The organism is Arthrobacter sp. StoSoilB22, from assembly GCF_019977315.1.
GTDB lineage: Bacteria > Actinomycetota > Actinomycetes > Actinomycetales > Micrococcaceae > Arthrobacter.
The window spans coordinates 1311757-1542442 of record NZ_AP024652.1 but is presented as its reverse complement, the minus strand read 5'-3'; the positions used below and the strand labels follow the sequence as shown (position 1 = coordinate 1542442).

At 62.8% G+C, this 230686-nt stretch carries 188 protein-coding genes, 4 tRNA genes and 1 riboswitch (2 of these 193 running past the window's edge); of the genes, 79 read left to right on the top strand and 113 right to left on the bottom strand.

Features of this window, described 5'->3' with window-relative positions; all coding sequences use genetic code 11:
* On the bottom strand, window positions 1–218 hold the start of the coding sequence (locus LDN70_RS07325) for a phage tail tape measure protein (RefSeq protein WP_223942184.1). 2902 nt of this gene lie to the left of the window's left edge; 218 of the gene's 3120 nt are visible here — the first part of the coding sequence; it begins with the start codon at window positions 216–218; the stop codon falls past the left edge of the window.
* 231 nt (window positions 219–449) lie between these two features.
* Window positions 450–1490 (bottom strand): phage minor head protein, encoded by a 1041-nt coding sequence (locus tag LDN70_RS07320; RefSeq protein ID WP_223942183.1) that lies wholly within the window; start codon window positions 1488–1490, stop codon window positions 450–452.
* 83 nt (window positions 1491–1573) lie between these two features.
* Between LDN70_RS07320 and LDN70_RS07315 the strand changes: the two genes are divergently transcribed.
* Window positions 1574–2122: a hypothetical protein gene (locus LDN70_RS07315; protein WP_223942182.1), complete on the top strand. Its 549-nt coding sequence runs from the start codon at window positions 1574–1576 to the stop codon at window positions 2120–2122.
* A gap of 134 nt (window positions 2123–2256) precedes the next feature.
* Here the strand turns inward: LDN70_RS07315 and LDN70_RS07310 are convergent, their stop codons facing one another.
* On the bottom strand, window positions 2257–2454 hold the full coding sequence (locus tag LDN70_RS07310) for a hypothetical protein (RefSeq protein ID WP_223942181.1): 198 nt from the start codon (window positions 2452–2454) through the stop codon (window positions 2257–2259).
* A gap of 361 nt (window positions 2455–2815) precedes the next feature.
* On the opposite strand from LDN70_RS07310, the gene LDN70_RS07305 reads away from it, so the two are divergent.
* On the top strand, window positions 2816–3094 hold the full coding sequence (locus tag LDN70_RS07305; RefSeq protein ID WP_223942180.1) for a hypothetical protein: 279 nt from the start codon (window positions 2816–2818) through the stop codon (window positions 3092–3094).
* Window positions 3095–3144: 50 nt separating this feature from the next.
* On the opposite strand, the gene LDN70_RS07300 is transcribed toward LDN70_RS07305, so the two are convergent.
* The 14 genes from LDN70_RS07300 to LDN70_RS07235 all read right to left on the bottom strand — a co-directional run bounded on the left by LDN70_RS07300 (window position 3145) and on the right by LDN70_RS07235 (window position 10668).
* A complete protein-coding gene (locus LDN70_RS07300) occupies window positions 3145–3411 on the bottom strand; it encodes a hypothetical protein (RefSeq protein WP_223942179.1) in 267 nt (88 codons plus the stop codon).
* 222 nt (window positions 3412–3633) lie between these two features.
* Entirely contained in the window at window positions 3634–4011 is a 378-nt protein-coding gene (locus LDN70_RS07295; RefSeq protein WP_223942178.1) for a hypothetical protein, read from the bottom strand.
* Window positions 4012–4164: 153 nt separating this feature from the next.
* Window positions 4165–5277: an ImmA/IrrE family metallo-endopeptidase gene (locus LDN70_RS07290; RefSeq protein ID WP_223942177.1), complete on the bottom strand. Its 1113-nt coding sequence runs from the start codon at window positions 5275–5277 to the stop codon at window positions 4165–4167.
* Window positions 5278–5359: 82 nt separating this feature from the next.
* Window positions 5360–5698, bottom strand: a complete 339-nt coding sequence (locus tag LDN70_RS07285) for a hypothetical protein (RefSeq protein ID WP_223942176.1) — start codon at window positions 5696–5698, stop codon at window positions 5360–5362.
* Window positions 5699–5700: 2 nt separating this feature from the next.
* Window positions 5701–6369: a hypothetical protein gene (locus LDN70_RS07280; RefSeq protein ID WP_223942175.1), complete on the bottom strand. Its 669-nt coding sequence runs from the start codon at window positions 6367–6369 to the stop codon at window positions 5701–5703.
* Window positions 6370–6391: 22 nt separating this feature from the next.
* Window positions 6392–6952 (bottom strand): hypothetical protein, encoded by a 561-nt coding sequence (locus LDN70_RS07275; protein WP_223942174.1) that lies wholly within the window; start codon window positions 6950–6952, stop codon window positions 6392–6394.
* A gap of 291 nt (window positions 6953–7243) precedes the next feature.
* The gene (locus LDN70_RS07270) at window positions 7244–7624 is read right to left on the bottom strand and encodes a helix-turn-helix domain-containing protein (RefSeq protein ID WP_223942173.1); all 381 of its coding nucleotides are present in this window, start codon (window positions 7622–7624) and stop codon (window positions 7244–7246) included.
* Window positions 7625–7665: 41 nt separating this feature from the next.
* Complete coding sequence (locus LDN70_RS07265; RefSeq protein ID WP_223942172.1) at window positions 7666–7998, bottom strand: hypothetical protein; 333 nt, start codon at window positions 7996–7998, stop codon at window positions 7666–7668.
* A gap of 12 nt (window positions 7999–8010) precedes the next feature.
* The gene (locus LDN70_RS07260; protein WP_223942171.1) at window positions 8011–8256 is read right to left on the bottom strand and encodes an HGGxSTG domain-containing protein; all 246 of its coding nucleotides are present in this window, start codon (window positions 8254–8256) and stop codon (window positions 8011–8013) included.
* 4 nt (window positions 8257–8260) lie between these two features.
* Complete coding sequence (locus tag LDN70_RS07255; protein ID WP_223942170.1) at window positions 8261–8431, bottom strand: hypothetical protein; 171 nt, start codon at window positions 8429–8431, stop codon at window positions 8261–8263.
* Window positions 8432–8457: 26 nt separating this feature from the next.
* Window positions 8458–8823 carry a hypothetical protein gene (locus LDN70_RS07250; RefSeq protein WP_223942169.1) on the bottom strand — a complete coding sequence of 122 codons (366 nt, stop codon included), beginning with the start codon at window positions 8821–8823 and terminating at the stop codon, window positions 8458–8460.
* Window positions 8820–9932, bottom strand: coding sequence for an LvrA C-terminal domain-related protein (locus tag LDN70_RS07245; RefSeq protein WP_223942168.1), 1113 nt, complete (start codon window positions 9930–9932; stop codon window positions 8820–8822). The genes LDN70_RS07250 and LDN70_RS07245 overlap by 4 nt, the downstream gene beginning before the upstream one ends.
* A 62-nt stretch (window positions 9933–9994) precedes the next feature.
* Window positions 9995–10351, bottom strand: a complete 357-nt coding sequence (locus LDN70_RS07240) for a hypothetical protein (RefSeq protein ID WP_223942167.1) — start codon at window positions 10349–10351, stop codon at window positions 9995–9997.
* A 71-nt stretch (window positions 10352–10422) separates the two neighbouring features.
* Complete coding sequence (locus tag LDN70_RS07235; protein WP_223942166.1) at window positions 10423–10668, bottom strand: helix-turn-helix transcriptional regulator; 246 nt, start codon at window positions 10666–10668, stop codon at window positions 10423–10425.
* Window positions 10669–10790: 122 nt separating this feature from the next.
* Between LDN70_RS07235 and LDN70_RS07230 the strand changes: the two genes are divergently transcribed.
* Genes LDN70_RS07230 through LDN70_RS07215 form a run of 4 tightly spaced genes read left to right on the top strand, consistent with a single transcriptional unit; the run spans window position 10791 to window position 12786 of the window.
* On the top strand, window positions 10791–11279 hold the full coding sequence (locus LDN70_RS07230; RefSeq protein WP_223942165.1) for a helix-turn-helix transcriptional regulator: 489 nt from the start codon (window positions 10791–10793) through the stop codon (window positions 11277–11279).
* A complete protein-coding gene (locus LDN70_RS07225) occupies window positions 11272–12144 on the top strand; it encodes a tyrosine-type recombinase/integrase (RefSeq protein WP_223942164.1) in 873 nt (290 codons plus the stop codon). The genes LDN70_RS07230 and LDN70_RS07225 overlap by 8 nt, the downstream gene beginning before the upstream one ends.
* A gap of 17 nt (window positions 12145–12161) precedes the next feature.
* Window positions 12162–12452 carry a tyrosine-type recombinase/integrase gene (locus LDN70_RS07220; protein WP_286198877.1) on the top strand — a complete coding sequence of 97 codons (291 nt, stop codon included), beginning with the start codon at window positions 12162–12164 and terminating at the stop codon, window positions 12450–12452.
* A gap of 10 nt (window positions 12453–12462) precedes the next feature.
* On the top strand, window positions 12463–12786 hold the full coding sequence (locus LDN70_RS07215; protein WP_223942162.1) for a hypothetical protein: 324 nt from the start codon (window positions 12463–12465) through the stop codon (window positions 12784–12786).
* A gap of 97 nt (window positions 12787–12883) precedes the next feature.
* On the opposite strand, the gene LDN70_RS07210 is transcribed toward LDN70_RS07215, so the two are convergent.
* From LDN70_RS07210 to LDN70_RS07190, 5 genes are all read right to left on the bottom strand, one after another.
* Window positions 12884–12957: transfer RNA gene (locus LDN70_RS07210), tRNA-Ile, on the bottom strand.
* 84 nt (window positions 12958–13041) lie between these two features.
* Window positions 13042–14238 (bottom strand): glycosyltransferase, encoded by a 1197-nt coding sequence (locus tag LDN70_RS07205; RefSeq protein WP_142939717.1) that lies wholly within the window; start codon window positions 14236–14238, stop codon window positions 13042–13044.
* A gap of 95 nt (window positions 14239–14333) precedes the next feature.
* Window positions 14334–15251: a DMT family transporter gene (locus LDN70_RS07200; RefSeq protein ID WP_142939718.1), complete on the bottom strand. Its 918-nt coding sequence runs from the start codon at window positions 15249–15251 to the stop codon at window positions 14334–14336.
* A complete protein-coding gene (locus tag LDN70_RS07195) occupies window positions 15251–15874 on the bottom strand; it encodes a CDP-alcohol phosphatidyltransferase family protein (protein WP_223942161.1) in 624 nt (207 codons plus the stop codon). The genes LDN70_RS07200 and LDN70_RS07195 overlap by 1 nt, the downstream gene beginning before the upstream one ends.
* Window positions 15875–15919: 45 nt before the next feature.
* The gene (locus tag LDN70_RS07190; RefSeq protein WP_142939720.1) at window positions 15920–16768 is read right to left on the bottom strand and encodes a phage holin family protein; all 849 of its coding nucleotides are present in this window, start codon (window positions 16766–16768) and stop codon (window positions 15920–15922) included.
* Between the two features lie 172 nt (window positions 16769–16940).
* Here LDN70_RS07190 and LDN70_RS07185 point away from each other — a divergent pair, with 172 nt between their 5' ends.
* The 5 genes from LDN70_RS07185 (at window position 16941) to LDN70_RS07165 (ending at window position 22800) form a co-directional block, all read left to right on the top strand.
* On the top strand, window positions 16941–18170 hold the full coding sequence (locus tag LDN70_RS07185; RefSeq protein WP_142939721.1) for a multidrug effflux MFS transporter: 1230 nt from the start codon (window positions 16941–16943) through the stop codon (window positions 18168–18170).
* A 50-nt stretch (window positions 18171–18220) separates the two neighbouring features.
* On the top strand, window positions 18221–18400 hold the full coding sequence (locus LDN70_RS07180; RefSeq protein WP_142939722.1) for a YMGG-like glycine zipper-containing protein: 180 nt from the start codon (window positions 18221–18223) through the stop codon (window positions 18398–18400).
* A gap of 143 nt (window positions 18401–18543) precedes the next feature.
* Window positions 18544–21042: a bifunctional lysylphosphatidylglycerol flippase/synthetase MprF gene (locus LDN70_RS07175; RefSeq protein WP_142939723.1), complete on the top strand. Its 2499-nt coding sequence runs from the start codon at window positions 18544–18546 to the stop codon at window positions 21040–21042.
* A 22-nt stretch (window positions 21043–21064) separates the two neighbouring features.
* Entirely contained in the window at window positions 21065–22348 is a 1284-nt protein-coding gene (locus LDN70_RS07170) for an alpha/beta hydrolase (RefSeq protein ID WP_223942160.1), read from the top strand.
* A gap of 44 nt (window positions 22349–22392) precedes the next feature.
* On the top strand, window positions 22393–22800 hold the full coding sequence (locus LDN70_RS07165; protein ID WP_142939725.1) for a hypothetical protein: 408 nt from the start codon (window positions 22393–22395) through the stop codon (window positions 22798–22800).
* Window positions 22801–22850: 50 nt separating this feature from the next.
* Here LDN70_RS07165 and LDN70_RS07160 read toward each other — a convergent pair.
* The 9 genes from LDN70_RS07160 to LDN70_RS07120 form a co-directional block, all read right to left on the bottom strand.
* Window positions 22851–22923 (bottom strand) — tRNA-Asn (locus tag LDN70_RS07160).
* Between the two features lie 116 nt (window positions 22924–23039).
* Window positions 23040–23112: transfer RNA gene (locus LDN70_RS07155), tRNA-Asn, on the bottom strand.
* 53 nt (window positions 23113–23165) lie between these two features.
* On the bottom strand, window positions 23166–25037 hold the full coding sequence (gene dnaG / locus LDN70_RS07150) for a DNA primase (protein WP_223942159.1): 1872 nt from the start codon (window positions 25035–25037) through the stop codon (window positions 23166–23168).
* 59 nt (window positions 25038–25096) lie between these two features.
* Window positions 25097–26413, bottom strand: coding sequence for a deoxyguanosinetriphosphate triphosphohydrolase (locus tag LDN70_RS07145; RefSeq protein WP_223942158.1), 1317 nt, complete (start codon window positions 26411–26413; stop codon window positions 25097–25099).
* Window positions 26414–26477: 64 nt separating this feature from the next.
* Window positions 26478–27659 (bottom strand): tRNA dihydrouridine synthase DusB, encoded by a 1182-nt coding sequence (dusB, locus tag LDN70_RS07140; RefSeq protein ID WP_142939728.1) that lies wholly within the window; start codon window positions 27657–27659, stop codon window positions 26478–26480.
* A gap of 113 nt (window positions 27660–27772) precedes the next feature.
* Window positions 27773–29278, bottom strand: coding sequence for a YibE/F family protein (locus tag LDN70_RS07135; protein ID WP_223942157.1), 1506 nt, complete (start codon window positions 29276–29278; stop codon window positions 27773–27775).
* Between the two features lie 115 nt (window positions 29279–29393).
* The gene (locus tag LDN70_RS07130) at window positions 29394–30356 is read right to left on the bottom strand and encodes a GNAT family N-acetyltransferase (protein ID WP_142939730.1); all 963 of its coding nucleotides are present in this window, start codon (window positions 30354–30356) and stop codon (window positions 29394–29396) included.
* A gap of 2 nt (window positions 30357–30358) precedes the next feature.
* Window positions 30359–31744, bottom strand: coding sequence for a glycine--tRNA ligase (locus LDN70_RS07125; protein WP_142939731.1), 1386 nt, complete (start codon window positions 31742–31744; stop codon window positions 30359–30361).
* A 111-nt stretch (window positions 31745–31855) separates the two neighbouring features.
* Window positions 31856–32860: a DMT family transporter gene (locus LDN70_RS07120; protein ID WP_142939732.1), complete on the bottom strand. Its 1005-nt coding sequence runs from the start codon at window positions 32858–32860 to the stop codon at window positions 31856–31858.
* A gap of 23 nt (window positions 32861–32883) precedes the next feature.
* Here LDN70_RS07120 and LDN70_RS07115 point away from each other — a divergent pair, with 23 nt between their 5' ends.
* Window positions 32884–33111, top strand: coding sequence for an RNA-binding S4 domain-containing protein (locus LDN70_RS07115; RefSeq protein WP_062067368.1), 228 nt, complete (start codon window positions 32884–32886; stop codon window positions 33109–33111).
* Between the two features lie 68 nt (window positions 33112–33179).
* Here the strand turns inward: LDN70_RS07115 and LDN70_RS07110 are convergent, their stop codons facing one another.
* Complete coding sequence (locus LDN70_RS07110; protein WP_142939733.1) at window positions 33180–33830, bottom strand: alpha/beta hydrolase; 651 nt, start codon at window positions 33828–33830, stop codon at window positions 33180–33182.
* 70 nt (window positions 33831–33900) lie between these two features.
* On the opposite strand from LDN70_RS07110, the gene LDN70_RS07105 reads away from it, so the two are divergent.
* The 3 genes from LDN70_RS07105 (at window position 33901) to LDN70_RS07095 (ending at window position 36500) form a co-directional block, all read left to right on the top strand.
* On the top strand, window positions 33901–34764 hold the full coding sequence (locus tag LDN70_RS07105; RefSeq protein WP_223942156.1) for an SGNH/GDSL hydrolase family protein: 864 nt from the start codon (window positions 33901–33903) through the stop codon (window positions 34762–34764).
* A gap of 29 nt (window positions 34765–34793) precedes the next feature.
* Window positions 34794–35969, top strand: coding sequence for a winged helix DNA-binding domain-containing protein (locus tag LDN70_RS07100; protein ID WP_223942155.1), 1176 nt, complete (start codon window positions 34794–34796; stop codon window positions 35967–35969).
* Window positions 35970–36050: 81 nt separating this feature from the next.
* Window positions 36051–36500, top strand: coding sequence for a hypothetical protein (locus tag LDN70_RS07095; RefSeq protein WP_223942154.1), 450 nt, complete (start codon window positions 36051–36053; stop codon window positions 36498–36500).
* A 54-nt stretch (window positions 36501–36554) separates the two neighbouring features.
* Here LDN70_RS07095 and metX read toward each other — a convergent pair whose 3' ends face one another.
* Together metX and LDN70_RS07085 are read right to left on the bottom strand one after the other, a co-directional pair.
* A complete protein-coding gene (gene metX / locus LDN70_RS07090) occupies window positions 36555–37676 on the bottom strand; it encodes a homoserine O-acetyltransferase MetX (protein ID WP_223942153.1) in 1122 nt (373 codons plus the stop codon).
* A 15-nt stretch (window positions 37677–37691) separates the two neighbouring features.
* A riboswitch (SAM riboswitch) is annotated at window positions 37692–37808 on the bottom strand.
* 163 nt (window positions 37809–37971) lie between these two features.
* Window positions 37972–39288, bottom strand: a complete 1317-nt coding sequence (locus LDN70_RS07085) for a bifunctional o-acetylhomoserine/o-acetylserine sulfhydrylase (protein ID WP_223942152.1) — start codon at window positions 39286–39288, stop codon at window positions 37972–37974.
* A 225-nt stretch (window positions 39289–39513) separates the two neighbouring features.
* Here LDN70_RS07085 and LDN70_RS07080 point away from each other — a divergent pair, with 225 nt between their 5' ends.
* Entirely contained in the window at window positions 39514–40152 is a 639-nt protein-coding gene (locus tag LDN70_RS07080) for a VOC family protein (RefSeq protein WP_043469963.1), read from the top strand.
* 86 nt (window positions 40153–40238) lie between these two features.
* On the opposite strand, the gene LDN70_RS07075 is transcribed toward LDN70_RS07080, so the two are convergent.
* Window positions 40239–41012: a CPBP family intramembrane glutamic endopeptidase gene (locus LDN70_RS07075; protein ID WP_166843058.1), complete on the bottom strand. Its 774-nt coding sequence runs from the start codon at window positions 41010–41012 to the stop codon at window positions 40239–40241.
* An 89-nt stretch (window positions 41013–41101) separates the two neighbouring features.
* Here LDN70_RS07075 and LDN70_RS07070 point away from each other — a divergent pair, with 89 nt between their 5' ends.
* Window positions 41102–41782, top strand: coding sequence for a histidine phosphatase family protein (locus tag LDN70_RS07070; protein WP_223942151.1), 681 nt, complete (start codon window positions 41102–41104; stop codon window positions 41780–41782).
* Window positions 41783–41802: 20 nt separating this feature from the next.
* Here LDN70_RS07070 and LDN70_RS07065 read toward each other — a convergent pair whose 3' ends face one another.
* Genes LDN70_RS07065 through LDN70_RS07045 form a run of 5 tightly spaced genes read right to left on the bottom strand, consistent with a single transcriptional unit; the run spans window position 41803 to window position 46283 of the window.
* A complete protein-coding gene (locus LDN70_RS07065) occupies window positions 41803–42594 on the bottom strand; it encodes a DeoR/GlpR family DNA-binding transcription regulator (RefSeq protein WP_166843056.1) in 792 nt (263 codons plus the stop codon).
* 24 nt (window positions 42595–42618) lie between these two features.
* On the bottom strand, window positions 42619–43473 hold the full coding sequence (locus LDN70_RS07060) for a class II fructose-bisphosphate aldolase (RefSeq protein ID WP_142939742.1): 855 nt from the start codon (window positions 43471–43473) through the stop codon (window positions 42619–42621).
* Window positions 43455–44423, bottom strand: a complete 969-nt coding sequence (locus LDN70_RS07055; protein WP_142939743.1) for a 1-phosphofructokinase family hexose kinase — start codon at window positions 44421–44423, stop codon at window positions 43455–43457. Before LDN70_RS07055 ends, LDN70_RS07060 begins: the two co-directional genes overlap by 19 nt.
* Window positions 44420–45355 (bottom strand): ROK family protein, encoded by a 936-nt coding sequence (locus LDN70_RS07050; protein WP_223942150.1) that lies wholly within the window; start codon window positions 45353–45355, stop codon window positions 44420–44422. The genes LDN70_RS07055 and LDN70_RS07050 overlap by 4 nt, the downstream gene beginning before the upstream one ends.
* 10 nt (window positions 45356–45365) lie before the next feature.
* The gene (locus LDN70_RS07045) at window positions 45366–46283 is read right to left on the bottom strand and encodes an SIS domain-containing protein (RefSeq protein ID WP_142939745.1); all 918 of its coding nucleotides are present in this window, start codon (window positions 46281–46283) and stop codon (window positions 45366–45368) included.
* Between the two features lie 275 nt (window positions 46284–46558).
* On the opposite strand from LDN70_RS07045, the gene LDN70_RS07040 reads away from it, so the two are divergent.
* The gene (locus tag LDN70_RS07040) at window positions 46559–50947 is read left to right on the top strand and encodes an endo-alpha-N-acetylgalactosaminidase family protein (RefSeq protein WP_223942149.1); all 4389 of its coding nucleotides are present in this window, start codon (window positions 46559–46561) and stop codon (window positions 50945–50947) included.
* 66 nt (window positions 50948–51013) lie between these two features.
* Here the strand turns inward: LDN70_RS07040 and hutI are convergent, their stop codons facing one another.
* Together hutI and LDN70_RS07030 are read right to left on the bottom strand one after the other, a co-directional pair.
* The gene (hutI, locus tag LDN70_RS07035; RefSeq protein ID WP_223942148.1) at window positions 51014–52243 is read right to left on the bottom strand and encodes an imidazolonepropionase; all 1230 of its coding nucleotides are present in this window, start codon (window positions 52241–52243) and stop codon (window positions 51014–51016) included.
* 11 nt (window positions 52244–52254) lie between these two features.
* Window positions 52255–53352, bottom strand: coding sequence for an NAD(P)/FAD-dependent oxidoreductase (locus tag LDN70_RS07030; RefSeq protein WP_166843051.1), 1098 nt, complete (start codon window positions 53350–53352; stop codon window positions 52255–52257).
* Between the two features lie 175 nt (window positions 53353–53527).
* On the opposite strand from LDN70_RS07030, the gene LDN70_RS07025 reads away from it, so the two are divergent.
* Window positions 53528–54744 (top strand): IS3 family transposase gene (locus LDN70_RS07025; RefSeq protein ID WP_142937384.1). Its coding sequence is split into 2 segments (ribosomal slippage): window positions 53528–53792 and window positions 53792–54744, totalling 1218 coding nucleotides; the frame shifts between segments, so codons are not numbered across the junction.
* A 152-nt stretch (window positions 54745–54896) separates the two neighbouring features.
* Here the strand turns inward: LDN70_RS07025 and LDN70_RS07020 are convergent.
* Both LDN70_RS07020 and tdh read right to left on the bottom strand, forming a co-directional pair.
* Window positions 54897–56090 carry a glycine C-acetyltransferase gene (locus tag LDN70_RS07020; RefSeq protein WP_142939751.1) on the bottom strand — a complete coding sequence of 398 codons (1194 nt, stop codon included), beginning with the start codon at window positions 56088–56090 and terminating at the stop codon, window positions 54897–54899.
* 36 nt (window positions 56091–56126) lie between these two features.
* Window positions 56127–57173: an L-threonine 3-dehydrogenase gene (gene tdh, locus LDN70_RS07015; protein ID WP_142939752.1), complete on the bottom strand. Its 1047-nt coding sequence runs from the start codon at window positions 57171–57173 to the stop codon at window positions 56127–56129.
* Window positions 57174–57280: 107 nt separating this feature from the next.
* Between tdh and LDN70_RS07010 the strand changes: the two genes are divergently transcribed.
* Entirely contained in the window at window positions 57281–58228 is a 948-nt protein-coding gene (locus LDN70_RS07010) for a LysR family transcriptional regulator (protein ID WP_142939753.1), read from the top strand.
* Window positions 58229–58285: 57 nt separating this feature from the next.
* On the opposite strand, the gene LDN70_RS07005 is transcribed toward LDN70_RS07010, so the two are convergent.
* The 9 genes from LDN70_RS07005 to gatC form a co-directional block, all read right to left on the bottom strand.
* A complete protein-coding gene (locus tag LDN70_RS07005) occupies window positions 58286–59479 on the bottom strand; it encodes a Gfo/Idh/MocA family protein (protein WP_223942147.1) in 1194 nt (397 codons plus the stop codon).
* A gap of 16 nt (window positions 59480–59495) precedes the next feature.
* The gene (locus LDN70_RS07000; protein ID WP_223942146.1) at window positions 59496–60548 is read right to left on the bottom strand and encodes a LacI family DNA-binding transcriptional regulator; all 1053 of its coding nucleotides are present in this window, start codon (window positions 60546–60548) and stop codon (window positions 59496–59498) included.
* A gap of 58 nt (window positions 60549–60606) precedes the next feature.
* Entirely contained in the window at window positions 60607–62265 is a 1659-nt protein-coding gene (locus tag LDN70_RS06995) for a type 2 periplasmic-binding domain-containing protein (RefSeq protein ID WP_223942145.1), read from the bottom strand.
* Window positions 62266–62334: 69 nt separating this feature from the next.
* Window positions 62335–63258, bottom strand: a complete 924-nt coding sequence (locus LDN70_RS06990) for a carbohydrate ABC transporter permease (protein ID WP_223942144.1) — start codon at window positions 63256–63258, stop codon at window positions 62335–62337.
* A 42-nt stretch (window positions 63259–63300) separates the two neighbouring features.
* Window positions 63301–64335 carry an ABC transporter permease gene (locus tag LDN70_RS06985; RefSeq protein ID WP_166843046.1) on the bottom strand — a complete coding sequence of 345 codons (1035 nt, stop codon included), beginning with the start codon at window positions 64333–64335 and terminating at the stop codon, window positions 63301–63303.
* Between the two features lie 325 nt (window positions 64336–64660).
* Window positions 64661–65218, bottom strand: a complete 558-nt coding sequence (locus LDN70_RS06980) for a DUF5666 domain-containing protein (RefSeq protein ID WP_223942143.1) — start codon at window positions 65216–65218, stop codon at window positions 64661–64663.
* 92 nt (window positions 65219–65310) lie between these two features.
* A complete protein-coding gene (gene gatB, locus LDN70_RS06975; RefSeq protein WP_091323187.1) occupies window positions 65311–66819 on the bottom strand; it encodes an Asp-tRNA(Asn)/Glu-tRNA(Gln) amidotransferase subunit GatB in 1509 nt (502 codons plus the stop codon).
* On the bottom strand, window positions 66819–68387 hold the full coding sequence (gatA, locus tag LDN70_RS06970) for an Asp-tRNA(Asn)/Glu-tRNA(Gln) amidotransferase subunit GatA (protein ID WP_166843044.1): 1569 nt from the start codon (window positions 68385–68387) through the stop codon (window positions 66819–66821). Before gatA ends, gatB begins: the two co-directional genes overlap by 1 nt.
* A 5-nt stretch (window positions 68388–68392) precedes the next feature.
* On the bottom strand, window positions 68393–68689 hold the full coding sequence (gatC, locus tag LDN70_RS06965) for an Asp-tRNA(Asn)/Glu-tRNA(Gln) amidotransferase subunit GatC (protein WP_017199363.1): 297 nt from the start codon (window positions 68687–68689) through the stop codon (window positions 68393–68395).
* A 351-nt stretch (window positions 68690–69040) separates the two neighbouring features.
* Here gatC and LDN70_RS06960 point away from each other — a divergent pair, with 351 nt between their 5' ends.
* The 3 genes from LDN70_RS06960 to LDN70_RS06950 all read left to right on the top strand — a co-directional run bounded on the left by LDN70_RS06960 (window position 69041) and on the right by LDN70_RS06950 (window position 71660).
* A complete protein-coding gene (locus LDN70_RS06960; RefSeq protein ID WP_286198876.1) occupies window positions 69041–69262 on the top strand; it encodes a DUF6507 family protein in 222 nt (73 codons plus the stop codon).
* Window positions 69263–69324: 62 nt separating this feature from the next.
* Window positions 69325–71247: an alpha/beta hydrolase gene (locus tag LDN70_RS06955; protein ID WP_223942142.1), complete on the top strand. Its 1923-nt coding sequence runs from the start codon at window positions 69325–69327 to the stop codon at window positions 71245–71247.
* A gap of 74 nt (window positions 71248–71321) precedes the next feature.
* Window positions 71322–71660 carry a hypothetical protein gene (locus LDN70_RS06950; protein ID WP_223942141.1) on the top strand — a complete coding sequence of 113 codons (339 nt, stop codon included), beginning with the start codon at window positions 71322–71324 and terminating at the stop codon, window positions 71658–71660.
* 311 nt (window positions 71661–71971) lie between these two features.
* Here the strand turns inward: LDN70_RS06950 and LDN70_RS06945 are convergent, their stop codons facing one another.
* Complete coding sequence (locus LDN70_RS06945) at window positions 71972–73477, bottom strand: CitMHS family transporter (protein WP_223942140.1); 1506 nt, start codon at window positions 73475–73477, stop codon at window positions 71972–71974.
* A 198-nt stretch (window positions 73478–73675) separates the two neighbouring features.
* On the opposite strand from LDN70_RS06945, the gene LDN70_RS06940 reads away from it, so the two are divergent.
* Window positions 73676–75376 carry a sensor histidine kinase gene (locus LDN70_RS06940; protein ID WP_223942610.1) on the top strand — a complete coding sequence of 567 codons (1701 nt, stop codon included), beginning with the start codon at window positions 73676–73678 and terminating at the stop codon, window positions 75374–75376.
* Window positions 75369–76028, top strand: coding sequence for a response regulator (locus LDN70_RS06935; RefSeq protein ID WP_142939764.1), 660 nt, complete (start codon window positions 75369–75371; stop codon window positions 76026–76028). Before LDN70_RS06940 ends, LDN70_RS06935 begins: the two co-directional genes overlap by 8 nt.
* A 69-nt stretch (window positions 76029–76097) precedes the next feature.
* Here LDN70_RS06935 and LDN70_RS06930 read toward each other — a convergent pair whose 3' ends face one another.
* Together LDN70_RS06930 and LDN70_RS06925 are read right to left on the bottom strand one after the other, a co-directional pair.
* Entirely contained in the window at window positions 76098–76478 is a 381-nt protein-coding gene (locus LDN70_RS06930; RefSeq protein WP_024820219.1) for a RidA family protein, read from the bottom strand.
* Between the two features lie 57 nt (window positions 76479–76535).
* The gene (locus LDN70_RS06925; RefSeq protein ID WP_223942139.1) at window positions 76536–77048 is read right to left on the bottom strand and encodes a GNAT family N-acetyltransferase; all 513 of its coding nucleotides are present in this window, start codon (window positions 77046–77048) and stop codon (window positions 76536–76538) included.
* 296 nt (window positions 77049–77344) lie between these two features.
* On the opposite strand from LDN70_RS06925, the gene LDN70_RS06920 reads away from it, so the two are divergent.
* Window positions 77345–78712 carry an LLM class flavin-dependent oxidoreductase gene (locus LDN70_RS06920; RefSeq protein WP_166843041.1) on the top strand — a complete coding sequence of 456 codons (1368 nt, stop codon included), beginning with the start codon at window positions 77345–77347 and terminating at the stop codon, window positions 78710–78712.
* A 48-nt stretch (window positions 78713–78760) separates the two neighbouring features.
* On the opposite strand, the gene LDN70_RS06915 is transcribed toward LDN70_RS06920, so the two are convergent.
* The 18 genes from LDN70_RS06915 to LDN70_RS06830 form a co-directional block, all read right to left on the bottom strand.
* Entirely contained in the window at window positions 78761–79969 is a 1209-nt protein-coding gene (locus LDN70_RS06915; RefSeq protein ID WP_223942138.1) for an AAA family ATPase, read from the bottom strand.
* A gap of 6 nt (window positions 79970–79975) precedes the next feature.
* Window positions 79976–80800, bottom strand: a complete 825-nt coding sequence (locus LDN70_RS06910) for an inositol monophosphatase family protein (RefSeq protein WP_142939768.1) — start codon at window positions 80798–80800, stop codon at window positions 79976–79978.
* The gene (ligA, locus tag LDN70_RS06905; RefSeq protein WP_223942137.1) at window positions 80797–83088 is read right to left on the bottom strand and encodes an NAD-dependent DNA ligase LigA; all 2292 of its coding nucleotides are present in this window, start codon (window positions 83086–83088) and stop codon (window positions 80797–80799) included. The genes LDN70_RS06910 and ligA overlap by 4 nt, the downstream gene beginning before the upstream one ends.
* 46 nt (window positions 83089–83134) lie before the next feature.
* Window positions 83135–87589: a type VII secretion EssC family protein gene (locus LDN70_RS06900; RefSeq protein ID WP_223942136.1), complete on the bottom strand. Its 4455-nt coding sequence runs from the start codon at window positions 87587–87589 to the stop codon at window positions 83135–83137.
* The gene (locus LDN70_RS06895) at window positions 87586–88290 is read right to left on the bottom strand and encodes a hypothetical protein (protein WP_141283662.1); all 705 of its coding nucleotides are present in this window, start codon (window positions 88288–88290) and stop codon (window positions 87586–87588) included. Before LDN70_RS06895 ends, LDN70_RS06900 begins: the two co-directional genes overlap by 4 nt.
* A gap of 45 nt (window positions 88291–88335) precedes the next feature.
* Window positions 88336–90123, bottom strand: a complete 1788-nt coding sequence (locus tag LDN70_RS06890; RefSeq protein ID WP_223942135.1) for a serine/threonine-protein kinase — start codon at window positions 90121–90123, stop codon at window positions 88336–88338.
* Entirely contained in the window at window positions 90120–92105 is a 1986-nt protein-coding gene (locus LDN70_RS06885; protein WP_223942134.1) for an FHA domain-containing protein, read from the bottom strand. Before LDN70_RS06885 ends, LDN70_RS06890 begins: the two co-directional genes overlap by 4 nt.
* Window positions 92092–93018, bottom strand: a complete 927-nt coding sequence (locus tag LDN70_RS06880) for a PP2C family protein-serine/threonine phosphatase (protein ID WP_142939775.1) — start codon at window positions 93016–93018, stop codon at window positions 92092–92094. Before LDN70_RS06880 ends, LDN70_RS06885 begins: the two co-directional genes overlap by 14 nt.
* Window positions 93015–94694 (bottom strand): RDD family protein, encoded by a 1680-nt coding sequence (locus tag LDN70_RS06875; RefSeq protein ID WP_142939776.1) that lies wholly within the window; start codon window positions 94692–94694, stop codon window positions 93015–93017. The genes LDN70_RS06880 and LDN70_RS06875 overlap by 4 nt, the downstream gene beginning before the upstream one ends.
* Window positions 94684–97188, bottom strand: coding sequence for a transglutaminase TgpA family protein (locus LDN70_RS06870; RefSeq protein WP_223942133.1), 2505 nt, complete (start codon window positions 97186–97188; stop codon window positions 94684–94686). The genes LDN70_RS06875 and LDN70_RS06870 overlap by 11 nt, the downstream gene beginning before the upstream one ends.
* Window positions 97185–98588, bottom strand: coding sequence for a DUF58 domain-containing protein (locus tag LDN70_RS06865; protein WP_223942132.1), 1404 nt, complete (start codon window positions 98586–98588; stop codon window positions 97185–97187). Before LDN70_RS06865 ends, LDN70_RS06870 begins: the two co-directional genes overlap by 4 nt.
* Before the next feature lie 71 nt (window positions 98589–98659).
* Window positions 98660–99631 (bottom strand): AAA family ATPase, encoded by a 972-nt coding sequence (locus LDN70_RS06860; RefSeq protein ID WP_142939779.1) that lies wholly within the window; start codon window positions 99629–99631, stop codon window positions 98660–98662.
* An 81-nt stretch (window positions 99632–99712) separates the two neighbouring features.
* Window positions 99713–105820 carry an Ig-like domain-containing protein gene (locus tag LDN70_RS06855; protein WP_223942131.1) on the bottom strand — a complete coding sequence of 2036 codons (6108 nt, stop codon included), beginning with the start codon at window positions 105818–105820 and terminating at the stop codon, window positions 99713–99715.
* A 250-nt stretch (window positions 105821–106070) separates the two neighbouring features.
* Window positions 106071–112205 carry an Ig-like domain-containing protein gene (locus LDN70_RS06850; protein WP_223942130.1) on the bottom strand — a complete coding sequence of 2045 codons (6135 nt, stop codon included), beginning with the start codon at window positions 112203–112205 and terminating at the stop codon, window positions 106071–106073.
* A gap of 286 nt (window positions 112206–112491) precedes the next feature.
* Window positions 112492–113670: an adenylate/guanylate cyclase domain-containing protein gene (locus LDN70_RS06845; protein ID WP_142939782.1), complete on the bottom strand. Its 1179-nt coding sequence runs from the start codon at window positions 113668–113670 to the stop codon at window positions 112492–112494.
* Window positions 113660–114253 (bottom strand): PH domain-containing protein, encoded by a 594-nt coding sequence (locus LDN70_RS06840; RefSeq protein WP_142939783.1) that lies wholly within the window; start codon window positions 114251–114253, stop codon window positions 113660–113662. The genes LDN70_RS06845 and LDN70_RS06840 overlap by 11 nt, the downstream gene beginning before the upstream one ends.
* Window positions 114246–115211: a biotin--[acetyl-CoA-carboxylase] ligase gene (locus LDN70_RS06835; RefSeq protein WP_223942129.1), complete on the bottom strand. Its 966-nt coding sequence runs from the start codon at window positions 115209–115211 to the stop codon at window positions 114246–114248. The genes LDN70_RS06840 and LDN70_RS06835 overlap by 8 nt, the downstream gene beginning before the upstream one ends.
* A gap of 80 nt (window positions 115212–115291) precedes the next feature.
* Window positions 115292–116182 (bottom strand): SDR family oxidoreductase, encoded by an 891-nt coding sequence (locus LDN70_RS06830; RefSeq protein ID WP_223942128.1) that lies wholly within the window; start codon window positions 116180–116182, stop codon window positions 115292–115294.
* A 217-nt stretch (window positions 116183–116399) separates the two neighbouring features.
* Between LDN70_RS06830 and LDN70_RS06825 the strand changes: the two genes are divergently transcribed.
* The 9 genes from LDN70_RS06825 (at window position 116400) to LDN70_RS06785 (ending at window position 128370) form a co-directional block, all read left to right on the top strand.
* Window positions 116400–117983: an acyl-CoA carboxylase subunit beta gene (locus LDN70_RS06825; protein ID WP_223942127.1), complete on the top strand. Its 1584-nt coding sequence runs from the start codon at window positions 116400–116402 to the stop codon at window positions 117981–117983.
* The gene (locus LDN70_RS06820) at window positions 117980–118225 is read left to right on the top strand and encodes an acyl-CoA carboxylase epsilon subunit (protein ID WP_166841389.1); all 246 of its coding nucleotides are present in this window, start codon (window positions 117980–117982) and stop codon (window positions 118223–118225) included. The genes LDN70_RS06825 and LDN70_RS06820 overlap by 4 nt, the downstream gene beginning before the upstream one ends.
* Before the next feature lie 66 nt (window positions 118226–118291).
* The gene (locus LDN70_RS06815; protein WP_223942126.1) at window positions 118292–119974 is read left to right on the top strand and encodes a DUF885 domain-containing protein; all 1683 of its coding nucleotides are present in this window, start codon (window positions 118292–118294) and stop codon (window positions 119972–119974) included.
* 288 nt (window positions 119975–120262) lie between these two features.
* Complete coding sequence (locus LDN70_RS06810) at window positions 120263–121696, top strand: dicarboxylate/amino acid:cation symporter (protein ID WP_166841391.1); 1434 nt, start codon at window positions 120263–120265, stop codon at window positions 121694–121696.
* Window positions 121697–121788: 92 nt separating this feature from the next.
* Entirely contained in the window at window positions 121789–122247 is a 459-nt protein-coding gene (locus tag LDN70_RS06805; RefSeq protein WP_142939790.1) for a YbjQ family protein, read from the top strand.
* A 135-nt stretch (window positions 122248–122382) separates the two neighbouring features.
* Window positions 122383–123108: a TetR/AcrR family transcriptional regulator gene (locus LDN70_RS06800; protein WP_223942125.1), complete on the top strand. Its 726-nt coding sequence runs from the start codon at window positions 122383–122385 to the stop codon at window positions 123106–123108.
* 1 nt (window position 123109) lies between these two features.
* Window positions 123110–125635: an MMPL family transporter gene (locus tag LDN70_RS06795; RefSeq protein WP_223942124.1), complete on the top strand. Its 2526-nt coding sequence runs from the start codon at window positions 123110–123112 to the stop codon at window positions 125633–125635.
* A gap of 119 nt (window positions 125636–125754) precedes the next feature.
* Window positions 125755–126438: a Maf family protein gene (locus LDN70_RS06790; RefSeq protein WP_223942123.1), complete on the top strand. Its 684-nt coding sequence runs from the start codon at window positions 125755–125757 to the stop codon at window positions 126436–126438.
* 60 nt (window positions 126439–126498) lie between these two features.
* On the top strand, window positions 126499–128370 hold the full coding sequence (locus tag LDN70_RS06785) for an acetyl/propionyl/methylcrotonyl-CoA carboxylase subunit alpha (protein ID WP_223942122.1): 1872 nt from the start codon (window positions 126499–126501) through the stop codon (window positions 128368–128370).
* A gap of 69 nt (window positions 128371–128439) precedes the next feature.
* Here LDN70_RS06785 and LDN70_RS06780 read toward each other — a convergent pair whose 3' ends face one another.
* On the bottom strand, window positions 128440–129849 hold the full coding sequence (locus LDN70_RS06780; protein ID WP_223942121.1) for an MFS transporter: 1410 nt from the start codon (window positions 129847–129849) through the stop codon (window positions 128440–128442).
* Between the two features lie 293 nt (window positions 129850–130142).
* On the opposite strand from LDN70_RS06780, the gene LDN70_RS06775 reads away from it, so the two are divergent.
* From LDN70_RS06775 to LDN70_RS06765, 3 genes are read left to right on the top strand one after another with little or no spacing between them, the layout of a single operon-like run.
* Complete coding sequence (locus tag LDN70_RS06775) at window positions 130143–131555, top strand: MFS transporter (RefSeq protein ID WP_223942120.1); 1413 nt, start codon at window positions 130143–130145, stop codon at window positions 131553–131555.
* On the top strand, window positions 131556–133754 hold the full coding sequence (locus tag LDN70_RS06770; protein ID WP_223942119.1) for a molybdopterin oxidoreductase family protein: 2199 nt from the start codon (window positions 131556–131558) through the stop codon (window positions 133752–133754).
* A complete protein-coding gene (locus LDN70_RS06765) occupies window positions 133751–135313 on the top strand; it encodes an FAD-dependent oxidoreductase (protein WP_223942118.1) in 1563 nt (520 codons plus the stop codon). The genes LDN70_RS06770 and LDN70_RS06765 overlap by 4 nt, the downstream gene beginning before the upstream one ends.
* Before the next feature lie 134 nt (window positions 135314–135447).
* On the opposite strand, the gene LDN70_RS06760 is transcribed toward LDN70_RS06765, so the two are convergent.
* Window positions 135448–136857 (bottom strand): NAD(P)H-quinone dehydrogenase, encoded by a 1410-nt coding sequence (locus LDN70_RS06760; RefSeq protein ID WP_142939798.1) that lies wholly within the window; start codon window positions 136855–136857, stop codon window positions 135448–135450.
* Between the two features lie 122 nt (window positions 136858–136979).
* Here LDN70_RS06760 and LDN70_RS06755 point away from each other — a divergent pair, with 122 nt between their 5' ends.
* The 5 genes from LDN70_RS06755 (at window position 136980) to LDN70_RS06740 (ending at window position 143401) form a co-directional block, all read left to right on the top strand.
* Window positions 136980–137780 carry a purine-nucleoside phosphorylase gene (locus tag LDN70_RS06755; RefSeq protein ID WP_187697247.1) on the top strand — a complete coding sequence of 267 codons (801 nt, stop codon included), beginning with the start codon at window positions 136980–136982 and terminating at the stop codon, window positions 137778–137780.
* A 253-nt stretch (window positions 137781–138033) separates the two neighbouring features.
* Window positions 138034–138165 carry a hypothetical protein gene (locus LDN70_RS21125; RefSeq protein ID WP_274595841.1) on the top strand — a complete coding sequence of 44 codons (132 nt, stop codon included), beginning with the start codon at window positions 138034–138036 and terminating at the stop codon, window positions 138163–138165.
* Between the two features lie 76 nt (window positions 138166–138241).
* Window positions 138242–139840 (top strand): glycoside hydrolase family 68 protein, encoded by a 1599-nt coding sequence (locus LDN70_RS06750; RefSeq protein WP_142939800.1) that lies wholly within the window; start codon window positions 138242–138244, stop codon window positions 139838–139840.
* A gap of 93 nt (window positions 139841–139933) precedes the next feature.
* Window positions 139934–141553: a glycoside hydrolase family 32 protein gene (locus LDN70_RS06745; RefSeq protein WP_223942117.1), complete on the top strand. Its 1620-nt coding sequence runs from the start codon at window positions 139934–139936 to the stop codon at window positions 141551–141553.
* A gap of 102 nt (window positions 141554–141655) precedes the next feature.
* Window positions 141656–143401: a phospho-sugar mutase gene (locus LDN70_RS06740; protein ID WP_223942116.1), complete on the top strand. Its 1746-nt coding sequence runs from the start codon at window positions 141656–141658 to the stop codon at window positions 143399–143401.
* Window positions 143402–143406: 5 nt separating this feature from the next.
* Here the strand turns inward: LDN70_RS06740 and nirD are convergent, their stop codons facing one another.
* A complete protein-coding gene (nirD, locus tag LDN70_RS06735; RefSeq protein ID WP_166841400.1) occupies window positions 143407–143769 on the bottom strand; it encodes a nitrite reductase small subunit NirD in 363 nt (120 codons plus the stop codon).
* 282 nt (window positions 143770–144051) lie between these two features.
* Between nirD and nirB the strand changes: the two genes are divergently transcribed.
* Genes nirB through LDN70_RS06720 form a run of 3 tightly spaced genes read left to right on the top strand, consistent with a single transcriptional unit; the run spans window position 144052 to window position 148896 of the window.
* Entirely contained in the window at window positions 144052–146682 is a 2631-nt protein-coding gene (gene nirB / locus LDN70_RS06730; RefSeq protein ID WP_223942115.1) for a nitrite reductase large subunit NirB, read from the top strand.
* A 9-nt stretch (window positions 146683–146691) separates the two neighbouring features.
* On the top strand, window positions 146692–147726 hold the full coding sequence (cobA, locus tag LDN70_RS06725) for a uroporphyrinogen-III C-methyltransferase (RefSeq protein WP_223942114.1): 1035 nt from the start codon (window positions 146692–146694) through the stop codon (window positions 147724–147726).
* Window positions 147727–147738: 12 nt separating this feature from the next.
* Window positions 147739–148896, top strand: coding sequence for a uroporphyrinogen-III synthase (locus LDN70_RS06720; protein ID WP_166841403.1), 1158 nt, complete (start codon window positions 147739–147741; stop codon window positions 148894–148896).
* Between the two features lie 28 nt (window positions 148897–148924).
* Here the strand turns inward: LDN70_RS06720 and LDN70_RS06715 are convergent, their stop codons facing one another.
* Window positions 148925–150223 carry a Y-family DNA polymerase gene (locus tag LDN70_RS06715; RefSeq protein ID WP_223942113.1) on the bottom strand — a complete coding sequence of 433 codons (1299 nt, stop codon included), beginning with the start codon at window positions 150221–150223 and terminating at the stop codon, window positions 148925–148927.
* A 290-nt stretch (window positions 150224–150513) separates the two neighbouring features.
* Window positions 150514–150945 carry a LexA family protein gene (locus tag LDN70_RS06710; RefSeq protein ID WP_223942112.1) on the bottom strand — a complete coding sequence of 144 codons (432 nt, stop codon included), beginning with the start codon at window positions 150943–150945 and terminating at the stop codon, window positions 150514–150516.
* 177 nt (window positions 150946–151122) lie between these two features.
* Here LDN70_RS06710 and LDN70_RS06705 point away from each other — a divergent pair, with 177 nt between their 5' ends.
* A complete protein-coding gene (locus LDN70_RS06705; protein WP_223942111.1) occupies window positions 151123–151554 on the top strand; it encodes a hypothetical protein in 432 nt (143 codons plus the stop codon).
* Between the two features lie 102 nt (window positions 151555–151656).
* Here LDN70_RS06705 and LDN70_RS06700 read toward each other — a convergent pair whose 3' ends face one another.
* Entirely contained in the window at window positions 151657–152253 is a 597-nt protein-coding gene (locus LDN70_RS06700; RefSeq protein ID WP_223942110.1) for a hypothetical protein, read from the bottom strand.
* Window positions 152250–152855, bottom strand: a complete 606-nt coding sequence (locus tag LDN70_RS06695; RefSeq protein ID WP_166841407.1) for a dihydrofolate reductase family protein — start codon at window positions 152853–152855, stop codon at window positions 152250–152252. The genes LDN70_RS06700 and LDN70_RS06695 overlap by 4 nt, the downstream gene beginning before the upstream one ends.
* Window positions 152856–153062: 207 nt before the next feature.
* Between LDN70_RS06695 and LDN70_RS06690 the strand changes: the two genes are divergently transcribed.
* From LDN70_RS06690 to LDN70_RS06675, 4 genes are all read left to right on the top strand, one after another.
* Window positions 153063–153968, top strand: a complete 906-nt coding sequence (locus tag LDN70_RS06690) for an FAD-dependent oxidoreductase (RefSeq protein WP_223942109.1) — start codon at window positions 153063–153065, stop codon at window positions 153966–153968.
* Window positions 153969–154083: 115 nt separating this feature from the next.
* Window positions 154084–154776, top strand: a complete 693-nt coding sequence (gene deoC / locus LDN70_RS06685; RefSeq protein ID WP_166841409.1) for a deoxyribose-phosphate aldolase — start codon at window positions 154084–154086, stop codon at window positions 154774–154776.
* 52 nt (window positions 154777–154828) lie between these two features.
* Entirely contained in the window at window positions 154829–155056 is a 228-nt protein-coding gene (locus LDN70_RS06680; RefSeq protein ID WP_142939818.1) for a hypothetical protein, read from the top strand.
* 198 nt (window positions 155057–155254) lie between these two features.
* Window positions 155255–156202: a right-handed parallel beta-helix repeat-containing protein gene (locus tag LDN70_RS06675; RefSeq protein ID WP_223942108.1), complete on the top strand. Its 948-nt coding sequence runs from the start codon at window positions 155255–155257 to the stop codon at window positions 156200–156202.
* 12 nt (window positions 156203–156214) lie between these two features.
* Here the strand turns inward: LDN70_RS06675 and LDN70_RS06670 are convergent, their stop codons facing one another.
* Together LDN70_RS06670 and mfd are read right to left on the bottom strand one after the other, a co-directional pair.
* On the bottom strand, window positions 156215–157024 hold the full coding sequence (locus LDN70_RS06670) for a metal-dependent hydrolase (protein ID WP_142939820.1): 810 nt from the start codon (window positions 157022–157024) through the stop codon (window positions 156215–156217).
* Window positions 157025–157028: 4 nt separating this feature from the next.
* Window positions 157029–160661, bottom strand: a complete 3633-nt coding sequence (mfd, locus tag LDN70_RS06665) for a transcription-repair coupling factor (RefSeq protein ID WP_223942107.1) — start codon at window positions 160659–160661, stop codon at window positions 157029–157031.
* A 109-nt stretch (window positions 160662–160770) separates the two neighbouring features.
* Here mfd and LDN70_RS06660 point away from each other — a divergent pair, with 109 nt between their 5' ends.
* From LDN70_RS06660 to nhaA, 4 genes are all read left to right on the top strand, one after another.
* Window positions 160771–162297, top strand: a complete 1527-nt coding sequence (locus LDN70_RS06660) for an SDR family oxidoreductase (protein WP_223942106.1) — start codon at window positions 160771–160773, stop codon at window positions 162295–162297.
* Between the two features lie 47 nt (window positions 162298–162344).
* A complete protein-coding gene (locus LDN70_RS06655) occupies window positions 162345–162842 on the top strand; it encodes a DUF2505 domain-containing protein (protein WP_142939823.1) in 498 nt (165 codons plus the stop codon).
* 1 nt (window position 162843) lies between these two features.
* Window positions 162844–163065, top strand: a complete 222-nt coding sequence (locus tag LDN70_RS06650; protein ID WP_223942105.1) for an SCO4848 family membrane protein — start codon at window positions 162844–162846, stop codon at window positions 163063–163065.
* A 157-nt stretch (window positions 163066–163222) separates the two neighbouring features.
* Window positions 163223–164554, top strand: coding sequence for a Na+/H+ antiporter NhaA (nhaA, locus tag LDN70_RS06645; protein WP_223942104.1), 1332 nt, complete (start codon window positions 163223–163225; stop codon window positions 164552–164554).
* 22 nt (window positions 164555–164576) lie between these two features.
* On the opposite strand, the gene sufU is transcribed toward nhaA, so the two are convergent.
* From sufU to LDN70_RS06595, 10 genes are all read right to left on the bottom strand, one after another.
* Window positions 164577–165029 (bottom strand): Fe-S cluster assembly sulfur transfer protein SufU, encoded by a 453-nt coding sequence (sufU, locus tag LDN70_RS06640; protein WP_142939826.1) that lies wholly within the window; start codon window positions 165027–165029, stop codon window positions 164577–164579.
* Between the two features lie 69 nt (window positions 165030–165098).
* Window positions 165099–166424: a cysteine desulfurase gene (locus tag LDN70_RS06635; RefSeq protein ID WP_142939827.1), complete on the bottom strand. Its 1326-nt coding sequence runs from the start codon at window positions 166422–166424 to the stop codon at window positions 165099–165101.
* Window positions 166425–166513: 89 nt separating this feature from the next.
* On the bottom strand, window positions 166514–169072 hold the full coding sequence (locus LDN70_RS06630) for an ATP-binding protein (protein WP_223942103.1): 2559 nt from the start codon (window positions 169070–169072) through the stop codon (window positions 166514–166516).
* 471 nt (window positions 169073–169543) lie between these two features.
* Window positions 169544–172204, bottom strand: coding sequence for an AAA family ATPase (locus tag LDN70_RS06625; RefSeq protein ID WP_223942102.1), 2661 nt, complete (start codon window positions 172202–172204; stop codon window positions 169544–169546).
* A gap of 41 nt (window positions 172205–172245) precedes the next feature.
* Window positions 172246–174978, bottom strand: coding sequence for a helix-turn-helix transcriptional regulator (locus tag LDN70_RS06620; protein WP_223942101.1), 2733 nt, complete (start codon window positions 174976–174978; stop codon window positions 172246–172248).
* A gap of 141 nt (window positions 174979–175119) precedes the next feature.
* The gene (pth, locus tag LDN70_RS06615) at window positions 175120–175704 is read right to left on the bottom strand and encodes an aminoacyl-tRNA hydrolase (protein ID WP_142939831.1); all 585 of its coding nucleotides are present in this window, start codon (window positions 175702–175704) and stop codon (window positions 175120–175122) included.
* Between the two features lie 118 nt (window positions 175705–175822).
* Window positions 175823–176398 (bottom strand): 50S ribosomal protein L25/general stress protein Ctc, encoded by a 576-nt coding sequence (locus LDN70_RS06610; protein ID WP_142939832.1) that lies wholly within the window; start codon window positions 176396–176398, stop codon window positions 175823–175825.
* Between the two features lie 319 nt (window positions 176399–176717).
* Window positions 176718–177698, bottom strand: coding sequence for a ribose-phosphate diphosphokinase (locus tag LDN70_RS06605; protein WP_011774071.1), 981 nt, complete (start codon window positions 177696–177698; stop codon window positions 176718–176720).
* A 2-nt stretch (window positions 177699–177700) separates the two neighbouring features.
* Complete coding sequence (gene glmU, locus LDN70_RS06600; RefSeq protein ID WP_223942100.1) at window positions 177701–179194, bottom strand: bifunctional UDP-N-acetylglucosamine diphosphorylase/glucosamine-1-phosphate N-acetyltransferase GlmU; 1494 nt, start codon at window positions 179192–179194, stop codon at window positions 177701–177703.
* A 123-nt stretch (window positions 179195–179317) separates the two neighbouring features.
* A tRNA-Gln gene (locus LDN70_RS06595) sits at window positions 179318–179389 on the bottom strand.
* A 289-nt stretch (window positions 179390–179678) separates the two neighbouring features.
* Between LDN70_RS06595 and LDN70_RS06590 the strand changes: the two genes are divergently transcribed.
* Window positions 179679–180278: a TetR/AcrR family transcriptional regulator gene (locus tag LDN70_RS06590; protein WP_142939843.1), complete on the top strand. Its 600-nt coding sequence runs from the start codon at window positions 179679–179681 to the stop codon at window positions 180276–180278.
* A gap of 171 nt (window positions 180279–180449) precedes the next feature.
* On the top strand, window positions 180450–180866 hold the full coding sequence (locus LDN70_RS06585; protein ID WP_223942099.1) for a VOC family protein: 417 nt from the start codon (window positions 180450–180452) through the stop codon (window positions 180864–180866).
* Between the two features lie 201 nt (window positions 180867–181067).
* Here the strand turns inward: LDN70_RS06585 and LDN70_RS06580 are convergent, their stop codons facing one another.
* From LDN70_RS06580 to LDN70_RS06560, 5 genes are all read right to left on the bottom strand, one after another.
* Entirely contained in the window at window positions 181068–182897 is a 1830-nt protein-coding gene (locus tag LDN70_RS06580) for an ABC-F family ATP-binding cassette domain-containing protein (RefSeq protein ID WP_223942098.1), read from the bottom strand.
* Between the two features lie 51 nt (window positions 182898–182948).
* The gene (locus LDN70_RS06575; protein WP_223942097.1) at window positions 182949–183941 is read right to left on the bottom strand and encodes a 4-(cytidine 5'-diphospho)-2-C-methyl-D-erythritol kinase; all 993 of its coding nucleotides are present in this window, start codon (window positions 183939–183941) and stop codon (window positions 182949–182951) included.
* Window positions 183938–184819, bottom strand: coding sequence for a 16S rRNA (adenine(1518)-N(6)/adenine(1519)-N(6))-dimethyltransferase RsmA (rsmA, locus tag LDN70_RS06570; RefSeq protein WP_142939837.1), 882 nt, complete (start codon window positions 184817–184819; stop codon window positions 183938–183940). The genes LDN70_RS06575 and rsmA overlap by 4 nt, the downstream gene beginning before the upstream one ends.
* A gap of 26 nt (window positions 184820–184845) precedes the next feature.
* Window positions 184846–186015, bottom strand: a complete 1170-nt coding sequence (locus LDN70_RS06565) for a resuscitation-promoting factor (RefSeq protein ID WP_142939838.1) — start codon at window positions 186013–186015, stop codon at window positions 184846–184848.
* Window positions 186016–186305: 290 nt separating this feature from the next.
* The gene (locus LDN70_RS06560) at window positions 186306–187202 is read right to left on the bottom strand and encodes a TatD family hydrolase (RefSeq protein WP_142939839.1); all 897 of its coding nucleotides are present in this window, start codon (window positions 187200–187202) and stop codon (window positions 186306–186308) included.
* A 197-nt stretch (window positions 187203–187399) separates the two neighbouring features.
* On the opposite strand from LDN70_RS06560, the gene LDN70_RS06555 reads away from it, so the two are divergent.
* The 3 genes from LDN70_RS06555 to LDN70_RS06545 are packed head-to-tail and all read left to right on the top strand — an operon-like array spanning window position 187400 to window position 192472.
* Complete coding sequence (locus LDN70_RS06555; RefSeq protein WP_142939840.1) at window positions 187400–188488, top strand: AAA family ATPase; 1089 nt, start codon at window positions 187400–187402, stop codon at window positions 188486–188488.
* A gap of 13 nt (window positions 188489–188501) precedes the next feature.
* Window positions 188502–189965 (top strand): DUF58 domain-containing protein, encoded by a 1464-nt coding sequence (locus LDN70_RS06550; RefSeq protein WP_223942096.1) that lies wholly within the window; start codon window positions 188502–188504, stop codon window positions 189963–189965.
* The gene (locus LDN70_RS06545) at window positions 189962–192472 is read left to right on the top strand and encodes a transglutaminase TgpA family protein (RefSeq protein ID WP_223942095.1); all 2511 of its coding nucleotides are present in this window, start codon (window positions 189962–189964) and stop codon (window positions 192470–192472) included. The genes LDN70_RS06550 and LDN70_RS06545 overlap by 4 nt, the downstream gene beginning before the upstream one ends.
* Window positions 192473–192609: 137 nt before the next feature.
* Here LDN70_RS06545 and LDN70_RS06540 read toward each other — a convergent pair whose 3' ends face one another.
* Together LDN70_RS06540 and rsmI are read right to left on the bottom strand one after the other, a co-directional pair.
* Window positions 192610–194091, bottom strand: a complete 1482-nt coding sequence (locus LDN70_RS06540) for an NAD-dependent succinate-semialdehyde dehydrogenase (protein WP_142939845.1) — start codon at window positions 194089–194091, stop codon at window positions 192610–192612.
* 160 nt (window positions 194092–194251) lie between these two features.
* Window positions 194252–195121, bottom strand: coding sequence for a 16S rRNA (cytidine(1402)-2'-O)-methyltransferase (gene rsmI / locus LDN70_RS06535; RefSeq protein WP_223942609.1), 870 nt, complete (start codon window positions 195119–195121; stop codon window positions 194252–194254).
* A 112-nt stretch (window positions 195122–195233) separates the two neighbouring features.
* Here rsmI and LDN70_RS06530 point away from each other — a divergent pair, with 112 nt between their 5' ends.
* The 6 genes from LDN70_RS06530 to LDN70_RS06505 all read left to right on the top strand — a co-directional run bounded on the left by LDN70_RS06530 (window position 195234) and on the right by LDN70_RS06505 (window position 201829).
* Window positions 195234–197102: a dolichyl-phosphate-mannose--protein mannosyltransferase gene (locus LDN70_RS06530; RefSeq protein ID WP_223942094.1), complete on the top strand. Its 1869-nt coding sequence runs from the start codon at window positions 195234–195236 to the stop codon at window positions 197100–197102.
* A 13-nt stretch (window positions 197103–197115) separates the two neighbouring features.
* Entirely contained in the window at window positions 197116–198948 is a 1833-nt protein-coding gene (locus LDN70_RS06525) for an AMP-dependent synthetase/ligase (RefSeq protein WP_223942093.1), read from the top strand.
* Window positions 198949–199101: 153 nt separating this feature from the next.
* Window positions 199102–199572, top strand: coding sequence for a hypothetical protein (locus LDN70_RS06520; RefSeq protein WP_142939848.1), 471 nt, complete (start codon window positions 199102–199104; stop codon window positions 199570–199572).
* A 13-nt stretch (window positions 199573–199585) separates the two neighbouring features.
* Window positions 199586–200269 (top strand): sporulation delaying protein family toxin, encoded by a 684-nt coding sequence (locus tag LDN70_RS06515; RefSeq protein ID WP_142939849.1) that lies wholly within the window; start codon window positions 199586–199588, stop codon window positions 200267–200269.
* A gap of 14 nt (window positions 200270–200283) precedes the next feature.
* The gene (locus tag LDN70_RS21225; protein WP_142939850.1) at window positions 200284–200904 is read left to right on the top strand and encodes an SdpA family antimicrobial peptide system protein; all 621 of its coding nucleotides are present in this window, start codon (window positions 200284–200286) and stop codon (window positions 200902–200904) included.
* 94 nt (window positions 200905–200998) lie between these two features.
* Window positions 200999–201829 (top strand): sporulation-delaying protein SdpB family protein, encoded by an 831-nt coding sequence (locus LDN70_RS06505; RefSeq protein ID WP_238703466.1) that lies wholly within the window; start codon window positions 200999–201001, stop codon window positions 201827–201829.
* Window positions 201830–201883: 54 nt separating this feature from the next.
* Here the strand turns inward: LDN70_RS06505 and LDN70_RS06500 are convergent, their stop codons facing one another.
* Window positions 201884–203059 (bottom strand): TIGR01906 family membrane protein, encoded by a 1176-nt coding sequence (locus LDN70_RS06500; protein ID WP_223942092.1) that lies wholly within the window; start codon window positions 203057–203059, stop codon window positions 201884–201886.
* A gap of 139 nt (window positions 203060–203198) precedes the next feature.
* Window positions 203199–204194, bottom strand: coding sequence for a stage II sporulation protein M (locus LDN70_RS06495; RefSeq protein ID WP_142939852.1), 996 nt, complete (start codon window positions 204192–204194; stop codon window positions 203199–203201).
* 106 nt (window positions 204195–204300) lie between these two features.
* Between LDN70_RS06495 and LDN70_RS06490 the strand changes: the two genes are divergently transcribed.
* Window positions 204301–205104: an RDD family protein gene (locus tag LDN70_RS06490; RefSeq protein WP_223942091.1), complete on the top strand. Its 804-nt coding sequence runs from the start codon at window positions 204301–204303 to the stop codon at window positions 205102–205104.
* Window positions 205105–205148: 44 nt separating this feature from the next.
* On the opposite strand, the gene LDN70_RS06485 is transcribed toward LDN70_RS06490, so the two are convergent.
* The 5 genes from LDN70_RS06485 to LDN70_RS06465 form a co-directional block, all read right to left on the bottom strand.
* On the bottom strand, window positions 205149–205970 hold the full coding sequence (locus LDN70_RS06485) for a pentapeptide repeat-containing protein (RefSeq protein WP_166841425.1): 822 nt from the start codon (window positions 205968–205970) through the stop codon (window positions 205149–205151).
* 187 nt (window positions 205971–206157) lie between these two features.
* Complete coding sequence (locus tag LDN70_RS06480; RefSeq protein WP_223942090.1) at window positions 206158–207378, bottom strand: L,D-transpeptidase; 1221 nt, start codon at window positions 207376–207378, stop codon at window positions 206158–206160.
* Window positions 207379–207509: 131 nt separating this feature from the next.
* Complete coding sequence (ahcY, locus tag LDN70_RS06475) at window positions 207510–208988, bottom strand: adenosylhomocysteinase (RefSeq protein ID WP_223942089.1); 1479 nt, start codon at window positions 208986–208988, stop codon at window positions 207510–207512.
* A gap of 42 nt (window positions 208989–209030) precedes the next feature.
* Entirely contained in the window at window positions 209031–209249 is a 219-nt protein-coding gene (locus LDN70_RS06470; RefSeq protein WP_142939858.1) for a Trm112 family protein, read from the bottom strand.
* Between the two features lie 154 nt (window positions 209250–209403).
* Window positions 209404–209781: a DUF3499 domain-containing protein gene (locus LDN70_RS06465; RefSeq protein WP_250821481.1), complete on the bottom strand. Its 378-nt coding sequence runs from the start codon at window positions 209779–209781 to the stop codon at window positions 209404–209406.
* A 164-nt stretch (window positions 209782–209945) separates the two neighbouring features.
* Here LDN70_RS06465 and LDN70_RS06460 point away from each other — a divergent pair, with 164 nt between their 5' ends.
* Entirely contained in the window at window positions 209946–210464 is a 519-nt protein-coding gene (locus LDN70_RS06460) for a metallopeptidase family protein (protein ID WP_142939859.1), read from the top strand.
* A 116-nt stretch (window positions 210465–210580) separates the two neighbouring features.
* On the opposite strand, the gene LDN70_RS06455 is transcribed toward LDN70_RS06460, so the two are convergent.
* From LDN70_RS06455 to LDN70_RS21120, 3 genes are read right to left on the bottom strand one after another with little or no spacing between them, the layout of a single operon-like run.
* Complete coding sequence (locus tag LDN70_RS06455; protein ID WP_223942088.1) at window positions 210581–212269, bottom strand: DUF5719 family protein; 1689 nt, start codon at window positions 212267–212269, stop codon at window positions 210581–210583.
* Entirely contained in the window at window positions 212262–215657 is a 3396-nt protein-coding gene (locus LDN70_RS06450) for a glycosyltransferase family 2 protein (protein WP_223942087.1), read from the bottom strand. The genes LDN70_RS06455 and LDN70_RS06450 overlap by 8 nt, the downstream gene beginning before the upstream one ends.
* 11 nt (window positions 215658–215668) lie before the next feature.
* On the bottom strand, window positions 215669–216211 hold the full coding sequence (locus LDN70_RS21120; protein WP_250821467.1) for a WhiB family transcriptional regulator: 543 nt from the start codon (window positions 216209–216211) through the stop codon (window positions 215669–215671).
* A 376-nt stretch (window positions 216212–216587) separates the two neighbouring features.
* On the opposite strand from LDN70_RS21120, the gene LDN70_RS06440 reads away from it, so the two are divergent.
* Window positions 216588–217283, top strand: coding sequence for a TIGR03089 family protein (locus tag LDN70_RS06440; RefSeq protein ID WP_223942086.1), 696 nt, complete (start codon window positions 216588–216590; stop codon window positions 217281–217283).
* 2 nt (window positions 217284–217285) lie between these two features.
* Here the strand turns inward: LDN70_RS06440 and LDN70_RS06435 are convergent, their stop codons facing one another.
* Entirely contained in the window at window positions 217286–217852 is a 567-nt protein-coding gene (locus LDN70_RS06435; RefSeq protein WP_166841431.1) for a GtrA family protein, read from the bottom strand.
* Window positions 217853–218032: 180 nt separating this feature from the next.
* On the opposite strand from LDN70_RS06435, the gene LDN70_RS06430 reads away from it, so the two are divergent.
* The 5 genes from LDN70_RS06430 to LDN70_RS06410 are packed head-to-tail and all read left to right on the top strand — an operon-like array spanning window position 218033 to window position 223660.
* Window positions 218033–219220 carry a 5-(carboxyamino)imidazole ribonucleotide synthase gene (locus LDN70_RS06430; RefSeq protein ID WP_223942085.1) on the top strand — a complete coding sequence of 396 codons (1188 nt, stop codon included), beginning with the start codon at window positions 218033–218035 and terminating at the stop codon, window positions 219218–219220.
* Entirely contained in the window at window positions 219217–219780 is a 564-nt protein-coding gene (gene purE / locus LDN70_RS06425; protein ID WP_166841433.1) for a 5-(carboxyamino)imidazole ribonucleotide mutase, read from the top strand. The genes LDN70_RS06430 and purE overlap by 4 nt, the downstream gene beginning before the upstream one ends.
* Window positions 219781–219794: 14 nt before the next feature.
* A complete protein-coding gene (locus tag LDN70_RS06420; protein ID WP_166841434.1) occupies window positions 219795–221417 on the top strand; it encodes an LCP family protein in 1623 nt (540 codons plus the stop codon).
* Between the two features lie 53 nt (window positions 221418–221470).
* Window positions 221471–222721, top strand: coding sequence for a mannose-6-phosphate isomerase, class I (gene manA, locus LDN70_RS06415; protein ID WP_223942084.1), 1251 nt, complete (start codon window positions 221471–221473; stop codon window positions 222719–222721).
* 3 nt (window positions 222722–222724) lie between these two features.
* Window positions 222725–223660 carry a lipid II:glycine glycyltransferase FemX gene (locus LDN70_RS06410; protein WP_223942083.1) on the top strand — a complete coding sequence of 312 codons (936 nt, stop codon included), beginning with the start codon at window positions 222725–222727 and terminating at the stop codon, window positions 223658–223660.
* A gap of 170 nt (window positions 223661–223830) precedes the next feature.
* On the opposite strand, the gene glpX is transcribed toward LDN70_RS06410, so the two are convergent.
* Window positions 223831–224853 (bottom strand): class II fructose-bisphosphatase, encoded by a 1023-nt coding sequence (gene glpX / locus LDN70_RS06405; protein WP_187697249.1) that lies wholly within the window; start codon window positions 224851–224853, stop codon window positions 223831–223833.
* 200 nt (window positions 224854–225053) lie between these two features.
* Between glpX and LDN70_RS06400 the strand changes: the two genes are divergently transcribed.
* The 5 genes from LDN70_RS06400 (at window position 225054) to LDN70_RS06380 (ending at window position 230492) form a co-directional block, all read left to right on the top strand.
* A complete protein-coding gene (locus tag LDN70_RS06400; RefSeq protein ID WP_223942082.1) occupies window positions 225054–225755 on the top strand; it encodes a DUF4245 domain-containing protein in 702 nt (233 codons plus the stop codon).
* A gap of 68 nt (window positions 225756–225823) precedes the next feature.
* Window positions 225824–226438, top strand: coding sequence for a carbonic anhydrase (locus LDN70_RS06395; protein ID WP_142939872.1), 615 nt, complete (start codon window positions 225824–225826; stop codon window positions 226436–226438).
* Window positions 226439–226525: 87 nt separating this feature from the next.
* A complete protein-coding gene (locus LDN70_RS06390; protein WP_142939873.1) occupies window positions 226526–227953 on the top strand; it encodes a class II fumarate hydratase in 1428 nt (475 codons plus the stop codon).
* Between the two features lie 185 nt (window positions 227954–228138).
* Complete coding sequence (locus LDN70_RS06385; RefSeq protein ID WP_142939874.1) at window positions 228139–228825, top strand: TetR/AcrR family transcriptional regulator; 687 nt, start codon at window positions 228139–228141, stop codon at window positions 228823–228825.
* Window positions 228822–230492 (top strand): MDR family MFS transporter, encoded by a 1671-nt coding sequence (locus LDN70_RS06380; RefSeq protein ID WP_166841439.1) that lies wholly within the window; start codon window positions 228822–228824, stop codon window positions 230490–230492. Before LDN70_RS06385 ends, LDN70_RS06380 begins: the two co-directional genes overlap by 4 nt.
* 2 nt (window positions 230493–230494) lie before the next feature.
* On the opposite strand, the gene LDN70_RS06375 is transcribed toward LDN70_RS06380, so the two are convergent.
* A protein-coding gene (locus tag LDN70_RS06375) for an NUDIX hydrolase (RefSeq protein ID WP_142939876.1) crosses the window boundary here: on the bottom strand, window positions 230495–230686 show its 3' end. It continues 285 nt past the right edge of the window; the window shows 192 of its 477 coding nt (coding positions 286–477); its start codon lies off the right edge, out of view; the stop codon is at window positions 230495–230497.

Here is a 230686-nt window from a genome sequence, read left to right as displayed (position 1 = left end):
GCGGCACCGAAGCCTAGTAGCGAGTTACCAGCGGTGGACCATGACTGCTCATGCTGTTTCGCGGAGGACACCAGCTTGCCGAGCCCTGTCGTGGCTCGGTCCCCCGATTCAGAGACAGCACGCCCGGTACGGGCCGCGGCCTCTGCGGCTTGGTCCATCTGGCGGCGGAAGTCTCCGATTTCAGCTCGGATTCTTACGACGACGGAACGTTCAGACATGGTTCTCCTTTGGAAAAAACGGTTTAAGGTTTTGTTTGGAGACTATGTCGGCCCCTGTTGTCAGGGTTTCCGGGCTTCCGGGGACGGAAGGGATTCGGCGGCCCATACCGGTCAGGAGGTGAGTCCGCTAAGGGCCTGTTCTAAGGTCGCACCGCTTGGCCGCCTTGTTATCCGGGAAATTCTTGGCAATCGGCGTGGAGACTACTCCTGTTCCACCGTTTACCCACCGGATTAGCGCCTAAGAGCGGCAAGAGGTGTGACGGTCATCGAGTCACGCCACTGACCGTTTTGAGTCCGGGTCGTCAGGCCCTGCCACTGGATCTTTCCGGACTGCAACAAAGACAGGCGTTCCTTGCCCATGATCGCCAGTTGTGATTCTGCCTCCAGGTTGTCGAACCATTCACGGGCATCCGGGAAGGCGTCCACGGGTTCTGTCATTCCAGTGAAGCCAAGCTCAGCCCAAGACTTTGTCTGCGGAAGCCGAGCACACCTGCCTTGGTGGTGATCAATCGGGCCAGGCTCCGATGCTGGATGCATCGTGCCGTGATTGGCCAAGCAGCTTGGGCACGTCCGGGCATTGAGGGCCGCGTGCCATCGCCAGCCGTCGAGGATGTCGGTGTTGTCTTTGTCAGCCATCTGGGAACCGACGCGATGCATGTCCAGGACTTCTGTGCGGGCTATCGTCATGGCCCTGGTAAGTCCACCGTTGAACCGTCCCTCAGCTCGTTTTACGATGCGCTGCGCGGTCTTGCGGGGGTTATTTCCCAAGGCTATCCCCCTGATGAGCTCAGATTTCATGAGGCGAACGACATCCGCCGGCAAGGGCCGCGTGTCTTTGTGGATCTGCTCGAGTGTCCTGTTGACCATAGCGTCGACGGATCGTGGGTTGAGGCGGTCTGTCACGATGCTGATCTGCCCGGCCGGCAATTGGGATTGGATCATGGCGATCTGGGAGGCGCGGCCGTCCTCTGCGATTGCCGCCAGGTCCGGGCCGACAGTTTCACCAATTTTGCCTGCGAGTTCTTCCAAGCGCTGGGTAGCCAGCTCCAGTGTTAACGCGAGGCGCTTGCTACGCGCCAAAGCCCCGCGGGAGATCGAGCCATCCGTGGCCACCAAAGCCAGTTCCAGAATGGCTGTTTCAAACTCCGGGCCCAGTTCGTCCCACACCCCTACCCACGCAGCCACGAGGGCAGTCAGGTGGCCGTCAGAGATGCGCTGTAGCGCGTCCTTTGCATCGGCAGAGAGCCTGAGCGTTTCGGGGGTGATCGTCATATGACTAGCATCATGGGAGTGGAAGCTGGACCGCTTCCAGACTTCCGTCATCGGAAAGGCTGGCCAGATGATTGAATCAATTCATGATTCTTGAAGTAGTCCAGGTGGAACTTGTAGGCGACGAGTGGTGGGAGAAGGCTCTCCCCATCCTCGCAATTATTGTCTCAGTCGGAACACTTCTCTGGACGATGCAGACACGCTACAGCGACAAGGCCCGACTCAAAGTCATGGCAACCTCATTCACTCTCTTGGGGAACAGCCTCTACGGGCCAGATCCAGACCGGCAGGAGTGGCATGTTGCGCTAGACGTCACCAACGTGGGGCTGGTCGGATCGACGGTTGTCCACGGCGTGAAGTTCAAGCTCCCAAACCGAACATATCTACAGTCCGCTCAGAGTTATGGGACCCAAGTCATGCTTCCCAAGACGCTCGCGCCTGGCGAGAGCTTTACCTATGCATTCAACGTCCACGAGCTGGCCGCCGAGCTGGTTCGGCATGGCTTCCGCGCCGACCAAATAGTCCCAATGGCGACGTCCGGACATAGGCCTTATAAGGGAAAGTGGGTCAAGGCCGGCCTCACGATTCTTGAGAATGCAGTTCGGGCCAAGTCACCCAAGGACCCTGCTGCATAGGGCCCTGCTAACAGATGGTTCTCAGTCCCCTGCGGCGAATTCCGCGTCAGGCTGGGCGTATGACGCCAAGATATGACCATTAGACGGGGCCGTCCACCGCTTACCCACCGCTATATTCCAGGCAGGCGTCCCGGCTACTGGTCAAAGTAGTCCAAAGCGGCTTCGATCTCCTGCGTTTTAGTGGGGCAGAAATAGGCGTTCGTCAGTCGGACTACGTCCACTCCCCCGCCTGAGTCCGGCGTTCCACCGCCGATGCTGCGGACGGCAATGCCAAGTCCGATGCTGTCTTGCTCGCAGATCCTTTCCTTCATAAAGGCTGTGTAGCTCTTCATGTTGTCTGGCTTGATTCCGAGTTTTGTTATGTCTGCTGCGTAGGAGCCGCTGGTGGCTATCGCCGTGGGCGTTGGGGTAGGCGTAGTCGTCGCTCTGGCGGGCGTGGTCTGGGTACCTGTTGGGGAGGGTGTCGTGGTTGTTGGTGGCACCGCTTCAGGCGTGTTGGCCGAACAGCCTGCCAGGCAAAGCCCTGCCATCACAGCGACAGTTAGAAATGACTTCTTCATGAATCCCCCAAATTCAATGCGCCGGCCCAGAATGGCAGGCGTTGGGGGTCAGCATATCCATTTGTGTCAGCCCTCACCTATAGCGTTGCGGTGTCGGTAACCTCCGACGCCGCCAAACCATGGGGAGCACTACATGAGCAACGACTATTCAACGGCGTGGGACGCCCTCGCGGAAACCATTGGAGCCGCCAAGGGCCAAAGTTCGGGGAGCATCACCGACATTGAGCATCTTGACACTGACCAGCGGCTGAAGGTCGTAGAGATCGCTGCGTTGCTATCCATCGCTCAAGAGATATCAGCCCTGAATCCTCAGAACACGAGCTCCCGCGATGCAGATGGCAATGAGGTAAACGGTTGGGGAATCGTGACAAAGAAGGCCAAACCTAAGCCAGGGAAACTATCAGTGTCCTAAATGCGACGCCCGCCCCGTCTCCCGGGAGACGGGGCGGACCGCTGGTCTGGCTAGTTGTCGTAGTAGAACGGGTCGACCGCGTAGAGTCGGCTGCCCTTTACCGGGATTTTCTTGACGAAGACGTGAGTTCCCTGGACGACGGCGCCGTTCGACTCGCCCACCTCCCAGACTTCCTCGACCTCAAAGAAATCCTTTGGTGCGCCCTCATAGGGGTACAGCCGGTCGCCCACCCGGGGGATGTAGCGGGCTTCTTCGGTCTGCCATTCGTCGCCGGCGTCCGTGTGGAAATTTACGATGAACCTCGGTGAGTCAGTCATCCCGCCATCGTAGCCTTGAAGCCGGGGCGCAGTGCTCAGGTGGGGCCTCGGATAAGCAGCCTACGAGGATGTTTCCCGTTGTCTGCTAAGCCACAGTTCTGAGTTCCCCGGGCTGAATCCCGTGTCGGGCCGGGCGATATTGGATGCGGATCGCCTATCTGTGGCAACCATCCACCGTTTACCCACCGCTAATCCGGCATCCAATATGGAAAATGATGTTGGCTATTGAAGGTCCTGCCACCTATTGGGCATCCTCCGCGGAGTGCGATCCGCTGTCCACATTGATTTCATGAGATCGAAACCCTCTTGTGGAGTTATTGTGTAGCTGCTGACGAGATGCTGGACTGTGTCGAATGTGTCCCAAGTGAGGATGCCCTGCTGCGTGCCGAAGTCGTAGGCCGCATTGTCATCTGTTATCCATGTGGAGCCCGCGAAGTCGCTGTCGTTGTGGATCAAGTAACAAGTCTCCGCCTCGCCTAGGTGCTCCAGCGGCTTGTCTGAACTTCCACCGAACCAACCAAGCCTTATCCGCTCGATGCGGTCAGCTTCGAAGACTTCGATAGGTTCACCCATAGCCCCGCTTTCAAGGATTCCGTTCAAAGCGGGCAGGTGCCTAGCCGAAGATGTAGCTTCAAAATGTACTGCCTGCGTCCAACGGCCATTGCCACTTAGAAACTCGGTCAGTAGGGCAACACGATCAACCGCGGCATAGTTACAAAGGACAGTGTTGTCCGGAAAGAGAAGCGTCCCCACCTATCCCCGGCTCTCAACCTTCATCACGGGGCGCAACTCCTGAATCACGAAGTTAGGATCCACGTTGAGTAGCGATGCAAGGGGCCTAGCGGAGGCTTTCCCTTCCCAAAAAAGGCGGACGTGCTCAGAGACAAGCCTGGGCGGAAGCCTGTCCACGTCCGACTTGTTCGCTTCTTCTGCAATGATCTCGGGATGTCCACTGGCGGCAGCACATTGCTCTGCTGTCAAAGAACCCCACTGGTTGACCAAGTTGTCATCGAGCTTGCGAAGGTTTTTGAGCCTGAACGCCATGCTCTTAGGAGACACTCTGAAGAGATTGACGAGTCCCATAAAGTCGACCTGTGTCACCGGCTCCGTGACGAGCGGCAGGATTTCAGCCTCAGGGACAAGAAATGAAGCCGCAAAAGCGTTTGCCCGCATTTCCGTGAGTCTAGAGCTAGAAGCATGCATTGCCTCGGAAATGAGCTCCTGTGCATCACAGGCGAGGATGTGCCCCAGTTCGTGAGCGAGGGTAAATCGCTGGCGTGCCCATCTGGCAGTCTTGTTCGCGATGATGAGCCGCTGCTCATCGGTTTGCCAAGCGCAGCCATCAAGCCCACCTGGCATTTCGGTCACAGCGACATCGACGTCGAATACCGCTTCTATGGTGGGTATCAAGTCGTTGCCGGCGGACAACGTACGACCTGCTTGGCGGATAAGATCGTGGGCCTCAGCGGCGAGCTGCTCGCCTTGATACACAGCAGACCAATTTGAGGCTACGACAGGAAGCGGCGAAAGAGATCGTGCATCGTCACGCAAGACACGCAACTGTTCGCTTGCCTCCGTGAAGCGACGTGCAATCGAGTCGATGGTTGATGCATCCGGGGCAGAGATAGCGGACGTTCTGGCCGCCATTGAAGGGGCCCTGCGTTCCTTCCCGGTCAGAAGCCACTCAACTGTCGTATCACCGAGCTCAGCGACCAAGGCTAGCTCCGTGGTTGTAAAGCGCCGCGAGCCTCCTAGGGACTTGGAGAGCTTGTCTGGGGTTGCGGCTATTGCCGCGGCAAAGTCTGAATTGTTTAGGCCTGACCGGTCCATTATGTTCCGGACACGAGAAATAATTTGAGTGTCCATAGAGCTGAGTCTATCTCGGTTTGCGAATATCGCAACTCAGGTTAAGTTCTGGGCCGTGCCCGGCGCAGGCCTTTCTTCGGCCTCATAAGTTCGCCTCCCCTACCCCAGCCTGAGCTTCGATGTGCAAGTGTGCGGCATACAGATCAAGACGCGGTTTGCCTCCGTCCGTGGCCGCTGGTACATGCCCGTTCTTAATCCGTTCCTGCAGGTCCTCGATTTGGTTCCGGAGCGCGGTAACAGCATCATCAGACAGATCTGGAAGCGGATCCAACGGCCCCTTGTGGTCTCGCAACCCGGCGACCACCCCGGCCAGGAATGCGCGTTGTTCAGGCGTTCCGTGCTCGCGACCGGCGTCGATCTCGGCAACGATCTGATGCACGCCGTCAGCAGTCGCCCCCCATGTCTCAGCGGAGATACTCATGACTATGCCCCTTGGAGGTTGAGGCCGGCGTCCCGTGCGGCCAGCACGGATTGGGGGATGTTGTCTTCATCGTGGATGCTGCGAGCGAATCCGGGGATCGTGGTGCCCATGACGTTGTTGATGTCATAGAAGTCGCTGGGCACCTTTCCTGTGGCGATGAAGTAGCCAATGACTGCCCCCCGGGTCTCGTGGCGTAAGGCCTCTCCGCGATGCCGATCGCCAAGGCCCACCATCTGCCCGTAAGCCCGTCCTGAGATTTCGTCCGTGAACTGAGCGCGGTCCCACCTGCAGTCATCCAGCTTTTCAAGTTCACCGAGAAGTGCAGCCACTTTAGCGTCGTGGGTATCAGCCTTCTTGCGGAGTGCTGCGGCTTCTTTGTGCTCTTCTCGGGCCTCTGCTTCGAGGGCGTCCTTCTGGGCGGCTAGGAGCTTGTTCCTGGCTTCTGCTGCAGCTTGGTCGAAAGCGCGGGCTTTGCGTTCCAGCGTCTGTACATTCAGGGTGATCCGCTCGGCGGCCGATTCGTCTTCCAGAATGGCTGCGCCCGATTCACCATCCATTCGAGCGGCTTCGGCGCGTGCGTCGCTGGCTTTGCGTTCCCACTCGGCTACGGTCTGCTCGGCCTTCGTGACCGCCGCCTGCGCTGCTTCAGGGCTCTTGCTGAAAATTCCCATGGTTACTCCTGCGTCTTGTGGTCTAGTAGTGCTCGATTACGTCGCCGGTGATGGCGCCGCGGGTCACTTGCTTCTCGCCTGGGGTGCGTGCGGCGGCCTGCGTGTTGCTCGGTTTGGCCGCGGACTCTTTGGTGCTGGCTCGGGTCAGTACCTCAGCCAGCTTGGCCGTCGCTCGCGCAACGGACTGCTGCCGCTCTTCCTCGTATGGGGTTCGTTTGGCGGCCATTGCGTAAGCCTCATCGGCTATCTGTTTTGCTTCGGCTTCTGCCAGGTAGATGCCCTTTGTCCCATCGGTGCGCATGATGGCTTCCGAGAGGGATTTGATGGATGCTTCTGCTGCTCCCTTGGCTGCCCAAATCGCAATGGCTTCCAGTTCCCCTCCGCGGCTCTGCAGCGATAGTTCACCAGGTGTGGTTTCGCGGAGCGTCGGCTGTCCAAGGGCTTCGAGAACAGCGTTACGGTGAGCGCGTTCATCTGGCGCAGGTCCGCCGTTGAGGATGTTGAGGACGGAATCTGTGGCCGCCTGCTCCTTGGCAGTTGGCCGGCCTTCGAGTGCGGCCAGAATCTCTTCGTCTATGGTCATTGCGGCCCTCCTAGGCAGTGAAGTGTGGTTCCGGGCGGCACCCGGCCCCCCCTTCCACAAGCGGGGCCAGGTGTGTCTTGACCCGGTAGGAGCTCCAGGAGGAACCTCCATTGCTATAGCTTCTGACACGGCGCACAGTTCGGGCTTCCGGACTTCCGGCGACGGAAACTGCGGCTTATCTGGTGGGTAAGCGGTGGATCTGCTTGCAAGGAGATCCCTGATTTGCGCCTCTTCCCGCTTGATAACAGGCAAGTTCAGACGCGTGACCTGCGAATGTTCTCTTACCAGTCGCTATGCAACGGACTTGGCTATCAGGTAGTCATCGACGCTGTCGCCGTCCACCAACCACCTACCAGCCACACGTGACCCCGTGATGCGTTCTGCGGCGAGAAGCTGCCTGACACGGCGCTCCGTACACCCCAGGAGCGCCGCGGCCTCCACCGCGGACAGGGGACGCGTAACAGATCCTGACTCGTTGGCGCTCTCACCCTGCTCTGGGTCTGGTGGAGTCGTCCCCGTTCTCTGTTCCTGCCAGTGAATCGCTGCTGCCCGCAACGCGTCGTATGTCTCTAGGGCTTCATCCCGGACATCTGCGGAGGCCCTCTGGATGCTGTCCACGGCCCTGACACGCTCCAGAATCTTGACGATGACCCATGCGCTCGGCCCGCTCACATGTGCCCCAAGCGCACTAAACTTCGGCGGCCGATAGCTGCTCATCCTGCCAACCTCCGCAGTTCCTCCGGCGCGGCCGACCTCGCCACGCTCCACTGCTCCGGGGTCAAAGCAAGCCGGTTGAGAATGGCCAGGATCGTTGCGTGCACCAACTTTCCCTGATGCTCGGCTATCTTCACACGACGCTCATCCACGCCGGCTCGCAGCGCCCGGGCCGCATAGTCGGACAGCTGGTCCTCAGCCTGGCGCAACAGCGCCCACCAAACGGACGGCGCAGCCTTCTCTGTAGTCTTATCGATCGGCCCCTCCTGCCCTATCCCCACGTCCGTTTGCGCCCGGCCCCAGGTGAGGTCCTCAACGGGCAGCCCCTGCACTTGAGTACGGAGCTACAACCCTTCTCCGTACTTCCAAGAGACCAGCTTCAAGAGTGCCTCGCCGGGGTCCACGTCGACGGGTTCACCAAGGACCGCCATCTGCTGCTGTGCCGCCGCTTCCTGGGCCCTGCGTGCCGCCGCCATTTTCACAGCGGGTGCTGCTCCGCCGTGCACACGGCAGACTGTGGCACCGGCGATTGGCGGGCGCCGGCAACGCTCCCCCGTTCCCTTCGCTTTCGCTACACACTGACTCTTCATGAGGTCACCGCACTTCCGTTGCTTTCATGGGGTCGGTCATGGGCCTGTCAAGGATTCGACTGGTGGCCAGTCCGCGGTCTACTAGCTCTTGCGCAAGGTAGTCCGTGTCGATGGCTGTTTCGATGTTGAATGGCCGGCGCTTCTGTTTCCCGATGTCGTGGTTCTGCTTTGGCACTGTGGGTCCTTAGGGTTTGTGGGTGCTTATGAGCAAGGCTCTGGGGCGGTGGTGTCGTTATCGAAGCCATCTACGAATCCTTGGCGGATGTCTCCGCCTCTGGCCATGAGGGCTTCCAGGGTTTTATCGAAGAATCCGTCTTGAAGGGCCCAGACGGCGCGTATGTAGGCCTTGGCGTAGTCGTCTCCGCCGCGTCGGGTGAGAAGTGTTTGGACGTGCTCTCGGATTGGTGTTGCTTTTCCGTTGGCCAGCGAGATGCGGGCGGCCATGCGGAGGCCTTCTGTCATGAACGCCTTAGTGTCTGCGAATCCGACTGGCGTCCCTGATTTGTCAAGGATTGGCAGGGTTGGCGTCTCTGACAGGATGAGCTCTTTGAGGTGTTCGGTGTTCATGCTGACTTGTCCTCGATTTCGGGGGTCGGTTCTTGCTGCTCGTTGGCCTTCTGCTCGAAGACGTCCACCTTGGGGCCTGGGTTCCAGCCGTCAAGGACCTCCAGGTTGGCCATCATTCGTTTCTCGCTGCTGTTCCTTGCAGGCAGGTTGGCCCACGCGTACTGGGGCGGTACGGGTGAGTGGTATTCCGGCGTCCATGGGTTGGCACCCGTTTGATTGGGCTCATCTGCCCAGCACTCCTGGTTCAGCCAGGTGGCAGGCATCTTTGTGAACTTGGGGTCTTCTCGTTTACGTTCGGTCGCGTAACGCGTTGCCCCTGCTATTAGCTCTTCTGCTGTCGCACCGTTCTTGCGTGCTTTGGTGTAGGCATTGACGGCGGCCCCTCTGCCGACGTGTTTTGGGTACACCGCGTACCAGTCGCTGAAGTCTTCTGCGAGTTGTTTCGCCAGAGCGGCCTTGGACAAGGGTGCTTCCGGGAGAAGATTTGCATCTATCTCTTCTGGCTGTTCTCGCGCCTGCGCGTCAGCTTTGGCGACGATGACTGATTGTTGTTCTTTGTTGTGGTCTTTGTTGTGGTGTGAATGTTGTGGTGGGTGCTCATGGGTGACCGGTAGTTCTGCCGATATGACTGGTAGTTCTTCACCAGTGACCGGTAGTTCTGCCGATATGACTGGTAGTTCCGAGGAACTAGGTTGCACTGGTGCACGGTTCTTCTTGGAACTACCGTGCATGGGTGCCATGTTGTTCTGCTCATCTGGGTCTAGCATCGGCACGCTCTCCAGTAAGTCGGAGGGAACGGTAAGCCGGTACTCGCTCGCGAATGAACCTTGGTGCCCGCGACCGTAGGAGCGGCCCTTTGCAACCATGTCGAGCATGCCGAGTTCTTCAAGCTCCGATTGGCCGCGCCGAACCGTGCTGATGCTTGTCCCCAGCACAGCAGCAAGCCGGCTTTGACCTGGACGTACCCGGCAGCCGTCAGCGTCCGCATACGTGGCCATAGTGAACCCGACGAGCTTCACACTTGGAGAGCTCACCTGGATGCGTCGAAGGATGCGTTCCCATTCAAAGCGCCCGATGGGTTCGCGAGTAAAGTCGCGATCCTGATCCAAGGGGGTCCTCCTATCTGGTCTGTGTTTGCATGGGAAGCCGGGGGCGTTCCGGCTGACATGCCCTACGTGCCAATGGCGTTCAGACCTTCGCTCGATGGATTACCGAGCTGACCGAGAGCGATTCCGAGGGCGGTGTGTAACTCGCGAAGTTGGGCGACGGTGTATTCGGCGCCTTCAATGGCATCCAAGGTTGCAGTGGTGCCGCTGCTAGGTGACCACTCAAAGCCGATATTGATGGTTTGATCGCTGGTAGAAGCGGCCGGTCCGCGCCAAGAGACGACTCCGCATTCGCTGTAGGCCTCGTAGTTGAAGTCAAACGCTTCTGGTGCGCGAAGGTCGGTCATGATCTCATCAAAGTCCTGAGTGCTCGTGAGGTCTGGTTTTACGGTGCTCTGCTGTGTCATGCTGTCGTTGAACATTTCGTTTTCCTTCCAGGGAAATTCGATTGACGGTCCCGCGGGCGGCTACCCTCGGGGCCGTTTTCTTTGGCTTATGCTGCGCCATTCGAGTCAGCGCGGGATTCTTCCCATACGAGTACGTCCGAGAGTCGAAACCGGACGTACTTACCGATCGTCATTCCTCGCGGCCCAGTGCCTTTCATGCGCCACTGACGAACAGTGTTGAGCGAGACACCGCAGCGGTCGGCAAGGTCTTGCATGGTTAGGTGGCGGTCCGTGGCGTCATGCCCGGCCGGCAGGTGGAGGGTTGCCATTCTGATCTCCTGGTGGTTAGTCATAACTAAACATTTCATTTGTTGTTTAGTTATATCTAACTATTAGTACCCTGTCCGATGTTGTCAAGCCTGAACGCTTAGGTGATACTTGGGTTAGGAATTTCTAAACAGGAACGGACGTGGCAATGGCCGAGGCAAAACGTATTGAAACCGTCATCGGGGAGAACATTCGGCGGCTTCGGGCACACGCAGACATGTCTCAGGCGGAGCTTGGAGAGAAGCTTGGGGCGATACTTGGTGCGCCGTGGTCCAGATCCACCGTGTCCCAAGCGGAGGGTGGAAAGCGGGCGTTTGTTGCGGCTGAGCTCGTCGCACTCTCAGTTGTCTTCCGAGCCGGAATCCAGCAGCTTTTCCGGCATCAAAAACGTGAAGACGTGCAGATATCCGAGTCATACGCGATCACAGGTTCCCGACTCGACGCGCTCACACTCTCACTGAACGACCCCATGGTTATCAAGGCCTTTGAGGTAGTGCGCCAGATCCTGAATCAGCAGGACGAGCTGCAGGCGGCCATGAACAGCTCCCTGGAGGACAGCCGCAAGCTAACCGCGGAAGCAATCGACACGCTGACGTTCATGCACCCCCTCGACCTAAAAGGAAACAACGATGCCTAGGCCGCCGCTTCAGATAGGTACATGGGGGAAAATCAGCAGGGACGAGGTGACGCCAGGTGTTTGGCGGGCGATGGCACGCTTCCGGGACTTCGACGGGGTTACACGCAAGGTCGAGGCCCGCGCCGTCGCCACTTCCAAGAACGACAGGGGCGGCAAGGCCGAACGCCTGCTCATAGCGGCGCTCACTGATCGGGCCATGCCGGCCGGCGAAGACATCACCGCTGACACGAGAATCACAAAACTTGCCCTGATCTGGTGGGCAGAGTTCGAGGACACGGACAGAGCCCTCAACACCCGCCGCCGCTACAAGGACATAATGGACAACTACGTCTCCCCAGGCGTCGGAGGCCTCCGCATCAGGGAAGCCACCGTGTCCACCCTGGACCGGTTCCTGAAGACCATGCGCTCCAAGCACGGCAACGCCACAGCCAAGCTCTGCAAGACGGTCCTGTCCGGAATGCTGGGACTCGCCGCCCGTCATGGCGCCCTGGATGGGAACCCTCTGCGGGACGTCGCCACGATCCCAACGAATCACAAGGAAGTCCGGGCCCTGACCGTTCCTGAAGTAGGCGCCTTGCGTGCCGGCCTCCGACAATGGGAAGCAGCAAAAACCCAAGCCGGCCGATATCCCACGGTGGACATCCTCGATGTCGTGGACATCATGCTCGCCACTGGTGCCCGCATCGGTGAGGCCCTGGCGATCCGGCGGAAGGACATCGACCTCAAGTCTGACAAGCCGACCGTTACGGTCAACGGCACAATCGTGTACATCCCAAGGCAGGGCCTGACGATCCAGGACCACCCTAAGAGCGCCAATTCCAGGCAAAGGTATTCCTACCTGCCTTTGCCGTGGAAATGCTCCTGAGGCGGCAAATTGGCCAGATGGAGGCCAACCCATGGGACGTCGTGTTCCCGTCCGCCGTCGGATCGCTTCGGGACCCGAATAACTTCCGGAAGCAGTGGCGCTCCGCTCGAGATGAACTGGGATTCCAGTGGGTCACTCCTCACACCTTCCGAAAGACCGTAGGAACCCTACTTGAGGCGTCCGCAGGAATGACAGTGGCTTCGGCCCAACTCGGCCACTCAAACGAGAACGTCACACGCAAGCACTACGTCCAGAAGACGCACCAAGCCCCAGACAACACCGCCACGCTCCAAGCGTTCGGCTCATAAGGAGAAACTAGTGTCAGTTCCAAACCCTTACCACATCCATCGGCAATGGCACCTTGGAACCTTCCTCGACAGGCTTCAAGCTGCGGGCCACCTGAAGTGGAAGTGGAGTTACAAAAACTCTCGCGCCGGCTACACGATTCAAGAGGGTGATCAAGAGCCCAGGCTGTTCGACACAAAGCAGGCCGAGAAGGTCGCACAGCGCATCGCCAACCGCGAACAGATCGTGTGGATACCTGTCCCTCACTATGGCGGGGAAGACAACTGGATGGCGACTATCACCCGCATGGATGGCATGAAGGCCGGCGAGATAGCCAAGCCGTGGGAGGCTGCCTGATCTGCAAACCGGTGGGTTTCCGGTGGATGGCCCAATCTTGAATCCAAATGAAACAGCCCCCGATCTGCGTTTCCGCAGGTCAGGGGCTGTTTTCGTGTAGGGCTACTCGGACTTGAACCGAGGACCTTAGGATTATGAGTCCCGCGCTCTAACCAGCTGAGCTATAGCCCCTTGATGCCCGGTCCGGCCACCGCAAAGCAGCAGTTCCGGGCAAAGCACTCCAGCAATTCTAATAGGTCCTGGAGAGTGCTTTTGTCACACCACCATGTCCTCGTACGTAGCGCCCCGGTAGAGGTCCTCGAAGGTCTGAAGGGTGCTGTTGATGCTGTGCGGCTCCACCATCTCGCGGCTCAACTTGCCCATGGCCTCAAGCTCGTCCCGGGGAAGTTCCACCAGTTGGGTGATCCTTGCCGCCAACTCGTTGCTGTCGTTGGGGGTGAAGAGGTAACCGTTCTCCCCGTCGCGAACCAAATGCGGCAGCGCCATGGCGTTGGCCAGCAGCACAGGGGTGGAAGCAGACATGGCCTCCAGCGTCACCAGTGACTGAAGCTCGGCTGTCCCGGGCATGCAGAAGATGTCGGCCTTGATGTAGGCCTCACGCAAGTCCTCGTCGCTGGCCAGCCCGAGGAACCTCACCCGGTCCCCCAGCCCAAGCTTAGCTACCTGGGCTTCAAGGGCTGGGCGAACTTCGCCGCCACCCACGATTTCGAGGTTCACGTTCAGTTCCCGTGGAGTCTTGGCCACGGCATCGATCAGCACGTTGATGTGCTTTTCTTCGGCAAGCCGGCCCACGAACAGGACGGTGGGGTTGGCATGCGGCTCAATGACTTCACCGGGCTGCAGCTCGTACGCGGACGAGTCGATGCCGTTGGAAAGGGGCAGGACCTTCCGCAGGAAAGCGTGCTGGTGCATGGCCTTGGCAGCGAGCGGTGTGGGTGTGGTGACCACGTCGGCCTGGCCCATGACCTTGCCCATGTCTTTCCACGAAACTCGTCCCACAATGTCCTTGAACCACTGCGGGAAGGGCAGGAACGGGTTGAGGTTCTCGGGCATGAAGTGGTTGGTGGCCACAACCCTGATTCCGCGTTTCACGGCCTCGTAGAGGACGTGTTCACCGATCATGTAGTGGCTCTGGATGTGAACGACGTCAGGCTGGACTTTGTCGAAGAGGAGGCTGATTTCCTTCTTGATTTCCCACGGGAAGCAAATACGGAAGTACTCATGGGTGAAAACGCCATGCGAGCGGAGCCGGTGAACGGTGGCTTCATCGCGGAACTCGGTATAGCTCTTGCCTGTGTCCGGACGGCAGGCCAATACGTGCACGTTGTGTCCGCGTGCCGTCATCCCCTTGGCCAGGCGGTAGCCGAACTGGGCGGCACCGTTGACATGCGGCGGGTAGGTATCCGCGGCAATCAGAATAGTGAGGGGCTTGTTGGTGTCGGGAATGGTCACGTGGAGAACTCCTGATGGTCACGGTGCGGACAGCACTGCTTGTGGCAATGCTGCGGTGTCGCCGGGTTGCCGCCCGCAACAGCGGTGGCGCAAGGTCAAGCTTTGCCCTGGGCTTTCCGGTTGGCAGCCGCCTTTGCATCCTTCTTGCGTTTGGTGACTTCCGGATGGTGCCGGCTTAGGGCAATAACCCCCACGATAGCAAGCGTAGCGGCCGCCGCCATGGCGATGGCCATCACGGCGTGGACATCGGGACGAAGCTCACCCAGAATCACAATGCCAATTGCGATGCCCACCATGGGGTCGATCACGGTCAGGCCGGCAATGACCAGGTCCGGTGGGCCGCCGGAATAAGCGCTCTGAACGAACCATGACCCCAGTCCCCCGGCGGCCACGATCGCTATCAGCGTGTACCACTGAACGTTCAGCAGGAACAAGCCGTTGGGGTCCAGCAGGTGCTTGCCGATGATGCGGGTCAAAACGGCGACGAAGCCGAACAGGACACCGGCTCCCAAAATGTAGATGAAGGCACTCATCCGGTGTTTGAACAGAACCGCAAGTGTCCCAAAAATGCCCACCGCAAGGGCCAGGAGGAGAACGATTGTCAGTTCGTCGTCGCTGTTGACGTGATGGTTCTCCTGCGTGACGTTGACGGCCAGGAGCACGAACAGCGCCGAACCAGTCACACAGGCACTGATGGCCACCACGGTTGCACGGTTGATGCTCAAACCTTGGTCCTTGGCATTGACCACTGTTGTGATCACCAGCGCAATGGCACCAATAGGCTGCACCACCGTGAGAGGTGCTGAGACCAAGGCGATGGCGTTCATCACCATTCCGAGGGCGAGGAACAGCAGGCCCAGCATCCATCGGGGATTCCGCAGGAGCCGCAGGAAACCGTTGGAGCTTAGCGCCAAGCCGCCGGTGTCGGCTTTCACGGCGCTGCCCTGCCGCTGGGCGCCGATGGCGAGGAAGAAGGCACCAAGTACCGCGAGAAAAACCGCCAGCCAGACCATCAGCCTCGTCCGCCGTCGTCGGTTTTCAATTCTTTTCCTTTGCGCAGGATGGCCCAGTAGTAGTTGTAAGCGGCTATCCAGTGGCCGATCAGGCCCAGGCCCAGGAACGTCCAGGCGGCCACGAAGTAGACGTCGGTGAAGGCAACGGGCAACTTGGACAGGACCAGCAACGGCGTACCAATCAGCAGCAGCCCCGTGCGGATCTTGCCGATGATGCTCACCGGAAGGTCCGGGTGGCTCCGGAAGTAAATCAGGGATGCAACAGCCAGGACGGCGTCCGGCACCAGTAGCGCGGCCAGGTACCACCACTGCACGACGCCGGCAATCGCCAGTGTGAAGGCGACCGCCAGCAGTGCGGCCCGGTCTGCCATGGGATCCAGGATCCGGCCAAGCTTGGAAGTCTGGTCGAAGCGTCTGGCGATGTAGCCATCCACCCAGTCGGTACTGCCCATGATGACGAGCACCAGGACCGCGAAACCGTACTCCTGTTCGGACAGGACGAGCCAGACGAACAGTGGCACACCCATGAAGCGAAGTACCGTGAGGATGTTGGGGACAGTGAAGATGAGGTCGTGATCAACCTGCGGCCGGTCAGGGTGCGACCCAGCTCCGATCAATCTCATCTTCTCCCCCTTCCTCGTCTTCAGTGTTGGTGGCGCCGTTGGCTGCTACTTCTTCAGTAACTTCCGCAGTGCAACAACGAACACCACTGCAGCCGTGGCAAACGCAGCAAGGTCCTTCCACCGGGCGGCAAGCCGTTCGGTGAGACTCTCAGGGACGGAGTCTCCAAGGTCGGCAAACTTCGCCGCAGCGAATTCCCTGCTCTCCTGGAACTTTCCATTGGCGCTCTGCAGCAGGGCCTGGCCCTGTTTCTTGACGTCCAGCTGCTCACCGAGCTCGTCGCGAACGCCCGTGAGGTGTTCGCGGCGGCGCTTCAGGCGCGAGCGAAGCTCGGCTTCGGTGGGCGCCTTGACGGCATCGGCTTCCTTGGCGGCTTCCTTTGCAGCCTTCTCTGCCTTGGCCTTCTGCGCAGCCGCTTCCTTTTCGGCCTTGGCTGCCTTGGCGGCGGGCGAGTTGGGATCGAGGATGGACTCGTCGAAGTCAGAGCCTTCCTTGGCGATTCCCAGATCATGTTTGATCCCCCGGATGGTGTCCTCGGGGACCAAGGGCATGGCCTTCTTGAACTTGGCAATACCAATCAGGGACGCGATGGCCACAATCACCAGGAAAAAGGCGGCAACAATCAGAGCCGCCAGCCAGCCGGGCATAATGGTGGCCAATCCCAGGATCGCCGCGACAACCAGTGCAATGACCAGGAGCGCCATGAACACAAGCGCTACTCCGAAGAAGGCACCGGCGATGCCAACCTGCGTGGCTTTTCGCTTAAGTTCAACCTTCGCCAAGGCTATTTCGTCGTTGAGTTGCCTCGGAGCCAGCCTTGCTACGAGCTTGAGGGTCTTCGGCAAAGTACGAATGGCTGGTCCTTGACTGGGCCGGCCGGTGTGACGTCCACTCATGGGTTCCGCCTAACTGCTTCCTCTGGGCATCGTGTAAGGCGAACGCGGCGAAAAACCATCCCCGCGGACACCTGTCCTCAAAGCTATCATTCAGGTTCCTGCTGAACTTTCGGCATCATGCCCCGGCGCGCCCGTCATACGTCCAATAAATATGATCCGGGCCATAGGATAGATGATCGTGACCTCTCCCATTGCTCCGGGCGATTCTCTGAGCCGACGCGAAAAACTCGTCTACATTCTCTTGTTGGGTGCACTGACCGCCCTCGGTCCTTTCACCATCGACCTCTATCTTCCGGCGTTCCCCGCTTTGGAAGAGAGTTTTGATGTCTCGGCGGCGGCGATCCAGCTCACTCTGACCGGTACCACGGTTGGCTTCGGGCTCGGCCAACTGCTGGTGGGACCCTTCAGTGACAAGGTGGGGCGTCGGCTTCCGCTCATTCTGGCCACAGCCGTGCATATCGGCTCATCGCTGGGTGCGGCGCTTGCCACAGACATCGGGATGTTGTCGTTATTCCGCGTGCTCATGGGGATCGGTGCTGCCGGAGGTGGCGTGGTGGCCATGGCCATGGTCCGGGATCTCTTCCACGGCTACTCCATGGTCCGGATGTTCTCGCGGATGTCGCTGGTTAACGGATTGGCCCCCATCCTGGCGCCGGTCATCGGCTCCCAGCTGCTGTTGGCTTTCCCTTGGCCGGGCATCTTTTTCTTCCTGGCCGCTTATGGACTGCTGGTCATCCTTGCTTCGATCTTCTTCATCCGGGAAACACTTCCGGCTGAGCAGCGGGGAAAATCCACTGTCACCGTGCGCCAGCGCTACAAGACCGTCCTGACGGACAGGATCTTTGTGGGCATGGTGCTGGTGGGAAGCCTGAATTTCGGTGGACTTTTCGCTTATCTATCAGCATCGACCTTTCTTTTCCAAAACGTCTACGGCTTTTCGCCGCAGGAATACGGCATCCTGTTCGGTATCAACTCCTTGGGCATCGTGGCAGGCGTACAGATCAGCTCCCGACTGATCCGACGGGTGGCTCCGCAGTGGATCGTGGCCGGTGCTACGGCCTTCATGCTGTTCATCGCCCTGCTGATCGTGGTGCTTGACCTGTTCCATGTGGGTTTGTGGGGCATCCTCATCCCTCTGTGGTTCTACATTTGCGCCACTGGCTTCATGTTCCCGTGCGTTCAGGTCCTGTCCCTGGCCAACCACGGCGCGCAAGCGGGCACCGCTGCATCGCTCCTGGGCGCATCCCAATTCATGATGGCCGGTATTGTCCCGCCGGTGGTGGGTTGGCTGGGCGTCAGCTCCGCTGTACCCATGGGCGCGGTCATGGCCGTCTGCATCACTGGCGCTATTGCGGCGCTTTGGCTGGTTGTGCGGCCGCGGTCGGTTCCGTCTATTCATTAGGCCGACTCCTGAGGACCGGCTCTTGAGAACCGGCCCCGTAGGCTGTGACCATGACTAATAAACCGCACCGCAACGGCAGGGGCCTCTTCCTTGGCGCCTTGCTTGGAGCCCTGGCCGGTGCTCTTCTCGGTCGCGCCGCGGGAAGCGCACTGTTCGGCGCCATCCTGGGCGCCGTGATCGGCGCCGCTGTGCTCTACCGCGTGAACCCCGGCCCTTGGAAGCGGGACTAAGCCAGCTGCAAGCATGACTAAGCCGGCCCCGCAGGCGACCCGCCGACGTCGGGAACCACCAACCCCTCCCCTAACCGCGTACCGCAGGGCAGAATGGTGGCCAGCCGGGTAACCGGTGCTTGAACCGGTGAAGGGGACATCACATGAGCACGGCTGTTGTATTCCGGGGCAGTGTTCGCGGCTTGGCAACCTTACGGAGGTTGCCGCTGACGCTGGCGCTGGTGGTGCTCCTTTGGGTGCTGGGCGCTATCTCCGGCAGCCTCGTCAACGGCCCCGGACAAGATCTGCTGGATCAAGTGGGAATTGGCTTGGCAGTGGAGCCAGGACCGTGGTGGTCAATCTTCACCTCGGGGTTCTTCGCCTCCTCCTTGCTCGACTACCTGGCCTGCACAGCGGCGATCCTGGTGGGTGTGGGCATCGCCGAACGCGTTATGGGGCCTTGGCTGGCCCTGGCTGCTTTCATTGCCGGTTCAGCCCTCAGTGCCCTGGTACTTGTGGTGCTGGTGACCTTCGGAACGGATGCCAGCGACCAATGGCTCAGTTTCCTGGGCGGCGAATATGTAGTGGGCGCCTATGGTGGCGCCGCCGCAGCGCTGGGATGTTCGACGGCGGCGCTTGATGCACTGTGGCGTCGGCGCCTGCGGACGTGGTTGCTGGCCGCCACGCTGATGTTTGCCTTGTTCGTTGGGGTCGCCCAAACCCTGCAGGCGCTTGCCGGGGCCGTGATCGGCATCCTGGCAGGTTGGGCCATCCAGTCGCTGGTCCTGCGCCGCAGGGCAGGCTCGTTGCACTCCTCAAGCCTTCGCGAAACACGGTTCCTGGTGGGCACCGTGGTGGGTGTCTTCGCGGTGGGACCTTTGCTGACGCAACTGACCGGAACGTGGGAAGTCGGCCCCCTGTCGGTGGTTTCCGAGGTGATGCTTCAGGCAAGTCCCGACGCCGATGAGGTTCAGGAAGCCTGCAATAACGACAACAACTGTGTCACCCTGCAAAGCATCGTGGGTGTCCAGAGCTTCGGCGCGGCCATTCTGACGCTGATTCCTGTGCTGCTGTTGCTGGTCTGCGCTGAGGGTCTGAGGCGCGGCCGGCGGCTCGCATACCGGCTGACCCTTGTGATCCAGCTGTATCTGGCAGCCGTAACTGTCCTCTCCATCCTTCAGTACGTGACCGATCCGGGGGTCACACTAGGCGATGACGACTTCGCCTACCTCCTGCTGTACGCGGTCCCCGCAGTCCTCGCGCCTGTCATCATCGCGGTGCTGCTTCTGGTGAACCGGCATAAGTTCCGCGTCGAATCCAGCGACGCCGGGTACCGGGTTCTTGGCCGGACCTCGCTCGTTCTGGCTGTGGCCGCTGTGATCTTCTATGTGATCTTCTGGTTCCTCGAAGGCAACCCGGGCCGCTCCACCCTGTTGGACCTTGCCGGGCAACTGACCCACATCCTGGTACCTTTCCCGGTCCCCTTCGTGGTGGCCCTGCCCCAGGGCCTGCTCAGCACAGTGCTGTACGGCCTGGGCGGGGACATCATCTGGCTCTGCATCCTGGTGCTGGTCCTGAACAACTTCCGGCGGTTCAGGATGCTGGCCACCGATCCGGCGGCGGATCTGGGACACGCCAGGGAACTGCTGCATGATGGCGGCGGCACGTTGTCCTGGATGGCTCTCTGGGACAACAACCAGTACTGGTTCACCCCGGACAGGAAAGCTGGAATCGCCTATCAGGTCCATAACGGGGTGGCCCTCACCGTTGCCGGCCCTTTCGGCGCTGAGGAGCACCATGCCGAGGCAGCGACGGGTTTCGTCAAGCACTGCGCCAACCTGGGCCTGATCCCGTGCTTCTATTCGGCAACGGCAGAGCTGGATGTCCCACTGCTCCCCCACGGCTTCAGGAAATTGGAAGTAGCTGAAGAGACACTCCTGAACGTCCAGGCCATGACCTTCAAGGGGAAAGAGTGGCAGAACGTCCGGACCGCACTCAACCGCGCAGACAAACTTGCCATCAAGGATCACTGGTACCCCTACCCTGAGATGCCTCCGGGAATCAGGGCGCAGCTGGCTGAGATCTCCGAAGAATGGGTGGCCGATAAGGCCCTTCCGGAGATGGGCTTCACCCTGGGCGGCTTGAACGAGCTCAAAGATCCCGAGGTGCTCTGCTGCGTGGCGGTGGACGACGACGGATTGGTCCACGGGGTAACCAGCTGGCTCCCGGTCTTCACCCACGGGGTCATCTCAGGGTGGACCTTGGACTTCATGCGCCGCCGCACCACAGGTTTCAAGGGCGTCATGGAATTCCTGATCGCCTCTGCCGTGACCCACTTCAAAGAAGAAGTACCCCAAATCTCCCTATCCGGCTCACCGCTCGCCACTGCAGGGGCCGGTGCCGGCGATGGAGACCGCAGCGCTTTGGACCGCGTCCTTGCGCTCCTGGGAAACGCCCTGGAACCCATGTACGGTTTCAAATCCTTGGCCGCTTTCAAATCAAGGTTCCAGCCCGAACACAGGACGCTATACATGTACTACCAGGACCCGTTGGCCTTGCCTTCCATCGGCATCGCGGTGGGTTCGGCCTACCTGCCGGGGCTGTCCCCCACGCAGAGCGCCGGGCTGTTGCGGCAGATGGTAGCCAAGGAGCCAGCCGCATGAGGCACGAGCGGACCTCCCGGTCATGAACGAGCTCTTGAAGCTCGAGATCAGCGGCCCCGTCGTCATGATCATCGCCGGGGTGATCGGCGTCGGCTTTTTCCTGCTGTTGTTCCTGAGGCCGTCAGCGCGTTGGGCCCGTACCGCGATCACGGCGATTGTGGTGGCGGGACTGTTCGGGTGGTTGACCGTGTGGCTCGTGGAGGACATCATGGACGTCTTTCATGTGGGGCTGACGCCGCGGGTGTGGTTCTGGGCGATTTCCTGCTTTGCCGCCGTGGGTCTGGCCGTGGTCAGTTTCCGCCATAGCCAGCGCTGGCGGAAGGTAGTGGCGGCTCTCTCGATTCCCGTGTTCGTGGTGGTGGCCGGTCTGGGCATCAACACCGAGTTCGGGCTCAACAAAACCTTGGGCTCAGCGCTGGGAATCTCCACGGAGGACGCCATTCAACTGGCTAAACCTGACCCGGACGCCTCTGTCACAGCCGGTCCGCTATGGCAGAGCTGGAAGCCCCCTGCCGACCAGCCGGCGAAGGGCGAAGCAGGAACCCAGGTCATACCAGCCACCGCCTCCGGTTTTGTCGCCAGGCCTGCGGGCATCTACCTGCCCCCTGCCGCCCTCACGGCACATCCGCCCAAGCTGCCCTTGTTCGTCCTCATGATGGGCCAGCCGGGGCTCCCTGATCCGCAATACGTTTCGGCCGCCCTGGACGAGTTCGCAGCCAGGAACAACGGCCTTGCCCCCATCGCAATCGTGGCAGACCAGATCGGCCCCGACCAGAATGACACCCTCTGCCTGGACACCGCCAAGTACGGCAACGTTGAGAAGTACATCAACCAGGACGTGGTGAATTGGGCCAAAGCGAACTTGAACATCCTCGAGGACCGCGAACACTGGACCATAGCCGGCTACTCCAATGGCGGCCAATGCGCAATCTCGTTCGCGGTCAAATACCCGCAGATGTGGGGCAACGTGGTGGACATCTCCGGCGAGGAATTTCCCGGCGCGGAGGACCCGGCCGGCAACCTTGCATCGATCTTCGATGGCAACCAGGCTGCCTACGATGCCCAGAAGCCCATCAACATCATGAAAGGCAAGCAGTTCCCTAACACAACGGCAGTTTTCACCGTAGGCTCGGACGACACCACGTACGTGGCAGCCGCCAAGGCAGTCTCCGCTGCCGCCCGGGATGCTGGGATGACCGTGACGTACTACGAAGTGCCTAACGGCGGTCACGTTGGCTTGGCGTTGAACGCAGGCCTGACCAAGGGTTTCGACGTGCTGTACCCAAGGCTTGGACTCTCAAAATAGCCTTTGCCCTTTTGCCAGCCCGGGACCGGCGATAAAGTTGAGCTGTGCCACATGGGCAAGAGCTGCAGCCGCTTCCGGCACCGTGGCAGCGTCGGGATGAACGCATCCTGCCGCTGTGGTGGGACCGCCTGTGCTCGGTGACCAGCCCTCAGTCGGCTGCACTATACGCCGCCGGGCTCTTTACCGATGACCGTCGCAGACCCATTGCCCAGTGGTACAACCCCGAAACCGACGCCGCGCTGTTGGTCGCACCGGAGACCTCGCCGGAATGGCCGGTCCAACGCTTTGGCATCTTCTATGCCCCGCCAGGAGGCGGCTTTACCCGCGTTTACTCGGCGCCCCACGAATGGCATCCCCGCGAACCCCGGACTCCGCCCACCGAGCAGGATTCGTTCCTGGCGGCGGTGGTCGAGGCGGCCCGGTTCCTGCAAGTGGAGATGGATTTTGTGTGATCAAAAAGCAGACCCCGCACCAGCTGAAAAGCCGGTACGGGGTCCCGTTGCTCCTCCGACTGGACTTGAACCAGTAACCCTTCGATTAACAGTCGAATGCTCTGCCAATTGAGCTACGGAGGAATGAAGCGGTTATGACTTTAGCAAAGGTTCTACCGGAATGCGAAATCGACTCACCATACCCCTCGGGGGTATAAAAATACCCCCGTTTCGAAGGCTCGAAACGGGGGTATTGCGCGCTCCTCCGACTGGACTTGAACCAGTAACCCTTCGATTAACAGTCGAATGCTCTGCCAATTGAGCTACGGAGGAATGAAGCGGTTACTAGCTTAACAGGGGCCCGCCGGAAAGTGAAATCGGCGCTTTCAACCGTCCGAACGCAGCGACCTGCGCTCCATTTCGAGTTGCATCAGCTCCCGGTTCAGCCGCTGGAACTCCTCCGGATTGGCACCTGCATCCAAGCGCTGCAGCTGACCCATCTTGTCTGCCTTGATCCTGGTGATCTGCAATTCGAAAAGACGGGCCAGGATGTCACGGCAGTACCGCTGCATGGCCTCGGCAGTGCTCGCCGGCAGGGGCGTCACTGCCAACTCCGAGACCAGTGGCCTCAAGGGCTCGGGGACTTCCTGACGGACCTGCTCCACCCACGCCACGGGGTCATCCGAGTGTGCCAGACCGGCAGCCCGCACGGCAGTGTGGACGGCGGCGTAAGCAGGAGTGGTGAACTGCGAGGCCTCGAAACGCTCCCAGGCTCCCCCGCCCAGCACTGATGGCTCCTGGAGGACCACTTCAAGCGCTTGGCGTTCCATACCGGCTATGGGGTCCCGGGGATCGGGCCGTTGGAAGACGGGACCGCTCGACGCCGGTGCTGCCGCTGCCGTCGACTGTTCTCCCACGCCGCCCGCGGCGGCGCGCTTGGCAGCTCCGCCAACGAATCGACTGACCTCTTCGATGGGCATGCCCAGCCACCCGGCAAGTTCGCGGGTGTAGCCCGGCCGCGCGGCAGAGTCCCTGATCTGCGCCACCACGGGGGCGGCTTCGCGCAAGGCGGCCACACGCCCTTCCACGGTGTCGAGGTTGTGCCTGCGGAGCGAGGCCTTGATGGCGAACTCAAAGAGGGGTTTCCGGCTGCTAATCAGATCCCGCACCGCGGAATCGCCCTTGAGTTGACGAAGATCACAGGGATCGGCGCCGCTGGGTTCAACAGCCACGTACGTCTGGGCTTGGAACCGCTGGTCTTCTTCGAATGCCCGCAGGGCAGCTTTTTGGCCGGCGGCATCGCCGTCGAAGGTGAAGATGACCTCTCCCCCGCTGCCGTCGTCCGAGAGCAGCCGCCGGGCCACCTTGATGTGCTCGGTACCGAAAGCAGTACCACAGGTGGCCACCGCCGTCGTAACTCCGGCGAGGTGGCAGGCCATGACGTCTGTGTATCCCTCCACCACTACCAATTGACGTTCCTTGGCGATGTTGCGCTTGGCGATGTCGATCCCATAAAGAACTTGGGATTTCTTGTACAGCGTGGTTTCAGGAGTGTTCAGGTATTTGGGGCCTTGGTCGTCCTCGTAGAGCTTCCGCGCGCCGAAGCCGATGGTGTCGCCTGCGATGTCCCTGATGGGCCAGATCAGCCTTCCACGGAAACGATCGTAGATTCCCCGGTTTCCTTCCGAGAACATGCCTGTGAGCTTCAACTCAGCATCAGTGAACCCACGGCCGCGGAGATGCTTCAACAGTGCGTCCCAGCCCTGGGGCGCGTATCCGACGCCAAAATGTTCGGCGGCGGCGCGGTCGAAACCGCGGCCGTCCAGGAAGTTCCGCCCCTCGGCAGCTCCGGGCGTCAGCAACTGCGCACGGAAGAACTCATCGGCGATCTTGTGAGCGTCCAACAGGCGTTGGCGCTTGCCCACCTCTTCACGGCTGGGACCGGTGCCGCCATCCTCATAGCGCAGCTCATAGCCGATTCTGGCAGCCAGTTTCTCTACGGCCTCGTGGAACGAGCTATGGTCCATTTTCTGGACAAAGGAGATGGCATCGCCGTCTTCCCCACATCCGAAGCAGTGGTATCGGCCCACTTGCGGGCGGACAGTGAACGAGGGTGAGCGTTCGTCGTGGAACGGGCACAGGCCTTTGAAACTGCCTAGCCCGGCGCCCTTGAGGGTGACGTAACCGTCAACGACTTCCTTGATATCCGTGCGCTGGCGTAATTCGTCTATATCTTCACGTTTGATCAGGCCAGCCACGTCACCATCCTAGTCGCTTGCCCGGGGCGTCCCCGCCGTTAACGTCAGGGTTCCGCGGGCTACCAGAGCGAGGGAAGGCTCCCCACAAGCCGCTCATACATGGCCAACGCGGAGACGTCCGTCAGCGAGGCGACTTGGTCGATCACCACGCGCAGCCGCGCACCGTCGTCGACGGCGTCGCGCCAGTCAGCGGCAAACATCGGCTCCAAGTGACGGTCACCTGTGGCGTTCAAAACGCCGACCAGTGCGTGCAGCACTTCGCGTTGACGCTCGTACACCGGCTGGCGATGGTCGGTGGAGATCACGAACGTGGTGGCCAGGCCCTTGAGGACCGCAATCTCAGTGACAGTTTCCTCAGGAACCATGAGCTCGGCGTCGTACCGGGTCAGGTTGGCCGGGCCGAAGTGCGCACGGGTTGTCTCCATGGCGCTCTGGCAGAACCGGCCGATCAACTGGCTGGTCATATCCTTCAGCGCAGCCATGGATTTCCGGCTGCCGTCAGCTTCGCGCACCCAAACTTTGGTGGCTTCCAGGCGGGCAAGGGCAGCATCAATCTCGGCGGGATCGTTATGCGGCAAATACCACTGCTTGGTGTAGCCCACCACGCGCGCCCGGTGGTCCGGGTTCTCCATCCATTTGAGCTGGAAATGACCGGCGACGATCGCATCCTCAACATCGTGGACCGAGTAGGAAATATCGTCTGCAAGGTCCATCACCTGGGCCTCGATGCAGGAACGGTTACCCGGAGCGCCTTCACGCAGCCATTCAAAGACGGGAAGATCGTCCTCGTAGGCGCCGAATTTGCTGGTGCGGTGCCCATGAATGACAGGAGCATCGACGGCGGACCACGGGTACTTGGACGCGGCGTCCAGGCTGGCACGGGTCAGGTTGAGTCCTGCAGGCCTGCCGTCCTCTGCCAGTACCTTGGGTTCCAGGCGGGTCAGGAGCCGCAGGGTTTGGGCGTTGCCTTCGAAGCCACCGATCGTGTGCGCAACTTCGTTCAGAGCGGACTCACCATTGTGGCCGAAGGGCGGATGTCCGAGATCGTGGCTCAGGCATGCAGTGTCAACCACATCAGGATCACAGCCGAGGGACCGGCCCAGTTCGCGGCCTACCTGCGCCACCTCCAGGCTGTGGGTCAACCTGGTTCGGACAAAGTCATCCGTGTCCGGGGCAACTACCTGCGTTTTTGCGCCGAGCCTGCGCAACGCCGAGGAGTGCAGGACCCTGGCGCGGTCCCGTTCAAAGTCGGAGCGATAGTTGCTCTTGCGGGGCTCTTCGACCCACCGCGCGGAATCTGCCTCGGCGTATCCGGGGATGGCCAGCACAAAATTGTGGGCCGTCCCGTCGTGGCCAAGAAACGCTTCGGTTCCCATGGGTATCTGCCTCCTTCAAGCGCCGGGGTGTGGAGCTTCTTGAGTCAGTCTTACACGTGTGAGGCTAGCCGCCCGAAACGTCCAGCTCTGCGGCCGAGATATCCGCGCTCTGTTCAGCGTTCAGCTGACGGCTCTCCAGCCAGTCCTTGGGCAACGCAGGCTTCTTGGGCGAACCAGCGCGGCCGCGGGGGCCCTCGGAATCGACTCCCGGGTAGGGCGAGTCCATATCCAGTTCATCAAGGTATTCGCGCAGCACCTCGAGGGTGGGAACGGTGGCCAGCTTGGCACGGAGTTCGCCACCCACAACATAGCCCTTGAAGTACCAGGCCATGTGCTTGCGGATCTCACGGAGTGCCTTGTATTCATCGTTGCCGAAGGTCTCCACCATCAGCTCAGCATGGCGGTAGACGCCCTCCGCCACTTCCCGGAGCCCGGGCCGGTGCCGCTGGTCGCTGCCCTCGAACGCTGCCTGGAGGTCGCCGAACAACCAGGGGCGGCCCTGGCAACCGCGGCCCACTACGACACCGTCCACACCGGTTTCCCGGACCATGCGAACTGCATCCTCGGCAGACCAAATGTCGCCGTTGCCCAGCACCGGGATGTCCGGCAGAGCTTCGCGGAGGCGGGCAATGGCGGACCAGTCGGCCTGGCCGGAATAGAACTGCGCGGCAGTCCTGCCGTGAAGTGCGACGGCGGCTACTCCGGCGTCGCGGGCGATCCGGCCGGCGTCGAGGTACGTCAGGTGATCCTCATCAATGCCTTTGCGCATTTTGATGGTGAGCGGGATATCGCCCTTGGCGGCTTCCTTGACTGCTGTATTGACGATTGAGGTGAACAGATCGATCTTCCAGGGAAGCGCCGAACCGCCACCGCGCCGGGTGACCTTGGGCACGGGGCAGCCGAAGTTGAGGTCGATGTGATCGGCCCGGTCCTCTTCCACCAGCATCCGCACCGCGGCGCCCACCGTCACAGGATCCACGCCGTAGAGCTGCACGGAACGGACTTTCTCGTCCTCATCATGGGAGATGATGCGCAACGATTCCGGCGTCCGCTCCACAAGGGCACGGGACGTCACCATCTCGGCCACGTACATGCCGCCGCCGTATTCACGGCAGAGCCTGCGGAAGGCCGAGTTGGTGATGCCGGCCATCGGGGCAAGGATCACGGGGGTGTCCACGGTGATCCTGCCAAGCTTCAATGGCGGGAGCTCAAGCTTTGGTGCGGGGGGCGTTGCTACAACAGTCACCTAACCATTGTTGCAAATCCGGGCAAATCGGCGGACGGCCCGCCGAATCCCCTGCTTGATCGTCCAGCGCACCGTACTCAGGCGGGCCCTGGGGGCAAGATCCAGACCCGGCGTCAGGTGGTGTTGTCGGTGCTTCCGCCGCGGCGCTCCGCTTCCCGTTGTGCACGGCGGCTACCCGGGCGTGCCGGCTTGCCGTGAGCGTCAAGGCGCGTGTCGGCGTCGTGCGTGTCCTCCGACCCTGAACCCGCGACGACGGCGGCTGCTGCCAGCGAACCGGTGTCCCTAAGCTCATCGGGACTCACCGAGGCCCCGCCTGCTGCGGCAAGGCGCTTTATGCCGGTGGCCTTCACCACCAGGACAGCGATCAGGGTGGTGACGGGGATGGCAAGAACCAGGCCGATGGAGCCCACCAAGGTGCGGATGACTTCCTCGGACAGCTCGGCACTGGTCAGTGCTTCCGCGAGCGGGCGGTCATAGAGCATCACAATGATGAGAATGGGAAGTGCGGCGCCCGCGTAGGCAAAGGCGATGGTGTAGACGGTGGAAGCGATGTGGTCCCGCCCGATCCGCATAGCCGAGGAGAACAGCTTGCGGGCACTGGTGTTGGGCGCCAGTTCGTAAAGTTCCCACACTGCGGAGGACTGCGTGATGGTGACATCGTTGAGAACGCCCAGGCCGGAAATGATGAGGCCGCAGAGGATGATCCCGGAGATCGAGATCTGCGGGGACATGTTCACCAGCGTTGAAGCGTCGTGGTTCCCCACTCCGGCCAAATTAGCCGCGTCCGTAGCCCACGCCGCCAACAGCGCAGTGATGCTGAGCCCAAAGATCGTGCCCAGCAGGGCCGTAGACGTTCGCGCCGAGAACCCGTGCGCAAAGTACAGGACCCCGATCATGATCACCGTAGAGCCCACCAGAGCCAGCAGGAGCGGCGGTTTTCCTTCCACCAAACCCGGCAGAATGAAGCTCACCAGCACAAAATAGGCACCCACCAGGCCAAGAAGCGCCCGGAAGCCGCGCCAACGGGCCACCGCGATGACCACCGCTGCGTACAGGACAGCCAGGAGGGCGATGGGAATGCTGCGGACAAAGTCCACAAATACATAAGCCGGGGCGCCGCTTCCCGCACTTGCCCCCTGGACGGCGGACAGGTTGAGGTACCGGATGGAGTCCCCCACATCCACGCCGTGGGACATGGCCACGTCAGGGTTGATGACAACCTTCACCACGTCCCCGCCCTTATCCGGCTCCGTGAAGGCGAACGTGCACTGGGATCCGCCGGACTGGCTGTTCTGGCCCGTGTCAGTTTGGCCCGTGTTGCTTTGGCCGGTGTTGCCCTGGCCCGTGTTGCTTTGACCGGTCTGCGTGCAGCTTTCCACCACCACGCTCTGAATCCTGCCAGTGTCGAACGTGACCCCGGGGGCGGGTTGGTATGGGCTTGAAAACGTGATGCCCTCGCGGCTGCCGGAAGGCCACAGGACCATCATGGCCACGAGCGTCAGGACGCCCACCGGAACAAGAATGGCCGCGAGAATCCAGTTGGCCCGCTTCCGCGACGCAATGGCCTGCGGGGTTGGCTCGGAATTTTCAGAATGACCGTGGGAGTGACCGTGGCCCATCAGCAGCAAAACCTCATGCCTTAACCCTACGCGGGCACAGCTGCACTTAAACGCAGCATCCCACGCGGCCCGCGGGATGCGGGCAACGTGGGATCCGGGCGTGCCGAAGATGTGGTCAGTCGCTGACGATCAGGGTGTCTGCGCCCCGCACATGGGCTTTTCCGGATTCCAGCAGCGGATCAAGAACCGTGCGGAGCGCCGTCATGGATTCGTCAACTTCCAGCAGGACCGGGTGCTGGTAGGCAATGAGTGCCAGCAGGTCCCGGACCGCGGCCGCTGCTTCCTCGGCGGACAGCAGGGGATCGTGTCCAAGGAAGACATCAGACGGCTCGTCGGAATTGCCTTGGGCGTAGCTGATGGCGAACGCCTGGATCTTACCTTTCCGGCTGGCAGGAACGCCTTGGCCGAACGCACTCGCTTTGGGTGCGCGCAGGACAATTGCCCCGTGCGCGCCGGTCAGGTCATGCAGGAACAAACGCTGCACTGTGGCAATGCTCAGCTCTCCGGGGCTGTCCCAGTGGTGGACGTGGGAGTAGTACTTGCCCACCACGTCGCTCAGTTCCACCGAACCTGTAGCCAGGTCTTCCACGCGCTCCGAGGCGGCTTCCTCGGAACCGTCGCCAAAACGCGGCAGGGACAACGGCTCTGGCTTCACCACCACCAGTTGCGAGCGCTGAATGGGCGAAAGTCCCGCTGCCGCAGCAAATGCAGCACCGGCAGTGTCCGGCTCCACCTTGCTGCGCAATTTGGAAACGCCCGACGGCGAGTTCCCGGCTTCCCGGCGCAGCATGGTCAGCAGGGTGGCACCCACGCCTTCACGGCGGTGGTCTTTGGCAACCTCAACGTACGCCCAGAGCCGTTCGGGGTGCAGCGAAGCCTCATGGACAACACCTGCAGCGACGGGAATCCGTACGCCATCCACCACGTCCTCGGCCACGATGCAGCGGCGCCACGGCTGGTTGCTCGAAGGCGCCAGTGCTGCACGGAACTGCTCTGCGGGGAGTGTTTCCGGGCCGCCCCAGATTTCCAGGAGGGCGAGGTCATCGCCTTCCTTCCATTCGCGGTAATCCAAAGCCACGGCTAGGCGCCGATCAGGCGTGCTGCAAGGTAGCCCTCAACCTTGTCCAGGGACACACGTTCCTGGCTCATGGTGTCGCGCTCACGAATGGTGACGGCCTGGTCTTCCAGGGTGTCGAAGTCCACGGTGATACAGAACGGGGTACCGATTTCGTCCTGGCGACGGTAGCGGCGGCCGATGGCGCCGGCGTCGTCAAAGTCGATGTTCCAGTTCTTACGCAGCTGGGCGCCCAGTGCCTTTGCCTTCGGGGACAGGTCCTCATTGCGGCTCAGCGGCAGGACGGCGGCCTTGACCGGAGCCAGGCGCGGATCCAGTTTCAGCACGGTGCGGACATCGACGCCGCCCTTGGCATTGGGTGCCTCGTCCTCGGTGTAAGCGTCGATCAGGAAGGCCATGAAGGAGCGGGTCAGGCCGGCGGCGGGCTCGATCACGTACGGGGTGTAACGCTCGTTGGTGGCCTGGTTGAAGTAGCTCAGGTCCGTGCCGGAGGCCTTGGCGTGGGTGGAGAGATCGAAGTCCGTGCGGTTGGCGATGCCCTCGAGCTCGCCCCACTCGGAGCCCTGGAAACCAAAGCGGTATTCGATGTCCGTGGTGCCCTTGGAGTAGTGGCTGAGCTTCTCCAGCGGGTGCTCAAAGAATCGGAGGTTGTCTTCACGGATGCCCAGGCCCGTGTACCAGGACATGCGTTCCTTCATCCAGTACTGGTGCCATTCTTCGTCCGTGCCGGGCTCGACGAAGAATTCCATTTCCATCTGCTCGAATTCGCGGGTACGGAAAATGAAGTTGCCCGGCGTGATTTCGTTACGGAACGACTTACCGATCTGGCCGATGCCGAACGGCGGCTTCTTCCGGGATGTGGTCAGGACGTTGTTGAAGTTCACAAAAATGCCCTGGGCCGTTTCGGGACGAAGGTAGTGCATGCCTTCGTCGCTGGCCACCGGGCCGAGGAAGGTCTTCAGCAGACCGGAGAATTCCTGGGGCTCTGTCCACTGTCCGCGGGTGCCGCAGTTTGCGCAGACGATGTCCGCCAGGCCATTTTCTGCCGGGCGGCCCTTCTTTTCCTCGTACTCTTCCTCGAGGTGGTCGGCACGGTAGCGCTTGTGACAGGAAAGGCACTCAACCAGGGGGTCGGAGAAAACCTCCACGTGGCCGGATGCTTCCCATACCTGGCGGGGAAGGATGACCGAGGAGTCCAGGCCTACAACATCTTCGCGGCCGCGAACCATGCTCTGCCACCACTGGCGCTTGATGTTTTCCTTCAGCTCCGCACCGAGGGGACCGTAGTCCCACGCAGAACGGGAGCCACCATAGATTTCACCGGCCTGGAAGACAAAGCCCCTCCGCTTGGAGAGTGAAATGACCTGGTCAAGGACGGATTTTGCTGCCATGGGTAACTCCATTTGTTCTACAGGGCCGCTGGGTGCGGTCCGCGGTGGTTTGCCCCGGAATCCGGACGAGGTTGTCCGGCGGGGTGCTGGGGGAAAGTTGTTCCTCTAACCCTACCGGCCTTTGGCCGTTGATCTTCGTGCGAATGCTCCCTTGGGCCAGGGCAACGTGGCCACGATGATCGCAATGAGCGTCAGCACCGTACCCAGCACCGTGGGCAAGGCGACCACCGCTCCGGGACTGGGGATCACGACGTCGAGCACCAACGATCCCACCAGTTGCCCGGCGATCATGCCCAAGCCCGTGATCAGGACGCCCAAGCTGCGGACCAGCAGGGCCGCCAGTCCAATGAAGAGGCAGCCCATGGGGCCACCAAGGTAGTACCACCACTCACCGGGCAGCGGATTACCCGGCCCGGCCACGGACAGCTTGATGATCCACGCGATCCACAAGATGGCTGACCCGGCAATGAAGTTCACCAGGGTGGCGGCGATGGGCGTCCCATAATGCACTGTGGCAGTGCCGTTCATAGCCTGCTGGAAGCTCATGAAGAAACCGGCGGCCAACGGCAGGAGGACCGGCAAAACGAGCGAGGCGACGTCGGCGTCGCCGCCGAACCGCGGTGAAACAGCCCATGCGACGGCGGCCACGGTCAGGACACTGCCAAGGACCCGAACTCCGGTGATGGCGCGTTTTCCTCCCGGGCCGATTCCCATGCGGTCCACGAGCAAGCCACTGAGCGTTTGTCCCGTAACGGCCGCGACCGTGAACAACGCAACGCCCAACAGGGCAACCGTGAACGACTGGGCAAAGACGAACAGTGCGCCAATGGCACCGGCCATGACATAGAAGCGGGGAAAACTGCGGTTCCGGACAGCAGGAATGATCCGCTGCAGGCCGGCCCTGCCCCTGGGCGTGGCAAGGGAGATGGCGCTGATGAGCAGGAGCCCTGTGGTGAAGCTCACCACAGATGCGGCGATGCCGTCGTCCAGTTTCGCGCCGAGGGCCCCGTTGATCCTTGCTTGAAGCGGGATGACCAGGCCTGTCGCTACGGCAATAGGGAGGCCAATGACCAGCGGGAGGGTGGGACGGGGAGAAGGCTGCGGCACCGTCACCACACTACTTCAGGCATCATTGCTCTATGAGCAACCCCGAAATTGAAGAGATCCCCATCCGCGACGACATGATCCGCCTGGGCCAGCTGTTGAAGCTCGCCAATCTGGTGGAGGACGGCGTTGAAGCCACGGAGCTCATCAAGAACGGGTTGGTTAAGGTCAACAACGAAATTGATGACCGCCGCGGACGCCAACTCCACGTCGGAGATACCGTCACCGTCAACGGCCAGACGGTCCGGATCACCGCAGCCTGACGCACTGAGATTTTGTACAGATAACGCCCTCCAGAACGGCTCTTAGGGGCGTTATCTGTACAAAAAACTCAATCAGTGAGGACCTTATGGGTGAGGAACTCGCCCACGTGTCCGATCTCCTGCTGGTTGATGCCGTGCCACATCCCCGTGTAGAGCACTTTGGTGAGGTCAACGTGCTTGCGCACCCAACCCATGGTGTATTCGATCTTGTCTTGGGTGATGACGGGATCCTGCTGGTCACGGCCCCAGAACATGGGCAACGATCCGTCCAGTTCACTGTCCCGGAAGGCGGCGTCAGCGCCGGCGTCGATCACGAAGCCTGAAAGCCCGACGACGGCGGCGAAGTCCGCGGGACGGTAGCGGAGCATGGTGGTAGCCATCGCCATGCCCATGGAGAAGCCCAGCAACGTCACTGACGAGTGGTTTGCTTTGACCGTGTCCAGCCATTCGAGCGCATACTCGGCTGCGTGCTTCACGGCGTCCAGTGAGTAGTCGATCGATGCTGTCAAAGGGAACCACGTAAAGCCCGGCCCCATGGGCATCGGCGCGCGAAGGGCAGCCACTACGAAGCCTTCGGGAAGCAACCCGGCCAAGCTGAAGAGGTCCTCCTCGTTGGAGCCGTAGCCGTGCAGCAGGACCAACAGCGGCTTGCCTGCGCGCTCTGCTTCATCGTGGGACCACAGGACAACGGGGGCTGGAAAGGCGGGTGCTTCAGTCATGGCTCCATTCTTGCAGTTACCCACAAGTAACAACCTACGGTGGCGTAGGGTCGACGTCACGGTGCAGGATATGAGCGTGAGTGAGAACAATCCTTTACTGAAGCCGGGCGAGCCCGTCCCGGAGCCCCACGAACCCGTTCAAAAGCACCCATGGACCCGCTATGTGGCCTTGGGTGACTCCTTCACCGAGGGCATCGGCGATCCCGAACCCCGGAACCCCGGCGGTCACCGTGGTTGGGCGGATCGAGTGGCCGAGGAATTGGGCCGCGGCCAGGACGACTTCGCCTATGCCAACCTTGCCATCCGTGGCAGGCTGTTGCAGCAGATCATCGATGAACAAGTGGGCCCGTGCTTGGAGCTGCAGCCTGACTTGGTATCCATTTCAGCTGGCGGCAACGACCTCATCCGCCCAGGCGGGGATCCCGACCTATTGGCCGAAAAGCTCGACGCCGCTGTGGCTGAGCTGAGCTCCGGCGGCGCTACCGTGGTCCTTTTCAACGGCCCGGACACGGCAGCATCGGTTCTGGGGCGTATCCGCGGCAAGGTTGCCATTTACAACGAGAACCTCCGGACCGTGGCTGCACGCCACGACGCCATCATCGCGGACATGTGGTCCTTGCGGCAGCTGGCAGACCCCCAAATGTGGGATGCCGACCGCCTGCATTTCTCCCCGCTGGGCCATCACACCATCGCCATGATGGTGCTGGACGCACTGAACGTCCACCACACTCTTGAGCCCCTGATGCCAAAGTCCCTTCCGCCGCGCACGTGGCGTGAGGCGAGGTCTTCGGACCTCGTCTGGGCCCGCGAGTACTTTGTCCCATGGGTGATCCGGAGGCTTCGGCATCAGTCCTCCGGCGATGGCATCAGTCCAAAACGTCCGACGCCGGGTCCCGTCTTCGGTTCCACCGGCACCCTGCTGCCACGCCGCTGACGTGACGCTTCTTCGCCGCGAGGTCCGCCATGCCGGGTGGTAGCTCCCTGTCCGCGGAGAGCGTCCGGCGGATACGGCTCCGGCGGCAACAACTGCGGGCCCCCCACGCCGGAGGCCCCGCGGACGTGGTCCGTAACCTCCTGGCCGTCCAGTCACAGGAGTTCGCTTATGCGAGGTGGACCCTCGCGCAGAGAAGCTCCGCCGGCTCGCCACCGGTGGTCACGGCCGCGGACGTGGAGCAGGCCGTAGCGGACGGAACCATCCTGCGGACACACATCCTCCGCCCCACCTGGCACTTCGTGCACCGGGACGACCTCGGCTGGTTGATGGGATTGTCCGCAGACCGCCTCCACCAAGGCAACAAAGGCATGTACCGCCAGACGGGAATCGATGAGGACGCTGCTGCCGCAAGCGGCCGGATCCTGGCCGCGGCCGTGGCGGACGGGGCCCACAAAACGCGGGAGGAACTGGCCGCAGTCCTGGGACAAGCCGGCTTCCCCAGCAAGGGCCTGGGCTTCATCTATCACCTCATGCACGCAGAAATCAGCCGTGTTCTGGTCAGCGGCTCCCCCGTCCGTTCCGCCGGCGGCGCCCTGAAACAAACGTATGCCTTGTTCGAGGAACGCGTTCCCGGGTTCCTAACCTCACCGTTGGCCGGGGAGGATCGTGAACAGGCACTTGGGCAATTGGCGCTGCGATACTTCAGCAGCCGGGGCCCCGCAACAGTCAAAGACTGTGCGGTGTGGTCCGGGTTGACCATGAAAGACGTGAAGCGGGGAGTTCAGGTGGCCCAGGACATCTCTCCCGGCAGCTTGGGCGCCCTTCTGCTCGATGGACTTGAGTATTATCTGGCTGCGGAGGAAGTAGACACCCTCGCCAGCGGGGACCATCCCTGGACGACTGCGGACCCTGCGCTCCCCCGCATTGACCTTATCCAGTGCTACGACGAGTACGTGATGGGCTACTCGCAGTCCCGGCACTTCCTGGGCGGAACGGCGCCATACTTCCCCGAGGATAACGGACCCATGCACGTGGTCCTGCTGGATGGCCGGTTGGCCGGATGGTGGCGTCACGGATTCTCCGGCGGAGTCTGCGAGCTGGACGTGCGAATGAACCGGCCGGCAACTGCGGAAGAGCAGGACGCCTTGCAGGCAGAGGCGGATCGTTACGGCCGGTTCCTGGGCATGGAGACCAAGCTGGTGTGAAATAGCAGGGGCTTGTTCCGGGAGACGGGCCGCGTCCAGGTGGCAGGACTAAGCTGGGTTAAGACCTAGGAGGCCTGCACTGTGAACAATCTGATCTTCTGGATCATCGTCTGCTCGTGGCTGATTCCCCTCGGAATCCGCATGTACAACCGCTCCCGGGCGCGCCGGATCCAGAACGACACCTTCCGCGGCCCGGGGTACCCGCCGCAGAACCTGCCGGGACCGGGGTATCCGCCGCAGAATTACCAGCAGCAGGATTACCCGGGACAGGGCTACCCGGCGCAAAGGTACCCTTCACCGGGCTACCCGGGCTACCCGTCCGAGCCCACCGTCATCCGCCCTGTGGATGACGCGCCGCAGTCCGTGCCGCCGTCGAACCCGTCATCCCCCACCCCGTTCGCCTCGACGAGCGGGTCCGAGCCGCAAGGATACCGGGCTCGCAAGCTGGCCGAGCTGGATACAAAATTTAGCAACGGCGAGATCGCCATGGAGGATTACATGCGGCAGCGCGGCGAGATCATGAATGGCTGAACTGCCTGGCATCGGACGTTCCTTGCCGTTTAAGCAGGGTCAGCACACCAGCGTTTAGGCGAAAAACGCTTCGCGGAGCTGGGCTGAGAGCTGGCCGATTTCGGTGAGGAAGCCATCATGGCCGATCGGCGCTTCAATGACGTGGACCGGCACCTCGCCAGGCAGCGCAGCGGCCAGTTCCCGGGACTGGGCCGGGAAGTAGAGCCTGTCACTGTCCACAGCCGCCACGAAGAACTCCGCCGTGGCACCCGAAAGCGCCGCTTCCAACGATCCGCGCCCCCTGGTGACGTCGTGGGACATCAGTGCCTCGGTGATGGCGATGTAGCTGTTGGCGTCAAAGCGGCGGACCAGTTTGGTTCCTTGGTGGTCCAGGTAGCTTTCCACCTGATACCGGCCCCGCTCGCCCAATGCTGCGGCGGCGAGCGGAGTCTCCTGGTGCTGGGCTTGCCGGCCAAAGCGGACGTCCAGCTCCAGTGCCGAGCGGTAGGTGATGTGGGCGATGCGCCGGGCCAAAGCCAAACCGTGCTCAGGCGCGGGGCCACCGTAGTAGTCGCCGTTGTTGAAATTCGGGTCCTGCCTGATGGCCAGGGTTTGTGCTTGGGCAAAAGCAATCTGCTCGGCCGTGCTGTAGGCGCCTACTGCGATGACTGCGCAGCGTTTGACCCGATGGGGGTATGTCACAGCCCACTCAAGGGCGCGTGCGCCGCCCATGGATCCGCCCAATACGGCGTGCCAGGCGTCGATTCCCAGGGTATCGGCGAGGCGCGACTCTGCCTCTGTGCTGTCGCGCAGGGTGACCAGCGGGAATCGCGAGCCCCACGGGCGTCCATCCGGGGCTTCGGATGATGGACCGGTGCTGCCGTAACAGCCGCCCACGATGTTGATGGAGATGACAAAGAACTTGTTGGTGTCGATGGTGGCACCCGGACCAACGAGTTGCTCCCACCATCCTTCCTCGTCCGTGGCTCCGCGGGCTACGTGCGTACTGCCGGTGAGTGCGTGCTGGATGAGCACCGCGTTGGAGGCATCCGCGTTCAGCTGCCCCCAGGTCTCATAGGCGAGTACGACGTCGGGGAGGAATCCGCCGGCTTCAAGTTCCAGTGGGCCGATGCCGGCGTACTTGACGGTTCCGTCTTCTTCTCCGGATTTTGGAAGGGCTGTAGCAGTAATGGTCATTCCTTTGACACCTTAACCTCGCGCTTGCCCGTCGCCTTGCGTGCGAACAGGCCAGGTCTTCACCCGGGGCACCCCACCGCGGAGGAGGGTTGCCGGCCAGCAAGCCGGGGCTGTGTGCTGGCACTCATGACCTAATACGAAGAGTCTAGGAAACACAGGGGGGTTCTGGCGAAGAATGTGACAACAGTGTGACGGTCAAAGGTCATTTCGTTCGCCTACGAGCACCCGCCGCTGCCGCCCGGCGAATTTTCGTCGGCGCGGGCGGCAGTCGGTCTGGTGCGTTGGGCCGTGGGCGTCAGGCGCCCTTGGCAGCCCGGAATCCGGCTTCGAGGTCCGCGATGATGTCATCTACGTGCTCGATACCGACGGACAAGCGCACCAGGCCCGGGTTGACGCCGGCAACAAGTTGCTGCTCCGCGGTCAGCTGACTGTGCGTCGTCGACGCCGGGTGGATGACCAGCGAGCGGACGTCACCTATGTTGGCAACGTGCGAGTGCAGTTCCAGACCATCCACAAAACGCTTGCCCGCTTCCACGCCACCCTTGATGTTGAAGGCAACGATTGCCCCCGTGCCCTTGGGTCCGTACTTCCGGCCACGGTCATACCACGGGCTGGATGGCAGGCCCGCGTAGGCGACCGATTCGACGTCGTCGTGGCTTTCAAGCCACTCAGCTACCTTGGTGGCGTTCGCTACGTGACGCTCCACGCGCAGGCTCAAGGTCTCCAACCCCTGGGCAATGAGGAAGGCGTTGAACGGAGACACGGCCGAGCCGAGATCACGAAGCAACTGGACGCGGGCCTTGAGGATGTAGGAGAGGTTGGCACCCAACGCACCGTCCTTGCCGAGGTCCCTGGCGTAAACCAGCCCGTTGTAGCTGGGGTCCGGGGTGTTGAAGCCGGGGAAGCGTTCCGGGTCCTTGCCGAAGTCAAAGTTGCCGGAGTCCACAATCACACCGGCAATTGCGGAACCGTGACCGCCCAGATACTTGGTTGCCGAGTGGACCACAATGTCAGCGCCCCACTCGATGGGACGAATGAGGTACGGCGTTGACAGGGTGTTGTCCACGATCAGGGGCACGCCGGCCTCGTGGGCGACGCGTGCGATGCCCTCGATGTCCAGCACGTCCTGCCGAGGGTTGGAGACAACCTCGCCGAAGAACAGCTTGGTGTTCGGCTGGACGGCGTCACGCCACTGATCCAGGTTGTCCGGGTCCTCCACGAAGGTGACTGAGATGCCGAATTTCTTCAGAGTGTGTGCAAGCAAGTTGTAGGTGCCGCCGTACAGACTGGGGCTCGCCACGATGTGGTCGCCGGCCTCAGCGATGTTCAGGATGGCGAACGTCTCCGCGGCTTGTCCTGAGCTAAGCAGGAGTGCTCCCAGGCCACCTTCCAGGCTCGCGATCCGCTGCTCCACGGCATCCTGCGTCGGGTTGCCGATCCGGGTGTAGATGGGTGCGAGCTCCGCCAGGGCGAAGCGGTTGGCAGCGCTCTCGGCACTGGGGAACACGAAGGACGTGGTCTGGTAGATGGGAAGCGAGCGCGCTCCGGTGGCTGAGTCCGGCTCCTGGCCTGCGTGGATTTGGCGGGTTTCGAAAGACCATCCTTGGGACATGGAGTTCTCCTGTTCGTGACGCATGGGTTTGGCAAGCAGTGTGGTGCAGCTGAACTGGGGCCAGTCTAGGAACTGTCCGGAAGTCAGAACAGCTTTATGACGCCGATGGAATCTTTCGGTCTCTTCGCGTCCTCGCATGACGCCCATAGCGAAAGTTACACAGATCCCACCTTAGTTAGGCTTGACTTAGCTGAGACACTGATCACAAAGTGCCAAGATGAAGCCATGCGCATGGATCACGTCTCTTACGCCTGTGAACGAGATGGCCTTTTGGCCACTACCGAACGAATTTCCGCGGCATTGGGAGTGGACGCTGTCCGGGGCGGAGTGCACCCGCGCTTCGGTACCCGGAACATGATCATTCCCCTCGCGGATAACAAATACCTGGAAGTTGTGGAGGTCCTGGACCACCCTGCTTCCGACAAAGCACCCTTTGGCCAAGCCGTCCGTGCACGGTCGGCTGCCGGTGGAGGTTGGATGGGCTGGTGCGTCGCCGTTGATGACCTCGCCCCGTTCGAGGACCGCCTTGGCCGCTCCGCCGTTCCCGGCAACCGCAAGTTCCCTGACGGCCGCGAATTGGTGTGGCAGCAGATTGGTATCCTCGGCTTGATCGCCGATCCCCAGGTGCCGTACCTGCTCAAGTGGGAGGGCGACCCCTCACTTCACCCGTCCAGGATTTACGAGAGCGACGTCAAGATGTCCAGCCTCACCATTGCGGGCTCGGCTGAACGCGTCACCGAGTGGTTGGGTGAGCCGGTGGAAAAGCCGCTTGAGGATGTCGCAGTCCAGTGGATGGCACCGCACGGCACCCCCGGCATCCTGGCTGTCACTTTCGAAACCGCTACTGGAGCCGTCACCATCTAAAGCAGTTCCATCCAAACTTCGGCCGCCATCAGCGGGTGCCAATGACGTCACCCAGCGATGGCGGCCGAATACCTTTAACGTGCGCTCTAACCGAGGCCTATAGCCTTGCCGAACAGGCTGAAACCTACGAACGCTACGATGTCCAGCAATGCGTGGGCAATCACCAAGGGCATGACCCGCTTGGTCTTGGTATAGATCCACGCGAACACCAACCCCATGACCACGTTGCCGATGAACGGCCCAAAACCCTGGTACAGGTGGTAGCTCCCCCGCAGGAGGGCACTGACCACAATGGCTACCGGCATGCTCCATCCGAACTTGCCAAAACGGTCCATGAGGTAGCCCACCACGATCACTTCTTCCACGATCGCGTGGCGCATGGCCGAGAGGATCAGCACTGGCACCGTCCACCAATAGGCGTCCAGGCCGCTGGGCACAATCGCCGTGGTGATGCCCAGGGCGCGGCCGGCGGCGTACAGGCCGAGCGAGGGGATTCCAATCACAGCCGCCAGGCCAAGACCCTGAAGAAGGTCCTTGCCGGGACGGGCAAAGTTGAAGCCGAGCCGTGCGAACGCTGAGCCACCGCCACCGTCCTTGTGTCCGGGTGCGTGGGTGGATAGAAAGTAGAACACCAAGGCCACCGGCACCAGAGCGAACACGATGTCCAGGAGTTGGTACGTGAGGTCAAAGTACTCGCGCGTGCTCTGGGAGCGGTTCAGCGTTGATGTGGCATCTGCCAACGGTGCCCGGGACATTTTGTCCAGCAGCTGCACTACGGAGTAAACGGCCGACTGGCCCAGGGACAAACCCAGCACAATAAGTACTTCGGCTCGCAGCCGTCGACGGGAAGCAAGGAACATGTTCCTATCTTGCCCTTACTCCCTGCCACTTTGCCGGGAACAGCGCACCTTGCCGGACCTGGCACGGCAGCCACCCTATGCTTGGTGGGATGGGCGCCCCTGAGAGAATCTTCATGATCCGGCATGGACAGTCTGCCGCTAATGCCGACACCTCCATCTACAACCGTGTGCCGGACTACCGCATCCCGCTGACGGACCTAGGCGTGGAGCAGGCGAGGATCGCCGGGGAACACCTGCGCCGAAAGCTCGATGGTGAGCAGGTCTGCGTCTACGTCTCCCCCTACCTGCGTGCCTATCAGACCCTTGAAGCCATGAACCTCGGCTCCCTGGTGGAGAGGGTCATAGAGGAACCCAGGCTTCGCGAACAGGACTGGGCAAACTTTCAAATCGCCGGGGAGATCGAGGACCAAAAGGAACTGCGCAACCTCTACGGCCACTTCTTCTACCGGTTCCGCGAGGGCGAGTCCGGCTCGGATGTGTGCGACCGGGTGTCATCGTTCATGGAGACGCTGTACCGGCACTGGCAGAAGCCTACGTACGCCCCCAACACCCTCCTGGTGACTCACGGGCTGACCATGCGCCTGTTCTGCATGCGATGGTTCCACTGGACCGTGGAATACTTCGAATCGCTCAACAACCCGGACAACGCCGAGCTACGCACCTTGATAAAGAACGACGACGACCAGTACAGCCTGGATATACCGTTCAGCCAGTGGGTGCCCAGGGAGGTAGACGACTCGGTCCTGCACGCACCAAGGATGCGCTTCTAGCTTCTCCTTACGGCCAAATATCAGCTGGCTGGCGCGACGATGACTTCCGTTCCCTTGGCTTCAAACGCCGCTTTGTTTTCGGCGCTGATGCCGGAGTCCGTGATGAGGTGCCTAAAATCGTAGCCGGCCATGGCGGCGAAGGAACGGCGGCCCACTTTTGAGGAATCGGCCACCACATAGGACTCTGTTGCCCGGCGTGCCATCACGGTGTTGACCATGGCTTCGCCTTCGTCCGTAATGGTGGGGCCGAGATCCGGGTCCACGCCGTTGACGCCAATGAAGGCAATATCCAGGGCAACTTTCTGCATGATGACGTCCGTGTACGGACCCACCAGTTCATAGGAGCGCGGATTGAGGATCCCACCGGTGACCATGATTTTGATGTTCGGCCGGACAGCCAACTGTGAGGCGATGTTGATCGCATTGGTGACCACGGTAAGGGTGGGTGTGTGGGATGGCGCGTTGAGGTCTTCCCGTGTGGAGAGCACCTGAGCCAATGCCGTGTTGGTGGTACCGCCGCTGAGGCCAATGACTGCACCGGGACGGATCAACGCTGAAGCGGCCAAAGCAATCTCCTGCTTGGCCTCGGCGTGGTCGTCCCGGTTGTACCGGCCGGGAAGGTCGTAGGCGACGGACCCGGTGGTTGCACCGCCGCGGGTGCGGCTCAGCAGCCGCTGCTTGGCCAGGCTGTCAAGATCCCTACGGGCCGTGGCAGGTGACACGCCCAGGCGGGTCACGATGTCCTCGACTTCCACGTGGCCGGACTCGGCCAGGAGGTCGAGTATGGCAGTCAGCCGATCGGTGCGGGTCATGACAAGCCTTTCGCGGGTTCGGCGCTAATTCGCTTTAGCGAACAGCGTCAGCATACGTGCAGACTCCAGCACAAGGGCTTCACGGCCGGCCTTGATGTATTTCCGGGAATCCACCACTGCAGGATTGGCATCGAGATACTCACGGACGGCGCGGGTAAAGAACCCGTTCAAATGTGTGGATACGTTGATCTTAGTCATACCCGCGCGGATAGCGGCTATGAGCATGTCATCTGACACACCGGATGAGCCGTGGAGGACCAGTGGTTTTCCCACCGCTGTCTTCAGCCTGGTGATGAGGTGCAGATCCAGGGCGGCACTGCGTTCGGTCATGGCGTGGGATGAGCCAACCGCCACGGCCAGGGCGTCCACGCCGGTTGCCTCGACGAACGCCCGGGCTTCGTCGGGGTCTGTTCTGACACCGGGAGCGTGTGCTCCGTCTTTACCACCCACTTTTCCCAGCTCGGCCTCTACGTAAACACCGCGTTTGTGGGCGTAGGCGGCAACCCTTCGCGTGACTTCTACATTCGAACCGTAGGGCAGATGCGCGCCGTCGTACATGACGGAACCGAAACCGAGGTCCACAGCGGCCAGCGCAAGGTCTTCGGATTCTGCGTGGTCCAGGTGGAGGGCAACAGGGACAGCGGCTGAGCGGGCGATGGCCAGTGCCGCCGATGCGATGGGCTCAAGTCCGCCATGGTACTTGGCGCAGTTCTCGGAAATCTGCAGGATCAACGGCACGCCGGCTGCCTCAGCCCCTGCCACCAGGCCTTCGGCGGTTTCGATGTGAATGATGTTGAAGGCGCCCTGGCCCGCGCCAGCTGACGCGGCCCTGTCCATGAGTTCCCGTGTATTGACCAGGGTCACCGGGTCTCCTTCCATGTGACGATCAATTGCTCTTGAAGTTCCTGGTACCGCGGTGAGATTTCGCCTGCGGCGGGCATGAGAACGGCCGCGGCCGACCATGCGGTGGCACGGCGAAGAATGTCGCGGGGCTCGGTAACGCCTTCGGCGAGTGCGACGGCGGCAGCCGCCACACCGGCGTCGCCCGCCCCTGTGGGGTTGCCACTGAGCGCTTCGGGCAGCCGTGCGCTCCAGTAGCCGCCCGGGGCGGCGTGGTCGAAGGCGAGCATGCCGTCCGCGCCGGCGCTGACCAGGACCGTGCGGGCACCCATATCGATCAGAGCCAGAGCGGCTGCTTCCAGGCTGGACTCCCCCGTCGCCTCAGCGAGCTCGTGATGGTTCGGTTTGAGGATGTCGGCGCCGGCTTTGGCTGCGGCGATGATCCCGGGACCGGAGGTGTCGATGATGGCCGGGATACCGGCGTCGTGGGCCAAGCGAACCAGTTCCGGGTAGAAATCCGCGGGAGCGCCCGGTGGCAGGCTTCCCGAACCGACCAGGACGGAGGCCTGCAGGTTTCTATTTCCGCTGACCGCCTCAACTACGGCGATCCGAAGTGAGCGCCAATCGTCCGGCAGGAGCGCTTGTCCCTCCTCATTGAAAATGGACGTTTCCCCGGCGACGGTATCCACCAGCGCGATGCTGCGGCGGGTCTCGGCGGCGACTCCCACCAGGGAGTGCGGCACTCCGCTGGTCCATAGTTCAGCTGCGAGGGTCTGCCCCGCCGCACCGCCGGTGGGTGCAATGGCGAGCACGGGGTATCCGAGTTGGTGGGTGACCCGGGCTACGTTGATCCCCTTGCCGCCGGCACGGCTCAAAGGGGTGGGCACGCGGTGGCTTGAGCCCTCGGTGATCCCGTGGACGGTGTAGGTCATGTCGATCGCCGGATTGGCAGTGACGGTGATGATGCGGTTCACGTTGGCTCGCTTCATTGTGCGCCTCCTAACACTGTCCTGGCGTTCATGGCCGCACCGAGCAAGCCTGCGTCCTGTCCCAGCTGGGCACGGATGAGCTGGGGCCGACGCTGAAAGTCCAGGATCCCGTCAACCCGCTTGCGGAGCGGCTCCAGCAGTTCGTCGCCGGCTTCGGCGAGTCCGCCGCCAATCACCACGGCTTCAGTTCCAATGATGTTCACGCATTGGCAGATGGTGAAAGCAAGGGCATCAACGGCATCGTCCCAAACGCGTGCAGCGACTGTGTCTCCTGCGCTCGCCCTAAGCAGGACCCCGCGTGCACCGTTCACCCGGTTTCCCGATGCCCGGTGGTACCGCTTGGCAATGGCGCCGGCCGAGCCTACTGCTTCCAGGATGGTGGAACCGGTGGCGCCGGGGGCGGCGTCGGGGTCCGGTACCTGGGCATGGCCGAGTTCGCCGGCGAAACCGCCGGCGGTGACAGCCTTGCCGCCGGAGAACACGGCTGCGGCGATGCCGGTACCTACCACCATCACCACAACATCGTTGAACTCTTTGGACCCGCCGAAGCTGTGTTCAACAGCTGCAGCGGAACGGACATCGTGGTCGAATGCGACGGGGATGCCGAGCCGCTTTTCGGCTTCGGCTTTGAACGGGAAGTTCCGCCATCCGAGGTTGGCGGAGTAGATACCCACTCCGGCCACGGAGTCCACGATCCCGGGGACAATGATGCCTGCTGCCTCGGCGGGGGCTTCGGGAAACTCCGAGGCCAACTCGGCTTTAAGCTCGGCAAGCCTGTCCAGGACAGCTTCGCCGGGGCTGGCCGGATCCAGCGGCGTGGGGACGCGGCGCATGCCCAGGACAGCACCCCTGGCGTCCACCAAACCTGCCTTGATGTCCGTCCCGCCAACGTCGAAGGACAGGACCGGTGAATTTGCGGCTCCGAGAACCATGATGGGATGCCTAGGCGGAGGCGTCGAGAATAACGGAGCGCGTCAGGTTGCGGGGCAGGTCCGGATTCAGGCCACGGACGCGTGCACGCTCCAGGGTTACCTTATGGACACGTGCCAGTTCAGCCAACGGGTGCTTAGCCGTGGTGATGTAGAGCGCGCCCGTGACGGCCATGTCAGCGTCCAAGCCCTCGGGCTGGTTTCCGAACAACCAGGTGACGCGGCCGGGGGCGGCGATGGAGATAGGGCCGTGACGGTATTCCTTGGCCGGGTAGGACTCGGTCCACCCTTGGACTGCCTCGCGCATTTTCAGTCCGGCTTCATGGGCCAGCCCAACCGTCCAACCGGTACCGAGGAAGGTGAATTGCTCAGCATCGAGCAGTTCCCGGGAGACCTCTGCCGTCACTGCGTCACGGGCATCCTCGATTGCCTGCTGTACGTCAATGTTCAGGCTGGTCAGCAAATAAACCAGCGCCGTGGTGGCGAAGCGGGTTTGCACCACTGAACGCTCATCGGCATATGGGAGGCCAACCACGACGTCCGCCAGCTCGACGATCGGTGAGGAGGTGTCGCCGATGATCGCAACGGTGGGGACGATCCCCCTCAGCTCAGCCAGAATCTCCAGCACCTCAGTGGTGGTACCTGAGCGCGTGATGGCCACAACGGCGTCGTACTGGCGGTCGGCACTGTTGCTGTTCAGGAAGGCCTCGGACGCTGCGAACGCATCCGTGACCCCTTTACCAGCGGATTCGCGTGCAGCGGCGTAGCTCTGGGCCATGAACCAGGACGTGCCACAACCGATCACGGCGATGCGCTTGCCGTCGGCGGGAAGCAATTGCTCCGCACGGGCTTGCTCCACGGCGCGCTGCCAAACTTCGGGCTGGGATACCAGCTCTTCTTCCATGAAGGCGCCCAGTGTGTTCTCGCTCATCGTGTGTCCCGCTCCTGCTCAGCCAAATGACGTTTTCTGATCTATAGAAACACTAAACGATCATTTTCGATCTCACAAGGATCACCTGAGCGCAAGGACCACACAATAGGCGAGCACGTGACAGAGGGGTAACAAAACAGGGAAAACATGTTCTCTGATGTGCACTTAAGTTAACCGGCTGTTAACTATTGTCAATTCCTGTCTCATGCAGCAGTGTTAGTTAGGTCCGAAAGAACATGATTGTAAATAGCTTGGAAAAATCAAGAAGGAGCATAATGCCCCGCTTGTCATCCCCTGGACGCCTCGCCTCATTGAGTTTGGCCTGCGTCGTCGCCTCATCCTCTTTAGGTCTGCTGGCCATTCCGCCCGCTGCCGCAGCCCCCACCGCCCAACCAGCAGATATCGTCAGCGCTGCCGACACTGCCACCATCACCTCAGGCGAACTCCACGTTGACGTCGCCACTACGTTCCCGCAAGTCCTCGGCTACACGGACGCTGCAAGCAAAGCCCGCCTCGACGGCACCACCACCCGACTCACCACCATCACGCTCAATGGCACGGAGTACACAGTCTCCGGAACATCCTCCGCCTCCGGGGAAGAGGCAAGGGACTACGTCCTTACGGTTCCCGAGTTCGGCAACACCGTGCTCAAGGCCCGGCTTTCAGTGAAGAAGAACGTGGTCTCCTTCAACATCACGGAAATCAAGGACTCCGCGGAACACCAAGTCAGAACCCTGCAACTCCCCCGGATGAACCTGGTGACCGTAAGCTCCACGCAGCAAGGATCCCAGGTGTCCACGGCAAACCTTTCCGTGGACCGGAGCGTGACGGGAGACGAGTTCACGCCCATCACGGCGTCCACTCCTGTGGATGCCGCTGCCAAGAGTTCGGCCTACGCGCTGGCCAACACTGCTTCCTTGGGTGCCGCCGTCGAATCCAACGCTTTATATGACACGTCCTCCGGGCCCGGTTCGAAGGACCGCGGCCGCTTTTGGCGCCAAGCCATCAGCGACGGGGCAGGCGGAGTGTCCATGGGCGTGGCCAGCGGCCAGTGGCTCTACCGGGCCGAGGGCTCCACCACTACCGAGGAACTCCCCTGGACCCGCGTCGCCATTACCTCTGACGCCAACAACGACGGCGGCGTGGACTGGCAGGACGCCGCAATCGCCATGAGGTCCATCCAGGTCAGCCCCAACAAGGGTGAACAGACCCCGGACAATGTGATCACCCACATCCCGTTCAACTTCGCCTCGCAGGCAACCCACCCGTTCCTGCGCACCCTTGATGACGTGAAGCGCATCTCCCTGGCCACCGACGGGCTCGGACAAGTAGCCATGCTCAAGGGCTACACCAGCGAAGGCCACGACTCTGCCAACACGGATTACGGCAACAACTTCAACACCCGCGCAGGCGGCCTCGGGGACTTGAACACGTTGGTCAAGGAAGGCAAGGAATGGAACGCCAGTTTCGGCGTCCACATCAACGCCACTGAGATCTACCCTGAAGCGAAGTCCTTCAGCGAAGACCTCCTGCGGGCAGATAAGGGCCTGGGCTGGAACTGGCTGGACCAGTCGTACTACATGAACCAGCGCCAGGACATTAACTCCGGCAAGCTCGCCCAGCGCATCAAGGAACTTCGCGAGGCCACAGACAAGAACCTGGACTTCGTGTACGTGGACGTCTACTACGAGTTCGGCTGGCTCGCCGAACGGCTTCAGCAGGAACTCGTCAAGAACGGGTTCCGTGTGGGCTCCGAATGGGCCGACCACCTGTCCCGGAACAACACCTGGTCCCACTGGGCCAACGACGAAAAATACGGTGGCTCCACCAACAAGGGCATCAATTCCCAAATCCTGCGCTTCATCAACAACACCCAGTCAGACGTCTGGAACCCCGATCCCAAGCTCGGCGTAAGCCACATCGTGGAGTTCGAAGGCTGGACGGGACAGAACGACTTCAACGCCTTCAGCGAGAACGTCTGGACCGCCAACGTGCCGGCGAAGTTCCTCCAGCACCACCCCATCACCAAGTGGACTGCAGAGCGGATCGACCTCGCCGATGGTGTGGCCGTCACTGGAAACACCGCCGAAGAACGCAACATCACCGTGGGCGGCGCATCCGTATTGCAGGGTGGAACCTACCTCTTGCCGTGGTCCTCCAAGGAGAACGGCAAGGCTGACAAGCTCTACTACTACAACCCCGCCGGTGGCGCCAGCACCTGGACCCTTACTCAGGACTTCGCCAAGTCCAGTTCGCTGGAACTGTTCAAGCTGACCGACAACGGACGTGTGAAAGTGGCCGACGTCCCCGTGGTCAACGGACAGGTTACCGTCACGGCCGACCCCAAGCAGGCCTACGTCCTTGCCCCGAAGAACAACAAGGCCGACCTGCCCAATAACGCCGACTTCGGCGAGGGCACCGCTTTCAACGATCCCGGCTTCAACGGCGCAGACCTCTCCCCATGGACCCCCACGGGCACTGTCACCCAGGTCCGCGACGACAAAGGCCGCCGTTTCGCCGAGATGGGGGCATCGCCGTCGTCGATCAGCCAGGAAGTAAAGCTGGACGCAGGAACCCAATCCGTCAGCGCCTGGATTGAAATCCAGCCGGGCAAGAACCGTCCCACCACGCTCTCCGTCAGCGTCGACGGCAAGACCGAAAGCGTCACTATCGATTCGTCCAACGCGGAAAACTACGTGGCCGGCGACGAAAAGCACGGTACCGCATTCCAGCGTGTGCGGGTGTTGGTGGACGTGCCGCGGAACAACACCAAAGCCACAGTTTCAGTGAAAGCGGCCGACGGCGATGCGCCGGTACGCATCGATGACTTCCGGGCGGTGAAAACCACCCGGGTGGCCACCACCGGTGTGCTCAGCGAAGACTTCGAAAACGTGGACCAAGGCTGGGGGCCGTTCGTCAAGGGCGACGCCGGAGGTTCCACGGATCCACGCACCCACATCACCGAACGCCACGAACCCTTCACCCAAAAGGGCTGGGACACCAACGTGATCGACGAAGTACTGGACGGCACGTGGTCGCTGATCGCCCATGACGAAAACCTCGCTCCCAACGGCGGCCCGGGCATGGTCTACCGCACCACCGAGGCATCCGTGCCGTTCCAAGCGGGCCACAAATACAGGGTGTCCTTCGACTACCAGAACTCCAAAGCCGGGCAGTACGCCTGGGTTTCCGGTTATGACTCGCAGGCAGGCCCGGCCGTGACGGCCAGCCAGCCCATCGACGCGAAGACGTCCACCGCGCGGTTCGAGCAGATCCTGGACACGGGCTTCTGTGGAGACTACTTTGTGGGGCTGCAGCGCACGGGCAGCTCGAACGGTTCTGATTTCACGTTGGACAACTTCCTGGTGGAAGACCTGGGCGCCTCGGAAGCCGTCCCGGCCTGTGCCCAACTCTCGGCAGAACTTCAGAGCGACGTAGTCCAGCAAGGCAAGGCCCAGGAGTTCGTCACCACATTTGTGTCCGACGAACCGGCAGCCATCAGTGACCTCGCCGTTGCTTTGGAACTGCCTGAAGGCTGGACGGCAACTCCTTCCACACCGTCTTCCGCGGACACCCTCCCCGCCGGCGGTACGCTCACCACCACATGGAAGATCACCGCACCCGCTTCTGCTGATGGCGACTACCCCATCACGGCCAAGGCAAGCTACACCACTACTGCTTCGCCCGCGGGAGGCCGAACCATCAGCACCACCACCACCGTGCGGACACTGCCCAAGCCGCCCCAGGCCACCGTGTTCGCCAGCGACCACCCTTGGGTCAGCTCCACCAACGGCTGGGGACCTGTTGAAAAGGACCAATCCAACGGCGGAACCGGGGCCGGCGACGGAACGCCACTCACCCTGAACGGAACCGTCTACGCCAAAGGCCTGGGAGCCCACGCCAACGGTACTGTCCGCTACTATCTCGGCGGCTACTGCACCGCCTTCACAGCAACAGTGGGAATTGATGACGCCCAACCGACGCGGGGCAGCGTGAAGTTCTCCGTGGTAGCCGACGGCACCACCAAGGTCACCACACCCGTACTTGGAGCCACCAGCGCTCCCCTGCCACTGACCGTGGACGTCACCGGCGCCCAATACGTTGAACTGGTAGCCAACGACGCCGGCGACTCCAACGGCAACGACCACGCAGACTGGGCCGATGCCAAGTTCACCTGTTCGACCACCCCGCAGGAACCTCCGGCCCCCGTCCTCTCCGGCAGCGTCTTCGCATCGGACCTCCCATGGATCGGCAGCACCAACGGCTGGGGCCCCGCCGAACGGGACCGGGCCAATGGCGAGCAAAACGCCGGTGACGGACCAGCATTGCGGCTCGACGGCGTCGAATATGCCAAAGGCATTGGAGTCCACGCCGACTCGAAAATCAGCATCGCCACCGAAGCCAAATGCAACGCCTTCACCGCCTCGGTGGGAGTGGACGACGCCAAGCTGAACAAAGGCCTGCACGGATCAGTGGTGTTTATCGTCAAGGGCGATGGCCGCGAACTCCTCCGCACGCCCGTCCTCAGCGCCGATTCCGCAGCACTACCCCTCAACGTGGACATCACAGGTGTCCAGAACGTCGAGTTGATCGCCGACAAGAACGGCGACGACGCTGGCGACGACTGGGGCGACTGGGCGGACGCGAAGTTCAGCTGCGCATAGTCCATCTTTCCCTCAGTAAAGAAGGGCGGCGTTCCCACCGGAACGCCGCCCTTCTCCATTGCCTTCTTAGACGACGCGCACGCCGGCCCGCCACACGGAATGAGTCAGGGGAATTCCGGGACGGTAGGCCAAGTGCGTGGCCGACGGCGCCTTCAGCATATGCAGATCTGCGCGATGTCCGATGACCAGCGAACCCACCGCCCGTTCGCCGTCGACGTCGTTCCCCGACTCCCTGCCCAGCGCCAAGGCGCCGCCGTACGTCGCCGCCCGGACGGCCTCGTGAACACTCAAACGCATCTGGAGCACCGCAGTGGTCACGCAGAACGCCATTGAACTGGTGTACGAGGTCCCCGGGTTGCAGTTGGCAGCCAGAGCGATCTGCACGCCGGCGTCAATCAGTGCACGGCCCGGGGCAAGGGGCTGGCGGGTGGAGAGATCGCATGCGGGAAGGCACGTAGCAACCGTGCCTCTGGTGCCGCTCCCCGTTGCCGGATCCCAGCCAGCCCACGATTCCGCGAGCGCCAGTACGTCCTTATCCGACAGGTAGTTCACATGGTCCACGCTCGCAGCCGCGAACTCCACAGCCAGGGCCACACCGGGCCCCTCGCCCAACTGGTTGCCGTGGACCCGCAGCCCCAGGCCAGCGTCGCGCGCAGCCGTCAGGACCCGACGCGACTGATCCTCCGTGAAGGCCCCGCGCTCGCAGAAGACGTCCGCCCAGCGGACGTGCGGCAGGACGGCGTCGAGCATGGGGCCGCACACCAGATCGGTGTACTCCTCCGGATCGGAGCCGTTGGGGACCAGGTGTGCACCAAGGTAGGTGACCTCGTCCACTTCAGCTGCAGCGATGCGGGCGCTGCGGGCCTCGTTCTCCACGTCCAAGCCGTAGCCGGTCTTGCTCTCCAAATACGTGGTTCCCTGCGAGACCGCCTCAGCCACGCGGTCGCGCACCAGGCGGGTCAGTTCGTCGTCGCTGACGCTGCGCGTGGCACCCGTGGTGACGGCGATGCCGCCGGCACTGTAGCTTTCACCAGCCATGCGGGCTTCGAACTCCGCCGTGCGGTCCCCGGCGAAGACAAGGTGCGAGTGCGAATCAACCCAACCGGGCAGGACGGCTCGGCCCTGGGCGTCGATCTTTTCGTCAGCCGCGGGGGCGTCCTTACTGGTCCCCAACCACGCGATGCGCTCTCCTTCGATCACCATCGCCGCATCCTTGAGGACCCGATGCTCCAGGTCCTGGGTCATCAATTCGCCGATGTTGGTGATGAGGGTGGTGGTTGGATTGGTTGCGCTCATGACCCTATTGTTCAGCGCCGAATGGACCAACGTGCGGCCGCGAGCTGCTCCGCTGTCCGGGATTCCGGACTGTCGGGCGTGACGTCGCCGAGGATGAGTGCTGCGGCCAGCTCCGCGATGGCGGAGGATGTCTGGAAACCGTAGCCACCTTGTCCGGCGAGCCAGAAGAAGCCGGATGCTTCGGCGTCGAACCCCACCACAGGGATTCCGTCCGCGGCTTCTGTCCTGAGGCCCGTCCATGCGCGGTCCACAGAACGGATGCCCAGCGATGTTACAGCGTTGAGCTTGCCGATCAACGCCTCCACGTCACCGGGGTAGGGTTTCGCGTCCTCCGCGCCGCTGGGCACGGTTTCCGACGGCGATATCAGCACCTGGTTGCCCTCGGCGCGGAAGTAGAACGAATCGTCAGCTGCACAAACCATGGGTGTTTCCGGCGTCAACGGGTTCTGGACGTTTACGATCGCGGCGGTCCGCCGATAGGGTTGCAGGCCCAGCTTCTCCACGCCGCTGATGACAGCCAGTTCATCGGCCCACGCACCTGCCGCATTAACCACGACGCCGGACTGAAAGCCTTCGGTGCCCGCCCCCACTTGCCAGCCGCTCCCCAGACGCTGGGCCGAGTGAACTTTGGCCCCGGTGATAATGTCCACGCCTGCAGCTTCTGCGGTCCGGCGGTGATCGTCCAGCAACAACGGGGCGTTGCAGCCGAAGGAACCGTTGTCCAACCCTGCGGCTGTGAACGAATCCGGGTTGAGGGCCGGGCACAGCTGCATGGCTTCTTCGTGGGTGATGGTGTGCATGTTGCCGCTAGCCTCTGCACGCACGGTTTCCTCGTCGCCCACCAGCATGAAGCCGCGCGGAGTGAGAATTGGTTCTGCTGCCTCCGCGTCCCGTTCTGCCAGCATTTCGAGTGTGCGGATGGTCAGGTCCTGAACCACTGCCGGACCATAACTGGGGATCAGCTGCCGGGCCGAGCGCGAGGAAGTGTGGAAGGCCAGGGTTTGCTCCGCCTCTACAAGGGCCACAGTGCACTTGCCTGCCAGGGCCGCTGCCAAGGACAGTCCCCCGATGCCGCCGCCAACGATTACCACGTCATAATTCGAAGCCATAGCTCCATCCTGTCAGACCGTAGCCGGGCGTGGACATCTTGGCCCACGGCAATCCCGCCACCCCCACGCTCTCTCACATCCCGGCCCCTAAAACCCCACGCTCTCTCACATCCCGGCCCCTAAAACTGCGGCCGTATGGTTTTCTGAGACAGGTTGATGGGAGATCGACTTCAGAATGACTGGTCCTAGAAGAAAATATGATGCGGCTTTCCGTGAGGAAGCTGTGCAGCTGGTGTTGTCCTCGGATCGTTCAGTGAAGCAAGTCGCTGACGAGCTCGGGGTGAAGGAGAGCACGTTGGGGAACTGGCTTCATCGGCACCGGGGAAAACATCAGGACGGTCCTGCTCTAGAGCCTGTGGACCCGGGCCCGGTGTCCTGGGATGAACACCGGAAGGCCTTGGCTGAGAACGAGAGATTGAAGGCCGAGGTCGAGTTCTTGGGAAAAGTCAGCGCCTTCTTTGCCGCGAAGCAAAAGTAGAGGACTTCTACGAGTTCATCGAAGCGGAGAAGGCCAACCATTCCGTGGCCTGGCTATGCCGGGCGTTGAAGGTTTCCAGGGCCTCGTTCTACCGATGGCGCAACCCGGCCGGGCCATCCCCGCGGGCAGTACGGCATCAGGATCTCGCCGCCGCGGTTACCGAGCTGTATAAGGAGGAGAAGGGCCGTGCCGGCCGGGACCAACTGACCCTGCTTTTGAACGAGAAGGGAGTGCGGGTCTCGGCCCCCACTGTCGGGGCGATCATGCGTGAGCACGGGCTGCGGGCCGTCCGCACCCAGGCCTGGAAGGCAACTACCGTCCAGGATCCGCAGGCCAAAACAGCCCACATCGAGAACCACATGCTCGATGCAGAGGGCAAGCGGGACTTCACCTCAACAGTGCCCGGAACCCGCCTGGTCGGTGACATCACCTACCTGCGCACGGGTGAGGGCTGGCTCTACCTGGCTACGGTGATCGATCTTTTCTCCGGCATGGTCATCGGCTGGTCCATGGCCGGGCACATGCGCGCGAGCCTGTGCACCGCGGCGCTGCAAATGGCCCGCAACCACGGCCACCTGACCGGGGCCTCGGTGGTGTTCCATTCGGACCGGGGCACCCAATACACCTCGGATGAATTCCAGAAATGGTGCGGCGATAACTCGGTGACGCAGTCCATGGGGAAAGTCGGGGTCTGCTGGGACAACGCCGTCGCGGAGAACTTCTTCTCCCACCTCAAAACCGAGTTCTACCACCACCAACGCTACGGCTCCCGACTCGCCGCCCGAACCGGTGTCATGGAATACATCGAGGGCTGGTACAACCGCCGCCGGCCCAACCGCCGAGCCGGCGGCATACCACCAGCCAAAGCCCACACCAACTACCAAACCCGCGCCCAGCAACCCCTGGCCGCCTAACCAAAAACAACAACGAGACCTGTCTCAAAAACTTGACGACCGCAAACCCCACGCTCTCTCACTTGCCACAAGGAAGTGAGAGAGCGTCCGGCCCAAACACGCGGGACGTGAGAGAGCGATCGGCTGGAACCCGCGGGACGTGAGAGAGGGTTCTAGGCGACCGCGGCGCGACTCTTGACGAACGCCTGAACGCAGGCTTCGACGTCGTCCGCGCTGTGCGCCGCGGAGAGCTGCACGCGGATCCGGGCCACGCCCTTGGGAACCACCGGGAAGCTGAAGGCAGTGACGAAGACGCCGTTGTTGAGCATCTCGTCAGCGACCCTGGCAGCTACAACGGCATCGCCGAACATGACGGGGATGATGGCGTGCTCGCCGTCGAGGAGCTCGAAGCCTTCCTCGCTCATGCGGCGCCGGAACAGCGCTGCGTTCTCGAACAAGCGGGTCCGCAGCTCGCCGGATTCCTGCACGAGCTCGATCGCCTTGATGGTGGCCGCAACAATGGCCGGGGCAAGCGAGTTGGAGAACAGGTAGGGGCGGGCCTTCTGGCGAAGCATTGCCACGATCTCGCCACGGCCGGAGACGTAACCACCCGAGGCGCCACCGAGGGCCTTGCCGAAGGTACCGGTGTAGATGTCCACGCGCTCAGAAACACCGGCGTGCTCCGGAGTGCCGGCGCCGGTGGGGCCCATGAAGCCGACGGCGTGGGAGTCGTCCACCATGACCAAGGCGTCGTGCTTCTCCGCGAGGTCGCAGATGGCTTCGAGCGGTGCGAGGTAGCCGTCCATGGAAAAGACACCATCGGTGACGATGATTTTCCGGCGGGACCCCTCAGCCTCAACCAGCTTGGCTTCAAGATCTGCCATGTCCTGGTTGGCGTAGCGGAAGCGCTTGGCCTTGCTGAGGCGTATGCCGTCGATGATGGAGGCGTGGTTCAGGGAGTCGGAGATGATGGCGTCTTCGGGGCCAAAGAGCGACTCAAACACGCCGCCGTTGGCATCGAAGCAGCTGGAGAACAGGATGGTGTCCTCGGTGCCCAGGAACTTCGAGACACGGGTTTCGAGTTCCAGGTGCAGGTCCTGGGTTCCGCAGATGAACCGAACGGACGCCATACCAAAACCGCGCTCATCCATGGCGGACTTGGCTGCGGCGATGATCTCCGGGTGGTCGGCCAGGCCCAGGTAGTTGTTTGCGCAGAAGTTCAGGACCTTGTTGGCCGGCTGGCCAAGCTGGCCGGCTGCGATGTGGCTGGCCTGCGGGGAATCGATGTGGCGTTCGGTCTTGAAGAGGCCGGCGCTCCGGATCTCGTCGAGTTCGCCCTGGAGTTGGTCTTTGATGGCTGAATACATGGTGCTCCTCAGTACGTCTGAAAGTCGGGGGATCTCTTAGAGTTCAGTCCAGTCAAGGACCACTTTGCCGCCCGTACCGTTGCGGGCAATTTCGAAGCCCTTTTCCCAGTCCTTGGCGGACAGCTTGTCCGTCACGACAGCGGAAATGCTGCGGTGCAGCACGGGGTTGGAGGACAGCATGGCGCTCATGGCGTACCAGGTTTCGAACATCTCGCGACCGTAGATGCCCTTGAGCGTCAGCATGTGCGTGACTACCTTGCCCCAGTCGATGTCGATGGACTGGCTGGGAAGGCCCAGCATGGCGATCCGGCCACCGTGGTTCATGTTGTCGATCATCTCAGGCAGCGCGGTGGGGTGTCCCGACATTTCCAGACCGATGTCGAAACCTTCGCGCATGCCCAGTTCCTGCTGTGCTTCACGGACCCGCATCTTGGACACGTCCACGGCGAGGTCAACGCCCATCTGGCGCGCGAGCTCCAGGCGCGGAGCTGAGACGTCCGTGATGGCGATCTTTCGTGCACCTGCGTGGCGGGCGACAGCGATTGCCATCAGGCCGATAGGTCCGGCGCCCGTGATGAGCACATCCTCGCCGACCAGCGGGAAGCTGAGGGCAGTATGGACTGCGTTGCCGAAGGGATCGAAGATGGCGCCAAGTTCCGGGGTGACAGATTCGTCCTGGTGGACCCAGGCGTTGGTCTCCGGGATGACGACGTATTCGGCAAACGCACCATCGCGCTGCACGCCAACGGATACCGTGTGGATGCACATCTGACGGCGACCGGCACGGCAGTTGCGGCAGATTCCGCACACTACGTGACCTTCGCCGGAGACTCTGTCCCCAACTTTGACGTCGCGGACGTCCTCGCCGATTTCCACTACTTCGCCATAGAACTCGTGGCCGGCAATGAGGGGCGCTTCGATGATGCCCTGGGCCCAGGCGTCCCAGCTTTGAATGTGGAGGTCCGTGCCGCAGATGCCGGTGGTCATCACGCGGATCTTGACGTCGCCGGAGCCCGCTTCAGGCTCGGGACGTTCGACCAGTTCGAACCCTTCGTGGGGTCCGGATTTGTAGAGAGCCTTCATGGGATTCCTCACTGCCAGGGCCGCTTCGCTGCTGCTGCATCCATTAGAGCGCCGCCGACGATTTAGCACAACTAGATTCTTCTCAATCAACGATTTAGGATTTGCTAATGGAAATCCATCAGCTGCAGATGCTCCGGGAACTCGGCGACCTGGGCAGCGTGAAGGCCGTTGCTGAAACTCTCATGGTCACGCCGTCGGCCGTTTCCCAACAGCTCGCCCTGCTCCAGAAGTCCGTGGACGTGCCGTTGACGCGCAAAGAAGGCCGGGCCCTGGTTCTCACCGATGCGGGCCGCGTCCTCGCGGAGGCGGGTGCCGCCGTCGTGAACGCCATGGCAGATGCGCGGGCCGCTATTGGCGCTTATCACGATGCTCCTGACGCGCCAGTAAGCGTGAGTGCTTTCCACAGCGCGGGTCAGGCGCTGTTCGCCCCGTTAGCGGCGCATTTGGCATCCGGGACGGCGTCCGACGGCGGGAAGTCGCCACGGCTTCGACTCTCCGATGAGGACGTGGCCCAGGAGGATTTCCCGGGGTTGGCTGCCCGATATGACCTGGTGTTGGCACACAGGATGGACAACAGCCCGTCCTGGCCGGAGGACAAGGTCGCAGTGATACCCCTGGCCGACGAGCCGCTGGATATTGCCCTCCCCGCGGATCACCCCTTGGCGGCCCGAAGCGAACTGAAACCGTCCGACGTCGTGGATGAACCCTGGGTGACCAGCCGCGACGGCTACTCCCCCGCAGACGTGCTGGCCGCCGTCGTCGCCGTGAGTGGGCGACCAGCCGAGGTACTGCACCGCATCAACGACTATTCCACCGTGGCGGCGCTGGTTTCCGCCGGTGGAGCGATCGGGCTATTGCCGCGCTTCACCGCCCGCCGTGTTTTGGATGCCGGCGTGGTTCTACGTCCGCTGTCCGGGGTGAACTCGGTACGGAAAATCGACATCCTGGCCCGTCCGGAGACACTCAAACGGAAATCGGTCATGACGGTTTGCGAGTCACTTCAAACCGTCATGACCGAGCTTGTTGAGCTATCCCGCGCCGGCTTACCCAAGTAAGTCGCAGCAGAGCGCGTTTTGAGCCGTCAAAACGCGCTTAACTGCGACTCAGTTGGGTCAGTCGCGAACCAAGGCGGGCTGACCGGCGTCGAAGTACTCCACCAGTTCGGCAGGGAGCTCCGGTACCTCGCGTGCAGAGCCATCGCCGCGTAACGATTCCGCTGCCAGGATGCCCGCCACCACAGCTTGGCGCGCGGCAATCGGACTGGTCTGGGTCCGGCCACCCTCCGACGCGAAGCGGAGGAACTCCTCGATCAGGCGCGGGTCGGCGCCGCCGTGGCCGCCTTCGCCGTCCTCAATGGTGATGACCTCATCCGGCGCCGCGTAGCCCGAGGACCTGCTGGTCCACACGTTGATGGTCTCTCCGGGCCCATCGCCCAGGTTTTCGATCCGGCCCTTGGTACCGATGACGGTGTAGTTGCGCCAGTAGTCGGGCGTGAAATGGCACTGCTGGTATGAGGCGAGCACGCCGTTATCCAACACCATGTTCATCATGGAGATGTCCTCCACATCGATCACCTCCGCCAGGTCCTTCTGCTCGGTGGGCGGCCAGTTGTCCATGGAGAACCAATCCCCCATGCGCTTGCCGGCGTTGTTGCTCCGGTTCGCGACGTCGCCATAAACCGCAAGATCGCCGACGGCGGCAACGCGCTTGGTATATCCGCCCGCCAACCAGTGGATCACGTCGATGTCGTGGGCACCTTTTTGGAGCAGGAGCGAGGTGACGTTGGCGCGCTGGGAGTGCCAGTCCTTGAAGTAGTAGTCACCGCCGTGTCCTACGAAGTGTCGGCACCAGACAGCCTTGATCTCGCCGATCCTGCCTTCTTCAATGAGCTGGCGCATCTGTACCACAACCGGCATGTGGCGCATATTGTGGCCTACATAGAGGCGGGTGCCGGTTTGGTAGGCCGTGGTGAGGATCAAGTCCGCAGCCTCAACCGTGATGTCCAGCGGCTTCTCGCAGAAGGTGGGAATACCCGCCTGGAGAGTACGGACTGCGACGGCGGCGTGCTGGTTGTCGGGGGTCAGAACCAGGACTGCATCCAGGCCACTGGCCAGCAGTTCCTCGAGATCATCCGTGATCCGGGCGGTGGGGATGCGTTCGGCGGCGTCAGCCCGGCCGCGCTCACTCAGGTCACAAACAACGGTGACCGCCGAGCCCTGGCCCGGCTTGTGGGCGTGCTTCCACAGCCCTGACCGCAGGCCGAAACCCACAATGCCGACCTTCAAATCCTTTTCCATGGTGTGCAATTTCCTTCTGCTGTTCTTAGTAAAGTCTGGTTGCGGCACTGCGGTGCGGCGCCGATTCGCGCACGAACAAATGCCAGGGGAAGTCAAGGACGGCGGGTGCAGTCGGCTTGTCCGGGCTGGACTGGCCGGTTGCCCGACGGAGGAGCAACCGCGCAAGTTTGTCGAAGAAATCCACGGGACCCACCGTGCTCAGGGAAGGCGACATGCGCTCGCCCTCCACGGTGTTACCCACGCCGATGATGTCCACATCGGTGCCAACAGCGAGGCCGAGGCGCTGGGCCGCATTGATGGCGCTGACTGCTGCATAATCCGTGGTGGCGTAGATGGCTGTGGGACGGTCCGGCATGCTGAGCAGCCGGGTTGCCGTGGCATACGCCCCTGCGCTGGTGCCATCGAACAAGCCCACATAATCCTCGCGTTCCGTGACGCCAGCATGCTCCAGCGCCTCGGAATACGCCCGGTACCGGGCGCCGCCGGACGTTCCGGCCGCCGTAGCCGGAGTAAGGCAAGCAATCCGGCGGTGGCCGTGGAGCAGGTGCTCCACGGCCATGCGGCACCCTGGCCCGGCAATGGAACGGATGACATCGAAGCCTTCCGCGTCCAGGGTCTCGTCAAAAACCACCAGGGTGGTTCCGTGCTCGGCGAGCTTCCGCAAGGCGTCCCGTTGCTCGCCATGGACAGCGTCCACAAACACGGCGTCGGCATTATGTGTACCGAGCACCTTCAGCCAGTCCGCGTCACCCAGGATCATCGGCGTGATGCCCAACGGACCTGCCACCTTCTGCACTGACTCAATGACGGACAGGGACCAGGGATCGGACAGCATGGTCAGCGAGAGGATCACAGTGTTTGTCCGGCCTGTGCGGATGGCCCGGGCCGCCTGATTGGGGCGGTAGCCAAGCCGCTCCGCAGCGGCCTTGACCTTTTCCGCCGTCGGATCCGACACCCCTGGTCCCCCATCGCCACGGCGACCTGACAGGACATAGGAAACCGTGGCCGTAGAAACGCCCGCTAGTTCGGCCACCATGCGAATGGTGGGTCGGACTCCGTTGTTACTCGCTTTTGCCATGGTTCCCCCTGCTGGTGCTTGCCTTGTACGTTTGCGTTGCGTGGTTGTTGGTTTGAGGCTAGCTCCTGAAGACCGGCACGTTGGGGTCCAACGCGGCCTGGTACTCATCGCGCATCTTGTCGCCGCCTTCGCTCTTCCAGCGTTTGACCGCGTCCTTGAGTTCGTCGATCTTGGCGCGGCCGGTGATGATGTCCACCACCTTGTCGCGCAACTGCTTGGTGATTTTTGCACCCACCTTGGCGTTGGTGTCCGAGTAGGAACCGTTGGTGGGGTTGCGCCAGGCCAGTTCCAGGAGCTTCTCTTCCTGCTGGCTGACGTAGCGGGTGTCGTCGTCGAAGCCGGGGTTAAAGATGACGTTCTCCGGGCTGGACATGATGTTCAGCGCTGAGACCAAACCAGGGGCGTTGGTGGTTCCGGTCTCGGTACGGGCCGGGTTGCCCGAGGCGTCGATGGTGTAGTCCTGGCCGAGTTCGCCGAAGTTCTTCTGCATGTATTCCACAGTGCCGAACGGGGCCGACAAGTAATTGATAAGCGCGAGCAATTCCCGGATTTTGCCCTCTTCGGCCTTCTTGAACGGCGTGAAGCCCACGGTTCCATAGCCCATGTCGTAGACGGGCTTGACCTTGCCGTCTGCGCTGAACGGAACCAGGATGTCGAACTGGGTGTCCTTGCTCAGCGCGCGGTAGCTGCGGATGTCGTGGGGACCGGAGACCACCTGGGCGGCAACACTACCGTTGGCCACACGCGAGCGGATATCCGTGGCCTTGGAGTCCGGGTAGAAGACGCCGGCTGCGAACATCTTGGCCGTGAACTCTACGCCGGCCATGTACTCGTCGGTTTCGTAGAGGTGGGTGAGGCTGCGGTCCTTGTTGACGGCCCAGCTGTTCGGAGCGCCAAACCATTCCGTGACCATGTGGAGGGCGTTGACGTAGGCCGGTTCAAGGGCGTACTGCTGATCGCCGGGCCGGGTCAGCTCCTTGGCCTTGTCCAGGAATTCGTCGGCGCTGGCTGCTTCGAAGCCACCCACCTTCGCCCACATATCGTGGTTTCCGAGATACACCTGCCCGAACGGGGTACTGGGGATGGGGGCTCCCCAGATCTTTCCGTTGACGACGGCGGTCTTCCAGGAATCGGGCTTAAGTGCGGCCAGGTTGGGGTACTCCAGGACGGCGTCACCGGAGAGGTACGGCGTCAGGTCCTGGAATTTGGCTTCCAACATTGGCCCGACATTGGGGATGCCCTGGTTCGGCGGAACCCACATCATGTCCGGAAGGTCGTTGCTTGCCAGGACCGTGGCGAACTTGGCGGGGTAGCCATCCCCGATGTCCTCAGCGATTTGGAGTTCAAGGTCGCCGCCGAGCTTGGCGTTGAGCCGCTGCCAGAAGGGGTTGTCCTTCAGTCCCGGGCTCATGGTGTCGAAGGTTTCGGTCAGGCCCGTCACCTTGCCCTTGAGCGGCGGCGTCTTCACAGACTGCACAGCGGTGGGCAGCTTGAAGTAGCCGGCCTGGAGGCCCTTGGCATTGCCTGCGATGTCCGGGGTGACGCCAGTGAATTCCTTGTACGTGGGCAGTTTGACCGAAGCGGAGGCAGCGGCGCCTCCGTTACTTGCGGCTCCGCCGCCACCGCAGGCGGACAAGCCGGCTGCGGTCACGGCCAGGCCTGCGAGGCCAAGGAAACCGCGGCGGCTGAATCCAGCCTGAGAGGTAGTGCTCGTCATGGCATAACCCTTTCTGGTTACTTGCTTAATTTCTGCGGATTTGGGTGTTTGACTGTTGGCTGGCTTGGGCTATCCCTTGACGGCGCCAGTGATAACGCCCTTGGCAAAGTGCTTCTGGAGGAAGGGGTACACCATGAGGATGGGGACCAACGCCACCACCACAACGGCCATCTCGATGGACTGGGGCGGGGGCGTGGTGGTGATTCCAAGCTGATCGGCCGCACCGCTCCCCTGGACAACAAAGTTGCGGAGCAGCAGTTGAATGGGCCATTTGCTGTGGTCGTTGATGTAAAGGAGGGCGTTGAAGAACGAGTTCCAGAAGCCCACCGCGTAGAACAGCCCGACGACGGCGATCACGGCTTTGGATAACGGCATCACGATGCGCCACAGGATTTGCCAGTCGTTGGCGCCGTCGATCCTGGCGCTTTCAATCAGCTCCCCGGGGATGTTCATGAAGAACGAGCGCATCACCACAAAGTTGAAGGCTCCAAAGATGCCCGGGAGGATCAGGGACCACAAAGAGTCCAGAAGACCGAGCTGGCGGATCATGAGGAAGGACGGGATGAGACCCGGAGCAAAAAGGAGCGTGAACAGGACTGCGAGGATCACTGGCCGGCCAAACAGCACCGTGCGGCTGGTGGCGTAAGCCATGGTGATGGTGACGAACAACGCCAGGATGGTCCCTACGGCGGTGACCAGCACGCTAACACCTAGTGACTGCAGGACCATGGGGCCCTTGAAGATGGTTACGTAGGCCTCCAAGGTGGGACGTTCGGGCCAGAGGACGAACCCGCCGGCTTCGATCAGCTGCTCCGTGTCAGCCAAGGACGTGGATACCACCAACAGGATGGGTGTCAGGATGGACAGGCTAAAGACGATCAAGACCACGGCTTTGACCGTTTGGTACAGCGCGGAAGGCTTTTCCTTCCACACCGGGCGCTTGGGGTTGTAGCTCAGTTCCCGGGGTTTCTTGGTGAAAAGTGTTGTTGCCATGGGGTTCTCCTTGTGCGGCAGGCGCGCGGGTCAGCGTGGCTTTCAGCGCACTTGTTTTGCGAAGATGCCGTCTTCGCCGAAGCGGTGGGCAAGTTTGTTGGCGCCGTAGATCAACAAGGCGCTGACTACGCCCTTGGCAAGGCCTGCTGCCGCGCCAGAGCTCCAGCCTCCTCCCACTACGCCCGTGTAGTAGGTGAAGGTATCCAGCACTTCCGCAGCTCCGGCTCCCACCGCGTCGCGTTGCAGGATGAACTGCTCGAACCCGACTGAGAGGATGTCGCCGATGCGCAGAATCAGAAGCAGGACGATCACAGGACGCAGCCCGGGGAGGGTGATGTGCCACATCCTGCGCCAGCGCCCGGCCCCGTCTGCCGCGGCGGCTTCGTAGAGAGAGGCATCGATGCTGGCAAGGGCGGCCAGGAAGATGATCATGGCCCAGCCGGCATCCTTCCAGATCATCTGGACCACCACCATGACCGGGAAGGTCTCGGGATTGGTCATGAAGGGAATCGGATCCATACCCCAGTCCCGGAGGAGGTTGTTGACGAATCCTGCGCCACCCAACATTTGTTGGAAGAACGCGATCACCAGAACCCAGGACAAGAAGTGGGGCAGGTAGGCGATGCTCTGGAAGATCCGCCGGACACGGGTGCTGATGAGTGAATCCACGATCAATGCCAGCACCAGTGGTACCGGGAAGAGGAAAACCAACTGCCAGGCGGCCAGGTACAGCGTGTTCCAGAAGGCGTGAACAAAATCCGGGTTACCGAACAGGTCCACAAAATTCTGCCAGCCAACCCACAAGCTGTCCCCGATGCCCAGATACGGCTGGTAGTCCTGGAATGCGATGACGTTGCCCAGGATGGGGATGTAGAAGAAGAGAAGCAGGAAGACCACACCGGGCAGCATCATGAGCAGCATCTGCTTGTCGCGTCGCAGGCGTGAACGGAAACTCTGCTGTGGGACCTGGCTTCTCTTCCGCTTCTTCGAACCGGATCCGGGGGCGTTGCTGCCAGGCGGCCCGGGGACTCGGCGAGCTTCGGGCAATGCCGGAGCCTGTTTCGTCGTCGAGTTCATACTGTCTCCTCAAGTGCTGAGCCCGAGCCACCAATGTGATTCAAGCCACGCTCGTTAACCGTTTAACAAACCATAAGTGACCAGCATCTCTTTTTGCAAGATCATGATCGAAACTGATCCCAGAAATCACTTTTCATCACGAAGGCGGCACAGAGAGGTGCCATGGAGTGCGCGTATTGCTTAAGGCCCGGGTCGGTTTGGACCACAAATGTGATGAGGGCTGGGTCTAGAGGTGCCCTCGCGCCCGTTCCCGCCACCTGCCCCCGAAATTACCTGCACGCACGGCGGAAACGGGAGCGACACCGGCACACAGCGGTACTCCCAGCTACTTCGGGCCGTGCCCGCGCTTATGCCCGTGGCCCTTGACGCCCGCTGGCAGCTCGCCGGACACCACCTTCGTAGCCGTCACCGTTTCGCCGTTCTTGGTGCCACTCACCTTCACTGTGTCCCCTGCCTCGAGATCAGCAGCCGTCGCTGACGGCAATGACGGCCTGCCCTTGCCGTTCCGGAGCTCCGACACATTTTCTGGGACTTTTGCGATGCGGGTTTCTGCAGTGATTGCGTAGCGCTGGGTGAAGCCGTCTTCGCTCTTGACGGTCACCTCGGGGCCGCTCACCGATTCGATGGTTCCGGTCTGCGTGAGAACAGTACGGTAGCTCCCGTCCTGTTGCTTGACCACGTGCTCGCCGTGGATCGCCTGCCCACGGCCCTCCGTGGACTTGGCCGCTCCGGACCCGGACGGGCTGGGCGAGGCAGAAGGGCTCGACGGCGAAGGGCTGGGTTGGGTGCCCGCCCACACAGCCGCGGCACCGCCACCGGTCAGTGCGAGGGCAATCGCACCGGCCAGAAGGCCCCTACGAAAGCTTGGTTTGAGAGTGGCCATGCATCCATTGTGCGCCCACAACAGGCGCGCCCACAGCAAAGTAGGCCGCAGTAATAAATGCGACCTACTTTGATGGGAAAGAGAACTGGCTTTTAGCCCTCGACGCCGAGCTTCTCCAGAATGAGTTCACGGACACGGCCCGCGTCAGCCTGGCCACGGGTGGCCTTCATGACGCCGCCAACAATTGCGCCAATGGCCTGGACCTTGCCGCCACGGATCTTCTCTGCGACATCCGGCTGTGCGGCAAGCGCGGCGTCGATGGCCTCCAGCAGGGGCCCGTCGTCGGATACAACTGCGAGGCCGCGCTTCTCAACGATTTCAGCCGGAGTGCCTTCGCCGGCGAGTACGCCGTCCAAGACCTGGGTTGCCATCTTGTTGTTGATCTTGCCGTCTTCAACCAGCTTGTTTAGCTCAACGATGACCTGCGGGGTGACACCGAGTTCGGAAGGATCGACGTCGGCAACCTTGGCGCGGCCAACAATCTCACCCATCCACCACTTACGGGCAACGTCAGCGGAGGCACCGGCTGCGATGGTCTCTTCGATGGAGTCCATGACGCCGGCGTTCACCACATCACGGAATTCCAGATCCGAGTAGCCCCATGCTTCCTTGAGGCGCTTGCGGCGCTCGGCCGGCGGTTCGGGGAGGGTGGCGCGGAGTTCTTCCACCCACTCGCGGGAGGCGACGACGGGAACCAGGTCCGGCTCCGGGAAGTAGCGGTAGTCGTCAGCATCAGACTTGGGCCGGCCCGACGTCGTCGAACGCGTGTCCTCGTGCCAGTGACGCGTCTCCTGGATAACCGGCTCGCCGGAATCCAGAACGGCGGCATGCCGCTGGATTTCGTAACGAACAGCGTGCTCCACGGCGCGCAGGGAGTTCACGTTCTTGGTCTCCGAACGGATACCGAAGCGCTCACGTCCGTGCGGTCGCAGGGAAACGTTGGCATCGCAACGGACGTTGCCGCGTTCCATCTTGGCGTCGGAAACGCCCAGGTTCTTCACGATCTCGCGGACTGCTGCGACGTATGCCTTGGCCAGCTCGGGTGCACGGCTGCCGGCGCCTTCGATCGGCTTGGTGACGATTTCCACCAGGGGAACGCCGGAACGGTTGTAATCCACCAACGAGTAGTCGGCACCTTGGATACGGCCCGCCGCGCCACCCATGTGGGTCAACTTGCCGGCGTCTTCTTCCATGTGGGCGCGCTCGATCTCCACACGGAACACCGTCCCGTCCTCCAGCTCAATGTCGAGGTAACCGTCATAGGCGATCGGCTCGTCGTACTGGGAGGTCTGGAAGTTCTTGGGGGTGTCCGGGTAGAAGTAGTTCTTCCGGGCGAAGCGGCAGGTCTCGGCGATCTTGCAGTTCAGGGCAAGGCCGATCTTGATGGAGGACTCCACTGCGGTCTTGTTTACCACGGGCAAGACGCCGGGCATGCCCAGGTCAACCTCGTTGACGTTGGTGTTCGGTTCATCACCGAAGACGTTGGGAGCGGAGGAGAACATTTTGGTCTTGGTGTTGAGCTCCACGTGGACCTCGAACCCCAGGACGGGATCGTACTTCTCCATGGCCTCTTCGAAGCTCAGGGTTGCGTCGACGGACATTAGTTGGAACCTCCGGCGGTGTTGGATACTGCACCGAGCACAGCAGTTTTCAGCTCAGGCGCCTGCGAAAGCATCGGACCGCCCCACTTCTCTTCAAGCATGGATTCGAGGACCGCACCCACGCGGTACAGGCGGGCATCCTTGCGAGCAGGAGCCAGCAGCTGGATACCAACAGGCAGGCCGTCTTCGTCGGCCAGGCCACCCGGCAGAGACAGGCCCGGAATGCCGGCGAGGTTGGCCGGGATCGTGGCGACGTCGTTCAGGTACATCGCCAGCGGATCGTCCAGCTTCTCCCCCAACTTGAACGCCGTGGTGGGCGCGGTCGGGGAAATCAGAACATCAGCCTTCGCGAAGGCGGCGTCGAAGTCACGCTGGATCAGCGTACGGACCTTCTGTGCCGAGCCGTAGTAAGCGTCGTAGTAGCCGGCGCTCAACGCGTAAGTGCCCAGGATGATGCGTCGCTTCACTTCGTCACCGAAGCCCGCGGCACGGGTAGCACCCATAACTCGCTCGATGGTCATGGGCCCGTCCTTGGGCAGGACGCGCAAGCCGAAGCGGACGCCGTCGAACTTTGCCAGGTTGCTGGACACCTCGGACGGCATGATCAGGTAGTAAGCGCCCAAGGCGTACTTCAGGTTGGGGCAGGAAACTTCAACGATTTCGGCGCCGGCATCCTTCAGCAGCTCAAGGGACTCGTTGAAACGGTTCTCGACGCCAGCCTGGTAGCCCTCGCCGTGAAGTTCCTTGACGATGCCAATCTTCATGCCCGCCACGTTGCCGACGCGGGCGGCTGCAACAAGATCGTTGAAAGGATCCGTCAGCGACGTGGAGTCGAACGGATCGTGGCCGCCGATGACTTCCTGCAGCAGTGCGGAGTCCAACACCGTACGGGAGACAGGGCCGATCTGGTCCAGTGACGACGCCATGGCAATGGCACCGTAACGGGACACAGCACCGTAGGTGGGCTTCACGCCCACGGTTCCAGTGACGGCGCCGGGCTGGCGGATGGAGCCACCGGTGTCCGTGCCGAGGGCCAGCGGCGCTTCGAAAGCGGCGACGGCGGCAGCGGAGCCACCACCCGAACCACCAGGAATACGGTCCAAATCCCACGGGTTGCGGGTGGGGCCGTAGGCCGAGTGCTCCGTGGAGGAACCCATGGCGAACTCATCCAGGTTGGTTTTACCCAGGATCGGCATCTTGGCCGCGCGCAGCTTCTTCACCACGGTGGCGTCGTACGGGCTGTGCCAGCCCTCAAGGATCTTCGAACCAGCCGTCGTCGGTTGCCCGATGGTGACAATGAGGTCCTTCACCGCGATCGGCACACCGGCGAGGGCATGCAGCTCATCAGCAGCGGAACCGCCGGCGGCGCGGGCAGCATCGACCTCGGCCGCGACGGCCAAAGCCTCTTGGCCATTAACGTGCAGGAACGCGTTAACCTGACCGTCGACGTCGGCAATACGGTCAAGGTGCGCCTGCGTGACCTCGACGGCGGTAACCTCGCGGGCAGTCAACTTGGCAGCGAGATCGGCAGCGGAATGGCGGATGAGTTCGTTCTTCAGCTCAGTCATAATGATTAGTCCTCATCCAGGATTGCCGGGACCTTGAAACGGTTCTCGTAAGCATCCGGTGCGCCGGAAAGCGCCTGCTCAGCCGTAAACGTGTGACCCACAACGTCCTCCCGGAACACATTGGTCAACGGAATCGGGTGCGACGTCGCCGGGACGTCCTCCCCCGCAGCTTCGCTCACGCTCTTGACCGAATCCACGATGACAGCAAGCTCAACAGCCATCCTGTCCAGTTCTTCGGCACTCATTTCAATGTGAGCCAGACGCGCAAGATGCGCGACGTCGTCACGGTTGATCGCAGCCATGGATCTCCCCTGCAAAGTTCAAATGGTTTTCCGAACCAGTCTACTTGGGTTGGGTGTGCCGGTCAGACGAAGGGGTGGTGCCCCAACTTTTTGATTCTTCATCACGTTTGAGCCCTCAGGTGCACTCCTAGATATATGTTCATGCCCGAATTTGTCATTTCGATCGATTTTTTGGGGTGCGGGGCAACGTTTTGGAGGCAGCTGTTGTGGTGTACGACATTGATACCGCCAGGGCGCTGGCCGTGGTAACCGCGGCAAAGCAACGCCACTGGCGGGCTGGGGCCAGCGCAGGCCAGGCTTCGGCAGGTCTGTGATGAGGTCAGCGGGGCTCTCCGTGAGGGCCCGGTTTATGTGGCCCTCCAGCTTTACGGCGACACCGTGCTGATGCCTGGCCTGCAGGCCTTGGCGCAACGAACGGCCAATATTTTTGGTGGTGCACAGGCTGCTATTGCCGCCTATGTTGCCGGTGATGAGCAGATGGCCACCACGTCCTTGGCGCAGACCAAAAGTTTGGACGGCTGGCCCGGCGCGGGTTTGCGGGTGGAACGGTTCCGTCCGGTGCCGGTGCGTTAGGGGGCCGGGCCATGTATGAGATTGATGTGTCGGTGTTGGACGGGTAGCCGGATCCTGGGGCGTTGGAGGAAGCAGCGGTTCCGTTGTTGGAGCAGGCGCAGGGCATTGTGAATGTGGTTCAGGCTGCGGCGTCGGAGTGGTCGGGCTTGGTGGATGCCTATCGGGCTCCGGAGGCGGCGGAGCTGGTGGCTGCGTTCGGGACCCCGACCCGGGTGAGTGAGGGGCTCCGGGCGGGGTTGGCTACCGTGTTTCGGGCGTTGATGGGGTATGCGGATTCGGTGCGGGAGTTGAATCGGCGTCGGGGTGTGCTGTTGGAGGAGATCGAGGATTTCCGTAGGCGAACGCGGCTGCGCCTCGGCGAAGTGGTGCCTTTTGATGGTGTTCCGGAAACGCCGTCCTTAGGAAGCAGCCATGGGAAGCCGGTGGCGCTGGAGCTCGCAGAGTTGAGGCAGAGGGTGTCTTCACTGGCGGCTGAGCATGAGCAGGCTGAGCAAGATTGCGCCAGGCTGATTTGCGCTGTGCGTCCGGTTGATGTGTCGGTGCCGGTGTATTACGACGGCGGAACGGTGACGGATTTCGCGGTGGAGCGGACCCGTTCGCGGTTGAAGGACTTGGAAAGTGCTGAAGTCGCCGGTGCTACGGGGGCGTTGGAAATGCTGGAGTTGTTGGGCACTCTCACGCCGGGCCAGTTGCTTGATTACGGGATGGCCGAGTCCGATTTCCTGCGGTCGGGGTTTTCTTGTCCCCCGACGGTGGGCCAGGTAAAGGACTGGTGGGCGGGGTTGTCCTCAGAGCAGCAGGCCGCGTTGCTGGTCGCCGCGCCGGGGGTGATCGGGAACCTCAACGGGGTGCCGTTCAAGGCCCGGGCGAAAGCGAACCGGGTGAATCTTGATGCCGTGTTCAAGGACCCCCGGACCAGCGCGGTAGACAGGGCCGCGCTGCAGGTGATCTACGAGGCGCTCGAGCCCCGCAAGGGAAACGATGAAGATCCCGCGGCGCCGCGAAGCATGGTCTCTTTCACCCCGGACGAGAACGGCAAGCCACTCGTGGCGGTTGCGATCGGGGATCTGGACACGGCCACCAACGTGACGTGGAACGTCCCCGGCATGAAAACCACAGTGGCGGACGGGCTGGAATCCTGGACGAAATCAGCACAGGACCTATATGGGGGGCAGGAGCGTGCCCTCGAAATACAGGACGACCACCCGGGCGTGGCTGTTGTGTCGTGGGTTGGCTATGACAGCCCGGAAGAACCGCCCAGTGCCGAGGTGTTGTCGACCGAACTGGCCAAGGCCGGCGGTGCCAAACTGGCCGCTGCGTTGGATGGCTTCACCGAAACCCGGGCGAGTGAATCTGTCGATGTCAGCCCGCCGAGCTTGAACGTGGTGGCCCACTCCTACGGGACCACCACGGCCTCGTACGCGCTGAAAGCACTCAAGCATGCGGTGGCGACGGCGACGTTCTTCGGGTCTGCAGGTATTGAGTGGCGGGAGATCGGCTCGGCCGCTGACCTGCACGTGGCCAAAGACCCGGCCGGGAAACCCGAGGTGTATGTGACCGCGGCCAGCGAGGACCGGGTGGCCCCGTTGGGGATCGTCGGCAGTGGGCTGAGAGGCCGGGAAGGTCGGTGGGATCCAGCCGATGACTGGTTTGGGGGAAAGAACTTCTCCTCAGAGGGCGGCTACGACCCCGACACGGGCACGGTTTACAAGAGAACGGCAGGCCACGACGCCAAAGGCTGGGCGGCCGACGGTAGCGGCGACACCGTCTTCGCCGCCACGACCGGTCACGGCTACCTGGATCCGAGGACCGAGTCCGGTCACAACATTGCCCTCACCTCAACCGGGCGCGGCCATCTGATCAAGGAACTGATCCCGCTCCGCCACGAAGAGAAGCCCGGCTACGGCGGCATGAGCTTCCCCACCGGGCCCCTGATCGAACGCGATCTCACCCCGGAAGAACTCGCCGAGGAGCAGAGCAGATGACGACGACAAAACCCAATCGCAAAACGTGGTTGTCATGGATATTGACGGGGTGCTTGGTGATGACGGGATGCGGCATGAACTCAGCGAATGATGGTCAGCACGGCGAGCCAGGACCCGGCGAGCGAAGCGCCGAAGAGGTGTCCACAGAGTTCATGGATGCCATGGATGACACAGTCAAGCAGTCGGGCACAACATGGCCCGGGTGGGACCGTAACGACACTGCGGATTATGTGTCAGAACCTTGCGGGGTGCACGCACGTGCCGACGGCCGGCAGTATCAGCGCCAGATAAAGGGCGGGCCCATTGACGATCCGCAGGCAGCCGTGGACAGGATGCAAGCCCACTGGGAGTCCAAGGGCTACAAGATTGAGAATATCTTTGACAACAGGGGCCCGGATACTACCCGGTATTGAAATCATTGCCTCGGCTCCTAGAGGCGTCGTGCTGATCTTCACACCAACGAAGAGCGTTAGCTTCATTATGGTGATGGGTGAATGCACTTTGGACCCGGCTGCTCGAAAGAAGACCACCTAGGTGGCTACCTCATTCTCACCTCGACCACGTGGTCGGGGGCGTCAGCTCGGCAGCACGGCGAGCCAGGACCCGGTGAGCGCAGCGCCGAGGCGGTGTTCACGCCAAATCGCGGGTCCGCCGCACAATACGCCGTTGCTGAACGGCGAATTGAAGGCGAACCCGCGAACTCGACACCTGAAGCGGTGGCTCGTTAGCCGATGCCGATGGCTCCAGTCAGTACTCCGACTGCCAGCATGACCACCGAGATCACGGCCGTGCGCCAGAGGACCTTCTTGTGGTGGTCACCCAGATCGACCTTGGCGAGTGAAACCAGCAGGAGGATGGCCGGCACCAGGGGGCTCTGCAGGTGGAAGGGCTGCCCGGTGATGGAGGCGCGGGCCATGTCCACTGCATCCACGCCGTAGTGTGCGGCGGTTTCGGAAAGGACCGGCAGGACCCCGAAGTAGAAGGCGTCGTTGCTCATGAAGAACGTCATCGGGATGCTCAAAAGGCCGGTGATGACTGCCATGAACGGGCCCATTTCGGCGGGAATGATCTGGACGAGCCACTCTGACATTGCCTTGACCATGCCGGTGCCGTTGAGGACACCGGTGAGGACTGCGGCGGCCATGACCATGCTGACGACCGCGACGATGGACGGTGCGTGGGCGATCAACTGGGCGCCCTGGTCCTTGACCTTGGGGAAGTTGACCAGCAGGGCGATCGCGGAGCCCACCATGAACACGAACGGCAGCGGGACGATGTTGGCCACTAGGACCACCATGACGGCGACGGTCAGGCCAAGGTTGAACCAGAACAGCTTGGGACGCAGCGTAGTGCGGTTGGGGTCCAGGGCAGTGTCTGCCATGGCGGTGTCGTGATCGTCCACCAGCGTGGCCGGGTCTTCAAGAACCGCGACGCCGGAACCTCCGCCGGTTCCCGGCTTGCCGGCAGTTGTGGAGACGGAGTTGCGGCCGAAGCCGAAGCGGCCAGCACCGGAGCCTGAACCCGAACCCGCGGCAACCAAACCGCCGCCGCGGCCCGCGCCGCCGTCGAACGCTTCCGAAGGATCGGCGACGTCGCCCCAGATCTCCGGAGCGGTGGTGCGGAGACGGTTGCGTTCCTGCAGGCCGAGCAACCATGCGAACACCAGAACCACCAGGAGCCCAACGATGAGCGAGGGGACCATGGGCACGAAGACGTCGTTGACATCGAGCTTGAGCGCGGTTGCTGCGCGGGCTGTGGGACCACCCCACGGAAGGATGTTCATGGTGCCGTTCGCAAGGCCGGCCACGCAAGTCAGGACCACTGGGCTCATTTTAAGCCGCAGGTACACCGGGAGCATGGCGGCCGTGGTGAGGATGAAGGTGGTGGAGCCGTCGCCGTCCAGGGAGACTGCGGCCGCCAGGATGGCGGTGCCGAGGACCACTTTGGCGGGGTCGTTGCCCAGCTTGCGCAGGATGAACTTCACCAGGGGGTCGAACAGTCCGACGTCGATCATCAGGCCGAAGTAGATGATGGCGAACATGAGGAGCGCGGCCGTGGACGTCATGGACTTCATGGAGTCCATCACCATGTCGCCGATGCCGAGGCCCGCCCCGGCGAAGAGGCCGAAGACGGTGGGGACGATGATCAGCGCCAGTACTGGCGTCAATTTTTTGGTCATGATCAGGACCATGAATACCGCAATCATTGCGAATCCAAGCAAAACCAGCACGGCCGGCTCCTTACTACTGTGAATGGCGCCACGTCGGTGTGATGCGCACTACAGACAATATGGTGGCCTCCGTCACGGGCAGGGGTTTCGGGGAATTGTTGGGAGTACTGCTCGTTGCGAACGTTTTGCGCATTATGCTCAGTGATTCAATGGTTCAGGAGGAAAGGAGCAAAGGTGCCGCGCAATAGCCGGGTCAGCATGCGTTTCTCCACCCAAACCCTTCTCCTTCAGCTGGGGGTTGTGCTGTTGGTGGTCCTGCTCAGCGGGACTGTCCATGCGTGGCTGGTGTACGAACGCATCGGCGCCGAAGCTGAAAACCAGGCACTAACCCTCGCCAGGACGGTCGCCGCAGATCCCGACATCAGGTCCGGCGTGCAAACCATCAGCAAGGAGGAGGGAACCCCTCCCCCGGATGTCCTCGCGTCCGGTCCCCTGCAGGCTGCGGCCGAGGCTGTGCGGTTGCGGACCGGGGCCTTGTTCGTGGTGATCACGGACGAAACCGGCCTGCGCCTGGCACACCCTGAGACGGCACGGCTGGGCGAACGCGTCAGCACAGACCCTTCAGTGGCACTGGGCGGGCAAGAAATCACTACCCGCAACACAGGAACGTTGGGGCCCTCGGCCGGTGCAAAGGTGCCGGTGTACGCGCCTGGAAGTTCTGAGACGATTGTGGGCGAAGTCAGCGTGGGCTACTCGGTTGAGTCGCTCAGCAACAGCCTTGCCCGGGACATCGTGCCCATCGCACTCACCGCTGGCGGCGCCCTGATTGCCGGCGTCCTGGCGTCCTTCCTGCTCCGGCGCAGGCTACAACGGCTCACGCTCGGTTTGGAACCGGAGGAAATCAGCAGCTTGGTCCACGACCAAGTGGCAGTGCTCCAGGGCGTTGATGATGGCGTGATCGGGATATCCGCGGACGGACGCATCTCCGTATTCAATGCCGCCGCCGCACGGCTCCTGGACATGCCCGATGCCACTGGCCAGGATTGGGCTTCCGCCACGGTTCCTCAACAGCTCAAAAAGCTCACCCAACCGGCAGCCCGGGACGCCGAAGCCGTCGAAATCGTGGCCGGCGCACGCGTTCTTGTGGCCAGCGCCCGCAAAGCCTGGCATCGGCAGGAGGACCTGGGGTGGGTGGTCATGCTGCGGGATCGTACGGAATTGCAGCAACTGACCCGCCAGCTCGACGCCGTGGGGACCATGTCCACGGCCCTGCGCGCCCAACGCCACGAGTTCGCCAACCAACTTCACACCATTGCCGGTTTCATGAGCATCGGCCAGCACGAAGCCGCCAAGGAGTACCTGGCCCGGATCTCAGCCACTGGTCCGCTGAAGTTCCCCGTAGAGCAGGCTGAACTGCTCCAGGACGCGTATCTTCAGGCCTTCGTTGGTGCGAAAGGCGTGGAGGCTTCGGAACGCGGAGTGGCCCTCCGCATCGGTCCCGAAACACTGGTCCGTGGGCACGTGGCCGATCCGCAAGACGTCACCACCGTGCTCGGCAACCTGATCGACAACGCGGTGAGTGCCGCCGTCGCCGGCTCTTCAGCGGAACGTTGGGTGGAAGTCGAACTCCTGGACGATGTCGCCGAAAACGGTGGGACCCTGCACCTCCTGGTGGGCGATTCCGGTGACGGTTTGGGGAGCCTGGAACCGGAAGAGGTTTTCGCCGAAGGATTTACGACGTCGGAACAACCGGTACGCTCGGGGGCTGGACAAGGTTTGGGGCTGGCGCTGGTGCGGCAGCTGGCGCGGCGGCGTGGCGGCGATGTCCGCGTCTTGGAGCCCGGCGGCCACGGCGGTCCGGGGGCGGTGTTCATGGCGACCATCCCCGGCGTCATGGATTCAGCGGAGCATGCGGGCACAGCGGCCGACTCAACGTTGAGGAAGGACAGCAATGGCTGAGGATTTACGGGTGTTGATCGTGGACGATGATTTCCACGTGGCAAGGCTCCATGCCGCCTATGTGGATTCTGTGGCAGGATTCATGGCCTTGGCGCCGGCGGGATCTGTTTCACAGGCCCTGCAAGCGATCCACAGCCTCCGCCCGGACCTGGTGCTGCTGGACGTGTATCTGCCGGACGGCTCTGGTTTGGACCTGTTGGGGCAGTTGGACGTCGATGCCATCATGCTGACTGCTGCCTCTGATGCGCAGTCCATCAAGGTTGCCCTGCGCCGCGGCGCGCTGGGATACATGCTCAAGCCCTTCACCGCGGAGTCCCTGTCCCAACAGCTCAGGTCCTATGCCAGGTACCGGCGGATTCTGGGCCAACAGGCCGCCGTGGACCAGATCACCATTGAACGCGCCAAACGGTCTTTGATCCCCGGCGACGTCGCACCGGCCGCGAAACCCCGTTCGGCAACCGAGGCGGCCGTCCTGGAATCGTTGCTTCCCGGCGAGCAGTATTCAGCTGCCGAGGTGGCAGAACGGGTTGGCGTTTCCCGGGCCACGGCGCAAAGGTACCTGTCCTCGCTGGCGGACGATGGCGCCGTCGAGATCCAACTGCGCTACGGAAGCACAGGCCGCCCGGAACACCGCTACGGCGTCCCCGGCTAACCCAAGTAGGTCGCATTTGTGCGCGTTTTGAGGGATCAAACGCGCACAAATGCGACTCAGTTGGGTGCGCTAGGCGGACTTTTGTGCCACGAGCTCGATTTCCACCAGCATTTCGGGATCGAGGAACGGCAGCACGTGCACCAAGGCGAGCGTCGGGCGGATCTCACCAAAGACCTCACCGTGTGCGCGGCCGGCATCCTCCCACTTGCTGATGTCCGTCAGGTACAACTTGGACTGCACAACGTCCTCGTAGGAGAAGCCGGCGTCTTCCAGGACAGCACCGAGCTTCTCAAGGATGTACTTGGTCTGGGAGTAGAAGTCATTTCCCACAATTCCCTCCGGCCCGGAAGCTGCCGTGGCGGAGATGAAAAGAGTGTTGTCCACCTGGACTGCACGGGAGTAGCCAAGGGTCTGTTCCCAGACCGAGCCCGTGCCGAATGTCTTGCGCATGCCGCGCCTTTCCTGTCGTTTCGCCCGGTCCGGTGACCGGCGTTTACGAAGGAAACTTTATGACTGCGGGAGGTCCAGCCGGTAAACGAACAGCTTTATGTCGGTGCCGGGGACAAACCAGTCACGGTGCCGGGCACGGTCAAAGCCTGTCCTCGCATAGAGGGCGTTGGCGCTTTCCCACGTGGCGCCGGTGGTCAAAGATACGGCTTTAATTCCGTCCATGGCCTTGGCTTGGTCGACGACGGCCTGCACCAAGGCGCGGCCCGCACCTGAGCGCTGGACTGCCGGATCCACTACGAGGGTACGGAGTTCCAGTTCGTCCTCGAGGCCGATGTCCGAAAAGCCGCCGCCTGCCGGTGCCGCAGTTACCGAGCCGATGACCTCGCCGTTGCGCTCAGCCACCAGGATCTCTGCGTGTTCCGCGCGTCCTGCCACGTCCTGGAGCTTCTGCAGGTACGGGTGATCGGCGTCGCCGTAGTACCCCGCGGTGACGTAAGACTCCTGCGTAATGCGGGCAACGGCGTCGTAGTCTTCGGGCAGGGCGGGACGGACGGTAATCGGCGAAAGCACCTACCAATGGTAGTGGTGCTTCACGCACCAACGGCGCCAAATGCCCCTTTCCGTGATGGAACTATCAGTCATGGCGTGAAGGCACGACGCCGGATGGCCGGGTTGCGATGCGCCAGCCACTGGCCGTCGGGCTGCTTTCGTGTTGCCTCCCGTGGCGTCGAATTGAGCTGCGTTGCGCGCGGTGAACCCCGGTTTCGTGCTGTTGCGCAGACATGTCGGGCTGCTGGCGGAGGTCTTTGTACGCGTGCTTAAGTTGCCACACCGCCAGCCAAACGTCCCGACCCCAAGGAGCAACCATGACCCCGCCAGACCGCCAACTCCACCTGAACGCGTTCCTGATGAGCACCGGACATCACGAAGCATCATGGCGTCTACCTGAAAGCGATCCCCTTGCCCCTACCAAGGTGGAGCATTATCAGCACCTCGCCCGCACAGCCGAGCGAGGAAAGCTGGACTCCATCTTCTTCGCAGACTCCCCTGTCCTGTTCGGTGAAGTGGGCCGGCGCCCTGCCGGAAAGTTGGAGCCTACGGTGCTGCTGACGGCCCTCGCCGCAGCGACCCAAAAGATAGGCCTGATCGCCACCGCATCCACTACGTACAACGATCCCTTCAATCTTGCCCGCCGCTTCGCGTCCGTTGATTGGGTCAGCGGAGGCCGTGCAGGCTGGAACGTCGTAACCACCGCCGGGCCAGATGCCGCGCGGAACTTCGGCGTGGACGACCAGCCGGCACACGCTGTCCGGTATGAACGGGCTGCCGAATTCATTGACGTTGCCCAAAAGCTGTGGGATAGCTGGGAAGACGACGCCATCCTGGCTGACAAAGCCGAGGGCGTGTGGGGTGACGACACCAAGATCCGCACGGTGGACCACGAAGGGAAGCATTTCCGGGTCCGTGGTCCGCTGAACGTTCCCCGCTCCCCACAGGGCCATCCACTGATTGTGCAGGCTGGATCATCCGAGAATGGCAAAAACCTGGCCGCACAGTACGCAGAAGCCGTCTTCACGGCGCACCAGACCCTGGCCGACGCGCAGGCTTTCTACGCAGACCTGAAGTCGCGCACCGCAGCCGTGGGTCGTGATCCGGAGGGCATCAAGATCCTGCCCGGGATCGTCCCTGTGATCGGCTCCACCGAGGCTGAAGCCCTCAAACTGGAGCGTGAACTGGATCAGCTCATCAAACCCGAGTATGCCCGTGAGCAGCTGGCCAAGACTCTCCGTTTGTCCCCCGAGGACCTTCCCTTGGACCGCCAACTGCCTGCCGACCTGCCCTCAGAGGACGAGATCGAAGGAGCCAAGAGCCGCTACACGCTGATTGTGGAGCTGGCCAGGCGTGAACAGCTCACGGTCCGGCAGTTGATCGGACGACTGGGTGGCGGGCGAGGTCACCGGACCTTCTCCGGGACTCCGGAGCAGGTTGCCGATGCCATTCAGGACTGGTTCTTCGCAGGGGCAGCGGACGGCTTCAACATCATGCCGCCGGTGCTTCCTTCCGGCTTGGAGATCTTCGTGGACCATGTGGTGCCGATCCTTCAGCAGCGCGGCCTGTTCCGCACCGAATACACAGCGTCCACCCTGCGTGGGCACTACGGACTGGCTCGTCCTGAGAACCGCTACGCCGGTTCGGCGGAACAGCAGCTCACGTCCATCGGATCGGCGTTCTGAGCCTGCAACTTTAAGTGATCATCGCCCGTCTGATCATCGCTTGCCGCTTCAACGCTTCGGCCAGCTCCAAAGCGGGCCTTCCAGCGCGCCCAAGCCCTTGATCCTGGTTTCGCCCAGGTCCTTGTAGAGCTCATGCTCATGGGCTGCACCGCTATCACGCAGTGCCTTGAGCAAGGCATCGGAGTGGGTCACCACAATCATCTGGCTGTTGGCACTGGCCTGGACAATCAGTCCGGCCAGTGCCGGCATAAGGTCCACATGGAGGCTGGTCTCGGGCTCGTTCAGGACCATGAGCTCTGGTGGCCGTGGCGTCAGTAATGCCGCGGCGAGCAGGAGGAAGCGCAGGGTACCGTCCGAGAGTTCAGCAGCTTTCATGGGGCGCAGCATGCCGGGCTGACGGAGTTCCACGCTGAACCGACCATCGCTAACGGCGATTTCCAAGCGGCTTCCGGGAAAAGCATGATCGACGGCGGCATCCAGCTGCCGCTCGAAACCCACCTCCCGCAGTGTCTGCAGTGCGGCCGCGAGATCCTTGCCGCTGTGATGAAGCACGGGGGTGCGCGTTCCCAGCTGCGCCTGACGAGCGGGGGCCTCGGCGTCTGTGCGGAAATGGTCGTAGAACCGCCATGAGCGGACCGAGTCCCGAACCCGCAGAACTTCCGGTGCCCGGTCCTGGTCCGAGACCTCCGTCAGCATGCTCTGGAAAGTGTCCAACCTCCGTGAAAGCTCAGTCCAATCGCCGTCCGGTCCGCGCAGCTTGGCGAGGCTCCCCTTGCGGTCCACCAACAACGATCCCGGCCGCGCCACGGGGCCGGAGAAGATCTGTTCCCGTTTGATTTCAGGATCCAGACTGAACGCTGAGGGGCGCGAACGGCCGGTCTCCTGGTCAAAACCGGCCCCGCTGGATGCTGGCATGCCAAGATCCACCAAGTAACCGAAGTCATCACCGGAGTAGCCCAATTTCAGGTTCACGGACTCCCGGCGGACCGTTCCCTGGACGGGGACTTCACCACGCCGCATGGCCTCGCTGATTGACTCAGGCCCGGCCCAGAGCGTCGAGGCCAACCCGCCATCCCGGGCCAAGGAGCCCACCACGTTTCCGGAATCTCCGCCGGCACACTCGGCCAACAGCCGAAGCGCCCGGTAGAGGGAGGACTTTCCACTGCCGTTGGCCCCTGTCACTATGTCCAGGCCATGCAGCTCCATGGCGAGGTCCCGGATGGAACGGTAGTTGGCGATGGCCAGTGTGGTGATCACTGGCGGTCACAAAGGGAACTTGCCGGATAGTTCAAGGGCCCCGGCGCACATCCATGATGCCAAGCGGTCTTCCGCGCTGGGGCCACCATCAAGTGGGCTTTCCAATCGCGGCCGCCGAACCCAGCAACCTGCTTCTTCCGCAATGAGGGCCCCGGCAGCGAAGTCGTGCTCGTTGAGGCCGCGTTCCCCGTAGGCATCAAAGGTACCGTCGGCCACGAGGCAGAGGTCCAAGGCTGCCGACCCGAGACGCCGGACATCGGCAAAACCATCCATGAGCCCGGCGAGGCCTTCCGATTGGCTGGCCCGTGTGGCGGGGTCGTAACTGAAGCCTGTGGCCAAAATGAGCCCTGTGCGCCCGGGGACAGGACCGGCAAGAGGCGTCGCCTCTCCCCCGGCCTCCATCCAGGCGCCGAGCCCGCGGGCTGCGAAGTAGATGCGGCCCAGCGCCGGTGCGTGAACGACGCCGGCCTGCCAGACGCCGTCGGAATCCGCCACCGCTACGGAGGTGGCGTAGTAGACGATGTTGCGGATGAAGTTGGTGGTGCCGTCCAGGGGATCAATGGACCAGCGGTACCCGGAGGGTTGCTCCGGCCGGGTAGTGCCATGTTCCTCCCCAGTGATGGTGTCGTGCGGCCGCTCGGCAATAATCGCCTCGCGCACCGCGTTCTCCGCCGCGACATCGAAGGCCGTGACCCAGTCCCCGGCTTCACCCTTGTTAGTGGTCTCCAAACCGTCACCACCCGTACCAGTGGCCGACCGCTGCGCAAGCACAGCAGCTCCGGCTGCCGCAGCACGTTTGGCCACAGCAAGCAGCTCCTTGGCGTCCGTCATTCTGAAGCCGCTTCCGCTGATGCTTCATCCGCAGGGGTTGCTTCCGATCCAGTTTCCGCCTGTGCCGGACCCTTGGCCAGGAGCTCGCGGAAGCCGTCCTCGTCCAGCACCGGGACGCCGAGTTGCTCCGCCTTGTCCAGCTTGGTGCCGGCGCTTTCACCGGCCACCAAATAGCTGGTGTTCTTGGAGACAGATCCGGAGGCCTTGCCGCCACGGATGATGATGGCTTCCTTGGCTTCGTCGCGGCTGAAGTTGGGCAGCGTACCGGTGACCACCACAGTCAGCCCTTCAAGGGTCCGCGGCATCGAGGTGTCGCGTTCGTCCTCCATCCGCACCCCGGCAGCGGCCCAGCTGTCCACGATCTCGTTGTGCCAGTCCACGGCGAACCATTCCTTGAGCGCCACCGCAATGGTGGGGCCTACGCCATCAACATGAGCCATTTGCTCTTCCGTGGCGTTGCGGATGGCGTCCATGCTGCCAAACGCGGTGGCAAGGGCGCGTGATGCCGTGGGCCCAACATGCCTGATGGAGAGCGCCACCAGAACGCGCCACAGAGGCTGCTTCTTCGCCTTCTCCAGCTCCACGAACAGCTTCTCCGTGGTTGCCGTTGGTTTGGACGGAGACTTGGCCGTTCCCTTGGTGTAGAAGTACGGGACGAGCTCGTAGTCGCCCGTGCCCACACCCTTGGAACGCTTTTCCCTACGGATTTTGACCTCTGCCAGGTCCTCGCGGGTCAGGCTGAAAAGGCCTGCCTCACTGGTGAGGGGCGGTGTTTCCGGTTCTGCCGGTTGCGTCAGGGCGATGGCTGCTTCCCAGCCAAGGGCTTCGATGTCGAACGCCCCACGGCCCGCGAGGTGGAACACCCGCTCCCGCAGCTGAGAGGGGCAGGACTTGGCATTGGGGCAACGGATATCCACGTCGCCTTCCTTCGACGGCGCCAGCGGCGTCCCACAGGACGGACATTCGGTGGGCATCACAAATTCGCGCACCGGTGGATCCTGCTTCTCACGCAGCGCCAGCACGGGTCCAACGATCTCCGGAATGACGTCTCCTGCCTTGCGGAGAATCACGATGTCGCCGATCATGACGCCCTTGGCCTTAACCACGTCCTGATTGTGCAAGGTGGCCATGCCAACTGTGGAACCGGCAACTTTCACCGGCTCCATCAGGCCAAAGGGAGTTACCCGCCCGGTGCGGCCCACATTGACTGCAATATCCAGGAGTTTGGTGTGGACCTCCTCTGGCGGGTACTTGTAGGCAGCAGCCCATCTGGGAACCCGGGAGGTGTAACCAAGTGCCCGCTGGGTGGCGAAGTCGTCAATCTTGACCACGATGCCATCGATCTCGTGCAGGAGCTTGTGCCGGCGTTCACCGTAGTCGGCAATGTATTTCAGGACGTCCTCGAACGTATCCAGCACCTTGAGGTACGGGCTGACAGGGAGCCCCCACTCCTCGAGGAGCTTGTAGGTGTCGGATTGGCTCTTGGCCTCCAGCCCTTCGCGGGCTCCGATGCCGTGGACGAACATGCTGAGGGGGCGTTTGGCGGTCTCTGCGGGGTCCTTTTGGCGAAGTGAACCAGCGGCAGCGTTACGGGGGTTCGCAAGCGGTGCCTTACCGGCCGCGACCAGCGTTTCGTTGAACGCCACAAACGCTTTGGACGGGATGAACACCTCGCCACGGATTTCCACTTCCGAGGGGTATCCCGATCCACTGAGCTGCCGTGGGATCTCCTTGATGGTGAGGACGTTATGCGTGATGTCTTCGCCCGTGGTGCCGTCGCCGCGCGTTGCGGCGCGGACCAGTTTGCCGTCCCGGTACAGCAGATTTACGGCAAGGCCATCGATCTTCAGCTCAGTCAGCCACGCGATGGGCGGGACGGAATCGCCTAGCTTGGCAACGGAAGCTTCGGCCTTCCGGACCCACGCCTCCAGCTCGTCCAAGGAGAAGACGTCGTCAAGGCTGTACATCCGCTGCAGGTGCTCCACTGCCGCGAAAGCAGACGACACTTCGCCGCCAACCTCCTGCGTGGGCGAGTCATTGGAGACAAGCTCCGGATGAAGTGCTTCCAGTTCCTCCAACCGGCGGTAGAGTTCATCGAACTCGGCGTCGGAAACCGTGGGCGCGTCTTCCTGGTAGTAGGCGTAACGGTACTTACGGACGAGGTCCGCTAATTCCTCGTACTCATCGCGCAGGGTCTCCGATGGCGGAGTCCCCTCCTCTGCGACGATCGCCGCGGCGGCTTGCTGGCTTGTGGTCTCTACCGGATCCGGATTCTCTGGTGTGCTCACAGGTCTATCTTGCCGTAACCCTCAGACATCCTCGATCCCAACCCGGCTAGCTACGGTTTTCCGGCGGCATGGCGATCTGGAGCTTGCGTACCTTTCCACGACCCACAATGTAGCCGCGGCCCGGGATGAAGTCCTTACTGATCCGGCCAAGGGAAGTGTTGAGGAGGGTGTCGCCTTCCACGTCCCCGGGGTTGAGCAGGAGCCCGCGACGCCCGGATTTGAACGGCTGGGCCAGGGACCAGGCCTGGGACCAGGTGGACGTTTCCGACTCGCCGACCACCCACTGGTCAGCCTTGATCGCGGCGGTCACCAGGCGACCCACGCCAGATTCCGCCAACGTGTCCGTGAACTCTGTCAGGCCCTCGATGAAGATGGCCATGGTGCCAGGGTTGTCCGCGGCTTTGTCGATCAGGTCATCCACCACATCCGAGACTTCGTCCGGACCCACCAGCGACCTGCTCCAGATGTTCAGTGACGCCACGGCGGAGCGCCGGGACCCAATGTAGATGAGGTCAGTTCGCGGGTTCGAGCGCCGCAGGGCGTAGGCCAAGGTGACCAGTGCCACCGTACGTCCGGCACCTGGAGGGCCGGCCAGCAGAAGGGATCCCTTGGCAGCGATGGCCGCCGAACCCAGCGTTTCGTCGTCGACACCAATGACGGGGTTGTCCGGAGCTCCGTTGGGCAGGATGTCCAAGTCCACCAGTTCCGGGAGCCGCTGGATCTGAGGCGCCTGCTCCAGGCCCTGGCGCAACATCGCCTGGCTGAGCTTGGCCACCTCGCGGGCTTGGAGCGCGAGGTTCGAGTTGCCTCCCAGTACAGCGAGCTGAACTTCAAGCCCGTCCAACAAGCCACGTCCCGGAGGTGAGGCTGCGTTGAGGACATCCTTGGGAACATCAAGGGTCATGTAGTCATCTTCGGAACTAAGACGCAGGACCAGCCTCTTCTGGATGGAAGCCAGGAGCGACGCCGGTACGGAGTTGGTGCGGTCACCGCTGACTACCAGGTGGATGCCCAGGGGGCGTCCGTCAGTTGCCAGCGTCAGGAAGATGTCCCATAGTGCGGACAAGTTGCTGTACTCGTAGGACTCACGGAAGGAAGACATGCCGTCCACCAGGATGAAGATGCGCTTTTCTTCGGGCCGGTTGGCCAGCTGCCGGTATTCGACGATGGTGGAGGCCCGGACCTCGGCAAACCGTGCTGCGCGATCATCCGCCACTTCCTTGAGCCAACGCAGCAGTCGCCCAACGCGCTCCACATCGTCGCCGTTGATGATTTCACCAACATGGGGAAGTCCATCAAGCATCTTGAGCCCTGACGAACCACAGTCCACGCCGTAGACGTGCACGGGCCCTCCGCGCGGCGTGACTGCTGCTGCGATGGCAATGCTGCGCAACGCCGCCGACTTTCCTGATCCGCCCGTGCCGTAGACGGCCATGTTGCCATCTTTGTCCGGCTCGTAGAACACGGTGGGCTGGTCTTGGTGCGCGGGGTCATCCGCCACTCCAAGCAGGAGGCGTTCATCGGTCCGGGGATTGGGAAGCTTGGAGAAATCGTAGGTGGTGGCGAGCTCGTTCAGCCACGGCTTGCGCGGCGGTTCAATAGACAGGACGTCAGCTGCCCGGATGATGTTCCCGGTCATCCGCGCGATGTCGTTGGGACCGGCAGGTTCCTCTTCCACTTGTGACACCAAGGGCGGTTCCCACGTGGGTCCGGAACCGAACGCCATCTCCACAATGTCGATCCTGGGACGCTGCGGCTTTTCGGTGGTCCATCCGCCGGCATAACCGGTCTGGAAGCCCTGGATGCGTCCCGGACCGGTCTTCGCAGCGCCACGGCCCGGAATGGAAGGATCGAAGTAGGCCGCGGTGGGAACGCCCAGGATGTCTGTTGCGTCCACTTCGTCAGCCATGCGCAGCGCGACGCGAAGGTTGGTGTTGGCACGCAGGTTGTCTTTGATGACGCCGGCCGGGCGTTGCGTGGCCAGGATCAGGTGCAGGCCCAGGGAACGGCCACGGGCGGCCACGTCCACCACACCATCAACGAACTCGGGAACTTCCGTAGCCAAGGCAGCGAATTCGTCCACGATGATGATGAGGTAAGGGGGCGCCTCAGGATCGGCTTCCCGTTGCAGCGCCAGAAGGTCCTTGGCTTTCTTCCGGTTCAGCAGCCGCTCACGGTAGTGCAGCTCAGCGCGGAGCGAGGTCAGCGCGCGGCGCACCAGGTGCGGGGACAGGTCAGTCACCAGACCAACGGTGTGCGGCAAGTGCAGGCAGTCGGCAAAGGCAGCACCGCCTTTGTAGTCCACGAACAGGAAGCTGACGCGGTCCGGGCTGTAGGCGGCGGCCATGCCCATCACCCAGGACTGCAGGAACTCGGACTTACCGGCACCCGTGGTTCCACCCACCAGTGCGTGCGGACCCTCGTTCTTGAGGTCCAGGTAGAAGGGCTCCACACCTTTGGAACCAACCAGTGCGCGGAGGCTGCCGTTGTCCTTGCGGTTGGGCACGGCAGTGGCGTGGACGGAGTTGTTTTCCTGCCAACGCTCAGCCACGGCCTGTGGGTTGTCCATCAGTTCTTTGCCGATCAACGTGGCGTAGGAGACGGCGCGTGGGAGGTCGGAGTCGTCGTCGAGCGGGTTTCCAACATCCACCAGAGGCGACATCATGCGCGCCAACTGTGTGGCGAGGTCCGCATCAAGGCTTTCGCAGCTGACCGGGTAGGTGTGGCGGCCCAAGCGGACCTGGCCGGTGGTGGTGCCGTGGTCGCCGTCAACGGAGAGGAAGTCACGGCACGCGGCGGGCAGGGACTGCACATTGGCGGCAACCCACATGATGTGCACCCCGTAGTCGGGTCCACGTTCCACCAAGCGTGTGAGCCGGCCGCGGTCCACCGGGGTGTCGTCCTCAACGATCACCAGAACGGCCGGGACCACCGGACCCGGAAGTTCCTCGTGCTCATTCTTGAGTCCAGGACGGGGTTGCGGTCCAGGCTCCTTGGCCATGGACTCGCGCTCTTCCACGAGGCTTTCGAGTTTGGACAACAACGCGGCGCCGGCGCCGGGGCCGGCAGCCAGATGATCGCCGGAGATGGGGCTGTGGCCCGAACCAACGTGCGGGAGCCACTGCAACCAGTCCCAGCGCTCACGCGAACGTGCCGAGGTCAGTGATGTGAGGACAACTTCGGCCGGCGAGTGCAGCCCTACCAGCTGGAGCACCATGCCGCGGGCTACGTCATCCACCACGCTGCGGTCGCCGGCGACGCCAAAGGAGCCCGAGGTACGCAGCTGCGAGACGATTGGGACGCCCTCAATGACACGGACCTGCGTCAGGCACTCCTGGATTTCCCGCATGTACTGCGGTTCAGTTTCGTTGGCGCTTGGTTCATCGAACTGGATGCGCGACGGTGCCGAACCCAGCCCGAAGCGGACGCCCAGGAAGTGCTGGTGCTCGGGCCTGTGGGTCCAGAGCAGGGGTCCGAGTTTGTAGATGGCGTCCACCGTATCGCTCACGGACGGCGCTTCCTGTAGCCGGACAGCACGCTCAATGTTCTGCTGCTTGTCAATGTCCTCGCGGAAGGCAAGCATGGCGGCTTTGAACTGTTTGTGGCCTTCCTTGGCCTGCCGCTTGCTCTGCATCTTGTGGTCCACATAGTGCCCCACGATGAACAACGGCATCATGGCCATGAACAGCACGGACAGCAGGTTCTGGGTGACGGCGAAGAGCACGCCACCCATCAGCAGCGGGGCCACCAGCATGATGTACGGGAAAGGCTGGTGTTCCGGGCGCTTGGGGCCGGCAGGCGGTACCCGCTTGGGCGACTCGAACCTGGGCAGTACCCGCGGCGATCGGTTGAAATCCACCAGAGGCGACGACGGACCACCACCATGATTCCGTGACAGGGCAACGACGCCCACGGATGTGTCGCCCAACGTGACAGTGTCCGAGGACTCAAGCGTCGCGCGGGTCACCGGCAGCCCGTCCATGAGGAGTCCGTTGGCGGAGTTCGTATCCACGATTTCCACGGTTTCGCCCACCGTGATGCGGGCATGGCGCTTGGAGGTCAGCGGGTCCGACAACCGGATGTCGGCGTCCCGGTCCCGGCCGATGTAGCTGGTGCCGAAAGGCAGCGAAAATTCCCGTCCGACGTCGGGCCCTGACATCACGCGCAACGTCGCCGCTGCCGGTCCCCGGCTATTGCCGTTCGCGTGGCCGTTGGACGCGAACTGCTCGCTGACCTGCGCGAGGGAGACCTTGGACCCGGGCCGCAACCCGGACTCCAGCAGGTTGTCCGTAGGCCGCAGCACGTGCCCGGAGAGCCCGCCGCCGACGAAAGCCTCGTCCACGCTGATGGACAGGTTCGACGGCGGTTCGGTCCCCTTTCGTGCGGGGTCGGCTGCCCACAATTCAGTAGCAATGTCAGCCACGGTGGCACGACCATCCACCGTTACGGCGAGGTCCTTTGCTTCCGCAGGGTCACGCCGCAAGGTCAGGCGGAACTTCATCCTTCGTCGACTCCACTCATTTTCTCAAGAAGATGCAGGTCAGCCGGGGTCACAAGGTGCGAGGTCACGGCGTGTTCCACCAAGCGCGCCCGGCGATTGGTGGCAAGTTTTCCAACCCCGCCGCGAAGACCCACTACGCCTACCCGGTCAAGTTTGTCGCAGACGTTGTCCAGTTTCCGGTTGAAGCGTGTCAGCGCCCAGCCCAGTCGCTTCGCGGCCTCGGCAGAGGATGGAATGGCGCTGAAACCGGTGCCGTCGCGCCGCAACATGGGCTCGGCCAGTGCAACGATGAGCGCCTTTTGCGAATCGGTGAAGACCACGGGCCCAATGGTGGTGTCCCCCGCCTGGTCTTCGTCGCGTGCTTCATGCCGGAAAGACGGCGTCTTCAAGTGCACCGCGAACTCGTAGGTGGTGGGTCCGGCCGTGAAAATCACGTTGGTGTGGCTGAACACCAAGGGGATCCGCGCGCCGGGCGCCAACCAGGCCTGCATGCCGCCTGAACCGTCAGCCACAGTGGCGGACAGCATGCTGCCCACGTTACTGAGCCACCACATGCCGTCGTATCGGGCTATTTGCAGGAAGCGTCGGTGCAAGTACGGGTTGTCATCAACTTCCAAGTCGCCTTCGCGTCCAATATCGAAGATGTCCTCATCGGATGGTTCGTACCATTCACCACAGAAATCTATTGCTAGATCCCCCATGATCTGTGCCTCCTTGGTCGGCGGTAATTTGATCGCATGTGCCGGCTACTCGTCCAGGCAGGCGATGGAGTCCGGCCCGCCGGGTGACGCGGAACCGTCGGAGCGAACAATGATGGCCTGCACGCAGATGGGTGGCTCGTCAAACCCGGAGAGGAACGCTTTTCCGGTTGCGGTGTTCTCGTAGACGCCTTCAGACTTGGCAGATTTGACGCGCCATTTGAACGTATCGCCGGGCATCGGCTGCGGGTTGGTCCAGGAGAAGACGATGATGTTCCGGTCCGCGGTGTCCCGTGCTGCCGTCAACCCCGCTACTTCCGGAACACTGCCGTCGCTCAAAGCATCGGCAGGCGGCTTGCTGGATGTTTCCGTGGGTGCGACCTTTGGCTGCGCCTGCGCACCCAGGACCACGCCAACCACAATGGCGACTACCAGTACGGCAGCACCTGCTGCTGCAAGCCAGAGGTTGCGCTTGCTGTGGTCTGCCGGTGGAGCGTCCTCCTGGGCCACCGGCGGGGCACCTGCGCTCGATCGGCTGACTGTTGCCCCAAGATCGTCCTGCGGTTGCGAGGGCTGCCAGCCGCGCAGGACCGTGGACTCAGCAGTGTCAGGCTCGGCCGGAGCTGCGTAGGCTCCGGGCGGCGTGTATCCAGGCGTCGCCGGAGCATGGAACCGGGGCGGGGCGGCCGGACCGGCCTGTGACTGGACAGGTTGTGAGGGGTCGCTGGAGTGCGAGGGGGTGGCGGGCTGGGGTTCGCTGGCGGGCCGGGCAAACGGCGGCGCCGGCCGCTGGGTCGGGTGCTGGGTCCCGCCCGGAACCGTGGACGGGAAAGTTCGCGCAGGGAAAGTGGGTGCCGACCCTGTGGTGGCCGTTCCCGAAGCGTCGGGATCGATCGAAGCGATGCTCCGGACCCGGGTTTCCTCAAAGTTGTCGTCCGGATGCTGATCGTCACCGTGCCCGGGTTCTTCAAGAACCTCAAAGGGCGTCACGGACAGGTTCAGTTCCGCTTGGATCCGCTGAAGTGCCAACGCGAAAGCGTGCGCTGACGAATATCGCGATTCCGGTGACTTGGCCATGGATGTGGCCAACACCAGCTCCAGGGACTCGGGAACGTCGGCGCGTCCCAGCCTGGGCAGCGGAGAATTGGTGATGCGGGAGATCAATTCCCGCTGGGAGTTGTCCTGTCCCGGAAGGACAAATGGCGAGCGACCCGCCAGGAGCGTGTACAACGTAGCGCCCAGCGCCCAAACATCCACGGGAACGCCATCCACGGCACCACCGCGGAACTGCTCCGGCGGGGACCACGGTATGGACATTCCGGCGTCGTCTTCAGTGTCGGCGCCGATGGTGCCAGAGATGCCGAAGTCGGTCAGGGCAGGCCGATTGTAATCGGTCACCAGGATGTTGGCTGGCTTAATGTCCCGGTGAACAATGCCTGCCCGGTGGGCTGTCTCGACGGCGGAGGCCACCTGGATGCCGACGGCCAGGACTTCGTCCACGCTGAATCGCTGACGACGATAGCGGACGTCAAGGCTCGGCCTGGAGCAATACTCCATGGCCAAGTACGAGTGCCCGTTTTCAGTGATCTCGGCTTCGAAGATCGTCACGATGTAAGGGTGCGACGACAACTGCGCCATGAGGTTCGCTTCGGACTCGAAACGGCGGCGTGCCCCTTCGGTCTTCAGATCGGACAACAGCACCTTGACCGCTACTTTTCGGCGCGGGCGGTCCTGCTCATAAAGATAAACATCCGAGAAGCCACCAGAGCCCAGCAGGCTGATGTACTTGAAACCCGGAATGGGTGGAGGCGGCGCAGGGGGCCTCTTGGAACTCAAAGAATCTCCTCGAAACGCAGTGAAATGTTGTCACCCAACTCGGCGATATCGCCGTCCAGCAGGATTGCCATTTCGTTTTGGGCAAGCCGGCGCGGTGCCTGGCCCTCCCGGATAAGCACGGTTCCGTTGGTCGCTTTCAGGTCGCACAGCATGACGTGCCAACCCTCCAGCCGGACCTCCACGTGGGAGCGGGAAATATCTCCTCCGGGGCTGTCCACTTGGACCAGGCGCGGCATGGTGCCGCCTTGAACGCGGGAGACCGACGGTTGCCGGCCGATGATGAGCGACTGGTCCAAATCCACCAGCTCACCAGTGGAAACCCGCATCCGGCCCAGTCGTGGACGCGGTACATGGACGGCGTCTCCTGTCACGGGGACCCCGCATACCGAGCACTGCGGATAGGTGGGCGGGTTGGCGTGACCTTGGGAGCACATGCGCGCCAGGACGCTCGGCCCTACGACGGCAGGCGCATCAGCGCCACCCGGAGCAGCCATGGGTCCCTGTTCGCTCGCAGAGGGAAGACTGCTCTTCATGATGGTTTGGCCGTCATGATCCGAGTCCTCGTCCGCTGGGCTATCGTCGGGGGCCGAGAGCCACGCCGCCGGTATTTGGGGCGCGGGTACCTGGGGTGCGGGCGAGGCGGCGGGACCGGGCTGAGCAGCTGGCTGACTGGATCCGGACGTGGAGGAGCCGCTGCGCAGCCATGGGACCGAGTCAATCAGTCCGGTAGTGGTCCCTGCTGAGGACACACTCTCGTCGTCAACCTGCGGGGCGGAAGCAGGCGCGAGGGGAACGGATCCGACGCCGCCCCCTCCTGGCGGGTGGTCCTCGCCTGTCGCTTCGGTTGAGGATTTCAGGTCCAGCGGCGTTGAGGCTTCCGGTGCCGTGGCAGCCGGTGAACCGTGGTCTTCGGACTCATTGTCCGTTCGAACAGCGGCATCCTCGATGTTCCGCATCACCGTTTTGTCCCACAAATGGTCATAGTTCGTGGTGTTCTCCAGTGACGGAACCAAGAGATCGGTGGTGCTCGTATGGCCAGGCACACCGGATGTATCCAAGTCCGCCGCAGAAGCTGACTCCTGCTCCTCAGCCTGGTCCGCAACCTGGTCTGCAGGGGGTGCGGCTTCTTCAGTAAGTGCAGCTTCTTCAGGCCGCACGGGTTCGCCAGGCAGTACGGGTTCTTCCGACACGCCCGGTTCCTCAGCCACTGCGGCGTCTTGGGATGCGCGCGGTTCTGCAGGCACCGCAGGTTTCACAGGCACCTCGGAGGCCGACGACTCCTCGGCAGCAGCATCCTCCTCAGATGTGGAAGAACCCACGGAACTGATCATGTGGCCGGGTGCGATGGTCAGGCCAAGGTCCGCCTCCGTGTAACCGATCATGGTCTCATCGGACACCATTGCCGGCTTGACCTCGGGCTCACTAGCCGCGGGCCCGGCCGATCCTGCCGCGGCGTCGAGCGCTGCAAGGAGGACCACGCCTTCTCCCACAGGGAGACTGTTCACTGGCGCGGCTTTCAGCGGCGAGGCGTTCAGCGGGAGGCTCCCTCCCGCCGTCGGAATTCCTGCAGACACAGCAGTGCCATTCCCGATCCGGACGCTGTAGGCCGTGGCATCCACGAGCCGGCGTTCGGTCCACGTGGTGACGTCACGGCCCGTCAGGCGTTCCTCGCCACCACCCAACTGCACGCCTCCGCCCAACTGCACCACCAGTTCAAGGTCTCCCCGGAGGAACACACGGAGCGCGTCTTTGGAATCAATGATCCCGAACGGTGGAATACGGCTGAGGGAAACACCAAAGGCCTCCGTCACCTCATGGAGGACTTCGTGGGCCTCCGGTGCCGATGCCAGCAACTCCCATACGGTGTCGATCAGTGCGTGCGGTGTGTCGGGGCCAAGAAGCACCACGGTTCCGTTCCGCACAACGCCAAACCACTCACCCTGCTGGTAGCGGGTTAGTGAAAGGGGGTTACTGCTTGCCATCAACGCCTTCCTCCTGATTAGCCCCGACGGCCTCATCCGTGCCATTGACCCAGGCCCGCGGAAGGGTGTCTTCTTCAACCTCGGACGGAACCTCGGGGCGGGGCGCTGTGATAGCGATCCCGGCATCGTTCAAGACGTTTTTGGCGTCCACCACAATGACGGTGACGTTGTCCCTGCCACCGCTCCGCAAAGCAGCTTGGATCAGTGCGTCCACGGCGTCCTGCGGATGGGCGACGGTGCTGAGGATGCGGAACATGTGGTCATCCCCCAGTTCACCGTTGAGACCATCCGAGCAGATCATGATCCGGTCGCCTTCCTGAATGGGAAGCAACCAAAAGTCAGCCTCAGTCTCATCGCCGGTGCCCAAGGCACGGGTCACCACGTGACGGCGGGGGTGGACTGTTGCCTGCTCGGCAGTGATGTCTCCGGCATCCACCAGTTCCTGCACTTCGGAATGGTCAACGCTTACCTGCGCGAACTCGCCTTGGCTGAGGCGGTACGTCCTGGAATCGCCGATGTTCATCACCAGCCAGTAAGGCAGGCCCATCTGTTCCACCACCACTACCCCGGACAGCGTGGTCCCGGCACGGGCGCCCGTCGCGTCGCGGATCGCGGCATCGGCCTTCAACAGGCAGGACTGAAGGTCAGCTGCTGTTGCAGTGCGCACGCCGGTGGCCAATTCGGGAGCGCTGCCCAAGGCCCGCACGCACATGCCGCTGGCAATCTCCCCCGCTTCGTGCCCGCCCATGCCGTCGGCAACGGCAAAGACCGGGTCAGAGGCGATGAACGAGTCCTCGTTCAGTTCGCGCCGAAGACCGCGGTCCGTACCGTACCCATAGCTGAGTCGAAAAGCCGTTCCGCTTGCAGCAGGACCCGCTTCGGCGTTGGCGGGAGTGGCCGGCTGTGAATTCATGCTTGTCCTAGGTGGAAGGAACGGTCCCCAAAGTGAACGGTGGAACCGGGACGGACAAAGCTTGCTTCGCCCGGGTTGAGCCTGGTCTGCAAACCGTCCGGCGTGGTGACGGCGCTGCCGTTGGTGGAATTGCGGTCCGTGACCCAGACTCCGTCGCCATCAACGCGCAGATGCAGATGCGTTTTGGAAATGGACCGCCCCGGATCTGTCACAGGCAGCAGTTGCTCCACCGACTCCCCGGGCTGCGGTGCCGGATTGCGGCCGAGGAGAACTGACCCGCCCAGCTGGATGTCCTGGCCGTCGTCGACCCGGATCCGCAGGACAGCTTGGGCGCGGGCAGCACCCGGGCGCATCTGGGTGCGCTCCAGGTCGTCGTCCGGGTGGGCGGTGGCCGCGGGAGTGTCGTGAGGCGGGATTGTTACGGCCGGCGGTGCTGCCGGGGCCTGCGGTGCTGCCGGGGCCTGCGCGGAAGGAACCGCCGCTGGCGCCGCGGCCTGCACGGAAGGAGCCGGGGCTTGCGGCGCTATGGTTGTGCGCGATGCCGGCGCGAAAGGCGCCGACGGCGGACGCCATTGGTTCGGATCATGCGAAGGTTGCACGGCAGGGGCCACCGGTGTCGCAGGGGCGGGAGTTGCTTGCGCTGGCGAAGTCTGGGTGGGCGCTGCCAGCGCAGGCGAGATCCGGGCGGGAGCAGCCTGGCCGGGGACAGCCTGTGCGGTGGCACCTTGACGGGAACCCGGCACGGGGCCTGACGGTACCGGCGAAGCTACGGGTTGAACCGGTGGGAGATCCATGGGGGCGAAACTGTACGGGCCCTGGATGCCTCCGGTGGTCACCGGGTTACGACCCTGCTTGACGTCAAACACCAAGGACTTTGCCGCTTTGTCCTGCCAGCCGCGCAGTTTGCCGTTTTTGTCCCAGGCGTTGGAGATGACCACAAGGACAGCCCACACAACACCCAGGAACATCAACGGCAGGGCGATCCACAGGACCAGCCCGATCAGTCCGAGCGCGGACAAGATGACGGCAACAATGGAACCCAGCAGCAGAAGGCCGCCGGTGAGAATCCCCCGGACAAAAACAACCCCGGCACCCGGCGCGTAGCCATCAGAATCCGCACTGCGGATGCCCATGAGCTGGTTACCGATGGTGTTTCCGGACTTCGCCTCAAGACCAAGAATGACAAAGGTATACACCACGGTCACGCCCAAGCCGATGCTGCCCAGCAGAACCAGCAGGCCCGTGTCATAGACAATGAAGCCGTTCCTGCGGGTCTGCGTGATGCCGGCAATACCAATAGCGAACGTGGTGGCAAGCACGGCAAAGGGACCCAGCCAGTCCAACACGGCTGCGCCCAGACGTTTCCCTGTAGTGGCGGGCGCCAACTCGAGCTTGGTGGTCATTGTGGTCCCTCCCCCTGGCCCCGGCATACCATCCGGCATGGTTTTTGTTCCGTGCGGCATCGGCGACTCCGGCGCCGACACTACCGAGATACTACCGGGATCGGAGAACCCGTGCCGGTTGGCGAACTCCAACGCCGCCTTTTGGGCATGGTTGATATTGCCTTCCTTGCGGGCACCACGGTTACTCAGGGGTGAACCGCACTGCGTGCAGAACGTCGCACCCGGGCGTACCCCGTGCCGGCAGGCCGGGCAAAGTTCTGTCTCATTGCTCATCGGTGGTGTCCTTCTTGAACGGCAAGGTGAAGCCGCGCTTCGCAGGATCGGAGGTGCCCTGTTGACGGCGACGAAGGGCAGCGCGGCCATCGGACAGCAACGAGCGCGGCGAGAATCGTGCCTGCTGCCGTTTCCAGAAACCAACGCTTCCGGTGATGTCGGTCAGCGACGTATCAACGATCTCCCAGTACTCCTTGACCTCCTTCTCACTGGGCTGGCCCGCACCGAACACAGCGGCGTCCGCACGGTGGGCAAGCAGGGTGGTGGTAGTTCCGGTGGTGGGGAACGCGTCAGCGATGACTGTGGCCGATTCGCGCCTGGTGGACTTGGTGTCGATCGAAGCACCCATATCGGTGACCAGGCTCAGCACTTCATTCCAGCCGGCGCCAACCCGCTGCGCGGGGTGGCCATCACGGAAACGCGCCTTCCGGCGTCGTGATTTCAACAGAAGGATGAGCAACAACGGCAAGGCGAGGATCCCCAGCGGAATCAGTGCCATGCCGATGGCCGCCAGCAGCGGACCCCAGAAAAGCCAGGGGTTGTTCTTCTTCTCGTCAGCGTCCAGGGCATCCGGTGTGGAATCCGGCGGCAGGTCCGCGGGCTCCTGCGGCGGGGGCGGCGGCTGCAGCACCTGCGGCTTGGGTTTGGACTTGTTCTCAGGGTCCGGCGGGATGGGCACGTTGTCCTTGGGCGGCGTGGGATCGAACGTCACCCAGCCCACGCGGTCGAACGCCACTTCCACCCAGGCGTGGACATCCTTACCCGTGATCTTGATGTCTCCAGCGCCGTTCTCGGGGCTCTTGGGGTCCGGGTAGAACCCCATCACCACACGGGACGGTATGCCAAGGTGACGGAGCATGAGGGACATGGATACGGCGTACTGTTCGTCGTCGCCCAGCATTTGCTTGGCCGAGAGCATGTTGCGGACGCGTGCAGCGCTGTGACCGGGGAGGCTTGGGAGCTGTCCCTCGGCTACCAGCCCGTTGCTGAACGCACCACTCTTCTGGAAGTGCGCCTCAATCTGCCGGACACGGTCAATGGCCGTCGGTGCGTCTTCCGAAAGCTGGTTCGCCTGCGACGCCACAATCGGCGGAACTTCCTCCGCCTCGGGCAGCGTGAGCTTCGCAAAGTCGTACTGCGTGAGCTGTCCGTGCTCCAGCGTCCCGGGGTCCGAGACCTGCACAGTGTAGTTATCGCCCCTTGCCAAGCCTTTGGTGGTCACAGCGGTATCGGTGCCGGCGTTGAAATACAGCCCTGATGCTGCGCCGGACGTGTCTGCAAAACTCATCCCCGTAGTGTGCCGTCCACCAGGAACAAAGTAGCCCTGGTAGTCCTCCACAGTGATGTCCAGCGTGTAGTTGGTGCCCTGCACCGGGCTCCCGGAGTCGGCCAGCGTATTGAGCGAACGGGCGTCGCCTACCTTGCTGAAGTTGCCGGAACTGTTGGGGTCCATGGTGTAGTTCAGGCCGTTGAAGGCGTCCAGCGCCGCCAGCCGGACGCGGGCGTCTTTGGGCAGCCCCTTGACCGTGAACAGCGTATTGTCCTTCTCATCCTTGACGAAGCTGCGGAAGCTCGCCAAGGGGGTGATGTAATCCCGGGGATCGAAAGGCGGAACGATCGTGTTGCGGAGGACCTTGCGGTCATCACTGGCTGTGACCAACGGCGAGGCGATTGCAGTAACACCCACCGCAACGGCGATCACTGCTGCAGCAGTCCCCAGCCGGCGGAGCTGCCCTCGGCGGGCCGTAGCGGCGTCGGAATCCGGCCTGTTGGCCGAAACCGCTTTGGTGCTGTTCCGGCGGAGTACATCGCGGCGGAACGTCGCCCACACAATGGACACAATAGTCAGGGAGACGCCACGCTCCACGTTGAGGAAACCCGCACTGGTACTGAAAGCAATGCCCGTAACAAAGAGAACCAGCACGGGAAGCAACGGCCAGTAGGGGCTCTTCAGACGCCATGTGAGCAGACCGGCAGCCAGCGCAGTGACCAAGGAACTCAGGAACGGCACAATGAGCATGCCGTTCGCGGTCCCCACAGGCACGCCAACAGTCAGCATGTCCTTCCAAGCGAAGACAACGCCCAGCAGGAGCGTGCGCAACGAGTCGAGGCTGGGAAGGAATCCGAAAACTGCCGAGTCCGGCACTGCCAGGGCCGACCCGAAAACCATGTACGCACCGAACGCCACCGCTGTGGTGATCAGCAGCCCCAAACGAAGGTGCGCGTTGAGGACGGCGATACCCAACCCCAGCAGCACGCCGCCCAGGCCTGCGATGAGGTAATGGGGGTCTCCCCCAAAGCTCAAAGCGAAACCGAGCACGCCAAGGAGCAGCAGCACCAGCAGCGCCCCGCAGTCAATGGCAAAATGCCACAGAGGCCTGCCGTCGCTGAAGATGGATGCGCCCGTGGCGCGCGCCGCGGACCGCGAACCCTGGGCGGCGCGGGAGCCCTTCGCTTCCTTCGCGCGGGGACGGAGATTGGGCGCGGTGCTCATGCTGCCGCCTTTCGAAGAACAATTGCCAAGTCGTCCAGGTCGCCCACCGTCAGGACCGTCAGGTCCGCGATATTAGCCCTCGACGGCGCCGCGCCGGGTTGAACCCGCACCGCCAGGCTCCGCACGCCGGGAGGAACGGAGGCAGCGCAGGTGCGCAGCTGGGTTGCCGTCACGTGGCTGCCTACCACAAAGAACACCACTGAGGCATTCGGGACGGCGTCAGACAGGTTCCGCGCGAGGTCGACGGCGGTCTTCCGCATGGGTGCCCCGACAACCCGGGTCATGTCGTCCAGCATGTTACGGCCCGTCTCGCAGCGGAGCGGCCCCTTCTGGGTTAGGACGTCCAGGTCACGTTGTTCACTGATCGCTTGGCGTCCGATGGATGCCGCCACGGAGATGGCCATTTCGAACTCCGCCTCGGAATCATACTCATCGGTGTTGATGGACAAAGAAATGGCAAGGTGCGCGCGCCGGGTTTCCTCGAACTGGCGGACCATGAGCTTATTGGTCCGGGCTGTGGTCTTCCAGTGGATGTGGCGCCGATCGTCACCAGGGACATAGTCGCGCAAAGCATGGAAAGAAACATCCGCACTGGACAGTTCCGTGGTGGGCATGCCCTCAAGGTCACGGATAAACCCTGCTGCCGAGCTGCCCAGGGAGACCGTGCGAGGGTGCACGAACAGGTCCACCGGCTCAGTCCACATGACGCGACGGCGCAGCAAGTGAAGGGGGTCAGCGCGCACAGAACGGACCGGACCCACCACAATCACTGCACGGCGGGCCGTGGGAATCGTGAAAAGATCCTCATGAACCTGGGCGGGCTTCATCCGTGGCAAATGGAAAACGGCAGTATTTGAACCCACCGGGAGCTCCAGCGCCGCAGGCAACAACGGCCTGGTGGAAACGTTGGATACCGCAATACTGCCCACAGCGTCATCCCCCACAGCCACCCGGGTGCGGGCGAGGTCGAGGACCACGCCATACGCCGAACGGCCCACAATGAAGCCGATGGCCAGAAGGAACAACAGGAAAGCCACCATCGAGGCAGACTTGGCCTCCTGCCAGCCCCACGCCTGCCCTGCCCACCAGAGCGCGATTGAGGCAGCCAACACCACCCAGCCGAGCAGGCTCACCACTGCAAGGACAGGCCAAACGAACCTCAGCCACACAGCACGGATCCTGTCCCACGCCGGTGCCAGGAAATCGCCGGCAGTTCCAGCGGCTTCCGACCATACGGCTGCGGGGTGGAGCTTGCTGGTGGTGCCGCGTTTACCTGGCTTGCCGGGGCGCTTGCCCGGTTCGTTGCCAGTGCCGCGCAGGGAGCGCAACTTATCGCCAAGTGCAGATGCGGTGCGCTTGAACGAATCAGCAGCCCTGTTCAGGGGTGTGCTGGAGGACATGTGGGTGCCTTTGTTTGAGCTAGGGTGCGGTGGAGAAACGCATGGTACCGGGTTGATGCCCGGTACCGGGTTTATGCGCTGGCGCGTTGCTGCGGGGCGGCGACGTCGGCGAGGACGCGGTTAAGGACCACTTCGGGCGTTGCCCCGGAGAATTCAGCTTCCGGGTCCATCACCAAACGGTGGGTCCACACCACGGGAGCGAGTTCCTTGATGTCATCCGGCAGCACAAAGTTGCGGCCCTGGCTGGCTGCCCACACCTTGGCGGCACGAACCATGGCCAATGCCCCACGGACCGAAACACCAAGACGGGTTTCGCCGGCATTACGGGTTTCTTCGCAGAGACGCGAAATGTACTCCAGCACAGCGGTATCCACGTGGGTTGTGGCTGCCAGGTCCGCCATATCAGCCACAGCCTGGGTGGTGATCAACGGCGTGAGGTCCTTCGAACGATCCTTCAGGTTGGCCCCGCCCAGCAGCCGAACCGTGGAAGCGTGATCCGGGTAGCCGATGGAGGTCTTAATGAGGAAGCGGTCGAGCTGGGCCTCGGGCAGACGGTAGGTACCCGCCTGCTCGATGGGGTTCTGGGTAGCCAGAACCATGAACGGGCGGCCAGCCTCGTAGGTGGTGCCATCCACGGTGACCCGGGATTCCTCCATGACCTCCAGCAATGCGGACTGCGTCTTGGGGGAAGCACGGTTGATTTCGTCAGCCAGGACGATGTTGTTGAACACCGGACCCTTATGGAACTCGAACTTCTGGGTCTTCTGATCGTAAATGGTCACACCCGTCACGTCAGACGGCAGAAGGTCAGGCGTGAACTGGATGCGGTTGTGCGAACCCTGGACCGTCGCGGCCAAGGCACGCGCCAGTGAAGTCTTACCCGTGCCCGGTGCGTCTTCAAACAACACGTGGCCTTCGGCCATCATGGCGGTGAAGGTCAGCCGGATGACGTGTTCCTTGCCCAACACGGCCTTGCCCACGTTGGCAACGAGCTTCTCGAACGTCTCTGCAAACCAGGCGGCCTGCTCGTTTGTCATGGTCATCGGTAGATCCTGTTCCTTGGGTATGGAGGTGTTGGGTTGTAGTTGTTGCTTCGGCTGTTCGGCTGGCCGGCCGGCCAGGAGTCAGCAGGGTGGCGGCACACCATTGCGGACGTCCACGGTGGTTGACTTCACGAACCAGCCGCTCTTCGGCGAGCCGTTGAGCTTGTACCAGGGAGTGCCGTTTCTGTAGATGTCCTGCCTGCACGTGACCTCAATCCAGCCCCAGGACCGCTCTACCCAGCCGACACCACAGGTCGGACCACTGGGGTTGTACGAGTCCGGTTGGCCGGGCTTTCCCGGGCAGGTGCTGTTGTGGGCCTGGATCTGCGAGGGCGCCGGCGGGTTAGGCGGTGGCGGTGGAGGCGGTTCGGCTCCACTGCGGGATGTATCACTGCCCACCCGGCCAGCTTGGCCGCCGCTGATCGCACGGACCTGAAGCGTAACGGTCTGGCTGTAACCCACGCTTCTTGAGAGCGACCTCTGATCCGTGTTTGTCCATCCTCCGCCATCAAGGCTGTACTGGTACCCCGTCACCGGGCGGCCGTTACCGCTGGGGGCGTTCCAGGTCCAGGACACCGTCTTGTCGCCGACGCCGCTGCTCTTGCTACCGGTCACCACCGGCGCAGCTGCAAGCCCATAAGGATTGACAGTATTTGATGCCGGGCTTCTGTCCCCGGCTGTTGGGTTTCGTGAGGATACTGCCCACACAACAACGGCTGTGTCGGTGCCATTAGCGGCCGCCACAACAGCACCGCCGGAAGGAATCGAGCCGCTGCCGCCACCGGAAGTCAGCGCGTACCGGTAGCTGATCTCGTTGACGTTTGCTCCGTTTCGCTCCCCAGCTGTCAAGGGATTGAAGGTGACTTGAATCTTGCCACCATCACCGTTGGTCTCAACCAAGGCAGCCGATGGAGCACCCACCATTCCGGGCTTACCAGCAGCACGGATAGGCGCAGACTGTTGGCTGACACCACTGACGCCGGCTTTGTTTGTAGCCGACACCGTGAACGAGTAGTCAGCTTCGGAGTTGTCTACCGTCACATTTTGTGACGTCGCAGCCACGGGTTGCGACGCTACCACGGCGCCACCTCGGTAAGTCGTCAGGGTGTAAGTAGACACGGCATCACCATTGTTATTCGGCGCTGCCCAGCTGACCTGCAGTTGGCTTCGTGAATCTACAGATCCTGCACCTACCACCGACGGAGCCGCAGGAGTTGCCGGCACGCCGGCAGGAACCTCGGCTGCGGAGTACGTACTCCATTCCGAGGGCTCCTTGGCGTCATTTCTAGCCAGGACGCGTACCTTGTAGGCCACCCCATTGGTCAGACCGGTCCACACGTGACTGTTGCCTGTGAGGTTCTGGATCTGCGGATTCTGGCCGGCAGGAGCAGGAGAGATCTCAAGATCGTAGGACTTGATGGGCGAACCCTTGCTCGCAGGAGGAACCCACGCCACGGAGAGTTGCTTATCGCCGAACTTCAGCGTCGGTGCCACCGGGGTGTCCGGCTTAACGTCCGGACGGACCTCGGCGGATACCGGAGAGCGTTCGGATTCATCAATCGCATTCGTGGCGGTGACGGCGAAGTGGTACTTCACGTTGTTGGTCAGCCCTGTCAACGTACACGTGTTCGCGGGGCAGTCCTGCGTGAAGCCGTTTTCCCCGTACACCGTGTACTTGGTGATGGGTGAGCCACGATCAGGCGGCGCGTTCCACGTCAGGAGCGCGGTCTGGTCCCCCACGCTTTGAGCCAAGGGCGTGGTGGGCGCGGCCGGCTTGTCCTTGACGGTCAACCGGATGCGGGCAGTGGCGTAACGGGAAATCTCCCCGGTCTTATCCTGCACCGTGTAGGCCACCACCATGGTGCCGGTGAAGCCGCCTGCAGGGGTGACGGTGACACTGTCTCCCCCGACGTCAGCCGTTCCCTGGCCCGTTTCGGTGACGGCCGAGACGATCTTCAGCGCAGTATCCGGGAACGGATTGGAGTCATTTGCCAACACGTTGACGGTCACTGGCTTTCCGGATTGGGCATCCGGCTCGGCGTCGTCGTTGGCCACGGGTTTGGGCCTGTTGGACGCCGACAAGGACAGCTTGTAGGTGGCCACGGCTTCGAGCCCGCGGCGGTCCTTTGCCTTCACTTGGACGGTGCCTGTCTGCCCGATCTGCACGGAATCGTCCGCGGAGACCTTGAGCGTCTTGCCATCCACGTTCACCTTGAAGCCGCCCTGGGCGTCGCCCACCAGCTCGTAGTTCATGTTCTGCACGTCATCCGAGTCCGGATCCGACGTCAGCTTCTCCAGGTCCAGGCTGGCAGAGTCTCCCTTGGGAACTTCCACGTCACTGCCGAGCAGCACCGGCGGATTGTTCTTGTTGGGGTCGGGCAGCACCTTGGTTCGGATGCTGAGCGTCGATTTCAAACCATTGGGGTCGTCCGGGCCTGTCCCATCGGTAACTTCGAAGCTGATGGAACCTGGGCCTACGTACTCGGCGCCGGCGGTGTACTTCAGCGCGGTACCACCGTTGGCTATGGGATCGCTGCCGTCGGCTCCGATGAGCTTGATGCGGTCGGTTTGGGTCAGGCGCGGCGACTTTCCTTCGCGGACCTTCACCCACTCCGCGAGGTTCACCGTGACGGACTGACCTGAGACAAGTTCCACCACCTCGTCCTTAGCGAGCGTGGGCACCTGCTGGCCAATCCCGGGAACCCAGATGATGGCTGTGGACTTCTGGCCATCCACGTCCTCCACCGTGTAGGGCACCAGTTGCGGCTGCTCGGTCAGGTCAACAATGACGTTGCCTTCGGGTCCGGGGCGTGCTGTGTCCAAGCCTGTTGCGACCTTGAGGTTCTCCCCCACGCCGTCCGGGTCCTCATCGTTCTTCAGGACAGGAACGTCCACAGCCGTCTTGCCGAGCGTCTGGGCCGAGGTCACGCGGTCGTCGCGGGCAATCGGTGCCTGCAACGGCAGGTCATTCTGGACCACCACACGAATACTGGCCTGGCCCACCGCATCGCGGTCATCGGCCACTGAGTAGCGGACGTTGACGGTGCCCTCCGCTGCCGGAGCTGTTACCAGGATCCGGCCACTGGTCTGGCTGACCTTGGCGTCAAGTCCGGCGTCGGCTTCAATGCTGTCCGTCAGGATACGGATGAGGTCGCCGTCGGGGTCGGTGTCATTGGCCGTCGCGTCGATGGCGATCTGGCGCCCGGGACGAACCTTGACCTCGTCATCCACGGGTGCGGGTTTCTGGTTGTCTTCGCCACGTGGCGCAACGCCAACCGTCACGGTTCCCGTGTTCACCGCGCCTTGGCGGTCGATCACCTTGTACCTGAACGTATCCGTACCCGCACCGTCACCGGCGGCGACGAAATCGATGAAGCTGCTTCCCGCCGTCGCGGTTCCCATAGTGGGAGTGCTGTCGATGCCGGTGAGCTGCACCGAGTCGCCATCTGGGTCGATGCCGTCCAGCGGGACCGGAATGCGGACGCTGCCGCCCGCTACCACGCGTGCCGTGAGGTTCTGCGGCTGCGGGCGCGAGTTCTGCGTGCCCTCCAGCGGAAGGATGTGGATGGTCACCGCGGCGGCGCTCTTCTGCCCTTGCGGATCCACGGCGTTGTAGATGGCGCGCACGGTTTTTGGAGTGGGGCCGGCGATAAAGCGAAGGGTCTTCTCGGAAATGAACGCTTTACCGTCCTCCTCCGGAATGCTCTGCGCCAGTACCGGATCCACGGACAGTTCCTCACCCTGCGGGTGGGTGTCATTGTCCAAGACCGGGATGGTGACGACGTCGTTAACGCGCACGTTGACTTCGTCAGGTTTTGGCTGGGGAGCCTCGACGACGGCGGGAGCCGGCACCGGGACCACGCCCACAGTCCCGGTGGCCGAGGCACGGCCGTTGGACATGGTGTAGCTGAAAACGAACGGTTCTTTGGCACCGAGGACATCCGTGACGCGAAGGACGCTGTGGTCGATCACGCTGACGGATGCCGACGAGCCGTCGGGCACGGTGACGGACTGGAGGACCAGCACGCCACCGGAAGGATCGGAATCGTTGGCCAGCGGATCAACCAGGACGCTTCCACCCACAGGGAGCAGGGCAACGTCATGAACGGCAACCGGCGCGCCGGGATCCTTACCGGACTCCACGTCCACGCGGATCAGTCCCTGGCTGCTCTGGGGGCCGTTGCTGGCAATGTACGTCAGGTAGATCGGGCCAGGCGTGGTGCTCCGGAAGGTAAAGGTGCCGCCGTCCGTCACCGGGCCCAGCTCAGCCGGGCCGGCGGCCTCAACGTGGGCCACACGAAGTGCGCCACCGTTGGGGTCCACATCGTTTTTCAACGGCGCGATCACCAGGTCCTGGCCAACCACAGCCGTGACGTGGTCCGCATTGACTACAGGCGCCAGGGCACCCGGTGGCTGCACGTTGACCACGATGCGGCCGGTGGTGGTGGCCCGGCCGTCCCACACGGTGATGGTGACGTTCTTCTTGCCCGGCGCTGCACCCGAATCCTGGTACGTCAGGAGGCCATCGCGGCGAACCTTCACCTGGTCCTGGTCGTTGTCCGACTTCGCATCCAGCAGGACGAGGTCATCGCCGTCAGGGTCCATCCAGTCAGTCAGAATGTTCTGGCTGACGGACTTGCCCTGCTCCACCAACATGGTGGTGGGTTCGCCTCGCTTGAAAATCGGCGGTTTGTTCTCTTCAGGAGCTACTACCCGCAGGGTGACCTTGCCGCCGGCGGACAAGTCACGGCCATCGGCAGCGTTGTAGTCAAAGACTTCAGTTCCCGGCTTGGCGTCGGCCGGGACCTTGATCTGGAAAGCAGAGCCTCCGTAGATGTTCTCCAACGCACCCATCTTTGGCCCATTGGCGCCTACCGAGGCGGTGAGGACATCGCCGTCGGGGTCTGAGTCGTTATCCAGCACGCTCAGAATTGAGGTCCGCCCGGGGCGGACACCGAACTCGTCAGGTTTTGTCTCAGGCGGACGGTTGGGCTTGGTGCGGTCCGGGAGGACGTTGATGGTGTTGTTGTCCGCAGACTCCTGGTCCTGGTCATCGGACTGGTTCTTGGGCGGGACGACGTCGTCCCAGTTGTTCACCAGCTGCATATTCTGGTTGACCAGCCACACGCTGCCTGAGTTGACGTCATTGAGGACCACAAGGTCCCGGTTCACCCGGAAAACGTAGCTGGGCGAGGCGCTTGCTTTGGGGACGTCATTCTTCTTGTCGTCGGCATCGTTGTCGCAGTCCCGGACATACTTGTTGGCGCCCGACCATGCCGAGTGAACACACTTACTGACCTGAACGGGCGCAGCGGGGACGCCTTCGCCGTCAGCACTGACAGTTGCCGCCGCGGACCCGTCAAGGGGCTGTTTCAGCAGGGCCTTCTGCGTGGCAATGGCAACGTAATTGCTCTCTTCGCTGTTCTGCTGCAGCTTTGCTTCCCGGGCATCGGCCAGTTGGAGCTTCCGGCCTCCTGGCAGGAAGAGGTTTCCGGAGGCGGCGTCCAAAACCACCGGCTTGTCACCCACCACGGCCAGTTGGAGATCGCCGGCACCCTTGAGCTCGTCCACCTTGGTAACCTGCGAGTCGGTTCGTTCACCGTTCGCATCCACAGTAGTGACGGTGATTTCACCCTTGCCAGGGTCCGCCGTGTAGATCCTGTTGTCGGATCCCACTGCCGAAACCACGCCCGGGGAGCCCGTCAAGACTGGCTCGGTTCCTTCTTCATCGAAGCCGTTAACCGTGGACGGAGACAACGCCCAGACTTTTCCGCGGGCGGGATCGGTCACCGAGAGCACGGTGGAGCCGTAGCTGACTTGCGACGACGACGGCAGCTGCTTGTCGCCGCCCAGCTTCAGGTTCGCGGCAGAGACCTGGTTGATGGTGGAGCCGGACTCATCGTCCACAAAGACGTTGCCGTCATGCTGCAGCACGTCAAAGGTAGTAGTTGCGGGTGTCACAGCACCATCAAGAACGCGGGACGGGTAGTTCAACCGGCCCACGGCGTTCTTGGTTTTGCTCACCACCCACACGCCGCCGTCGTTCAAGTCCACCTCGGTGGTCTTGAAGCCCGGGTACAGAATTGCCCCGGTGATCAGCAAAGCGCCCGCTGCGGTAACAGCAGTACCCGCTATTAGCTTTTTGTTTTGACGCCTTTTCAGCCCCAGCTTGCCGAAGAAAGTTCTCACAGCCCCAGAATTCCCTTTGTGTCCAGCCGCTCCCCAGTGGCTTCCGGGCCAACCGGCAGATGCCGGCAGCCGTACATTCCGCAGTTCCCCCGTACGGCGGCGGAATTTTCAGTCCCTAAGACTATCCCACGCGCCCTGCGGTCAACCAAGGAAACCCGAGATCGGGCTATCCATTGGCTTTGACAGCGTACTGTCTCCCTGGCCCGGGGCGCGATGGGGACTACTGCCCGACGCCCCGGCTTCACATGCCTCAACATTGCGGGATTTGGTGCGGTCCGGGGTCACCCAGGGTGGTGTTGCCCTGGGCGATGAAGCGGCCAGCATTGGGGCCGCTAGTCAGCTTGTACCACGCCGCGTAGTTCAAGTAGGGCGTGCTGCGGTTGATGTAGCAGTTGACCGTGAATCCGCCGTTGAACTCGTACTGCCATGGCGGACCATTGACCTTTCCGTCACAGCGGTGCCCTGGAGTATTTGGATCCCACGATGTTTGGCCGGAGGGCGCGGTATCCGTGCAAGTACGGTAGCTGCCGGGAGGCAGCGTGGCATCCCATGACGTCTTCTGCGGGCCGCTCTGTGCACTCGCAGAAGCCACGCCACCGCCTGTGCCCACGGAGTTGAACGTCTGGACCTCAATGGTGCGCGTCTGGTTATAGCCACCGGTGTTGACCACGCGGCTGCCGGACGCGGATTCGTTGATCCACCCGGTATCAGTTCCACCGCCGGTGATCCTGATCTTGGTCACTGCGACGTCGTTGCTGTTGGTGGACGGCGAGGACCAGTTCAGCGTCAGCGTGGTCTGGTTTTGCCCACCGTTGGCGCCCGAAGCAGATGGTGTACCGGGGGAACCGTACGGGGTGGTGGTTGCCGGTGCACTGGCATTGGAACTCGGCGCCACTGAGGACACTGCGGTGACTGTGATGGAGGTTGCCTGCCCGTTGGCAAAACCGCTGACCGTCTGGCCAGGCGTGATGGGTCCGGACTGGCCGGTACTGGCCAGGTAGCGGTAGCTGACCTCGTTTTGAGTAGAACCGTTGCGTTGTGTCTGGTCCAGGACCGAGAAGTTGATGGTGACGGCCTTGCCCGCTCCCCCGGTGTTGGCCGGGGTGGCAGAGACGTTCTCTACGGCCCCCAGCTTGCCGGTGGCGCGACGCGGCGCCGAAGATGCGCTGACGCCGCCCTTCCCAGCCTTATTTTCTGCTTGAACGGTGAAGGTGTAGCCTGCTTCGTTGTTCTGGGCAGTGAAGGTTGCTGATCGGACATTTCCCGGGACGGTCTGCGTCTGCGGAACGCCGTTTCCGCCGCTCATAGTGACGTAGTAGGTCTTGATGGGGTCACCGTTGATATCCGGCTCAGCCCAATCCGCACGAATCTGGTTGTTGGTTCCCACGGACTGCACCACTGCGGTGGTGGGAGCCGCCGGGGCTGCCGGAAGACCAGCAGGGTTGTCCTCCAGGGAGTACATGCTCCAGTCCGATGGACCGAGCTCATTGACGGCCTGGGCACGGACCTTGTACTTCACGCCATTCGTCAGTCCCGGCCAGGTGTAACTCAGGCCGGTGACCTCGTTCTTCACGGCAATGCCGTTGGCCGGCGGCGGAGAAATCTCCAAGTTGTAGTGCTTCACCGGAGAGCCCTCGGTCTTGGCCGGGGTCCAGGTGATGGCCATGTTCTTGTCACCGGCTTTGACTGTGGGGGCGTCCGGCGGCGACGGCTTCTCATCCGGCCGGATCTCGTTGGAGGCAATGGACGCCGGTGAGTCCCCTACCTCGTTGGTGGCGGACACGGTGAAGACGTACTTCACGTTGTTGGTCAGTCCGGAGAGTGTGCAGGTTGTAGTGGGACACACCTGTTCAAAACCGGCGGCCTTGACCGTGTACTTGGTGATGGCTGCGCCATTGTCCGACGGCGGCGCCCACTTGAGCACGGCGGTGCGGCTGCGGACGTCGGTCGCTACTGGTGCCGATGGAGCGTCTGGTTTGTCCCGGACCGTGATCCGTACGCGTCCCACTGCCTGCCGTGAGGGGTCCTTGGTCTTGTCCAGCACTGTGTACCGAACCACCATGACGCCCTTGAAGCCATCAGCAGGTGTGACCGTGATCGATTCCCCTGAGACCGTCGGCTGGCCGGCGGCGGAACCAGTTTCCACTGCGGCGCCTTCGATCGTCAGAGGCGAGTCATTGAAGGGGTTGAAGTCGTTAGCCAACACATTGATGGTTTCCGAGCGTCCGGCATTGGCTTTCTCAACGGAGTCGTCGTTGGCTACGGGCTTGGGTCGGTTCGAGGACACCACGGTGGCCGTTACCGTTGCCCGGACAGCATCGGACCTGCCGTCAGTGACCTTCAAGGGGAAGGTGCCCACAGCACCGGGAGTGACTGAGAGGTCCGGGGTGACTTTGAGGACCGTTCCCTCCACTTTGGTTTGGAAACCCGCGGGCTGCTGTCCGTCCAGCTCGAATTTCAGGTTTCCCTGGTCCCTCTCGTCCACGTCCTTGGCAAGGTTGGCCAACTCCAGCTCGGTGGTTTCACCCTTGGGAGCCTCGATGGAAGCACCGCTGAAGGTCGGGACGTGGTTGGCGTTGGGGTCCGGGATCACCTTGGTGATGATGGTCAATGTGGACTTCAAGCCTTGGGAGTCGTCCGGACCTGACCCGTCGGTCACCTCGAAGGTGATGGATCCCGGACCGACGTAGTCTGTCTGCGCTGCATATCTCAGGGCATTTCCGTCGCCGGCAATAACGTTGTTGGGATCGGCTCCCTGGACGCGGATCTTGTCTGCAACCGTAAGCCGTGGTTGGCGGCCTTCCCGCACGCGGACATACTCCTGGAGCGAGACCGTGACTTCCTTGCCGGACATGACCTCCACGGGCTCGGTTTTAGCCAAGGTGGGGTACTGCAGGCCTTGGCCTGGGATCCACATCACGGCCGTGGCTGATTGCCCGTCCATGTCTGTCACGGTGTACGGGATCAGCTGGTCCTGGGGGGCGAGTGTCACCACAACGTTCCCGGCCGCCCCCACCCGGGCGTTCGGATTCGCGTCAGGCAAGGTGATGGTCAGGTCTTCGGCGACGCCGTCCGGATCAGAGTCATTCTTCAACACCGGGACGTCAACGGCGGTCTTGCCCAGCGTCTCAGCCAGCGTGATGCGGTCGTCCACGGCAATCGGAACGTGGAGGGCCGCCGTCGGGCTTGTTTGCACCCTGACCACGGCGCTGGCTTCAGCCTTTTTGTCGTCCTGAATCCGGTAGCTGATGCTTTCATTTCCAGTGACGCCCGGCGCAGTCAGGAGGATCTTTCCGGAGGACGCTTCAACCTGCAGTTCCGGGTTGGCTTCGAAGGAATTCACCAATGCAATGGGGTCGCCATCAGGGTCCGAGTCGTTCTTTAGGGCATCCACCGCAATCCGACGCCCTGGACGGACCTCAATGGCGTCATCCACCGCGATCGGCTTTTGGTTATTCGCTTCTGCCGGCGCAATACCCACAATGACGGTGCCGGTGTTTTCCGCTCCGATCCGGTCCCGCACGCGATAACTGAACGTGTCAGTGCCTGCGGAGGTGGCGGCAGCGGTGAACTCCATGTAACCGTCCCGGACTACGGCGGTCCCGAGCGCGGGCGCTTTGTCCACCCCGATGAGTTGGACGGAGTCGCCGTCGGCGTCAATGCCATCCAATGGCACCGGGATTTTGACGGTCATGCCAGCTACCACCCGGGCCGTGAGGTTCCGCGGCTCAGGGCGGGTATTGGTGGCGTCGTCCCGGGCCCGGATACGGATAGTGACTTGCTGGGAGTCAGTTTGGCCGGACGCGTTGCTGACCTTGTAGATGGCATAAACGGTTTTGGGAATCTCCCCTGCGATAAAGCGCAGAGTATTGCCCGCAACGAACATCCTGCCGTCAGCGGCATCGGGCTGTTGCGCCAGCTCCGGGTCGAGCGTCAGCTCTCCGCCGTTAGGGTCCGAATCGTTGTCCAGGACAGGTATGGTCACCACGTCTCCGACACGCACCGACACTTCGTCCGGCTTGGCCTGCGGGGCCTGCAGCTTGCTGGGCGCAGGTACTACCTGTACTGAGATGTCTCCGGTGGCCGAGGCTTTGCCGTTGGAAATGGTGTATTTCAGCGACAGTTGGCCGGTGGCGCGAACGTCCGTGACCTTGACCACCGAATGGTCCAAAACCGCCACCGTGACCGGAAGGCCATCCTCCGCGGTGACGGACTGGACTACCAGGACGCCTCCGGCCGGGTCCGAGTCATTGCCGAGCACGTCCACCACGGTGCTGCCGCCACTGGGCAGCAGAGCAATGTCGCGGACGGCAACGGGAGCGCCGTCGTTGTTGCCGGACACGACGTCTACGCGCACCAGCTGCTGCGCACTCGCCGGGCCGTTGGTGACCATGTAGGTGACGTAGTGGGGGCCCGTGGACGTCGAGTTGAAAGTAAACGTTTGCTGGTCTGGACCTATCACGGCCGTGGACTGCTCATCCGGCTGGGCCTGTGCCAGCCGAAGCGTGCCGCCTTGCGGATCAGTGTCGTTCTTGAGCGGTGCGATCACCGTGTCCTGGCCTGCCACTGCAACCACGTGATCGGCGTTCGCAATGGGCGGCAAGGCCCCGGGTGCGCGAACGTCCACACTGATACGCCCCTCAGCACTGAGGGTGCCGTCGGAGACCGAAACGGCGATTGTCTTCTTTCCCGGCCCGGCTCCGGAATCCTGGAACGTCAATAGCCCGTCTGGCCTGATGCGGACTTGATCGGCGGGATCGCTGCTGACGGCAGCCACAGCAAAGATGTCGTCACCGTCGGGGTCAATCCAGTCATTAAGGATGTACTGGTTGGCGATCTTCCCCGCCTGTACCACCAAGGCATTGTTCCTGTTGGGCTTCTGCTGGGGTGCGTTGTTCTCTCCGGGCGGGACAATCCGGAGGTCGACGTTGGCCGCTGCGGTTCCACCGCGGCCATCATCCACGGAGTACTTGAACGTCTCCGCCCCGGTCTGATCCGCGGGGACAGAAATTTGGAAGCCCGTCCCGCCATAAACAGGAGCCAACGCACCCGATCTAACGGTTTGGTCGGCCGCAACCGTCAGGACATCACCGTCAGTGTCGGCGTCGTTGTCCAGAACCGGCAGGAGGGTCGTCTTGCCGGCGCGCACTCCAAAGGAGTCCGGCTTCGCCACCGGCGGCGTGTTCGGTTTGCTTCGGTCCGGGAGGACAGTCTGCTGGACTTCGTCCGCAGAGTCCTTGTCGGCGTCGTCCGATGTCTGTTGGGGCGGAATGACGTCGTCCCAGTTGTTGACCAACTGCATGTTCTGGTTGACCATCCAGACGTTGCCGGAGTTGACGTCGTTCAGAACCACGAGATCGCGGTTGACCCGGAAGACGTACGACGGCGACGCACTCGCCTTGGGAACATCGGCGCGGCGGTTATCAGCCTCGTTGCTGCATTCGCGGACGTACTTGTTGGCACCGGACCACGCCGCGTAGGTGCATGTTCCCAGCTGAACGGGCGCTGCGGGAATGCCTTCCCCGTCGGCTCGGACAGTCTTGGCGGTTCCACCGTCCAATGGTTGAAGGAGGAGCGCTTTGGTAGTGGCGATAGCTACGAAGTCGGCAGTCGGTCCTGTTTGTTGCAGCTTGGCGTCGCGGGCGTCGTCCAGGTGAACGGTTGCGCCGCCCGGGAGAACAATGTTTCCCGTGGCCTCGTTGAGGACCACTGCTTTGTCGCCCACAGCCGTCAACTGCAGGTCCCCTGCGCCCTTGAGCGCCTCGTCCGTGCGGACCTGCGAATCCACTGATTTGCCGTTGGCGTCCACCTTGGTGGCGGTGACGCTACCGGACTCGGGATCCACGGTGTGGATGGTGTCGTCCACGCCTACAACAGAAACAATTCCGGGCGATTGCTCGAACAGTGGTTCGGACTCATCACTGAACCCACCCACGGATCCGGCGGACAATGCCCAGACCTTGCCCTTGGAAGGATCGGTAACGGCCAGTACTTTGTGGCCGAAGCTCACATCCGCTGATCCGGGCAGCTTTTGGTCCCCGCCCAAACGCATGTTCGCGGCGCTGACAGGGTTGATCGTGGCGCCCTCGGGGTCATCAATGAAAACGTCGCCGGCCTGCTGGAGGACGTCGAAATCCTTACTCGCCGGAGTCACTGCCCCGTCCAGGGACTTCGAGGGGTAGTTGAGCCTTCCGGCGGCATTCTTGGACTTGCTGACCACCCAAACGCCGCCGTCATTGAGGTCCACTTCGGTGGTCTTGAACCCCGGGTAGAGGATGGCACCGGTCACCAGGACCGCGGCTGCAACTGAAAATGCAGTTGCCGCCATGACCTTCCGCCGGCGATTCCTGGCACGGCGGTTTCCGGACCCGTCAGGCAGAGCCATCCACATTCCCCCACAATTTAGGCAGCACAAGGCGGCCGACGCCGCACCCCACGGCCATTCACGACACACAAACAACGCTAAGACTACCGGGTTAATCCAACGTTTTGCTAAGTCGTGACGCAGTTCTCCTCAACCGCAGACACCCTCCACGCTCTCTCACATAACATCCCTAAACGCCGATCGCTCTCTCACTTTCTTGAAGAAAGTGAGAGAGCGATCGGCTGGAACCCGCGGGACGTGAGAGAGCGTGCGGCTCGGACGGGCCGTGGGCGAGTCGGCAGGGTGCCTAATCCAGCACCAGTCCCTTGCCCCGGCCGCGGGCCAGCATCACAGGATGGATCTCGCCGAAGCCACGGACGTTCTCCGACTTCTGGGGAACCAGGACGAAGCGGTCATCCTGGCCCAAGGCGGCGGCCGTCATGGCGTCCACAAGGACCGTCCCGGGCTGCGCCAGCGTGGTGAGCCGTGCAGCAAGGTTGACTGTGGGTCCATAGATATCGCCAAGTCTGGAGAGAATCCGGCCCCAGACCATAGAGACGCGGCACTGTGGAAGGATCTCGTCCTCCGTGAACGCCTGGGCAAGGGCCAGGGAAATTTCGGCTCCGGCTGCGGGAGTCTCCGCGATGTACAGGACTTCGTCACCCACTGTTTTGACCAGTCGCCCGCCACCCACGGAGATAATTTCAGCGCATTTGTTTTCAAAACGCTGCACCAATTGAGCGAGCGTTTTCTCGTTCATACGCCGGGACAGGCTGGTGTAAGAGACAAGGTCAGCGAATCCTACGGCCCGGGCCAAAGGCAGCGGCGAATCGTCTTCGTCGCCCTCCCGGCCTTCCTCGCTGGCCTGGAGTCCGGCTTCGGCCCGAACGGCAAGGCGCTGGACGCCGGCGTTGAGTTGGCGGCGGTAGGAGTACACCAGGATCTCTTCGAGGGAGTCCACCAGCGCAGGCAGCTGCGCCACCAGTTGTTTGCGCGCCACGGCATCAGGGATTCCCTGCTCGGACACCATGTCCTCAACCAGCGCTTCGATCTGCCACACCACCATGCGGTCCGTCATTTGACCGATGGAGCGGGTCACGGAGATAGCGGCTTCTTCCGTCAGGAGGCCGGCCCGGACCAGATCCAGGATGCTGGACAAGGCAGCTTGGTCGCGTTCCGTGAACGCAACATCCTCGTCACCAAAGTTGGGGAACCCCAGCGCGCGCCAGATCTTCCGTGCGGACAGGATGGACACGCCCGCACCGGCAGCAACTTCACGACGCCGGAGCTTGCGTTCTCCGCCAAGGAGCTTCGCCTCGAGCGCCTTAATAGCCAGGCGCTCCGCGGACATCACACCAGTGGGTGGGCCGGTTGGTACCGACGCCGGAGCAGGCCCGGCCTCAGTGTCCTCGTCCACGGAAGGCTCCGGAACGGCGTCGAACTCCTGGTCCAGGTCCTCGCCGGACTGCTGATCCTCAACGCTCATCTCTTCCACCATCTCTGAACTCCCACGGCAATTCTTCAAAATCCCTCAGTACTTCACCCTCAAAAACCTCACCTTGCGGGAGTTCATCCATCGCGTCAAGAATGAAACCCCGGAACTTTCCCACTTCAGGAACGTCGTTCATCACGGCTATTCCGGAGTGCCCGGTATCCAAGGATATATTCCCCGAGTGCAATGTCCGTTGGAGCATGCTCTGGTGGACACCTACATTGCGGATGGCCATCAGCGATACCTGCCAGTCATTTCGCCTAAACATTCCATTCCGGGCAAGTACGCGCCTGCTCGTCAGGATGTATTTGACCGAACGCCACCGCAACACCCGCCTGAGGCTGTATGCGGCAAGGAACCATCCGGCGAGTACCACCACGGTACCCATAAGCCACGGCGTCCATTCCGTCGTGATGAAAGGCGCAAGGCGCTGCGGGTTTTCCCTGACGATCCAAGCACAAGCAAAACCTGCAGCTGCCGGAACCGCAATGAAGGCCAGCACCGGAAAGAAGAGTGAGCGGGCCTGTTGGCGTGTGATGGTAATGACCTGCTCCCCCGGGAGTAACTCTTTACGCATAACCGCTTTCTGTGGCGCGCAAGTGCACCACATCACCGGCTGTCACAACGTGTTCCCTGCCACCATGGTCCACCACAAGCAACGAGCCGTGTTCGTCCAGGCGTGAGGCATGCCCCACGAGCTCGTGATCCCCCGGCAGGTGCGCCCGCACCTCGCGACCCAACGTCACCATGGCCGACTCAACACGCTTGTGCAGGGATGGGCCACCCACCAAACCGGCGGCGGGGTCCCCTTCGGAATTGCAGAAGCTGCGGTAAAGCCGCGCGAACCGTGACAGGTAGCTTTTCAGCAGCGCGGTGCGGTCCGTCGTCGTAGCCCCCTCCAAAGCAAGCGAGGTTGCCGTGGGTACCGGAAGTTCTTCCTCGGCCAAGGACACATTGAGTCCCACGCCCAGAATCACAGCAGGAACGGAGCCGTCACCCAGCGGAGTCATCTGCGCCAGAATGCCGGCCACTTTGCGCCCGTTGACCAGGACGTCGTTGGGCCACTTGATCTCGGCGGTGATGCCGGCTGTTTCCTGCAGCGCCTCACACAGCGCAACAGCAGCAAGCAGCGAAAGCCAGGAATAGCTCTGCGTCGGGACCGGCATGCCTTCAGCCGTGACAGGCCGCAGCACCACGGAGACCGAAACCGCCGATCGCTCGGGTGATTCCCAGTGGCGGTCGAGCCGTCCACGCGCCGCTGTCTGGTGCTCGGCAGTCAACACGGACAGGTCGGCCCACTTTTTGGGCTCCACGGTCACAGCCCGGACCAGGTCCTGGTTGGTGGAACCCGTGGACTGGACAATGTCCAGACGCGAGATGCCTGTAGCCGAGAGGAAGTCCGGCTGCAGGAGCGACTCACGGTTCAGAGCCTCACGATCCACCGGGGCACGCGACTGCCCGGATGGAACCTCTCCGGACGGAACCTCTCCGGTCAAGGCCTGGGGTTCGCTGCTCTCTGGCTGTTCGGCATCCATAGCTGAATCCTATCCAGTTGCGAGGTCCCCGGAGGGTGGCTGCCCCGAAATGCGCCTGGGAATCCGCCCATGGAATCTACTCAGAGGAAGATGTCCGGCACCAAGCGGTCTTCGGGCGCGCCGAGGCTATAGGGAGTGAAGTCCTGCACTCCGGCTGCGCGCAGCACATGCTCGTCGGTGTAGAAGTTCCCGCTAGATGCCGAACCCGTCAACACAGCATGGGCGGCATCAGCCATGATTTCCGGTCCGCGTGCCGCCTGCACGATCTGCTGGCCACCGGGCATATTCCGGATCGCGGCCGTGTCGATCAAGGTGCACGGCCAGAGCGAGTTGACCGAGACGCCGTCGTGCTTGAGCTCTTCGGCGAGACCCAGGGTGGTGAGGCTCATCCCGTACTTGGCCATGGTGTAGGCCAAATGCATCCCGGCCCATTTGGGATCCAGGTTCAAGGGTGGGGACAGGGTGAGGATGTGGCCGTGGCTTGATTCCCGCAGGGCGGGCAGCGCCAGCTTTGAGAGCAGGAACGTGCCGCGGACGTTGATGTCCTGCAGGAGGTCGTAACGCTTCATGTCCACGGCGTCGGTGCGGGACAGGTCGATTGCGGAGGCGTTGTTCACCACTACGTCGATCCCCCCGAAACGCTCGACGGCGGCGGCGACTGCTGCGGCGACGTCGTCATCATTGCGGACGTCCCCCACAAGCGGCAGCGCCTGTCCGCCTGCTTCGGTCAGCTGTTGCGCGGCGGTAAAGACAGTGCCCTCAAGTTTGGGGTGGGGGTCGCCTGTTTTGGCCATGAGCACAATGTTGGCGCCGTCGCGGGCTGCACGGGTGGCGATGGCCAGGCCTATGCCGCGGCTGCCGCCGGACATGAGGATGGTCTTGCCCTTGAGCGAAGCAGTGGCCACGTAAGGGGTGGTGCGTTGCGTTTGACCCTCTGTGGAGGCGGAGGAAGCGCCGTTGCTTGAAGTCATGCAGACACTCTAGCCCAACTATGTTACTGACGGGTAACATAGTGATGGCTTTGGCTTGGACGCGGAAAATTGTAGGGTTTCTACAGCGGTTCGCGGCAAAGGCGTCACTAGACTGGCCTGCGGGGCCTGTTCTTTGTACGGAAGCTACTTAAGTCAGCTACTTATCCGGACCCGGGATTGCGCCAGCGAATATCAGCTACAGAGCCGGAGACACTTGATGAGCCACGATCTGACAACGACAGCGGGAAAGATTGCAGACTTCCGCGACCGCCAGGCCCGTGCAGAACAGCCTTCCGGCCCGGAAGCGATCGAAAAGCAGCATGCCCGCGGCAAGAACACCGCCCGCGAACGCATCGACCTCCTGGTTGACCCGGGATCCTTCGTCGAGTTCGACGCCCTCGCAGTGCACCGCTCCACTGCTTTCGGCATGGAAAAGAAGAAACCGCTTGGTGACGGCGTTGTTTCCGGTTACGGCACAGTGGACGGCCGCCTGATCGCCATCTACAGCCAGGACTTCAGTGTCTACGGCGGCTCGCTGAGCCAGGTCAACGGCGAAAAGATCGTCAAGGTCCAGGAGTTCGCCCTCCGGAACGGTTGCCCGGTTGTGGGTATTAACGACGGCGGCGGCGCGCGTATTCAGGAAGGCGTGGCCTCGTTGGCCATGTTCGCGGACATTTTCCGCAACAACGTCCATGCTTCCGGCGTGGTCCCCCAGATCTCCCTCATCATGGGCCCGTGCGCCGGCGGTGCCGCCTACTCCCCCGCCCTGACCGACTATGTGGTCATGGTGGACAAGACGTCCCACATGTTCATCACCGGACCGGACGTCATCAAGACCGTTACGGGCGAAGACGTGGACATGGAAACCCTCGGTGGCGCCCGGCAGCACAATGCCACCACCGGCACCTCCACCTACCTCGCGTCCGATGAAGCTGACGCCATTGAGTTCGTCCGCGAGCTCTTGGACTTCCTCCCCTCTAACAACCTGTCCGAGGCCCCCGTGGTGGAGCACGACCAGGAACTGGAACTCAATGAGGACGACCACGCACTGGATGCGCTGATTCCCGATTCCGCCAACCAGCCGTACGACATGCGCAAGGTCATCGAGCAGATTGTGGACGACGCACACTTCCTCGAAATGCAGTCCCTGTACGCCCCCAACGTGATGATCGGCTATGGCCGCGTTGAGGGACATACCGTGGGTATCGTGGCCAACCAGCCCATGCAATTCGCGGGAACGCTGGACATCTCCGCCTCCGAGAAAGCCGCCCGCTTCGTTCGCCACTGCGACGCCTTCAACGTTCCGATCATCACGCTGGTTGACGTTCCCGGCTTCCTGCCCGGCAAGGACCAGGAATTCCAGGGCATCATTCGCCGCGGCGCCAAGCTCCTCTACGCCTACGCCGAAGCGACGGTCCCCAAGCTCACGGTCATCACCCGCAAGGCCTACGGTGGCGCGTACATCGTGATGGGCTCCAAGAAGCTCGGAGCCGACCTCAACCTGGCATGGCCCACCGCCCAGATTGGCGTCATGGGCGCCCAGGGTGCAGTGAATATCCTTTACCGTCGCGATCTCGCAGCGGTGGCCGAAGCCGGCGGTGACGTCGAAGCCAAGCGCGCGGAGATCATCCAGGGGTACGAGGAAGAACTCCTCAACCCGTACCAGGCAGCCGAGCTGGGTTATGTTGACGCTGTCATTGCTCCGTCGGATACGCGCCTGCAGATCATCCGCGGGCTCCGCGCCCTCCGCGACAAGCGCGCGAGCCTGCCCACCAAGAAGCATGGGAACATCCCGCTGTGAGCGCGCCTAAGCACCGCGCCGATCCTGCGCCTGACCAGGAACCGGCCACTCCCCTGTTCTCGGTGGTCAAGGGCGAACCGACAGCCGAAGAGCTCGCGGCGCTTGCCGCCGTCGTGGTTTCCCTCGGCGGCCAGCAGGAAGCGGCGCCGTCCAAGCCGAACGTCCGGCACTGGGTGCGCCGCCAGCAACTGCGCCTGGACCCCACACCGGGTCCTGGTGCTTGGAAGCGCAGCCGGGGTTAATTCCCACGTTCGTAGAAAAGTTCAACAACCCTTTCACGTAAGCGGTCTCACGGCTAGGCTCTGTGGGTGACTACTGCAAACACCCCCGTACGCCCCAAGTCCGCCATCGATGCCGTCGCTGACGCGTACACAGAAAAGCTGATCGAACTCAATCCCAGCTTCGCCACCACGCTGGGCTTGCCGGGACACGAAACCGAATACCAGGACTACTCCCCTGCCGGTCTTGCGTCCCACGCACAGGCAACCAGATTGGCCTTGGACGCCCTGGCAGGCCTCGAGCCTTCCGATGACGTGGACGCCGTCACCTTGGACGCCATGCGCGAGCGCCTCGGCTTGGAACTGGAGATCCACGAGTCCGGCTGGGATGCGGCCGACCTGAACAACATCGCCTCCCCCGCGCAGGACATCCGCGCCATCTTCGACCTCATGCCCACGGACACGGTTGAACACTGGGAGCACATTGCAGGCCGTGCTGCCAACGTTCCGGGCGCGATTGAGGGCTACATGGTGTCACTTCGATCGGCTGCTGAGGCCGGCAAAGTAGCCGCCGCGCGCCAGGTGCAGATCGTCATCGAGCAGACCGGCCGGTACGCCGCTGAGGATGGCTTCTTCGCCAAAATGGCTGCCACCGCTGCCGCAGGGGGCACACCGCTGCCCGCGGACGTTCAATCAAAGCTCGACGCCGGGACTGCGGCTGCGCGTTCTGCGTACAGCGCCTTGGGCGACTTCCTTAGGGACGAACTCCTCCCCGCAGCCCCGGAAAAGGATGCGGTGGGCCGCGAACGGTACGCCCTGGCCTCCCGCTCCTTTGTTGGCGCGGAAGTCGATCTGGAAGAGACGTACGCTTGGGGCGTCCGGGAGCTCGAGAGGCTTATTGGCGAGCAGGAAAAGGTCGCGGCGCAGATCAAGCCCGGCGCATCCATCGAAGAAGCCAAGGCCATCCTGAACAGCGACCCTGCCCGCCAGATCAAGGGCACCGACGCCTTGAAAGCCTGGATGCAGGAACTCTCCGATCGAGCGGTGTCCGAGCTGGCCGACGTCCACTTCGACATCCCGGACGTCATGCGGACCCTCGAATGCATGATTGCCCCTACCGACGAAGGCGGCATCTACTACACCGGACCTTCCGACGATTTCTCCAGGCCCGGACGCATGTGGTGGTCCGTGCCCGCCGGCGAAGACACCTTCACCACATGGTCCGAAACCACCACCGTGTTCCATGAAGGAGTCCCCGGGCACCACCTCCAGGTAGCCACAGCCACCTACCGCCGCGAACTCCTGAACAACTGGAGGCGCAACGTCTGCTGGGTTTCCGGCCACGGCGAAGGCTGGGCACTTTACGCCGAGCAACTCATGCTGGAACTCGGGTACCTGAAAGATCCGGGCGATCACATGGGCATGCTCGATGGTCAGCGGATGCGGGCAGCACGCGTGGTTTTCGACATCGGTGTGCACCTGGAACTCCCCGTCCCCGAGCGCTGGGGCAGCGGAACCTGGACCCCAGAAAAGGGCTTCGACTTCCTCAAAGCCAACCTCGACATCAGCGAAGGGCAGCTCCAGTTCGAGTTCACCCGCTACCTCGGCTGGCCCGGACAAGCGCCGTCCTACAAGGTGGGGCAGCGTTTGTGGGAACAGATCCGCGCTGAGCTTGAATCCAGGGAAGGCTTTGACCTGAAGTCGTTCCACAGCAAGGCGCTGAACATAGGTTCGGTTGGGTTGGACGTGCTTCGCCGGGCGCTGCTGGGCTGATCTGCTCCAGTTCCCTCCTCGCGCACCCCTTCGGCCCCAGGGTCGCACCCGTTCGCGCGCTTCGCACCAGTGGTTATGGGTGCGATCCGCGGGAAGGGGTGCACCATCGGGTGAAAGGATCGCAGCGCACTCGGAGATCATCGCCACACTGTTTCCGGGAATAACTTCACAAAAGCCCGCGCCGGGCCCGCGAATTAGCGGTTCACGATGGAGGGCAGCAGAGGGGTGGACGTAACATTTCTCAACGTTCGTTCGCTATGTTATTTGCGATGCACCTAACGTGTTCCGGTGAGCACCTCAACCAACACTTCACCAGCAGCTGGCAAGTCCGGCTTCCGGCTCCCCAAATGGGCCGGATCCTTCGGCGTCCAGATCATCGCAGCCCTCATCGTCGGCCTGGTCCTCGGCCTCATCGCCAAGTACACGGGCAGCACCAAGACTGCGCCCAACGGCCTCGGCGCGACGCTCCAGACGATCGGCTCCAGCTACGTCTCGTTGCTGCAAACCGCCGTCGTTCCTTTGATTTTTACCGCCGTGGTCAGCTCCATCGCCAACCTGCGTCAGGTGTCCAACGCAGCGCGCCTGGCATGGAACACTCTGCTCTGGTTCGCTATCACGTCGCTGGTCTCGGTGCTGATCGGCATCGGCTTGGGTGTACTCCTGCAGCCGGGCGCGGCCACCGGCATCACCGAAGAAGCTAAGTACGCTGGCAAGACCGGCGACTGGTGGGCGTTCCTGATTGGCTTGTTCCCCAAGAACTTCCTGGGTCTCGGAGCCAGCTCCACCGTCACCGAAAGTGCCAACGCCGCAACCACAGTCAGCACTGCCGTCAACTTCAACGTGTTGCAGATTTTGGTTATCGCGATCGCGGTCGGCGTTGCCGCACTCAAGGTTGGCAAGCAGGCCGAAGCTTTCCTGACATTCAACGCTTCCGCACTGGCAGTCATTCAAAAGGTCCTCTGGTGGATCATCCGCCTGGCCCCGCTGGGCACCATAGGCCTGATCGGTAACGCTGTAGCCATCTACGGCTGGGACACCATCGGATCCCTGGGCAAGTTCACGGCCGCCATCTACATCGGCCTGGCGTTGGTGCTCTTCGTGCTCTACCCCATCTTGGTACGCATTCACGGGCTGTCCATCAAGCAGTACTTCTCCGGTGTTTGGCCGGCCGTGCAGCTGGCGTTTGTGTCCCGTTCCTCCATCGGCACGCTGCCGCTGACGCAGCGCGTCACTGAGCGGAACCTGGGCGTCCCCTCCGGCTACGCTTCCTTCGCAGTGCCGCTGGGCGCCACCACCAAGATGGACGGCTGCGCAGCAATTTATCCGGCCATCGCGGCGATCTTCGTGGCACAGTTCTTCGGCATCAACCTGGACTTCAGCCAGTACCTGCTGATCGTGCTGGTCTCGGTCCTCGGTTCCGCTGCCACTGCAGGTACCACCGGCGCCGTCGTGATGCTCACACTGACCCTGTCCACGCTGGGACTGCCGCTTGCCGGCGTCGGCCTGCTGTTGGCGATCGACCCCATCCTGGACATGGGCCGCACTGCAGTCAACGTGGCGGGCCAAGCGCTCGTCCCGGCCATCGTGGCCAAGCGTCAGGGAATCCTGGACGAGACCCTCTACAACGCACCCCGCAACGGTGCCGCGTTCGCTGATGAGTTTGCAGCCGACAAGGCAGCAGCAGAAAGCAACGAGCGCGAACTGGCTGATTCAAAAGCCTGAGGCGCGCCCTTGTGAACCGACGCGAATCCCCCGGGGAGTTCTCCCCGGGGGATTTCCCTGATTAAGGGGCCAAGTCTGGATAGGCTCTGACCATGTTGATCGTCACCTCCAACGAAATCCCGGGTCACCGGATCGACGCCGTCTTCGGCGAAGTCATGGGCCTCACTGTCCGTTCGCGCGATATCGGCTCCCAGATGCTGGCCGGCTTTCGCTCCCTGGGCGGCGGAGAGCTGCCCGAAATGACCAAGGCACTGTACGAAAGCCGTCAGGAAGTCATGGCACGCATGGTCAATGAAGCGCAGCAGCGTGGAGCGAACGCCATTGTGGCCATGCGGTTCGACACCTCGGAAATGGGCACCAACTGGACCGAAGTGTGCGCCTACGGCACTGCCGTCTATGTCCTGCCGCTGGGTGAGGGCGAGCCTGGAGCGACGGGACAGTCGGTCTACCTAACCAAGACGGCCGCTCAGCAGCCGGCCCAGCCGCAGCAGCCCGGACAGCCACAGCAGTTCACCCCACCCACTCCCCCGGCCCAGCCTCACCAGTTCTAATCTGAGATTCCACGTCCCGCTCTGGTTCGCCACCCCGCCCTCCGCAGGCGAGGGCGACGAACCGGGGCGGGACTTTTCTTTGCCCATATCCGGCTCAAATTGCGCAGAGTGCAAACTTGCACTTAGTGTAAGTATGTGACCCAAACCAAAAGCCAGGAAGCGATTGCGGAGTCGCCCAACACTGCTGAGCAATCGACGCCCTCACGGCGCGAACTCAACAAGGCGGCCACCCGCAGCTCCATTGCGTCCGCAGCCCTGGACCTTTTGCGCAGCAACGGGCCAGGCAACTTCACCGTGGAAGACATCGCCGCCAGCGCAGGTGTCTCGCGGCGAACTTTCTTCAACTACTTCCCCAGCCTCGAAGCAGCACTGGCCTCCGTAGCCGATGGCTTCATGGACCACGCACTGGAGCAGTTCCGGCTGCGCCCTGCAGAGGAGTCGATCCTCGAATCGGCCCAGGCAGCCCTCATGGCGCTGGCCGATCCAATGTCCGTGGCGCCCATGGCTGAACTGTTCAGTCTGACCCAGGACAACCGACAGCTTGCACGCTCCGAGCTTGAAGCCTGGGAGCACTGCACAGCGCAGATCATTGACGCCGCCCGCGGCAGGCTCGGCGCCGGGATCAGTGAACTCTACCTTCACGCCCTGGCGGGATCCGTCATCTCCTGCGGCAAAGCAGCCATGACCGTCTGGTTCATCGAACGCGGACCCGACCTCTCACAGGAATCCCTGGCGGTCCTTCGCCAGCACCTCATCGATGCGATGGGTCTTCTCGGTGCCGGCTTCGCGCCGCCGTCGAACGCTTTCTCCACCGTCACTACGGCTCCCCCTTCCGTTCCAACCACCAAAGATCGGTTCTGACATGGCCTCGTTCCTCTACCGCCTCGGCAAGTTTTCGTATCGCCGCCGCTGGCTCGTCATCTCCATTTGGCTGGCCGTCATGGTAGCTGTAGGCGGCTCGGCCGCAGCATTCCACGGCACCATGTCCAACAACTTCACCATCCCGGGCACCGAAACCCAGCAGATGGCGGACAAGCTCAAGGAAGCCCTGCCTGAATCATCGGGCGGCTCGGCCAGCGTGGTGTTCGACGCCGGAGATGCCGGTTTCGACCAAGCCAAGAAGGACGCGGTTGCAGCCGCGCTCACCAAACTGGAAGCCATGCCTGACGTGCAGGGGACGGTCAACCCGTTCACCACCCAGGAGCAACTGGACAAGTCCGCCGGCGAGATCGCCGCCGGCGAGGCCAAAGCCGCAGAAGGCAAGGCCCAGCTGGACGCCGCCCGTGCACAGTTGGAAGCGGGCGAGGCGCAACTCACCGGCGTTGAACAGCAGCTCGCTGCATCAGGCCTCACCCCCGCCCAGATTGAAGCCCAACTGGCGCCGCAGCGCGCTGAACTTGCTGCCACCAAGGAAAGGCTCGACGCCGGAGCGAAGGAGGCTGCCGACGGCGCCGCCACGCTGGCGCTCGGCAAGCGACAGCTCGAAGCATCCCAGGGGCTCCGCTTTGTTTCCAGCGACAACAAAGCCGCAGTAGCGCAAGTCCAGTTCAAGACCTCGATCAATGCCGTTGACCCGGCTGTCCGCGAGGAAGTCCAGGAGATCGTCCACGGAGTCTCCTCGGCCGGCGTCACTGCCTACGCCAGTAAGGAAATCACCGAGGACGTCTCCGAGATCTTCGGCATCGCTGAAATTGTGGGCGTCGCAGTCGCAGCTCTGGTCCTGATACTCATGCTCGGCACCTTGATCGCTGCCGGACTGCCGCTGGTAATGGCCCTCATCGGTGTTGCTGTGGGTGTTGGCGGTACGTTCGCCCTGACCAGCGTGATCGACATGAGCTCCATCTCGCCCATGCTGGCCCTGATGCTCGGACTTGCGGTGGGTATTGATTACTCCCTGTTCATCGTCAACCGCCACCGGACACAGCTTCTGGCCGGCATGGACGCCGAAGAATCCGCAGCACTGGCCACCGGCACCTCGGGCAACGCCGTGCTGTTTGCCGGTCTGACAGTCATCATCGCCCTGGCTGCCCTCGTAGTTCCGGGTCTGCCGTTCCTAGCCGTCATGGGTGTTGCAGCCGCAGCGACAGTGGGTGTCGCCGTCGTCGTCGCCTTGACCCTGACGCCCGCGGTCCTGGCGCTGATCGGCCCCAGGCTCATCTCCAAGCGCGCTTGGGCCAAGGCCGCCAAGCACAACGCCGAACCCGGGCACGAAGCTGCCGATCGCGAACGCGAGGAGAAGCGCAGCAGCGGCGGCTGGGGCGGTATGGTCACCCGTCATCCGTGGGTTGCACTAGTGGCAAGCATCGCCCTACTGGGCGCTTTGGCTCTCCCGGCTTCACAGTTGCGGCTGGCACTTCCCGACGGCGGCTCGGAGCCGGTGGATTCGCAAGCCTTCAAGGCCTACGACCTCACGCGCAGCAGCTTCGGCGAAGGTGTGACGGGACCGATCATCGTGGTAGGCGAATTCCCTGAGGGCCTCAGCGAGAATGACGCCAAAAACAAGCAGTTCGACGTAGCGGACCAGCTTCGTAGTGTTGAGAATGTAGTCGCAGCCGTGCCGGTGGCGCTGAGCGAGGACCGCCGCACCACCGTCTTCCAGGTCATTCCCAAAGAAGGCCCGGCCAGCGCCGGCACCGTGCAGGTGGTGTCCGATCTCCGTGCCAAGGGAACCGCGATCAGCGAAGACCTTGATGTGCAGATCGGCCTGACCGGTCAGACGGCAGGCAACATCGATGTTTCCAACAAGCTGGGCGCCGCTTTGCCGCCCTACTTGGCGATTGTGGTGGGACTCTCGCTGCTGCTGTTGCTGTTGGTCTTCCGCTCGATCGTGGTGCCGTTGCTGGCTACCGGTGGATTCCTGCTCTCGCTTGCCGCAGCGTTTGGTGCCGTGGTTGCCGTCTACCAGTGGGGCTGGCTGGGAGGTATCTTTGACGTCGCCAATCCCGGCGCTGTCTTGAGCTTCCTGCCCATTATCCTGATCGGCGTGCTGTTCGGACTCGCCATGGACTACCAGGTGTTCATCACCTCCGGGATGCGGGAATCGTTCATGCACGGCGAATCTGCCAAGCATGCCGTCCGCTCCGGGTTCAGTCACGCCGCAGCTGTGGTCACCGCGGCCGCGATCATCATGGTTAGCGTATTCTCCGGCTTCATCTTCAGCCACCTCACCATGGTCCGGCCGCTTGGCTTCGCCATGGCATTCGGTGTGCTGATCGATGCCTTCGTAGTGCGCATGACCATCGTCCCCGCCGTCATGTACCTCTTGGGCGAGAAGGCCTGGTGGCTGCCCAAGTGGTTGGAGCGCATCCTCCCTGACGTGGATGTTGAAGGCGCCAAGCTGGAGCGGAGCGACCGTTCAAAGGCCGGCTCCGAGGAACTGGTCCACTAACGCTCACTCACATAACAACCAACAATCACGATCGCTCTCTCACTTGCTTGAGGCAAGTGAGAGAGCGATCGGTTTAAGTGCGCGGGATGTGAGAGACGGTTGGTATTAGGCTGGGGACCGTGACCCGATTGATTCTCGCCTCCCAGTCCCCTGCCCGCACCAAGCTGCTCACCGAGGCCGGGATCCGGCACGACGTCCTGGTCTCGGACGTGGACGAGGACGCGGTCCAGGCGAAATACGGCGTGACCGATGCCCACGACACCGCCCTGCTCCTGGCCCGCGCCAAGGCAGAGGCTGTCGCTTCCCTCCCTGAAGCTGAGGGCGCGCTGGTGATCGGTTGCGACTCCGTCTTCGAGTTCGACGGCGAGTCCCATGGCAAGCCCTACACGGCGGAGGTGGCGCGGGAGCGAATGCTTCGTATGAGCGGCTCGCAGGGGGTGCTTCACACGGGACACTGGTTGGTTGACTGCCGGGACACCGCCGCTGATGCGGACGACGACGAGGTAGCAGAGGGTTCAGACGCCGGAACTGCGGAAGGCACCGGAGCCACTGTTGGTGCTGTATCCAGCGCCGAGGTCCACTTCGCCCAAATGAGCACCAGCGACATCGACGCCTACATCGCCACTGGCGAACCCCTTCACTGCGCCGGCTCCTTCACTATCGACGGCCTGGGCGGGGCCTTCATCCGCAAGGTGGACGGCGACCCGCACGCCGTCGTCGGGCTTTCCATCTCTACTCTCAGGGACCTGCTGGTCCACGCAAACGTGGGCATCACGGAGCTGTGGGACACGAACCAGCAATAGAAGCGATTTGTAGCAACCCTACAAAGGAACATCGCCTCACACACGGAATCCCCCATCAATATGGGCGGAACCCTCACAATCGCGCTAGGCTCCTCAAGGACAGAAGGAGTCAACAACTTGTCAGCTAACCCGGCGCAGCCCATTTCCAGCCCTCTTACCAAGGTCTTGATTGCCAACCGCGGCGAAATCGCGGTCCGAATCATCCGAGCCGCCCGGGACGAAGGTATTGCCTCCGTAGCCGTTTACGCAGACCCTGACCGTGATGCCCTCCACGTCCGCCTTGCCGACGAAGCCTATGCGCTGGGCGGCAACACGGCGGCCGAGTCGTACTTGGTGATGGACAAGATCATCGACGTCGCCAAGCAGTCAGGCGCCGACGGCATCCACCCCGGCTACGGGTTCCTTGCCGAGAACGCCGAGTTCGCGGCCAAGGTCATTGACGCCGGCATCACCTGGATCGGCCCCTCTCCGGAAGCCATCTCCGCTTTGGGTGACAAGGTGCAGGCCCGTCACATCGCCGAGAAAGTGGGCGCTCCCCTGGTTCCGGGTACGGCTGACCCGGTCCAGAACGCGGACGAGATCCTGAAGTTTGCCGAGGAATTCGGGCTTCCTGTCGCTATCAAGGCTGCCTTCGGCGGCGGCGGACGCGGCATCAAAGTGGCCCGCACCATGGACGAAATCCCTGAGCTGTACGAATCCGCAGTCCGCGAAGCCGTCGCAGCTTTCGGCCGCGGCGAATGCTTCATCGAGCGGTTCCTTGACGCCCCGCGCCACGTGGAAACACAGTGCCTGGCCGATGCTTTCGGCAACGTGGTAGTTGTTTCCACCCGCGACTGCTCGCTGCAGCGCCGCAACCAGAAGCTTGTTGAGGAAGCCCCCGCTCCGTACCTCAGCGAAGAGCAGAACAAGCGTCTCTACGAGTCCTCCAAGGCCATCCTGAAGGAAGCCAACTACCTCGGTGCCGGCACCTGTGAGTTCCTGGTGGGCCAGGACGGCACCATTTCCTTCCTCGAGGTCAACACCCGCCTCCAGGTGGAGCACTGCGTGTCCGAGGAAGTCACGGGCATCGACCTCGTCCGCGAGCAGTTCCGCATTGCACGCGGCGAAGCACTTGGCTATGACGACCCCGAGGTCCGCGGCCACTCCTTCGAGTTCCGCATCACCGGCGAGGACCCGGGCCGCAACTTCATGCCCGCCCCCGGTACCATCACCACGCTGAAGAACCCCACGGGACCCGGCGTCCGGATCGACTCCGGCGTGGAGCAGGGCGACGTCATCAGCGGCAACTTTGACTCCATGCTCTCCAAGCTGATCATCACCGGAGCAACCCGCGAGCAAGCGCTTCAGCGTTCACGCCGCGCCTTGGAAGAGATGGTGGTTGATGGCATCCCCACCGTCATCCCCTTCGACCTCGCCGTGGTGACCGACCCCGCTTTCGCCCCGACGGAAGGCCCGTTCACCGTCCACACACGCTGGATCGAGACGGAGTTCGTCAACAGCATCCCGGCATGGTCAGCCAACGTTGCAGGCGCAGAGACGCCCGACGCCGGTGAGCGCCAGCGCGTGGTGGTGGAGGTTGGCGGCAAGCGCCTTGAGGTGGTCCTGCCGTCCGGCCTGGGTGGCAGCATCGCCGCAGTTTCCAGCGGTTCGGGCACCAAGTCCGGCAAGTCCAAGAAGCGCTCCCGTTCGGCTGGCGCCACGGCTGCAGCTGCCGGCGGCAACGCACTGACCTCCCCCATGCAGGGCACCATCGTGAAGGTGGCAGCCTCAGACGGTGACGTTGTGGCCGAGGGCGACCTGATCGTGGTCCTTGAAGCCATGAAAATGGAGCAGCCGCTCACAGCCCACAAGGCCGGTACAGTACGTGGCCTCTCCGCCACCGCTGGTGAGACCGTTGCCGCCGGCGCGGTCATCGCCACCATCGAGGACTAACGCAAAGAACCTCTTAACGACGCCGGCCCCGCACCGTTTGGTGCGGGGCCGGCGTCGTACTTGAGCTACCTAGGCGACGTTGTTTTCGTAGTCCATGTCCTTGGTCTCGCGTGTCAGCCAGAGGGCGATGAACGTCACCACGGCGGCGGCGGCCATGTAGGCGCCCACCAGCCAGGTGCTGCCGTTGGCTGCAGACCAGAGCGCAATGGCCACGAACGAAGCAGGTGCTGCGCCGATCATCGAGGACAGGTTGTAAGCAACCGCCGACCCGGTGTAGCGGACGTTGGCCGGGAACAGTTCCGGAAGGATCGCTGCCATGGGTCCGAAGGTGAGGCCCATGAGTGTGAAGCCCACGATAAGACCAACCATCGCCGCTGCCTGGCCGGGACCGAACATGGTGAACCAGAGCGCACCGAACACGAAGATGCCCGCAGTGACTCCCAACAGGAACTTGCGGCGGCCCCACTTCTCAGCGAGCGGTCCGGAGACCACGGTGAAGATGCCAAAGAAGACGACGCCGATGATCAGCATCCAGAGGAAGTCGGACCGGGTGATTCCCAGGCCGGGAACAAACGCCGCCACTTGCTCCGGCGTCATGGGCGTACCGGCCTTCTCGGCCGCCGCCTGGGCGCCGGCAAGGGTGGGCTTGGTGCCGTAAGACAGGGTGAACGTGGTCATGATGTAGAAGAGCACGTAGGTGGCAAACATGATGAAGGTACCGGCCACCACGGGGCGCCAGTGGCTCTTGAGTGTAGCCGCGAGGGGCAGCTTCTGGACCTTTTCCTGCTCGATGACCTTGGTGAAGGATGCGCTCTCCACCAGCTTCAAACGAACGTAAAGGCCCACGATCACCAGCACGGCGCTGAGGATGAACGGAACCCTCCAGCCCCAGGCCAGGAACTCTTCGGCACTTAGGGAGACGTTCATCCAGATGAAGATGACGTTGGCAATGATGAAGCCGATGGGAGCACCCAGCTGCGGGAACGTTCCGTAGATGGCGCGCTTGCCTTCGGGGGCGTTCTCGGTGGCCAGCAACGCTGCGCCTGACCATTCTCCGCCCAAAGCGAGGCCTTGGAAGAAGCGGAGGATCACCAGCATGATCGGGGCCAGGATGGCCCACCCCGGCATGGAGGCCGTGGGCAGGAGACCGATAAGGAAGGTTGCAATACCCATGGTCAGCAACGAGGCCACCAGGGTGCCCTTGCGGCCGATCTTGTCACCAAAGTGGCCGAAGACCACGGCCCCGATGGGCCGTGCGAAGAAGGCGACACCGAAGATGGCGAACGCACTGAGCAGTGCATTGATGTCAGTGGCGTCGGGGAAAAAGAGCTTGGGGAAGACGAGCACTGACGCGGTGGCGTAGGCGTAGAAATCGTAGAACTCGATCGTCGTGCCGATCAGGCTCGCGAAGATCACCTTGCCCCGTGAGTTCACTGGCTTAGTGGACTCACCTTCCTTGGATGGTGCGGTGGAAGACATGTATTTGCAGCTTTCTTTTGCGCCGGCCGGTCCCCCAGGAGCCTGCCGGCGACGGATTATTCGAGAGTTCAATAATAGTTCCCACTGTCCATTGACTGGACAACCAAGTCCAACATGCGGACAGACAAGAAAATCTCACCTTGTGGTCCGCGCCACACTACCTCACCATCGCCTCACGCGCCGGTGACCCCGCCGATAGGGAAATGTCACAGGGCGTTTACAAACGGCGACCGTCCACGAAATGCGCCAAACCTACCTTGGAAGAACAACGTCCCCACCAAGGAGGCATTTCCGTGACAGTTGACCGCACCGCAGATGCACTGGCTCCCGCCCAGTCCACTGCCACCGCCACTTCCACCCTTGAACACCGCCCCGGCCGCTGGATCGCCAACTGGGATGCCGAAGACAAGGGCCAATGGGAGTCCGAAGGCCGGTCCATCGCCAAGCGCAATCTCAATTGGTCCATCTTCGCCGAATTCCTCGGCTTCGTCGTCTGGCAGTTGTGGTCCATTGTGGTGGTCCAGCTGCCCGCGGCCGGATTTCAGTTCGACACCAACCAGATCTTCTGGCTCATCTCCATTCCCAGCCTGGTAGGCGCCACGCTCCGGATTCCCTACACCTTCATGGTCCCCAAGTTCGGTGGCAGGAACTGGACCATCGTCTCGGCGCTGCTCCTGCTGATCCCCACAACAGGACTGGCCATCTGCGTCTCCAATCCGGAGACACCGTTCGGCATCATGCTCCTCATGGCTGCACTTGCCGGCTTCGGTGGCGGCAACTTCGCCAGCTCGATGGCCAACATCACCTTCTTCTACCCCGCCCGCGAAAAGGGCTGGGCGCTGGGCCTGAACGCAGCAGGCGGAAACCTCGGTGCCGCCGTCGCGCAGCTTGTTGTGCCCATCGCCATCACCCTTCTTGCTGCCGGAACCGTCAACTTGCCCATGGCTGGCATCATCTGGATCCCGCTGATCATCATCGCCGCCTTTGGCGCCTACAAGTACATGAACAACCTCACCAGCGCCAAGGGTGACGTGGCCGGTTCCCTGGCCGCCCTGAAGGAACCGCACCTGTGGATCATGGCCTTCCTCTACATTGGAACGTTCGGTTCGTTCATCGGCTTTGCCGGCGTCTTCCCCAAGCTGATCAAGGACTACTTCCCGGACTTCTCCTCCATTCATGTTGGCGCTGTGGCGCTATCGCTGGCCTTCCTCGGCCCGCTGGTTGGTTCCCTGGCCCGCCCTTATGGCGGACGCATGGCCGACCGCATGGGTGGCGCGCGGATGACCATCGCCTCGTTCGCTTCCATGGCCGTCATCACACTGACCATGATCTGGACGCTGCCCCTGAAGAACTTCTGGCTCTTCCTCACCTTGTTCCTGCTGCTCTTCCTGGCCAGCGGCTTCGGTAATGGCGCAACGTACCGCATGATCCCGGTCATCTTCGCGACGTCCAGCCGCGCAGCCCGAGCAGGAGCCCCGAGCGCCACCACGGCACGCCTGGCGTCTTCCTCGCTGGGCCTGATCTCCGCGATCGGCGCCTACGGTGGCTTCGTCATCCCGCAGGTACTCAACGCCTCCAACTCGGCCAGCGGCTCGTACACCCCGGCGTTTTATGGATTCGTTGGAGCCTACGTCCTGATGCTCACCGTCTGCTGGGTCTGCTACATCCGCCCTGCCCAGAAGCGCAACACGATCGGACACATCTAGATGCCCAACGGCGCCGATACCCACTGCCCCTACTGCGCGCTCCAGTGCGCCATGAGGCTGACCCCCGCCGCACCCGCGGCGGGGGCAGTCCCCGCGCCGGGCGCAGCACCCGCCGTGCCCCTGGAAGTTTCGGGACGCGACTTCCCCACCAACCGGGGCGGGCTGTGCCGCAAAGGCTGGACATCGGCGTCGTTGTTGAATCACAACGGGCGCGTCACGGAGCCGATGCTCAAGGGCTCGGACGGCGTACACCAGCCCATCTCCTGGGACCAGGCGCTCATGCTCATCACGGCCGCCGTCAAGGACACCCAGCAGCAGCACGGGAACGACGCCGTGGGAGTCTTCGGCGGCGGCGGCCTCACCAACGAGAAGGCGTACATGCTGGGCAAGTTCGCCCGGCTGGCCCTCCGCACCTCCCGCATCGATTACAACGGCCGGTTCTGCATGTCATCCGCAGCAGCTGCCGGAAACCGGGCCTTTGGCGTGGACCGCGGACTCCCTTTCCCCGTCACCGATCTCGACACCGCCTCCGTAATCCTCATGCTCGGCTCCAACGTTGCCGAGACCATGCCTCCGTTCGTCCAGCATCTGCAAGGCGCACGGGATGCCGGCGGACTGATTGTGGTGGACCCCCGACGCTCGGCTACTGCTGCGTTTACGTCCGACGGCGGCGGCCTCCACTTGCAGCCGACGCCCGGCACCGATTTGGCACTCCTTTTGGGCATCAGCCACGTGGTGGTGCACGAGGGACTCACCGACGCCTCGTACATCGAGAAGAACACCAGCGGTTACGCAGCCGTGGTGCGCAGCCTCAACGCTTTCTGGCCGGAGCGCGTCCAGTCCATCACCGGTGTACCGGCCACCCTCATCCGCGAAACCGCACGCCGGCTCGCCCAAGGCGCCCGTGCCGGCGGCAGCTACATCCTTAGCGGCCGCGGCGTGGAGCAGCACGTTGACGGCACCGACACCGCCACCGCCGCGATCAACCTCAGCCTCCTGCTCGGACTGCCCGGCTCGGCCCGCAGCGGCTACGGCACCCTCACCGGCCAGGGCAACGGCCAGGGCGGCCGCGAACACGGCCAGAAGGCCGACCAGCTTCCCGGTTACCGCAAGATCACCGATCCTGCCGCCCGGGCCCACGTCGCTGGAGTGTGGGGCGTGGACGAGTCGCTGATCCCCGGACCAGGCCTGCCCGCCGTCGAACTTCTCAAGTCCCTGGGAAAGCCCGACGGCGTCCGTTGCCTTTTCGTCCACGGCGCCAATGTGGTGGTCTCGGCTCCTGATACCAACGCAGTGATCAAGGGATTGCGCAGCCTGGACTTCCTGGTGGTGTGCGACTTCTTCATGTCAGAGACCGCCGCCGAAGCTGACCTGGTCCTGCCGGTCACTCAGTGGGCCGAGGAAGAAGGAACGCTGACCAACTTGGAGGGCCGCGTGATCCGTCGCCGCCGCGCACTGACGCCTCCCCCGGGTGTTCGCAGCGAGTTGTGGCTCATGGCCAGGCTGGCTGAGCTCCTTGAAGCGCCCTCGACATTCAGCGACGACCCCGAGACCGTTTTCGAAGAGCTCCGCCTGGCATCCGCTGGAGGCCTGGCTGATTACTCGGGCATTGATTACGCCATGCTGGACCGCGGCGAGGCAGCCTACTGGCCGTATCCCGTGGGCAGCACCGGAACACCACGGCTCTTCTCTGACGGCTTCGCCCACGCTGACCGCAGGGCCGTCATGGTCCCGGTGACCCCGTCCAAGCGGGCTGTCCGTTCCTTTGCCGACGATTCGCTGGCCTTGGCAACCGGCCGGCTGTTGGAGCACTACCAATCCGGCGCCCAGACGCGCCGGGTGAGCGAACTCCTGGCATCGCAGCCGCAAGCCAGGCTCCTTATTCACCCGGGTACGGCGGCTTCGCGCGGCATTGCCGACGGCGACTACGCCACCGTCACCAACGAGCGCGGCGAAGTGCTTTGCCGTGCCGAGCTCAGCAACTCGGTCCGCCCGGACACCGTCTTCCTGCCGTTCCACTTCCCCGGCCAGGAAAACGCCAACCGCCTCACGGAGGCGGCCACAGATCCCATCTCCGGCATGCCGGAGTTCAAGACCAGCCGGGTATGGGTCCGGCGCGCAGTTTCCACCCAGGACCCGCCCTCCTACACCGTCCCGGAGGACACGCGGCTGCCACTGCACGTCAAGGAGGCATCATGAGCGAGCGCATTGTTGTTGTTGGATTCGGGCCTGTCGCTGCCCGGCTCGTGGACGAACTGCTCCCCGCCGTCCGCACCGGGCTGGTGCAGTTGCTGGTAGTGGGCCAGGAAACCGAGGCCGCGTATAACCGCGTGATGATCGCCGAACTGGGAGTCGGCCGCACCAGCGCCCAGGCTTTGGCCATGGCTGATGCATCCGACTTGGAGTCCGACGGCGTAGAGGTGCGGTTGGGCGTCACAGTCAAAAGAATCGACCGTGCCCGCCAGCACGTAGCGCTGTCCGATGGCAGCACTGAACACTACGACCGGCTGGTGTTCGCAACCGGATCCCGTCCCGTGATTCCCAACCTGACCGGCCTCAACCCGGATCCCTCCGGGCCTGTGCTCCCGGCGGGGGTGACTACCCTGCGTGATCTGCGCGATGCTGCCGTGCTTCGCGCTGCGGTTACCGGTGGAAAACGCGTGGTGGTCCTGGGTGGTGGCGTGCTCGGCTTGGAAACTGCCTTGGCCGCCTCGGAAGAAGGCGCCCGGACCACGGTGGTTCACAACGGTCCTTTCCCACTGGGCAGGAGCATCGATCGCGGCAGCGGATCAGTGCTTACCAACAGCTTGCGGGCCAGTGGAGTCCGGATGGCAGGCAACGCACGGTCAACAGGCGTGGAGACAGCCGGCCCCGGAGGCAGCTTCTCCGCATTGCTCCTCGACGACGGCTCGGCGATCGACGGCGACCTACTGGTGTTGTCCTGTGGTGTGCGCCCCCGTATCGAGTTGGCGGAGGGCTGTGGCCTCCCTACCGGCGCCGGTATCCTTGTGGACCATCATCTCCGGACTTATCACGAGCCCCACATGTTCGCGATCGGCGACTGCGCCGAAGTTCGCTGCCCTGACGCCGCGTGCGTTGATTGCCGGACTGCTTCCGGCCCCTCGGGCCTCGTCGGTCCGGGCTGGCGGCAGGCCGAATGGTTGGCCGAGTACCTCGTGGTCCTGGCCCGTGATGGCCAGATTGCCGCAGATGCTTTGGAAGCACTACCGAAGGAGAAGCCCGGCGTCATTGTCCTCAAGGCCCGCGGCGTCAACCTGGCAGTGGCAGGAGACAACCAGGCCGATCCCTGGGACGAGGAGTTGCTGGAAGCCGGGGCCGCGTCCGGGCGCGCCCGCAGGCAGATTTCCCAATGGGCTGATCCGGAACACGGCCGCTACGTCAAGATGACCACACGCGGCGGAGTGCTTGAAGGCCTGGTTGCCGTGGGCATGCCCCGGACAGCCGCTGAGCTGGTGGTTCTGTTCGAGCGCTCCTCGGAGCTGCCCGCTGACCGGTCCTTGCTGCTCAGGCTCGACGGACCAGACCAGCTGGATTCCGGGGCCACCAGCAACGATCCCCAGCGGACCGTCTGCCGTTGTGCCGGAGTGAGCGCGGCCAGCATCGAGGACTCCGTGGTGGAGGGCTGCTCTTCCGTGGCCGAGGTATCGAAGGCAACCCGCGCAGGAACAGGCTGCGGAGGGTGCCACGAGGACATCAAGGGGATCATCGAAAAACACTTCCAAGCGGCTGCCGCATAACTCCTTATACGCCGAACAGCCGCCAGCACCCTGAAAAGCTGCGAAATCGCCGGTCCGGAACCGCGGTCTCGCAGCTTTCCGGCGCGCTCGCGTCCACCCGCACCTGGGCAGGCCAACGGGCGCAAGCGGCGGAGCTACATGTGTACGTGAAGGCGCCGGGCGGCCTCGGAAATGGAGCCGGTCAGCGACGGGTAGACAGTGAATGCACTGGCCACATCGTCCACGTGGAGTTTCTGCGTCACGGCCACGGAGATCGGGAAGATGAGTTCGGATGCGTTCGGACCCACCACCACGCCACCGATCACGGTGCCGGATCCCTTGCGGGCAATGATCTTGACGAAGCCATCCTTGGTGTTGCGCATCTTGGCGCGGGCGTTGCTGAGCAGGGACAACATCACCACGTCGCCCTGGTACTTGCCGGATGCGAGGTCGGCTTCGGAGACGCCCACGGAGGCGATTTCGGGGGACGTGAAGATGTTGGAGGCCACCTGGTTGAGCTTCAGCGGCTTCACGCCATCACCCATGAAGTGTGCAATCGCGATGCGGCCCTGCATGGCTGCAACGGATGCCAGGGCGAAGACACCAGTGCAGTCGCCGGCAGCGTAAATGTTGGGGGCGGTGGTGCGGGAAACGCCGTCCACCTTGATGTGCCCGGACTCCGTGAGGGTCACGCCTGCTTCTTCAAGGCCGATGCCGGCAGTGTTGGGGATGGAACCAACACACACCAGGCAGTGCGTACCTGTCACGATCGATCCGTCACCCAAGGTGACCTTAACGCCGTCGTCCGTCCGCTCCACTGCGTTGGCGCGGGACTTGGACAGCACCCGCACGCCGCGACGCTCGAAGACGCCTTCCAGCAGCTTCGCGGCGTCCGTGTCCTCGCCGGGGAGAACCTGGTCACGGCTGGAAATCAGCGTCACCTTGGAACCCAAACCGTTGTAGGCGGAGGCGAATTCGGCACCAGTGACGCCCGAACCCACAACAATCAATTCTTCGGGGAGCTCGTCCAGGTTGTAGATCTGGGCCCAGTTCAGGATGCGTTCGCCGTCGGGCTTGGCCGTGGGCAGTTCACGGGGGTGGGCGCCAACGGCCAGCAGGATAGCGTCGGCATCAATAGTGCGGGTGCCATCAATGGTGAGGACCTCGATGGTGTTGTTGTCCAGAAGTTTGCCCGAACCGATGACAATCTCCACGCCCAGGCGCTCGAGGCCGGCACGAATGTCCTCGGACTGCCCATGGGCAAGGTTCAGGACGCGATCGTTGATGTGCTTGAGGTCGGCGCGGGGCTTCGAAGCCGTGCCGTCGCCGTCGAACTTCACTCCCAGCTCATCCGCCTCACCGACGCGGGTCATGAGGTCGGCGGTGGCAATCAGGGTCTTGGAAGGCACGACGTCGGTCAGCACGGCTGAGCCGCCGAGGCCCGCCCGCTCTACGATGGTGACGTGGGCGCCGAGCGAGGCAGCCACCATGGCAGCTTCATATCCGCCGGGACCACCTCCCAGGATCGCGATACGGGGGGCACTGAAGTCAACTTGGGTGGTCACAATCCTCAATTCTCGCTCATCGCGACGTCGGCTGCCACTCAGCACACCCTCACCCGCTCTGGTATCCCTACCAAAGACCTGCGGCCACAGGGTAGCTTGTACCAGTGAGTAACACTGAGCTGATGAACACTGACCCTTTTGAGGCCGCGAAGGCAGCCGCGGACTTCATCGCCGCGGAGACCGGCGTCGAATCCCATGACGTAGCACTGGTGCTCGGATCCGGGTGGGCGGAAGCCGCCGATCTGATCGGCGAAACCACGGCCACCCTGAACGCATCCGAGGTTCCCGGTTTCCACAAGCCAGCAGTGGTGGGCCATGTTGGCACCATCCGCTCCGTCCTCACCAAGGAAGGCAAACGCGCCCTCGTTCTGGGGGCACGAACGCACTATTACGAAGGCCGCGGCGTACGATCGGTGGTGCACGGCGTTCGCACAGCCGCAGCTGCCGGCTGCAAAACTCTGGTGCTGACCAACGGTTGCGGCGGGCTCAATGAGGACTGGACCCCGGGTACGCCGGTACTGATCAGCGACCACATCAACCTCACCGCCACTTCCCCGCTTGAAGGCGCAACGTTCGTTGACCTCACGGACCTCTACTCCTCACGGATCCGTGACCTCGCCCGCGAGGTTGACCCCTCCCTCCAGGAAGGCGTGTACGCGCAGTTCACAGGCCCCCACTACGAGACGCCGGCGGAGGTCCAGTACGCCAAGCGGATCGGCGCAGACCTGGTGGGCATGTCCACCGCTTTGGAAGCCATTGCCGGCCGGCACGCGGGCATGGAAGTTTTCGGTATCTCCCTGGTCACCAACCTGGCAGCCGGCATCAGCCCTGTTCCTTTGAGCCACGCGGAAGTCCTGGAAGCCGGCCAGGCAGCGGGCAAGCGCATATCCAAACTGCTGGCGGAGATCATCGCCAAGCTCTAGCAGTCCAGCCGGATCGCGGGGCCGCCACTTCATGGCGGCCCCGCTTTTTTGTTTGCCATGGCAGGTCCCGGCCACCTCGGCGGGAAGGTAAACGCACAGTAAATTCACAGAATAAATCTGATGTGTGACGAAACATTTGATTCCCGCCCGGCTATTGTGCCACGCGCGCATGTTGGCAATGTAAGCGCTTGCGCACATACCTGCCGGTAACTGCAAGGTCGGGCGAAACGCCCTTTGATTTCGGACCTAACACGTGTCTAGCGTGGAGAGTGTTCCGGTAAGTCGACGTGCCGGAACCACCGCGGCGGACATCTCCATGGCTCCGCCGCTCCTCGAAACGATGGCGTCCCTCGGTGACGCCTCCAGCGGATCGACGGACGCCTGAGTACAGAAACCCCCAACCGGGGGTCAGGGCATGCGCCCCACTCCACGAAGTCCAACACTCCGCGAGAAGAGTAAGCATGAACACGCACTCAACCCCTCCACGGCCGCGCCGCCGGTTACGGCAGGCAGTAGCCGTCGCAGCAGCGGCCGGTGTGGCCGGCAGCATCCTGTTGGTAGCGCCAGCCGCGCAGGCCAACCTCCCGGCGGATCCGCCCTCGAGCACCATGCCGGCGCCAACGCCCGGCTTCCCACTGCCGACCACCCATACACAGCAGGCATATGATCCAGCGGCAGATTTCACGTCCAAGTGGACGCGAGCCGACGCCAAGCAGATCATGGCCCAGAGCAACCCCAACGTTGCCCCCGGGCAGAACTCCATGAGCCCCAACGTCACCATGCCGGAAATCCCCAAGGACTTCCCGGCCATGAACGAGGACGTGTGGGTTTGGGACACGTGGTCCCTGACGGACGAGAACGCCAACCAGATCAGCTACAAGGGCTGGGACGTCATCTTCTCCCTGGTTGCTGACCGGAACGCCGGCTACGGCTTCGACCAGCGCCACTGGAACGCCAGGATCGGCTACTTCTTCCGCAAGACCAACGCCGATCCTGCCAAGGATAAATGGAACTACGGCGGACACCTGTTCCTGGACAACACGTCCATCGGGAATACGGAGTGGTCCGGTTCCACGCGCCTCATGCAGGGCAACAAAATCAACGTCTTCTACACGGCCACCACGTTCTACGACGTCGCCGAACGGAACGCCGGCGGTGGCGGTATCGCTCCGGACGCCGCGATCGCCAAGGCACTGGGTACCATCCATGCCACCAAGGACGGCGTGAGCTTCGACGGCTTCCAGCACACCAAGCTGCTGGAACCGGACGGAAAGCTGTACCAGAACAAAGCCCAGAACCCCGGCTTCGCATTCCGTGACCCGTACACCTTCGCGGACCCCGCCCACCCGGGCAAGACTTTCATGGTCTTCGAAGGCAACACCGGCGGCACCCGCGGCTCCTACAAGTGCAAGCAGGAAGACCTTGGCTACCAACCGGGCGATCCCAACGCCGAGACCGTGGCCCAGGTCAACAGCACCGGGGCCTGGTACCAGACTGCCAACGTGGGACTCGCCGTTGCGGACAACAAGGACCTCACCAAGTGGAGCTTCCTGCCTCCCATCCTTTCCGCCAACTGCGTGAACGATCAGACTGAGCGTCCGCAGATCTTCATCCAGAACGAGAACGGCAAGAACAAGTACTATCTGTTCACCATCAGCCACCAGTTCACGTACGCAGATGGAATGCGCGGACCGGACGGCGTCTACGGCTTTGTCGGCAACGGTATCCGCTCCGACTACCAGCCGGTCAACAACAGCGGCCTGGCCCTGGGCTCCCCCACGGACCTGAACATGCCGGCCAACGCACCGGAGGGTCCGGACCCTCGCCAGAACGGCCGTCAGTTCCAGGCCTACTCGCACTACGTCCAGCCCGGCGGGCTCGTCCAGTCGTTCATTGACAATGTGGACGGCGTCCGCGGCGGCTCCCTGTCACCCACCGTGAAGATGAATTTCAAGGCCGGCGTGACCCAGGTTGATCGCAGCTTCGGCAAGAACGGTCTTGGGCCGTTCGGCTACCTTCCCACCAACGTCCGTGTTGGCGGCGAAGGCCTCTACAAGTAAGCAGTAACACCTCGGCCCTCAGGCCACGGCAGGGGTGACTGGTCCCGCGGGGACCGGCACCCCTGCCACCCCCAAACCCCCAGGATCTCCCCCATGACTTTTCCCAGCCCCCACCTTTCGCGTCGCCAAATGCTGGCCGCAAGTGCCGCCGTCGTGGTCGCCTTCTCCGCAGCGTCCTGCACACAGGCTGAAGGCCCGACGCCGGTCCCCGCCCCGGGCGGGCCCCGCCCGTCCGCGTCGGATCCGTGGCGGCCCGTGGCCCACCTGACGGCTGAAAAGAACTGGCTCAACGACCCCAACGGCCTCGTTTATCACGACGGTACCTATCACGCGTTTTACCAGTACAACCCCCGCGGAAACTCGTGGGGCAATATGTCCTGGGGCCACTCCACCAGCACTGATCTGGTCCATTGGGAGCAGCAACCCGTAGCCATGGAGGCAAGCCCGGAGGAAGAGATCTTCTCCGGCTGCATCGTGATGGACAAGAACAACGCCTCGGGACTCGGGTCGGCGGAGAATCCACCCATGGTGGCCCTCTACACCAGCGCCTACGGCAAGAACGGCGTGCTGCCCCAAGGCGCGCAGGCCCAGTCGGTGGCGTTCAGCGTGGACAACGGCATGACCTGGCAGAAGTACCAGGGAAACCCGGTCCTGAACCTGACACCCACCAACAACAACTTCCGTGACCCCAAAATCACTTGGTACGAGCCAGGCCGCTACTGGGTGATGACCACCGTGGTGGCCGACGCCCAGGTAGTGAAATTGTTCAAGTCCACCAACCTCCTCCGCTGGGAGTACCTGAGCGATTTCTCCGGCGTCGGCGCACAGGGAGGGCTCTGGGAAGTACCCGAACTCCTGCAGATGGATGTGGAGGACTCCACTGCCAAGAAGTGGGTCATGCTGCTGAGCATCAACCCCGGCGGCATTGCAGGCGGCTCGGGCATGCAGTACTTCGTGGGCGAATTCGATGGGACACGCTTTACCGCCGAGGATGCGGCCGCTCCCGACGCGCCGCTCGACGAATCCCAGTGGCTGGACCACGGCGCCGACTACTATGCCGCAAACTCCATTTCCGGGGCACCCGGGGACAAACCCGTACTCGTGGGGTGGATGGGCAACTGGGACTATGCCCAGGACGTGCCCACCACACCGTGGCGCGGTTCCATGGCGATTCCCCGTGAACTCACCCTGGTTCGGGGCGGGAAGAGGTTTGAGTTGCGATCCTCCATAGCCGGAGTGGCCCGGGGAACGATGGAACGCGCCGGTGAAGTGAAGAGCAAAAACCTCACCGTCGGCTCCGCAATCAAGGACCTCGGCCAGGACTTCCACCGGCGCACCCAGTTGATCGAGCTGGACATGGACCTGACGTCGGCGCGCGAGGCAGGCGTTCTCCTCCGGCACTCACCAGGCTCCGAGTCCGGGCTGCGCGTCTCCTATAACAAGGAGAGTGGGACTGTGAGGGTGGACCGTTCACAGGCCGGGACCACTAACTTCTCCCCTAAGTTCAGCCCGTTTCATGAAGTGGCGCTGCCCTCCCCCGGCACCAAGGTCCATCTCACCATCCTCCTGGACTCATCCTCCGTGGAAGTCTTCGCCGAGGGTGGCGACGTGGCTCTTTCTGACACGTTCTTCCCGGACTGGGATAGTGCGGCCTCCTCGGTGTTCAGCACGGGCGGCGACACGGACTTCACCATTACTTCCCGATCTCTTTGAACTCCTCTGAGGGGCGGGATCTCACCCTTTACGACCACTCATTGGGGCGGGATCCTGCACCTCGTTGCCCGCTAAGGTCTCATTGAGGATAGTTTTGACCCTATGACATCCAGCGATGCCGCATTCGAACAGCTGATCACCGACGCCCGCCAATGGGCTTCCCAAGACCCGGACCCGGCGACGGCGGCTGCTCTCGTCGAGCTGGCCGAGCTCGCCGAGAGCGGTGATGCGGGAGCAGCGCAGGAACTGGGCGACAGCTTCAACGGCACCCTGCAGTTCGGCACTGCCGGCCTTCGGGCAGCGCTCGGTCCCGGCCCCAACCGGATGAACCGCGTCGTCGTTCGCCGGGCAGCGGCAGGCCTCGCCGCTTTCCTCACCGAGACCATAGCCGCAGCGGCGCCAGGCACCCGGCCTCGCGCCGTCGTCGGCTTCGATGCCCGCTACAACTCGGACATCTTCGCCCAGGAAACCGCGGCAATCTTTACAGCAGCCGGCATCGAGACCTTCCTCATGCCGGCAGCACTTCCGACGCCGTTGCTCGCCTACGCGGTCCGGTCACTGAAGTGCGACGGCGGCGTGATGGTCACCGCCAGTCACAACCCGCCGCAAGACAACGGTTACAAGGTCTACCTCGGACGGCACGCCGTGACCGAAAGCGGACGCGGTTCGCAGATCGTGGCGCCATACGACGCGGAGATCGCAGCCAAGATCGAGGCTGTAGGTGCATTGGATTCGATCACGCTGGCAGAAGACGGCTGGACCGTGCTGCCCACGTCCATCGTCGCCGAGTACGAAGACGCCGTGGCCGCTTTGGTGGATCGGGACCATTTCCCGGCCCGGGACCTCAAAATCGTCCTCACACCCATGCACGGTGTTGGCGGTGAAACGGCTGTTTCCGTCCTCCACGCCGCGGGGTTCACCCACGTCACGCTGGTGGCCGAGCAAGCTGAGCCGGACCCGGACTTCCCCACCGTCGCGTTCCCCAATCCGGAGGAGCCCGGCGCCCTGGACCTGGCCCTCGCCGCGGCTGCAGAATCAGGTGCAGATATTGTTTTGGCCAACGACCCCGACGCCGATCGGGCCGCTGTTGCTGCGCTGGATCCCTCCACGGGAGCCTGGCGGATGCTCCGCGGCGACGAAGTGGGAGCGCTGCTGGGCGCGCACGTGGTGGCGCGCATGGCTGCCGCTGCCGGCGATGAGCCGCAGACGGGCGTGTTCGCTAACTCGATCGTGTCCTCCCGGCTACTCTCCCGCATCGCGGCCGCAGCAGGATATGCCCATGAGGAGACGCTCACCGGCTTCAAGTGGATTTCAAGGGTTCCCGGACTCAGCTACGGGTACGAGGAAGCCCTGGGATACTGCGTGGCGCCGGATTTGGTGCGCGACAAGGACGGCATCTCGGCGGCGGTGTTGATTGCGGAACTGGCAGCAGCAGCTAAGGCCGAGGGCAAAACGATCTTCGACACGCTGGACGACCTCTACTTGGTCCACGGACTGCATGCGAGCGACCAACTGAGCATACGAGTGGCTGACCTGGGTCTGCTCGATGCCATGATGAACCGTCTGCGGGTCAACCCGCCCGAAGCGTTCGGGGGCTCCGCCGTCGAGGTTTTCACCGATCTTGCCGAAGGAAGCGAAGCCCTGCCTCCCACGGACGGGCTGCTGTACCTCACAAGGGACCAGAGCCGCGTCATTATTCGTCCCAGCGGCACGGAGCCCAAGCTCAAGTGTTACCTGGAAGTCATCCAGGCTGTGGAGTCCGCGGCGGAACTTGCCGCCGCGCGCCAAGCAGCGCGAACGTCCCTGGATGATGTTCTCAGGGACGTCAGCGAAGCATTGGGTTTGTAAAACTCCTAGAGTTCAACCTCAATAAAACCATCCACCAAACGGGTGGCGAACGCGTCGAGCTTGAGTTCGGGGTTGGTGAAGCATTCGCCGGTTTCGAGGTCGTAGACCTCTTTGTGCAGCGGCGATGCGATGGTGGGCCGGGTTCCGCGGGATCCGATGATTCCGCGGGCCATAACGTTGGCGAGCGTCGCCGGATCCTGCTGCGCTACGGCGAAGACTTCGGTGGGTGCTGTGCGGAATAAGGCAACCTGACGTCCGGCGATCAGCGCGGCTTCGCCCCAAGCCAGTTCGAGTTCGTCCACCGCGCAAATACGGTGCCAGGCGGCGGTGGTGGTCAGGTCCTCGGCACGGTCCAGAATTACGGTCATTTCAGCCCCTCTCACAGTGTCCGGGTGCTGGTATTTTCACCGTCATTCCCCCGGACCGGGCCACACTTGCGGCCACTCCTCCAAGCTAAGACCACGGTGTTTCATCGGTTGTCCGTGTATGTGTCCAATGCGTAAAAGAGACCTCACACCTGATGAAATGCGTTCGTGATGCAGAAGTTAAGATCACGAAACATAAGGGAAACTGAAGCGAAACTGCCCGTCCCTAGGCTGGAAGCACACGTTGCGACAGATCCGTATGCAACATCTGCGAAAGGCCCACCAGTGACCGGACACACTTCAAGTACAGAGAACCCGCGCCGCATCGTCGTCGTCGGCGGCGGCCCCGCTGCCCACCGTTTCGCCGATGCCATGTTCAATCGCGGTCTTGAAGGTTGGCAGGTTACGGTGCTGACCGAAGAGGCGCACCTCCCCTACGACCGTGTGGCGCTGAGCAAGGCCCTGACGGAAACCGACGTAGACCTCACCCTGGGCAATGCGTCCATGTGGGACCACGAGGCCCTGACCCTGGTCACCGGCGAGCGCGCCGTGAAGATCGATTCGGTCGCCAAGAGTGTCCTCACCGCCGCCGGCAACAAGTATGAGTACGACCACCTGGTGGTGGCTACAGGTTCTGACGCAGCCCGCCTCCCCATCCCGGGCGCAGAGCACACGCACGTTTACCGGACACTTGAGGACGTGTGGGCCATCAATAAGGCCATCGCCGAACTGAGCGGGAAGCTGGGCCGTAAGGTCAACGCCGTGACCATCGGCGGCGGTCTCCTGGGCCTGGAATCTGCGGCTGGCACGGAGCAGCTCGGCGCCACTCCCATTGTCATCAACGGCTCGCCCTGGCTCATGAACACCCAGCTGGATGAAGGTGCGGGGCAGGCACTGGGCCGGTTGATCGAAGCGAAGGGCTTTGAAGTCCACGGCGGCGTCTTCCCCTCCGAGGTATTGACGGACGACGAGGGCAATGTCACCGGAGTCTTGATGGCTGACGGCCGCACCATTGAGGCGGACCTGGTAATCGTGGCTATCGGCGTCAAGCCTCGCGACGATCTCTTCCGCGCAGCAGAAGGCGAAGAGCAGCTGTTCAGCCTGGGCCAGCGCGGTGGCGTTGTCATCAATGATTTCTGTGCCACCGAAGTGGCCGGCATTTGGGCCATCGGTGAAGTAGCAAACTTTGAGGGCATGTGCCTGGGACTTGTTGCTCCTGCCAACACCATGGCTGAGATCGTGGCCGACCGCCTGCACGGTGGCGAAGCAACGTTCCCCGGCTTTGATACCGCCACCAAGCTCAAATTGTCCGGTGTGGACGTGGCCAGCTTCGGGGACGCGTTTGCCCGGACCGAGCACTCCCTGGAAATCGTGTACGCGGACCCCGCTCGTGGCGTTTACCAGAAGATTGTCACCACCGATGATGCAAAGACGCTCCTGGGCGGCATCTTCGTGGGCGATGCTTCCCCGTACATGAGTCTTCGCCCGCTTCTGGGCCGCGAACTGTCCGCCGAGCCGGGCGCCTACCTGAGCGCTGCCGGTGGTGGCGAGGCTCCGGAGACCGAGCTTCCGGACGATGCCATCCTCTGCTCCTGCAACAACGTGGCCGCCGGAACCATTCGCGACACCATCAATGGCTGCGGTGCCTGTGAGGGCAACTCCCCCGTGCAGGAACTCGGTGAGTTGAAGGGCTGCACCCGGGCCGGAACGCAGTGTGGCTCGTGCGTTCCCATGCTCAAGAAGCTCCTTGAAGGCGAACTGAAGAAGTCCGGCATCGAGGTCTCCAAGGCCCTCTGTGAGCACATCAGCCTCTCCCGCCAGGAACTCTTCGACGCCATCCGCGTCCTGGAGCTCACGTCCTTCGAAGACATCATGGCCAAGTACGGCACGGGCGCCGGTTGCGATATCTGCAAGCCCACCATCGCCTCCATCCTGGCCAGCCAGCACTCCGCGTACGTTTTGGATGCCGGCCGCGGTGCACTGCAGGACACCAATGACCGCGCCTTGGCGAACATGCAGAAGGACGGCACCTATTCGGTGGTCCCCCGCATCGCCGGTGGCGAGATCACGCCGAAGGGCCTGGGCGTCATCGCAGCCGTCGCTGAGAAGTACAACCTCTACACCAAGATCACCGGCGGCCAGCGAATCGACATGTTCGGTGCCCGCCTCGAGCAGCTCCCGGACATTTGGAAGGAACTGGTGGATGCCGGTTTCGAATCCGGTCAGGCCTACGGCAAGAGTCTTCGCACGGTTAAGTCCTGTGTTGGTTCCACCTGGTGCCGGTTTGGTGTGCAGGATTCGGTGGCCATGGCCATCGCGCTGGAGCTGCGTTACCGTGGCCTCCGCAGCCCGCACAAGCTGAAGATGGGCGTCTCCGGTTGCGCCCGTGAATGTGCAGAAGCCCGTGGCAAGGATGTTGGTGTCATTGCCACCGCCGATGGGTGGAACCTGTATGTAGGCGGTAACGGTGGAGCCACCCCGGCCCACGCCCAGCTGTTGGCCAAGGACCTGGACGACGAAACCCTGCTGAAGTACATCGACCGCTACCTCATGTACTACATCCGCACCGCAGACCGACTCCAGCGCACCGCACGCTGGCAGGAAGAACTGGACGGCGGCATCAAGCACGTCGAAGAAGTAGTGGTCAACGACTCCCTGGGCATCGCTGAAGAGCTTGAGGCGGCGATGGCCAAGCACATCGACACCTATGAGGACGAGTGGGCCGAGACCCTGAAGGACCCGGAGCGCCTCCGCCGTTTCCGTTCTTTCGTCAACGCCCCCAACCAGAAGGACGAGTCCATTTCCTTCGTACCGGAGCGCGGCCAGATCCGTCCGGCCACCAACGAGGAAAAGGGCGGCGTACTCATCGCTTCCACCATCCCGGTCCGCAGCGAAACCGTCGGCGTAGAAAACTAGGGGTTCACCATGCAGCTCACCATTGATCTCACCGGCCGCGACGTCCTGGTTACGGGAAATGAACAATCTGCCCGTCAAGCAGTCCGCCGCTACCAAAAGGCCGGCGCCAACGTGTACCGGCTCAGCTCCCCCGAAGGCATGCCAGGTGACGGCCAGCTGCCCGAGCGCCCTTTCCTGGTGGCCGTAGTGGACGACGGCGGGGCCGGCTGGCTGCCGCTGGTGGAACGCTGCCGCGACGCCGGGGTTCCCGTTGCGTTTGAGCCTGCTCCCGGAGCCGAAGGCCATGTGACCCTGGTGGGAGGGGGCCCTGGGGCCTTGGACCTGCTCACCGTGGGTGCCGTGGACGCACTGCGCGATGCCGACGTCGTCTTTTATGACCGGCTCGCTCCCTACCAGGAGCTGGTCGATCTGACCTCTGCAGAACTCGTGGACGTGGGAAAGCAGCCCGGGCTCCATAAAGTAACTCAGCGGGACATTGAAAAGCTCATGGTGGACGCTGCCCTGCTGGGCAAGAACGTTGTCCGGCTCAAGGGCGGGGACCCGTACGTTTTTGGCCGTGGTGGCGAGGAAGTGGCGGCCTGTGTTGCAGCCGGTGTTCCCGTCCGGGTCATCTCCGGCGTCACCAGCGCGATCTCCGTGCCCGCCGCAGCCGGCATTCCAGTGACACACCGCGAAGTGAGCCACATGTTCACCGTGGTCTCCGGCCATGCCCCCCTGACCGAGAAGGAACACACCCATCTTGCCGGCCTTGGCGGGACGATCGTGGTCCTCATGGGCATCGGTACCCTGCCGCAGCTGGCCGCTGGTCTTCGCCGGGCAGGGATGAGGCCGGACATGCCCATGGCGGTGGTGGAACGTGGCTACCGCCCGGGACAGCGCACCACCATCGCGGACCTCGGTACCATCGAAACGGCGGCCACCGGCTGCAGCAACCCGGCCGTACTGGTCATCGGCGAGGTGGTCCGCGTTGCTGAAGCCAACCGGAACCATGCCGAAGCATCCGCTGAACTGAGCCGACTCGCGGCTTCGCTCCTTGAAGCCTGAAGGTAAGAACCCATGACTCTTGCACATGCCATCGAAGTCCAGGACGCTACGGCCGCGCCGGAAGCTTCCGAAGCCGTAGAAGCGCCGCTGGACGGATTCCGCATTGGCGTCACCTCGCACCGCCGCTCCCGGGACCTCATTGAGGCCCTGGAGCGTCGCGGTGCGAGCGTGTTGCACGCCCCGGCTTTGAAGATCGCCCCGGTTCAGGAGGATATGGTCCTCATTGAGGACACCCGCACCATCATCGCGGCTAAACCGGACATCTGCATCGCCACCACGGCATACGGGATGCGCCGCTGGTGTGAAGCCGCAGATTCTTTCGGCATCGGCGAGCAACTCCTGGAAACGCTGTCCGCATGCCGCATGTTCGTCCGTGGCCCCAAAGCCCGCGGCGCCGTGCGGGCGGCCGGTCTTGCCGACGTCGGAATCAGCAGTGACGAAACCACCGCGACCCTGGTGGACATGCTGCTGGCCGAAGGCGTTCGCAACAAGACCGTCGCTGTGCAGCTGCACGGGTACACCGACGTCCGCCAGTTGGAACGGCTCCGCATGTCCGGCGCCACGGTCCTGACCGTGACCCCGTACCGCTGGGTTAAGCCCGACGGCGAAGACAAGCTGCCGCGGCTGATCGAAGCCGTGGTGGGTGGCAACCTCGACGTCCTGACGTTCACCAGCGCCCCCGCCGTGGATGCGATGTGGAGCACCGCCCACGAAATGGGCCTCTACCGCCAGCTCATCGAAGCCCTGAAGGGTCCGGTAACTGTTGCGGCCGTTGGGCCGGTCACCGCACAACCGCTGGTTGACGCCGGGCTGACGCCGCTGATTCCCGACCGGTACCGCATGGGTGCGCTGATCAGGCTGGTGACCGAACATCTCTCGTTGAACCACGTACGGCGTTTGGAAACAAAAAGCGCCACCATCGAATTGCGCGGACGCTGCTTGCGGATTAACGGCGAGGTGGTGGACCTTGCACCGGCACCCCTGCTGCTGTTGCGAGCGCTGCTGGGTGCGGGTGGAGCTGTACTGTCCCGGGAGGCTCTCTCTGACTTGTTGGACTTGCGCGGCTCTGTGCACGCCCTGGATATGACGGTGAGCCGGCTGCGGTCCTCCCTTCCGGACGGCAAGCTGGTGGAAACCGTGGTGAAGCGGGGTTACCGGCTGCGGGCTTAGTCCTCCTGCCACGGTTTTCCCTGCCACGCTAGGCCGCCTTCACCAGGGGAAGTTCGTCCCAGTTGGTGGTGTAGCGGGGGCTGAGCATGTCCCGTTTCATGGACCAGTCCGGGCCGCCCTTGATGCCCGCATGGCCCAAACCAATGGAGCCCCGGCCATACCGCTTGCTGACTTGCTCCAGCAAGGGGCCAATGCCCTGCTCTTCATGCGGGTTCTCGAAGATTTCCAATGGTTTCTGGTTGCCGCTGGGGCGAAGGTCAGTGACCATGATCCCGGCTTTGGCGTACCTGACGCCTTCCTGGATCCTGGGAACCAGAGCGTGTGCGGCCTTGGTCAGCAGAACGGGGTCCGAGGTTGGCATGGGTAGTTTGATGTTGACGGTGGGGAACGATTTGTCGTTGGGGTTGTAGACCGATGTTGCAGCAAAGGCAGTCAGCAGTTTGGCCTGAAGATCGTGCTTGGCCAGCCTGGCACTGGCCATCTGACCGTAGACGCTGAGCACCTGACGTAACTCCGCGGCCGTGGTGATCGGCGTGGAGAAAGACCGGGAAAAAATCAGTTGGTCCCGCCCGATTCGTTCTTCCTCCATAGGGATGCAGGGCGTGCCTTGCAGTTCCAGGACAGTGCGCATCATGACAATGGAGAATTTGTCCCGCAACGCCACAGGGTCGGCCCTGACCAGGTCCAGGATGGAGAAGATTCCCATCGCGTTCAGGCGTCTTGTGAGCCGGGTGGCGACGCCCCAGATCTCTATCACGGAGAGCCGCGCCATGAGTGCCTCGCGTTGGGCCTCGGGAATGGAGTCCCAACGGCACACACCGTTGAAGGCCGGATTATGCTTGGCCCACTTATTGGCCAGCTTGGCGAGAGTCTTAGTGCGCGCGATCCCTACGCAAACGGGAACCCCCACATGCCGTTGGCAGGCAACCTTGATGGTTCGCCCCAATTCCAGCAGGTCATCCGGTTGCCCCTTCACTCCCAGGAACGCCTCATCAATGGAGTACACCTCCTGCCATGCTGAGTACCGGGCCAGGAGCTCCATGACGCGCGAGCTGATGTCTCCATACAGTTCGTAGTTGCTCGACAGGGCTATCAATCCCCATTCCTCGGCCCGTGGCGCGAGCTTGAACCATGGCTCCCCCAGCCCGATTCCCAGTTTCTTGGCCTCCGGCGATCTGGTCACAGCGCAGCCGTCGTTGTTGGACAGGACAATCAACGGTTTGCCTTCCAACGCTGGGTTGAAGGCACGCTCCGCCGAGGCGTAGAAGCAGTTGATATCCACATGGGCAATCTCCTGCATGCGGTGCATGAGCGCTGGCTTGGACATTTCCATCCCTAAATCGGCATTAGCACGCGAGCCGCCGTTTCAGTGCAGGACACGCCGCGTATTCGAACATATATTCGAATACTTCTACTGTACCTTCGGGCCCCGACAAGAAAACATCCCGCCCACCGGATTGTGGAAAAGTCCGGGCAGACGGGATGCCGGTGGTACGGAAATCCAGGTAGATGGCCCGCGTGGCCAAGCCTTCCCCGAGGGCCGCCAGCGTGGGGAAGAGGATGCCCAGGAGGGCGTCGGCGACCCAGAGGGTGCGAAGCCCTACCGGCTGGATTCAATCAAATGTGATGCAGGCACGTTGTGGCTACGCCCCAAATGGTCAGTTCCGACATCGCGGGCACTCGAATGTCCGGATACTTGGGATTGTCCGCCTGCAGCACCACTCCCGACGGCGTGACGCGCAGCCTTTTGATGGTCAACTCACCATCAAGGACAGCAACGACGACGGACCCATCCTTGGGCTCCAGTGCCCGGTTAACGATCAACTCATCCCCGTCACTGATCCCGGCACCCTCCATGGACTGACCCGTCACCCTCACCACGAACGTGCTGGTGACATCCTTGATCAGATGCTCATTGAGATCAATCCGACCATCAAAATAGTCCTGCGCAGGCGAGGGATATCCCGCCGCCACAGGAATAGGTGCCAACAGTACTGACATCAGGGAAAAGCCCGCATCTACCACGCGGGGGCCGACTATCACGCCCACAACACACCTTTATTCGAATATATGTTCGATAATTCAGTGTACAGCGGACCCCAGACATCCTGTCCATTCCGCTTCGCTCGGCACCTCAGGGCGATGGTTTCTCGCGGTGAGACGAATGACGAGTATTTTGAGGGAAGATCAAGCGAACAACTTCTGGCACGAACACATAGGAGAGCAATGACCGACCGGACCAGGCAACTCGGTGGCGCGCTTAGCGCCGACATCACACGCATGGTCAAGGAACGCTACCCGGATGAGCTGGCCCACGCCCAGGCCGTACACGCACACTCCGAGAAGTTGGTTCTCGGGTTTATGGTGTCCTCTGTCGCGCTGTGGTTCCTCGGTCCGGCCCTGCTTCTGAACGGTCTCATCAGCCCGGCGATCGCCATCGTGGTGCCCGGACTGCTGACCCTCGCGTTCCTCACGATCGTGCTCATCGCCATCGCCCGGAACAGGGCTGCCTCGCGACCCGTGGTTGAGTACGCCAAGCAGCTGGGTCATAAGGTCACCAGTGTCACCAAAAAGGGAATAACGGTTGCTGTTCCGAAGGGCGTTGTCAACGTGCCCGAGGAGTTCCGCCAGCCACGCAAGGTCACGCGCCAGCGGTAAGGCAAGTGTCAGCGGCGCCGACCTTAGCGTCCTCGACGCCCTGTACTCAGGCAAACCACGGCCGTGGGGGCCGCTAACGCGCGGAGCGGCTGTCGCGTGGGATCAGCCACTCTTGACGGTGACGTCATAGGAGAAAGGCTTCGGTATGACGCCCGGCCAGGAACCGTCTTTCTTGAACAGGGAGAGGTTCCGTGCCCCCTCCGGGTCCTCAGCACTGAGCGGGATAATCACGGTGTTGTGCTCCGAGGGCGTGGAAGTTTGCGGGCTGAGCCAGGCCGAGCCCACGGCTGCGGCTGTGAGGTCGAAGAATGGCTCGCCGTCGGCGGTGCTCGCAGAGATCTGGATCTGCGTGTTGGGCATATAGCCCTCGCCCACAGCCCACACGTTGCGGACGATGCAGTCGATGAGCAAGTCGCCGTAGGTGACGGTGTACCCGGGCTCAATGTCGAACGCCACCGCGTAACCGGTGTTGCCCTTCACATTAGGTGGGCCTCCGCCCGCAAAGTCGGTAACGGAAATCCCGGGAATAGCGTCGATGGCCTCGCGGGCTTCAGCAATGGTCTGCCCGGTGTCCGCGTCGTGCGGAATGGATCGGGGGTCCTGTTCGGGCAGTGGCGCCGGCGCGTTGCATGCCGTCATGAAAGAAACGATCACGGCCACCATGGCAGCCCTGGCCACAGCTCGGAGGGAACGGGTCATGACCCTATTATGTTGGGTCGATACCGTACGTGCGTGACCAACCCGGTCCCGCGCACCCCGGTCTGCTCAAGCGTCAGGTTCCCCACGTCGTCGAGCAATCGCTCCCCGCCACCAAGAATCATGGGGGAAATGTGCAGCCGCAACTCGTCCATGAGCCCGGCTGAAAGGTACTGGCGGGCTGTCTGCGCTCCCCCGGCAATCGCTACATCTTTGTCCGCAGCCGCTTCCCGGGCCTGCGCCAACGCCGATTCAATGCCGTCGGTCACAAAGTAAAAAGTTGTGCCGCCCTCCATCTCCAGCGGCTCGCGACGGTGGTGGGTCAGAACGAATACGGGGGCGTGATACGGAGGTTCATCGCCCCACCAACCCCGCCATTCCTTGTCCCACGCCGCCGGTCCGGGTCCTGCGAACATGTTGCGTCCCATGATGAAGGCCCCTGCCGCCAGGATCGCCTCAATCTCGGGTGCGTTCGCCTCCGGCTCCTCGAACATCCATCTGTGCAGGAGCTCTGCGCCGTCGCCCAACGGTTCCTCCAGCCGCTGGTTGGGACCGGCAACATATCCGTCCAGGGAAACAGTCAGATCGCACGTGACGTGGCTCATGCGTCCATCATGACATCTGCACTATCACCGCTCCAGACGGGCATTGAAGCCGGCCCGGCGGGACCCACATGTGACGCACGTTATTACCGGCCGGTAAACACCACGCTACGGATAGGCCCTAGATGGCAACAGCGGCGAAACACCCGCGAAAAACCGGCCCCCTACGCTGATGAACAACAGCAGGTCACATGAGCGAAAGGGCCAAACATGTCCGCCATCCCGTCCGCACCTTCCCACCACATCGTCATTGCAGGCGCAGGCCCAGCGGCCCAGGCCTTGGTGCGGCGACTCGCCGGCGGGTCCGACTCCCGGCAGCGCGCCTTCCGGGGAACCATCACGGTACTCAGCAACCGCGACGAGTGCCCTGAGGCCCTGTTGGAACTCGCCGAACTCCCCCAGGTCTCGGTCCGCTTCGGCCAGGCGGCCAGCTTCATTGACGCCGATGCAAGGATCGTCACCACCGTGGACGGCATGGAGTTCTCCTACGACCAGTTGGTCATCGCCACCGGCTCGGCCCCGGCCCTTCCGCCGGTGGCAGGCGCCGAATCAGGCCTGAGCTACTCCACCATCGATGACGCCGTTTCCATCGGCGAAGCGGTCAAAGACGTCACCCGGTTGGTGGGCCGCCGCCCGCTGGGAATCCTGGTGGGTAACGGTCCTGCAGCGGGCCAGGCTGAGGCCGTGTTGCGGGCCCGCGGAGTCCGCCCCGTCCGCACAACCCTCCGCCCCACCGCCGTCGTGCCTTTCCCGGGCACTGAGACCGGCACCGGACCAGACGCCCGTCCTCAAGGTTCCACACTGCCGGCAACCGGCATCCTCTTCGAAGATGGCAGCAGCATGAAGGGCGACTTGGTGGTCCTGGCCGAGGAACGCACTGCCCGCAACGACCTCGCCGAAAGCGCCGGACTCACAATAGCCTCCGACGGCGGCATTTCAGTGGGGCGCGACCTCACCACCTCCGTCCCGGGCATTTGGGCGATCGGCGATGCCGCGTCCTGCGACGGGCTCCGCTTGGGCCTGCTTCTCTCCGCCGATTCCTCTGCAATGTTGTGCGCCTCGGGCTTGCTGCTCGGTGCAGGGAAAGAGGATCAGCAGGCACTGCTGGCCGCATGAGGTGCTGCTGGCGGGGGCCGGAGAGGCCCCCGGCGCATGTGGCAAGATGGTCCTTTGACGGGCAGTGACAACCCTGCGGCCACCGGGCCGGCCACGCCCTGCACGGAAGGATTCCATGAGCAACGAAGCCGTCGCCCCTGCAAATATCGCCTCCTACATTGACCACACACTGTTGAAGCCTGAGGCCAGCGAGGCTGACGTCCTCAAGGTGTGCGCGGAGGCCGTCGACTACAAGTTCAAGTCAGTCTGCGTCAACCCGGTGTGGGTCAAAACCGTCACCAAGGCCCTCAAGGGTTCCGGTGTGCTCACGTGCTCGGTGATCGGTTTCCCGCTGGGCGCCACGCCGAGTGACGTGAAGGCTTTTGAGGCCCGGGGTGCCGTGCTGGACGGCGCGGATGAAATCGATATGGTGATCAACATGGCCTCCGCCCGCGCCAACGACAAGGGCGCGCTGGTGGAGGACATCCGGGCTGTGTCCGAGGTAGTCCACGCCGGCCAGGCCATCTTGAAGGTCATCATTGAAACATCCATGCTGAGCGATGAGCAGAAGGTGATCGCCTGCGAAGCGGCTGTGGAAGCGGGGGCGGACTTCGTTAAGACTTCCACCGGTTTCAATGGCGGCGGCGCAACCGTTGAAGACGTTGCACTGATGCGCAAGACTGTGGGACCGGACCTGGGCGTCAAAGCCTCCGGTGGCGTGCGGTCCCTGGCTGATGCACAGGCTATGATTGCTGCTGGTGCAACACGTATCGGAGCGAGTTCCGGAATTGCCATTGTCAAAGGTGAACAGGGTTCATCTGCCTACTAAGGCTTCCGCTGCCGTCAAAGATTTTGAGCCCTGCGGGGCCGAGGAGGAATGAATGTCCAAGAACGCCACAAGCGCCCCCATTGAAAAAGAGAATAGTCTCGTCCAGAGCATTGTGCTGTTCGTGGTCATGATCGCGCTCTTCCTGGGCGCCATCTACTCCCTGTCCTTCCTGACGCTGGATAACCCGTGGCCGATGGCCGTGTGCCTCGGCCTGTTTGCCTTGGCTTTCTGGATCCCGCAGACCGTTTTTGGCCGCTCTGACTCCGCAGGCGAAAGCTAAGCGCTGCTCATGACGTTGAATGGCCCAGGCTCCTGCCTGGGCCATTCCTTTTTGCTGGCCCTTTCCCTGGCTGCCACACTGCTTCTCACAGGCTGCGGTGGGCCCATACCGCCGGGTCAGTCAGATGCACCCCGGGGAGCAGAACCCGGGCCCTGCCATACCAACGGAAGCAAGGCCGGCAGCGTCCAAGAATGGAGGGTGGACGGCTACCTGGACCCGCAGGACACGTCCAAGTCCATGCAGCAGGCCATAGACACAGCGTCCAAGAGCGGCGGAGCGATCGTCCAACTCCCCGAAGGTGTCTTCACCCTGGAGCGCCCCCTCATTCTCAAGAGCAACGTAACCCTCCGTGGAGCAGGACCGGCAACCGTCCTGAAAGCGGGCCCGGAATTTCTGGAATTCGAGGGACCATTCGGTGGGCACCCCCTGATCACCACCAACGGCGCACAGAACGTAACCATCGCCCAACTCACCGCAGACCAAAATGGTGACGAGTTGGAGGGCAACCTCCCGGGACGCCTGCACGAGTACCTGGTGGATGTCCGTCACTCCACCAACGCCGTGGTGGAGGGCGTCACCACCCGCAATCCCTACACCTATTCAATCGCGGTGGTGGCCAGCAGCGATTTCTGCGTCCGGAACAACAACACTCTGGTGACCAGCAGCGGCCGCTACGATCAGCTGGACGGCATTCACATCACCGATTCCCATCATGGCCTGGTTGAGGGCAACACCGTTGACCAGCGGCAGGGGGCGGATGGCGACGACGGCCTCGTGGCCCAGGCCCTCGGCGCACCCGTTCATGATGTGACGTATCGAAACAACGACGTCCGCGGCGGATCGCACGGCTCCGGCCTGCAATTGGCCGTTGGGACGCATGAGATCTACAACATCACCGTGGACGGCAACCGATTCTGGGGTTCTCCGGACGGAATCAAAACCGGATACTACGACGACGGCGCCGCTGCGGTCCGCGACGTTGCGGTAAAGAACAACGAGTTCTTCAACCTTCAAGGCCCGTGGCTCAACTTCCACGGCGATTTGGAGAACATCGTGGTGACAGATAACGTCACCTGCCACGCCGGCTCCATCATGCTTGAGGATGCGCCCGGGAACGTTCTGGCCAACAATGGGACACGCTGCTGACTTAGCGGCCTGTCACGGCAATTGCACTACCCCGCCCAGAGCCGCCAGCACGCCGGGCCAATGCTGTTGAGCCAGAGTCCACGCGGCCACGCCCATGCCCACCATGGCGTAGCCACTGACTGGTATCAGGACCAACCACTCACGTCGGGAACCAGCCCGTCCCAGCAAGGGGATGGAGAAGGCCCCATTCGGCCGCCAGATACCCCGGATCACGGATTTGCGCAGGAACTTCGGTGGTTTGATGACAATGGGCCATAGGAGTGGCACCCCGCCAACGGTGATCATGTCCCCCACGATGTGCACCACCACCCCGGTGAGCATGGACAGCGGCAGCCAGCCCCATTGATCCGGCGCGAACCAGGTCACCAGGCCGGCCATCACCACAGCGAAGAGCCAGTTGGTGATCCAGCCTGACTTCGGGAACAGGTTCAGGGCTTTGGCTGCCAGGTTGATCATGAACATGCAGAGCAACCCCGCGCCGATGGAAAGCTTGCCTACAGGGGTCACCATCTGGAACTGGGCCGCCATGGCCGCGAGTACCACGAACGCGGAGGCACCCAGTAGCGAGTGCGTCCCCTGCCGGTGCCCGCCGCTGGCCTTCTCGATCCCCACCGCAATCACATTGGACAGCGGCGGCAGCGAATTGGCGATGGTGCTGTGGCGGTGGTCCCAGTCCACCACCAAAGCAGTTCCCGCCGTCGCCATGGCACCGATCAAAATTCCGGTGGAATCCAGCGGGTACCAGCCCAGTGCGTAAGGTCCGGTCGAGGCAATGGCAATCCACGCCGCGGCTCCCGACGCGGCGTGGTGTCCTCCCATCATGCAGTTAGCCAGCCTTCACGGGTACATCAGCGAAAATCGCTTCAATGACGTTGTTGGCCCACTGAAGGATCTCGGCGTCCTGGAGGTCCCGTCCGCCGATCCTCGCGGTCTTGGGCTTGGGAATCAGCACCGCGTCCAAGGCAGGCTTCACCTGCGAGCCCGGATACATGCGGTTGAGGCGCATGGTTTTGGACTCGGGCAGTTGCGCCGGCGAGAAGCGGATGAAGTTGCCTTGAAGTGCGACGTCGGACAGGCCGGCTTCGCGGGCACCTACCCGGAAGCGCGCCACGGCAATGAGGTTTTGGGCAGGCAGCGGCGGCTCGCCGTAGCGGTCCACAAGCTCCGCCAGGACTTCCTCGATGGCCTCGTACGTGATGGCGGAAGCCAGCTTCCGGTACGCCTCCAGGCGCAACCTTTCGCCGGGTACGTAGTCGTGCGGCAGGTGGGCGTTGACAGGCAGCTCGATTTTCATCTCCGCGGCCTTCTCTTCGGCCTCGCCGCGGTACTCGGCAACAGCCTCACCCACCAGGCGAATATAGAGGTCGAAGCCCACGCCCTGGATGTGGCCGGACTGTTCGCCACCCAGCAGGTTGCCCGCTCCACGGATTTCCAAGTCCTTCATGGCCAACTGCATGCCCGCACCGAGCTCGTTGTGCGCGGCCACCGCTTTGAGGCGCTCCAACGCCACCTCGCCCAAGGGTTTCTCCGAGGGGTACAGGAAGTAGGCGTAGGCACGTTCCCGGCCACGGCCAACACGGCCGCGGAGCTGGTGGAGCTGCGAGAGGCCGTACTTGTCAGCACCGTCCACAATCAAGGTGTTGGCGTTGGAGATATCCAAGCCGGTCTCAATGATGGTGGTGCAGACCAGGACGTCGAAACGCTTTTCCCAGAAGTCCACGATGATCTTCTCAAGGCGGCTCTCCGACATCTGCCCGTGGGCTACTTCCACACGGGCTTCGGGCACCAGTTCGCGGATCTGGGCGGCGATGCGTTCAATGGACGAGACGCGGTTGTGGACAAAGAACACCTGGCCTTCGCGCATGAGTTCACGGCGGATCGCGGCGGAGGTCTGCTTGTTGGTGTACGGGCCCACGTAGGTCAGCACGGGGTGGCGTTCCTCCGGCGGGGTGGCCAGCGTGGATGTTTCGCGAATACCGGTCAGCGACATTTCCAGGGTTCGCGGGATCGGCGTGGCACTCATGGCCAGTACATCCACGTTGGTGCGCATTTTCTTGAGCGCTTCCTTGTGCTCCACACCGAAGCGCTGCTCCTCGTCAACAATCACCAGGCCCAGGTCCTTGAACTGAAAATCCTTGGACAGAAGCCGGTGGGTGCCGATCACCACATCCACGGCGCCGCTCTTGACGCCCTCAGCTGTTTCCTTCGCTTCCTTGCTGCTTTGGAAGCGGGACAGCGGCTTTACCCTCAGGGGGAAGCCGGAAAAGCGCTCGGTAAACGTTTCGTAGTGCTGCTGCGCCAGCAGGGTGGTCGGCACCAGAACCGCCACCTGCTTGCCGTCCTGGACGGCTTTGAAGGCTGCCCGTACGGCGATTTCGGTCTTGCCGTAGCCCACGTCGCCGGAAACCAGACGGTCCATGGGGATCTCCCGCTCCATGTCCGCCTTGACCTCATTGATGGTGGTCAACTGGTCCGGCGTTTCCACATAGGGGAACGCCTCTTCAAGCTCGCGTTGCCAAGGAGTATCGGCCGCGAACGCGTGACCCCGGGAGGCCATGCGGGCCGAGTACAAGCGAATCAGCTCACCGGCGATTTCCTTGACGGCCTTGCGTGCCTTGGACTTGGTGCTGGCCCAGTCCGCGCCACCCATCTTGCTCAACGCCGGCGCATCTCCGCCAACGTACCGGGTCACTTGATCCAGCTGATCGGTGGGGACGAAGAGCCGGTCACCCGGCGCGCCGCGCTTGGACGGCGCGTACTCCAGCACCAGGTACTCACGCAGCCCGGCGTCCGAGGACGACGTTCCGGCCACCTTGCGCTGGATCAGTTCCACGAACCGGCCAATTCCGTGCTGCTCATGCACCACGAAGTCGCCGGCGTGCAGCTGCAACGGGTCCACGGCATTCCGCCGCTTGGACGGCATACGGCGCATGTCCTTGGTGGAACTGGCCGTGGCACGGCCCAACAAATCAGCTTCGGTCAACAGGCCAAGTTTGAGGCCGTCCAGGACAAAACCGCGTCCGACGGCGGCGGTTGTCACCTCGATGATGCCCGGCTGGGGTTCCTTATCCAGGGAGTCAACGCGGGAACAGGGAATCTCGGCGTCGTGGAACAGCTCCGCCAAACGCTGGGCGGGCCCGGGACCATCGGTCACCACCACCACACGCCACTGCTCACGCACACGGGAGCCGATAAACTCCAGCATCTCGGCCACGTCCCCCTGGTAGCCACGAGGTTCGCGGGCACGCATGTTGAGCACATCAATGTCCAGGACCAGGTCCTCGTCCGAGGCAAGCGATGTGATGGACCACCAGGACACGCCATGTTCCAAGGCGGCCGAGCGGGTGTCGGTGAGCGAGCGGAAACTGGCGGCGTGCAAGTCAGTGGAGGCCTGGGACGAGAGATCAAGGGGCGCCGCACCGCCGTCGGACGCTGTTGACCAGGCAGCTTCCAGAAATTCCTCGTTGGTGGCTGCGAGGTCGTGCGCGCGGGTGCGCACCTTCTCCGGTTCGATGACCACCGACAGCGAGCCGGCCGGTAGCTGGTCCACGAACGGAACCATGGCATCCACCAGAACAGGTGCCAACGATTCCATGCCTTCAACAGCGATTCCGCCCGCGATCTTCTCCAGCATGTCAGCCGCGGCAGGCATGTCAGCCTTGAGTTTGGCTGCACGGGACATCACGGACGCGGTAATCAGGATCTCCCGGCACGGGGGCGCGTGGAGCTCAGTGGGGTGGTGAATTCCAGGTGCTGACAGCGAGCGCTGGTCTGCCACGGCGAACCAGCGCATCTGGTCCACTTCATCTCCGAAGAACTCCACGCGGATGGGGTGGTCCTCAGTAGGCGGGAAGACGTCAAGGATGCCGCCACGGACGGCGAACTCGCCGCGGTGCGTCACCATGTCAACGCGGGCATACGCGGCATCGGACAGGGCACGGACAACTTCCGTGAAGGAACGTTCCTGCCCCACCTGCAAGGTGACGGGGACCAAGTCACCAAGGCCGGCCACAATCGGCTGGACCACGGCGCGAACCGGGGCTACCACCACACGCAAGGGGGCCGCCGTCGAGCTTTCCGGGTGCGTCAGGCGGCGCAGGACCGAGAGGCGGCGGCCAACGGTGTCCGAGCGTGGCGAAAGCCGTTCGTGCGGGAGGGTTTCCCAGCTGGGGAAGGTGGCCACGGACTCTGCCGGGAGGTAGGAGGCGAGCGCCGCGGTGAGGTCCTCGGCTTCACGGCCGGTTGCGGTGACTGCCAGGACCACGGGGGCACTGTCACCGTCGACGCCAGCGGAAGCCAGGGCGTCGGCCATTTCGGCCAGCAACACCGCGCGCATCCCTTGGGGGGCGCTGATCTGGTAGTCGGCGTTCCGGTCGCTGAAGGACCGCTGCGCCTCCGTGCGAACGCGCGCAAAAGTCTTGTCCTCCGCCAGTGCGCGGCGCAGACCGTTGAGGCTCATGGCAGAAACTCCTAGGGTGGGTCCAAGGGCAGGCAACACAAATGCCCGGAAATTCAAATGAATGCCGGGTCATTCCAGCCTACCTCTACCCCCAGCCACAGGAGTTCCATTGCAGCCTTCGGAAGCTACGCATTCCAATACCCCGCAGGAGACCAAGACAGTACTGGTCACAGGCGCCACCGGCTACATCGGCGGGCGACTGGTCCCCCGGCTCCTTGAAGCCGGCCACAAGGTCAAGGTCCTTGTCCGCACGCCACAGAAGATTGCCGATGTTCCGTGGCATGACGAGGTTGAGATCATCCAGGACAGCCTTTCCGATGCCCATAGCCTGGCCGCTGCCCTGACCGGCGTGGATGTGCTCTATTACCTGGTGCATTCCATGGCCTCCGGCAGCGGATTTGAAGCCAAGGAAGAATCCATGGCGAAGCTCGTGGCAGGAGCGGCCGCGGATGCGGGTGTGGACAGGATTGTCTACCTGGGCGGACTGCACCCGGAGAACGAGGATCTTTCCATCCATATGCGTTCCCGGGAGACCGTAGGCCGGGTTTTCCTTGAATCGGCGGTTGACTCCATCGTGTTCCAGGCCGGTGTGGTCATCGGTTCGGGTTCGGCCTCTTTCGAGATGATCCGGCACCTGGCAGAGACGCTCCCGGTCATGCCGGCGCCCAGCTGGGTCAATAACAGGGTTGAGGCGATCGCCGTCCGCGACGTCCTGCATTACCTTGTAGCTGCGGCTGCCATCCCGGAGAAACTGAACCGATCCTTCGACATTGGGTCCCGGGATGTCCTGAAATACAAGGACATGATGAACAAGTACGCCGTGGAGCGTGGGCTCCCGCGGCGACTGGTGATCGCCCTCCCCGTGCCCGCGCCCAAGCTCGCTGGCCTGTGGGTTGCGCTGGTGACTCCCATTCCGTTGTCCATGTCCCTGCCCTTGGTGCAGTCGCTGCAGCATGACGCGGTGTCGCGGGAGCACGACGTCGACCGTTACATTCCACAGCCCGACGGCGGCCTGACGCCCTACCGGCGTGCCGTCGCTTTGGCTCTGGGCAAGGAACGGGACGGACAGGTGGAGACCACGTGGGCCAACGCCGGCATTGACGCTGATCCCCTGCCGAGCGACCCCGACTGGGCCGGGTACAAAGTGTTCCTGGACGAACGGACCTTCCACAGCGAAGCCAAGCCTGAACACGTTTGGACCATTATTGAGGGAATCGGCGGCAAGAACGGCTGGTATTCCCTTCCCTTGGCGTGGCGGGTCCGGGGCTGGCTGGACAAGTTGCAGGGCGGTGCGGGGCTCTTGCGCGGACGCAGGCATCCCAAGACCCTGAACACGGGCGAGGTAGTGGACTGGTGGCGGGTGGAGGCGATTGACCGTGGACACCTGCTGCGCTTACGGGCCGAGATGCGGGCTCCCGGCGGTGCTTGGCTTGAGTTGTCGGTAGAGCCCGACGGCAGCGGCAGCCTCTACAAACAACGGGCCATCTTCTTCCCCCGCGGTTTGGCAGGAAGGCTCTACTGGTTGGGCGTTTATCCTTTCCATGGGTTCATCTTCCCTTCCATGGCCCGCAATATTTCCGCGGCGGCCACCACCCTTCAGGAGGCCGGTTCCGGGGTGTCCACCGAGACACCGTAGGATGTTGGGAGCTAAAAAGCTTCACCACAACCATCCACGGAGGACCCATGGCCCTGAGTGCATCCACCACCCTGCCCCACAGCGTTGACCGCGTAGCCGCAGTCTTTGTCAACGAGGATTTCCTGCGTCACACCAGCGAATACGTGGGCGGCTCCTTGGAATCGTTCACCGTTGACGGCGACACCGCCGGCGCTTTCACCACCACCACGGTTCGTACGCTGCCCACCACGCGACTGCCGGACATCGCACGCAAGTTCGTTGGCGAGACCCTGAAGGTCACCCAGACCGAGAAGTGGGAAGCCCCGGCTGCCGACGGTTCACGGTCCAGCACCATTGACCTGAAGATCGCCGGCGCTCCGCTCGATGTCTCTGCGGTGCAGCGTCTGGTGGCCGAAGGCGGCAGCACCCGGATCGAGCTTGAAGGCAACGTGACCTCCTCGGTTCCGTTCCTCGGTGGCAAGATCGCCGATGCCGCAGAGCCCATGGTTGGCAAGGCCCTGGGAATCCAGTCGCAGCAGGCCCAGGCCTGGCTCGAAAGCCACTAGCGTGGAGATCCCCGCAATCCTGGCGATCGTCCTGATCGTTGCCGGCGTCTGGTCCTTGGTGGTGTGGCCGCAGTTCCTCAAGCGCGTCATGAAGGACCCCCGCGCCCGCGATGCAGCCGGGAAGGCCACCACGTTCCTCACGGTCCACGTTGTGCTGGTCACCATCTCCATGGTGCTCGGACTCGCGACGGCGGGCATAGGGATCGCGGGCCTGATCGCCTAACCCTCACCCAACTGAGTCGCAGTAGTGCGCGTTTTGAGAGCTCATAACGCGCACTACTGCGACTCAGTTGGGTAGGATGGGTAGTGGTGTGCCGGGAAGTCTGGTCGGCGGTTCTTTTGCCGTACCGCGAATGCCCGACCACTCTTGAGGAGCCCCAGTGCCCCACCCATCGAGCCAGCCCGCAGCACCCGAGCCCGACTCCAGCAGCTCCAGCAAAGTCTTCTCGCGCTCCACATACCCCGAATATCGCCGGATCCTCTCCATTCTCCGTACGGAAACGGTGGGCGGCGCACTCCTTCTGGCAGCTACCGTGGTGGCGCTCATCTGGGCGAACTCCCCTGCAGCAGACGGCTATTTCGCACTCCGAGACGTCAAGATCGGCTACGAACCCTGGCATCTTGAATTGAGCCTTGGCCACTGGGCTTCGGATGGCCTGCTGGCGGTGTTCTTCTTCCTGGCAGGACTTGAACTCAAACGCGAATTCGTGGCCGGGGAACTCCGTAAACCTTCCAAAGCCGTTGTCCCCGTCGCTGCTGCTGTTGGTGGCGTGGTGGTGCCGGCCCTGATCTACGTCCTCTTCAACCTGGGAACAGCCGGAGAGACGCTCAAAGGCTGGGCTATTCCCACAGCCACGGACATCGCCTTCGCCCTCGCGGTGCTGGCCGTCATCAACACGCACCTGCCCGCCGCACTACGGACATTCCTGCTGACGCTCGCCGTGGTGGACGACCTCATCGCCATCGGCATCATCGCCTTCTTCTACTCCACGGGGCTCCAGCCGCTCATGCTTTTGGCCGCCCTGGTGCCGCTTGCCCTCTTCACGTTCCTGGTGCAGAAGCGGATCAGCAGCTGGTACCTCTTGCTGCCCCTTGCTTTGGCCACGTGGGGCTTCGTCCACGCCTCCGGTATCCACGCCACCGTGGCCGGAGTGCTGTTGGGCTTCGCCGTTCCCGTCCTGGCCAGCGGCAAAAAGGGAGAACCGGCAGAGGGCCTGGCCGAGCACCTCGAACACAAACTACGCCCCTTCTCGGCAGGCTTTGCGGTACCTGTCTTCGCGTTCTTCTCCGCAGGCGTGGCCTTGGGCGGACTGGACGGCATGGGAGCCGCCCTCAGGGACCCCGTGGCGCTCGGGATTGTTGCAGCATTGGTGGTGGGCAAGGCCGTGGGTGTCTTCGGCACCACGTTCCTGGTCACCAAAACCACGCGCGCAAGCCTGGACTCCAGCATCGCCTGGATCGACCTCTTCGGGCTGGCACTGCTGGCCGGCATCGGTTTCACGGTCTCATTGCTGATCGGCGAATTGAGCTTCGGCGCCGGCTCCGCCCATAACGACCACGCCAAAGTGGCCATCCTGGCAGGCTCCTTGATCTCGGCGCTGCTGGCCGCCGTCGTGCTTAAGGCCCGCAACCGGCGCTACCGCCAAGTGCAGGCAGACGAAGAACGGGACGACGACGGCGACGGCGTACCTGACGTTTTTGCCCGCGCCTAAGGCGGAGGTGCTCCGCTAGAAGCTAGGCGGTGGCCTGGTTGAGCGCGTCTTCAGCGGCAACCCAGGAGATCATGGCGCATTTCACGCGTGCCGCGTAACGGGCCACTCCTTCGAAGGCGGCGGCATCGCCCAGGATCTCCGGGTCTGCCTGTACTTTTCCGCGGGACCGGAGCACCTCCCGGAAATTATCGATGACCGAGTGGAGCTCCTCCACGGACATGCCCTCGCCAAGTTCGCTAAGCACAGAAGCTGAGGCCATGGAGATGGAGCAGCCCGCACCGTCCCAGCGGATCTGCTGAACGGTTCCGTCGGAGACTGCGAGCCGCAGCGTCACCTCATCCCCGCACACAGGGTTCAGCTGGTGCGATTGCCCGGTGGATGTACCGTCCGGCGCACCCGTTTCCGCAAGGCCGCTGCCGTGCCGCTGCTTGGAGTGGTCCAGGATGATCTGTTGGTACAGCTGGTCAAGACTCATGATGCTTGGTGCCTCTTCTGGGGAAAATCGTTGGTTGACGGCTGTGCGGCCAAAGGCCTGTGCCGCGTGTCAGGCCTGGAAGTAGGCCCGGACACCCGAAACTGCGTCCAGGAAAGCGTCGACGTCGTCCGTGGTGTTGTAGAGGTAGGTGCTGGCGCGGGTGGTTGCCGTCAGGCCCAGGCGCCGGTGCAGCGGCTGGGCGCAGTGGTGACCGACGCGAACGGCGATGCCGCGGTCATCAAGGAACTGTCCGACGTCGTGCGCGTGGACGCCGGCGACGTCGAAAGCTGCCAGGCCGATCCTTTCAGACCCTGAGGCCGGACCGACGACGCGGATGCCCTCGATTGCCTCAAGCCCCTTCACCAGACGCTGGCCCAGCGTCGACTCCCACGCATGGATGCGGTCGATCCCGGTCTCGGTGAGGTAGTTCACGGCGGTTGCGAGCGCAACGGCCTGGGAGATGCGCTGGGTTCCGGCTTCGAACCGCTGCGGTGCCGGCAGGTACTCGGCCCGTTCCATGGTGACCGTTGTAATCATGGATCCGCCCGTCAGGAACGGCGGCAACACATCCAGGAGTTCCTGCTTGCCGTAAAGCACCCCTACCCCGGTGGGGGCCAGCATCTTGTGGCCGGAGAACACGGCGAAATCGACATCCAGTCCTTTGACGTCCACAGCCATGTGCGGAACGGACTGGCAAGCGTCCAGGACCACCAAAGCACCGACGCGGCGGGCCATGGCTACGAGCTCGGCGACGGGGTTGATGGTGCCCAGGACGTTGGATGCGTGGCTGAAGGCAAGGAGCTTGGTCCGCTCCCCCACGATTTCCGCGGCGGCATCAAGCTGCAGGGTGCCGTCGTCCGCAATCGGGATGTACTTCAGGGTGGCGCCGGTCCGGAACGCCAGTTCCTGCCAGGGAATCAGGTTGGCGTGGTGTTCCATTTCGGTGACCACGATCTCATCGCCCGGACCGATGGCCAGGTCCTTCAGCGCGGACCCACCCCTTCCCTGTGCTGCCCAGAGAGCGGCGTTGGACAGGGCGTAGCTGATGAGGTTCAGGCCCTCGGTGGCGTTGGAGGTCCACACTGTTTCCTCGTACTGCGCACCGATGAAATCCGCCACGGCCTGGCGGGCGTCCTCGAAGACCTCCGTGGCTTCCACGGCAAGGTGGTGGGCGCCACGATGAACAGCGGCGTTGCGTTGCTCGTAGTACTCCTGCTCGGCTTCGATGACACTGAGCGGATTTTGCGATGTAGCGCCGGAGTCCAGGTAGATCAAGGGTTTGCCGTTGACCAGCTGGTCCAGCACCGGGAAATCATTCCGGATCCGCAACACCTCCGCGTTGTCCATGGCATGCATGGATCGCTGCAGTGAGGCGGGAGTTGATACGGCAGTCAAGGGACGCTCCTTGGAAATCCTTCAGGGACTCCTCATTATCCCACGGTGGCCCCTGCCGTGCGGTGCCGCAGGTGTGCCGTACAGCACGTTCAGCCGCCGGCCCTCCCGGGCACCCAGCCCAGCGGTGGAACCATCCCGCTATCGAAGGCGGCCCGGAGCCTCCCCAGGAGCACCGAGGCCCGGCGGCTGGCGGCAGCCCGGGTCCTGGCCTCGTAACCCGCTGCGGCCCGGGAATAGCACAGGGCGGCGTGGGCAAACTGCCGGTCCGCGGACAGGCTCCGGCCCGCCGCTTCAAGTGCTTTGGGGTCGTTGCCCACCAGAGCGGCGGCAAACGTCCCCCATGCTGCCCCGCCCGGACCATGAACAGTTGCTGCCAGCGCGCCAAGGCGTCGCTGGATCGCGGGATCGTCGACGGCGGCACTGGCCGGGTTAAGTGTCAGGAGGGAGAACACCTCTGCCTCCATCAGGATGCTGCCTTGGGCGTGCACATGTTCCGCCAGAGCCATCAGGTGTGTTGACGTCCCGGCAACCTGGTCCTGCGCCGCTGCGACGTACACGGCAGCGAGTTGCGACAACAGACCAGGCTGTGCCCCCAGAGCATGTTGAGTGAAGAGTCCGGACGGATCCGCTGAATGTCCTGCTGCTTGGTCGGAGTCATGCTGAACGGACACCCCGGCGGCTTCCTGCGCAGTCATGCTCTGCCGGGCCTTGGCCAAAGCCTGCCGGGTGTTCCCGCACAGCGCCTCGGAGTAGGCCAGCAGGGCCGCAGCCAGAGCAAGGACTGGCGGCAGACCGGCGTCGTGCAGTTCTGCCAGGACCGGTTCCAAGGTGGCACGGGCTGCACGCGGGAGTCCCTGGCTGAGCTGGACGTAACCGCGGGCGACGTCCAGGCACGCCGAGAGGTGCATCGGCAGGGTGTAATGGGCGGGAGTATCCACCAGCGGATCCGCCGGTTCCCAGGCCAGGTTGTACCGCAGGCCCATCACGTGCCGGAGCAGTACCCCCGGCAGGAACATGTTCAAGGTGGGATCGGCGTTGATGGCTTCCATGGCTGCTGTTGACCTTTTCAAGGCTTCCGGGGCGGCCCCGGACAGCAGCAGACGCTCGGCTTCGCGCACATTGTTCATGATCAATAGGGCGGCGTCAGTGGGCTCCCCCGGCCGCTGATGGGTGAACTCAGACCCGGCAGGTAGGGATGCAGCACCCAGCAGCCCCAGAGCCAGCAACCGGTGCGCGGCATCGATCTTCACTTCAGGGAGCCCGCCCGCGGTTGCCAGCTGCCGAAGTTCCGGACCTGCTTCCTGGAGGTGGCCCTCGGCGATCAATGCCCGCGCCCTGACCAGTCTTGCCTCGTCCAAGTGATCCTCGCCCGTCACTGCCGAGGCGGCCCTCAGAGCAAGCTCGGCGGTGGACGGCCTGTCAGCGGCGGGTGCGGCAGCAAGGAGAAGTTCGTCGGAGAGGCTCAGCCCGCAGTCCAGGGTCCACGTGATCCATCGCAGCAGGGCAGGCGCCGTCTCCGTAGTCAGCTCAGGTTCCTCCACGCCCAGCCGAAGGGCCATGCTCCGCGAGCGCGGCACGGACAGCCTGGTCCCCTCCCCGCGCAGCCAGGAACTTGTGCTGAGCAGCGGGGGCGAGCCTGGCAGCAGCCTGATGTGGTGATTGGTGAGGAGATGTTCAATGGCTTTCTGACCGAAGTGACGCTCCACCACCTCAAGCGCCACGGGCTCTGAGAGCGCGATGAGTTCGAGCGCCTGGCGCTCTTCAGGGGGGCGCGAAATGTTCTCCGCCCGGACATGCTCAACCACGCCGGGCCATTCACAGCGGGCCCGGACATCGATGGTCCAGTAACCATCAACCCGGACCAGGAACCCGGAGCGGCGCGCGTCGTCGACCGCCAGGCACAGCAATCCCACGTTGAAACCGCTCATTGCGGCAAGGAGGCTGCTCGCGCGTCGCTGGACATGCCCGCCAAGGATGGACTGGCACAAAGCGTGTGCCTCACTGAAGGTAAAGGGTGGGAGGAAGTACTGCTCCAGGAAGCCGTCTTCCCAGAGCTGGTAAAGATCAGGCGGGAGGGGGTGTCGGCTTTCCGCCGTGGCCACCAAGGTGGCACCGAAGCCCGGAATGAGTTGCAGCAGGACCGCCAGTGAGGCCGGATCGATGTAGTGGATGTCGTCCACCAACAGGACCAGCTGCGGCCGTGCCGGTTGAACGTGCCGCTTGTTCCGGCGTCGTCCGCGTGAGGGTGTGTACAAGTAGTCGGCCGGCCCCAGAGTACTGGTCAGGGCCCGGAGAACGTGCAGGCCCGGCGCCACGGCCTCGTCGGCCGCTGCCGCCGCCCCTGCCGTTGCCCCTGCCGCGGCCCCTGCCGTTGCCGAAACGGCGCCTAAAGCGCCGAATTGAAGGGCCCGGCGTTCCGGTTTTCCGCTGAAGGTGCGGACGTCGACGGTCTCGGGAAGTCCCTCTTTGACGGAAAGCAGAAGGTGGCTCTTTCCGGAGCCCCGCTCTCCCACCACCACGATGCCGCTGGTGGACGGGGACGGGACTGCCGAGAGGATGAGGTTTAGAAGTTGCGTTCTATCGGGAAATGTTGATGGCCTCAGACCAGCTGTGACGGTGTCTTCGTCCAGCCAAGGGTCCGGCAACATGCACACTCCAATAGCAGCAGTCCCATGATCCGGGAAGGGTTTTTGGGTTCCGCGGTGCGCGGATCCCTGTCCTAGAAGCCGGCGGCGGCTGGGGGGAGAGTCTCGGTCTCAGAAGACTCTGTCGCCGCCGGCTTCGTACAGGGCCGGACCACCTTTCGGTGGCCGGAGCATCGGCTCAAGAGACCTCCGATGCGGGTGATGCGATTTCCGGAATCCCGGTGATGCTTGGGGCTGAACCGTTCTTCCAAGATCAATACTGCCGGGGCGCAACATGCCGTACATCAGTAGTTGGTACTCGAAAAGTGGGCCCCTTTTTTCCCGCCGGTACTCTGTTGTACTCAGTCCCCGGACAGGGCACTACTTGGTTGCGACACGAAATACCCGCGCATTACTCCATTGATTGGTTAAATCCCGCGCGATTCCAAGGGAAGCTGCTTTAACGGCGATCTTGCAGGTACTCAGGCGGCGTCGTCAGTGACGGACGGCAGCACCCAGGTCTTCCCGCCTGCGGATACCCAGTTTGGCGTAGCTCCGGTACAAGTGGCCTTCCACGGTCCGGACCGAAACCATGAGTTTCTCGGCAATTTGACGGTCGGTCAGGCCCGAAACAGCCAATGCCACAATGTCCTGCTCGCGTCGGGTCAGTGGCACAGACCGGTCCGCCTCGGTTTGGGGGTCGTGGACCAGGGCGTCGCCCAGGGTTGCCTCATTGACATCCCGCAGTACCGCAGCCTGTCGCGCTTCCGGGCGTTTGCCTTCGGCATCGAAAGTCACAGCCGCTTTGTCGAACGCTACGGCGGCCGGCCCGGGCATCCCGGATGCTGCCAGGAGGTTGCCTGCGTTCACCAGCCCTTCGCCCTCACCGCGCAACTGCGCCGCCGCCAGTGACTGCCAGCCGGTTGCCCAGCTTCCTGCCATCGACGCCGCCGTTTCCTGGATTGACTCCAAGGCCTGGACGTCCCCGGCTTCAGCCCTGAGGACCAGGTTTTGGAGCAGAATGCCCGGCAGCCGGTGAAGATGACCCGATTCCGGTAGACCACTAAGTTTCGGCAGCCCTGTGCCCTTGCTGAGAAGTTCCTCGCCAGCAAGGCGGAACAGCTCCGCAAGGGCCTCAACGTAGGCACCACCGGCGGCCGCATCACACTGCTCGCTCTCCAGTCGGCTGGCCAGCGATGCGTTGCCGGACCTGGCCGCCGCGTAGAAGGCCAGTGCCGTTCCCAGGCTTCGCAGCTGCAGCGGGTCCCTGATGCGGAGAGCCTCAACGGCGGGCGTCAGCAGTTCCTCGGCCTTCTCCAATCGGCCCTGACGCAGCAATGACAAGCCTTTGAGCGCCTCAAGATCACCGCCAAAATAGATCAGTCCCGTGGCCGTGGCAGCACCGTAGCGGTCCAGGGCAGTCCCGGCTGCCTCCCAGTCTCCGGCCTCCAAGGCGGCAAGCGTGTAGCGCAGCAGCACGAAGTCGCTGATGTAGAGAATCTCATGGTGGTGCTCGTCCAACAGCAGCAAGGCTTCACGCCCGGCATCCAGCGCCTCCACGGCTTGGCCCTCCACCGTCAACAGCTCGCACTGCATCGCACGCAGGAATATCCGGTTCAGGGCAAGATCGGGGCCATCCGTTGCAAACTTCTCGGCAAACCGGTCCAGGCCCTCGCGGAGTTCCTCGTAGTGGCCGTCACTGGCCAGGACCGCCAATTCCACTGCCCGGACGTGCCCTTCGACCCGTTGGAGCACAGAATCCGACGACTCCCGCTCACCCATCAGGGCTTTTGCCGCGGCCCAGGCATCAGCCACAATGTCAGCCGGCGAGTCTCCCGCGGCGGCGCGCGCGGCAGCCCACAGCAGGCCTGCGCCCACGGGGCCGGCCGCGTCAGCATCCAGGAACCCGGAGCCTTCCTCCAACAGTCGGACGGCACCGCGGTAGTCGCCGTCGTTGTATTTGACCATGGCCATGACGGCGCGTGCCCGCGGGCGCAACTCCTCCGAGCGGACCTTGGCAGCCGCCGCTAATGCCAGCGGGTACTGGAGCGTCTTGGCGGCCAGGAAGGCTGCCTGCAGCAGCCGTTCATCATCGACGTCGGCACCACAGTCCAAGGCCCAGCCCACCATGCGCAGCAGGCCCTCCTCCGTGGACGATTCTCCTGGAAATTGCTGCACCATGCGCTGGCGGATCTGCAGGCTGCGGGCGGGCGAAACGATCTGCCGGAGCGCCTCACCGTACATGGGGTGCCACATCCTGAGGGGCCCGCCGGGTCCGTTGGCAGAGACCACAAGCCGGTTATCCATCAACGCCCGTACGGTGTCCCTGCCTACCAGCGTATCCAGCACCGCGGCAGGGACGGGCTCGGATAAGGCAATGACGTACATCGCCTCCCGTTCGGCTTCGCTGGTACGCAGGACCCTGTTTCGGACTACATCGGCAAGGTTTTCCCCGCCCCCGGAAAGTGCACGGGTCAGGAGCCACACTCCGTTTCGACGGACCAGGTTTCCGTCAGTCCTGGAGTCCTCCAGGAGGCAGTGAAGCAGCAAGGGGTTGCCCTCGGACATGGCGTGCAGGGCTTCGGCCGCACTGGACATGACCGCTCCCCCAAGGGTCTTTTCCGCCAGCTCCGTAACAGTGACCTGATCCAGCGGATGGAGCTCCAAGCGCTCTGCCAATCCGTCATACCAGAGTTGCAGCAACGCCGCAGGCAAGCCGGGCCTGGGCCTGCTGGTGGCTACCAGCCGCGCCCATCCGGCGGTGACCAGCTCGGCCAAAATCTGGGTGCTACCTTCATCGAGATCGTGGGCATCGTCCACGATCAGCAGCAGGCGGGCACCTTCCCCGCCACGCCGTTGCTCGAACTGGGACCAGAACTCGCGCAGGATCGCCACAGGCGAGGTTGCCTGCTCCACGGGAAGATCCAGGAGATAGGGAGCCAGGACTCCATAGGGAACCGCGGACAAAGCAGGGCTCCCGTGAACCTGCATCACCACCATCTCCCCAGCCAGGCGGGCGGCGATTTCGGCTGCCAGGGCGGTCTTGCCAATTCCGGAATCGGCAACCAGAAGCACAGCCCCGGCGCCTTCCTGCCTCAGGATCTCCATGGCCAGTTCGAGTTCCGCGTCCCGGCCTACAAGGTGCTCAGCCCTCATGGGCAACCCGCGCCGGGGCTACGGAAGTTGCACGCCGCAGTTCACAGCAGCCCATTGAGCTCGCCCCGAGACGATACGCCGAGCTTGGTGAACACCTGGTACAGATGACCTTCTACAGTTCGCACAGACACCCCAATATCCATCGCGATTTCGCGGTTGCTGACACCCTTTCCCGCGAGTTTAGCAATCTGGCGTTCCCGTTCGGTCAATACCGGCGCGTCGCTGCGTGGCTGGATCGGTAACGCCGGCACGGAATGCTCCAACCTTTCGAGCCGCAGTTGTGCCGTTCGGGCCGCCGTGGTCTCGCCGGCGTCCCTGGCGAAGTCAAGCGCCATGGCCACGCAACGGGCTTCAACCACCAGCAGATCCAGTGCCGCTGCGGCGTCTGCGGCCGCAAGCAGCGAGCGCGAGCTCTTCGTCAGGGCGCCGCGTGCAAGGTCACCGGAGATCTTGGCCAACGGTCCTTGGCGTCGGCCGGCAATGTCTTCCAGCAGCCGGTATTCCTCATCCGTGCCTTCCACTGTGGCCCCAAAAAGGTTGATGCCGGCGGTGGTGAACCGCTGCTGCTCCATGTCGTTCCGCACCCGGGCCAGCAGACGTTGCTTCACGTCCGGGTCTCCCATCCAGCGCCCGGCCATCTCTGCACAGAACTCAGCCACGGATTCGGAGAAGAAGGTCCCCACTCCCCTGCAGGTGCGGAACAAGTCAAGGTATCGGCCGGCCTCCACGGAATTGCCCAATTGAGCATAGGCAAAAGCGGTGGCTGCGTAAGCAACCTTGTTCATGTTCATACTGGGCCGCAGTTCGAGCTGGGCGACGGCCGATCGCAGGGGTTCAATTGCGCTGGCTGGCTTACCTGCGTATGCGAATGCGAGCCCAATTCCCAGTTCGGTGAGCGCGCCCCTGTATTGGAGGCGTGAGGAGCCCGAGGGCGTGCGGCGCATCAGTTCGATACATTTGCGCCATTGGCCGGACAGCAGGAGCACCAGGAACGCATGCTTGGCGAAGGATTCCTCCAACTGTGCCGGGCGGTCCACGTCCCCCAAGTGCCGTGAAACGGTTCGAGCAAGTTGTTGCGCCTCCAGTTCCCTGCCCAGCATGCAGCGGGCCTCAATCAGGAAGAAGGAGGATTTGAGCCAGTGTTCAGGGTCCTCCGAGGAATCCTTGGCCTGCTCGGCTTCCAAGTCCTCAATCATGGCGGCGTACTCACCAGTGAAGGTTTTGTACTCGTAATTACATAGCTGCAGGCGGTTACGCGCCTTTGCCATGGCTTGCACGGGATAGTCCTTGGCCTTGGATTCAAGCGTCTCCAGGCCGGCGGCGATCACTCCCGGCACCATACCGGACCGTCCGTCGATCCACGTCATTGCCTGGCATTTTGCTGCGGTGACTTCAGCGAACTCCAAGGGGTCCAAGGCACTCATGCGGGATTCGGGCACTTCATCCAGGGCCTGGGCCGCATGCAGTGGCAGGTCCAGCATAAGGTAGGCCGCAGCCTTCAGACGCTGTCCGGGCACCCATTCACTGTCCTGAGGGTCCAACGACAGGGTGCATTGGATAGCGAAGTTGGGATCGTAGTCATCCAACGCCGCCCGCCCGGCCGCAAGCGCATGCGCGGGCGACGGCGCCGGCTCATCCTCGGACGCGTGCATCCATGCCGCATAGCTCAAGAGATCCTGCGGCGCCAAGGCCTGCAGCTCGGGTTCTTTGGGACCGTGCAGCATCAGGCGCAGCTCACGCATGCGGCGGGTGCTCAGCCAACCCCGGACAACTTCTCCTACATACGGGTCCCGGAGCGAGACCCAGTGCTCACCGGTCTTTTCTATCGTCAGCAGTGCCGCCTCCTCCATGTCCACCAGGACGTCGGCGCCGAAGATCGCTGCAAGATCCAGTAACGTTGCGCGCTGCGCGCAGGCCAGGATTTCGACGACGGTCCTGCTGGCTTGCGGTTCGCGCGCCAGCCTGGAACGGACAAAGTCCTCCACCACCGTGGCACCCTCAAGATTGATCCGATCACGCAGTGTCCAGACGGAGTCGTTGAGGACCAGGTTGCCCGAATGCCGCTGCTCCTCAAGAAGAGCATGCAGGAGCATAGGGTTGCCGCCCACTGCCGAGTGCAGTGAACCCACCAGGGTTGAAGAAACGTAATGGCCAAGAACCGAGCCGAGGACCTGTTTGGTCTGTTCCTCGCTGAGGGTGTTCAGATGAACCTCGCCCAGCACTCCTTCAAGGACCAGCCGGTGGAAATCGGCGGGGAGGTCACTGGCGCGTTGGACGGTGGCGATGACTTTTGCGGTGCCGGTAGCCATAAGGTTCAGCAGCACCCCGGTGCTCATGGGATCCATGCCGCCGGCGTTGTCCACGATGAACACGGTCTCCCGGCCGGCGGCCTCTGACCTGATCAGGTTGGTGACCGCGTGCAGTATGCCGGTGGGCGAACCCACGGCCCCCGAAGGCAGCCGGGCAAGCAGGAAGCCAAGGCATCCGTAGGGGGTCTGACCGCTGGCTACAGTGTTACGCAGCTGGAGGCTGTGGACTTTGGGGCCGAGTGAGGACACCACGGCCCTCGCCAGGCCCGACTTTCCGATCCCCCGCTCCCCCGTGAGGACCACGCCGTAGGAATCGGGTGATTCCAGATGCTTGCCCGCCTTGGACAAATCGTGGCTCCGGGCCAACAGCGACCATGTTTGACGGTCTGTTGGGCCGCCCAACAGATCGGGAGCCGCAGCCCTCGCTGCGCCTCCACCGCTCCTGTTTAGCAACTCCGCCGACATCCGCATCCTTAGCTACACATTCGCGGTAGTCCCCCACCGCTTACCTGCGTACCATGCACACTACCGTCGGGCGCCCGCAGTTTGTAGGGCTAAAGGTCCTCGGGACCGTCAGGCTTTCCTCAGGCTTTCCTCAAGATTTGCTCAAGCTTTGGCGGGGTGGTGCTTCTGTTGCGCCGCGAGCAGGCCCTGGTCCATGAGCAGTTCAACGGCGTCAGCTGCCTCGTCCAGGAGAAACGGCAGTTCCTTCTTCTCCGCGGTAGCGAAATCGCGGAGAACGTAATCGGCTGTCTCCATCCGTCCTGGTGGCCGGCCAACGCCTACTCGGACGCGCAGATAATCCTTGGTGGCGAGTGCTTTTGAAATGTCCCGCAGGCCATTGTGGCCGCCCTCGCCACCGCCAAGTTTTAGCTTGACTGTGTTAAAAGGGATATCAATCTCATCGTGGACTGCGATGACATGGTCCGGGGCAATGTCAAAAAAGTTGCAGAGTCCTGCAACGGGTCCACCAGAGACGTTCATGTACGTCATGGGCTTGGCAAGCACCACGCGAGGACCCCCGATACCGAGTCGCCCCTCAACCACCTGGGCCCGGGCTTTGTGCACCTTGAACTTCCCACCCATGCGGGAAGCAAGTTCATCCAGCACCATCTGGCCAACATTGTGCCGATTGTTGCTGTACTCACTGCCGGGGTTGCCGAGGCCAACAATCAGCCAAGTGTCAGTCATGTCTCATCCTAGGAGTGTGTGCGGGTTCAGCCGAAACGGTGGACGGCAAAGAAGAAAGTGGCCGGGAACCCAAGGGTGCCCGGCCACTGAACGGCGTAAGCCTCAAACAGTCAGAAGACTACTCGGCAGCAGCTTCCGTGTCTTCTTCTTCTTCCGAGCCAGCGGCTTCAGCGATGCGGACAACCAGGGTGTCGCCTTCGGTGAGCAGGGTGGAACCCTTCGGCAGGACCAGGTCAGAGGCGTGGATGCTCTCGCCGGCCTTGAGGCCTTCGATGCTGACCTCAACGGCGGTGGGAACGTGGGTTGCTTCAGCTTCGAGGGAAACCGTGGTGGCTTCGAGGCTGGCAACGGCACCCGGAGCAACTTCACCGGAAACGTGGACGGCGATGTCGACGGTAACCTTCTCGCCGGCCTTCACGGTCTGGAGGTCAACGTGCTCGATGATCTGCTTTACGGGATCGCGCTGGATGTCCTTGACGAGCGTGAGGTGCTGCTCGCCGTCGACGTCGATCGCGAGGAGGGCGTTGGAAACGCGCACTGCCAGCGTGGTGGCACGGCCCGGCAGGTTGATGTGGATCGGCTCTGCGCCGTGACCGTAGATGACAGCCGGGATCTGGCCGGCCATACGTGCACGGCGGGCGAAACCCTTGCCGAATTCGGTGCGCAGTTCTGCGGTGAGCTTCTGCTCAGACATGTGTACTCCTTGATTACTGTGTCACCCGGAAAGTCCGGGCTGGTCTATCAGCAAGGGCGGAGGTCTGGAGACCTTCTACGCCCAGCTGAGATCGGCCGCCGAGCAGCCGTTCCGCCTGTGTTGAAGGAGATGCAGACCCAGTCGATAACGGAGACCCGCAACCCTGATCCACATAATGCGGACCGGATGTGCTCTCCCTCGCCAAGGTATCCCCAAAAGTTTAGCAGCGGATCGCACTCTTTCTGAAAACGACCAAAGAAAACGGGCCACCCGCACGCCCGAAGGCGGCAGATGGCCCGCTTAAGTCAGCAGTCCGGCGTTAGGCTTTGCCGTCGAACAGGCTGGTGACCGAACCGTCGTCGAACACTTCACGAATGGCGCGCGCAATCAAGGGAGCGATCGACAACACCGTCAGCGACGGGAAGCGCTTCTCAGCCGGGATGGGCAGGGTGTTGGTGACCACAACTTCACGGGCACCTGAATCTGCCAGGCGCTGCGCGGCGGGATCCGAGAACACTGCGTGGGTGCAGGCGATGATGACGTCCTTTGCGCCGGCGTTCTTCAACACCTGGACAGCGCCGGAGATGGTTCCACCGGTGTCGATCATGTCGTCGATCAGCACGCAGGTGCGGCCCTCAACCTGGCCCACAACGGTCTTGGAAACGGCCTGATTGGGGACGGTGAGGTCGCGGCTCTTGTGAACAAACGCGAGCGGGGCACCGCCCAGGCGCTCTGCCCACTGCTCTGCAACCCGGACTCGGCCGGTGTCAGGGGAAACAACGGTGATGTTGTCAGCTTCCACCTTGGTGCGGATGTAGTCAGCCAGCAGCGGGATGGCCATCAGGTGGTCAACGGGGCCGTCGAAGAAGCCCTGGATCTGCGAGGTGTGCAGATCAACGGACATGATGCGGTCCGCGCCGGCAGTCTTGTAGAGGTCGGCAACCAAGCGGGCGGAGATGGGCTCGCGGCCACGGCCCTTCTTGTCCTGGCGGGAGTAAGGGTAGAACGGGGAAACTACCGTGATCCTCTTGGCCGAGGCCCGCTTGAGGGAGTCGATCATGATCAACTGCTCCATCAGCCAGTTGTTCAACGGAGCCGGGTGGGCCTGGATGACGAAGGCATCGGTGCCACGGACGCTCTCGGCCGAACGGACGTAGATTTCCCCGTTGGCGAAGTCGTAGGCGTCGATCGGCAGGAGCTCGGTCTCCAGCTCCTTCGCGATTTCCTGCGCCAGCTCCGGATGCGCCCTTCCGGCGGCGAGAATCAGTTTCTTCTCGCCGTGTGCGGTAATTTCGCTCATGCCTATTTGCCCTCTTCTGTGGTTGCCGGGGATTGTGAGGATGTGGAGGCGGACGTCAGCTCGTGCGCAGCCTCAGCCAGCTTTGCGGAGTCTGTGCCCGGACGGTTGGCAACGACCCAACCTTCAGCGTTCCGCTGTGCGGCCAGGCTCAGGGCCAGTGCGCCCGCGGGAACATCCTTGCGGATGACGGCCCCGGCGCCGCTGTAGGCTCCGTCGCCCACGGTCACGGGAGCTACGAAGACCGTGTTGGAACCTGTACGGACGCCCGAGCCGATCACCGTGCGGTGCTTCTTCTCGCCGTCGTAGTTGGCGGTGATGTTGCCGCAACCGATGTTGGTGTCTTCGCCGATCTCAGCATCACCGGCATAGCCCAGGTGGGACAGCTTGGAGCCGCGGCCAATGGTGACGTTCTTGGTTTCGTAGAACGCACCGATCTTCCCGGTCTCGCCAAGGACAGTGCCGGGGCGCAGATAGGTGAAAGGCCCCACGCTCGCCTTGGCGCCAATCGTGGAACCGGATCCGTGCGTGCGGATCACCTTCGCACCCTCACCCACGTTCACGTCCGTCAGCGTCGTATCGGGACCCACGACGGCGTCACGCGCCACAGTGGTGGCACCGTGCAGTTGGGTGTTGGGCAGCAGGCGGACGTCTTCGTCAAGGGTGACGGTGGCGTCGATCCACGTGGTGGCGGGGTCCACCACGGTTACCCCTGCGCGCATCCAGGATTCGATGATGCGGCGGTTGTGCTCGGCACCCAGGGCAGAGAGCTGGATGCGGTCGTTCGCCCCTTCAACCTGCCAGCGGTCTTCAGTGACGACGGCGGCCACCCGGCCGCCTGCGTCGCGGGCCAAGCCCAGGACGTCAGTCAGGTACATCTCGCCCTGCGCGTTGTCTGTGGTGACCTTCGCCAGCGCAGTGCGCAAAACGGCGGCATCAAAAGCGTAGATGCCCGAGTTGACTTCGCGGATGGTCCGTTCGGTTTCGCTGGCATCCTTGTGTTCGCGGATACCGGTGACGGTTCCGTCTTCGGCGCGCAGGATCCGGCCGTAACCGGTGGCGTCGTCCAGCACTGCGGTCAGCACTGTGACAGCGTTGCCCTCAGCCTCGTGGGTTGCCACCAGTTCGCCAAGGAGCTGGCCAGTCAGCAGCGGAACATCGCCGTAGGTGACCACTACCGTGCCGGAAAGCTCGGCGTCGGCATCCAAGGCCTTGAGCGCTACTTCCACTGCGCGGCCGGTGCCGGGAACGTCGTCCTGGTCAACAATCAGCGCTTCCGGGTCAAGCCCTGTGACATGCTCGGCTACGCGGTCACGCTCATGGCGGACCACCAAGGCCAGCTTCAGGGGATTAATGGCACGTGCGGCAAGAAGAGCGTGGCCCACCATGGAGCGGCCGCCGATTTCGTGAAGGATCTTGGGAGTCCGCGACTTCATGCGCGTTCCGGCACCTGCGGCCAAAACGATCACCGCTGCGGGACCGATGGTTTCGGGGCTCACGTACTGGCTCTCCTTGCTCGGTATGTCCCGGGTAACCCGGCTTCGGAATGCTGCAATCCAACAATGGACCCAGGCACCGTGAGAGCCGCTACAGGTACAGAGAAGGAGCGCATTTTCCGACCGTTCCGCCCATAGGATTCGAACCTATACTCCACGGCTCCAAAGGCCGGGGTGCTGCCATTACACCAGAGCGGACCGTGCATGCTTTCGTCCCCCGAATCTTGCGGCCCGGAGGGTTTCCCGGATCACCGGGATGCACACACAAGAAACTAGTTTGCCATGACCACCCTGTGCTTCGCGACTTGACCGCCCCGCGTCTGCTCCGTGACTGGTTCCTCCACCCTCAGGCAGCCCGCCCATCAGCCCTTCCCCAGCCTACTTAGGGCATGATGGTCAGGTGAGCAACCGCACTGAACTCCCCCGGCCGGCTGCTGTGTCCGAGGCCGCAGCACGCGCCACCATTGCTCCGGCAGCGCGCGTACGAATGACCGGGCAGCAGCGCAAATCACAGCTCATAGGCATAGGACGCGCACTCTTCGCCGCCCGGGGCCTGGACGGCACCACCATCGAGGAAATCGCCGCCTCAGCCGGCGTTTCAAAACCCGTGATCTACGAGCACTTCGGGTCCAAGGAAGGCCTGTACCGGCAGGTGGTGGAGACCGAGTTCCGGATCCTTTTGGATTCCATCACCGAGGCCCTCAGCACTGAAGCCAAGCCCCGGGTACTGGTTGAACGCGCCGCCCTGGCCCTTCTGGGATACATCGAAGACCGCACGGATGGTTTCCGGATCCTCATGCGTGATGCCCCGCCCTCGCAGCCCGAGGGCGCCTTCTCCACTCTGCTCTCCCACGTCACCGCCCGCGTGGAACATCTTCTCTCCGACGAATTCGCGCGCCGTGGATTCAGCGCTTCAGACGGAGCAATGTATGCGCAGATGCTTGTCGGTATGGTGGCGATGACCGGCCAGTGGTGGCTCGACAGCCGTACGCCGGACAAGCGCGCCGTTGCCGCGCACCTGGTCAACCTGGCTTGGAACGGCCTGACCGGGCTGCAAAAAGAACCCGGGCTCCGCAGCGAAGGCTAGGTCTATTCCGCGCCCCTTGCACCCAACCGTCTCTCACATCCCACCCCCCAAAAACCCAACCGTCTCTCACATCCCACCCCCAAAAACCCAACCGTCTCTCACATCCCACCCCCAAAAAACCCAACCGTCTCTCACATCCCTCGCGCCCTGGCACTTTTGTAAGCTTGGTTCATGACGGCGCCCCACCTCTACATCAGTTTTCCCGGCTCAGCTCGAGATGCTCTTGGCTTTTACGCCGAAGTCTTCGGTGGTGAACTGTCCCTGCATTCGTACCGGGACTTTGGACGCACGGACGGGCCACCGGAAGCGATTGCCCACGGAGTCCTCAGCGGAGTCGTCTCCCTCAGCGGATCTGACGCAGCGGCTGGCGAGAAGACCGTACAGATCGAAGGGGCCATGCTCTCGTTGCTTGGAGCAGCCGATCCCCACGTTCTCCACGAATGGTTCGACAAACTCGCCGAGGGCGGCCGGATCGTGGACCCGCTCGCGCCAAAACCGTGGGGTGCATCAGACGGCCAGGTTGTGGACCGCCACGGCCTGCGCTGGCTCATAGGCTACGAGCCGGCGTCGTCAACCGACGGGATGTGAGAGAGGGATCGCCCCAAACCCGCGGGATGTGAGAGAGGGATCGCCCCAAACCCGCGGGATGTGAGAGAGGATCGGTCAGTGGCGTTTCGCGAAGGAGCGCATCGCGGCGCATCGGGAACCGTAGGTCGCCCCGCGACCGCAGGAGCCCCTATGCGTCGTGTCTAAGCGACGGCGAAACGGCACCGACAGGCCGCAGCACCCCTACTCGCCGAGGATTTCGGCGGCCTCCAGCCACTCCAGCTCCAGGCCCTCTTTCTCCTCGAGCAGCTCCTGCAGCTTGGCGTTGAGCTCCCCCAGGGCATCGAAGTCGCCGGATTCGGACTTAGCGGCCATCTGGGTGTGGAGCTTTTCTTCCTGCTGTGAGATCTTGCTGAGCTGACGGTCGATCCTGTTGAGGTCCTTGCGGGCTTCGCGCTTTTCGGCTTCGCTGGCACCGGAAGAGGCGGCAGTGGACGAGGACCCGGTAGCGGCGGTCGGAGCACCGGAGCCGCCCCCAACGGCGCCCGAGGCCAGTGCGGCTTCACGCAGTTCCAGGTATTGATCCACGCCGCCGGGCAGCCCACGGAGTTTGCCGTCGCCCAGCAAGGCCATCTGATTGTCGGTGACGCGTTCCAGCAGGTAGCGGTCGTGGCTGACCACCACCAGCGTTCCCGGCCAACCATCCAGAACGTCCTCGACGGCGGCAAGGGTGTCGGTGTCGAGGTCGTTGGTGGGTTCGTCGAGCATGAGGACGTTGGGCTCCCCCACCAGCAGGCGCAGGAGTTGAAGCCGCCGGCGCTCACCGCCGGAAAGGTCCGAAACGGGGGTCCACTGCTTTTCCTTGGTGAACCCGAGTTGTTCCACGAGCTGCCCGGCGGTGAACTCCTTACCGCCTACGCTGAAGGATCGCTTCTCGCGCTCGATGACCTCAATGACGCGAAGATCGGAGACATCGTCCAGTTCCTTTACGTCCTGCGTCAACACGGCCGTGACCACAGTCTTACCGCGCTTGACCTTGCCCGAGCTCGGTTGGATTTCGCCATTAAGCAGTTTCAGCAGGGTGGATTTGCCGGCGCCGTTGACGCCCACCAGCCCCAGCCGTTCGCCCGGGGCCAGACGCAACGTGATGTCGTCAAAGAGCTTCTGCCCCACGTTGCCGTCCAGGAAGTCCAGCGTCACGTTCTCAAGGTCAAGCACATCCTTGCCCAGGCGTGCGGTTGCCATTTTGCTCAGCGCCACGGAGTCGCGGGGGTCGGGCACATCGGCAATGAGGTCGTTGGCAGCCTCGATGCGGAACTTGGGCTTGGCGGTTCGGGCGGGAGCGCCGCGCCTCAGCCACGCAAGTTCCTTCTTGACGAGCTGCTGGCGTTTGCTTTCGACGACGGCGGCGGTGCGGTCGCGTTCGGCGCGCGCCAAGACGTAGGCGGCGTACCCGCCGTCGAACATGTCCACCATGGCGTCGTGGACTTCCCAGGTGTAATTGCAGACTTCGTCCAGGAACCAGCGGTCGTGGGTGACTACGAGGAAGGCGCCTTGGTTGGCGCGCCAGCGCGTCTTGAGGTGTCGGGCCAGCCAGGCGACGCCTTCGACGTCGAGGTGGTTGGTGGGTTCGTCCAGCATGATGACGTCGTGGTCTTCGATGAGGAGCTTGGCCAGCGCGACGCGGCGCTTCTGGCCACCGGAGAGGGCGTGGACGTTGGCGTGCCAGTCCACATCGCCCACCAGTCCGCCCATGACTTCGCGGATCTTGGGATTGGCCGCCCATTCGTGATCCGCGCGGTCGCCGACGATCGCAGCGCCCACTGTCAGGTCGCCGTCGAGCACGTCGCCCTGGTCCAGGTAGCCGACGTTGACGTCCCCGCGCTTGGTGACGCGACCGGAGTCCGGCGTCGAGCGGGAGGCGAGCAGGCGCATGAGCGTCGATTTACCGTCGCCGTTGCGGCCCACCATGCCGATGCGGTCGCCATCTTCCAAGCCTAGGGTGACGCCGTCGAGGACAGTGCGGGTCGCGAACGAAACGGTGAGGTTTTCGCCGCCAAGCAGGTGGGCCAATGGGTACTACTTTCTACTGCTGGAATGCGGGGGTACGGGAGCTGGAGGGTACTAAAGGAGGGTATCGGAGATGATCCGGGCGCCGGGAACCGGACCGTGTACGGCCAGGGCATTGTGTCCACGGTGGCCAAGCTCTTCAGCAAGAACCGCGGCTGCGACGGAATCCCGGGCAAGCAGCGCGATGGTGGGACCGGAGCCTGACACCATGCCGGCGAGGGCGCCTCGCGCTTCGCCCAGCCCAATGGTGTCGCGAAGTTGGGGGGCGAGCGTGATGGAGGCCCGCTGGAGGTCGTTGATGAGCACGCGGCTGAGGGTTTCGGGATCGCCGTTCCGCAGGGCCTGGAGGATGGTGGGGTCAACATCAACGGGCTCCGGAATCTCGGCGCCTTCGGAATCCCGGAGACCGTCAAGGGTGCGGAATACGTCAGGTGTGGACAGCCCGTAGTCGGCAAAAACCAGCACCCAGTCCATTTGTGCCTTGGCCAGTGCGGGTGAGAGTTCGTCTCCCACACCAAGCCCGACGGCGGTGCCGCCCAGGAGCGAAAACGGAACGTCCGCGCCCAGCTCGGCCGCCAAATGCGCGAGTTCATCGCGTGAGAGGCCGCTGTTCCACAGTGCGTCGCACGCCAACAGGGTGGCTGCGGCATCTGCGGATCCGCCGCCCATTCCACCGGCCACGGGCACACGTTTGGTGATTTCCAAGTGCACGCCTGTTGGCTTTTCAGACACTTCGGCCATGATGGCTGCCGCTTTGTAGGCGAGGTTGCGTTCGTCCAAGGGGATATCCACACCGTCAAGGTCCAGTGTGCTGTCCGGGCTGATGCTGACGGTGATTCCTGGATTCTCTGTACTTGTGGCAGCCACTTCCTCATACAGAGAGACGGCCAGGTACACGCTGGCAACCGAGTGGTAGCCATCAGGCCGCAACGGGCCCACGCTCAGGGAGACGTTGACTTTGCCCGGGGCTTTGACCCGAACTGTGCGAGCGTGGAAGCGCTCCCCCACGAACGGGAGGCTGCTGGGTTTGCGGCCGCCCGGGTTCATGCGCTCACAGGGTGGCGGGCTTCGGCGATCTTGACGTAGGCGTTGATGTCCAGGACCTCGCCGCGTGCGGTGGGGTCAACACCGGCGGCAACGAGGCACCGTTCGGCTTCGGAGGCGCTCCCGGCCCAACCGGCAAGTGCTGCTCGCAGTGTCTTCCGCCGCTGCGCGAAGGCTGCGTCAATGACAGCGAACACTTGTTCACGGGTTGCATGCGTTTCCGGGGGGTCGTGCCGGGTGAAAGCCACCAATCCTGAATGGATTTTCGGTGCCGGCCAAAACACGTTCATTCCGATCACACCCGCCTTGCGCATGTGCCCGTACCAGGCAGCCTTGACCGACGGAACACCGTAGATCTTGGAACCCGGCGTGGCGGCAAGACGGTCGGCAACCTCGTCCTGCACCATGACCAGGCCGTGCTGGAGGCTGGGGAAATGCTGCAGCAGGTGAAGCACCACGGGCACAGCCACGTTGTAGGGCAGGTTGGCCACCAACGCGGTGGGAGGCAGGGGCAGTTCGGTGACCTTCATGGCGTCCGAGAGCACCAAGTGGAAGTTCTCTTCCGCCTCGGGACGCCAGGCCCGCACGGTCTCGGGCAGTTTTTCCGCCAAGACGGGGTCGATTTCGACGGCGACCACGGTCTTGGCTGCGTCCAGCAAGCCGAGCGTCAGGGAGCCAAGGCCGGGGCCAACCTCCAGCACGGTCTCACCATCGGCTATGTTGGCAGCGGCCACGATCCTGCGGATCGTGTTGCCGTCGATCACAAAGTTCTGCCCCAGCGTTTTGGTGGGGCGTACACCGATTTCTTCGGCGAGCCGTCGGATATCTGTGGCACCCATCAAAGGCGCGACGGCGGCGGGTTCGGAATTCGGTTCAGTCACCTAGGTATCGTATCGCCTGTGCGGGGTCAGGCCGCGTGGGCGCATCCCCAGTCGCTGAGGCCGTTCTTTGCGTAGAGGCGGTTTGCGATGTCAATCTGCTGCGCTTTGGTGGCCAGGCTGGCGTTGGGAGCGTAGGCTCCACCACCGTTTGCCAACCAGGTGGGGCTGGAGAACTGCAGTCCGCCGTAGTAGCCGTTGCCGGTGTTGATGGACCAGTTTCCGCCCGATTCGCACTGCGCAATCCTGTCCCACATGGCTTCGTTCGGGGCGCCGGTGGGGCCGCTGGCTGCGGGTGCCGCTGCGGCGGCTGCTGCCTGGGGAGCGGGAGTGGCAACGGGACGGGCCTTGGTGCCGACGCTGATCTTCTCGGGAACCGGCTGGGTGGCGACGTTGCTGGAGACCAGGGTGCGGGAAGCTTCACGGCCGTCGACGAGGACAAGCTTGAAAGTCTTGACCAACGATCCTGCCACGCCTTCCTGGGTCACCTTCTCTTCGCCTTTGAAGAGCTCCGCGCTGTCGCTCTTCACGCTTTCGAAGGGAACTTCTTCTGTGGCTTCGGCGGTCTTGCTGGTGTCCACGCGGGAGACCTTGATTACCATGTCCTGGACGATCGGAGCATTGCCGGGCTGGGAGATGTGGTCGTTGGCGCCCACAGTAATTCCGGTCTCCTTGAGCACGGTGGCGACGTCGGCCGCCGTCGTGGTGGTGCTGGTGTCCTTGCCGTCAGCTACGACGCTGATGGTCTTGGGCGTGGAGATGGAAACGAACGAGCCGGTTACTTCCAACGACGCTTCCTTGGGCTGGGAGATTTCGGAGGAGCTGGCTACGCCGAGCTCGCTCACAAGGCCTGCAACATCAGGGGCCGTGGTGTTCACGGTCTTCCGGGCGCCGTCCAGTTCGATGGACACGGCCTTGGCCAGGTTGACGTTCACTACTGAACCGTTGTCGACCTTCGCGTCGAGGGCCGGCGAAACGCGGTCCGCGTCCTTCAGCTCGACCTTGGCTGCCTTGACCACTTGGTCAACAGTGCCGCCAAAGGTCTGGATGGAGCTCACTTTGCCGTCCACGTTGAGGGTGACGGTCTTGTTGTTGCCCACGAAGGCCACAACACCAACCACCAGCGCCGCGACTACCAGCAACTGGGTACCTACTTTGAGGAAGCTGAACTTGCCATCCGTTGTGAAGAACTTGATCACGATCGCCCATTACTCTCAGACCATCCGGGCACGGGGAAAAGCGCAAAAGTAATGCCGACCGCAAAACATCAGGGCCAGGCAACACGCCTGGTCCTGCTCTTGCTGCCGGCATCTGCGCCGCCAAAAAACATTCAACTGATTGCCCCGGAATGAACCGACGCAGTTGTCCGAAGGCCTTCCCCGACCCCGGCTACTTGTTTAACACAGTAACCGATCCGTTATAAACGAACCAAGAAACGTGCATACCGGGTATCCAGCCGGGCTGCTGAACCTGGACGCAAAAGGGCCGTTTATGCCCAGGATCCGTAGGCATTCAAGGTATTTTCGGCCAGGCGGGAACAAAGTTCGGACAAGTCATCTCCTGTCACGTCCGCCATGGACCGGACCGTGTAGGGCACCATATAGCTGGCATTTGGCTTGCCACGGTGGGGATGGGGTGTGAGGAACGGTGCATCGGTTTCCACCAGAATCCTGCTTGGCTCGGCGATGGCGAGGGCGGCGCGGAGGTTCCCGGCATTCTTGAACGTCATTGTCCCGGCGAACGACATGTACCATCCGTTCCGGTTGCATATCCGGGCGAGTTCTTCATCTCCGGAGAAGCAGTGGAAAACCACACGCTCGGGAGCGCCTTCTTCGCGCAGAACCTGGACGACGTCGTCGTGGGCGTCGCGGTCGTGAATCTGCAGCGTCAGGTCAAGCCGTTTGGCGATGTCGATGTGGCGGCGGAACGAGTACCGCTGATGCGCCAGTCCTTCACCGTGGGTCCGGAAGAAATCCAACCCTGTCTCACCGATGGCCCGTATCCGCGGATGCCGGGCCAACTCCTCGATCTCGGCGAGCGCGGATTCCAGCTCCCCGCGGGCCGCGTATTCGGGGGCGTCGTTGGGGTGGATGGCCACGGCGCCCAGTAGCCGGGGATCAGCGTCCACGGCCTGCACTGTGAATCGTGACGATTCGAGGTCGCAACCTACCTGCACGGCTCCCTGCACGCCCACCGCTTCTGCGGAGTCCATGGCATCCCTGACGGAGACCTCGATCAGTCCGTGCCTGAAGTCCAGATGTGTGTGGTTATCCATGACGGCTACGGGGAGGGGCTCCGGTGCCGGCGGGTATTCCCGGCGGGAATCTTTTTCTTCTGCTGCATCGGATGGCGCCCTGTAGGGTGCTGGGGCGAGGGAGTTGCACATGCTTCCACCTTAATCGGACTGCGGTCCTCCTTGGGCAACCACCAAGTTGTACACACTAAATTCCACATGGCACATAAATTCCGGAGCACTATGTCAGCGGCGGCCAATGTCTAGGTAGTCTGGAACGGACAAGCGGTCAACAACAACAGCGTTTAGCGAAGATTGCTGTTGCCGAGGCCACGGCTGAAGGGCGATTCATGGAGTCCAAGCAACAAGTCACCGTTGAGCCTCCGCCCGTCCAGGGCGAGGCTTACAGCACCCTGCCACAGGATGGTTCCGGGCTCAACGGGCATAGGCCGCAGGTCATGGACGCGGAACGGTTCCACGATGCCAGCCAGCGCATCCTGGGTTCCATCAATAAGGTCATAGACGGCAAAGCGGACGCGGCAAAGCTCGCCCTGACGGTCCTCCTGGCCCAGGGTCACCTTCTTTTGGAGGACGTCCCGGGCGTGGGCAAGACCCTGTTGGCCAAGACGTTGGCGAGGAGTGTGGACTGTACGGTCTCCCGAATACAGTTCACCCCTGACCTGCTTCCCTCCGATGTCACTGGCGTGTCCATCTACAACCAGTCTTCCCGGCAGTTCGAGTTCCGCCCCGGCGCCGTGTTCGCGAACATCGTCATCGGTGACGAAATCAACCGCGCTTCGGCCAAAACCCAGTCCGCGCTGCTGGAATGCATGGAGGAGCACCAGGTAACCGTGGACGGCCATTCCTACCAGCTGGGATTGCCCTTCATGGTGGTGGCCACACAGAATCCCATCGAAATGGAAGGCACATACCCGCTTCCTGAAGCCCAGCGTGACCGCTTCATGGCTCGGATTTCCATGGGCTACCCGGACAAGGACGCCGAAATCGAGATGCTGGAGACCCATCAGGCGTCCTCGCCCCTGGTAAACGTGACTCCCGTGGTGACCGCTGCCGATGTTGCTGCCATGATTTCCACGGTCCAGCAGGTGTACGTCTCCACGGCCATCAAGGAGTACACGGTGGCCATTGGACGGGCCACCCGGGACAGCGCACGCCTTCGCCTGGGCGCCAGCCCTCGGTCTTTGCTGCAATTGTTGCGTGCTGCCAAGGCCACGGCAGCTTTGGATGGCCGCGATTTTGTCCTCCCTGATGACGTGGTGGACGTTGCCGAATCGGTGCTGGCCCACCGGATCATCCTGGATCGCAAGGCCGCGAGTTCGGGCGATACTCCACAGAGTATTCTTCGGGGCATCTTCGCTTCCCTGCCCGTTGCCCAGGAACCGCCCGGCGCATGGCGCAGGGACAGGCATAGCGTTTAGGAGACACGCCCCAATGGCGCTCATGGATCGGCTTCCCAAGCATTTATTCACCAACCGTGGCTGGGGACTCCTGGCAGCCGGGGCCCTTTCCCTGGGGTGCGCCTACGTCATGGGAAGGCGCGATCTCCTGTCCTTGGCGGTCTTGCTGATTCTCCTGCCATTGGTGGCGCTTGCCGGCGTCCGGGTACTCAAACCAAAGTTCCAGGTTTACCGCGAGTTCAACCCGTCCACGGTGGAGACCTCAAGCACCACCACTGTTCGCCTGGCCATTGCCCGTTCTTCATCTGCCACGGGGCAGGTCATCATGGAGGAGCAGTTGCCTCAGCGTTTCGGGGAGCCTCCCGCTTTCCGTTTTCCGGCCAGGTCAGCGTCAGGTGGCACCAGCCGCTACGAGTATCACCTTCGCTCGGGCAAGCGTGGACAGTTCCGGATCGGTCCGGTCACGGCAGAGTTCAGTGACCCGTTTGGTTTGTCTTTGCGCAGGCACGCAATTGACGACGGAGACCTCCTGACCGTGACGCCTGCCGCCGTCGAACTTCCCGTCACGGGCCTGGCCGGGGCGCGGGGCAATGACGGCGTGACGGCAACCCGCATCCGGGCCAATCCCAGCGACGACGACATTATGACCCGCGAGTATAGGCATGGGGACCCCATGCGACGCGTTCACTGGGCCGCCACGGCCCGCCATGGCCAGCTCATGGTCCGCCAGGAGGAGTCGGTAACCACACCGGAAGCGACTCTCATCCTTGACCAAAGGTTCACCGCCTTTGCCTCCGGAAACGGCTCCGTGTTCGGAAGCCGTGACGAAGATTCGGATTTGGTCACCAGTACCAACTTTGAGTGGACAGTTACGGCAGCGATGTCGATCGCCGCACACTTGGGGGAACGAAGTTATTCGTTGCGGCTCCTTGACTCGTTCGGTGGGCCGGCGTTCCACCGTTCGAGGTCGGCCGCGGATCCTGATGCGGAGGAGTTCTCGGGTGCGGGCGGCCTTCAGGCCATCGCCGAGGCTTTGGCGGCCGTGGAGCTGAGTGGCCCCCGGCACGTCAGGCCGGATCACCACCGGGCCGAGATCGGGGACCACAAATCCGGTCCGGAACATAAAGAGGGCACCTCCGGCGCAGCGGGCGCGGAGTCTGCCGATTCTCCCTTCAACGACCACCTGATGGACAAACTCTCGGCGCATCGCCTGCGCGGTCCCCTGCTGGCCTTGGTGGGCAACCTGACACTCGCAGAAGCACGGGCGCTCGCTCCCGCGGCCGGGTATGGCGCCAATGCTTTCGCCATGGTGGTGACCGATGCTTCGCGTAACACCGACCAAGTATTGGAGATCCTGCGCCTGGCAGGTTGGAGAGCTGCGGCAGTCACCTCAAAGACCCGGCTGACCTCAGCCTGGTCTGCCTTCGACGAGGGCGGAATCGTGGCGGCAGCCGATGCCGCCATGGATGTCCGGCGTGGAGCGGCGGTGCCCCGATGACAGCTACATCACACCAAGGCTCCCCCAAAGCGCCGACTCAACCCGGCGGTCCTTCCGGCACACCCGATTCCGGCAAGCCCGCACCCGGCAAGCCGCTACGGCCACGGGCCCCGGGGGCCGGACCATACCCGTGGGTCATGGCGGGATCAGTCTCAGTGGCCGTTCTTGGCGCTGCCCTGTCCCTGAATGGAGTCCTGAGGGGCTGGGCCTGGTTCATGCCGCTGATCACCACCGTGGTGGTGGTCGCACTGACGCTTGCTGTACTCCGAGCGCTCCGTGCCCAGCCGTTGTTGGTCACTTTGGCCTCATTTGCCTCGTTGGCCGGCATCCTCAGCTTCATTTTCTGCCGCCAGGAAAGCCTGGCGGGGTTCATCCCCACCACCGGAACCTTCACCGCCGTCGGACGCCTTATCAAACGGGCTGCAGAGACAGTGGTGTCCGAAAGTGCGCCTGTAGCACCCAACGCGGGGATCGTCTTTGTCCTCTGCGCTTGCCTGGGCCTCTTGGTGATCTTGATCGATGCCCTTGCCGTTCCCCTGTCCATGCCGGCCGCCAGCGGCATTGGTCTCCTGGCTGTCATGGTGGTCCCGGCAACCATCAAACCCCAGAGCGTGGGCGTCGCCGGATTCATGGGCGCGGCCGTGGGCTACCTGCTCATCCTCGGGTGCAGCCACTGGTTCGCCCCGGATGCGAGGTTGCAGTCGGGTTCAGGACGCGGAGCCGGGCAGTTCAGGCGCTCGGTGGTTACAGGCGGCCTGGCACTGGCCTTGACCATGACCGTTCCTGTGGTGATTCCCGGTTTCGAGACCGGCACCTTTCCGCAAGGCTCCAGGCTGAGCCCCTGGGGAACCTCCAATGGGCTCAACCCCATGATCACTTTGGGCAACAGCCTCCGCAGCCCCACCGGTTCGGGACGCATCACCTATGCCACCAGTGCCAGCGCTCCCCTGTACCTCCGCTCCGTGACGGTGGAGAACTTCGACGGCGAAACCTGGGCCCCTGATGATCGGGGGGCGGGTCGCCGGGCGGGCGTGGACAGGATCGAGACCGGATATGCGATCCAAGGCGAGGTGGTCAACGCAGTCACGTCGGTCAATGCGGGCCTGTTTTCCAGCCCTTACCTTCCTGCTCCATTTGCCCCTGCCTCCGTAAACGGCCTCAACGGACGATGGACGTGGGATCCATCAACCTTGAGCATCATGAGCACGGAGACCACCACCCGCGCGCAACGGTATGTGGTTTTCTCCGCAGCTCCCAAGATCACTGCGCAGTCCCTCTCCCAGGCCAATGCCGTTCCGCAGGATATCTCCGAGGACTTCCTGAGGGTCCCCGGGAACCTTCCGGATATCGTGCGCCAAACGGCTGATACCGTCACAGCATCGGCTGGCAGCAATTACGCCAAGGCGCTGGCCATCCAGAAGTACTTGCGTTCAGGCGAGTTCACTTATTCACTCCAGGCTCCCGTCCAGAATGGCTATGACGGCAATGGCCTCTCGGTCCTAGCCGACTTCCTTGCAGTGAAGAGCGGCTATTGCGTCCACTTTTCCTCAGCCATGGCGGTCATGGCACGGGCTGAAGGCATCCCCAGCAGGATTGCGGTGGGCTACGCGCCGGGCCGCCTCACGGGTGAATCGGTGGCCTTGGTGGGTCAGGGATCCTTCCCCGAGTACGAGGTTGACGCCCGGGACGCGCACGCGTGGCCTGAGCTGTACTTCGAGGGCCTGGGCTGGGTCCCCTTCGAGCCGACACCTTCCCGCGGCGTTCCTCCGGACTACGCGACGGAAAGTTCGGTAGCCGGCAACTTGAGCACCAACGCCGATGAGAAAGAGGTGCTTACCACCCCCGCCCCCGCTCCCACCCCAGCCGCCCCACTCCCTGGCTTGAATACGCCTGCCGCAAGTTCGGCCGCAGTGAACCCGTGGCCGGCGATCGGCGCCGCAGTGGCCGGGGTCCTGGTGCTTGCTGGATTCCTGTGGTCGCCGAGGCTGAGCCGGACGGTGCTCCGGCGACGCCGGCTCAGCCAAAAGCCTCCGGCCGATTCCGAGCTCCCGGGCTATAAGGATCCTGCCCCTGAACTGGCGTGGGCGGAGTTGCAGGATCTCTCCACCGACTACGGCGTGCCGTCAACGCCCAGCGAGACGCCGAGGCATTTCTCCGCCCGGCTGCGCTCCAGCTCCGCCTTGGGGGTCGCGGGAGGACTCGACGACGCCGCACATGAGGCAGTCGCGTCCCTCACCTCGGACTTCGAACGGCAACGGTACGGCCGAACCATGACGATTGCGCCGTCAGCGGCCGCCCGGATCGCTGTCGTTCGCGAATCGTTGCGGAACAATGCCCGCTGGTTGGTCCGCTTCCGCGCGGACTGGCTGCCGCCGTCGATGATGCAGCGTTGGGTGCATGCCCTCGGCGCACCGTTCCGGGCTGTTGGAAGGTTCGGCACGGCAACGGGGCGGGCGATCGCTTTTTCCTGGCGCAGGCTCAAAGGATTGCTCCCCCAGCGCCACTAGGTCCGGGACCGCTGATCCGGATTCAGACGCAAAGGGCCCGACGCCGGAACTTGTGGTTCCGGGGCCGGGCCCCTGCATGTGTCAACCGTTCTTGTTGCGAGAGCGGCGGACAGGGCTCCTTGGTGGAAAGAGCAGCATTAGTCGGCGTACGGGTCCGCGATACCTACGTACTGGGTGTAGAGGTACTCTTCGATGCCTTCGGAGCCGCCTTCGCGGCCCAGGCCGGACTGCTTGACTCCACCGAACGGCGCGGCGGCGTTGGAGATCACACCGGCGTTGAGGCCGAGCATGCCGGTCTCGATCCTTTCGCTGATGCGCAGGCCACGGTTGAGGTCCTTGGTGAAGACGTAGGCAACCAGGCCGTATTCGGTGTTGTTGGCCAGTCGAACAGCGTCGTCTTCGGTGGAGAAGGTGATGATGGGCGCTACCGGTCCGAAGATCTCTTCCTGCAAGATGCGGGCATCTGCGGCAACGTTCTTCAGCACGGTGGGCTGGTAGAAGTAACCGGGACCGTCGACGGCGGCACCACCGGTGACTGCTGTGGCACCTCCTGCTACGGCTTCGGAAACCAGGGCGTGAACGCCGTCGCGGGCCTTGCCGTCGATCAGCGGGCCAACCTTGGACTCCGGCTCGGTGCCGCGGGCGGTGGTGAGTGCGCCGATCTTGGCGGCGAACTTCTCCGCGAAGGAATCGGCGATGGACTCGTGCACAATGAAGCGGTTTGCTGCGGTGCAGGCCTCGCCCATGTTGCGCATCTTCGCGGCGATGGCACCTTCAACGGCCTTGTCCAGGTCCGCGTCCTCGAAGACCACGAACGGGGCGTTGCCACCCAGTTCCATGGAGGTGCGCAGGACCTTGTCCGCGGCTTCACGGATCAGGGCCTGGCCCACCGGGGTGGAGCCGGTGAAGGAGATCTTGCGGAGACGGTCATCCTTGATCAGCGGGCCAGTGACAGCGCCTGCCGTGGAGGTCTGGATGACGTTCAGGACACCGGCGGGAAGGCCGGCTTCCTGCATGACCTGGGCGAACAGGAGGCTGGTCAGCGGGGTCAAGTTGGCGGGCTTGAGCACCATGGTGCAGCCGGCTGCGACAGCTGGGGCTACCTTGCGGGTAGCCATGGCCAGCGGGAAGTTCCACGGGGTGATCAGCAGGCAGGGGCCCACCGGCTTCTTCTGCACCAGCAGGCGGTTCTTGCCATCAGGTGCTGCGGAATAGCGGCCGGACACGCGGACAGCTTCTTCCGAGAACCAGCGCAGGAATTCGGCACCGTAGGTCACTTCACCACGGGCTTCGGCCAGGGGCTTGCCCATTTCCAAGGTCATCAGCAGCGCGAAGTCTTCGGCACGCTCAGTGACCAGCTCGAAGGCACGGCGCAGAATTTCGCCGCGTTCGCGCGGTGCGGTGCGTGCCCAGTCAGCCTGGGCGGCAGCAGCGGCGTCGAGGGCGGCAGCGCCGTCTTCAGCACCGGCATCGGAGATGCTGAGCAGGACCTTGCCCGTTGCCGGGTCCTCAACATCAAAGGTCTTTCCGGAACCAGCCGGGCGCCACTGACCGTTGATCAGCAGGCCGGTAGGGACGGAAGCCAGCAGTTCGCTTTCGCGTTCAACCGTGACAGTCATGGCGACTCCTTCGTCTTGGGTGCTTTGGAGAATTGCACCACAGGGGTTCGTTGCCGGAAGTGGCTTGAATTACTGCCACGGTACTGCCCCACGAGAAGCAGTGTCTACGCCTTCACGCACTGCCACATGGTCGTCGATTTGTGCAGGTGCACAGCATAGGTCAGCGTGCTGCTAGTACCGCTGAGTAGAGCTCCCGCTTGCTGACCCGGGCCTCCTCGGCCACTGCGGCTACGGCCTCCTTCAACCGGATGCCTTGCGAAATGAGCTCGTTGACCGCTGCGACGTGGTCCTCCGGCTTGCCGGGTTCCTGTTCGGGCGCACCGGCCACCACAACCGCGATCTCGCCACGGACCTCGTTGTTCTCTGCCCACTGGAGCAGTTCACGCAACGTGCCGCGAATGACTTCTTCATACGTCTTGGTCAGCTCACGGCAGACTGCCACGCGGCGATCGGCCCCGAAACGCTCATGAAGTGCCCGCAACATGACCTCAAGCCTGTGCGGGGCCTCAAAGAAGACCATGGTGCGGCGTTCGTCGGCCAGGTCTACAAGGCGTGAGTTCCTGTCCCCCGACTTTCGCGGCAGGAATCCTTCAAAGCAGAAACGGTCGGTGGGCAAACCGGATAGCGCCAGCGCCGTCAGTACCGCGGAAGGGCCGGGAACCGCCGTGACCGTCAGCCCGGCAGCAACCGCACCCTCCACCAGACGGAAGCCGGGGTCCGAAACTGCGGGCATCCCGGCGTCGCTGACCATCAGGATGGTCTTGCCAGCGCGGACGTGGTCCAACAGTTCACCGGTCTTGGCTACCTCATTGTGCTCGTGGTAGCTGATGACGCGTCCCTTGACTTCAACCCCAAGGGCAGTGACCAGCCGGTGCAAACGGCGGGTATCCTCTGCGGCCACGATGTCCGAGGTGCCAAGGAGTTCAACCAAACGCGCGGAAGCGTCCCCGACGTTGCCTATGGGTGTTGCCGCCAGGACAATCCTGCCCACGCCGGGAGTTGCGCCCGAGGCAGTAGCCGCCTCTTCCAGGTTCTCGTTGAAGGGAGCTTCGTCAGGGGTGCCGCGTTGTTCGTCCACCTGCCAAGCCTAATACCGCGCGGGGTTCAGGGTTGCAGCAAGGATGGAAAGGTAGCATGGGCGGGTGAACCAGTCGCCCGTTCCTGCCACCGCTTCCGGGTCCCCGGCAGCGTCCCCAGCGAGCCCGGAACCTGAAGACTCCAAGGCCGCGGAGAACAACGGGCAGTCGGACACACCGAAACCCGCAGGCACGTCGCGCGTCCATCCGGAAGAAGCCCAGCCCGCTGAGACCGGGCCCGCTATGACCCTTCCCGCCGAGACCCGGCCCAGCCGAGGACTGCCCGGCCGGGGTGTGCCCGGCCGAGGCCTGGAGGGGCACCGCTGGATCGCACGGCCGTCCGAGGCTTACACCGCCCAGGCATTGAAGGAACGTCTGATCGGCGCAACCCAAAGCTGGCGGGACTACCCGGCGTCCCTGCGCTTATGGTTTTGGCTGATCCCTACCCTCACGGCAATCCTGGGCGGCATTCTCCGCTTCTTCCGCCTTGATGCCCCGCACAGCCTGGTTTTCGATGAAACGTACTACGTCAAGGACGCCTACTCCTATGTGGTGAGCGGCTACGAACGCAGTTGGCCGGCCAACGCCAATGACTCCTTCATCGCCGGCAGCCCGGATGTTCTCCTCAACACTCCCGAGTACGTTGTCCACCCACCGGTGGGCAAATGGATGATCGCGTTCGGGATGTGGCTGTTTGGCGGCGATAACCCCTTCGGCTGGCGGTTCAGCGCAGCTCTGGCGGGCACGGTGACGGTCTTCCTCGTTTCGCTCATTGCACTGAAGCTGTCCCGCTCACACACCCTCGGGGCGGTTGCCGGTCTCCTGCTGGCCATCGACGGCCATCACCTGGTGCTTTCCCGGACGTCCCTGCTGGACGTGTTCCTGGCCCTGTGGATCCTGGCCGCTTTCGGCGCCTTGCTCATTGACCGCGACGACGGCCGACGCCGTTTGGCGTCACGGCTTGCCGCGCAAGCGGCTGCTTCGCCGGGCGGCCTACCCACACCCACCCAGCTGGTCACCGGTCCCTGGCTGGGCATGCGGTGGTGGCGGCTGGTTGCAGGGCTTTGCCTCGGCCTTGCCGTGGGCACCAAATGGTCTGCCCTGTTCTTCGTCGCGGCTTTCGGCATCATGACCGTGCTGTGGGACCTGAACGCCCGCCGTGTCGCCGGGATCCGGAGCTGGTTCAGTGCCGGCATCATCAAGGACGGCCTGCCGGCATTCGTGACCATCATTCCCATCGCTGCAGTCACCTACGTGGCCACGTGGACGGGCTGGTTCCTCTCGAAAGACGCCTATTACCGGCAATGGGCTGCCACCAACCCTGCCCCGGGCTGGGATTGGCTGCCCAACTCCGTGCGCTCCCTGGCCCACTACCACCTTGAAGCTTACAAATTCCATCAGGGCCTGAGCTCGGACCATCCGTATGAGTCCAGCCCCTGGACGTGGCTCATCATGGGCCGTCCCACCTCGTTCTACTACCAGACTCCCAAACCGGGCACTCCCGGCTGCCTGGCTGAGACGTGCTCTTCGGCCATTCTGCCCGTGGGTAATCCGGTGGTTTGGTGGGGTGGAACCATCGCGTTGGTGATCCTCTTGTTCTGGTGGGCGGGCCGCCGCGACTGGCGGGCCGGTGCCATCCTCGCCGGCGTGGCAGCCGGGTACCTTCCATGGTTCATGTACCCGGAACGCACCATGTTCATCTTCTACGCCGTGTCCTTCGAACCCTTCCTGGTTCTGGGCCTGACATATGTGTTGGGGTTGGTGCTGGGACGCAGCAGCGACCCCGTCTGGCGGCGACGGTCCGGCCTCTACATTGTGGCTCTGGTCATGGTGTTAGCCGTGCTGGCAACGGCATTCTTCTATCCGGTGCTCACGGCGGAGGTCATCAGCTACCAGGAGTGGCGGATGAGAATGTGGATGCCATCATGGATCTAGGAGGAGTCAAGTAGTGAGGGAAGCAAGCACGGACCTTCTGGTCGAGGCGGACCCGGATACCAACGTGACGGACCTTCTTCTGGAACGCTGCCATAAGGATCCGTTCGGAAACCTGTATGCGCATAACACGGCGAACGGTTGGTTGAACGTCTCCGCTGCGAGGTTCCTTGGCGATGTTACCGCCCTGGCCAAAGGCTTGATCGCAGGAGGACTCAACCCTGGAGATCCTGTAGCGGTGTTGTCCCGCTCAAGCTTTGAATGGACTTTGGTGGACTTCGCCATCTGGATGGCCGGCGGAGTCACGGTGCCCATTTATGAGACGTCGTCGGCAAGCCAGATCGAGTGGATCCTGGCCGATTCCGGAGCCCGACGCATCTTTGTGGAGGACGCCGCCAAAGCAGATCTCGTCCACACACTGGTGGAGCACTCTGCCGTCCTGGGCGAGGACCCCGTGGCCATCATTCGGATGGAGCACGACGGCGACGCACCCAACCTGACCAGCGTCTCCGCCGTCGGGATCGGCATAACGGACGCCGAGCTTGAACGCCAGCGCAGCGCAGCGAACCTGGCCAGTGTCGCCTCCATCGTCTACACCTCCGGAACAACGGGCAAGCCCAAGGGCTGCGAAATCACCCACGGAAACTTTGTCCTCGTGGCGCGAAACGTCATCCCGTTCCTCCCCGAGCTCCTCATGCAGCAAGGCGCGCGGACATTGATGTTCCTGCCCTTGGCGCACGTCCTCGCCCGCGCAGTCCAGGTGGTCTGCCTCACTGCCGGCATTACTCTGGGACACAGCGCCGGCGCCAATGGACTGATGGCAGACCTGGGATCCTTCAAGCCCACTTTCCTGCTCGCCGTACCGCGCATTTTCGAGAAGGTCTACGCCGGTGCCAGCCACAAAGCGGCCATGAGCGGAAAATCCGCGCTCTTCTCGGCAGCGTCCGCCACCGCAGTTGAGTATTCGACGGCGGTGGACCTCGCCGCCCGTGGCGAGGGGCAGGGGCCGGGTTGGCTTCTGGGCATGAAGCATTCGTTGTTCAACAAACTCCTCTACCCCAAGGTGAGGGAGCTGTTCGGCGGCAATGTAGGTTACACAGTTTCCGGTGCCAGTCCCCTGAGCCTGCGGGACAACCACTTCTTCCATGGAGCCGGTGTTCCGGTTCTTGAGGGCTATGGGTTGACGGAGACTACTGCGCCCTGCACGGTCAACACACCCGCTATGTCCCGGATCGGGACCGTGGGGATTCCGCTTCCGGGGACCACCATCAGGGTGGCCCGGGACGGGGAGGTGCTGGTCAAGGGCATTGGTGTCTTCAAGGGCTATCACAACAATGACGAGGCCACCCGGGCTGCCTTCGTTGACGGGTTCTTCCGCACGGGAGATCTGGGCGAACTCGACGCCGACGGCTTTCTGACCATCACCGGACGCAAAAAGGACCTCTTAGTGACCGCCGGAGGAAAGAATGTGGCGCCGGCTCCGCTGGAGGAGAAACTGCGCGAACACCCCTTGGTGGGGCAGGCCGTGGTGGTGGGCGATGGCCGGCCGTTCGTCGCAGCATTGCTTGGCCTGGACCCTGAAGGGATTGCTGACTGGTGCGCGGAGAACAAGGTGGCAGCCATGTCCCCCGACGAAGCCGCCGCTGATGACCGGGTGAAGGCAGCGGTTCAGTCTGCAGTGGACGAGGCCAACAAACTCGTCTCAGCTGCTGAATCCATTAAGAAGTTCGCCTTCATCACGGCGGAGCTCAGCGTCGAGTCCGGGCACCTGACGCCCTCGCTCAAACTGAAGCGGGCTGCGGTGCTCAGCGACTTCTCAACGGCAGTGGAGAAGCTCTACGAGAAGTAGCGCACCACCTAGGTAGCTCCGGATCACCACCTAGTCCTTCCAACTCAGCACCTAATTCGGCGCCAATCACCACCTAGTTGGACCGATTCCCCTCTAGGTGGCGTTGTTGTCCCCGTAACGTTTCCTCACGAACCAACGTTCAAAGGGGAACTCATGTCAGATCCATCGGCTGGGCCGGCTCGGGCACTCTACTACTCCCGGGTGCGGGCAACACTGCTGCCTCGTTACATCGGGCTCACGATCATAGCGGTCGGCATGCTTTTCGTAGCCCTGTCAATGGCTCAGCAACGCGTCGACTTACTCGTCCTTCCGATCATCTTCTTTCCGCTGGGATCATTTATCGGCTTCATGACGGTGACGGTGAAAGTCGATCTCCAAAACGTCGTGATCACCTTCTGCGACATCGTCAAACGCACCCTACCAAGGGCAGGAATTGCAATTGTGACCACTGATAAAACGGCCGGTCCCAGCGGCTACGGAATCCGATATATGGGACCCGGCGTGGTCGGTTATCTCGTGGGCGGTCCCGAGGTCAATATCGAGACGAAGTCCGGCAAAACCTTCATCGCCAGCACGGACCGTCCCGACGAGCTCATTGCTGTTCTAACCGAAGTAAGCAACTAAAGAGGAGAAGCAATTGTCGAATCGAACTTGGCCATTGTCAGCAGGAGCTGTGGCACTGAGCGCAGCCCTCGCCCTAGGCACAAACGGGGTCGCAACAGCAGCACCCCCAGAAACCCACGCCGTCACGCGCCATATAGTGAAGGATGCTACGTCCGAGGGCAAAGCGCTCTTCAAGGCCATCTACTTTGGCGTGGGACCGCAGGTAGCTGAGGTTCGGGAGAAGCTGGCCGACGACTCCTACGTGTCCTTCACACAGACCGCGTCGAGCCAAGAGGGACAGGATCTGGCAGCGGACGCGGTTGTGGCTGCTATCGAAGCCAAGAATCCCAAATTCTTCGGAACCTTCCACGCAGCCCTGATCAGTGGGGACGTCCTGCGGGTTGATGCAAAATTCAAGCAAGTCCAGAAGGTCATGACGGACCTCCTGAAGTCCGAGCCACAGCAGGTTACGGCATTGGCAAAGTCAGACACCGCGAATCCGTTGGCGGCCGTACCCGTCTTCATTTGGGCCGCAGCTGTGTGGGATGTCGCTGCGGCGGTCAACTACGCTGTCGGTGTCAACGTTGCTGTTGCCGCTGCAGCCGTCGTCGTGGTGTACGCCAAGGTCGCTTTCTGGCCCTCAAGCGCAACCACGGGTTCGCAGCTGGAGAGTGAGAACAGCATCTCCCAATTCACTGCCGCTCTTGCGCAGGACTGATCCGGCCGCGATTGATGACCTGCGAACAAACCGTTGAGGGTGTCCCCGCTACTGGCCGGACACCCTCGACGGGACCATACGTCCTACCAATTCATCTGCTGGCCCCGACGGCCGGCCTTCTGCTTCTGGGAGCATACTCCATCTTTTCGTCCATACCGTCAACGATCCTGACTCTGCCCTACCTGGACCAAATAAAACCGAACGCCGTGTCAGCTATGCCTCAGGGGTGGGCCTTTTTCTCCAAGTCGCCCCGCGATCCTTCCGTTGCTCCTTACCGCGAGGATGCCAGTGGCTCTTTGGAGTCGCTCAGCCGACTCCCAACCACCCGCGTCGAGAATCTCTTTGGTGTTAGCAGGGAAGGTCGCGCCCAAGGCGTTGAGGTCGCTTTGATATCCAGCGGATCCGAGGCCGGAAATTGGATGGATTGCTCCAGCCCTGTAGTTCAGGAATGCGTGGAACTCCTGCGTGACGCACCCTCGATTGCGGTAACCAATGCTGTTGCCTCGCCCACAGTCTGCGGTGATGTGGTGCTTGTGCAAACCACGCCGGTGCCTTGGTCATTCAGGCACCAAACGTTACTGAGGGATAGGGCCGATAAGGCCGTTAAGATGCGTGTGGACTGTCATGGTCGTTAGGCTCCCAACCATCGTCGCGATCCCGCGAATAGCAATGCCATTGGTCTGGTCCCCGTTCTTGGGAATTATACGAAGCCTTTTGGCAGTGGGAACCATGCTGACGTTGGTTTTCACGAGCAACGACGCACTATTCAGGCCGGTTCTTGGTGTGGGCGATTATCCCCTGTGCCGCGGCGTTGAATCATTGGGCTTGTTCTGTGTCATTCCGCGTGAGCAACTGGGTCTATCCAAAGTCCTGGGGATCTTTATCCTGTTGCTGGTGATCTCCGGAGTCTTGCCCCAGCTCACCGGTGTCCTGCACGCATGGGTAGCCTTCAGCGTTGCAACGGGCATCTCAATTCCGGACGGCGGCGACCAAATTACGTCGAACCTGGCACTACTACTAGTTCCTATCTGCCTCACGGACCCGAGGATGAACCACTGGCGCAGCGCCCGCTCAGGAGTCCGATTGTTGGCATCCCGGGCTGGAACGGCCGGAGTTTCCCTACTGGCCCTGAAGTTGCAGGTCTCTATCCTCTACTTCTATTCAATGACGGGGAAGATATTCCAAACCGAGTGGGCGGAAGGGTCTGCCCTCTACTACATCGGATCTGGCTTTTTCGGCCCCTCGGGAGCCCTAAAGGACGCTTTCGGCCTGCTGACGGACAATCCCGTGGTATCCCTTGGCATGTCGTGGGGCGCACTCCTGATCGAATTGATGCTCGCCGTTACGTTGCTGACCCCCGACAAGTTCCGCCTCGCCTGGTTCGCTCTGGGCGGTTCGCTCCATGCAGGAATCGCGCTGTTCCTAGGGATCTGGAGCTTCCAAGTAGCTATGCTGGCTGCCCTGTCCCTCCTTACGATTCCGGCTACGTCACCGGTCTATTCGGCAGGATTCCGCCTTCGTCACTTCAGGTTCAAGACGGCTTTCGTAGGGACTCGATAATCCCGAACGAATGCAAACCGGAAATTGGCGGCTTAGTGTCCGTTTAGCTGGCCCCTAACGGCGGGATTCCGAGACTTCCTGGCGAAGGCCAGACGACTCCGACTCCTCGTCTGCTTCCCGCGCGGAAGGTTCAGCCTCGTCCGCGGCCTCCTGCTTGTCCGCAACGCCGCGGCGCCGCTTGGTGGGCCATGTCAGGATGAACGTGACCGTGGCCGCCAGGAATACCAGAGCGCCGATCACAATGCCCGCGTCAATCCAGAACTGGCCCGGGAAAAGCCGGATGAGGGTGTCTTCCAGCGCGAAGGTCCATGTTCCGTTGGCAAAGAAAATCCGGTGGAATTCCGTGAAGAACTGCTGCCAGCTCAGGGCGGCCAGGACAGCTAGACCAATGATGATGACCAGCGTGACAATGGATCCGGCAAAGAGACCTCGACGGATCCCGCCATTGCTCCGCTTACGCAAATACAGGATGGCGATGATGCTGAGGATGATGAGCAGGAGCCCTGCCCCGAAGGAGGACAGGATGACCAGCTTCACGTCGGCCATATGGGAAACTTCGCTGTCCATGAAGAGCTTCTCCCCGTCCTGATTAACCAAGCCTCCCAGATACCGGGGGCCGGCCCAGTTACTGAGGTAGTCCACAGCGTACGAGCCGTACGTCATTCGGTCGTCAGTGCTGAAGCCGTATCCGTCGCCGGGGAAACCCGGACGGTTGTACTCCACCCACAGGAACAACGGACTGGTGACTGCCCGGACGGCGAGCACCAAGAGAATGATCGGGTACGAAATGGCCAGCAGCACCTGGAAAACCCGAGGCCCTATTGGCTTCACCTTTGCCGCTTGCTCGCGTTCGGCGTTCCGTCGCGCTACTTCGTCTTCCGGCGGGCGGACCTGAAGGGCCGATGTCGGCAACGGTTCAGAATAGTGCGCCGGCGCCTTGCTGGTGGAGGCTTCGGCAAGGGTGTCCGCGAACAACGGGGTTTCAGTACCGGCGTCGGCAGCTTCAGCAGCTTTGCGGTCCGCGCGGCTACCGGGCTGGCCCTTAGCTGGCGTCGCAGTTGAATCAGCTGAAGATTTTGCTGCCACGGTGGTGGCTCCAGTGGTGGCTGCAGGAGTGGCCTCGGTGGCGCCGCCGGACGTTTTTGGCTTCATCCAGTCGAAGGCCGGTTCGTTGGGGTCCTCGTGGACGGCCGTGTCCGGTTCTTGTGGTTTTTGGCTCTTGTCGCTCACAGCGGGTTCACTTCCGTAGGCATCCACCGGCGATTGCTTGCGGCCGGCTCTCTTGTCTGCTTTCGAGCCTACCGCCCGGCCTTACAGAGACACGCGGTGCCACCCCGGCTGCGACCAGATTGAAACGCAACTGTAAGCTCTATGCTGCGATGCTTCGGTACCCGGCGTCGTTGGCATCCATGTCTCCCGTGACGCCCGCGCGGACGGCCTTCCCGCCCAGGACCAGCGTGTACACCCAGTAGCCTGCTAACACCAAGGCGCCGATAGCGATCTTGGCCCATACGGGCAGGGAACTCGGGGTCACAAAGCCTTCCACAATGCCGGAGACGAGCAGGACGAGCACCAGCCCCAAGGCAATGGTGATCAGGGAACGGCCCTCATCAGCCACGGCCTGCAGCCTCGTCCTCGGGCCCGGCCGCACCATGGCCCAAAAAATCTTGAGCCCCGCAGCACAGGCGATGAAAACGGCCGTAAGTTCCATGAGACCGTGCGGAAGGATGTAGCTGAAGAAAATGTCCATCTTCCCCGTCGCAAGGAAAAGTCCCGCAGCGATTCCCAGCCCCTGCGCGTTCATGAACAGGATGAAGGGCACCCAGAATCCGGTAACGCCGAAAGCCACGGCCTGAGCTGAGATCCAAGCGTTGTTGGTCCACACTGCGCCGGCAAAGGAGGCTGCCGGATTCTCGGAGTAGTAGTCAATGAAGTCTTCCTCCACGTACTGCTGCACTCTGGCGTCACTGGAGGCCACAGCCCTCAATGCCTCCGGTGAGGTGCCAATCCACAGTGCATAAGCACCCGCCACCAGGACAAAGGCCAGCCCGCACCACAGGGTCAGCCACCGGATGCGGTAAAACGCCGCAGGAAGTGAAATGACGAAAAACCGCGCCAGATCCTCCATGAAATTCGAGCGGGCCCCGGTGAAACGCGTCCGGGCCTGGGCCAGCGCTGCGGACAAGGATGCGGACAATCCCGTCTCCGGTGCCACAGAACGGATCAAGGAAAGATGCCCGGACACCGTCTGGTAAAGGCGCAGAAGTTCGTCTGCCTCGGCACCCGTCAGCCTGCGCTTGTGCGCCAGGAAATGAAGCCGCGACCATTTGTCCTCATGTACGGCCGAGAAGGCATCAATGTCCACGCCACCACCCTAGCGCCTGTATCCACCGTGCGGTCAGCCCCGCCGCTAGACTCGTTGATGCGGGCGATCACAGCGCCCACAGAATTGGCAAAACTTGGGGGCAGGCATGAGTTCAATCATCACAGGCGAGGCAGTAGTCCTCGAGCTTCGCCCCGCCTCCTTTGCCGCGCGGGCCCTGGGCCTCATCCTGGATGTCATCTCCCAGGTGGTCCTCGCAATACTCCTGATCATCCTCATCGCCTCAGCCTCCCGGGACCTTGACGATGCCGCCATCCGAGCACTGATCCTCAGCAGCGTTGTGTTCTCCGTGGTCATCGTCCCCGTCACGGTGGAGACCCTGACCCGCGGGCGTTCCTTGGGAAAGCTCGCAACAGGGCTACGAATAGTCCGCGACGACGGCGGGTCCATCCGCTTCCGGCACGCCCTCATCCGCGGGCTCCTTGGATTCCTGGAGATCTACCTGACCTTCGGCGGCCTCGCAATCGGCGTGGCACTCTTCAACGACAAATCCAAGCGCCTCGGGGATATCGTTGCAGGCACCTACTCCCTCCGGCAACGAGTACCCTCAAAGCCCCGGATCATTCCCGTAGCCCCGCATCATCTTCAATCATGGGTGGGCATGGCGGACATCGGCAGGGTACCGGATGCCACCGCCCGACGGGCTGGAACCTTTGTACAGCAGGCTTATCTCATGGCCCCGGCCTCGCGCGTCAACATGGCCGCATCGCTCGCATCCGAACTCGCAAGGTACGTGGCACCACCCCCGCCAGCGGGCACCATCCCCGAAGACTACATAGGCGCAGTCCTCGGGGAACGGCGCAACCGCGAACTCATCCGCCTGCGGCAAGCGGAACAGCGGAACGCAACCATAGGCGAGCGACTCAGGAAACTGCCGTTCACTGACAGTTAGCGCCCCGCTACCGGCTGACGCCGGGCGGCCGCCACCCGTTTGGCTCACCAGTGATCCGGTTTTGTGAGTCTTGGGGGTAGGAGGGTGTGGGGGTCGCCTTCGGCGGCGTTGATCTGCGGTTGGGTCACATAGAGCGCCCTGGAGAGGTCCGCTCCGTGAAGCTGTGCTCCGCGAAGGTCAGCTCCCAGGAGGTCTACGGCGGTGAGGTCTGACTTCCTCAGATTGGCTCCGATCAGGTACGCGCCGCGGAGATCTGCTCCGCAGAGGCGCTGGTTGGCAAGGTTGGCGCCCATCAGGTCGGCACCTGGCTGGAGGCCGCCGTCGGGCGTTTGCTGGTCTTCTGCGCCGTAAGAGGCGCGGGCGTCTTCGCTGACCTCCATCAGGAGCGCCCGGACCTGCCTGTGGAGTGTCTCGACGTCGGTGGCAAGGACCGTTGACGCGTCACCTTGGGCGGCGGCTACTACGCCCTCAGACAGGTGGTCCGCCGCGGCCGCGAGCTCGGGATCGAAGGTCCGTTGCCGGGCCTCAGCCAGGTACCAGAGCATCTCGTGGAGTTGCCTGACTACTTTGAACACCGCGAACATCGAGGACATGGATGAGGGATCCTGTGTCCAACTGGTCCCGGCGAAAGTGTGTTGGGAGACCACTTGGCCGGCACCGAAACAATCAAAGACCGTGCAGCCGCGGAAGCCCCGGGGCCGTAAGCGTTGGTGAATGGTGCAGGAAAAGTCGTCCGCCATGTTCGGGCACGGCGAAGCGGCAGGTTTGTCGATCGCAAAGTCAGCCGACCGGGCAAATCCGAGCGCGGTACAGCACAGGGCGAAGCAGTTGCCGCAGTCCGGGGTGAGGTTTGGTGAAGGTCTCATGCATACTCCAGGTGAAGAGAATAGGTCCGGTGGAAGGAGCCGGGGAACCCATCAACGGGTTCCCTAGGGGGACACCCGCAATCACCATGGAGGGCAGCGCAAAGAGCAGGGCCGACGAACCGTCAGCGCTGGAGAAATGGGTCAAAGCGCGCAGGAAAGAATCACTGCAATGATGTTAACAGCTGTACTAGCGTTGAGCGTAGCTCGCCCAGGGTATGTTCCAGTCTCCAAAGCCTTCCAGCGGTTCCACTGCCGGTGCTCCGGTGTTGAGGATCTGAACGACGTCTCCGGTCTTCATGTTGTTGAAGAACCATGCAGCGTCCGCAGGCAACAGACCGACGCAGCCGTGCGATACGTTGGCCACACCAATAGAGCTCCACGCGGCTTCGAGAGCCTGGTGAACGTAGACACCGGACCACGTCAGGCGGTTGGCGTATTCAACCACGAGCGGCGGGTAGTATCCCTTGTCTCCAGGCTTCAGGCCGATGGTGCCGGCGTTGAAGTTGGAGTGGCGTTCTTGCTCCATGATGACCGCGTAGCCGGTGGGCGAAAGCCAGTCTTCCCCGCCCAGTGAGACGGGGGCGGTGTGGACCAGCTGGCCGTCGGAGTACACGTTCATGGTCTTGGTTTTGTCGTCTACTACGGCCACACGCTGCGGGCCCGTAGTGAACGTTGAGACGACGTCCGCGTTGCCGATCATGTTATTACCGAAATCGACGCCCAGGAGTTTCATGTCCACGGTGACGGTGGTGCCTGAAGCCCAGAAGGCCTCCGGACGGATCCTGACTTTCTTGTCTGAGTACCAGTGCCAGGCCACAGGCTGACCGGATGAGACGGTAATGGCAACCCGCTTTTCCATGGCCGCTTTGTCCACTACGGGCTCGCTGAAGTTGATTTCAATAGGCTGCCCGGAGCCAGCCGTGGTGCCGTTGCGGGGGTAGATGGACGCGTCGGCCTCGTAAGCTGCGGAAACAGTGGTGAAGGTCTGTGACTTTTTGGTCTCTTTCCCCGCAGTATCAACCACGGTGAAGGAGTAGTTGTATTGGGTTTTGAACTTCAGGACTTCCAGAGTGGTCCAGGTGCTGCCATCAGGGCTGGTCTTGCCTTGCACAGGTGCCCCGCCGCTAACCGGCGCCAGCACCACGTCCTTCAGCTTGCCGTTGACTGCTTTGATCTGGGGGCCAACAACGGGATTCCACTCCACAGCCCCATCCAGGGGGGTGATGCCCAACTCCACGGGCTTGGCCTCCACAGTGGGGGCAGGCGACGGTGCAACGGCCGTTTCCTGGGGAGATCCGGCCAGCAGTCCGGGTACCGTGACCACGCCAATTCCGCCCACCACAATAGCTGCGCAGACTCCAACAATGGCAAGGATCTTGCCCTTTTTTCGTGTGGCGACTTCCGTCATGGTTCCCGTCATCCTGTCCCCCGCAAGCACTACTGAACACCCAATTCTAGCCGAAAGGCCGGACACGCTGGTCGCGTGCCCGGCCTTTCGCCATCGATTTGGGTATCACCGGCATCGGCGATGGGTGCTGCCTAGTAGCGGTAATGCTCCGGCTTGTAAGGCCCTGCAACATCAAGATCGAGGTAGTCGGCCTGATCCTTGCTCAGTTCGGTCAGCTCCACGCCCAGAGCATCCAGGTGGAGTCGCGCAACCTTCTCATCCAGGATCTTGGGGAGGACGTAGACCTGATTCTGGTACTCGCGCTCTCCGGCCGGCTGGTCCTTCTTCGTCCAGAGTTCAATCTGCGCAATGGTCTGGTTGGCGAAGGAGTTACTCATCACGAACGACGGGTGGCCAGTGGCATTGCCAAGGTTAAGCAACCTACCCTCGGACAGCACAATGATGGAACGCTCCGAATCAGTGCCTGCCCCGAACACCCATTCGTGGACCTGCGGCTTGATCTCAACCCTCTTGACGCCCGGAATCTTTGCCAGCCCGGCGATGTCGATCTCGTTGTCGAAGTGGCCGATGTTTCCCACGATTGCTTTGTTCTTCATGCCCAGCATGTGCTCGGCCATGATGACGTCCTTGTTGCCCGTGGTGGTGATGAAGATGTCTCCCTGGGCGAGCACCGTCTCCAGCTTGGCCACCTGGTAGCCGTCCATCGCAGCCTGGAGGGCACAAATGGGATCAATCTCTGTGACAATGACCCGGGAACCCTGGCCGCGCAACGCCTCGGCGGCGCCCTTGCCGACGTCGCCATAGCCGCAGACAACCGCAACCTTGCCGCCCATGAGGACGTCCGTAGCCCTGTTGATGCCGTCCGGCAGGGAGTGACGGATCCCGTACTTATTATCGAATTTGCTCTTGGTGACGGAGTCGTTGACGTTGATGGCCGGGAACAGCAGCTTGCCCTGCTCCGCGAGCTGGTAGAGGCGGTGCACACCGGTGGTGGTTTCCTCGGTGACGCCCTCAATACGGGCTGCCAGGCGGGTCCACTTCTGCGGATCAGCGGCAAGGGTCCTGCGCAGAAGATCCAGGATGAGGACGTATTCCTCCGGATCATCTTCAGCGGCAGTGGGGACGGCACCTGCAGCTTCGAAGTCGACGCCCTTGTGCAGAAGCAGCGTGGCGTCGCCGCCGTCGTCGAGAATCATGTTGGGACCCAACTCCGGGTTGGCGTCAGCGCCGGGCCAGGTGAGGATCTGCTCGGCAGTCCACCAGTACTCCTCAAGGGTTTCGCCCTTCCAAGCGAAAACCGGGACGCCCTGCGGGTCCTCGGGGGTGCCCTTACCAACCACGACGGCGGCCGCGGCTTCGTCCTGGGTGGAGAAGATGTTGCAGGAGGCCCAGCGAACTTCCGCGCCCAGGGCCGTGAGGGTTTCTATGAGCACCGCGGTCTGGACCGTCATGTGGAGGGAACCGGCGATCCTTGCGCCCTTGAGTGGCTGGGAGGCACCGAACTCCGCGCGGAGCGACATAAGGCCCGGCATTTCGTGCTCGGCTAGACGGATCTGGTGGCGGCCGGCCTCGGCAAGAGTGATGTCAGCCACTTTGAAGTCAAAAGTCATGAAAGTCCTTAGGGGTACCGTGCGGATGTGGAAGAAGGCGCGTCAGGCCTTGGAATCGTGCTGGCCCGACGTTGCCGCATTGGCAGCGGCCAGCAGTTCCGGTGGCAGGAGCAACGGGATGCCGTCCTCAATGGTGTAGCGGAGCTTTACGCCGTCCGCAGCGGCGTCGGTGGAAACCAACTCATCGCCCTCCTGGACCAGCGGTGACCCCGTCACGGGGCAGCGCAGGATGGACAACAGTTCAGGACTGACCTTTGGCATGAATGATGCTCCCTGGGTGGCGCCGGCATGGCGCCGCTGGCGGATATATCTGCAGATTCCAGACTACCGCGCAGGGAGATCGTGTTTTGATCCCGACGACGAATTGCGTCCAGAGCCCGGGAAGCGTGGCACGGAAAGCGGGTGGCGGGAACGATTAAGTCGGTTCCCGGAGGATCCGCAAGTGCCCGCGGCGGGTGCCCTCGGCGCCGGCGGGCGGCTCCATCTGGGCGTGGTTTTGCCGGGCAGGAGTTTCCGCAGGGGCTGAGGCCGCCTCCCGGACCGCGTTGGCAAGTGCCAGCAAATCATCCGGACCCGGTTCCTGCGGCGTTGTGGGCATGGCCAGACGCAGGACTTCCCAGCCTCGCGGAACCGTCAGGGACTCTGCATGTTGGGAGCAGAGATCGTAGGCGTGCGGTTCTGCGTAGGTGGCCAGAGGCCCCAGGACTGCGGTTGACTCTGCGTACACGTACGTCAAAGTAGCCACCGCGGACTGGCGGCAGGCTGATCTGGAACACTGACGAATGGCACCCACAACATCCCAGATTAGCGCCAATGGGCGGCTATATTGCGCATTGATGGTCCGTGCCCCGCCAACTGTGCCGAGCATCAAGTGAGAAGTCTCCGGCGTATCACCCGACGCGGCGCGGTGCGGGCCATGAGGTCGCGCTGGCGGTTCCTCGGGACTAAAGTCGATATATGCAGTCACAGCCACATGTTCCCGGGTTCAATATCCGGTGGACTGACGCCGATGGCGATCAGGCCCAGGAACACGCCGGTTCGGAAGTTCGGGGCTTCCGGCGACGCCGGCGCAACCGGCACGGACGGGGACTGCGCGGAGAACTGATGCTCCCCAACCTCCCCGGGTTCCGCACCCGCGCGGAGCGATTCGATGACATGGTGCTGGACTCCGCGGAGCGGCTCCAGGACATGTGGGGCAAGCAACTGGACGGTGTGCTCTTTGCCGTGGACGAAATCCCGCCCAACCTTGAACAGCTTGTCGCCCTGGGGAATACGGCCCCTTTGGGCTCCTACACGCCCGGTGGCCGTGGCGAGGCACCCATGATCACGGTGTACCGTCGCGTGGTTGAACAGGGCGTTTCCACCCGTGAGGAACTACAGGACCTCGTCCACGACGTCGTGGTGGAGTACACGGCCGAGATGCTCGGCGTGCCGCCTGAGACCCTGGACCCGGTCTACCGGCGTCGATACCAGTGATGACGGAATAACACCGACGCCGGCAGGCGGGTCATGCTGTCAGCTGGGTCGTGCTGTCGGGCGATTCGCATTGTCGGGCGGCTCATGCGATAAGTGCTGTTGCCTGCAAGGTGTGCCTAGTAGCCGACCGAGACCGGCACCTTCTGTAGCCCTGAGGCCGCATCCTGAATTGCCACGACCGAAACGTCTGTGCGTCCTTGTTTTCCGAGTACCAGCGCGCCGTACACCGGATCACCCGACGCGGACACCACATAACCGGCCACCACGGAGTTGCCGGACTTCTCTGGTAGCTCGATCATGGAGGTGGTCCCGCCGGACATATCCACGTCAACGGACTTGCCAACCTTTCCGTCGGCAGTCACCGGAGCGTAGCTGACTGTGCCTCGCCCTTCAGGGACACCAAAGCTCAGGAACTTCTGCCCGTCCCTGGGAACGGCCACCAAGTGCTGGCTACCGAGGCGTGCCGACGACGGAGACCAGGCTAAGTCCGTTGCATCTTCGGCTTTGGTTCCACGGGTGACCCTCGCTGATGCCAGGAAAGAGACATCCGAGCTGGCCCTGACGGTATAGCTGCCGGCTGGGACGCCGTCAAGGTTGAGGGTGGCCACCGTCCCGCCTTTGACCGTCACCACTCCCCCGTTGGGAATTTTGCGTTCTCCGTTGGCACCGTAAAGGCTGACCTGCACCACGGCGTCAGTAGAACCGGGTACGGCGATCTGAAGCGCCGGAACGGCATCCGCGAACCCCGGCTTCGCGGCCAGGGTTTTGACGCCAGACGGGTCTTGAATATCGACGCCGGACATGACCTGAAGGTTCGATGGACCAGCACCCGGCGAAAGGTACTCCACACCACCCGGAGCGATTCCGCGCAACACGCTCTGTTGGATAGTGGCGGCAACGGGGCCTCCCGTGCTGCGCACGTGCACGGCAAGTTGCGATTCACCGGGCGCGAGGCCGGCCAGGTTAACCGAACGGGTGGTGCCGGGAGCTACCAGGAGACCACGGGCCCCGGGCGCCTGGATCTGTCCCTCGTATCCATACAGTTCAAGGTTGACCGTGGCCGGAGTCTCGGAGGCGTTACTCACGTTCAGAACGGCAGTCCGACCAACAGCAGTGTTGGCGCCCAATAACCACGCGTCATTGCCCGGTGGCTGGCATTGAGTTGCCGCCAGGCCCCGGAGATCGCCGTCAGTGGCTGAGTAACTGAGGTTGGCAGCCAGGGACGCCTGCTCGTTTCCCATGGCATCGGCACCCACCACGGCCGGTGACGTCACCGGGCTGATGGACGCTACGCCGGCGGCGAGAACAGGCGGGCCAGCTGTGGGCGGAGGCGTACTGCTGGGTGCCTCTGCGATCCGGGCCACCAGGTCACCACCCAACGCTGCCACACTGCTCCCTGGCACTGTTCCGGCCGGGTTACTGAGCACCACTGCATTCAGGGCGCTGGTGGCCGTGGTGGATACAGGGCTGAAGTCAGCGTCCGTGCCCACCACGGTTCCGTTCACAAGCCGCGCGGGTTCGGGACACACCGCCAGGGCGCGGCCAGCAGGTACGTCAGCCTGGCGGATGTCCACGGAGGTCCCGCCTGAGGGTTCAGGCACCATGGATGTGGCGGCTACTGCCCCTCCGCCGGCGGCAAGGATGACCACTGCTGACAGGACGCCGGTGATGGCTCCCCTATTGGAGCTGCGGCTGTTGGAGCTGCGGCTGGAGCCGGCGCTGCGGCTGGAGCTGGCGCTGCGGGATTTCTTGGGCTCCTGGGCTTCAGTGCTTTCGCCGGACACGTTCTTCTGGTCCTCAGACACTGCTGTACTCCTTACGGAGGGAGACTTCGTCCCTCGACATGCCGGTTCGGCTACGGCGTGCGGGCATCGGCACAGCCAACAGGACCGTGAGACCGATGACCACCGCTTGCAGGATCCCGAACCACAGGGCCCAGGGGTTTGCGTACCGGATCTCAAGGTCGCCTCCGCTGGCAGGCAGCTCGAACGCCTGTGACCAACCTGATGTTGTGGCCTGCAGTTGGCGACCATCCATCCACGCGGTCCAGCCGGGATCGGAGCGTTCGGCGAGGACGATCTTTCGACCCTCATCCCCGGAGGGCACAGTGGCGTCTACGTTTACTTCTTCGGATGGAAGCGTACTCACAAGAGCACCTTCGGAGTCCACGATTCGTACCCTATGCGCTGTATCGGCGGCAGTAGCGGCTTCCTGGTTCCGGGGCGTCACCCGCCACAGCCATCCGGCGTCGGTCTGGCCTACGGCCACCAGTCCCGGGACTGCGTCGATTCTGCTGGCCGTGAGTTGCGCGGCGTTGTCCTCGGCCTTGAGGACGATGAATCCGGCGCCAAGCTGTTCAAGGTCTGCGCGCGGATCCACGCCCGTGCCCGCCACGATGGTGGCGACGGCCCGACGCAAGGATGTGGTGGCAGCGTCATCGTCCGCGATCTCTTCACGTCCTGGTGCGCCAATGATGGTCCGAGCGGAGGCTATGGTGGACAAACTGTCCAACGTGGTCCCGGCTCCACGCATCAGTGACGAGGAGAAGGCCCCCTGTTCACCGCTGGTGATGACCAGGGTTCGCGTGCGCTCAGGCCCCTGTCCGCGGTCTACGGCAGTAGCAGGCAACGTGCCCGTATCTTCCGGCCAAACCTGACGGCGGGCGCCGAGGGACGACGCCTGTTCGGCAGCCCCGGCCGCCACGCTGGATCCAGCAGTCGGAGTGGGCTGGAGGACGTTTTGGGCAGCCCAGGCCGCCATGCCGGCAAGGGGGCCGGCAACCAGGAGTGCCATGGCGACAGCCGAAGCAACGCGCCGCACCTGGACTGGACGCCGGGAACCCTTGGGCATCCTCCGAGGTGCAGCAAAAAGCTTCTCAGCGCCAAGCACGGCAGCACCCAGGAGTAGCATGCCCGAAGCCGACACCGCAGGGCCGGTGAATGGGCCAACAATCACGTTGTTGTTAACCCCGGTGGCCACGTGACCCACCAACCAACTGCTGGCAAGGGTAGCCAAAGCAACCAACCAGAACACCCGGGCCAGTGCGGCGCGTTTTCCGGGAAGGAACAAGGCGGCAACTGCAAGGATCAGAACTGGTGCGACAACAAGCAGAGCCAGCAGTAGTGCCCATGGCACAACGCCCGGACCGAAGACCGCCAAACCGGTCAAACCGCCGTCGATGTCAAAACCGAGCGGCTGGCCGAGAAGCTGCTGCCACAGGGGAGCTGCCTCAAAAGTCAGTGGCAACCCGGGATCGGCCAACAAGGAGCGCGGCCTGTCCAGCACAGATACTCCATACGGCAGGAACAGGGCGACTGTGGGCAGGAGCGACCACCACAGCGTCTTGCCCCGTTGCCCGAGGACCACCGCAGCCAGAACCACCACAACAATGGCAGGTCCCAACAGCGACGGCGCAGAGGCAGTGACCACGGCCATGGCCAGACCGGCAGCGGCGGCAGCAGTCCACGATGGCGTCCCATTAATTCCGGGCTTGCCGGAGAGCAGGGCAGGACGACGGCTCAGCTGTGTGCCCGCAAGGGCAGGGCCTTGGGCTACGGCGGATCCCGAGGCGCGCAACAGTGCCAGCAGCAACAGCGGCATCATGACATGCGCCACCAGGGACCCGACCCTGCCCTCGTTGATGGAAATCAGCAGTGCAGGAGCACCGGACCACGCCAAGGCGGCCGCAACCCGGAAACGGCGCTTGGTAGTGAGCGCGCCTGCCGCGAACCAGGCGCCAACGGCAGAGAACGGCATGGCAAGGATCAGCAGCCACACCATGGCGGCGTTGCCGTCCCCGCCGCCAAAGAGCGAGAGCAGCCACAACACATAGCCGAACGGATCGCCATGTCCGGGCAGACCTGCTCCCAACGTGATCCACCATGTGGACGCATTGGCCCAAATATCTCCTGGTGAGGCTGAAAGAGGGAGGAGTCCGCCGCCGGTAACAGCGCCTGAGCGCAGCAACCCCAGCAATCCCACGAGCGCGGCGCTGAGTGCCACCAGTGCGGCAACCACGGCACCTGTGCCCACCCAGCCCCGCTCATTGGTGGCCAGAGCGGCGAAGTCATCGGCAGCATCCCCGCTGGGTTCCGGGGCAAGAAGATCGGAGATAGCCGGCGTTTCGTCGGCGGGGCGTATCGCTTCGAGCAACGAGCGCCTGTTGGCACGCACCTCCCGTGAGGGCGTCTGCAGCCCGCGCACAACCGATCTGTGCACCCGTCGCGTCCTGGCCGCAACGCGGCGGCCTTTGGCAATGGCAACGGGCCGAACAAGGGCAGCGATGGTGGCCGTGAACTGCGAGAGGCCATAGCCCGGTTCTTTGACCAAAATGCTCAGCACGAGTCGGATCATGGCGCCGAACAACGCGCCCATCGCCTGGAACGGCACATTCCACCACGGGGTGTGCTTGAGGCGCATGTGGATCTGGGCTTTACGTGCCGCGGAGGATGTACCCAGGCCATGCGGGCGGTGTTCCACATGGAACATGCGGGCACCTGGGACTACAACTACGCGATTGCCCGCGAGCCAGTTCCGCCAGCAGAAGTCCACGTCATCGCCACTGCCCGGCAACGCGGGGTCGAATCCTTCCAACAGCTCCCAGACATCGCGGCGGATCAACATACCTGCGGAGTTCACAGCGAAAGTGTCAGTACGGGCATCGTATTGACCTTGATCAACTTCATCGGCGTCGATCAGTGTGAGGCGTTCCGCCCAGCGACTCGTCGAAAGTCCTACATCCACCAGGTGCCGCTTGTTGTCCCAGCCGAGCTGCTTACACCCCGCCACTGTCACTGAGGGCGCGCGTTCAACCGCATGGAGAAGCTCCGCAAGCGCATCAGGCGCGGGGGCGGCGTCATCGTGCAGGAGCCAGATCCATTCGACGGACGTGGTCTTGGCGTCGTTGCCGGCCGGTGCGTCACCGCCATCGGCAGCGTGTGCGGTGTGTCCCGAGGGGGCCAGCTCCTGCAGACCAGCCTGGACAGCGGCCCCAAAACCCGACTTTGCATGGTGGAACGAGGTCACCTTGTTGTGGCCGAAGGCCTCGCTGAGTAATTCCAGTGAGTTATCCGTGGAACCTGTATCAACGCCAATGGCGGCATCCGCCGACCGCGTTTGGTCCGACAATGCCGCCAATGTTCTGGGCAGATAGTTGCCGCCGTCGTGGGAAACCACGACGGCGGTAACATGCACTTCCTTGAGAATTAGACCGCTCGCTTCCTTAGCCGACGACGCTCCCGCTCGGAGAGCCCGCCCCAAATACCGAACCGCTCATCATTGGCGAGAGCATATTCCAAGCACTGCGAGCGGACGTTGCACGCTCCGCAGACCTTCTTGGCGTCCCTCGTCGATCCACCCTTTTCAGGGAAGAAGGCTTCAGGATCGGTCTGTGCGCACAGCGCATCAGTCTGCCAGCCAAGTTCGCCTTCGTCATCGAAGTCCCCCTGGGGAAGGCCGATCCACACGGGTTGCCCCGGCGTCTCAACGGGACGACGCAGCTCCATGGGAGGGTCGTCCAGGTCTTCATCCGGCCCAGCCGGAAGGTCACCAATCAGTGCCTCATGAGCAGCGAGGAGGGCGGTAGCCTGATCCTCCAAAGACTGCTGGACATTCTGGTTGTATCGATCTGCCGCTTCCGGGTCCGCCGGGTCAACGTACCAATCCCCCGGTACTTCCCTCGAACGGTATTTCACCGACGCATGTTCTGCGACGACTGCATCTTCCTGGATACGCAACGCTTGCCCCATGGCGTCCCTCCTGATTTTGCAGCTGCTGCTTGGATGTGTTTCCGATTCCCGGCGACGTTCCGGGTATCTGTGCAGCGGCGTTGATTACTAATTACACGCGTGTAACTACCCACCAGTCAAGCCGCGCCGGGATAATAATCAAGAATCTCTAGAAACGTGGGATGCGCCACGCCCAACATTTTTGTCGAGCCGCCGCGTGTCGTGGCGCAAAATGACAGCCTTGGATCGGCCCGGATGAACTTTCATTGAATTTCCGCGGAAAATTGCATCAGCTTCCGCGGGAGGCCAACGACTGGAGAAAATAGGGTGTGTTGCATTTCACATTAACGATGGCCGGCCCTAAGGAACCTGCCTAACGCCGTGGCAAGATTGACGCATGAGCATCCCGGCAGCGAACCTGATGACCGCCCTACGATCCGGTCACTCAACCTCACCACGACTCACTTGGTATGGCCCCGACTCCGAGCGGGTTGAGCTATCGGGGCGCGTTCTGGACAACTGGGTAGCAAAAACCAGCAACCTGCTGCAGGACGAACTTGACGCCGAACCAGGGATGTCCATCAGGTTGGATCTGCCGGCGCACTGGAAATCCGTCGTCTGGGCCCTGGCTGCCTGGCAGCTGGGCATGGAGGTGGTCTTCGACCACACCTCAGCCGACCTCCTGGCGACGGACAAGCCCGACGACGGCGCCGGGGCCGGCTTCGAGGCGGTGGTCGCCGTGCCGCTCGCGGCACTTGCGATGCGCTGGCCCGGCGAGCTGCCATCCGGCGTCGTGGACTACGCCGCTGAAGTCCGTTCCCACGGTGACGTCTTCATGGCACACAACGAACCCGAGGCAAGCTTGCCCGCCGTGCGCGGAACCACCGGACTGCCCCATGAAGAACTTATTGATGGCTTTGCTACTCCACAAGAGCCAGGCGTCCGCCTGCTGGTCCGCGCCACCGAAGGCTTGGAGCACTGCCTGGCAGCATCCTTGGGCGCTTGGAAGGAGGACGGCTCAGTAGTACTGGTGCATCCGGACTTGGACGTGACAGAACACCTGCTCGAGAACGAGCGCGTCAGCCGTTCGTAGCGTTAGAGATTCTTGACGGAAGGAAATTCGCCCGTTGCAGGGTTCGTCCCTGCCTCGGAACCCGCCTTCGCCTTATGGTGAAGCTCAATGATCTCGTGGTCATGCGAGAACTCGGGTTCGGCGTCCAGCTCTTCGTTGAAGACCCAGAAGCGGTACGCAAAGAAGCGGAAGATGGTGCCCAGGATGAGGCCCACCACGCTGCCTGCGATGAACAGCGAAGGTTTGTCGTTGAGGTCCAGAATGTACTTGGCGAACCACACACAGCCGGATGCAATCAGGAGACCTACAAGGTTCATGATGGCAAACAAAACGGCCTCACGAACAACGTTGGCCTGCTTGCGGTGCCGGAACGTCCAGAAGCGGTTTGCCACCCAGGAGAAAATACTTGCAACAATCGTCGCAATGGCCTTCGCCCACACTTCGCTGCCGTGCATCGGGCCGGAAAACAGCCAGATGAAAACGGCCGAGTCAATGACAAAAGCAACACCGCCGACGGCGCCGAACTTTGCTACCTCACGCCAAAAAAGTGAGGCAAGTCCGCGGATGCGATCTGCAAGTGTGGTGATCATGACCCTCCATGGCCGTTGAAATGTGGGCCGATGGGCCAAGCCCATTTTAGCGCCGATTTCCTTGCGCTGCCTTTGAGGGGGCTGTGAGAAGGCCGATACTGACACCCCACACCGGTAGAAATCCGTCCCATGGGGCGGCAGAATCAGTGATCCTGGCGCCGGTTCGGTAGGCTGAACCTTGTGACTTTTCCAGTAATTGGCGTAGTTGGCGGCGGCCAACTCGCACGAATGATGGCTCCGCCCGCTACCGCACTGGGCTTCGAACTCCGCGTTTTGGCTGAAGGTGAGGACGTTTCTGCCGTGGCTGCAGTAGCCACCGCACCCATTGGCGACTACAAGGACCTGGATGCTCTCCTTGAGTTCGCCAAGGGGCTGGACGTCATGACCTTCGATCACGAACACGTCCCCACACAACACCTCCAGGCCCTTCTTGACGCTGGTGTCAACGTCCAGCCGGGCCCGGATGCCCTGGTCAACGCCCAGGACAAATTGGTGATGCGTGCTGCCATTGATCGTCTTGGATTGCCCAACCCGGAGTGGTCGGCTGTCTCCACCGTTGAGGAGCTGGTGGCCTTCGGCGATAGGATCGGCTGGCCCGTAGTCCTGAAGACACCCCGCGGCGGTTACGACGGCAAGGGTGTCAGGATTGTTGACACCCCGGACGAAGCCTTGGACACGGCAGACTGGTTCCAGGCCATGAGCCCGCTCCTGGCCGAAGCCAAGGTTGATTTCAGCCGCGAGCTCTCTGCCCTTGTGGCACGCAGCCCCAGTGGCGAATCGCGTGCCTGGCCCGTTGTGCACACCATCCAGGTGGATGGAGTCTGCGACGAAGTAATCGCTCCTGCCCAGAACATCTCTGTTGAAGTGGCGGCCGCTGCCGAGGAAGCTGCCTTGCGAATTGCCAACGAACTTGGCGTCACCGGGGTCATGGCTGCAGAACTCTTCGAAACGCCAGGAGTCGGAGCCGGCTTCCTCATCAACGAACTCGCCATGCGCCCGCACAACACCGGTCACTGGACGCAGGACGGCTCCATCACCAGCCAGTTCGAGCAGCACCTGCGTGCCGTGTTGGACCTTCCTTTGGGCGCTACCGATGCTTTGGCGCCGGTGGTAGTCATGAAGAACTTCCTGGGTGGCGACAACCAGGACCTCTTCAAAGCCTTCCCCATGGCGTTGGCCTTCGAGCCAGCAGCCAAGGTTCACTCCTATGGCAAGTCCGTCCGGCCAGGCCGCAAGATCGGCCACGTGAACCTCGTTGGCAGCTCGGTTTCCGACGTCGACTCCGTCCGCCAGCGCGCCACCGCGGTGGCCAACATCATCCGTGACGGCCGCAAACCGGAACAGACCACCCTTGAGGAGACTGCATGACTTCCGAAAAAACGGCCCCGTTGGTAGGACTTGTGATGGGCTCGGATTCCGATTGGCCGGTCATGGAAGCCGCGGCGGATGCCCTGGCCGAGTTCGGCATACCCTTTGAGGCAGACGTGGTCTCGGCCCACCGGATGCCCACCGAGATGATCCGCTACGGACAGACGGCCCACGAACGCGGCCTGCGCGTCATCATTGCCGGTGCGGGCGGCGCAGCCCACCTCCCCGGCATGCTGGCTTCGGTGACGCCCCTTCCGGTCATAGGTGTCCCGGTCCCCCTCAAAACCCTGGACGGCATGGACTCCCTCCTGTCCATCGTGCAAATGCCTGCCGGCGTTCCCGTGGCCACGGTATCCATCGCAGGAGCACGCAACGCGGGACTTCTTGCCGTTCGCATGCTCGCCTCAGGAACGGATGAACTCGCGTCCAAGCTCCGCGAAGACCTCCTTACCTTTGCCCAGGAACTGAACGACGTCGCTACCAAGAAGGGCGAAAACCTGCGCCACAAGGTGGAACAAGTCTTCTCCCCTGCCAATGCCTCCGCCCGGAGCTCCCGCTAGGAAGGCAGCGGTTGATGACCATGCACAAGTCCACGAATCAGCCCGGTTCCGCCCTGACTGATCCCGTCCGCTATCCGTCCAGCGCGAGTGCGCCGGTGCGGACCAAACGCGCCTTCGTGCTGGTACTCCTCACTCTCTTTGTTCCCGGCAGTGCCCAAATCGTTGCCGGAGACCGCAAACTTGGCCGCATGGCTTTGCGCGTCACCATCACGGTGTGGGCCCTTGCCCTGCTCACGCTCATCGTTGCGCTGGTGAATCGAAGCCTGCTGCTCAGCCTTGCCACCCATCCCGTGGGCTCGTTGTTCATCATTGTGATCCTGGTGGCGTTGGCCTTGGGGTGGGCCTTCCTGTTCCTCAATACTCTGCGGATCATCAGGCCGGCACTCCTGGCACCGGGAATGCGGCCCATCATCGCCGTCGTTTTGGCGGTAAGCACCGTCATCGCCAGCGGATCCCTGGGCTACCTCGCCTACGTGCTGAACGTGAGCCGGAATGCGATCGGCAGCATCTTCAACGCCGGTCCCGCCATCGATCCCGTGGACGGGCGTTATAACTTCCTCATGATGGGAGGCGACGCCGGCGACGACAGGACAGGCCGGCGACCGGACAGCCTCTCCGTCATCAGCGTCGATGCCAAAACCGGAGAGAGCGCCATCATCTCCGTCCCCCGCAACCTGCAAAATGCGCAGTTCAGCGAGGGCTCGCCCATGCGCGAGATTTACCCGGACGGCTACAACTGCGGCGACGAATGCCTCATCAACGCCGTCAACACCGAAGTCACCAACAACCACCAGGATCTCTACCCGGGGGTTGCCGATCCCGGCGCTCAGGCCACGCTCGAAGCGGTGTCCGGCACCTTGGGCATCACCGTCCAAGCTTATGTCTTGGTGGATATGGACGGCTTTGCCAAACTCATCGATGCCATGGGTGGAATCCGTATCAAGGCCGGCGGTTGGGTGCCTATCAGTGGTCCGGTCACTGACGAGGCGAACGGAATCCACGGCATGCCTGACGGCTGGATCCCGGCCGGTGATCAGCACCTGAATGGTTTCCAGGCCTTGTGGTACGGACGTTCCCGCGAGTTCGTGGATGACTACGCCCGCATCGCGCGCCAGCAGTGTGTGCAGCAGGCCATGCTCAAGCAACTCGATCCCGCCACCCTGCTGACCAAGTTCGAGGACATCGCCAACGCCGGCACCAAGGTGGTGGATTCGAACATTTCCTCCACCCAACTGGGCAGTTTCGTTGACTTGGCCTTGAAGTCCAAGAACCAGCCGGTCAAGCGCCTCACCATCGGGCCCCCGGACTTTGACGCGTCCTTCTCCACGGTGCCTGACTTTGACCTGATCCATGCCAAGGTCCAGGAAGTCCTGGCGTCGTCCAACACCCCCAAGGCGGAAGACGCCGTCGTATCCCACGACGACGCCAGTGCCGGTACCGTTGTGGCCGCGGGTCCAACAGCCGGGCTCCTGCCCGCAAGTCAGCTGCCCTCGCCGTCGGCCGATTTCACCCCCGTAACCACCACACCGGACGGCACGCCAATCACCATCGAGTTGCTGAACGGCCTCAAGGCGCAAGGCGATGAGCAAGGCATCCGTAATCTCGTGGCCACCAATGGACAGTGCGCGCCCCTGTAGGCTTGTTCGTCCGCTCCACCCCACGTCCAGCGCAACGATAAGGACCTTCTTTCGTGTACAAGATTGAGAATGTTTTGCGACCCTACGCGTGGGGTTCGACGACGGCCATCGCCGAACTGCTGGGTCGTCCCGCGTCGGGGGGACCCGAGGCCGAGATGTGGATCGGGGCCCACCCGGACTCGCCCTCCGCAGCCGTTCACCCCAACGGTGTTACCCAGCCCCTCGATGCCCTGATCGGCTCGGACCCGGTGCGCTGCCTGGGTTCCGAGAGCATCGCCGAGTTCGGGCCCCGGCTCCCCTTCCTCACCAAGCTCCTGGCTGCCGAGCAGCCTTTGTCCTTGCAAGTGCACCCCAGCCTGGAGCAGGCACGGGAAGGATTTGCCAGGGAGAATGAAGCCGGGATCCCGGCGGATGCCGCGAACCGCAACTACCGCGATGACAACCACAAACCGGAGATGATTTTCGCCCTGACTCCGTTCAAGGCACTGTGCGGTTTCCGTTCGCCGGCTGCGTCCAAGGACATCTTTGAGCACTTGGCCTCTGTCCTTGATTCGGCAGCAGTCGATACCCCCGATGTCATCAGCGGCGTCATCGCAGACCTCGGCCATTCCGATGAGTCCGCAGCGCTGAAGGCCGCCTTCAGCCGGCTGATCCAGGGTGGCAGCGACGTCTCCGACGTGATCCATGAGGTGGTTGCCGTCCTGTCCGCCGGTGCACCGTTGGAGCCGCACCGCGAAGCCCTGACCGCAATGCTGGACATCAATGAGGCCTTCCCCGGAGATCCCGGCGTCCTCATTTCCCTCCTTCTCAACCACCTGTCCCTGGAGCCCGGCGACGTGGTCTACCTGCCTGCCGGCAACATCCACGCTTACCTCCACGGATTGGGCGTGGAGGTCATGGCGTCCTCTGACAACGTGCTCCGCGGCGGACTCACGCCCAAATACGTGGACGTCCCCGAGCTGCTCAAGACTGTCCTTTTCGAAGCACTGGGCGTGCCGCGCGTCGAGGCCAGCGGTACGGAATTCGGGCAGGAACTGTACCGCCCGCCCTTCAAGGAATTCCAGCTCCAGCGCATCGAGCTTGCCCCGGGGGCCGAGCCGGTGCCGCTGGCGCAAACCGGGCCCGCCGTCGTCGTGGTGGTATCCGGTTCGGTGATGCTCGACTCCCCCAAGAGCGACCTCCGGCTTGAGCGCGGCGCCGCCGCGTTCATCCCCGATATCGAAGCGCCCGTCAATGTTCACCCAGTGCAAGGTGCCACCGACGTCAGTGTTGCCTTCGCAGTGACCACGGGCCTGGGGAACTGATCCATGGAGTTTTTCCTGCAAACGCCCGCATGGGCGGCAGTCCAGCGTTCCCTGGGACGCCGTGTCCACGAGCAGTCCGGGCCCGGCTGGAGTTTCCTCGCCGTTGAGGAAAAGAACCCTGCCGGCAAGGTTATCTATGCTCCCTATGGCCCCGTGGCGGAGTCCGTGGAGGCTTTCGACGCCGCCACGGCGGCCCTGGTTGCCCTGGCTAAGACCGAGAGTGCGGTGTTCGTGCGGATGGAACCCGCTGCGGCGGGGTTTACAGCGTCCGACGCCGGACCTCTCCTGCGCGCCCGCGGCTTGCAGCCGGCGCCGGTCAACCAGCAGCCGGAGCTGAGTTGGGTCGTAGATCTGGAAGGCGACTTCAAGGACGTGTTGGCCGGGATGAAGCCCACCAACCGGAACCTTTACAGGAACATCCACAAGAAGGGCGTGACGTTCCGCGCATCCCAAGATCCGGCGGACATCAAGATCCTTCTGCACTTCCTCCACCTGACGGCTGCCCGGAACGGCTTCAAACCGCAGAGCGACGAGTATCTCACCCAGGTAGCCGCTTCCCTGTTGCCCAATGGGGCGGGAACGCTGTTCATTGCCGAGCTTGAGGGCGAGCCGATCGCGGCTGCCTTCGCCTACGACTCCGCTGATACCCGTGTCTACGCCCACGCTGCCCTGGACGATACCCATCGCAAGCTCAGTGCGGGCATTCCCCTCCTGGTGACCCTGATGGCCGATGCCAAGGAGAAGGGCCTCAAACACGTGGACCTTTGGGGCGTGGCTCCCGAGGACCAGCCGGACCACAAATGGGCGGGCTTCACGGCCTTCAAGAAGTCCTTCGGCGGCCGCGAAGTCTCCTACCCCGGCACCTGGGACCTCCCGGTCAACAAACTGCGCTATGGCGCCTACCAGCTGGCCAGAAAACTCCGCGACAAGCTCCGCTAGGACCACATCAGCCTCTCAACAGCGCGAAGCCGGGAGCCGCTGCTCCCACCGCATCCAAACAGCGAAAAGCGCCCCATCGCGGGAGCGGCATCAAATCGACGAGGTACGAGGAGATAGCCGCAGAGCGATGGGGCGCTTTCCGCGTCAAAGACGCGACTGCAATGGAGGGGTTACGGCTTGCGCGCGTAAGTCTCCCACTTGGATGCGTGGTGCTCGGCCTCCACGAAGCGGACCGTTCCGGACTTGGAGCGCATCACGATCGACTGGGTCAGCACGCGGTCCTTCTGGTAGCGGACCCCGTGCAGGAGGTCGCCGTCGGTGATGCCGGTTGCTGCGAAGTAGCAGTTGTCGGAGGTGACGAGGTCGTTGGTGGAGAGGACGCGGTCGAGGTCGTGTCCGGCGTCGATGGCCTTCTGCTTTTCGTCGTCCGAGGTGGGCCACAGACGGCCCTGGATGACGCCGCCGAGGGACTTGATGGCGCAGGCGGTGACAATGCCTTCCGGGGTACCGCCAATGCCCATGAGGGCGTCGACGCCGGTGCCGGAGCGTGCTGCCGCGATGGCACCCGCAACGTCACCGTCCATGATGAACTTGGTGCGTGCACCGGCTTCGCGGATTTCTTCCACGAGGGGGCGGTGGCGGTCGCGGTCCAGGATCATGACGTTGAGCTGGTTGACCTTGACGCCCTTGGCTTTGGCGATGAGGTGCAGGTTTTGCTTGACGGGCAGGCGAAGATCCACCATGTCGGCGGCTTCGGGGCCGGTAACGAGCTTCTCCATGTAGAACACGGCGGAGGGATCGAACATGGAGCCACGCTCAGCTACTGCCAGCACCGCGAGGGCGTTGTTGATGCCGAGGGCGGTCAGGCGGGTACCGTCGATGGGGTCGACGGCGACGTCACATTCGGGACCGGTGCCGTCGCCAACCTGCTCGCCGTTGAACAGCATGGGGGCTTCATCTTTTTCGCCTTCACCGATGACCACAACGCCGTTGAAGTGGACGGTTTGAAGGAATGAACGCATGGCATCGACGGCGGCGCCGTCGGCCTTGTTTTTGTCACCGAAACCTACCCAGTGGCCGCCGGCAATTGCCGCAGCTTCGGTAACGCGGACGAGTTCAAGCGCAAGGTTGCGGTCGGGTTCGTCGAGGCCGACGGCGAGCGACGGCGAAATCGTGGAATACTGCTGGGTCATTGGTGCAGGAGACACTTGAACCTCTTCTTCGAGTGACGATTCACGGGACCGGACATGGTTGCACGGGGCAACCCGGGGTTCCTCTATCAACGATCATAGTCGCCGAGTGGCCCGGGAGTCGTTGGATGACCACAGCCCCCGGCACCTGTGGTGAGGTTACCGGATGTGTGTTCCCTGCCCGGATAAGGGATCATGGAGGGGTGAGTGAAACGCAGGACAGGCCCGCAGCAGAGAACCCATCCGAGGCTGCAGCGGCCAATCCCACCGATGCCCAGGCAGCCCCGGATGCCCCCTATAAACCCGTCATTGCGGCGAAAGCTGCCAAGCGGGCCAACGCTTCTGTCATCGGCATGGTCATTGCGTTGCTGGTTTGTGTCCTGGCTTTTCTTCCCATCGTTTTGATGAACCCGGCGCCCAAGGGCGAGGGTTTCCGGCCTGATGTTGACGTCGCGGCCATCGCCCGCAACGCCACAGGTGTGGCGGGATTCACACCCGTCACCCCGGACGTCGGCGACACATTCAAACCCAATTACGCCCGGTGGGAGTCCGGCACTGGAAGCGGCGTGCCTACCTGGGAGATCGGGTTCCTCACTCCCAAGGAAAATTTCATTGGCCTCACCCAGACCAATCAGGCGAACCCCACGTGGGTTTTGCAGCAGACAGAGAACCTCCCTGTGACCGGAACCCGTAACGCTGGTGGCCAGGAGTGGGAACTGCGGGACTCCGGCAAAGAAAAGCGGAGCATGGTCCTGGAGTATCGCGGCACCACCATCGTCCTGAGCGGCACGGCTAAGCTCGATGAGTTCGCAACCCTGGCCGCCGCCGTCGTGAAGTCCGCAGAGCAGGCACCGCCTGCCAGCGTTCCGGCTACCGCAACGTCGTCTCCGCAGCCCTCCGCCTGAGAAGCCGTCCGGTTTATCACGCGCAACACTTTCACCGACTGCGGTGTCCGCGTCGTAAAGTAAGGCTCGTGCCTACTTACCTGACTCCAGCCCTGGCGTGGCGCCGTCTCCGCGAGGGCAACGAACGTTTTGTTTCCGGCGAATCCCTGCACCCCAACCAGGATGCTTCGCGACGCTCTTCTCTGATTGAGAACCAGAACCCGTTTGCCGTGATCTTCGGCTGCTCGGATTCCCGGCTCGCTGCAGAGATCATTTTTGACCTTGGCCTCGGTGACGCCTTCGTGGTGCGCACCGCCGGCCAGGTTATTGACGATGCCGTCCTGGGTTCACTCGAATACAGCATCAGCGAACTCCGTGTTCCATTGATCGTCATCCTCGGCCATGACAGCTGCGGTGCGGTCAAGGCCACCAAGTCGGCCGTGGAAACGGGCGAGATGCCTCCGGGCTTTATCCGCGACCTCGTGGAGCGCATTACACCGTCGGTCCTGACGGCCAGGCGCAATAACCAGGACGACGTCAACGACATGGTGGTGGAGCACGTGAAGCAGACCGCTGCCCGCCTGGCTGACAGCTCACGTGTGATTTCGGACGCCATCGACGACGGCCGCGTTGCCGTGATCGGCCTGTCCTACAAGCTGGACGAAGGCCGCGCGGCCCTCGTTTCCGGGATCGGCAAGCTCTAGGAGGACGTGCTCCGGCCTCAGGGCCGGAGCACGTAGCACTCCCCTCCGGGTTTTCTGTGAGGCGTCCAATCGCCATAAGCTAGCCCCATGACTTCCACCACTGAGTTCCGTATTGAACATGACACGATGGGCGAAGTTCGCGTCCCCGTGAACGCCCTGTACCGCGCCCAGACGCAGCGTGCTGTGGAGAACTTCCCGATCTCCGGCAAGACGCTTGAGCGCACACACATTGAGGCCCTGGCCCGCGTGAAGAAGGCAGCTGCACTGGCGAACGCCGAACTGGGGGTGCTCGATGGTGAGCTCGCCGAGGCTATCGCTGCCGCTGCCGATGAGGTTGCCACCGGTAAGTACGACGGCGACTTCCCGATTGACGTCTTCCAGACCGGCTCGGGCACTTCTTCGAACATGAACACCAACGAGGTCATCGCCGAGCTTGCATCGCGCGCCCTCGCGTCCGCCGGGAGCGACAAAGTTGTCCACCCGAACGACCATGTGAATGCCTCGCAGTCCTCCAACGACGTCTTCCCCACGTCCGTGCACGTTGCCGCCACCTCGGCCCTGATCAACGACCTCATCCCGGCCCTGGAATACCTGGCAGCGTCCTTGGACCGCAAGGCAGTTGAGTTCAAGGACGTCGTGAAGTCCGGCCGCACGCACCTCATGGACGCCACGCCGGTCATGCTGGGCCAGGAGTTCGGCGGCTACGCCGCCCAGGTCCGCTACGGCATTGAGCGCATCAACGCAGCACTCCCCCGCGTTGCTGAGGTCCCCCTCGGCGGAACCGCCGTGGGCACGGGCATCAACACCCCGGCCGGGTTCCCGGAGCGTGTGATCGAACTGCTGGCAGCTGACACCGGCCTGCCGCTGACCGAGGCCCGCGACCACTTCGAAGCACAGGCTAACCGCGATGGCCTGATCGAGGGTTCCAGCCAGCTGCGCAACATCGCGATCTCTTTCATGAAGATCAACAACGACCTCCGCTGGATGGGCTCCGGCCCCAATACCGGCCTTGGCGAAATCGCCATTCCGGACCTCCAGCCGGGCTCGTCCATCATGCCGGGCAAGGTCAACCCGGTCATCTGCGAAGCGTCCATCATGGTCTGCGCGCAGGTGATCGGCAACGACACCGCCATCGCCTGGTCCGGCACCAACGGCGCCTTTGAGCTCAACGTCGGCATCCCCGTCATGGCCGCCAACCTGCTCGAGTCCATCCGCCTGCTGGCCAACACCAGCCGCGTCATGGCCGACAAGATGATCGACGGCATCACCGCCAACGTGGAGCGCGCACGCTTCCTGGCCGAGGCTTCCCCGTCCATCGTGACCCCGCTGAACAAGTACATCGGGTACGAGAACGCTGCCAAGATCGCCAAGATCGCCGTCAAGGAAGGCCTCACCATCCGCCAGGCCACCGAGAAGCTCGGCTTCGTCGGCGAGGGCGAAGGTAAGGTCACCGAAGCAGAGCTGGACAAGGCCCTGGACGTCACCACCATGACTGCCCCGGCCCACAAGGCCTAGCCCTAAGGTTCAATACCTGAAGCACGACGACGGCCGGTACCTTCCGCACGGAAGGTGCCGGCCGTCGTCGTACCCGGAGTTTTTGTACAGCTAACGCCCCTAAGACGCCCCCTATGGGTCATTAGCTGTACAAAAACTTCACCCTCTTTTTGCACTATTTGGATAAGAGTGCAAAACTTTACTTTGTGAGCAATAGTGCAAATATCGACGGCGGCCTCCGCGAGCGCAAGCGGGCTGCCACGCGGACGGCGATCACCGCCGTCGCGCGTTCCATGACCGCTGAGCATGGCCTCAACGGTTTTACGGTTGAGGAAGTTTGCGAGGCGGCGGGGATTTCGCGCCGGACCTTCTTCAACTACTTCCATTCCAAAGAAGACGCCGTGATCGGCTCATTTTCGGATGAGTTGCCGACGGATGCGCTCGAAGTATTCAACCAGAACACTTCCCGCACTCCGGACAGCATTTCCGGAACCCTTCTTGCTGCGCTGCATGTCCTCACAGTGACCCTGATGGAGCGCTCCTCCATCAGCCGCGCAGAGGTTCAGCAGTTCATCGCGGCCATCACTGCCGAGCCGCAGCTCCTGGCGCGGCTCACTCTTGAAGGTGAGGCCCGCGAGCGCCAATTTGCGGAGCTGGTCGCGGCCCGTGAGGGCCTGGACCCTGATCATCCCGAAGTCATGACGGCAACGGTGTTATTCGGGGCAGTATCCAAGAAGACCGCGCAGCAGTTCTTCTCGGAGGACAACGAGCGCCCCTACCGCGGGATCCTCGAACAGAACCTCAACGCCGCACGCAAACTCTTTGCCCAGCCGCTGGCCACGAACCACCAACTGGGCCCCAACCCCCTTGAATCCTCGAAGGACCCCGCATGAGTACACTCTCCAAGGCAGCTGAACCTCTGCTGTTGACCCAGAAGCGAATCTGGATCATCTTCTCGGCACTGATTGCAGGCATGCTGCTGTCCAGCCTCGACCAGACCATCGTCTCCACTGCCATGCCGACGATCGTGGGCAAGCTGGGCGGCGTTGAGCACCAGGCGTGGATCACCACGGCCTATCTCCTGGCAACCACCATCGTGATGCCCATTTACGGCAAGTTCGGTGACATCCTGGGCCGGCGAAACCTGTTCCTTGTAGCTATTGCCCTGTTTACGCTTGCGTCCGTAGGCTGCGCGTTTGCCACCGATTTTTGGGGCTTCGTCATCTTCCGCGCCATTCAGGGCCTGGGCGGCGGCGGACTCATGATCCTTTCGCAGGCCATCATCGCTGACATCGTTCCGGCCAAAGAACGCGGCAAGTACATGGGCCCGTTGGGCGCCATCTTTGGCCTCTCCGCCGTGGCCGGACCCCTGCTGGGTGGGTTCTTTGTGGACCACCTGACCTGGGAATGGGCTTTCTACATCAACATCCCCATCGGCATCGCCGCGTTCATCACCGCCTGGTTCACCCTGACGCTGCCTAACAAGAAGGCCGAGAAGAAGATCGACATCCTCGGTGTCCTGTTCCTCTCCGCTGCCACCACGTGCCTCATTTTCTTCACCGACTTTGGTGGCAAGAAGGATGAGGGCTGGGACTCGCCCCTTACATGGGCGTTTGGCGCCGGCATGGTCCTGGCTGCGGTTCTCTTTGTGATGGTCGAGCGTCGCGCCGAGGACCCCATCATTCCGCTGAGCCTGTTCAAGAACCCCATTTTCATTAACGCAACGGCCATCGGCTTCACGCTGGGCCTGGGCATGTTCGCGGCCATCGCCTTCGTTCCTACGTTCCTGCAGATGTCATCCGGAACCTCCGCTGCCGAATCCGGCCTGCTGATGCTGCCCATGATGGTTGGCCTGATGGGCACGTCCATCTACTCCGGCATCCGCATTTCCAAAACCGGCAAGTACAAGATGTACCCCATCCTGGGTGCAGCGCTCACCATCGCTGCCATGCTGTGGCTGACCACGCTCACGGCGGCAACCCCCATCTGGGTTATCTGCGTTCAGCTCTTCATCTTCGGCGCGGGCCTTGGACTGATCATGCAGGTCATCGTCCTGGTGGTGCAGAACTCTGTTCCGGCGGACCAGATCGGTACGGCTACCAGTACCAACAACTACTTCCGTGAAGTAGGCGCTTCACTGGGCGTGGCCGTCTTCGGAGCAATCTTCACCAACCGCTTGGCGGAGTCCCTCACTGAGGCCTTCACAGGGGCCGGGGCCTCTGCCGAGCAGGCCTCGCAGTCCACCAGCACGCTGGACCCCCAGGCCTTGGCACAGATGCCTGAACAGCTGCGCGATGCGATCGTCAACGCCTATGCCAATTCACTGGCACCGGTGTTCTGGTACCTGGTTCCGTTCATCGCCATCGCGCTGATCCTGGCCATTACTCTGAAGCAGATCCCCCTCTCCGATACCGCCGGCATGGTGGCACGTGGCGAGGCTGTGGGCGGGGACGAAGCTGACCGTCTGGAGGCACAGCGACTGGAGACTGCGCGTTTGGAAGCCGATCTGGCGGCGTCGGAGGGATTCGACAAGGATCGTGCTGACGCGGGACACCAGTAACGCTAGTCCTCCACTTGGTACGCCACGGGGCCTTCGGGCTCCGTGGCGAGCCTGATGGCCTCAAGGTTTCCGGCGCTCATGTCCGGAAGCTCGTCCAACGCGAACCACCCCACTGCCAGTGATTCGTCATCGTTGACCTGCGCCTCGCCGGAGATGTACCGGCACCGGAACGTGATGTCCAGGAAGTCGCACAC

What these genes read in the sequence shown, in the direction of transcription:
- LDN70_RS07320 (WP_223942183.1), bottom strand. Translation starts at nt 1,490, where the DNA reads ATGACGATCACCCCCGAAACGCTCAGGCTCTCTGCCGATGCAAAGGAC.
- LDN70_RS07315 (WP_223942182.1), top strand. Translation starts at nt 1,574, where the DNA reads ATGATTCTTGAAGTAGTCCAGGTGGAACTTGTAGGCGACGAGTGGTGG.
- LDN70_RS07310 (WP_223942181.1), bottom strand. Translation starts at nt 2,454, where the DNA reads ATGAAGAGCTACACAGCCTTTATGAAGGAAAGGATCTGCGAGCAAGAC.
- LDN70_RS07305 (WP_223942180.1), top strand. Translation starts at nt 2,816, where the DNA reads ATGAGCAACGACTATTCAACGGCGTGGGACGCCCTCGCGGAAACCATT.
- LDN70_RS07300 (WP_223942179.1), bottom strand. Translation starts at nt 3,411, where the DNA reads ATGACTGACTCACCGAGGTTCATCGTAAATTTCCACACGGACGCCGGC.
- LDN70_RS07290 (WP_223942177.1), bottom strand. Translation starts at nt 5,277, where the DNA reads ATGGACACTCAAATTATTTCTCGTGTCCGGAACATAATGGACCGGTCA.
- LDN70_RS07285 (WP_223942176.1), bottom strand. Translation starts at nt 5,698, where the DNA reads ATGAGTATCTCCGCTGAGACATGGGGGGCGACTGCTGACGGCGTGCAT.
- LDN70_RS07280 (WP_223942175.1), bottom strand. Translation starts at nt 6,369, where the DNA reads ATGGGAATTTTCAGCAAGAGCCCTGAAGCAGCGCAGGCGGCGGTCACG.
- LDN70_RS07275 (WP_223942174.1), bottom strand. Translation starts at nt 6,952, where the DNA reads ATGACCATAGACGAAGAGATTCTGGCCGCACTCGAAGGCCGGCCAACT.
- LDN70_RS07260 (WP_223942171.1), bottom strand. Translation starts at nt 8,256, where the DNA reads ATGAAGAGTCAGTGTGTAGCGAAAGCGAAGGGAACGGGGGAGCGTTGC.
- LDN70_RS07250 (WP_223942169.1), bottom strand. Translation starts at nt 8,823, where the DNA reads ATGAACACCGAACACCTCAAAGAGCTCATCCTGTCAGAGACGCCAACC.
- LDN70_RS07240 (WP_223942167.1), bottom strand. Translation starts at nt 10,351, where the DNA reads ATGTTCAACGACAGCATGACACAGCAGAGCACCGTAAAACCAGACCTC.
- LDN70_RS07235 (WP_223942166.1), bottom strand. Translation starts at nt 10,668, where the DNA reads ATGACTAACCACCAGGAGATCAGAATGGCAACCCTCCACCTGCCGGCC.
- LDN70_RS07230 (WP_223942165.1), top strand. Translation starts at nt 10,791, where the DNA reads ATGGCCGAGGCAAAACGTATTGAAACCGTCATCGGGGAGAACATTCGG.
- LDN70_RS07225 (WP_223942164.1), top strand. Translation starts at nt 11,272, where the DNA reads ATGCCTAGGCCGCCGCTTCAGATAGGTACATGGGGGAAAATCAGCAGG.
- LDN70_RS07220 (WP_286198877.1), top strand. Translation starts at nt 12,162, where the DNA reads ATGGAGGCCAACCCATGGGACGTCGTGTTCCCGTCCGCCGTCGGATCG.
- LDN70_RS07200 (WP_142939718.1), bottom strand. Translation starts at nt 15,251, where the DNA reads ATGGTCTGGCTGGCGGTTTTTCTCGCGGTACTTGGTGCCTTCTTCCTC.
- LDN70_RS07195 (WP_223942161.1), bottom strand. Translation starts at nt 15,874, where the DNA reads ATGAGATTGATCGGAGCTGGGTCGCACCCTGACCGGCCGCAGGTTGAT.
- LDN70_RS07190 (WP_142939720.1), bottom strand. Translation starts at nt 16,768, where the DNA reads ATGAGTGGACGTCACACCGGCCGGCCCAGTCAAGGACCAGCCATTCGT.
- LDN70_RS07185 (WP_142939721.1), top strand. Translation starts at nt 16,941, where the DNA reads ATGATCGTGACCTCTCCCATTGCTCCGGGCGATTCTCTGAGCCGACGC.
- LDN70_RS07180 (WP_142939722.1), top strand. Translation starts at nt 18,221, where the DNA reads ATGACTAATAAACCGCACCGCAACGGCAGGGGCCTCTTCCTTGGCGCC.
- LDN70_RS07175 (WP_142939723.1), top strand. Translation starts at nt 18,544, where the DNA reads ATGAGCACGGCTGTTGTATTCCGGGGCAGTGTTCGCGGCTTGGCAACC.
- LDN70_RS07170 (WP_223942160.1), top strand. Translation starts at nt 21,065, where the DNA reads ATGAACGAGCTCTTGAAGCTCGAGATCAGCGGCCCCGTCGTCATGATC.
- LDN70_RS07145 (WP_223942158.1), bottom strand. Translation starts at nt 26,413, where the DNA reads ATGGGAACCGAAGCGTTTCTTGGCCACGACGGGACGGCCCACAATTTT.
- LDN70_RS07135 (WP_223942157.1), bottom strand. Translation starts at nt 29,278, where the DNA reads ATGGGCCACGGTCACTCCCACGGTCATTCTGAAAATTCCGAGCCAACC.
- LDN70_RS07125 (WP_142939731.1), bottom strand. Translation starts at nt 31,744, where the DNA reads ATGGCAGCAAAATCCGTCCTTGACCAGGTCATTTCACTCTCCAAGCGG.
- LDN70_RS07115 (WP_062067368.1), top strand. Translation starts at nt 32,884, where the DNA reads ATGAGCAACCCCGAAATTGAAGAGATCCCCATCCGCGACGACATGATC.
- LDN70_RS07110 (WP_142939733.1), bottom strand. Translation starts at nt 33,830, where the DNA reads ATGACTGAAGCACCCGCCTTTCCAGCCCCCGTTGTCCTGTGGTCCCAC.
- LDN70_RS07105 (WP_223942156.1), top strand. Translation starts at nt 33,901, where the DNA reads ATGAGCGTGAGTGAGAACAATCCTTTACTGAAGCCGGGCGAGCCCGTC.
- LDN70_RS07100 (WP_223942155.1), top strand. Translation starts at nt 34,794, where the DNA reads ATGCCGGGTGGTAGCTCCCTGTCCGCGGAGAGCGTCCGGCGGATACGG.
- metX (WP_223942153.1), bottom strand. Translation starts at nt 37,676, where the DNA reads ATGACCATTACTGCTACAGCCCTTCCAAAATCCGGAGAAGAAGACGGA.
- LDN70_RS07085 (WP_223942152.1), bottom strand. Translation starts at nt 39,288, where the DNA reads ATGTCCCAAGGATGGTCTTTCGAAACCCGCCAAATCCACGCAGGCCAG.
- LDN70_RS07080 (WP_043469963.1), top strand. Translation starts at nt 39,514, where the DNA reads ATGCGCATGGATCACGTCTCTTACGCCTGTGAACGAGATGGCCTTTTG.
- LDN70_RS07075 (WP_166843058.1), bottom strand. Translation starts at nt 41,012, where the DNA reads ATGTTCCTTGCTTCCCGTCGACGGCTGCGAGCCGAAGTACTTATTGTG.
- LDN70_RS07070 (WP_223942151.1), top strand. Translation starts at nt 41,102, where the DNA reads ATGGGCGCCCCTGAGAGAATCTTCATGATCCGGCATGGACAGTCTGCC.
- LDN70_RS07065 (WP_166843056.1), bottom strand. Translation starts at nt 42,594, where the DNA reads ATGACCCGCACCGATCGGCTGACTGCCATACTCGACCTCCTGGCCGAG.
- LDN70_RS07060 (WP_142939742.1), bottom strand. Translation starts at nt 43,473, where the DNA reads ATGGAAGGAGACCCGGTGACCCTGGTCAATACACGGGAACTCATGGAC.
- LDN70_RS07055 (WP_142939743.1), bottom strand. Translation starts at nt 44,423, where the DNA reads ATGAAGCGAGCCAACGTGAACCGCATCATCACCGTCACTGCCAATCCG.
- LDN70_RS07050 (WP_223942150.1), bottom strand. Translation starts at nt 45,355, where the DNA reads ATGGTTCTCGGAGCCGCAAATTCACCGGTCCTGTCCTTCGACGTTGGC.
- LDN70_RS07045 (WP_142939745.1), bottom strand. Translation starts at nt 46,283, where the DNA reads ATGAGCGAGAACACACTGGGCGCCTTCATGGAAGAAGAGCTGGTATCC.
- LDN70_RS07040 (WP_223942149.1), top strand. Translation starts at nt 46,559, where the DNA reads ATGCCCCGCTTGTCATCCCCTGGACGCCTCGCCTCATTGAGTTTGGCC.
- hutI (WP_223942148.1), bottom strand. Translation starts at nt 52,243, where the DNA reads ATGAGCGCAACCAATCCAACCACCACCCTCATCACCAACATCGGCGAA.
- LDN70_RS07030 (WP_166843051.1), bottom strand. Translation starts at nt 53,352, where the DNA reads ATGGCTTCGAATTATGACGTGGTAATCGTTGGCGGCGGCATCGGGGGA.
- LDN70_RS07020 (WP_142939751.1), bottom strand. Translation starts at nt 56,090, where the DNA reads ATGTATTCAGCCATCAAAGACCAACTCCAGGGCGAACTCGACGAGATC.
- tdh (WP_142939752.1), bottom strand. Translation starts at nt 57,173, where the DNA reads ATGAAGGCTCTCTACAAATCCGGACCCCACGAAGGGTTCGAACTGGTC.
- LDN70_RS07010 (WP_142939753.1), top strand. Translation starts at nt 57,281, where the DNA reads ATGGAAATCCATCAGCTGCAGATGCTCCGGGAACTCGGCGACCTGGGC.
- LDN70_RS07000 (WP_223942146.1), bottom strand. Translation starts at nt 60,548, where the DNA reads ATGGCAAAAGCGAGTAACAACGGAGTCCGACCCACCATTCGCATGGTG.
- LDN70_RS06995 (WP_223942145.1), bottom strand. Translation starts at nt 62,265, where the DNA reads ATGACGAGCACTACCTCTCAGGCTGGATTCAGCCGCCGCGGTTTCCTT.
- LDN70_RS06990 (WP_223942144.1), bottom strand. Translation starts at nt 63,258, where the DNA reads ATGGCAACAACACTTTTCACCAAGAAACCCCGGGAACTGAGCTACAAC.
- LDN70_RS06985 (WP_166843046.1), bottom strand. Translation starts at nt 64,335, where the DNA reads ATGAACTCGACGACGAAACAGGCTCCGGCATTGCCCGAAGCTCGCCGA.
- LDN70_RS06980 (WP_223942143.1), bottom strand. Translation starts at nt 65,218, where the DNA reads ATGGCCACTCTCAAACCAAGCTTTCGTAGGGGCCTTCTGGCCGGTGCG.
- gatB (WP_091323187.1), bottom strand. Translation starts at nt 66,819, where the DNA reads ATGTCCGTCGACGCAACCCTGAGCTTCGAAGAGGCCATGGAGAAGTAC.
- gatA (WP_166843044.1), bottom strand. Translation starts at nt 68,387, where the DNA reads ATGACTGAGCTGAAGAACGAACTCATCCGCCATTCCGCTGCCGATCTC.
- gatC (WP_017199363.1), bottom strand. Translation starts at nt 68,689, where the DNA reads ATGGCTGCGATCAACCGTGACGACGTCGCGCATCTTGCGCGTCTGGCT.
- LDN70_RS06950 (WP_223942141.1), top strand. Translation starts at nt 71,322, where the DNA reads ATGAACTCAGCGAATGATGGTCAGCACGGCGAGCCAGGACCCGGCGAG.
- LDN70_RS06940 (WP_223942610.1), top strand. Translation starts at nt 73,676, where the DNA reads ATGCGTTTCTCCACCCAAACCCTTCTCCTTCAGCTGGGGGTTGTGCTG.
- LDN70_RS06935 (WP_142939764.1), top strand. Translation starts at nt 75,369, where the DNA reads ATGGCTGAGGATTTACGGGTGTTGATCGTGGACGATGATTTCCACGTG.
- LDN70_RS06930 (WP_024820219.1), bottom strand. Translation starts at nt 76,478, where the DNA reads ATGCGCAAGACATTCGGCACGGGCTCGGTCTGGGAACAGACCCTTGGC.
- LDN70_RS06920 (WP_166843041.1), top strand. Translation starts at nt 77,345, where the DNA reads ATGACCCCGCCAGACCGCCAACTCCACCTGAACGCGTTCCTGATGAGC.
- LDN70_RS06910 (WP_142939768.1), bottom strand. Translation starts at nt 80,800, where the DNA reads ATGACGGACGCCAAGGAGCTGCTTGCTGTGGCCAAACGTGCTGCGGCA.
- LDN70_RS06900 (WP_223942136.1), bottom strand. Translation starts at nt 87,589, where the DNA reads ATGAAGTTCCGCCTGACCTTGCGGCGTGACCCTGCGGAAGCAAAGGAC.
- LDN70_RS06895 (WP_141283662.1), bottom strand. Translation starts at nt 88,290, where the DNA reads ATGGGGGATCTAGCAATAGATTTCTGTGGTGAATGGTACGAACCATCC.
- LDN70_RS06885 (WP_223942134.1), bottom strand. Translation starts at nt 92,105, where the DNA reads ATGGCAAGCAGTAACCCCCTTTCACTAACCCGCTACCAGCAGGGTGAG.
- LDN70_RS06880 (WP_142939775.1), bottom strand. Translation starts at nt 93,018, where the DNA reads ATGAATTCACAGCCGGCCACTCCCGCCAACGCCGAAGCGGGTCCTGCT.
- LDN70_RS06875 (WP_142939776.1), bottom strand. Translation starts at nt 94,694, where the DNA reads ATGAGCAATGAGACAGAACTTTGCCCGGCCTGCCGGCACGGGGTACGC.
- LDN70_RS06870 (WP_223942133.1), bottom strand. Translation starts at nt 97,188, where the DNA reads ATGAGCACCGCGCCCAATCTCCGTCCCCGCGCGAAGGAAGCGAAGGGC.
- LDN70_RS06865 (WP_223942132.1), bottom strand. Translation starts at nt 98,588, where the DNA reads ATGTCCTCCAGCACACCCCTGAACAGGGCTGCTGATTCGTTCAAGCGC.
- LDN70_RS06860 (WP_142939779.1), bottom strand. Translation starts at nt 99,631, where the DNA reads ATGACCATGACAAACGAGCAGGCCGCCTGGTTTGCAGAGACGTTCGAG.
- LDN70_RS06850 (WP_223942130.1), bottom strand. Translation starts at nt 112,205, where the DNA reads ATGGCTCTGCCTGACGGGTCCGGAAACCGCCGTGCCAGGAATCGCCGG.
- LDN70_RS06845 (WP_142939782.1), bottom strand. Translation starts at nt 113,670, where the DNA reads ATGAGCGTTGAGGATCAGCAGTCCGGCGAGGACCTGGACCAGGAGTTC.
- LDN70_RS06840 (WP_142939783.1), bottom strand. Translation starts at nt 114,253, where the DNA reads ATGCGTAAAGAGTTACTCCCGGGGGAGCAGGTCATTACCATCACACGC.
- LDN70_RS06835 (WP_223942129.1), bottom strand. Translation starts at nt 115,211, where the DNA reads ATGGATGCCGAACAGCCAGAGAGCAGCGAACCCCAGGCCTTGACCGGA.
- LDN70_RS06830 (WP_223942128.1), bottom strand. Translation starts at nt 116,182, where the DNA reads ATGACTTCAAGCAACGGCGCTTCCTCCGCCTCCACAGAGGGTCAAACG.
- LDN70_RS06825 (WP_223942127.1), top strand. Translation starts at nt 116,400, where the DNA reads ATGAGCCACGATCTGACAACGACAGCGGGAAAGATTGCAGACTTCCGC.
- LDN70_RS06805 (WP_142939790.1), top strand. Translation starts at nt 121,789, where the DNA reads ATGTTGATCGTCACCTCCAACGAAATCCCGGGTCACCGGATCGACGCC.
- LDN70_RS06795 (WP_223942124.1), top strand. Translation starts at nt 123,110, where the DNA reads ATGGCCTCGTTCCTCTACCGCCTCGGCAAGTTTTCGTATCGCCGCCGC.
- LDN70_RS06785 (WP_223942122.1), top strand. Translation starts at nt 126,499, where the DNA reads ATGGGCGGAACCCTCACAATCGCGCTAGGCTCCTCAAGGACAGAAGGA.
- LDN70_RS06780 (WP_223942121.1), bottom strand. Translation starts at nt 129,849, where the DNA reads ATGTCTTCCACCGCACCATCCAAGGAAGGTGAGTCCACTAAGCCAGTG.
- LDN70_RS06770 (WP_223942119.1), top strand. Translation starts at nt 131,556, where the DNA reads ATGCCCAACGGCGCCGATACCCACTGCCCCTACTGCGCGCTCCAGTGC.
- LDN70_RS06765 (WP_223942118.1), top strand. Translation starts at nt 133,751, where the DNA reads ATGAGCGAGCGCATTGTTGTTGTTGGATTCGGGCCTGTCGCTGCCCGG.
- LDN70_RS06755 (WP_187697247.1), top strand. Translation starts at nt 136,980, where the DNA reads ATGAACACTGACCCTTTTGAGGCCGCGAAGGCAGCCGCGGACTTCATC.
- LDN70_RS06750 (WP_142939800.1), top strand. Translation starts at nt 138,242, where the DNA reads ATGAACACGCACTCAACCCCTCCACGGCCGCGCCGCCGGTTACGGCAG.
- LDN70_RS06745 (WP_223942117.1), top strand. Translation starts at nt 139,934, where the DNA reads ATGACTTTTCCCAGCCCCCACCTTTCGCGTCGCCAAATGCTGGCCGCA.
- LDN70_RS06740 (WP_223942116.1), top strand. Translation starts at nt 141,656, where the DNA reads ATGACATCCAGCGATGCCGCATTCGAACAGCTGATCACCGACGCCCGC.
- nirD (WP_166841400.1), bottom strand. Translation starts at nt 143,769, where the DNA reads ATGACCGTAATTCTGGACCGTGCCGAGGACCTGACCACCACCGCCGCC.
- cobA (WP_223942114.1), top strand. Translation starts at nt 146,692, where the DNA reads ATGCAGCTCACCATTGATCTCACCGGCCGCGACGTCCTGGTTACGGGA.
- LDN70_RS06720 (WP_166841403.1), top strand. Translation starts at nt 147,739, where the DNA reads ATGACTCTTGCACATGCCATCGAAGTCCAGGACGCTACGGCCGCGCCG.
- LDN70_RS06715 (WP_223942113.1), bottom strand. Translation starts at nt 150,223, where the DNA reads ATGTCCAAGCCAGCGCTCATGCACCGCATGCAGGAGATTGCCCATGTG.
- LDN70_RS06705 (WP_223942111.1), top strand. Translation starts at nt 151,123, where the DNA reads ATGACCGACCGGACCAGGCAACTCGGTGGCGCGCTTAGCGCCGACATC.
- LDN70_RS06700 (WP_223942110.1), bottom strand. Translation starts at nt 152,253, where the DNA reads ATGACCCGTTCCCTCCGAGCTGTGGCCAGGGCTGCCATGGTGGCCGTG.
- LDN70_RS06695 (WP_166841407.1), bottom strand. Translation starts at nt 152,855, where the DNA reads ATGAGCCACGTCACGTGCGATCTGACTGTTTCCCTGGACGGATATGTT.
- LDN70_RS06690 (WP_223942109.1), top strand. Translation starts at nt 153,063, where the DNA reads ATGTCCGCCATCCCGTCCGCACCTTCCCACCACATCGTCATTGCAGGC.
- deoC (WP_166841409.1), top strand. Translation starts at nt 154,084, where the DNA reads ATGAGCAACGAAGCCGTCGCCCCTGCAAATATCGCCTCCTACATTGAC.
- LDN70_RS06680 (WP_142939818.1), top strand. Translation starts at nt 154,829, where the DNA reads ATGTCCAAGAACGCCACAAGCGCCCCCATTGAAAAAGAGAATAGTCTC.
- LDN70_RS06670 (WP_142939820.1), bottom strand. Translation starts at nt 157,024, where the DNA reads ATGATGGGAGGACACCACGCCGCGTCGGGAGCCGCGGCGTGGATTGCC.
- mfd (WP_223942107.1), bottom strand. Translation starts at nt 160,661, where the DNA reads ATGAGCCTCAACGGTCTGCGCCGCGCACTGGCGGAGGACAAGACTTTT.
- LDN70_RS06655 (WP_142939823.1), top strand. Translation starts at nt 162,345, where the DNA reads ATGGCCCTGAGTGCATCCACCACCCTGCCCCACAGCGTTGACCGCGTA.
- sufU (WP_142939826.1), bottom strand. Translation starts at nt 165,029, where the DNA reads ATGAGTCTTGACCAGCTGTACCAACAGATCATCCTGGACCACTCCAAG.
- LDN70_RS06630 (WP_223942103.1), bottom strand. Translation starts at nt 169,072, where the DNA reads ATGTTGCCGGACCCTTGGCTGGACGAAGACACCGTCACAGCTGGTCTG.
- LDN70_RS06625 (WP_223942102.1), bottom strand. Translation starts at nt 172,204, where the DNA reads ATGAGGGCTGAGCACCTTGTAGGCCGGGACGCGGAACTCGAACTGGCC.
- LDN70_RS06620 (WP_223942101.1), bottom strand. Translation starts at nt 174,978, where the DNA reads ATGTCGGCGGAGTTGCTAAACAGGAGCGGTGGAGGCGCAGCGAGGGCT.
- pth (WP_142939831.1), bottom strand. Translation starts at nt 175,704, where the DNA reads ATGACTGACACTTGGCTGATTGTTGGCCTCGGCAACCCCGGCAGTGAG.
- LDN70_RS06610 (WP_142939832.1), bottom strand. Translation starts at nt 176,398, where the DNA reads ATGTCTGAGCAGAAGCTCACCGCAGAACTGCGCACCGAATTCGGCAAG.
- LDN70_RS06605 (WP_011774071.1), bottom strand. Translation starts at nt 177,698, where the DNA reads ATGAGCGAAATTACCGCACACGGCGAGAAGAAACTGATTCTCGCCGCC.
- LDN70_RS06590 (WP_142939843.1), top strand. Translation starts at nt 179,679, where the DNA reads ATGACCGGGCAGCAGCGCAAATCACAGCTCATAGGCATAGGACGCGCA.
- LDN70_RS06585 (WP_223942099.1), top strand. Translation starts at nt 180,450, where the DNA reads ATGACGGCGCCCCACCTCTACATCAGTTTTCCCGGCTCAGCTCGAGAT.
- LDN70_RS06575 (WP_223942097.1), bottom strand. Translation starts at nt 183,941, where the DNA reads ATGAACCCGGGCGGCCGCAAACCCAGCAGCCTCCCGTTCGTGGGGGAG.
- LDN70_RS06560 (WP_142939839.1), bottom strand. Translation starts at nt 187,202, where the DNA reads ATGTGCAACTCCCTCGCCCCAGCACCCTACAGGGCGCCATCCGATGCA.
- LDN70_RS06555 (WP_142939840.1), top strand. Translation starts at nt 187,400, where the DNA reads ATGGAGTCCAAGCAACAAGTCACCGTTGAGCCTCCGCCCGTCCAGGGC.
- LDN70_RS06550 (WP_223942096.1), top strand. Translation starts at nt 188,502, where the DNA reads ATGGCGCTCATGGATCGGCTTCCCAAGCATTTATTCACCAACCGTGGC.
- LDN70_RS06545 (WP_223942095.1), top strand. Translation starts at nt 189,962, where the DNA reads ATGACAGCTACATCACACCAAGGCTCCCCCAAAGCGCCGACTCAACCC.
- LDN70_RS06540 (WP_142939845.1), bottom strand. Translation starts at nt 194,091, where the DNA reads ATGACTGTCACGGTTGAACGCGAAAGCGAACTGCTGGCTTCCGTCCCT.
- LDN70_RS06520 (WP_142939848.1), top strand. Translation starts at nt 199,102, where the DNA reads ATGTCAGATCCATCGGCTGGGCCGGCTCGGGCACTCTACTACTCCCGG.
- LDN70_RS21225 (WP_142939850.1), top strand. Translation starts at nt 200,284, where the DNA reads ATGACCTGCGAACAAACCGTTGAGGGTGTCCCCGCTACTGGCCGGACA.
- LDN70_RS06505 (WP_238703466.1), top strand. Translation starts at nt 200,999, where the DNA reads ATGCTGACGTTGGTTTTCACGAGCAACGACGCACTATTCAGGCCGGTT.
- LDN70_RS06490 (WP_223942091.1), top strand. Translation starts at nt 204,301, where the DNA reads ATGAGTTCAATCATCACAGGCGAGGCAGTAGTCCTCGAGCTTCGCCCC.
- LDN70_RS06485 (WP_166841425.1), bottom strand. Translation starts at nt 205,970, where the DNA reads ATGAGACCTTCACCAAACCTCACCCCGGACTGCGGCAACTGCTTCGCC.
- LDN70_RS06480 (WP_223942090.1), bottom strand. Translation starts at nt 207,378, where the DNA reads ATGACGGAAGTCGCCACACGAAAAAAGGGCAAGATCCTTGCCATTGTT.
- ahcY (WP_223942089.1), bottom strand. Translation starts at nt 208,988, where the DNA reads ATGACTTTTGACTTCAAAGTGGCTGACATCACTCTTGCCGAGGCCGGC.
- LDN70_RS06470 (WP_142939858.1), bottom strand. Translation starts at nt 209,249, where the DNA reads ATGCCAAAGGTCAGTCCTGAACTGTTGTCCATCCTGCGCTGCCCCGTG.
- LDN70_RS06460 (WP_142939859.1), top strand. Translation starts at nt 209,946, where the DNA reads ATGCAGTCACAGCCACATGTTCCCGGGTTCAATATCCGGTGGACTGAC.
- LDN70_RS21120 (WP_250821467.1), bottom strand. Translation starts at nt 216,211, where the DNA reads ATGGGGCAAGCGTTGCGTATCCAGGAAGATGCAGTCGTCGCAGAACAT.
- LDN70_RS06440 (WP_223942086.1), top strand. Translation starts at nt 216,588, where the DNA reads ATGAGCATCCCGGCAGCGAACCTGATGACCGCCCTACGATCCGGTCAC.
- LDN70_RS06435 (WP_166841431.1), bottom strand. Translation starts at nt 217,852, where the DNA reads ATGATCACCACACTTGCAGATCGCATCCGCGGACTTGCCTCACTTTTT.
- purE (WP_166841433.1), top strand. Translation starts at nt 219,217, where the DNA reads ATGACTTCCGAAAAAACGGCCCCGTTGGTAGGACTTGTGATGGGCTCG.
- LDN70_RS06420 (WP_166841434.1), top strand. Translation starts at nt 219,795, where the DNA reads ATGACCATGCACAAGTCCACGAATCAGCCCGGTTCCGCCCTGACTGAT.
- LDN70_RS06410 (WP_223942083.1), top strand. Translation starts at nt 222,725, where the DNA reads ATGGAGTTTTTCCTGCAAACGCCCGCATGGGCGGCAGTCCAGCGTTCC.
- glpX (WP_187697249.1), bottom strand. Translation starts at nt 224,853, where the DNA reads ATGACCCAGCAGTATTCCACGATTTCGCCGTCGCTCGCCGTCGGCCTC.
- LDN70_RS06390 (WP_142939873.1), top strand. Translation starts at nt 226,526, where the DNA reads ATGACTTCCACCACTGAGTTCCGTATTGAACATGACACGATGGGCGAA.
- LDN70_RS06380 (WP_166841439.1), top strand. Translation starts at nt 228,822, where the DNA reads ATGAGTACACTCTCCAAGGCAGCTGAACCTCTGCTGTTGACCCAGAAG.